The sequence below is a fragment of the Bradyrhizobium sp. SZCCHNS3052 genome (genome assembly GCF_032484495.1).
In the GTDB taxonomy this organism is placed as follows: Bacteria; Pseudomonadota; Alphaproteobacteria; order Rhizobiales; family Xanthobacteraceae; genus Bradyrhizobium.
In genome coordinates, this window is the sequence record NZ_JAUETB010000005.1 from 170,649 (window position 1) to 382,044 (window position 211,396).

Sequence of the window (211,396 nt, forward strand, 5' to 3'; positions counted from 1 at the left end):
GCGTCAGCGGTACGCCCCAGAAATTGTTGAAGCTCGACGGACTCGCAGACGCACCGGGATAGGCGGCGATGAACTCCTTGGTCGAGGTCTTGCCGGCGCTGCCGGTCAACCCGATCACCGGGCCATGGAAGCGCGCCCGCGCGGCGCGCGCCAGCGCCCACAGCCCATCGATCAGCGTGTCCGGCACCACGAGCTGCGGCACCGTGATCCCATCGATCCTGTGGGGAACGATCATCGCCACCGCGCCGGCCGCTTCGGCATTCGCCGCAAACTCCCAGCCGTCGCGGCTGGAGGCGAAGCTCGATACGAAGCCGCCACTCGGTGTGCCACTCAGTGCCACGAACAGGCTGCCGGGCTTCACCGCGCGACTGTCCTGCGTGACGAAGTCGATCGGGGTCTCTGGGTAGTCGCCGGCGAGGCCGAGCGCGCGCGCCGCCTCTGCCACGGTCCACAGCGCCTTCGTCATGATGTCCTCGCTGCCAACGCGTCCGCGACCGCTTCATGATCGCTGAAATGCAGAATAGTGCTGCCGATGATCTGTCCGGTCTCATGGCCCTTGCCGGCGATCACGAGCGCATCGCCGGGCTGCAGCTCGCCGATCGCGACGCGGATTGCCTCCGTTCGGTCGCCGATCTCACGCGCACCGGGCGCGGCGGCCAGGATTGCAGCGCGGATCGCAGCCGGATCCTCGCTGCGCGGATTGTCATCGGTGATGATGACACTGTCGGCCTCTTCGGCGGCGATCGCGCCCATCAAGGGGCGCTTGCCGGTGTCACGGTCGCCGCCGGCGCCGAACACGACGACGAGCTTTCGCGGAGCATAGGGCCGCAGCGCATGCAGCGCCTTGGCGAGCGCATCCGGCTTGTGCGCGTAGTCGATGAAAATGGGTGCGCCATTGTGCTCGCCGACCAGCTCGAGCCGGCCCTTGGCGCCCTCGAGCTGCTCGAGCGATTCGAACACCGCTTGCGGATCGCTGCCGGTGCCGATCGCGAGGCCCGCCGCGACCAGCGCGTTCTCGATCTGAAACGCGCCGACCAGCGGCAGGCGGACCGCATGCATGCGGCCGCAATGCTGGATCTGGAGCTGCTGCGCAAAGCCGTCGATTGCAACGGCCACGAGGCGAATGCCCTCGCCAGCACCGTCGCCATGCGTCCCCACCGTCATCAGGCGAAGACCGCGCGTCTGCGCCGCAGCGATGACTTCCGGCGAGCACTCATGATCGGCCGAGATCACCGCAGGCCCGCCCGGCGGCACGAGATCGCGGAACAGCCTCAGCTTGGCGTTGAGGTAGTGAGCGATGTCCGGATGATAGTCCATGTGGTCGCGCGACAGGTTCGTGAACCCGCCGGCCGAGACCCTGACACCGTCGAGCCTGAACTGATCGAGCCCGTGCGACGAAGCCTCGAACGCTAGATGGGTGACGCCATCCTGCGTGATCTCGTCGATCTGCCGATGCAGCGCGATCGGATCTGGCGTCGTCAGCGAGCCGTAGACGGTGCGCTTGTCCGACACCAGCCCGACGGTGCCGATGCTGGCCGAGCTGTGGCCGAGGCGCTGCCAGATCTGGCGCGTGAAGGCCGCGACCGACGTCTTGCCGCTGGTGCCGGTAACGGCGGCAATCGTCGCCGGCTGGCGCGGATAGAACCGGGACGAAGCGAGCGCGAGTGCCCGCCGCGGGTTCGGCAGCGCGATGAATGGAACGGCCAGCCCTGTTCCAGGGCCCGCCGCGCCGGCCACGGCGACCGCACCGGCCGCGATTGCCGCCGCAATGAAGCGGGAGCCATCGGTCTTGGTGCCGGAGAGTGCAAAAAACAGGTCGCCGGGCCGCACGGCTCGGCTGTCGACGGCGAGGCCGGATATCTCGACTGCGGCGATGGGAGCGTCGAGCGTCGCCTGATCGCCCAGGAGGTCGTGAAGTTTCATCCTGGTTCCGTGCCAGTCCTGGCCCCGCCCGGGATGGCGGCAGCTCCAAAGCCTGCGATTCGACGACGGCTTACTGTGTCAGCCGCGATGCCGCAAGAATTTGGCGGTCGGACGGCGGAAGGTCAAAACGGGGCTCAATTCCCAGCAGCGGCCCGATCCGGGAGATCACGTTGCCAGCGGTCGGCACCGCGTTCCAGCCCGAGGTGATGAAGCCATAGGTTTCCTTCAGCGGCTGCGGCTCGTCCAGCATGATCAGGAGCTGGTATTTTGGCTTGTCCGCCGGGATCACGGCGGTGAAGAGGGTCAGCACCTTCTTCTTGGCGTAGCGGCCGTTGATCACCTTCTCGGCGGTGCCGGTCTTGCCGCCGATGTAGTAGCCCTTCACGTCGGCCTTGCGCGCGGTGCCGACCTCGGCGTTCAGACGCATCAGATACCGCATCTTCTCCGAGGTCTCCGGCTTGATCACGCGCTTGGCGACCTGCATCGCCTCTGCCTCGGTGCGCTTCATGAAAGTCGGCGGGATCAGATAGCCGCCATTGACCAGCGCACTGACGCCCATCACACCCTGCAGCGGCGCCACCGCCATGCCGTGACCGAACGCGATCGTGACCGTGTTCAATTCGCCCCAGCGCTTGGGCAGGATCGGCGAGGCGCTCTCAGGCAGCTCGGTGCGCAACCGGTCGAACTGGCCCATCTTGCGCAGGAACGCCTTGTGCGCTTCCACGCCCTGCGTCAACGCGATCCTGGCGGCGCCGACGTTGGACGAGAAGTAGAACACTTCCTTCATGTTGAGGAAGCGGCCCTTCGGCTCGTCGTCATGAATCGCGAACTTGCCGTAGTGCAGCGGCCCGCGTGCATCCCACAGCGAATTGAGATCATATTTGCCGGTGTCGAGCGCCATTGCCAGGGTGAACGCCTTGAAGGTCGAGCCCATCTCGTACACGCCCGTGGTCAGGCGGTTGATCCGGTCGGGATCGTGCGCTTCCTTCGGGTTGTTGGGATCGAAATCCGGCAGCGACACCATGGCGATGATCTCGCCTGTCCTGACATTGACGACGAGACCGGAAGCTGCCTTGGCCTTGAACTTGTCCTTGGCCTTGAGCAGTTCGTCGCGCAGCGCGTGCTCGACGCGCAGATCGACCGAGAGCTCGATTGGGCGCTGCAGGCGATCGGTGGCGAAGCCCGCGCGATGCAGGTCGGCAAGGCCCTGATTGTCGAGCCACTTCTCCATGCCGGCGATGCCCTGGTTGTCGATGTTCACCAGGCCGATCAGATGGGCCACCTCGTTTCCGGTCGGATAGACGCGCTTGTTCTCGCGCAGGAAGCCGATGCCCGGCAGGCCGAGGCGATGAATGTCCTGCTGCTGCTTCGGCGTCATCTCGCGCTTCAACCAGACGAAACCCTTGCGCGACAGCAGTCGGTCGCGGACCTCGCCCGTATCGAGATCCGGCAAGGTCGCCGTCAGAAGCTCGATTGCCTCGTCCTTGTCGATGAGACGACGCGGCTCGGCGAACAGGCTCGGCGTCTTCACGTCGGTGGCGAGAACGGCGCCATTGCGGTCGACGATATCGGGGCGCGCGGTGGCGATGGCGTCCTGCTGCGCGGCGCGCCGCGCGCTCGGACCATCCGAGCCGATCGCGAACATCACGAGGCGGCCGCCGATGACCGCGTAGACGGCAGCAAAGGCAATGATCGCGAGGCCGACTCGCGCGCGCGCCTTGGCAGTCCGATCGACATCGCGCCCATACAGCAGCGTGCGCACCAGACGTTGCCGCCAGGGTTCCTGCGGCTTGACGTCGGGCCGAAGCTGATCGGTCATTGCTGATCCTCCGGGCGACGCACCGACCCGGTCACGGGGGGCTCTTCGTTGATCGCGTCGATCGCATCGATCATCGATCCGATCGGATCCGGATTGTCCGGTCGCGCAAATCGCGGCGGCCGCTCCGGCAGATTCTTCAGGCTGTCGTATTGTGTGGCGTTGAGCGGCTTCAGCGGCAGATGCCGCTCGACCAGCCCTTGCAGCCGCAGCGGCGCGTCGAGCTTGGCCCATTCCGCACGCAACACTGCGATGGCCTCGCGCTGCTCGCGGATCTCGGCGCGCAATTGCAGCACGCGCTCGACCCGCGCCGTGGAGTCCATCTTAATGCGATAGACATAGGCCGCCGCGAAGATCAGCGAGCAGATCACGACGAGATGCAGGAGGCGCATCGGTCACCCTCCTCGCAGGACATCGGCCAGCCGCGGCCAGGGCGACGAGGATGCCGAAGCGTGCGCCGGCGCCGCCGTGCGCTCGGCACCGCGCAGCTTGGCGGACCGCGCCCGCGGATTGGCTTCGGTCTCAGCCTCCGCGGCCACGACCGGCTTGCGGTTGAGCAACTGGAAGCTCGGTGCCTCCTGCGCGATCTCGGGCAGATGGCGCGAGCCGCCGCCGGTCCTGCTGCGCTCGGCGAGGAACGTCTTGACGATGCGGTCCTCGAGCGAATGGAACGAGACGACCGCCAGCCGGCCGCCCGGCGCCAGCACGCGCTCCGCTGCCGACAGCGCCTGTTCGAGCTCGTCCAGCTCCTCATTGACGAGAATCCGCAGCGCCTGGAACGTGCGCGTCGCCGGATGGATGTCGCCAGGCTTGGATCTCACCACGCGCGCGACGATGTCGGCGAGTTGCCGCGTCGTCGTGATCGGCTGTTCCTTGCGCGCGGCGACGATGGCCCGCGCCACGGCGCGGGAGTGCCGCTCTTCGCCAAAGATGTAGATGACGTCGGCCAAAGCGCGCTCGGCAGCGTTGGCGACGACATCGGCGGCCGTCGGTCCCGTGCCGCCCATCCGCATGTCGAGCGGGCCGTCGAACCTGAACGAGAAGCCGCGCGCGGCGGAGTCGAGCTGCATCGAGGAAACGCCGACATCCATCACGATGCCATCGACATGCGCAAGGCCTCGCGATGCACAGATGTCGGCCAATGCCGAGAAACGGTTCTCGACCAGCGTCAGGCGACCGCCCGCCTCAGTGAGGAGACCTGCGCCGCCGGCGATTGCGGTGCTGTCGCGATCGATCCCGATGACGTGTGTTCCCGCCGTTGCCAGGATCAGGCGCGTATAGCCACCGGCGCCAAAGGTCGCATCGACGTAGGTTCCGCCGCCGCGTGGCGCCAGCATCTCGACCGCTTCGGGGCCGAGCACCGGGATGTGTCGCTGGTCAGCCGTGCTCACCCGGCCGCTCCGCACGCGCGCCGTTGCTTCAGACTGACTTTGGTTGGCAGCGAGCCCATCGCGCCCTCGATCCTCGCGCCCCGTCAATTCGCCAAGCCATCTCCCGGGACGCTCCGTCATCCGTCGCGCCGTCACGACATCAGCAGCACGATCCGGCCATGTCGAGATCCTCGATCCGACAGCGATCGCGCGGCGCCGGAGCGCCCCGGAACCGCTTTCGATCGTGATCTGCCGTGCAGGACCTTGCATCGTGGCGGCTTGCCGTCCCGAAAGCCGGCTTGGCTCTTCACCACTCAGTAACGGCGTTTAGCGTTAACAAACCGTTGATGGTCTGTGGCGGATGTTGGGCACTTGGACCGCGAGGCGGAGCTGCCCGGTAGACCTTTCGTCCTGCTCGCCGCCGTGCCGTTCGGCGGACCGGCGATCGCGATACAACGGTCCGCTCAATAGCGAGGGCTCGCATGCGATTTCGATTGCGGCTGGGTCATGTAAAAGAGTAGTGCCTGCCCATATCCGGTTTGAGCCACCGCCGCCGCCGTCCGCTTCGAGTCGTTCATGCCAAGTCCCTCCGACAAGCCGGAATCGAAGCGTCCTCGTGCGCTGCAGATCCCCAAAGGCGTTTCCAACCTGCCGGTCTTCACGCCGGACTCGTCGGTTGCCTCCGACGTGATCCCGTCGGCCAATTTCGGCGAGCGCAAGGGTGGGCGCCAGCCGGACATGATCATTCTTCATTACACCGGCATGCCGGATGTCGAAGGGGCGATCACCAAGCTGTGCACCGCCGGCAGCGAGGTCTCCGCGCATTACGTCGTGCTCGAGGACGGACGCATCGTCCAGTGCGTGCCGGAGGCCTTGCGCGCTTGGCACGCGGGTCTCTCGTCATGGGACGGCGAGGAGGACATCAATTCCTGCTCGATCGGCATAGAGATCGTCAATCGCGGCCACGATTGGGGCTATCCGGATTTCCCACCGCGGCAGATCGCGGCGGTCATCGCGCTGTGCCGGGGCATCATGCTCCGCCGCAATGTCCCGGCGCATCGCGTGCTCGGGCATTCCGACGTGGCACCCGCGCGCAAGAAGGATCCGGGTGAGAAATTCCCATGGCATTCGCTGGCGAATTCGGGGGTGGGCCACTGGGTGCAGCCGGCGGCGATCACCAAGGGCGAGACGCTGAAGCTCGGCAGCATCGGCGACGACGTCAAGGGCTTGCAGAAGGCGCTCGCCAAATACGGCTATGGCGTGCCGATCACGGGTAAATTCGACGGCATCACCATGGACGTCGTCACCGCGTTCCAGCGGCACTTCCGCCCCGAAAAGATCGACGGTATCGCCGACCGCTCGACCTTGTGGACGTTGCATGCGCTGCTGACGAGCCTGCCGGCCGAGGATCAGGCGCCGCGCGTCTGACACGTCAGGGCTCCACATCGAGCTCACCGAGCCGCCGTGCATAGAGACGCTTGAGCGGCGCGAGCTGCGTGGCTGCGCTCGCCTCGCGGTAGGCGGCGCGCGCCTCATCGCGCCGACCGAGCCGCCGCAGAAGGTCTGCCCGCACCGCCGGCAGCAGATCGTACTGCTTCAATCCGCCGCGCGCGGCCAGCGCATCGACCAGTGCCAGCGCCCGCGCCGGGCCGTCGACCATCGAGACAGCGGCCGCATGATTGAGCTCGATCACAGGCGATGGCGCGATCCGCAGCAGAACCTCGTAGAGCCCCACGATCTGCCGCCAATCCGTTTCAGCGTAGCTGGCGGCCTGAGCATGAAGCGCGGCAATCGCGGCCTGGACCGTATAGGGCTGCGGGAGCCCCTTCATGCCCAGGGCCTGTTCGACCAGCCCAAGCCCTTCGGCGATCTGCTCACGATTCCACAGCGAGCGGTCCTGCTCCTCCAGCAGGACGATGTCGCCCGCCGCATTGGTACGGCCGGCGCGCCGCGCATCGTGCAGCAGCATCAACGCGAGCAGGCCCTTGATGTCGCGCGCCTCCGGCATCAAGCCAAGCAGCAGGCGACCCAGCCGGATCGCCTCGCGCGCGAGATCCTCGCGAATCAGCTCGGTGCCTGAGGTCGCGAGATAGCCCTCGGTGAACACCAGATAGATCACGGTCAGGACGCCGCGCAGCCGCTCCTCGAGCGCATCGCGTCCCGGCACCTCGTAGGGAATGCCGGCGAGGCGGATCTTCTGCTTGGCGCGCACCAGGCGCTGCGCCATCGCCTCCTCGCCGGTGACAAGTGCGCGGGCGACCTCGGCGGTGGTGAGGCCGCAGACCGTGCGCAGCGTCAGCGCCACCTGGACCTCCGGCGCGAACGACGGATGGCAGCAGGTGAAGATCAGCCGCAGCATGTCGTCGTCGAGATCGGCCGGCGCGTCGGCGTCGTCGTTGGCGGCATCACGCTCGATGGCGTGAACGATCTCCGCCTCCTTGTCGCGAAAATTGCTCCGCCGCCGGATCCGGTCGATCGCCTTGTTGCGGGCGACATTGACCAGCCACGCCCGCGGGTTGGCGGGGGCGTCGGACCCCCGCCATTTGAGCAGCGCCGCAGCGAACGCATCCTGCAGCACGTCCTCGGCCAGATCGAAGTCACCGACGAGCCGGATCAAGGTCGCGAGTGCGCGGCCGGCCTCATCGCGGAACACCTTGTCGATCGCATCAGGCGTCATCGGTGACCCTTCTCGGCCGCGAGCCGCACCGGTCTCAATGATTATATTGCCAGACCGGCCGCACCTCGATCGAGCCAAAACGGGCGCCGGGAATCCGCGCGGCAATCCCGATCGCCTCGTCGAGATTCTTGGCCTCGATCATGTAGTAGCCGCCGAGCTGCTCGCGGGTCTCGGCGAACGGACCGTCGGTAGTGAGGATCTTGCCGTCGCGCACCCGCACGGTCGTCGACGTCGTCGTCGGCTGCAGCCGGTCGCCGCCCTTGTAATTGCCGCTCGAGATGATCGACTGGGTGAAGGTCTGGTACTCCGCCAGCATCTTGCCCTCGGCCTCCTTCTCCATCTTCGCGTAGTCGACTTCGTTCTGGTAGATCATCAACAGATATTGCATCGAACTTGCTCCCTTGTTTCGGCCGGATCGCCGACATCCAGTCGAATGGCGCGCTCACGTAACGACACGCCCAGGATAATATTTTTGCAGGCGCAGCGATGGCTTGACCTGATGGCCGGGAAGCCCCATTCAAGCTGCGTCAGTCGGCCGGACGGCCGCTCCGGCAGGCGCCGAAAGGCCGCCGGGGAGGAAAGTCCGGGCTCCATCGACATGCGGTGCCGGATAACGTCCGGCGGGGGCGACCCCAGGGATAGTGCCACAGAGAACGAACCGCTTCCTCCCGCGAGGGAGGCGAGTAAGGGTGAAAAGGTGCGGTAAGAGCGCACCGCGGGGCCGGCAACGGAACCGGCATGGTAAACCCCACCGGGAGCAAAACCGAATAGGGACGGCCACGCGGAGACAATCGCCAAGGCAGATGATGCCAAGGCGATGACGTCCGCGGGAGCGATGTCAGGCTCGCCGTCCGGGTAGGTTGCCCGAGGTCGCGCGCAAGCGCGATCCCAGAGGAATGGCCGTCACGTATCGTCATGCGCAAGCATCACGGTGCCCTACAGAACCCGGCTTACAGGCCGGCTGATATGTTCATGAGGGGCTCGGCGCAGCAGCGCCGGGCCCCTCACCATTTTTGTCAACCGGCGGCCGAGAGCTGGCCGAACTCGGTGGCCTGGCGCTCGAACAGGCTGCGATAGAGTCCGCCGGGTCTGCCAACCAGCGTGGCGTGGCTGCCCTGCTCGACGATACGGCCGCGGTCGAACACCAGGATGCGATCGAGGCTGCGGACGGTCGCCAGCCGATGCGCGATCACGATCGCCGTCCTGCCCTTCATCAGCCGCTCCATCGCCTCCTGGATCAGCGCCTCGGATTCCGAATCGAGGCTCGAGGTCGCCTCGTCCAGGATCAGCACCCGCGCGTCCGCCAGGAACGCCCGCGCCAGCGCGACCCGCTGCCGCTCGCCGCCCGACAGCTTGACGCCGCGCTCGCCGACCAGCGTGCCGTAGCCCTTGGGCAGGCGCGTGATGAACTCATGCGCGTTGGCGAGCCGCGCCGCCTGCTCGATCTCGGCCTGGCTGGCGCCAGGACGGCCATAGGCGATGTTCTCGGCCAGCGAGCGGTGGAACAGGATCGGCTCCTGCTGCACGATCGCGATCTGGCTGCGCAGCGAGTCCTGCGTGGCATGCGCGATGTCCTGCCCGTCGATGAGGATGCGGCCGCCGCCAACGTCGTAGAGCCGCTGCACCAGCTTGACGAAGGTCGTCTTGCCGGAGCCGGAGCGCCCGACGAGGCCGATCCGCTCGCCCGGCCGGATGTCCACCGAGAGCCGGTCATACAGCGGGGTGCGATGGCCGCCATAATGAAACGTCACCGCATCGAACACGATGTGCCCACCGGTCACCGCGATCGGCCTGGCGTCCTTGGCATCGATGATGCCGATCGGCTCGCTGTGGATCGCCACCAGCTCGTCCATGTCGTTGACCGCGCGCTGCAGGTTGTTGATGTGCATGCCGACGTCACGCAGATACGCATGGATGACGTAGTAGCTCGTCAGCACATAGGTGACGTCGCCTGGCGAGGCCTTGCCCGCCATCCACAGCAGCACGGCGCCGCCGATCACCGAGGACCGCAGGCACAGCAGCACGCCGAGCTGCACGGCCGCCGTCGTGTTGTAGCGCAGCCAGGTTCGGTTGACGCGACGGCTCCAACGGCTGACGACGCGCATCAGCCGGCCGTCCTCGCGGGCTTCCGCCCCGAACGACTTGACCACCGCATTGCAGCTCAGCGCGTCCGCCAGCGTGCCGCCGACCTTGGTATCCCAGGCGTTGGAGATCCGTGCGGCCGGGGCGATGTAGCGGGTCGAGAACACGACCGTCATCGCGACATAGAGCGCCGCCCCGACGGCGATCACGCCGCCCAGCGCGCCCCAGTGCAGGCCGAGCAGCACCATCGAGCCCAGCAACACCGAGAGCGACGGCAGCAGCGCCAGCAGGATGGTGTCGTTGTAGAGGTCGAGCGCCCACATGCCCCGGGTGATCTTGCGCACCGTGGAGCCGGCGAAGCTGTTGGCGTGCCAGTCGGTCGAGAAGCGCTGCACGCGTACGAATGCGTCGCGCGCCACGTCGGACATGATGCGCAGGGTGAACGGCACGATCAGTTGCAGGCCCGACAATCGCAGCACGATCGAGGCGAAGCCAAGGGCTACGATGGCGGCGAACGCCACCAGCGCGCTGTGCCGTGCATCGGCATTGCCTGGGCCCAGGGTGAGCGCATCGACCAGCCGGCCGGAGAACAGCGGCATGAACAGATCGGCAGCGGTGGCGCCCAGCAGCGCGCACGCAATGCCGAGCGTCATGCGTGGCTGCTTCAGCCAGTGGCGGGTCACGAACGGGATCACGACGCGGATCGCGGCGGGACGCTTGTCGGCCTTCAGGCCGGAGACGTCGACGGTCATGGCATCATCCGGCCGCGCTCGCAGCGCCAGCCGGCTCCAAATAGTGCAGACGCGACGCGGCGCGCGGTCTGCGGATGAGTAACTCAGGCGTTGGGAAGTTAAGCGATGGTGCTCAAAGCGAGCGGCCGAACACCAGAACAGGCATCGAGCGGGTGCATGCGATCTGCAGATGCGATGTGGTCATGCAAATCTCCCCGGTTCGAGCGACAATTCTTGTTCCATACCATCGACGGTATGATTTGGCAACCCGCGGCGCGCGCAGGAGCCGCTCACGTCAATGTGCGTCGCCGCCGCCCGCCATCGGCGAGCTCGGCTTGTTGAGCAGCATCACCATGAAGCTGAGCCCGATGTAGAAGCAGGTCAGCATGAAGAACGCATCGCCATAGCCCATCACGACGGCCTGGCGATGCACGATCTGCGACAGCTGCTTCATCGCCATCAGGGCCGAATCGCCCATGCCCTGCAGCTTCTGCTGCAGCATGTTGAGGGTCTCGACCGCGGTGGCATTGCCCCAGTTGACGCGCTCGTGGAGGCGGGAAATGTGCAGGTCGGTGCGATCGTTCAGCACCTGGTTGATCACGGCAAGGCCGACGGCGCCGCCGAGATTGCGCATCAGGTTGAACAGGCCGGATGCATTCTTGACCCGGTCCGGCGCCAGGGTGCCGAGCGCGATGTTGTTGGTCGGCACCATCGCGAACATCATGCCGACGCCGCGCAGCACCTGCGGCAGGAAAAGCTCCCAGAAGTCGTAGTCGCGGGTGATGCCGGTCATCTGGTAGGAGCCGATCGCGAAGATCACGAGGCCGAACGCGATCATCAGGCGCATGTCGATCTTCAGCATCAGGCGGCCGACCACCGGCGCCATCAGGAACATGGTGACGCCCGAGACGAACATCGTCTCGCCGATCATCAGGGCGCTGTAGCCGCGGACTTCGGCGAGATAGCGCGGATAGATGTAGGTCAGGCCATAAAGGCCGATGCCGATGCAGAATTGCAGGAGGCAGCCGACCGCGAAGTTGCGGTTGCCGAAAGCGAAGAGGTCGACGATCGGCTCGTCGGCCGTCAGCACCCGCCAGAAGAAGCACACCGCCGAGACGGCGCAGACCGCGGCGAAGATCGCGACCGAGGTGTCCTGCAGCCATTCATATTGCGGCCCCTCCTCCAGCACGTATTCGAGCGAGCCGAGGAAGCCGGCCATGAACAGCAGGCCCCACCAGTCGAAGCGGTCGAGCAGCTCGAAATGCGGCTCGTCGAAATCCACCAGCGCCAGCACGCCTGTCGTGATGATGATGCCCGGCACGATGTTGACGAAGAACAGCCAGTGCCACGACATCGCGTCGGTGATGTAGCCGCCGACCGTTGGACCCACCGTCGGCGCCAGCGTCGCGACCAGGCCGATGATGGGACCGACGATGTGGAATTTGGTGCGCGGGAACACCGTGTAGGCCGAGGCGAACACGGTCGGAATCATGCCGGCGCCGAGGAAGCCCTGCAGCGCGCGCCACACGATCATCTGCTCGATCGACGAGGCGAAGCCGCACAGGAAGCTCGAAATGGTGAAGCCGGCCGCCGAAATCGCGAACAACAGCCGCGTGCCGAGCGCGCGCGACAGGAAGCCGGACAAGGGAATCGCGATCACCTCGGCGATCAGATAGGCCGTCTGCACCCACGACACTTCGCTGGAGCTCGCCGACAGTCCGGCCTGGATCTCGCTCAGCGACGCCGAGACGATCTGGATGTCCAGGATCGCCATGAACATGCCGAACACCATGATCAGGAACGCGATCAGCCGCCGCGGCGCGATGCGGTCCGACGGCGCGGCCGGTGCGCTCATAGTGGGGTCGGCTGTCGTTGCGGTGGCCATGTTCTAATGAGTCCGCTGGAGTCGATGACCGCGCCGCGTCACAGGTGCGCTCCCCTCCCCCCGCGCGAAGCGGAGCTTCGCTAGGCGGGGAGGGGTCGGGGGTGGGGGTCCCCAACGGCGGTCTCGCCCGGAGACCCCCCACCCCACCCCTCCCCCGCAAGGGGGGAGGGAGCTGACTTCCGATGACGCAACAGCGAATGCAATCGCGTCAGTTAGATCACCTCGCTACTTCCCCTGCACCGTCGCCGGCGCGTCGAGATCTCCGTCGCTGTCGGCATCCTTGGCGCCGACGGTGGTGTCGACGGTGACGTAGACCGACATGCCGGCGCGCAGCAGGTTCTGCCGCGCCACCTCCTTCGGCACGCGGATGCGCACGGGCAGGCGCTGCACGATCTTGGTGAAGTTGCCGGTCGCGTTGTCCGGTGGCAGCAGGGTGAACACCGAGCCCGAGGCCGGCGAGATGCTGTCGACCACGCCCTTGAAGCCGCGTGCACCATAGGCGTCGACCTTGATCGTGACCGGCTGGCCCGGACGGATACGCCTGAGCTGGGTTTCCTTGAAGTTCGCGTCGATGAAGACGTCGTCGAGCGGCACGACGTTGCCGAGCCGCTGGCCGACCGCGACGAAGTCGCCGGTGCTGACGAGACGGTTGGAGAAGGTGCCGTCGACCGGCGCGCGCACGGTGGCGAATTCGAGATCGCGCTCGGCCTTGGCAAGCGATGTCTTCAGCTCGGCGAGCTGCGCCTGGGCCTCGACCTGCTGCGCCTTCGTCACCTCGACATTGTCGCGCGCGGCGTCGTACGCGGCACGGGCGGCGCGGACCGCCGCCATGCCCTGGTCGCGCGCGGCTTCCGACTGCTCGAAGGTCGCATGCGAGGCAAAACCCTTGCTGCTCAGCGCCTGCTGGCGCTCATAGTCGAGCCCGGCGCGCTTCATCGCGGCTTCGGATGAGGTGAGATTGGCCTGCGCCTGCTCGGCGGCACTCTGCTGTGCGGCGACCTGGCGACCGATGCGCGCGATCGTCGCCTCCTGCGTGGCGATCTTGGTGCGGGCGGCATCGACCGCGATCTTGTAGTCGCCGTCGTCGATACGGAAGATCACGTCGCCCTTGCGAACCACCGAATTGTCCCGCGGCACGATCTCCTGGATGTGCCCGGAGACGCGCGCGCCCAGCATGGTGTTGTTGGCGCGAACGTAGGAATCGTCGGTCGAGACCATGAAGCGGCCGACCAGATAATAGTGCGTGGCGTAGCCGGCGGCAGCGAGCGCGAGCAGCACGCCGATGCTGGCCAGCACCCGCTTGCGCTTGCCTGATTTCGGAGCGGGGGCGGGCCCGGCTTGCGGCGTCGTGGCTGTGGGAGCGCCGGCCGGCGCGGGCCGTTCGGGCTGAGCCTCGGTGCTGACGTCGGCCTTCGGGTCGGCCGGCTTAGCATCAGCAGGCTTGCGCTGCGCCGTGTCGCTGGCCTGCGGCCGGACCGGCTCAGACCTCGTCTGTTCCGGCGCCTCCTCAGCGTCCGGACGGCGCGCCCGCACAGCCTGATCTCTCGCAGCGGCCATCAGAGACTCCCACCCATGACAGCGGGGCCGTCCAGGCCCCGAAAATCCCGACCGAACCGTTCGGTCAATCCACATCTATCATTGACCGAACCGTTCGGTCAATTTATATCTTCGCTATCGCAACATATCCGCGCAGATGCGTTTGTGACGTTGGCGCCGGCCAAATCTTCGGGAACAGCCTAAACCAATGATTGAGGCGGACCACAACACCACCCAGGCAACGTCGGACGACGATTCCTCGAAGCGCCGGCAAATCCTCGCGGGTGCCCGCAAGGTGTTCATGGACATGGGTTTCGACGGCGCCAGCATGGGCGAGATCGCGCGCGTTGCCGGCGTCTCCAAGGGCACGCTCTACGTCTACTTCGCCGACAAATTCCGCCTGTTCGAGGCGATCGTCGAAGAGGAGAGCGTGCATCGGGGCGCCTCGAACTTCAGCTTCGATCCCGCCCGCGATGCCACGACCGTGCTGTACGAGTTCGGCACCGCGTGGATCGCGGTCGTCTGTCGCCCCGGCGGCGGATCGGCGATCCGCACCGTGATGGCGATCGCCGAACGCATGCCGGAGGTGGGACGGCGCTACTATGATTGCGTCATCGAGGGCACGATCGGCCGGCTCGCCGCCTATCTGCAGGCCCGCGTCGATGCCGGGGAGCTCGCCATCGACGATTGTCACCTCGCCGCATCGCAATTCCAGTTGATGTGCCAGGCCACGCTGTTCCTGCCCTTCATCTTTCAGGGAGCCCCCGCCCCCTCGCCCGACGAGACGCACAAGGTGGTGGCGAGCGCCGTCCGCATGTTCCTCGCGACCTACGGCATCAAGAGTTGAGACGCCGCTGACCGCCTTGATGCGCGCGGCGATGTCGGCCCAGAAGATGTCGGTCCAAGCGACGTCGATCCAAGACATGCGCTCTCCTTCTCGCGGCGGGTGACGCCCGAGCTCTGCAATCGGATCACCCTCGAACTGATCGGAGGGTGCAGGGAAGGCCGGGCGCTGGCCGCGCCCGTGGCCCGCCTGCTCAAAAAAATGCAGGCGGCAGGTACCACAGGTCTGGCCGAACACACCCGGCCCTCCCCGCGCGATGGGCTTACGATTTATACGTAATCTCCCCGGTGTCCGGGCTTGTAGCCACCGTCGCCATCCGGATCATCACCGAACGACTTAGCGCCAGCATCGGGGCGCCAGGACCATACGACTTCATCGTCCTGCCGGTCGCGTTCGTCCGCTCGCGATTCCAGCGCGCTGCGCGCCGACAGGCCACCGCTCCCCGCCTCCAACGCTCGTGACGACCGCGAAACGTCCCTCTTCGATCGAGGCGGGATGGCGGTAGACAACCACGAAATTCGGAAAAATGGAAGAACAAAATTTTTACGCGAGGGACTGGACAGGGCAAATCAGTTTGATCGGGCAAACGAAATCGGATTCTGCGCGCAGCCGGTTTTAACCGCGCGCGACCGCAGCAGCAGCGGGCGACGATACCACGGCGCCGTATCCGCGGAAGGAGCCTAGCGTCCGAGAAGGGTCGCGAGCCGACCTTGCAAGCGGTTGCGGATTGGGGCAATCGAAGCTCGGCAGCTGCGCATCCTGGGCCTACCATGTCAAAGTTCTTCGCTATGGAATCCGTCGGATCTCCCTGGGGTGACTACGGCGATATTCTTTTGAACGGCCTCGTTGAAGCGACCGAGTGCGTCGGGCCGCCGATCATCCGCATCTTGCGCACTGGCCCATATGTGCCGCCGATGACCCAGCCATTCGGCTTCATCATCGTCACCGACGAATTTCGACGTGACCTTGAACGCAGCCAGTTGACTGGCTTTGACTTCGAGCAGACTCAGTATGGGAAAGTCGTCCGCCTCGATTGGCAGACTTGGAGCACGGACACCAATGAGCCGATGTCGTATCCCGAGACAGGCGAACCAGAGGACTACATTTTGGGATGCCCCCACGACCCCACTCTTCTGGCGCAGATGCCTCGGTTGTGGGCTCTCGCCGTCCGGCCTACGCCCGAATTGCAGGTCCAGGGCACACATTCCTTCCGCGCAGATCGACATCCGGGCACGGACATCGCTCGTGAGCATACGCTCCATTGGGTAAGCGAGCGTATGAAGGTTTGGCTCGAAAGATCGTCGGCGGCGAGATGGATTGCGTTTCGTTCGATAAGGCCGAGATGAACAATGTCCGCTTCGGGACGAGACTGTTGACTAAGCCGCTGCTTAACGAGAACTGTCGTCGCCAACAACGTCTCGCTGCTGGTCCAAAATGCGCCTCAGCACCGACGAGGGTCGACGAATTGCTCGCTTGGCGCGTCGGCCAATCGATCTGCTGTGTCGGAAAAACGCATAACCAGCGAGCAGAATTGCAGTGACGCCAGAAATCACGTGACCAGCCGCTAGAGTCGCAAAGCAGAGCGGCCCACCGACGCAGATCACACCGGTCCATAGTAGACAGAATCCAAGGTAAGTCTTGCCTGTCGGGATGCCGCTGCTCATGGTCACAACCGTAGCGCCTTTATGATCTCTGGGCCCCGGCAAAATCGTCCGCGCCGCATCCGCACGTGGCCAATGGTGAATCTAGGATTGACGCTATCTGCCATTGTCCCGGTCGGACCAGGCGCTAGGTGTTTCGCCGACGGCATCCGCAGGCGCATGACCGGGCGCTGGCCCGCCGGCTCTGGGAGCGCTCGGAGCAGTTGCTCGACGCAGCCCCGACGATGTCACGCGCAGCCGTGCGGGCCATCTGATGGGTATCGGAAACATCAGTTGTAGGGTGGGCAAAGTAGCCGCCTGCAGGTCGGTCGCGTGCCCACCATCGCCCCGCGCACGAGAAAGCGGGATGGTGGGCACCGCGCGCGATGCATCACGTATGATCAGCGGCATCGGGGGCGCGCCTTTGCCCACCCTACCCTGTCGCCAACACAAGCGAAGCAGTCAGAGGCGCGGGAAGAGTCTGGATTGCTTCGGCGCAAGAGCGCCTCGCATTGACAGAGAGTGGGCAGGCTCCGCGCCAAAACCTCAACTGTCGTCGCCCGGCCCGACCGAGCGATCCAGTATTCCGCGGCGGCTGTGATGACACGCGACGTCATGGCGTACTGGATGCCCGCCGGAGCCTGCCCTCGGGCTCGCCAAAGGCGAGACCCGGGGGGCGGGCATGACATTGGAGGATTTGGCCGGCAGTGTGCCAAATCTCTTTCTGCTCTACTTCTTACCGCTCTTGGTCGTGTGGGAATGCGAATGGCTATGACTATGGGCGTGGCTATGACTATGCGCGTGCCCGTGGTCATGCGCCGGATCGACCGGCATCATCGCGACGTGGCCGTGGCGGACGCCGCGCTCGGCGATGACGTGGTCGGCGAACGCCTTGACCTCGCGACGCTCGCCCTTGAGCACGGTGACCTCGAGGCAGCTCTCCTGGTCGATGTGGACGTGCAGGGTCGCCTGGGCGAGGCCGGAATGGTCGTGCGCCTCCTGGGTCAGGCGCTTCGGCAATTCGCGCGCGGCATGGTCGTAGACGTAGCTGAGAGTCGCGATGCAGTGGCGGCTGTCGGCGGCGCCGGCATCGGCCGTTTCGAGGCCGCTGCGCAGCAGATCGCGAAACGCCTCCGAGCGGTTGTCGTAGCCACGCCGGGCCATGAAGGCGTCGACCTCGGCCAGAAGATCGTCGTCGATCGTGATCGTCAGGCGCTGCATGTCCCGTCTCCCTGAGCTGCGCGACAAGCGCCTATCCACCCGATGAGTATGATGTTTTCACGTTGACATCATACTGGTGTCACCTTAGCGTTCTTTAACACTCGACATCAGGGCGAACCAAGTGCGCGTGTCGCGGGCCAACGACGGCTCGCGGCAGATGATGACGCACGCCCGATGACGAGACCGAGGGGCGTGACGATGCGGTGGCGTGGGGCAAGTGTTGGCGTGCTGATGGCGGCATTGGCGCAGCAGGCAAACGCCCATCCGGAACGGGCCCCGGCCGAACTGCCGACGGTCGACGTCGATGCCCCCCGACGCGCGGCCAAGCCGAAACCGCAGGTCCGGCGCGAGGCGCAGCGGCCGAAGCCGGGCGCCGCCCGTGCGGCGACGAATGTAACGCCGGCCACCGCGGCGGCGGCTGCACCGTCCGGCGCGCCCAATGTCGGCTCCGGCCCCGCGCGGCCGCAGGGCATGGCGAGCGAGGTCGTGATATCCGGCGAGGAGATCAACGCCCGCCCGGCGACCCGCCCCGGCGAGGTGCTGGAAGCGGTGCCCGGCCTGATCGTCACGCAGCACTCCGGCGAAGGCAAAGCCAACCAGTATTTTCTGCGCGGCTACAATCTCGACCACGGCACCGACCTCGCACTCCATGTCGATGACGTGCCGGTCAACATGCGCACCCATGCCCACGGCCAGGGCTATGCCGATCTCAACTGGCTGATGCCGGAGACGATCGGCCGTGTCGACGTGCGCAAGGGGCCCTACTTCGCCGACGAGGGCGACTTCGCCTCGGTCGGCAGCGTCCATATCGGCGTGGTCGACAGCGTGCCTAAGGCGATCGCGCAGGTGACGGCGGGCAGCTTCGGCTATCGCCGTTTCTTCAGCATGGATTCGGTGCATGTCGGCGATGGCCATCTGCTGATCGCCGGCGAGGCCGGCCGCTATGACGGACCCTGGACCACGCCCGACGACGCCAAGAAGCTGAACGGCCTGATGCGCTATTCGCAGGGCACGGCGACCGACGGCTTCTCGATCACCGGCATGGCCTATGCGAACCGCTGGACCTCGACCGACCAGGTGCCGGAACGCGCCATCACCTCGGGCGATCTCGGCCGCTACGACGCATACGATCCGACGGACGGCGGCAAGACCAACCGCTTCGCGCTGTCCGGCCGCATCGCCGGCACCGACGAGGCCGGCTCGTGGAAGGCCAACGCCTATTTGGTGAAAAGCCAGCTCGATCTCTACAACAACTTCACCTACGCGCTGAACAACCCGACCTATGGCGACCAGTTTCACCAGCACGACGACCGGCTGATGCTCGGCGCCAATGCGTCACGCACCTTGAACGGCAGCTTCGCCGGCCGCCCCATGGAGACGACGTTCGGCGTCCAGACGCGCTACGACGACATCGCGCTGGCGCTGACCAATACGCGTCAGCGGGTGCTGCTCTCCGACATCGATCCCTTGAGCACCGGCGTCGTTCGCGCCGACAAGGTCGGCGAAGGCAGCGTCGGGCTCTATGTCGAGAACACCGTGCGCTGGACCGACTGGCTGCGCACCACGGTCGGCTATCGCGGCGACTATTATCAGACCCACGTCTATTCGCTGACCAACGGCAACAACACCGGCGATGCCGCGGCCAGCCTCGGCAGTCCGAAATTCAGGATGGTGATCGGGCCGTTCGACAAGACCGAGTTCTTCGTCGGCGCCGGCTATGGCATGCACAGCAACGATGCCCGCGGCGCGACCACTACGGACGATCCGGCTGCGCCGGGCACCAGGATCGACTCCTCGCCCCTTCTGGTGCGCACCAAGGGCGCCGAGGTCGGCGTGCGCACGCGCATCGTCCCCGGACTCGACTCGTCGCTGAGCGTGTTCATGCTCAACCAGGATTCCGAGATCCTGTTCTCCGGCGATGCCGGCAACACCGAGGCCAGCCGGCCGAGCCGGCGCTACGGCTTCGAGCTGACCAACCACTATCGCCCGGCGTCGTGGATCGACATCGATGCCGATCTGGCGATGACGCATGCGCGCTTCGTCGGCGACAACACCGACCAAGCGGCGGTCTACGCCTCGCTCGCAGGCTACCCCCAGGCCCAGCTCGGCAATGCGCCCGGCAACTACATCCCCAACGCGCCGGCGATGATCGCGTCGGCCGGCATCACGCTCGGCGAGAAGACCGGCTGGTTCGGCGGTCTGCGCTGGCGCTATCTCGGCTCCACGCCGCTGACCGAGGACAACTACTTCCGCTCCACCCCGACCAGCGTGTTCAACGGCCGCATCGGCTTCCGCGACGCCAATGGCTGGCGCATCCAGCTCGACGTGCTGAACCTGCTCAACAGCAAGGCCAGCCAGATCTCCTACGGCTACGGCTCGCTGCTGCCGACCGACCAGCTCTACCAGGCGTGCTACGGCTCACCGGCCTCCCCGTTGCCGCCCCCGCCGGTGCCGCCGGCCCAGGTCTGCCAGACCGGCGTGATGGACCGCGTGCTGCATCCGATCGAGCCGCTGACGTTCAGGGTGACGGTGGCGGGGACGTTTTGAGGCGGAGCTTGCTAGGTCTCACGCCCTCTCCTCGCGGACGGTGAACTCCCCTCCCCCTTGCGGGGAGGGGTTGGGGGTGGGGGACCACGAGTCCCGCTGTTCGTGATGGAGAGTCGATCTATCAAGAACACTGGAGAATCATCGCGCGCGTCGAACGACCGCAGTCGAACGCGTGAAATCGTTCACGCGTGAAGTGTGCCCCATGGAACGTTCAGCGCGTGGGGACCCCCACCCCCGACCCCTCCCCGCAAGGGGGAGGGGACTCACCGCCGGCTGGGCAAGAGTTCGAGCCGTCACGTGCTATAATGTGTGCCTCTCCTCGGGACCGAAACCATGTCCGACCGCACCACCCATTGGCAGACCGTCTACACCACCAAGGCCGAGACCGAGGTGAGCTGGTACCAGGACGACCCGGCGACGTCGCTGCGGATGATCCGCGAGGCCGGTGCGACACCGACATCGCGGATCATCGACATCGGTGGCGGCGCATCGCGGCTGGTCGATGCGCTGCTCGCGGCCGGCTACGGCGCGCTCGCCGTGCTCGACATCTCCGACGCGGCACTGGCGACGGCGCGCCGCAGGCTTGGCGCGGCGGCGGCCGGGGTGACGTGGATCGCCTCCGACGTCACCACCTGGACGCCGGACGCGCGCTACGAGGTCTGGCACGACCGGGCCGCCTTCCATTTCCTCACCGCGCCTGAGGACCGCGCCGCCTACGTCGACCGCCTGCGCGCGGCCGTGGTGCCCGGCGGGGCCGTCATCATCGGCACGTTCGCGTCCGATGGTCCGGAGAAGTGCAGCGGACTGCCGGTCGTCCGCTACGACGCCCACGGACTGGCCGCTGCGCTGGGTCCTGCTTTCACGCTGGAGGACAGTTGCACCGAGGTGCATCGCACGCCATGGGACTCGACGCAGCAGTTCCAGTTCTGCCGCTTCCGCGCCGGTTAGAGCATGATCCGGAAAAGTGGAAACCGGTTTTCCGAAAAGATCATGCTCAAACAAGGAGATGAGATCATGATGCGATTCCGTGGAATCGCATCATGATCTAGTCAGCAGCACAGAGGCGGGCCATCCGACACGACGAGAACCTCGGTGTCGGCATCCTCGCTGCGCGCGGCATCCTCCGCTCCACCAGCCGACGTCTCGCTCTCCGGCGGCGTGCGCCAGGGAATCGGCTTCGGCGGCATCCGCTCCAGACGCTGTGCATCGGCGACGGCGCGGCGTGCCGTCTTCAGCGAGCGGCAGACCAGCACGGCCTGCTCGGCGGTGCCGACCTCGAAGCCCGCCCCAATCGCCTTGATGCGATACGATGCCATCTCCGCCTCTCCCAATCCGGCAGCAACCAGAACCCCGCGCGCCTTGTTCCTGGCGACTGTGGCAGGTCTAGTGTCGGCCAAAGGCGGACGGCAAAACTGGTCAACGGACTCCTAATCCGCAGCGCGTGACGTCGGGGTTTCCGTTTCGGGGCGGGACAGAGCGCGGTCAGGCGCGGCTGACGGCGAAAGAAATCCACAGCCGCGCACAGGAATGGCGAATGGCGAGCAGGTGATCGTCCCGATCTCGATTCGCTACTCGCTGTTCCCTATTCGCCCTCTCAATAGTCCCGGAATTCGTCTTCCTCGTTGATCAGCTGGCCGATGCTGCGCGGCTGCTTGCGCGACGGGATCGAGCTGGTCACGTCGGGCTCGCGCTGGCCGTAGCCATAGCGCCGCTGCTGCGCACGTGCCGCCACCGCCTCGCCGGATTGCGCGGCTGGCTGGCAGATCATGCGGCGGCTGGCGCGGCGCATCAGGTCCACATGGATGTGGTCGTAGTGATAGACGTTGGAGCCGGGCGCCAGCACGGTGGTGAACTGCTGGCACGCCCCGCCCTGGATGTCGCGCAGAAAGCCCTGCTCCTCCGGCAGGCCGATCCAGCCGTCCTTGACGCTGATGCGGCGGCCGTCGGCGAGCGTGAAGGCGGCGATGTCGAGCGCGTTGCCGAAGGCATGCTCGGAAATGTGCGCGCTCGGATTGCCGTTCATGCCGCGGCAGGAATAGGCCGAGATCTGCTTGATCTCGACGACCTTGGTGCCGAACCAGCGCTGGGCTGCCGGCTGCACCGACTCCGCGATCCAGCGGTCGAGTGCCGAGACGATCGGACAGGCGAGCGTCGCGGTCGGCTTCACCGCGACCGGGCCGACGGTGCCGACCGGATCGCGCGACGGTCCGAGCCGCGGCGGCGGTTCCTGCTGCGGATAGGCGGTGCGAGCGCCCGGCTGACCGCCAGAGGGCGAATAGGCCGCGTCGGCCGGCTGATTGACGTCGTCCTCGCCGACCGGCGGCTCGAGCTGCAGTGGCGCGCCGGGAGGGGCGCCATAGGACGGCGATGCCGGACCCGGATAGGCCGCGCTCGACGACGGATAGGCGGGCTGCGGCGCCGCCTGTGGCTGATAGGTCGCGGGCGGGGCGTAGCGTTGCGGCGGCTGGTTGATCGGCCAGCGCGGCTGGCCGCCGATCGCGGCCGGCGGACGCAGGCTTTCATCGGCGAAGCCATAGCTCGTGGTCGCTTCGCCGAGCGCTGCCACCTTCAGCGGATAGTCGGCGCCGCACATGCCGGGGCCGGAGATCGGATTGATGCGGACGATATCCGCGCTCTCCTTCACCGCGCCAGATTTCAGGCAGGCGATCTCGGCCTCGGCCCGCCACGGCTCGCGCTCCTGGAAGAATCCACGGCCGCAACCCGCAAACGAGACAAGGACGATGGAGCCGACGAGATACAAACGAACTCCGCGCGTCATATGCAGAGGTTTGCGGCAATTTGCTTAAGGACCTGTCAATGCCGTCCATTTACGGCGCGCAAACCATCGTGACGTGAAAGGCAGTCCATTTACGGGGAAGCGACAACCGCGCTGTCTTTTTTGCCGATGCCGATCGGATATGTGTGGCGCGCGCTTTGCGGAGCAGGCGTCAAGCGCGAGCGCACGCCAGGTGCGCGAGATGCGAAACGGGAGCGGTCCCATGAGCCTTGCCGATCGGCTGAGCATGGTGGTCACGTATGTCGTGTTTGCATTCGTCGGCGCGATCATCGTCGGGATGATCTGATCGCTGCGATCCGACCTCGATCGATTGACGGGCCGCGGTGGGCCGCGTGCGGCCCCAGCCGCATTGGCCTTTCGGCTGTGACCCTTGTCACAGATCGCGCCGTCACCCGCGTCTAAGAGTTCCCTCCAGGTTCACGACGCCGTCCGAGGGAGCTCATTCATGAAGACCGTGTATCTGGCCGCAGCAGCCGTTCTGATCGCGAGCAGCGCCGCGCAGGCCGGCAGCTCGATCGCGTTCAATTTCGACGGACACAAGATCCGCGTCACCGTGCCGCGCAACTGCCAGTCGCTGTCCTGCCTGCAGGTGTCCGGCATCGACCTCAGCGGGCTGAAATCATCCAAGCTCGACGATGACGATGCGCCGGCAGGCAGCGCGCCTGCGGCCGGCGCTCCGGCCCCCGCGGTCGCGGCGCCCGTGGCGGCTCCGCCGGTCGTCAACGCGCCGGCGCCCGCCGCCACCGCGCCAGCCGCGGCCGCGCCAGCCCCCGCATCGCCCGCTTCCGCTGCGCCATCCACGACCGTGCAGATGCCGGCGGCGCCGGCGCCGGTCGCGGCGACCGCGCCTGCTCCACAGCCAGCCCCGGCACCCGCGCCGGTCACGGTTGCCGCGGCGCCTGCCGCAGTTCAGCCGGCGCCGGCAGCCGATCCGAACTCGCCGCTCGGGCTGTGGGCCACCGAGGGCGGCAAGGGCAATGTCGTGATCGAGCCGTGCGGCGCCAACATCTGCGGCTTTGCCGAGAAGACGCGGGAGAAGATCCTGATCAACATGAAGCCGAAGGACAGCAAATGGGTCGGCCGCATCCACGATCCGGACGGCGGCGGCAACTACGACTCCACCGTGGTGCTCAAGAATCCGAACACGCTGCGGGTCCAGGGCTGCGCCTTCGGCGGCCTGTTCTGCGGCGGACAGACCTGGAAGCGCGTGAGCTGATTGCCGTCCCTCGACATCGGCGAACGCAAAGGCCCCGCCGGGATCAGCACCGGCGGGGTTTCCTCCTCGTGGCGTCTGCTACGCCACCTTGGCGGGGATCGCCGCGGGCATCGCGAGGCGCAGCGGCAGCGACAGCCGTACCCGCAGGCCGCGCGGGGCGTTGGGCATCAGCGCGATGCCGCCGTCATGCTTCTTCATGATCTCCTGCGCGATCGACAGGCCGAGGCCGAAGCCGCCGGCGGAGCGCGCCTGGTCGAGCTTGACGAACGGCTCCAGCGCCCGCGCCTGCAGCGCCTGAGGAATGCCCGGACCGTCATCGGCGACCTCGATCGCGATCATGCCGTCGGCCAGGGTCGACAGGCTGACCACGACCTCGCTGCCATGCTTGACCGCGTTCTCGACCACGTTGGTGACGGCGCGCGACAGCGCCCGGGCCCGGCCCTCGCAGACCAGCCGCGACGGTCCATCGAAGGTGACGGCGTGGCCGACATCGGCGAAGTCGCAGCAGATCGTCTCGAGCAGGCTCGCCAGCTCGATCCGCGCCGGCTGCTCCGCCTTGGTGTCGTCGCGCAGGTAATCGAGCGTCTCGTCGAGCATGCGGCTGACCTGGTCGATGTCGCGCAGCATCGCGCTGCGCATCTCGCCCTGCCCGATCCGCTCCGAGCGCAGCCTGAGCCGCGTCAGCGGCGTGCGCAGGTCGTGGCTGATCGCCGCCAGCATCCGCGTGCGGTCGTCGAGCAGCGCGCGGATGCGCGCCTGCATCTCGTTCAGCGCCTCGGCGACCTGGGCGATCTCCCTGGGCCCGCGCCGGCTCAGCGGCTCCTGCGCGCCCGGCGAGCGGCCGAATGCGGCCGCCGCGCGCGCCATCTCCGACAGCGGCCGGATGATCGCCCGCGCCGCGTAGATCGACAGCAGCACGCCCAGGATCAGGATGAGAAACAGGAACACCGCCGTCGGCTTCAGCACCATCGACCAGAATTCGAGGCGCGGCACGTCGTCGAACACCAGCGCACGCTCGCCGTCGACCTGGACGATGATCTGGGTCGGCGGCGCCGCGCCATAGCCGACGCCGTGGAGCAAGGTGACGTCACGCAGCACGCTGAGCTGACGGCGAGCCAGCCGCGAGGTCCATGGCACGTCGCTGACCGGCTTGGCGAGCAGCGTCAGCGAGGTCAGCGGCACCAGCTCGACCTGGATGCCGGAGCTGCGCAGGCTCGACAGGCTGCTGTCGACGGCCACGGGATCATTCGTGGCGCGGACGAAGTGCACCGCCTCGGCGACGCGCGCGATGCCGTAGGCCGGCGATTCCTGCTCGTCGGGCGGATCGAGAAACAGCAGCGCGGCCGCGATCATCAGCACCATGCCGAACAGCACCGACAGCGACGCCAAGGTCACGATCTGCGTGGTGAGGCCGAGGCGCGGGCACGGCTTGTTATCTGGCGTCATCGATGGTCTCGACTCTTGGCGTGAAGACGTAGCCGCCGAGGCGCACGGTCTTGATCAGGGTCCAGCTCCTGGCGCCGGGCTCGATCTTCTGGCGGATGCGGCTGATGTGAACGTCGATGCTGCGCTCGACCGGCCCGGCCTGCCCGCCGTGCGCCAGCTCGATCAGCTGCTCGCGCGACAGTACGCGGCCGGCATTGCGGCAGAACGCCAGCAGGATGTCGAACTCGGCGCTGGTCAGCGTGATCTTGACGCGGTCGGGATCGAACAGCGTACGCGTCGCCGGCTCGATGCGCCAGCCGTCGAACGTCATCGGCGCCTGCCGCGCCGCGATCACGGCCGGATGCAATTGCGACCGGCGCAGCAGCGCGCGGATGCGCGCCACCAGCTCGCGCGGATTGAACGGCTTGACGACATAGTCGTCGGCGCCGAGCTCGAGGCCGAGGATGCGGTCGATGTCCTCGCCCTTCGCCGTCACCATGATGATCGGCACGGTCGAGATCTGACGCAGGCGGCGGCAGATGCTCATGCCGTCGTCGTCCGGCAGCATCACGTCGAGCATGATGAGGTCGACCTGCTCGCGCTGCAGGAGGTCGTTCATCGCGGCGGCGGAGGATACGAAGCGCGGCGCGAAGCCGTGTTCCTGTAACAGCTCGGTGAGCAGCGCCGCAATCTCCCGGTCATCTTCGACGCAGAGAATGCGCGCGGCTGCCGGCATGTTTGCGTCTGCGGCCACGACGGTATTGTGTGACGACATCATGCGCGGAACATGGTCGATTTTGGTCGAAAAGAACAGCCCGAAGCGGCGCGCGATCGTGGCGAAAGTAAGCTGTATTGTTAAGGCGGAAACATTTCTTCACGCGACTTAACCCTGCGCAATCGTTAACCTGCCTAGGCTCTGCGCATCAAACAAACACCAACGGGGAAGTCCTGCGGCGTGGCCGACCAGCCGGCGCGGCCTCCTTTCGAACCGCGATAGTATCAGCCGCCGTGAAGCCCGTTTTGCTCGCACTCTGCCTCGCCACGCCGCTGCTCGCCGGCTGCGCCGTCGGCCCCGATTACGTGACGCCAGAGTTCGGCGTGCCGAAGCGCTGGAGCAGCGACCGCAATCGGCCGGCGCAGATTCTGAAGCTCGCGCATTGGTGGCGCAACCTCAACGATGACCTGCTCGATCAACTGATCAGCGAGGCGGTTGCCGGCAATCTCGACGTCGCCGCCGCCAAGGCGCGCATCCGCGAGGCGCGGGCGACGCAGCGCCAGGCCGTCGGCGCGCTGTTTCCCACGGTGAGCGGCACCGGCACCGCGACGGAGACCCGCAGCGCCAGCAGCTCGACAAGCGGCATCGCGATCGCTCCGACCACCTACAGCCAGTACCAGGCCGGCTTCGATTCGAGCTGGGAGCTGGATCTGTTCGGCGCCAACCGCCGTGCGGTCGAGGCCGCGACCTACGGCGTCGATGCCGCCGAGGACGATCTGCGCGCGACCTTGCTGACGCTGGTCGGCGACATCGCCTCCAACTACATCGATGCCCGCGCCTACCAGGCGCGCGCGGCACTGGCGCGGCGCACTGCCGCCTCGCAGCGCGAGACCGCGGCGCTGACCGAGCGCAAGCAGAATGCCGGTTCGGCCTCGGCCGTCGACACCGCCAAGGCGAGCGCGCTGGCCGCCAGCACCGAAGCAACCATCCCGACCTATGAGAGCAGCTATCAGCAGGCCGTGCACCGGCTCGGCGTCCTGCTCGGCCGCGACCCGACGGCCCTGAATCTCCGCCTGTCGCGCGCGACACCGATCCCATCGCCGCGCCTGCCGCTGCCGAAGGGCATCCCGGCCGACGTGCTGGTCATGCGGCCCGACGTGCGCAAGGCCGAACGGCAGGTCGCGCAGTTCACCGCGAAGATCGGCCAAGCCACCGCCGCGCTGTACCCGGATGTCAGCCTGACCGGCACGGTCTCGACCACGGCGCTGAAGCTCGGCGATCTCGGCAAGAGCTCGACGATCGGCTGGTCGATCGGCCCGAGCGTCTCGGTGCCGATCTTCAACGGCGGCAAGCTGCAGGCCGCCGTCGAGGTCGCGGAAGCGCAGCGTGACGAATACCACGTCGCCTGGCGCAGCGCGGTGCTGAGCGCGCTCGAAGACGTCGAGAACGCCATCGTGAGCCTCGGCCAGGAGCGCATTCGCATCCGCAGCCTGAGCGAGTCGGCGCGGCGCTATGGCGAGGCCGCGCGGCTGTCGCGCTCGCTCTACCAGACCGGCTCCAGCACGTTCCTCGACGTGCTCGATGCCGAGCGCTCGCAATTCACCGCCGAGGACAGCCTGCTCGCGAGCCGCGCTACGCTCGCGAAGAACTACGTGGCGCTGGCCAAGGCGCTGGGCGGCGGTTGGACCGCAGCGATCGACAGCTCGCTGCCCGAGGTCGTCGACAGCGGCACCGGCCCGCATCTCGCACAGGCCGTCGCGCCCAAATAATCTACGATCTGAACTTCAAAAAGTGCCTCCGAAGTGATCCGATGAACGCACCCTTATCCTACATGCCCCGACCGGTCGCGGTCGATGGCGGCCTCGCGCCGGCGCCGAAGCCGAAGCGGCCACGCCGCTGGCCGCTGCTGATCGCCGGAGCGCTCGTCGTTCTGGCCGCCGCGATCGTGCTGGTCATGAGGCTGACCAGCAATCCCAACGCCAATCTCGTCACCGCGCCCGTCACGACCGGCGACATCGAGCAGACCGTGCTCGCCACCGGCACGCTGAAGCCGGTCAAGCTGGTGGCGGTCGGCGCCCAGGCGTCGGGACGGCTGGTCGCGCTCAACGTCAAGCTGGGACAGAAGGTCAGGGCCGGCGATCTGATCGCCGAGATCGACTCGCTGACGCAACAGAACACGCTGCGCACCAACGAGGCGAGCCTGCGGAGCGTACGGGCGCAGCGTGACGAGAAGGTCGCCACCCTGGCGCTGGCCGAGGCGAACCTGGCGCGGCAGCAGGTCACGCTGGCGCAGAAGGCCTCGTCGCGCGCCGACTACGACAGTGCCGAGGCGACCGTCAAACAGACCCAGGCCCAGATCGCGCAACTCGACGCGCAAATCGTCGAGGCCGAGGTCGCGATCGAGACCGCGCGCGTCAACCTCGGCTACACCAAGATCACGGCCCCGATCGACGGCACCGTGCTGTCGATCGTCACCCAGCAGGGCCAGACCGTGAATGCGGTGCAGTCGGCGCCGACCATCGTCGTGCTCGGCCAGGTCGAGACGATGACCGTGCGGGTGGAGATTTCCGAGGCCGATGTCGTCAAGGTCAGGCCCGGACAGAACGTCTATTTCACCGTGCTGGGCGAGCCCGATCATCGCTACGAGGGCACGCTCGGATCGATCGAGCCGGCGCCCGAATCGATCAAGAGCGATTCGAGCTTCTCGTCGAGCACGACGACCACGTCGAGCAGCAGCTCGTCCTCGTCCACCACGTCCTCCGCGATCTACTACAACGGCGTGTTCGACATCGCCAATCCGGACGGGCGGCTGATGACCTACATGACGGCCGAGGTTCACATCCTGCTCGGCGAGGCCCGCAAGGTCCCGACCATTCCGTCGTCCGCGCTTGGCAACGCCAATCCCGATGGCAGCTACACGGTGCGCGTGCTGACCGGCGCAGGAACGCTGGAGAAGCGCACCATTCGCGTCGGCCTCAACAACAAGATCCGGGCCGAGGTGCAGTCCGGCCTGCGCGAGGGCGAGCGGGTCGTGATCTCGGCGCCCGAGGAGGGCACGAAGCGAACCGTGATGCCCCCGCCCGGAGGCGCGTGATGACGGAGGTCCTGATCGACCTGCAGAATGTCGGGAGGCGCTACGCGTCCGGCGAAGGCACGGTCCATGCTTTGCGTGGCGTCGACCTCCAGATCGCGCGCGGGGAGATGGTGGCGATCATCGGCCAGTCGGGCTCCGGCAAGTCGACGCTGATGAACATTCTGGGCTGCCTCGACCGCCCGACATCCGGCAGCTACCGGATCGCCGGCCGCGAGATGGGCTCGCTCGATCCGGACGAACTGGCGGCGTTGCGGCGCGAGCATTTCGGCTTCATCTTCCAGCGCTACCATCTGCTGGGCGAGCTCAGCGCCGCCGACAATGCCGAGGTGCCTGCGGTCTATGCCGGGCTCGGCCCGGCGGCACGCCACCGCAAGGCCGAGGCGCTGCTGCAGCGGCTCGGCATGGGCAGCCGTACCGACCACAAGCCGGGTCAGCTCTCGGGCGGCCAGCAGCAGCGGGTCTCGATCGCCCGCGCGCTGGTCAACGATCCCGACGTGATCCTGGCCGACGAGCCGACCGGCGCGCTCGACCGCGCCAGCGGCGAGGAGGTGCTGCGCATCCTCGACGAGATCAGCGCCTCCGGGCGCACCGTCATCATCGTCACGCACGATCCGAGCGTCGCGCAGCGCGCCCGGCGCATCATCGAGATCGAGGACGGCCGCGTCATTTCAGACCGGCTCAATCCGCGGACTTCGGAACCCGCGCCAGCCGCAGCGACCGAAGACCACGCAGCGCAGGCGGCGTCGTGGTGGCGCAGCCAGCTCGACCGTTTCCGCGAGGCCGCGCGGATGGCGCTGCTCGCCATGAATGCGCACCGGATGCGCGCATTCCTCACCATGCTCGGCATCATCATCGGCGTCGCCTCGGTCGTGCTGGTGCTGGCGCTCGGCAAGGGCTCGCAGGCCAAGGTGCTGAAGGACATCAACCGGCTCGGCACCAACACGCTGGAATTCTTTCCCGGCAAGGATTTCGGCGATACGCGCTCCAGCAAGATCAGGACGCTGGTGCTCGCCGATGCCAAGGTCATGGCGCAGCAGCCTTATGTCGATGCGATCTCGCCGACGGTCTCGACCACCAGCACGCTGCGGTTCGGCGCGATCGAGGTCAGCGCCCAGATCTCCGGCGTCGGCGAGCAGTATTTCCGGGTCAAGAACACCGAGCTTGCCGAAGGCAGCTATCTCGATGCCGATACCGTGCGCTCCTACGCCCAGGACGCCGTGATCGACGACAATGCGCGCAAGGCGCTGTTTCCCGATCCCGACGTCAGTCCGCTCGGCAGCGTGGTCCTGATCGGCAAGGTGCCCTGCCGCGTCGTCGGCATCACCAAGCAGCAGCAGGCCGGCTTCGGCTCCAGCTCCACGCCGATCGTGTACCTGCCCTACACGACCGTGCAGGCGCGCTTCCTCGGCAACCAGGTGCTGCGCAGCATCAGCGTCCGCGTCGACGAGGCGACGCCGATGGCGGCGGCCGAGCGTGCCGCAACGGCGCTGCTGACGGCGCGGCACAATGCCAAGGATTTCTTCGTCCTCAACACCGATGACATCCGCAAGACCGTCGAAAGCACGACGCAGGTGCTGACACTGCTGGTGGCGGCCATCGCCGTGATCTCGCTCTTGGTCGGCGGCATCGGCGTCATGAACATCATGCTGGTGTCGGTGTCGGAGCGCGTCGGCGAGATCGGGGTGCGCATGGCGGTCGGCGCCCGCCGCAGCGACATCCTGATGCAGTTCCTGATCGAGGCGGTGCTGGTCTGCCTGCTGGGCGGTGCGCTGGGCCTTGCGCTCGCGGTCGGCTTCGGCACGGTCTTCAACGCGCTCGACGTCGGCTTCCAGCTGATCTATTCGCCGCTCGCCATGGTCGGCGCCGCCGTCACGTCGATGGCGATCGGCATCGGCTTCGGCTACATGCCCGCCCGCAGCGCCTCACGGCTCGATCCGGCAACGGCTCTGGCAAGGGAGTAGGTCGGAACGAATGAGCTCCACTCCTCCGGACAACAACCGGATCGATCTACTTCACCGGGCGCTTCTCCAGCTTGCGCGCCAGCGTCCGGCGATGCATGCCGAGCCGTCTCGCAGCTTCGGAGATGTTGAAGTCGGTCTCGATCAGGGTCTGGTGGATGCGCTCCCATTCCAGGGTCTTGATCGAGGTGGAGCGCTCGGCCAACGCCACTTGCGCGTTGCCCTGCGCCTTGCGGAACGCCTCCTCGATGTCGTCGGTGTTCGACGGCTTGGCCAGATAGTGGCAGGCGCCGAGCTTGATCGCCTCGACAGCAGTGGCGATGCTGGCAAAGCCGGTCAGCACCACGATCAGCATCTCCGGATCGTGCGCATGCAGCTTCTCGACGCAGACGAGGCCGGAAGCCCCGCCGAGCTTGAGATCGACGACGGCATAACCGAACGTCTTCTCCTTGAGGATCTCGTCGACGTCCTCGAGCGAGCCGGCGACGACGGCCTCGTAGCCGCGCCGTTCGAACGAGCGCTTCAGGGTGCGTGCAAAACCGTCATCGTCCTCGACGATCAGGAGGGACAGGTCATTCGCCATCGCGCTCTCCAATGACAAGCGTCGACAACGGCAGTGACAGCCGGACGGTCGCTCCACGTCCCCGGTGGTTCCAGGCGGAAACGCTGCCGCCCAGCTTGCGGATCACGTTGACCACCAGGAAAAGGCCCAGGCCGCGGCCCGGGCGGCCCTTGCTCGACTGATAGGGACGTCCGAGTTGCCCCAGCATCGCCCGATCAAAACCCGGCCCGCGATCGCTGACGCTGAGCAGCAGCTGATCACCATCTCGTTCGACCACGAACTCCACCCACTCGCGCGAGACTTCGAACGCGTTGTCGAGCACGTTGACGATCGCCTGCTTCAGGGCGACGTCGGAGACGATCGCCGGATCCGAGCCGAACTCGTTGCGGAACATCAGATTGCGCGCCGAGCGCGCCGCGCTCCATTCGGCGACCAACGTCGTCAGGAACGCCTTCAACGTCGTCGGCGCCGAGCCTTCGCCGCGCGCCTGACCGGCCGAGACCAGGATGTCAGTCACGATCGACTTGCAGCGCTGCACCGCCGCTTCCATTTCGGTGAAATCCTCCGCGAGCGTCGGATCGGCAGAGATCACGGTCATGCGGCGCCAATCGTTCAGGATGACCGAGATCGACGCCAGCGGCGTGCCAAGCTCATGCGCGGCGCCTGAGGCGAGCAGGCCCATGCGGATGATGTGATCCTGCTCGACGGCGTGCTGGCGCAGATCGGCGAGTTTGGCGTCGCGCTCGCGCAGGTTCCGGTTGATGCGGGTGACGAAGACGACGAGCAGCACGGCGTCGAGCATGAAGCCGACGAACATGCCGGTGATGTGCAGGGTGAAGGCATCGCTGACATGATGCTGCGGCAGTTGCAGCGGGCGGTACTCGATGGTGAGCCAGATGAAGCTGAGCACCGTCAGCGCGACCAGCGACCAGGACGAGCGCGCGTCGAGCAGCACGGCCCCCAGCGTCACCTGCAGCAGATAGAGGCACGTGAACGGGTTCGACGCGCCGCCGGTGAGATAGAGCTCCGATGTCAACGCCACCACGTCGAGCATCAGCGCGATCAGCAAATGGCGATTGCCGACGTCGTCGCGCCTGCGCAGCCAGATATGGCTGGCGATGTTGAGCGCCACCAGCGCGCAGATGATCGCCGCCATCGGCAGCACCGGCAGCGCAATGCCGAACCAGGTGGTCACGAAGCCGATGGTGACGATCTGGCCGACCACGGCGATCCAGCGCAGCTGGATCAGCAGCACCATGTTCTTGCGGTTGGTCGCGTCCTTGGTCGGCAGCGGCGCGTTGATCTCGGGTGTGGCGATCGCGGCCACGACTCCGAACGGCAAATTGGGGGCCTCGCTGCTCATGAGGGCCCGTCCGATCTCCGCCGGCAGAACGGCAAGCGTCGATCGCTCAAGACGCCGTCCCGCATCCACCCATGTCCTGCCGCTGCTGATCCCATTCCACATCCTGCGCTGCCGGCGCGCCGGGCTCACGCTGCGCTCGGCGGAGCCGCTGCAGCCCGGCGCCGGCCAGCATGAGGGCCAATGTAAACCAGGTCAGCGCGTAAACCAGATGGTTGTTCGGAAACGAGATCACGGTGAGTCCGCCGATTGGAAGTCCGCCAGGATTCGGGGTCGCATCGGCATCGACGAAGAATGGTGCGACGTCGGACAGACCGCGCGCCGCCGCGATCGCCGCGACGTCACGTGAATACCAGCGATTCCCCGCGGGATCGTTGCGGCGGAGGAAGCCGCCGCCAGGCTCGGAGATCCGCAGCAATCCGGTCACGTTGACTGCGCCATCCCGGTTCCCCGCGCTGCGGCTTGCGGGGTCGCGGCGATCCGCGGGCACGAAGCCACGATTGACGAGCACGGCGCCGCCGGCGGTCTGCAGCGGCGTCACCACCCAATAGCCGGAGCCCTCGACCGTCAGCGCCTGGACCAGCGTCTCGCGGTCGTTGAGGAAGCGGCCGCTCAACGTTATCAGCTTGTACTCGTCGCTGCTGCGATCGATGGCCGGCCAATCCGCCGGGCTCGGCGCCGGCACGGGCGCGGCATGAACGCGGCGCTCGACGCGATCAATCAGGTCGAGCTTCCAGGCCCGCCGCTCGATCTGCCAGACGCCCAGCGCCAGCAGCATCGCGACGCAGGCAACCCACGCCGCAACGATCGCGAGCCGCAGCGCGCCGGATCGCCTGCGGCTGGCCTCGTCGCGTTCCCCTGCCCCGTCGGCAGGAGCTGACATCACGGCGTCTGGCCCATCTCGTGCACCGGCATCATGTTGGTGGTCAGGTGATGCATGACCCAGAGCGAGCCGCTGAGCGCGATCACCACCATGATGATGGTGAAGATCAGCGCCATCATGGTCCAGCCGCCCTCGGCCTTGGTGTTCATGTGCAGGAAGAAGATCATGTGGACGACGACCTGCACGGCCGCGAATGCCATGATGATCAGCGCCGTGGCCTGCTTGTCGAGCGAGCCGTTCATGACCAGCAGAAACGGAATCGCCGTCAGGACGACGGAGGCGCCGAAGCCGATCAGTTGGCCCGAGCGCGTGCCGGCATGGTCGTCCGCCGAACCGTGCGCGTGTGCATCAGAGCTCATCGAAGCATCCCCATCAGATAGACGAAGGTGAAGACACCAATCCAGATCACGTCGAGGAAGTGCCAGAACATGCTGAGGCAGACCAGCCGGCGGCGGTTAGCCTCGATCAGGCCGTGGGTCCCGACCTGCACCATCAGGGTGACCAGCCAGACCAGACCGAACGTCACATGCAGGCCGTGGGTTCCAACCAGCGTGAAGAACGACGATAGGAAGGCGCTGCGCTGCGGCGTCGCGCCCTCATGGATCATGTGCGCGAACTCGGTCAGCTCGATGCCGAGAAAGGCGAGGCCGAACAGCCCGGTCACCACGAGCCAGGCCTGCATCGCGCCAATGCGGTTCCGCTGCATCGACAGCATCGCGAAGCCATAGGTGAGCGACGACAGCAGCAGGAACGAGGTGTTGACCGCGACCAGCGACAGGTCGAACAGATCCTTCGGCGCCGGCCCGGCGGCGTACCTGGCGCCGAGCACGCCATAGACGGCAAACAGGATCGCAAAGATGAGACAGTCGCTCATCAGATAGATCCAGAAGCCGAGCATCGTGCTGCTGCCTTCGGGATGCTCGTGCTCGTCGACGACATAGAAGACCGGCTCCCCGGCCTTCATCGTGCCCATCGCAACGGTCATGACTTGGCTCCTGCCACGAGCAGCTTGGTGCGCGCGCGCTCGACGCTTATGACCTCATCGGCCGGGATGTGGAAGCTGCGGTGATAGTTGAAGGTGTGGCCGATCGCGACCGCGAGCAGCGCGACGAAGCTGCCTGCCGCCATCCACCACATGTACCAGATCAGTCCGAATGCCATGGTGGTGCTGAGGCCCGCCAGAATCACGCCGGTACCGGTGTTGCTCGGCATGTGGATCGCCTTGAAGCCGGCGAGCGGACGCGCGTAACCGCGGCGCTTCATGTCCCACCAGGCGTCGTTGTCGTGGACGACGGGCGTGAAGGCGAAGTTGTAGGCCGGCGGCGGCGACGACGTCGCCCATTCCAGGGTGCGCGCATTCCAGGGATCGCCGGAGACGTCGGCGAGCTGCTCGCGGCGGAGGATGCTGACCGCGATCTGGATCAGGAAGCTCGCGATGCCCAGCAGGATCAGGAACGCGCCGATGCCGGCGATGATGAACCATATCTGCAGGCTCGGATCGTCGAAGATGCGCAGCCGACGGGTCACGCCCATCAGGCCGAGCACGTAGAGCGGCATGAAGGCGAAGTAGAAGCCCACCGTCCAGAACCAGAACGACATCTTGCCCCAGAACGGATCGAGCCTGAAGCCGAACGCCTTGGGGAACCAGTAGGCGATGCCGGCGAACAGGCCGAACAGCACGCCGCCGATGATCACGTTGTGGAAATGCGCGACCAGGAACAGGCTGTTGTGCAAGACGAAGTCGGCCGGCGGCACTGCAAGCAGCACGCCGGTCATGCCGCCGATCACAAAGGTCAGCATGAAGGCGACCGTCCACATCATCGGCAGCTCGAAGCGGATGCGGCCGCGATACATCGTGAACAGCCAGTTGAACATCTTCGCGCCGGTCGGGATCGAGATGATCATCGTGGTGATGCCGAAGAACGAGTTCACGCTGGCGCCGGAGCCCATCGTGAAGAAGTGGTGCAGCCAGACCAGGTAGGACAGGATGGTGATGACGACGGTGGCGTAGACCATCGAGGTGTAGCCGAACAGCCGCTTGCCCGAGAAGGTCGAGGTCACCTCGGAGAAGATGCCGAAGGCCGGCAGGATGAGGATGTAGACCTCCGGATGGCCCCAGATCCAGATGAGGTTGACATACATCATCGGATCGCCGCCGAAATCATTGGTGAAGAAGTTGGTTCCGACGTAGCGATCGAGCGACAGCAGCGCCAGCACCGCCGTCAGCACCGGGAAGGAGGCGACGATCAGCACGTTGGTGCACAGCGAGGTCCAGGTGAAGACTGGCATCTTCATCATGGTCATGCCGGGCGCACGCATTTTCACGATCGTGCAGATCAGGTTGACGCCGGACAACAGCGTACCGACGCCGGCGACCTGCAGGGCCCAGATGTAATAGTCGACGCCGACATCCGGACTGTAGGAGAGGTTCGACAACGGCGGATAGGCCAGCCAGCCGGTGCGCGCGAACTCGCCGACGAACAGCGAGCACATCACCAGAACGGCGCCCGACGTGGTCATCCAGAAGCTGAAATTGTTGAGGAACGGGAACGACACGTCGCGGGCGCCGATCTGCAGCGGCACAACGTAGTTCATCAGGCCGGTGACCAAAGGCATCGCCACGAAGAAGATCATGATCACGCCGTGCGCCGTGAACACCTGATCATAGTGGTGCGAGTTGAGATAACCTTCGGAGCCGTTGAACGCGATCGCCTGCTGAAGGCGCATCATCAGCGCATCGGCGAAGCCGCGCAGCAGCATGACGATGCCGAGCACCATGTACATGATTCCGATGCGCTTGTGGTCGACGGTCGTGAACCACTCCTTCCAGAGATAGCCCCACAGCCGGAAATAGGTGATGGCGCCGAACAGCGTGAGGCCGCCGAGCGCGACCATCGCGAAGGTGCCGACGATGATCGGCTCGTGCAACGGCAGCGACTCCAGCGTCAGCCGGCCGAAGATGAACCTGGTGAGATTGGCAGTGTCGAACATGATGTGACCCTCACGAATCCGACGTCACGAATCCGATTTGGAGGTTGTCCCCGTGATGAAGGTGGCCTTGGACGGCCGCAGCAGGCCGGGCCGCTCCAATCCACGGCCCTGCAGCGGCGTCCAGTCGAGCGGCGCCAGGACCGTCGGCGAGGAATCGTCGGCCATCCGCGTGACCTGATCGCCCGGCAGGCAGACGCCGCCGGCAACGAAGCTCGGCTCGGCGCCGAACACGGCGCCGCGGCCGGCGAACTTGTCGTAGGCGAGCGGCAGCGTGTTGCGGACGCCGGCCATGCCCATGCCGCCTCTCGCGTCGATCGCCATCATCTCGCTCATGCACATCTTGCCGGGCTCGACGCACATGTTGAGGATGGCGCGAAACAGGTCGCTATCCACCGATGCGTAGTAGCGGACTGGCTCGTTCGCGCTGGGACGCTCCAGCTTGAGATAGTCCGGCTTGCCAAGCCCGGCACCGCTGGCCTTGGCCTTCTCGATCCAACCGGCGAATTCGACATCAGACAGGCCATGAAAGGCAAAGCGCATGCCGGAGAAGCCGGCGCCGCTGTAGTTCGCCGAGAAGCCGCGATAGACGCCGGGCTTGTTGATGACGGCGTGCAGCCGGCTCTGCATGCCCGGCATCGCATAGATCTGGCCGGCGAGCGCGGGGATGTAGAACGAGTTCATCACCGACGACGAGGTGATCCTGAAATCGAGCGGCCGGTTCACCGGCGCCGCAAGCTCGTTGAGGCTGGCGATGCCATATTCGGGATAGATGAACAGCCACTTCCAATCGAGCGCGACGACGTTGACCTCGAGCGGCTTGTCCTGCGGCGTCACCGCGCGCTCGGCGGAGATGCGTCCGAGCGTGCGATAGGGATCGAGCAGATGCGTGCCCATCCACGTCACCGCGCCCAGGCAGATGATGATGAGCAGCGGCGCCGCCCAGATCAGAAGCTCGAGCTGGGTGGAGTGATCCCAATCCGGCGTGTAGGCCGCCGCCTGGTTCGACTGGCGGTAGCGCCAGGCCACGATGGCGGTTGCCGCCATCACCGGCACCACGATCAGCAGCATCAGCACGGTTGCGATGATCACGAGATCGCGTTGCTGGGCGGCCACGTCACCGGAGGGCGAGAGCACGACCAGATTGCAGCCTCCGAGCGCGAGCCCCAGCGGCAGCAGTGCCAAGAATTTCCAGTAACGCACGCTCAACCTCGTCGCACGGCGGATCTCTGAACGAGGCCTCACGTAGCGACCGGACGACACGGCCGACATTGGACAATTTGTCCAATACCGGAGCGGCGCCGAGGACGACAATTACGGGGCGACAATAGAGTATGAGAGGACTGCAGGCAGCGCGATGACACAGGCAGCGGCGATCGCCGACGGCGAAACCCATCTCTCCCGCACGCATGAGGCGCATCCGGGCGAGATCGCGATCGGCGTGATCATCGGGCGCACGTCGGAGTTCTTCGACTTCTTCGTCTATGCCATCGCCTCGGTGATCGTATTTCCGCGCCTCGTGTTTCCGTTCGCCGACGAGCTGACGCAGACCCTGTATTCGTTCGCGCTGTTCGCGCTCGCCTTCATCGCACGCCCGTTCGGCAGCGTGATCTTCATGGCGATCGACCGCCGCTACGGCAAGAGCGCCAAGCTGATCACCGCATTGTTCCTGCTCGGCACCTCGACCGTCGCGATCGCGTTCCTGCCGAGCTACCACACCGTCGGCGCCGCGGCGATCTGGCTGCTGGCGCTGGCGCGGATCGGCCAGGGCCTCGCCTGGGGCGGCGCCTGGGACGGCCTCGCCTCGCTGCTCGCCATGAATGCGCCGGAGCACCGGCGCGGCTGGTATGCGATGATCCCCCAGCTCGGCGCGCCGCTCGGGCTGATCGTCGCCAGCGTGCTGTTCGCGTTCTTCGTCGGCTATCTCTCCGCGGCCGACTTCTTCGACTGGGGCTGGCGCTACCCGTTTTTCGTGGCGTTTGCCATCAACGTCGTGGCGCTGTTCGCGCGGTTGCGCATGGTCGTGACGCCGGAATATGACGAGCTGTTCCAGTCGCGCGAATTGCAGCCGGCACGCGTCGCCACCACGATTCGGCACGAGGGTCGCAACATCGTGATCGGCGCCTTCGCGCCGCTGGCGAGCTTCGCGCTGTTCCACATGGTGACGGTGTTTCCGCTGTCCTGGGTATTCCTGTTCACCAAGGAGACCCCGGCGCGCTTCCTGATCATCGAGGCCGTCGGCGCGGTGTTCGGCGTCGTCGCGATCGTGGTGTCCGGCATGCTGGCCGACCGCATCGGGCGCAAGTCGCTCCTGATCGGCTCGGCGATCGCGATCGCGGTGTTCTCCGGCTTCGCGCCGCAACTGCTCGACGCCGGCCCGGTCGGCGAGACCATCTACATGGTGCTCGGCTTCATCCTGCTCGGCCTGTCGTTCGGCCAGTCCTCGGGCGCGATCGCCGCCAACTTCGCGCGCACCTATCGCTACACGGCCTCGGCCCTGACCGCCGACCTCGCCTGGCTGTTCGGCGCCGGCTTCGCGCCGCTGGCGGCATTGGTGCTCGCCGCCAATCTCGGCCTGATTTCGGCCGGCGGTTATCTCTTGTCCGGCGCCGTCTGCACCCTGCTCGCGCTTTGGCTCAGCGCGCCGCGGCAGATGCAGCAGGTGTAGGGCGCTACGAGCCCCGCCACTTGCGTTCGGCCTCGTCCCACGCCGCGAGCGGCTGCAGGTCCGGCACCCAGGCGAGTCCGGTCTTGGCGTCGGACGAGACCGCCTCCGGCGTCACCACCATGTCGAGTAGCGCCGGGCAGTTGGCGAGCGCGCGCTGGATCGCAGGGCCGAGTTGCTCCTCGGTCTCGACGCGCTCGGCATGCATGCCGAAGGCGCGCGCCATCGCGGCGTGATCGGCAAATTGCAGCCTGGTGCCCACGACCTTGCCATGGGTGACGGTCTGGTCGTGGACCTCGATCTGCCAAGCGCCATTGTTGGCGACAACGATCAGCACCGGCGCCTTGTGGCGCACCGCGGTGTCGACCTCGATCGCGTTGAAGCCGAAGGCGCCGTCGCCGGTCGCGACCACCACGGGCTTGTCCGGAAAAGCCAGGCTCGCGGCGATGCCATAGGGCACGCCGATGCCGATGCAGCCGAACGGGCCGGGATCGAGCATCAAGGGCGCGCTCAGGCCGACGCGGGCAAAGGACAGGAAATCGCCGCCGTCGGTGATGACTACGGCGTCGTTGCCGATCGCGTCCTGGATGGCCGAGAGCACGCGATTCGGATGCAACCGGCCATCGGAGCCGGCCGGCGCCGTCGCCATACTCTGCTTCAGCTTGGCCGCGCGCTCCTGATGCGCGGCCCGCAGTCTTGCGGCCCATTGCCGATCGACGGCCGACTCGCGGTTGCCCGCCAGCCCCACCATCGCGCGCAAGGTCTCCGCTGGTGTCGCCAGGATCTCGGCCGCACCGCGGCGGTTGTCGCGCAGCTCGCTGACGATGTCGCTGATGCGGACGAATTTGGCGTCCTTGAACACGGCAGGCGAGCCGTAGGCGAGCTGGAAGTCGAGCCGGCGGCCGACCGTCAGCACCACATCGGCATCGCCCATCACGGCGCCGCGCATCGCGCCGACAACAGACGGATGATCATCGGGCACCAGCCCCCTGCTCTCGCCGGTGTCGAGATAGACGGCGCCGAGCCGGTCGAGCAGCGCGATCAGCTCAGGGCCGGCGCCGCGCGCGCCGCGGCCGGAGATGACGAGCACGCGGCGCGCCGACCACAACAGCTCGACCGCCTTCTCGACCTCGGCCGGATCAGGCCGCGCTGCCGCGCGCGGCTTCGGCGCGAGATGCTCCTCCAGTTGCAGCGCCTTGGGCACGATGCCGCGCAAGGTATCCACCGGGAAATCGATAAAAACGGGCCCGGGCTCGCCGCCGTCGCCGAAGGCACGGGAGATCGCCTCGTCGAGCTCCTGCAGCACCAGCGACGGCTCGCGCACGGTGCGCGCATAGCGCGTGATCGAGCGCACCAGCTGGGTGTGATCCATGTCCTGCAGGCCGCCGCGGTTCTCCTGCGGCCGCGGATTGCCGCCCGAGATCACCAGCACCGGCGCGCGCGAGACATGGGCATTGGCGATGCCGGTGATCGCGTTGGTCATGCCCGGCCCGGCGGTGACCAGCGCGACGCCGAGCTCGCCGGTGAGCTCCGCATGCGCCTGCGCCATGTGCACGGCGGCGCGCTCGTCGCGCACGTCGATGATGCGGATGCCTTCCGCGTCCAGCCGCATCCAAATCGGCATGATGTGGCCGCCGCACAGCGCGAACACGCGGCTGACGCCGCGGCGCTTGAGCAGGCGGGCGATCAGATCGGCGGCACTGTCGGGAGAGATCTTCATCTGACGACTCCTGCGGATGGTGACGTGATCAGCCCGGCGCGAGCCAGGCCACGAGCAGCGAGACAGTGAGGACGGCGAAGATGTGTGAAACGAGAATCGAGCCGGAGGTGACGCCGGCCTCCAGGCCGTAGAGCTTGGCGATCGTGAATGGTCCCGAGCCGATCGGCAGCGCGCTCAGGATCACGGCCGAATGCGACCACAGCGGCGGCATCGAGAACACGTGAAAGGCGAGCAGCGCGGTCACCGCCGGCTGCATCACGAGCTTCAGCGAGACGAGGATGACGATCGAGGTCGCATCGCGCGTCGCGACGCGCTCCTGTGCCAGGAACAGCCCGATGCAGACCAGCGCGGCCGGCGAGGCTGCGCCGCCGAGCAAGGTCGTGAAGCTGAGGAACGGCGCCGGCAGTGAGAATCCGCTGAGGCCGACCGCGAGCCCGGCGACGGGCGCGATGAACAACGGGCTGGTCAGCAGCGAACGGGCCACCTTGGCGACCGTCGCGCCCAGCGTGGCGCCCTTCTGCAGATCCATCTCGACGACCACGATCGCGAACAGGAACAGCACGCAGGCCGTGAACAGGGTGGCGATGATCGAGGCCGGCGCGCTGTCCGGACCGAACACCAGGAGGCACATCGGAATGCCCATGAAGCCGACATTGCTGTAGCCGGCGTCCAGCCCCTCGATGCTGGCGTTCGCAATGCGCCGGCCGCGCAGACGGCTGATCACGAAGCCGGTCGCGAACGTCGCGGCGATGCCGCCGCAGAACGCGCCGATGAAGCCGAACTGGCTGACCTGCTCGACGCCGATCTTGGACATCGCGGTGAAGATCAGGGCCGGCAGCGCCAGATAGACGGCAAAACGGTTGAGATTGTCGGTCGCGGTGCGATCGAACACGCCGAACCAGCCACACAGGAATCCGGTCAGGATCAGCGCGAAGATCGGAAGGGCGGAATTGAGGACGGCCTGCATCGCAACTACATATCAGACCGTAAGCCATTGCAGCGACTCACTGCGAGAATCTCTTCTTCAGCTCGCGATGCAGGATCTTGCCCGTCGCGTTGCGCGGCATCTCGGCGTCGGTGATGAAGGCGTAGGAGCGCGGCCGCTTGAAGCCGGCGAGTCGTTCTTTCGCCCATTCGACCAGGTCGCTCTCCTTCACCGCCATGCCGTCGCGCGCCACGATCACGGCATGGACCCGCTCGCCCCATTTGTCGTCGGGCAGGCCGATCACGGCGATGTCCTTGACGGCCGGATGGGCCCCGACCTGCGCTTCGACCTCGGAGGGATAGATATTCTCGCCGCCCGAGATGATCATGTTGCTCTTGCGGTCGGCGAGATGGATGTAGCCGTCGGCATCGCGGCGCGCCATGTCGCCGACCGAGCAGTAGTCACCGCGGAACGCCTCCGCGGTCTTCTCCGGCAGGCGCCAATAGCAGTCGAAGGTGTGCGCGTTCGACGAATAGAGCTCGCCCGCCTCGCCGTCCGGCACCTCGTGGCCGGCCTCGTCGAGAATGCGGATCGGTGCGGCGCCGACACACTCGCGCCCGACCGAGCCGGGCTTGGTAAACTGCTCATGCGGATGCAGCATGGTGACCCAGCCAGTCTCGGTCGCGCCATACAGCTCGTAGAGCCCGGACTTCGGAAACATCTCCATCACCTCGCGCTTGGTCTCCGGGCGCGCCGGCGCCGAGGAGATCATCAGCTTGGTGACGGCGCTGAAATCATGCTGCGCGCGCACCGCGCGCGGCAGATCCAGCATCATGATGTAGTGCGTCGGCACCAGCGACGTGAACGTGGAGCCGCCATCGGCGAGCGTCGTCACGGCGTGCTCGGGATCGAAACTCTTGCGCGAATAGATCGAGTTGACGCCGCCGATATAGCCGAACGCGCCGAAGAAGTTCAGCGAATTGGCATGGCACATCGGCATCACCAGCAGCGCGCCGTCGTTGCGGCTCAGCTTCAGCTCGATCTCGGTGACCATCGACAAGAGGACGGCGCTGCGATGGCTGCGCAGCACGCCCTTGGGCTTGCCGGTGGTGCCCGAGGTGTACATCAACGTCCAGGGATCGGACAGCGCGACCTGCTGGTCCGGCTCGCGGTCCGCAGCCGCGGCGATGACGTCCTCGTAGCCGCGATAGCCTGCCGGACGCGGCCTGGTGCCAAAGTGGATGAAGCGGTCGTCGGCGATGCCGAGATCCTTGCGGGTCTCCTCGACCAGGCCCACGAGTTCGTCCTGCACGATGACGGCGGCCGCTTCGGCATTCTGCACGATGAACTGCATCTCGGGCGCGGTGAGGCGGAAATTGATCGGCAGCGCCACCAGGCCGGCCTTGGCCGTGGCTGCATAGATCTCGCACCATTCGACACAATTGTAGGCGAGGATCGCAACCCGATCGCCCTTGGCAAGGCCGAGCCCGAGCAGCGCGTTTGCGAGCCGGCACGCGCGCTCGTTCCACAGCGCAAAGCTCATCGCACGTTCGAGATCTCGGGCACCGGTGCGCTCCGGCGACATGCGCGCATGGGCCGACAGCATCTGCCCGAAATTCAAGAGATCCCTCATCGTCGTTTCCTCCCGGCAACCGGGTTCACGACGCCGACTGGCGCGCGCCTCCAGCGGAGCGCGATGAAGGTCGGCGGCGGATTAGTTGATATCCTTGGTGATCCGCACCAGCGTCTGATCGACGAAGCTCTTGGCGTCCTGATCCGGCTTGCGGAACAGCTCGCGCTCGACCGTCAGGGTCCGGCCGGGCACCGTCTTCTTGCAGACCTCGCGCAGGAACACGCCCCCGACGGGCTGCTCGCCTGCGGTCGGCTGCTGCTCCTTGCACTCCCAGCCCTCGGCGCCATAGCGCGACTTCACCTGGTTGCCGAGCAGGAACGCCTTCTTGCGAATATAGAGCCGCGCCTTCGGATCGGTCTCGATCGTCAGGCCGGTGACGGTGCCCTTGTCGTCGACCAGGACCGTCAGCAGCACGGGATGACCGGCCACCTTGGTGCCGTCCTGGCTGGTCTCCGGATCGAAATCGAAGCGCACCGCATGCCGCGCCTGCTCGTCCGCGGGACAGTCGCGCCACGCCGACCACACATTGAGCTTGCGATTCGGGTCCTTGGCGCAAGTCAGATTGACATAGCCCTCATTGGGCAGGTCGCCGACCGGCATGCCGACGGTGATGTCACGCAAATCGTAGTTCGGCACCGCCTGCGCGGAGGCCGCATGCATCACGAACGACAGCACGAACGTGGCGAAGATCGCAGCGCAGGTTGACCGCTTCATTTCGATGGCTCGCTTGCAGGCTTGGTGGCATTCGCCTTGTAGATATCGCAGACCCGCGACGTGTTGCCGAAGAAGGCGGTGCACTCGTCGTAGGTCGGTTCGCCGCGCCCCTTGATGTGCGCGAGCACGTAGTCTGCGACCGCCTCGATGTCGTTCGGCCGCAGGAACACGCCGCCTTCCGGCGGCATGCGCTCGCCGACATCCTGGCGGCTCATGCCGTAGCACTTCGCCGTGTCATAGGAGCCGCGCGCGAAGTACGGCATGCCCGTCCCGGGCCGGCCGCAGGTCACGGTCTCGATGATCTGGTCACGAGTGAGCTGCGTCCTGCGCAGCGACAGCGCGTCGCCGCCATAGCCGCCACCGCCATTGCCGTGCCATTTGTGGCAGCCGACGCAGTTCGCGCGCTTGAACACGGCCTTGCCGGCCTCGGTCGGATCCGCCGGCGCCGCGGACTGCGCCGACGCGAGCGAAGCGGAGCCGAGGACGAGAGCCGACGTCACGGCGAACGTGATCGCACTGAGTTTCATCTGATCTTCTTGTCGAACAGGGGATAGGAGGCGGAGCGGAGGCCATGCCTCCGCTCCGCAGCCGACTTCACAGCGAGAAGACGTAGAGCATCGAGCCGGGCTGGATCTTCTTCAGCTCGGGCGTGGATTCGATGAACCACTTGTCCCAGGCGCCGCCGAGACCGACCAGAATCGCGACATACTGCTTGCCGTCGACCGAGAACGTCACGGGAGGCGCATTGACGCCGCCACCGGTGTTGAACTCCCACAGCTTCTGCAGGGTCTTCGCATCGAGCGCCATCACCTCGCCCGAGGGCTGACCGGTGAAGACGAGGTCAGGCGTCGACAGCATGCCGCCGAGATTCGGGAACGGCGTCTCCATCTTGCCGGCGATCTTGCCGGTGGTGACGTCGATCGCGGTCACGCTGCCCGTGATCTTGAACGGCTGGCTCGGTCCGCCGCCGGTCCAGAACTCGCGCGGCTTCAGCTTGTCCTTGGTCGCTTCTTCCACGGTGATCCGGTTGCAGCTCTCGATGACAGGGATGTACCAGAGCTTCAGGTCCGGATTGTACGAGGTCGGCGGCCAGTTCTTGCCGCCCATGTTGCCTGGGCAGATGTCCGCGACCTTGTTCTCACGATGCGGCGACACCGACGCATTGTAGCGCTGCACCGGGTTCTTCGGATCATACTCGATCGGCTTGCCGGTCTCGGCATCGAGCCCCTTGGTCCAGGTCACCTTCTTGACGAAGGGAAGGCCCCAGATGAACTTGCCGCTGGTGCGGTCGATCGCATAGGCAAAGCCGTTGCGGTCGGCCTCGAGCGCGAGCTTCAGGGTGGAGCCGTTCGGCGCGGGCACATCGACCAGGACATTCTCGGCGACGCTGTCATAGTCGAAGGGATCGTTCGGCGTGTGCTGATAGTGCCACTTGATCTTGCCGGTGTTGGCATCGAGCGCCAGCGAACTGTCGGTGTAGAGGTTGTCGCCCGGACGATAGGCGTTGTCCCAGTCCGGACCGGGATTGCCGACGCCCCAGATGATGGTGTCGGTCGCCGGGTCGTAGGTCCCGGTCACCCAGGTCGAGCCGCCGCCGGCCGCGGCCGCGTCGTTGCTGTCCTTCCAGGTCTCGCTGCCCGGCTCGCCCTTCCCCGGAATGGTGTGGGTGCGCCAGACCTCCTTCTGCGTGCCGAGATCGGTCGCCGCGATCCAGCCGCGGATGCCGTATTCGGCGCCGGCCACGCCCGAGATCGCCATGTTCTTCACGATCAGCGGCGCACCGGTGATGACCTCGCCCTTGTCGGGATCGGCGACCTGGCGCTGCCAGGCGACCTGTCCGGTCTCCTTGTTGGTTGCGATCAGGCGGCCGTCGAGCGTGTGCGAAATGACGACATTGCCCCACAGCGCGACGCCGCGATTGTCGACGCCGCAGCAGGCGATGGCGCCGGCCCAGTCGTGATCCGTCTTCGGATCCATCTTCCAGACCAGTTGGCCTTTGCCACCGCGCGCGTCGATCTTGTAGACCGAGCCCCAGCCGTCGGTGACGTAGATCATGCCGTTCTCGACGATCGGCGTGCCTTCGAGACCGCCGTGGCTCCAGATGCCGCCGCCCTCGACGCCGCCGAGATGCATCGTCCAGGCGACCTTCAGGTTCTTGACGTTATCCTTGTTGATCTCCTTCAGCGCCGAGAACCGTGTGCCCGAGTAGTTCTTATGATGGTGGAGCCAGTTGCCGGCTTCGTTGTCGGCGTTGAGAAGCCGTTCGGGGGTCATCTCGTCGGCGGCCTGCGCCGGCGATGCAAGCTGGAAACAGGCGAAGGCTGCGCTGGCCAGCAGCACCGCCCGCAGGGTCGACCTGACGTTAGTCCTCATCGTTTCCTTCTCCCATTATATTGATTATGAGTTGGAGCGAATACCGCTCCGCCAAGCGCGACGGCGGAGGGCAGCAGGCGACAAACACGCTTCAAGGGGACTTGCGAACCTCGACCTCCGTTTCGATGGATCCTGCTTTCTGGAACACGATCGTGCAGGTGAAGCGCTTGCCTGGCTCGAGCGGCTCCCGCGTCTGCAGCAGCATCACGTGATAGGCGGTCGGCAGCAGCACCAGCGTGCTGCCCGCGGCAATCGGAATGTTGGGAATGGAGCGCATCGCCGGCGCGCCTTCGCCGCGGTCGACGGTGTGCCGCTCCGAAAAATTGGCGATCGGACAACGCACGCGCATCAACGCTTCCGGCGCGGTCGTGTCATTCTTGATCGTGATCAGCAACGGGATGTCGCGTCCCACCTCGGGCGCCGCCGGCACCCACGCATCGGACAAGGTCAGGCCTTCTCCGGCCGCCCCGAGCGCAGGCGCCATCGCGGCGAACGACGCGACCGAGGCCACCAGCAATGCCCGCGACACCGCCAGCATGACGCCGGCGCGCACGCTGCCCTCCGAGCGCGCGGACCAAACCTGATCGCGCTCCAGACTGGTCGGATCTTCCGACAACGGAGTCCCTCCCCTATTCGGCCGCCTCTTTAACTTGCCTTAGTGCGGCGTCCTTTTTTGAATTCGTACTCTGAATTCGAATACGTCGCAAATGGATTTTCGGTCTTGACATGCTAATGTCCGGCAAAATGTGATGACCCATGCGAATCGTGCCCGCCGCTCCCTCTCTGGTCGACCAGGTCGTCGAAGCCATCACTGACGAGATCGTCAGCGGCGTTCTCGCGCCGGGCTCGCGGCTGATCCAGGACGATCTGGCCCAGGCTTACGGAGTGTCGCGCCAGCCGGTTCAGCAGGCGCTGATCCTGCTGCGCGGCTGCGGGCTGGTGCAGAGCGCGCCGGGCCGCGGGTTGATCGTGGCGCCGCTCGACCCCGGCTTCGTCCGGGACCTCTATGAGATGCGCGCAGTGCTCGAAGGCCTCGCGGCGCGACTGGCCGCCGAGCGGGCGAGCGATCGCGCTGCGCGCGAAGGTCCGGCCTACATCGCGGCCGGCTACGAGGCGGTGAAGAGCGGACTCGTCAACCGCAAGATCGAGACCGACATCGCCTTCCATCGCTTCCTCGGCGACCTCTCCGGCAACGCGCTGATCGGCGAGACGATGGCACCGCATTGGCCGTGCCTGAAGCGGGTGATGTCCGACGTGCTGCAGAAGGAGCAGAGCATGTCACGGATGGTCTGGGACGAGCATGAGGACATTCTTGCAGCCGTCATCGAGGGCCGCAGCGTCGAGGCCGAACGGCTGAGCCGGGAGCACATTTCGCGCGCGGCCAGCGTGTTCATCCATCACCTCGAAATCCAGCAGGACAGCAAGTCCAAGCAGCGGCGGACGCTCACTGCGCGGAAATTCCCGCTATGACTCCGTTCAAACCGACAGCGGCCGCAATGCGAGCGCTGGGCTCCGGCACGGCAGCCTCGCATTCGCGACCGGACATCACACCTGATCCCGTGGAGGCCGTGTGCCGCCGCTGAAGACCCAGCCGAGCCTGACCGAACGCGTCTACGAGCGCATTCTCTCCGACATCGTCGGCGGGGAGTTGCCGGAATCTGCCCGCCTCATCCAGGACGATCTGGCCCGCGACCTCGGCGTCTCGCGCCAGCCGGTGCAGCAGGCCCTGCTGCTGCTGCGCAATCAGGGCTTTGTGCGCGAGGCGCCGGGCCGCGGCCTGGAAGTCGCGCCGATCGACACCGACTTCATCCGCAACCTCTATGAAATACGCGCGGTCGCCGAGGGCCTCGCCTGCCGGCTCGCGGCGACCCGCGGCGCCAAGCGAGCGGCCGAGGAAGGCCCGAATTTGATCGAGCAGGGCCGGAGCGCCGAGCGCGAGCATTCGGTCGAGAAGCTGATCGAGGCCGACGTCAAGTTTCATGAATTCCTCTACGAGATCTCCGGCAACTCCGTCATCCAGGACACCACCCTGCCGCATTGGCTGCATCTGCGCCGGCTGATGGGCGAGGTGCTGATGCGCGACGAGACGCCGCGGCGGATCTGGGATCAGCATGAGGACATCCTGCGGGCGGTGATCGCGGGCGATGCGCAGACAGCCGAGGATCTTGCCAGGCAGCACATCACGCGAACCGCAACCGTGCTGCTGGCGCGGTTGACCAATCAGCGCGAGCGCGTGCCGGTCGCAACGGCGTCCTGATCACCTCGGGCTTGGCTTCTGCCCGCAACATCCGACGGCACCGCCGTCAGGAACCCCAGCATCGTTTCGAAGGGATACCCAGCATCCCACTTCAGCGTCGGCAGCAGCCCCGCCGCTATGGTCAAGCCGCCGGCAAGCTGAAAGAGAACGTGGCGCCGCCCTGCGGCTCGTTGCTGGCCAACAGCTCGCCGCCGTGCTCGCGGACGATGCCGTAGCTGATCCACAGCCCGAGCCCCGTCCCCTCCCCGACGCGCTTGGTCGTGAAGAACGGCTCGAAGATGTGGGTCAAATGATCCTTGTCGATGCCGGGGCCGTTATCGGTGATGCGAAAGACGATCTCGCTGCCCTGGCGCGCCACCGCGACCAGAAGGCGCGGCAGGTCGGTCGATCGCATCGCGTCGATCGCGTTCTCCACGAGGTTGACGATCACCTGATGCAGCTGGCCTTCGTTGCCGGAGATCCACAGATCCGGCTCGACCTCGATCTGGATGTCGACACGATGCTGCTTGGTGCGCCCTGCCCACAGCACGGCGGTATTGATCAGTCGCTCGATGTTGACGCGCTCGACCTCGCCGAGCTTTGAGAACGACAGGCGGCGCAGGTTCTTGACGATCTCGCTGATGCGCACCGCGCCTTCCAGCGTGCCGTCGATCAGCGGCCCGAAATCCTCGAGGATGGCGTCGATCCTCAGATCCGAGCGAAGCGCGGCGATGTCCTCGCTGACCGGCTGCTCATGGATGGCATCGAGATAGCCGACCAGCGAGGTGCGGTAGCGCATCAGGGTGTGGATGTTGCCATAGACGAAGCTGATCGGATTGTTCAGCTCGTGGGCCACGCCGGCGACGAGCCGGCCGAGGCTCGCCATCTTCTCCTGCTCGACCAATTGCCGCTGCGCCCGCTGCAACTCCTGATGCGCCTTGTGCAGGGCCTCATAGGCGCGGCGCAGCTCGCCGATCGGACGGCCCGTCAGCACGACGCCGATGAAGCGGCCGCGATGGTCATGCCGCGGCGAGCTGTTGATCGCGAACAGATCGGAGCTGACGCCGGCCGCCGCGGCAAAGCGCAATTCACCGTCGACCACATCGGCGCTGCTGCGCGGCTTCAGCAGCGAGGCGAGCTTGGGCCGATGATCGGGATCGATCATCTCGGCGATATCGCGACCGGCGATGTCGGCCAGGGCCCGTCCCGATGTGTGCAGGAAGGCGGAGTTGGCCTGCTGTACCGTGCCCCTGGCGTCGCAGACGACCAGGATGTCGGAGACGGACTCGATGACGTTGGTGACGAAGGCCTGGGCTTCCTCGAGCTCGGCGTTCTTGTGCTCGAGATCGACCTCGTAGCGCAGCAGGTCGGAATAGACCTCGTCCATCTTGCGGATCACTTCGATCCACACGCCTTCGCGCTCGCTGTCGAGTTCGAGCGTACTGCTGCTCGCGATCAGCTTGAGCAGCGTGTCAGCCCCGGACTCAGGAGAGTGAGTGGCCTTTGCCATGTTTCTTCAGATCGTATCTCGACAATTTGTTCCGGAGCCCCACCCTTGACAGGCCGAGCTCGCTGGCGACGCGACTGATGTTACCATCATATTTCTCCAGACAGTGGACGATGATGGTCTTTTCGAGATCCTCGACCTTGTCCTTCAGGCTCCCGGAACCGTTGAGCTTACCATTGGCGATCACGGGCGCGGCGCGGCGGCCGTTGCGCCGGCCGGCGAACGGCGGACAGCGCAGCTCGTCGGCATCGGCCAGCACGGCCATGCGCTGGATCTCGTTCTGCAACTCGCGAACATTGCCGGGCCAGTGATAGCGGGAGAATTCCTCCAGCGCCGCCGGTGCGAACCGCAGATGCGGCCGGTTGAACGATGTCTTCACCGCCGACAGCACGCCCTCGGCGATCAGCGGAATGTCCATCGGACGCTCGCGCAAGGACGGCATGTGCACCGGAAACGCGGCGAGCCGGTAGTACAGATCGCGGCGGAAGCGGCCGGCCTCGACTTCGGCCTCGAGATCCCGGTTGGTGGCCGCGACCACGCGCACGTCGACCTGGCGCACGCGCTGCGCGCCGAGCGGCCGGATCTCGCTCTCCTGCAGCACGCGCAGCAACTTGACCTGAAAGGCGGGGGATGTCTCGCCGATCTCGTCGAGAAAGATGGTGCCGCCGTCGGCGACCTCGAACAGGCCGATGCGGTCCTGATAGGCGCCGGTGAACGCGCCCTTCTTGCAGCCGAACAGCTCGCTCTCGAGCAGCTCATCGGGCAGCGCGCCGCAATTCTCGACCACGAAGGCCTTGGTGGCGCGCGCAGAGCCATAGTGAATCGCACGCGCCAGGAGCTCCTTGCCGGTGCCGGATTCGCCGGTGATCAAGACCGAGATGTCGTAGTCGGCGGCGCGCCGGCCGAGCTCGATCACGTTGCGCATCGGGCTCGCCGCCGAATGCACGATGCGGTCGAAATCATAGAGCTGCTTGGCGGCGCCGCGCTTGACCGACACCACCTTCTTGATGTGGGCCGGCGTGGCCTTCACGTCGACGCCGGCGGTCTCCGTCTCCTTCTGCAGCCGGTACAACTGCACGGCCTCGCGGACGATCTCGATCAGGCGATCCGGCTGCCAGGGCTTTGTGATGTACTGATAGATGCCGGCCTCGTTGAGGCCGGCGATGATGTCCTCGGAGTCCGAATAGCCGGAGATGATCATCCTGACAGGGTCGGGCCACATCTCGCGCACGCGCTTCAGGAAGCTGACGCCGGATTCCTGCGGCATGCGCTGGTCGCAGATCACGGCATGCACGATCTCGCCTTCGAGCAGCTTCTCGGCGTCGTTCGTGTTGCCGGCACACAAGACCTCGAAGTCCTGGTTGAGGACGCGGCGCAGCGCCTCCTGCGACCGGACCTCGTCATCCACGACCAGTATCGTTCCTTGGATCCCCATCGCGCGTCTCAGCAGATCCGCGGCAACTGCTCGCCGGACAGCCAGTCGACGATACGGCCGCCGCCGAAGCTCGTCGCCATCTGGACGAAGCGGTGATCATCGGCCACGGCTTCGCCGATGTCAGCCGCATCGCGGCCGAGCGGATGCGCCCTCATGGCGGCGAGCACGGCGCCGGCCAGATCGGGCGCGACGATCGCGACCAGCTTGCCCTCATTGGCGACGTGGAGCGGATCGAGCCCGAGCAGCTCGCAGGCGGCAGCGACCGCAGGCTTCACCGGAATCGCGTCCTCCTGCAGACGGAAGCCGAGATTGGACTGCTGCGCGATCTCGTTCATCGTGGCCGCAACCCCGCCGCGCGTGGGATCGCGCATCAGCCGGATGCCGGCGCCGCCGGCTGCAACCATGTCGGCGACGAGCCCGTGCAGCGAGGCCGAGTCGGAGATGATCTCGGTGTCGAAGGTGAGGTTCTGGCGCCGCGACATGATCGCCACGCCGTGATCACCGAGGCTCCCGGACAACAGCACGCGGTCGCCGGGCCTGGCCTTGTCGGCCGAGAGATCGAGGCCGTGCGGCAGCACGCCGACACCGGCCGTCGAAATGAACACGCCATCCGCCTTGCCGCGCTCGACCACCTTGGTGTCGCCGGTGATGATCGCGATGCCGGCCTCGCGCGCCGCCTCGCCCATCGCATCGGCGATCCGCTTCAGGTCGGCAAACGGAAACCCCTCCTCGATGATGAAGCTTGCCGACAGATACAGCGGCCTGGCGCCGGCCATGGCGATGTCGTTGACCGTGCCGTGCACCGCCAGCGAACCGATATTGCCGCCGGGGAAGAACAGCGGCGAGACCACATAGCCGTCGGTCGTCATCACCATGCGGCCGGCGGCGACGTCGAACGCCGACTGGTCGTTGCCGCGCGCCAGCCATTCATTGCCGAACGCCTCGTGGAACAGGCCGGCAATCAGTTGCGCCATCGCGCGACCGCCGGCGCCATGCGAGAGATCGACGCAGCCGTTCTTCATGTCGAGCCGGCGCTGATGCATGCTCATGATGCAAGCCTCCGCTGATGGTCGCGGAAGCGGCCATAGGTCCAATGCGCCGCGCAGGCGCCTTCCGACGACACCATGCAGGAGCCGATCGGCGTCTCCGGCGTGCAGGCGGCGCCGAACAGCCGGCAGTCCACCGGCTTCTTCAGGCCGCGCAGAATGGCCGGACATTCGCAGGCCGGATTGTCGGCCACAACCAGCTCGGACATGGCAAAGCGCAGCTCGGCGTCGAGATGCGCGAAGCCGGGCCGCAATCTCAATGCGCTCGCCGGAATGCTGCCGAGGCCGCGCCATTCGAACTGGTCGCGCAGTTCGAAGATCTCGGCGACCTCCCGAATGGCGCGCTGATTGCCGCTGGCGTTGACGGCGCGACGGTACTGGTTCTCCACCTCGTGGCGGCCGTCATTGACCTGCTCGATCAGCATCAGGATCGCCTGCATCATGTCGAGCGGCTCGAAGCCCGCGATCACGACGGGCTTGCCGTCATCGCGCGCGAACGGCGCATAGGGCTCGGTGCCGATCACGGTCGAGACATGCGCCGGTCCGACGAAGCCGTCGATCTCGACCGTGTCGTCGCTGTCGAGGATCGCGCGCATCGCCGGCGGCGTCAGCACGTGGTTGCAGAACACGGTGAAGTTCGACAGCTGCTTCTTCTCGGCGGCCCGGATCATCACGGCGGTCGGCGGCGTCGTGGTCTCGAAGCCGATGGCGAAGAACACCACCTCGCGACCAGGATTCTGCTCGGCCAGCGCGATCGCATCCAGCGTCGAATACACCATGCGGATGTCGGCGCCGCGCGCTTTCGCCTTGAGCAGCGAGGACCCGCGCGAGCCCGGCACGCGCATCAGGTCGCCATAGACGCAGAGGATGACCTCGGGCCGTTCGGCCAGCGCGATCGCCATATCGATGCGCCCGGCCGGCAGCACGCAGACCGGACAGCCGGGGCCATGGATCATGCGCACATTGTCGGGCAGCATGTCCTCGAGGCCATAGCGCGCGATCGCATGGGTATGGCCGCCGCAGAATTCCATGAAGCGATAGGCGCGCGCCGGATCCGCCTTGGCGCGGATGGCGCGCGCAAGACCCGTCGCCAGCTCCTTGTCGCGAAACTCGTCGGCATATTTCATGGTCTGACCTCCGCCACAGCCTCACCCATCTGCCGGAGCAGGTCGAGCGTCTCGCGCGCCTCCTCCGGATCGATCTTGGCCAGCGCGTGGCCGACATGAAGGATGACGTAGTCGCCGACGGCGATCTCCTCGATCAGCGCGACCGAGACCTCCTTGCTGACGCCGTCGATCGAGACGATCGCCATGTCATCGGCCAAGAGCTTGATCACCTCGGCAGGAATGGCCAGGCACATCAGACGGTCCCTCCAGACATCATGTTGTTTTGTGCGAGATGCAGACCGGCCACCCAGGCCTGTCCGAGGCTGAGGCCGCCATCATTGGGCGGCAGCCGGCGCGGCAGCAGCGGATCGAGGCCTGCGGACCGGCAGCCGCGCACGATCTGTTCGGCCAGATGCGCATTGAGAAAACAGCCGCCGCTCAGCACGATCGTACCGATGCCGGTCGCACGCGAGGCTCTCACGATCCAGTCGACGCAGGCCGCGGCCAACGTGCCGTGAAACAGCCCCGCCGCTTCGACGGCGTCGAGATCACGCGCGATCAGATGCGCGAGCAGCGGCCGCAGCGACAGCACGCCATCGGCAATGGTCCAGCCGCGCTCCAGCGCCGCGGGTTCGCGCACCAGCGCTTCCAGCTTCATGGCCGCCTCGCCTTCGTAGCTCTGCACCGCGCTGACACCGAGCAGTCCGGCCACGGCATCGAACAGCCGGCCGGCGCTGGTGGTGACTGGAGCATCGGCACGATCCAGCAGCATGGAGATGTTGCGCGACTGTGGCTGGGCCGAGAAACGATGCCCGATCTCGTCACCGCGACCGATGTCGTGCAGCACGGAAGCCGCCATCCGCCACGGCTCCCGTGCGGCCCGGTCCCCGCCCGGCATCTTCAACGGAGCGAGATGGCCGAGGCGCCGGAAGCCCGCGCCGTCGCACGACAGCAACTCACCGCCCCAGGCTCCGCCGTCGCTGCCATAGCCGTAGCCATCCAGCACCAGCGCGAGAGCGGGACTGGTCACGCCATGCTCGGCCATGACGGAGGCCGCATGCGCCTGGTGATGCTGCACCGGCAGCGTCGGCAGACCTCGTGCCTGCGCGAACCGCGTCGACGCCATGTCCGGATGCAGGTCATGCGCGATCGCGACCGGCTGGACATCGAGGATGGCGGTGAGATGCGCAATCGCCTCCTCGAAGAAGCGGATCGCGGCCGCCGTGTCGAGATCACCGAGATGCTGCGACACGAACGCCTCGTTGCCGCGCGTCACCGTGACCGTCGCCTTCAGGTGAGCGCCGACCGCGAGCACCGGCGGCATGGTGCGCGCGAGCCGGATCGGCTCCGGAACATAGCCGCGCGCACGCCTGACGAAGCGGGGAACGCCGGCCACGACGGCAAGCACGGAATCGTCGGCGCGGATGACGATGTCCCGGTCGTGGGTGACGATCAGGTCCGCAATGTCGGCAAGATCCGCGAGCGCCTCGGCGTTGTCGGTCAGCAGCGGCTCCCCGCTCGGATTGGCGCTGGTGCAGACCAGCGCCCATGGTCCGTCGGCAGCCGCGCGGCGGCCCGCCTCCAGCGCATGGAAGATCAGATGATGCAGCGGAGCGACCGGCAGCATCACCCCGATCTTTGCGAGGCCTGGTGCGACCGAGGACGCAACACGCTGGCGTGAGCGCAACAGCACGATCGGCCGCGCCACCCGCTCCAGCTGCGCGCGCTCAGGCGCATCGATCTCGGCAATCTCAGTTGCGGCGTCGGCCGTGGCCAACATCACGGCAAACGGCTTGCCGTCGCGCTGCTTACGCGCGCGCAGCCGCCGGACCGCCTGTTCATCCTGGGCGTCACAGAGCAGCTGATAGCCGCCGAGACCCTTGATGGCGACGATCCTGCCACTCGCGAGCGCGGCTGCGATATCATCGATGCCATGGCTGAGCCGCGGACCGCAGCGCGGACACGAGATCGCCTCGGCATGAAAGCGGCGCCCTGCAGGATCTTCGTAGTCGGACCGGCACGCCTCACACATCGGAAAGTGCTTCATCGCCGTGGACACGCGATCGTAAGGCAGGCGCTCGGCGATGGTGAAACGGGGGCCGCAATGGGTGCAGTTGACAAAAGGATAGAGATGGAAGCGGCTGCCGGGATCGAACAGCTCGGCCAGGCATGCGGCACAGGTGGCTGCGTCCGGCACGATCCGCGTCGTGACGCGCCCGCCCACGCTCCCGGCGATCCGGAAGCCCGTGCCGGTACCGGCCGCGATCGGCTCGACGGCGATGTCGTCGATGCGCGCCAGCGGCGGTGTCTGCCGCGGCAGAGCCTCGACGAATTCGGCGACCTCGTCGCCCTCGACCTCGATCAGCACGCCATCAGCATCGTTGGCGACGAAGCCGCCGAGCCGATGGCGGGTTGCCAGACCATGGACATAGGGACGAAAGCCGACGCCCTGCACGGCCCCGCGGACGCGGAGCCGGAGGCGCGTATGGTTCGCCGATGTCCGGCCGGGCGTGCTCATCCCCGCACCGCGTTCGCTGCGCCCGCCCGCATCCGCTCAGACTGCTTCCTGATCCAGGCGTAGAACGCCGAAAGGCCCTCGCCTGTCTTCGCGGAGATCGTCAGCACCTCGATCTTCGGATTGACGCGGCGGGCATATTCGATCGTCTGCGCAAGATCGAAATCGAGCACCGGCGCCAGATCGATCTTGTTGATCAGCATCAGCGATGACGCTGCAAACATGTCGGGATATTTGAGCGGCTTGTCCTCGCCCTCGGTGGTCGAGAACACGACGATCTTGCAGGCCTCGCCGAGATCGAAGGCGGCCGGACATACGAGGTTGCCGACATTCTCGATGAACAGCAGCCCGCCGCGCAGTGACGGCAGCCGGCCAAAGGCTTCGCCGACCATGGCCGCGTCGAGATGACAGCCCTTGCCGGTGTTGATCTGGATCGCCGGCACGCCGGTGGCGCGGATGCGCTCGGCATCGTTGGAGGTCTGCTGGTCGCCCTCGATCACCGCGACGGGCCGACTCTGCTTGAGATCGGAGACGGCGCGGACCAGCAGCGAGGTCTTGCCGGCGCCCGGGCTGGAGACGAAGTTGAATGCCAGCACGTCATGCGCGGCGAAGCGCGCGCGGTTTTCTGCCGCGAGCCGGTTGTTCTTGCCGAGAATGTCGCGTTCGATCTGGATGATGCGCCCGCTGGAGAGACCGGCAACCTCCTGCCCGGCCGGATTGGCCGAACAGTCGACGTGGTCGGCAGCATGATCATGATGATGATCATGCGCGCGACCGTGATCATTATGGTCATGATCGTGATGGTGACCATGCTCGTGATCATGATCATGGTGATGATGGCCGTGATGGTGATGATGATGTCCGGACTGATCATGGCTGTGATCGTGTCCATGAGCCCGATGATGCTTACCGTGATCGTGATGATGATCACCGGATTCGACGGAGGGCTTGCCGTCGCTGCAGCCACACACCGTGCACATTACTCGACCTCCAGCTCCTTGACCCGCATGTCCTCACCGCCCGTGACCTGCAGCTGATGACTGCCGCAGGCCGGACAAGACTGATAGCGTTGGCTGATCTCGACGCCGCGCGAGCAGCCCAGGCACCATGCCGTGCCCGGCTGTTCGATGATCTCGAGCGCTGCCCCCTGCAACAGGGTCTTCGCGGTCACCGCCTCGAAACAGAATCGCAGCGCCTCCGGCGCGACATGGCTGAGCGCACCGATCTCCAACCACACGGTCTTCACCGTGGAGAAGGCGCCCTTACGTGCCTCCTGCTCGACGATCTCGACGATGCCTTCGCACAGCGCCATCTCATGCATCGGCCATCCCCCGGAACGCCAGGTGATAGCCGACGCAGGGATCGAACGATCCGACCATCGTATGGATGGCCTGGCGATCGACGGTGCCGCGCAGCGCAACCCCCGTGAGGCTCCTCACGACAGGACCGCGCGGGTGAAAATTCCATTCCGTCGGCGCCAGATACTCGAAACGCGAGACCGCGCCGTGCGCATCCAGCTCGATCGCGTGATGCAGCCGGCCGCGCGCGCATTCGACTGCGGCGGCACCGCGCCGCGACCCGAGCGCGTAGCTTGCGACGGCATGCGGGTCGGCCGCCTGGTCCTCCGCCTCGCCGGTCTCGATCCAGCGGAACAGCTCAGCAATCTCAGCGATCTTGGCTGAGAGGCGTTCGACGGGACCAGCCGATGCCAATTGATGGCGCTCCGCATAGCGGGCCCAGACTCCGGTCTCCGGAACGCGGCCGTCGAGCTCGGGAGCCTCAGCAAAGGCAGATCCCACGTCGATCAATTGCGCGACGATGGCGCCATCATCGGCGGCCGACAGGATGCCGTGCTCGGCCGGCATGTGCCTCCATCCTCCATCATCGGCGGCCTTCCGGGCCGCGTCCATCATCGATGCAAGCAGAGTTCCCGGCAGAACCGGTTCCCCTGGCAAGCCTATGCCCAGAGCCACCATGCCCGTCTTGATCTGAGACAAGGTTGCAGCGCGAGATTGCTGCGAGACGCCGGAATGCGTCTGTAGCGCCGCGATCGCCTGCAAGAGCCGTTGAACCGGCTGCGCAGCACTACGATTGTCCGCCATTGAAGCGATCAGCAGACCGCGCATGAGTTCGGCGAAGCGTTCCGTCAGCACGGCCTCGATCCGACGATGACGCGTCGACGGCTTCGCCTGCTCGCCGCGCGCCGCTTCCAGCGCCGAGAGCAGCGCGACCTGATGCGCACCGGCGCACAGCGAGAACAGCCGCGGCAGGGCCGCAAGCAGCATCTCGGCCGGCTTGCCGGCGAACAGCCGTCCCAGCGGCGGCCGCGTGCGCGGCTGAATGTCGACGCCTGCGATCCGCCGATCGGCGACCGACAGCGTCACGTCGATGCGGTTGCGAAAGCCGAGGGTCATGCGCGGCCCTCGGAGAGGGTGCCGCGCAGGAACGCGCGGCGATCGATCGTGCTCGACGCCTTCGCGGCGCGTTCGGACAACGCCTCGTCCTCAGGTGCCGCCATCAGCGCGGCCAGCGCGGCCTCCGCCGCCGCACGCGCCGCGGCCATGTCCGCGAACTCGAACATCGGCGAGAACAGCGAGCAGCTCGCGATCCGCCCGATCCCGGCGATATCGCCGATCGTGAACTCGAACGAGCCGGCCGGAAGCACGATCTTGACGACGGATCCCGCGGAGCCCTGGGCGGCCGGAGTGACCAGGTTCATGAACCAGGGCGTGACGACGATGCCGAGGATGCGGCCCTCAACCACCGAAAATCCGATCGCCTCGACGTCGAGCGCGTGGTGATAGATCGGCAGCTCGCGCATCGCACGCGCGCCGATCCCACGATAGACGCCGGCGAGACGCTCGCCCCACGCGACCGGCGTGACGTCAGACCTGCCCTGCGCGTCAGCGCTCATTGCTCGACCACCATGAACTTGGTCTTCGGCGCGTCGCAGTTCGGGCAATGCCAGTCGTCCGGCAGCGCCGCGAACGGCGTGCCCGGCGCAATCTGGGCGACGCCATCACCTTCGGCCGGGTCGTAGCGCGTCCAGCAGATGCCGCACTCCAACAGCGCGTCATCAGCGAGATCGCTGCGGACACCGTAATTCTCGAAGCCGCCGTTCATGTGAAATAGGCCTCGATGATCTGGGTCAGGCGCTCGGCCGAATCCTCGAAATCCTCGGCTGCAGCGAGCGCGACCACCGGCACGCCGCCGACTTCGAGGGTGTCGAGAATGATCGTATCCATGGCGTTGAAGAATTGCACCGACCAGACATGGCGGATGCCGGTCGCGAGCACGCGGCAGGTGCCGTAGCCGCGCGACATCAACTGGATCGGGCCGTTGCCGAGCGTCTGCTGCATGAAGCTCATGTCGGCCGGGCTCATCGGCAGCAGCGTGAAGTTGATGGTCTGCGAGCGCTGGCCCGGTCGCCAGGACAGCGCGCGCTCGCGGATCTCGGCGAGCACCGGCAGCGCGTTCATCGTGCCCTCGGGCACCGGTCCGATCGCGATGTCATTTGCGGTCAGGTCGGCGGCCGCGCGCGACACGATCTCCGGCACGGCGCCGACTTCGATGTAGTCGTGGCGCTCATCCGCTTCCAGCCGCACCCGCCAGATGCCGGCGAGCACCGATTCCTGGATCTGGGCCAGCGTCCCGTCGGGAAGAGCCACGACGCCCGCAACCTCGCCCTCGCCCAGCACGTCGTCGATCAGCCGCCGCTCGAGATCGTTGAGGCCTTCGAGACGGAATAATTGCGTCGGTGCGCCGGCCGTCTGCGCCGCGGTGGCGGATGCAATCGTCGACAGCAGTTCGACCGCGCGCGGACAGCTCCGCGCCAGCGCCTCCGAGTCGAGCGAGGCCAGCTTGGCCAGCGCTCCGGAGGCGGTCAGCCCCTTGTGGGAGGTATCGAGCGCCTCTTCGCCGATCGGAAAGATGTTGACCGGCTCCTCGGCTCCTTCAGGCGCGATCCAGAATCCCGGCTTCATCGCTCGACTCCCGCAGGCTGATGGACTGGGACGATGCTGGCGACGACCGCCGCCGTCGCGCCCTGCGGCCGGTCGATCAGCCGCGAGATGCGATCGACATAAACAGACCAGTCCTGGATCTTGGCAATCAGGCCGAGCGTCTCTCCCCCGCGGCACAGGATCAGGCTCGGCTGCACACGCACGCCGAATCGCGCCCCGATCTCGGCCTCCGCTTCGCGCGCGACGACCGCGCCGCGCAGCCGGCCCTGAAACGCCGTGATCAGCTCCGGCAGCACGATGGCCACGTCCAGTGCCTCTGGAAACCGCGCGGGATCCCCGGCCGACAGCAGCACGGCGACAAGCCCGGCGCAATCAGCCTCGGAGAGAAAGGCATCGACGGTGCCCGTATCGACCTCCGGCAACCCGCCTCGCGCGCGCGCGGGGTCACGCTGCTGCATTTCCATCGGTGTTTCTCCCTGACCAGTTATCGTTGCCATATTCCCCATGATCAGCAATCGACGTGCCAGACGCCCACGCGGGGCCAAGAATTCTCAAGACATTGAAATATATTAAGTTTTTATTGCAACTAAAGGATTGCGCGAGAAATCGGAAAGGTGCTTTCCAGGCAAGGTCTGCAAACTTACTTCGTCTATGGAAATCTTGTTATCAGTAATTTGGCGCCGCCCGAGGGCATGACGCCGCTACCGCAGATGCTCCGGAAGCTCCGGCTCGCGCCCGATCAGATCCGCAAAGAAGTCATCGCAATTCTCGCCGTTCACGGCCGCCTGCAGGCCGCGCAGCGCTTCGCCGATCAGCCGCGCCTCTTCGTCATCGAGCAAGCGAACGGCGTTGTCGATATAGACGAGCACCTTGGCCCCCACCGGCGGGTTCGACAGCAGCAACACCGAGACGCGGCGCTCCTCGCCGTCGAAGCTGCACAGCGCCGAGACGCCATCGGTCTCCAGGATTGTCATCGGCAGGCCAAGACACATGGCGGATTCCCTCGCGGCGCGGTCAATCGGCCGTGCGCGCCCCCAGTTCGTAGCTGTGATGGTCGATGTCGTTCGCGAGCAGGCGTTCGTCGCCGGCGAGCGGTGCACGCCGCGACACGGCCGGCGAGCCCCATTCCGCCAGCAGGGCGCAGGCCAGCTCGATCGCCGGCGCGATCTGCGCACGAACCGGCGCCGTCAGCGGACCGCCCCAATCCTCGAGGTCGAGCGGCTGGCAGCCGATCAGCGCAAGCCGCTGCGGATAGCGGCCGAGCAGGTCGGCCGCGCTCAGTACTTCCTGGAAGCCCGTCTGGTGGAGGCTCATCTTCTTGGCGCCGGTGAAGCGCGGCACCTCGTCGTCGCGGACGAGCTTGAGCTCGCCCGGCACCAGGCCATAGTCGATGGCGTCGAACACGATCAGGCCGTCGGCTTCCTCGACATAGTTGACGAGGTAAAGTCCCTGCGTGCCGCCATCGAGGATCGTGACATTGTCGGGCACGGTGAAGCGGCGGTGGAATTCCTCCACCACCCGCACGCCAAAGCCTTCGTCCGCCCAGAGAATGTTGCCGATCCCGAGCACCAGAATGCGATCGCGCCCGCGCTCATCGACCATGCCGGCCCCCCCTGCTACTCGCGGAACTGCCGCTCGCCCGAGATCATCGAGGAGATGATGCTCTGACGTGACATGATGTCTTCGCGAATGGCGGCATAGACGTGCACCATCACGAAGGTGACCAGCGCCCACATCCCGAGATGATGCCAGGTGTGGACGTCCTGGCTGTTCGGCCAGATCGCGAACACCCAACCGAACAATTTGTGCTGCCAGCTGTCGATGCCGGTGCCTTCCGAATAGAGCGCAAAGCCGGTGACGATCATGAAGGTCACGAACAGCGTGAAGCCGGTAAACATGGCTGTCTGCGCCAGGGGATTATGGCCGACATACATCTTCGGCTCACGCTCAAGGAAAGCGTACCAGCGGATCTCGTGCAGCACCTCGTTCCAGAACTGCTTGCGGTGCACCGGAATGTAGAAGATCTGCCGGGAGTGGTGGTTGCCGACGAAGGCCCAGAAGATGCGGGCAAGGAAGAACACCGCCAGCACCTGTCCGGCCGCGAAATGGGCAAAGCGGATGTAGCCCATCACGAAATTCGCCGACGCCTCGCCTTCGACGCTGGGGAGCGGAGTCCCGATCAGATAGCCGGTGATCATCAGCACGACGATCGCGAACGCATTCACCCAATGGCAGATGCGCACCGGTGCTTCGTACACATAGACCGTGGGCCGGCCGACCGCGTGTTCACCGGCGGCGTCGGCCGCGATCGCCGCAAGGTTGGGCTCTGCCTCGGCGGGACGTGCAATGGCATCCATCATGGTGCGTCTCCCACTACCTGACCGTGACCGTCGCCATTTGCTGGCCGTCCGGGCTCATCACGTGGGTCGAGCACGCGAGGCACGGATCGAACGAATGGATCGTGCGCAGGATCTCCAGCGGCTTCTCCGGATCCGCCATCGGCGTATCCATCAGGGAGGCCTCGAAGGCGCCGATATTGCCCTTGGGATCGCGCGGCGAGCCGTTCCAGGTCGTCGGCACGACACACTGGTAGTTGTCGATCTTGGTGTCCTTGATCTTGATCCAGTGCGCCAGCGCGCCGCGCGGCGCCTCGGTGAAGCCGTAGCCCTTGGCCTCCTTCGGCCAGCTCTCCGGCTTCCACTTCTCGATGTTCGCGGTCGAGGAATCGCCGGCCTTGATGCGTGCCACCAACTTGTCCTGGAAGTAGCGCATCTGGTTCGCCGCCCATTCGCATTCGAGCGCCCGTGCCGCGGTGCGGCCAAGCGTGGAGAACAGCGCTGTGACCGGCAGGTTCAGCGTCTTCAGAAGCCTGTCGGTCGGCTCCTTGAACTCCGGTCGCCCTTGCGCATAACCAATGATGTAGCGCGCCAGCGGTCCGACCTCGACCGCGTTGCCGCGCCAGCGCGGCGCCTTGATCCAGGAATATTTTCCGCCCTCGTCGAGCTCCTTGATGTCCGTCTTGGTGCCCTTGGCGTTGGGGCCGAGCTGGTAGTTCGGCTCAGTGACGCCGTCCCAGGGATGCAGCCCCTTGCTCTCGTCGGGATATTTGTACCAGGAGTGGGTGACGAACTCCTGGATCTGCTCGGGGTCGCCGTGATCGATCGGCAGGATCTCGTTCAGATTCCCGTTGAGGATCACGCCACGCGGCAGCTTGAGATTCTTCCCTGAATAATCGTTCGCATTCTCCGGAATGTCGCCGTAGGACATCACGTTCTTGCCGGAGAGACCGCCGCCATAGAGCCAGTCCTTGTAGAAGGAGCCGATCGCCGCCACGTCGGGCAGATAGACCTTCTGCACGAACTCGATCGAGCGATCGATGATCGAGGAGACGAGGTTCAGCCGCTCCATGTTGATCGCACCGACCGCGCCGGTGCCGTCGACATTGATCGCACACGGCACGCCGCCGACCAGCCAGTTCGGATGCGGATTCTTGCCGCCGTAGATGGTGTGGATCTTGACGATCTCCTTCTGGAAGTCGAGCGCTTCCAGATAGTGCGCCACCGCCATCAGGTTCGCCTCCGGCGGCAGCTTGTAGGCCGCATGACCCCAATAGGCGTTCTTGAACGGACCGAGCTGACCGGACTCGACGAACTTGGTCAGCCGGATCTGCAGGTCCTTGAAATAGCCCGGCGAGGACAGCGGCCAGTCCGAGACCGACTGCGCCAGCGCCGAGGTTGCCTTTGGATCGGCCTTGAGCGCCGAGACCACATCGACCCAGTCGAGCGCATGCAGATGATAGAAGTGCACGAGGTGATCGTGCACCTGCAGGCAGAGCTGCATGATGTTGCGGATCGAGTTGGCATTATCGGGGATCATGATCCCCAGCGCGTTCTCGACCGCGCGGACCGAGGTCAGCGCGTGCGTGCCGGTGCAGACGCCGCAGATCCGCTCGGTGAAGGCCCAGGCGTCGCGCGGATCGCGGTTCCGCAGGATGGTCTCGATGCCGCGCCACATGGTGCCGGTCGAGACCGCGTTGCGGATCACGTTATTGGAATCGACATTCACCTCGACGCGCAGATGGCCCTCGATGCGCGTCAGCGGATCGACGACGACACGCTTGCCGGAATTGTCGAGATTGAAGCCGTTGGGAGTCTGGATGCCCATCGTTGCCTGCCCTGAATTCGATTAATGATCTTGCTTGGCGTCGTCGCGCTTGCCGGCGAGCCGCTTCACGGCCGTCACCGCCGCATGCGCCGCAACCGCTGCGCCCACCGTGCCCGCAGCCACCATGCCGACCTGGTCGGCGTTGTGCTCGATGCCGAACTGCTTGATGTTGGTGAGGCGGTCGTAGAACGAGCCCTTGTCCCAGAAGCCGTCCTCCGAGCAACCGATGCAGCCGTGACCGGACTGGATCGGGAACGACACGCCGCCGTTCCAGCGCACCGTCGAGCAGGCGTTGTAGGTGGTCGGACCCTTGCAGCCCATCTTGTAGAGGCAGTAGCCCTTGCGCGCGGCCTCGTCGTCCCACTCCTCGACGAACTGGCCGGCGTCGAAATGCGGTCGGCGATAGCACTTGTCGTGGATACGCTGTGAGTAGAACATCTTCGGCCGACCCTGGCGGTCGAGCTCGGGCAGCTTGCCGAACGTGGTGATGAAGGTGACGACGCCGGTCATGACCTCGGCGATCGGCGGGCAGCCCGGCACCTTGATGATCGGCTTGTTGGTGATGACCTTGTCGATCGGCGTCGCCTGCGTCGGATTCGGCTTCGCCGCCTGCACGCAGCCCCAGGACGCGCAGGCGCCCCAGGCGATGATCGCCATGGCGTCCTCGGCCATCATCTTGAGCTTCTCGACGAACGGCTTGCCGCCGTCGATGCAGAACATGCCGCCCTCGTTCAGCGGCGGATTGCCCTCGACTGCAAGAATGTACTGTCCCTTGTACTTCGCACGCGTCTCTTCGAGGATGGCCTCCGCCTGGTGGCCGGCCGCCGCCATGATGGTGTCGTCATAGTCGAGCGAGATCATCGACAGCACGGCATCCTTCACCAGCGGATGCGCCGAGCGGATGAAGCTCTCCGAGCAACACGTGCATTCGAGCCCGTGCATCCAGATCACCGGCGTGCGCGGCTTGGTTTCGAGCGCGTTGGCGATGCGGCTGGCCGCGAGCGGCCCGAGGCCGAGGCTCGTTGCGGTGAGGCTGCAGAACTTGTGAAAGCTGCGCCGCGTGATGCCCTGACGCCTGATGACGCTGTAAAAAGTTTCCGTTGCCGCGCCCATGAGTCCTCCCCTGACATCGCGTTGGCGATCATCTGATCGCGTTCTGGCGAGAAGGACAGCAAGATGCGGGCCAGCATCATTGCTGGATTTGAATCATAATGATTCCAGATGCTTGCAGCAGCGAGGCCGCGATCGTGGATCCTTGGAAGGCGGATCGCGCGCGATAATCGGAAATCACGCGCTTTGCACCGACAAGCTTGTTTCCGCTTGCTGCCTGCCTGTGTGCAGCGCGCTCAATGGGCCGTGCAGACCATGCAGGGATCGAACGACCGCACGACGTGCTGAATGCCGACCGCACGCGCGCCGGCAGTGCCGACCTCGGTGCCGACCAGCGCCTGTTCGAGCGGGCCCGCTACCCCATCCGCGTCGCGCGGAGAGAAATTCCAGCTCGTCGGCGCGATGATCTGATAACGCTCGATCCGGCCGGAGCGCACCGCGAGCCAGTGGCCGAGGCTGCCGCGCGCAGCTTCCACGAGCCCGACGAAATTGCCGTCGACCGCGCTGGCGCTGTTTTCGCAAAACGGCTCGTTGAGACGCAATGCCTTGATCCAGTGCTCGATCGACAGCGCGAGCTGCGCGGTTTCGATCAGCCGGGCGATGACACGATTGCGGACATTGCTGCGACCGCTCGCGAGCAGCGCGGTGATCAACGGCTGACCGTCGATGGCCTGCCTTGCGAGAGCGCCGACCTCGACCGGTTCTCCCGCGAGACGCGGCGCCTTGCACCAGCTATAGGCGTCGGCTTTGTCGGCATCGGGCACGGTGCGGCTCTCGGCCGGATCGAGCGACGTATCGTGCATCCAGGCGTGCGAGACGTCCTCGGTGATGCCGTCCGACGGCAAAGCCTGGACCTCGCCACTGCTCGTGCGGACGCCAGCGCGAAAACGAGCCCCATTGAAGTCGTGATACGCGCCGAAGCTCATCAAGAGACCGGGTCCGCTTCCGAGGTCGGCCAGCGCGAGCGCATCGGCCAGCCGAAGGAAATGCGCGAAGTCGCCGGCGCGGCCCTCCCGCCAACGGTCGAGCTCGTCCGATGTCGACAAGGCGAGCACGTTCTCCAGCTTGTCGGCAAACACGACGCGTTCAAGGAAGCCGCGAAACGACGCCGCGATCGCGTTGAGCCGCACGCGCTCGCCGAGCTCGATCGCGCGCGTCGTCCCGCCTGGCTGGAAGGCGAGACTGTGCGGCCATTTGCCGGCGATCAGGCCCATGATCTCGAGCAGCCGCGCGCGGGCAGGCAACGCATCGCGGGCCGCGCTGCCCTTCGTGGCCGCGAAGCGCTCGGCCGTAGCCGAATGCCAGGCATGCGAGGCGTAGACGTCGCGGGCGAAGTCCGGCATGAAGAAGATGTAGAAATGCGTCAGATGGTCGGCTGCGTTCTCGGCCGCGTGCGCGATGTTGGCCGCGAGGACGCCGTTTGGCGCTGCCGCAATACCCATGGCCTGGCGCAACGCCGCGGCGGCGGCGATCGATTGCGACACCGAGCAGATGCCGCAGATTCGCGGTGCGATCACCAGGGCGTCCAGCGGCGGCCGCCCCTCCAGGATCTGCTCGAAGCCGCGATAGAGCGGCGCCGTCACCTCCGCCCTGGTGACGCGGCCGCTCTCGATATCGAGCCTGACCTCGAGATCGCCTTCGACACGATTGAACGGTCCGACCGTGATCCGCGTCATGGACGGCGCTTGTCGCCGGCACGGCCCGGCGGCACCACGACGTGATCCGCCGTCGCATTAACTCGGACGCGACGCGGCGTGGCCGATTTCGACAGCGCTGCGAGCGCGACGAACCAGGCCTTGGGCATGTCGGTCGGAAGCCCCACGGGAATGCCGGCGAGCTTGGCCGTCTGCAGATAGTTCTGCGCGCTCTCGAAGCCCGGCGAGGTGCAGGCGATGCAGGCGTAGCCGCCCTTGGTGCAGGAGCCGCCGCCGTTCCACGAGCGCTGATTGCAATCGCCGACCGCTTGCGTTGCGCGGCAGCCGAGATGCTCCATCAGGCAGCCGCGCTCCGACATCGTCTCCGCGCTCGCCTTGAACTCGTAAAACTCGTTGCGCGAGCAGCCGTGATGAGCCAGGTGATTGGCGATGAAGGTCGGACGGCCGACCGCGTCGAGGCCGTCTGCCGTCAGATCGCCCGAGGTGAGCGCCAGCAGGCTTTCCATCATCCAACCCGGATGCGGCGCACAGCCTGCGACGTTGATCACCGGCAGCCCGCGTTTCGAGCGAAAGCCCGCGCCGAGCGCGCCGCCGACGTCGCTGCCCTCGAACTGCAATCCGACCGCATCGGTCGGGTTGATGCCGGCAGCAGGAATGCCGCCATAAGCGGCGCAACTGCCGACGGCAACGACGTAGTCGGCCAGCGGCGCCAGATCGAGCAGCCAGTGATAGATCGAGCGGTTGGTGCCGGCGAGCATGTTGAAGCGGCCGGTCAGACCAGGTCCGCGCGCCACCGAGCCTTCGAGCACCAGCAGATCGAGCCGCTCGCGGCCGTCGCGGATCGCCTCCAACAGCTCCACGACCTCGTCCCCTGTCTGCTCGCTGACGGAGGGATGCCATACCAGATCGATGCCGGATTGGCGCAGCTCGTCGAACCAGCCGGACGCGCCGCTTTCCAGGATCGACATCGTGCAGCCGCCGCAGCTCGCACCCTGCAGCCATAGCATCCTGATCGTTCCCTCAGAGCCGACCATCATAAGGCCCCGCTCCTAGCCCGTCTTAAGCGTTCCGCTTCGTATCACCGGCGGGTTTAGCGCCCCCGCATGAACACTGGCAAGCGCTTCCCCGGGGATAGCCTCGGAACCGCGCTGGCTGCGACCGAGCAGCATGGCGACCGCCCAGATCAGTCCGAACAGGCCAATCGCGACGATCCCGAGATTGGCGACATCGTCGCCCAGCGCGGTGGCGACCCCCGTCCATCCCCCGGTCAGGCCAAGCCGCGGCGCCAACAGCGTGATCGCCTCGAAGCCGCCGATCACCAGCGCGATGGCAACGGATGCGCCGGTGATCACGAGGTTATAGCGCAGCTTGCGTGCGGGATCGGTCAGCGCCCAGCGATAGGCGCCCGCCATCAGCATGCTGTCGGCGGTGTCGACGGTGGCCATCGCAGCCGCGAACAGCGCCGGAAACACCAGGACATGGGCGAGGCTCGCGCCGCGCGCTGCCTCGGTTGCCGACAGGCTGAGAAGCCCGATCTCGCTCGCAGTGTCGAAGCCGAGACCGAACAGGAAACCGAGCGGATACATGTGCCAGGCGCGTCCCACCAGGCGGAGCACCGGGCGCAGCAGGCGGATGAGGATGCCCCGTCCGGAGCTTCCGGCGGTTTCCATCTCGGACTGCGGCTGTGCGGCGCGGCGCCAGAGGTTCACGAACAGAATGAGGTTCGCCAACGCGATCAGCAGCAGGAAGCCGGCCGACACCGACGTGCCGATGACGCCGCCGATCGCCCTGATCGCGCTCTCTTCATCCAGGAGGTCGGCGCCGGCGATGAGGCTCACGACGATGGTGGCGATGACGACGACGCTGGAATGGCCGAGCGCAAAATACAGGCCGGCGGCGCGCGGGGCGCTACCGTCCTGCACCAGCTTCCGCACGACGTTGTCGATCGCCGCGATGTGATCCGCATCGACCGCATGGCGCAGTCCGAGCAGCCAGGCCAGCATCGCGGTGCCGACGATGGCGGGCCGGTCGGCGTAGAGCGCGAACGCCCAGGCCCAGGCGAGCGCGTTGGCGGCGACCAGCCCGCCGACGAGCGCAACGTTGCGGCCGGGCTGCGATCGCCACCACAGCAGCCGAGGGGCACGAGGATGATCAATTTGAACAATCGTCATACTCGGACTATAGCAAGAGCCAGGCCAGTTCGGTAAAGCCCCCCGCTGCAGGCAAAAACTGCAGGAAAACGTGGGCGGCCCTTCCCGGATTGCCCTCTCGCTTGGCAACCCGCTATCCAGTCACGCACAGATCATGACCAGCGGCGGGACATCTTCTTCTCTCGCCCCTCCTTCGCTCACCGCATCGAGGCACTCTGTGCCGTGATCTCGCGCCGCACGACCGCCTCGAACTGGCTCGCGGGGGCGGCGAACATCAGCCGGGTCTCCTCGTGGAACGCCGAGAAGATGCCGACCACGGCCGGCTGTCCGCCGACGTCGGCCATGATGGGGGAGCCCGAATAGCCGAAATTGGCGAGGCAATGCACCGTCAGCAGCATCCCGTCCTTGGTCATGCCGGCGCTGCAATTGCGCTGGCCGGTCGGCGAATAGCGCCGCTCCTGGCCATAGCCGATCTCGGAGATGGTTCCGGCCGTGGTCGCAGCCTGCAATTCCTCGCGCGTCAGCGCCCTGACCTCAACCGGCTTCGACGGCAGCGCGTCCTTCAGCACGATCAGTGCCCAATCGGCGGGCGAGCGGTCGAGCGACCACCTGTCGTGCCGGGTCGGGACGAAATCAGGCGCCACGATCAGCTTGTCGGCGACCGACGATGCCGCCGGCGTGCCCCTGTTCATGCCGGCCAGGAAGCGGACGTTGCCGGGGCTGACCTGCGCCACGCCGTTGAACACGCAATGCGCCGCGGTGAGCACGACGCGCGGCGCGACCAGCGTGCCGGTGCACCAGCCGCCGGTCGAGTATTGCGCGACGGTGACGACGCCGATCGACGACGCCGGCCACGAGGTGGGATCGACGACCTCGCCGATGTGGCGGTCGAGCCCGAGCAGTTGCTCCGGACGCGGAGCGGCGATGCCGGCCTCCGCCGATTCCGGCTTCGGCCGCCAGGCCGCAATGGCACTCTGGGCCTGGACGCGCTGCGGCTCGGTCAACTTGACCCGCTGCACGTCGCGGCCGGCCGATCGCACGCCGCTACGGCCCGCCATCACCAGCCAGGCATAGCCCTGCACGACGTCCTGTTTCACACCGCGGCCGTCGAGCAGCATCAGGCCGAGCATGTATTGCGACTGGGCGAAGCCCTGCGCCGCGGCGCGGCTGAACCAGCGGCCGGCTTCGCCGTAATTGCTCGCAACACCTTCGCCGTTGACGTAGGCGATGCCGAGATAGTGTTGCGCGACAGCGAGCCCCTGATCGGCGGCCTTGCGGTACCACGCCAGCGCCTCGGCGGGGTTGCGCGGTTGGCCCCAGCCGAAGGCGTGCATGAAGCCGACGTCGAACTGCGCCCGCGCATCGCCCTTGGCGGCCAGCGGCAGCAGCCGTCGCATCGCCGCCGCATGCTGCCCGTTGCCTGCCGCCGCGACCGCGTCTTCGAGCTCGGCGGCCGTGGCGCCCGCCGCGCCGCCGAGCAGCACGGCAAGAGATATGATGATGGTCTTGATCAAGGGCGTCCGCTGGGACCGAAACATCGTGACGGGCCACGAAGCAGACACGATCAAGACGGCGGCGGCGTGGCGGAAAGCGGACCGCGATCTCCTCAATCGGGCCGCCTCGCGTCTCACACCTGCTGCGTCCTCACGCCCGATCGCCCCTTACACCTGCTCGCTCTTGGCGAAGCGATCATCGAGCGCATAACCGGCGCCGCGCACGGTGCGGATCGGGTCCTGCTCGCGGCCGGGATTGAGCAGCTTGCGCAGGCGGCCGATATGGACGTCGACGGTGCGCTCGTCGATGTAGATGTCGCGGCCCCAGACACTGTCGAGCAGCTGCTCGCGGCTGAACACGCGGCCGGGATGCTCCAGGAAGAACTCGAGCAGGCGGTATTCGGTCGGGCCGAGATCGATCGGCCTACCAGAGCGCGCCACGCGGCGCTTCTCGCGGTCGAGCTCGATGTCGCCATAGGACAGCACGGTCGCCAGCCGCTCCGGACTCGCCCGCCGCAGCAGGCCTTTCACCCGCGCCAGAAGCTCCGGCACCGAGAACGGCTTGACGATGTAGTCGTCGGCGCCGGTCGCGAGGCCGCGCACGCGCTCGCTCTCCTCGCCGCGTGCGGTGAGCATGATGATCGGCAACTGCCGGGTCTCGGTCCGCGCCCGCAGGCGGCGGCACAGCTCGATGCCGGACAGGCCCGGCAGCATCCAGTCGAGCACGACGAGATCGGGAACACGCTCCTTCAGGCGCGTGTCGGCCTCGTCGCCGCGCGCCACGGTCTCGACCTCGTAGCCTTCGGCCTCGAGGTTGTAGCGCAGCAGCGTCGTCAGCGCCTCCTCGTCCTCCACCACCAGAATTCGGGCGCCCATGTCTGAACCGTCTCTCTCAGTTGCCGGGGATCGTCGATGCGAAGCTCGTCATGTCGCCCTTCGGGCGCTTGTCCATGATCTGCTGGCCTTCGATCATATAGAACACCGTCTCGGCGATGTTGGTCGCGTGATCGCCGATGCGCTCGATGTTCTTGGCGCAGAACATCAGGTGGATGCAGAACGAGATGTTGCGCGGATCCTCCATCATGTAGGTCAGGAGCTCGCGAAACAGCGAGGTGCAGATGGCATCGACTTCCTCATCGCCCTTCCACACCGTCATCGCCGCCGGCAAATCGTGCGCGGCATAGGCGTCCAGCACCGTCTTGACCTGCGACTGCACGAGATCGGTCATGTGCTCGAGCCCGCGGATCAGCTTCAGCGGATGGAAGTCGCTCTCCAGCGCCGCGACGCGCTTGCCGATGTTCTTGGCGAGATCGCCGATACGCTCCAGATCGGTCGCCACGCGCATCGCGCCGACGATCTCACGCAGGTCGACCGCCATCGGCTGTCGCCGGGCGATGGTAAGAACGGCGCGCTCCTCGATGATGCGTTGCAGCTTGTCGACCTCGGCGTCGGTGGCGACCACCTTCTGGCCGAGCGCGATGTCGCGTCGCACCAGCGCATCGACGGAATCGACGATCAGCCGCTCGGCGAGGCCGCCCATCTCCGATACCAGACGGGTGAGGTCCTGCAGATCGCTGTCGAACGCCTTGGCGGTATGTTCACTGGCCATGATGATCTCCTGAAGACAATGTCGTCGGCGTCAGCCGAACCGGCCGGTGATGTAATCCTGGGTCCGCCGATCGCTCGGCGAGGTGAAGATCTTGCTGGTGTCGTCGAACTCGATCAGCTCGCCGAGATACATGAAGGCGGTCTTGTCGGAGACGCGCGCCGCCTGCTGCATGTTATGCGTCACGATGGCGATCGTATAGTTTTCGGCGAGTTCCTGGATCAGCTCCTCGACCTTGGCGGTCGAGATCGGATCGAGCGCCGAGCACGGCTCGTCGAACAGGATCACCTCCGGCCGGACCGCCACGGTACGCGCGATGCACAGCCGCTGCTGCTGGCCGCCGGACAGCGACAGGCCCGAGGCGTTGAGCTTGTCCTTGACCTCGTTCCACAACGCGCCGCCGCGCAGCGCCTTCTCGACCCGGTCGTCCATCTCCGACTTGGAGATCTTCTCATAGAGGCGGATGCCGAAGGCGATGTTCTCGTAGATCGTCATCGGGAACGGCGTCGGCTTCTGGAACACCATGCCGACCCGGGCACGCAGCAGGTTCAGATCGAGCTTGGGATCGAGGATGTTGGTGTTGTCGAGCATCAGCTGCCCGGTCGCCCGCTGCCCCGGATAGAGATCGTACATCCGGTTGAAGATGCGCAGCAGCGTGGACTTGCCGCAGCCGGACGGGCCGATGAACGCGGTGACGCGGTTGGTGCCCAGCGACAGGTTGATGTTCTTCAGCGCATGATGGTCGCCGTAGTAGAAGTTGAGGTTGCGCGCGGTCACCTTGGCCGGCGCATCCGGAAGCGCCTTGCCGTGAAGAGCGTGATTGGGCTGACTGACGGAGACGGACAGTTCGGTCATTTGGTGTTCCTCTCGGCGCCGAGAATGCGTGCACCGATGTTCAGGGCGAGCACGGCCAGAGTGATGAGAAGGGCTCCGCTCCAGGCCAGTTGTTTCCAGTAGGCATAAGGGCTCTGGACGAAATTGTTGATGGTGACGGGCAGGTTCGCCATCGTCTTGGAAAGGTTGAGGCTCCAGAACTGGTTCGACAGCGCGGTGAACAGCAGAGGCGCGGTCTCGCCGGCGACGCGGGCGGTCGCCAGCAGCACGCCGGTGATGAGGCCCGAGCGCGCCGCCCGATAGGCGATGCGGCGGATCACCAGCGAGCGCGGCAGGCCGAGCGCAGACGCCGCCTCGCGCAGCGGGTTGGGCACGAGCAGCAGCATGTCCTCGGTGGTGCGCAGCACCACCGGGATCACGATGACCGCCAATGCAAGGGAACCCGCGAGTGCCGAGAAGCCGCCCATCGGCACCACGACCGCACCATAGATGAACAGGCCGATGATGATCGAGGGCGCCGACAGCAGGATGTCGTTGATGAAGCGGATCACCGAGGTCAGGCGGTCGTTGCGGCCGTATTCGGCGAGATAGGTGCCGGCAAACAGGCCGAGCGGCGCGCCGATGCCGACGCCGATGATCGTCATGATCAAGGAGCCGACGATGGCGTTGCGCAGGCCGCCTTCGCTGGAGCCGGGCGGTGGCGTGTCGGCGGCAAAAACCTGCAGGCTGAGGCCGGCGAGTCCGTTATAGAACAGCGTGAACAGGATCAGCGCCAGCCAGGTGACGCCGAACATCGCGGCGGCAACGCAGAGGCCGCGGATCACGATGTCTCTGCGGCGCCGGCGCGCATAGATCGGATTGACCGGCGCATCGAGTGTAAGCGTGTCAGCGCTGGACATGGCTTATTTTCCCGCCTTGGCTTCGAGCCGCATGAGCATCAGCCGCGCGCTCGCCAGCACGAAGAACGTGAGCACGAACAGCAGCAGGCCGAGCAGGATCAGGCTCGACTGGTGCAGCCCGTCGCTCTCCTGGAATTCGGAGGCGATGGCGGCCGAGATCGTGGTGCCCGGTGCGAAGATCGAGGATGAGATACGGAACGAGTTGCCGATGATGAAGGTCACCGCCATCGTTTCGCCGAGCGCACGCCCCAGCGCCAGCATGACGCCGCCGATCACGCCGACACGGGTGTAGGGAATGACGACGCTGCGCACGACCTCCCAGGTGGTGCAGCCGACCCCGTAGGCGGCTTCCTTCAGCACCGGCGGGACCGTCTTGAACACGTCGACCGAGATCGAGGTGATGAACGGCAGCACCATGATCGCCAGGATCAGCGAGGCGTTGAACAGGCTGAGATAGGACGGCGGACCCGCGAAGATGTCCTGCAGCACGGGGATGCCGGCGCAGAGATTGATCATGAACGGCTGGAACGTATAGGCCAGGAACGGCCCCAGCACGAAGAAGCCCCACATGCCGTAGATGATCGAAGGAATGCCGGCGAGCAGCTCGATGGCAAGTCCGATCGGACGGCGCAGCCATTGCGGGCACAGCTCGGTGAGGAAGATCGCAATGCCCAGACCGACCGGAATGGCGATCAGCATCGCGATGAAGGACGTGACCAAGGTACCGTAGATCGGGCCGAGCGCCCCGAGCACCGGCGGATCGGCCGACGGCGCCCAGCGCCGCGTCCACAGGAATTCGAAGCCATATTCTCTCATGGCCGGCCATGCGCCGACGATGAGCGACAGGATGATGCCGCCCAGGATCAACAGGACGGAGATCGCGGACAGCCGCGTGATCCAATAGAAGGTCACGTCGCCGAGCTTGAAGGCGTTGAGCGCGCGTGCCCGGTCATAGGGTCCGGCAGCAGCCGCGATATCGCTGACTTCGGTCTGAACCGCCATCTCTGCCAATTCTGCCCCCTGTTCCTTGGACACGCCTCAACCCCGGTAGCGCCCCTCCCCCGGAGGCCGGGAGAGGGGGATTTTCGATACGTCCGGATCAGCTCTTGATGTCGGCCGACCAGGTCTTCTCGATCAGCTTCACGACGCTGTCGGGCATCGGGATGTAGTCGAGCTCCTCAGCCATCTTGGCGCCCTTCTCGAACGACCACTTGAAGAACTTGATGGCTTCGCCGGACGCCGCCTTGTCGGCCGGCTCCTTGTGCATCAGGATGAAGGTCGCCGCCGTCATCGGCCAGGACTTGTCGCCGGGCTGGTTGGCGAGGATCACGTAGTAGCCGGGGGCCTTGGCCCAGTCGGCATTCGCGGCCGCGGCCTGGAAGGCCTCGACGGTCGGCTGCACGGTCTTGCCGGCCTTGTTGATCATGCCGGTGTAGGTGAGCTTGTTCTGCTTGGCATAGGCGTACTCGACATAGCCGATCGAGTTCTTGGTCTGGCCGATGTTGCCGGACACACCCTCATTGCCCTTGGCGCCGACACCGACCGGCCACTCGACGGCGGTGTTGAAGCCGATCTTGCTCTTCCAGTCGGCGCTGACCTCGGAGAGGTAGTAGGTGAAGTTGAAGGTCGTGCCCGAACCGTCGGAGCGGCGCACCACGGCAATCGCGTCGGACGGCAGCTTGACGTTGGGGTTCAGCTTCTTGATCGCGGCGTCATCCCACTTGGTGATCTTGCCAAGATAGATGTTGGCGAGCGTCTCGCCGTCCAGCACCATCTCGCCCGGCTTCACGCCCTCGAGGTTGACGACGGGCACGATGCCGCCCATCACCATCGGCCACTGCACCAGGCCGTCCTTCTCGAGCTGCTCGGCCTTGAGCGGCGCGTCGGTGGCGCCGAAGGTCACGGTCTTAGCCTGGATCTGCTTGATGCCGCCGCCGGAACCGATCGACTGGTAGTTCAGACCGTTGCCGGTTTCCTTCTTGTAGGCGTCAGCCCACTTGGAATAGATGGGGAACGGGAACGTCGCGCCCGCACCGGTGATGTCGGCAGCGAACGCCGACGTCGATGCGGCGACCAAGCCGGCAGCGACGATAGCTTTGACGAAATTCATAGCTGGTCTCCATGCTTGGGAAGCGAAGCGCCATCTGCGCCCGATTGCGCTTCCCCGGCCGCTTTAGGGGGCCTCGGTGTGGCTTTTATAAAGGTTCGATGACAGTCGGATGACAGTCACAAGCCGTTGATAATTCTTGATATTTAGATTTTGATCCGAGTTTTTACGGATCGAGGGCGGTCGTTCGGGGGAGGCATCGCCCCTGGCCTTTCGCGAGCATCGCTCAATCAAGATGGGCCTCCTTTGCCCGCGTCGCCCGCCGCACCTTTCGGTGTCGTCCCGGCCTTGCGCAGGGACCCATAGCCACCGGCGGATGTGGCTGGGCGGGGTCGGTCGACCATCGTGCCTCGCACGCCTCCCTGGGGTTATCGGTCCCGGATCGGCGCACGCGGTGCGCGCTTGTCCGGGACGACGCCATGAGGATTGGGTTGGCGCCGTCGGCCAACGAGACACGATCTCGCCGTCTCGCGGCTGGTGAGACCCGAGTGATGCATTCGTCGTGTCCCTCTGAACAACGAGAGGGCGCGAGGAAGGCCGGACCTCGGCTGAGGCCCGTGGCCCGCCTGCTCAAAAGAATGCAGGCGGCAGGTACCACAGGTACAGCCGGACAGACCCGGCCTTCCCCGCGCGACGGTGTTAACGGTGTCCTTCGTGCTCTCCCTGGGGATCGGCGTTCTTGCCCCCATCGCCCGCGCGTGCCGTCAAGCAACGACCACGGACTTGACCTCAGCATCGAGAGGCCAGGACCACACGACTTCGCCGTCCGTGCCGCCTGCGCTCGTCTGGCACAGCCGTCACGTCCATCGCAGCCCGCCTCCACGTTCGTGACGACGCGTACGTCCCTCTGCTCGAGGCGGGTTGCACGCAAGAGACCACGATTTCCGAAAAATAGCAAGGTAATTATTTTTCTCAGAACATGATCCGCCCTCCCCCCGCACGCGGGCATCGGCTCAATCCGGCTTGGGCGGCTCGATCCAGATCCCCGGGTCGGAATGGGCGCGGATATGGTCGACGAGGAAATCGGCGAACACCCTGATCTTGGCCGGAAGCCTGACGCGGTTCTGGTAGGCGATGTTCATCGTCAAGAGCGGCAGCTCCCAGTCGAGCAGGACCGGCACCAGCCTGCCGGCCAGAATGTCGCTCTGCACGATGTAGAGCGGCTGGATCAGGATGCCGAGCCCGGCAAGCGCCGCCCCCTTGATCACCTGGCCGTCGTTGCTGTCGAGCGTCGGCGCGATCCGAATGCTCTGGGCTGTCGCGCCGTTGCGCAGGGACAGGGAATACGGATCATTGGCAAGATTGTAGATCAGCATGTCGTGGCGCACGAGATCACCGGGAACGACGGGACAGCCACGGCTCGCGAGATAGGACGGCGCCGCCGCCAGCACGCGCCGCATCTGCCCGATGCGACGGACGACGATGCCCGAGTCCGGCTCATGCTCGCGGGTGCGGATCGCCACGTCGATGCCCGCCTCAATGAAATCCGGATAGCGGTTGGCGGCGATGATCTGCAGGTTCAGCTTCGGATACATCGCGCGGAACGCCGGCAGCATCGGCGCGAGATAGATCGTCGCGAACGACAGCGAGCTGGTGACGCGCAGCATGCCCTGCGGCGACAGCGCGCGATCGCTGACGGCATCCTCGGCCTCGGCCAGCTCGTTGAGCAGCGTGCCGCAGCGCTGCAGCAGCTCCTGCCCGGCTTCGGTCAGCCAGAGACGGCGCGTGTTGCGCTCGATCAGGCGCACCGCGAGCCGTTCCTCCAGCGCGCTGAGATGCCGGCTCGCCGCGGCGTTGGACATCCGTAAGGACTCGGCGGCCTTGGACAGGCTGCCCAGCTCGGCCGTCCGGGAAAACACCTCGAGCTGGAGCAGACGGTCCATTGTTACGCTGAGCGGAAAACAGAGTTACAATTTTTGTCCTTTATTTCCATTTCCTGCAAGGCAAAATCGTCCGACAAGAACAAAGCCCAAGAACAAAGCTCAGGTGAGGACGCTGGAATGACGGGGCCGATCAGGCACATCGTGATGTGGCGGCTGGGCGCCGAGACGGCCGCCGAGCGCGCGGCGGCCCGGCTCAAGGTCAAAACCCTGTTCGAGGGCCTCAAGGGCCGCATCGACGGCCTGACCCACATCGAGGTCGGTCTCGATGTCAGCGACGTCGACTATGCCTGCGACGTCGTCCTGTTCTCCGAATTTGCCAGCAGCGCCGCGCTGCGGGCCTATGCCTCGCATCCCGAGCACCTGCGCGTGCGCGAGGAGCTCGGCGACCTCAGGATCGGTCGCTTCCAGGTCGATTATCCCATCGCTGCAGCGCCCCGCGCGTGACGGGGGCGTTCACCTTCGACGGCCTGCCCGGACGCGGGCCCGGCACGTGAAGCAAGCAACGGACGGCATCGATGTCATTTCCTGATAAGCGCCTCGCCTTCATCGGCATCGGCAAGATCGGCCTGCCGATCGCGGCGCGGCTTGCCAAGGCCGGCTATGACGTCACCGCGTTCGATCCCAACGCCGCCCGGCTCGATGAGGCACGTGCGCTCGGCATGGCCGCCGCGTCGTGCGCGACGGAGGCGGTGCGCGACCATGCCGTGGTCATCTCGTCGCTGCCCGACGACGCCGCACTGCGCGCGGCGATGCTCGGCAGCAACGGACTGATCGCAGCCATGGCGACCGACGCGATCCTGATCGAGACCAGCACCGTGGGCGTCGATGCGTCGAGCGAGGTCGATGCCGCCACGGCCGCCCGCGACGTCGCTTATCTGCGCACGCCGATCTCCGGCAATGCCAGCATCGCCCACACCGGCGAGCTGACCTGCTTCGTATCCGGACCGAAAGCGGCCTTCGCGCGGATCACGCCGCTGCTGGCAAGCTTCACACGCGCGCAGACCTATCTGGGTGCGGCGGAAGAGGCACGCTACGCCAAGCTCGCCGTCAACCTGATGATCGCGACGACCGCGGCGATGATGGCCGAGAGCCTCGCATTGGCACGCAAGGGCGGCATCGCCTGGCCGGACATCCTGCAGGTGCTGCACGACAGCGCGGTCGCCTCGCCGATGGTGAAGTACAAGACCGCGCCGCTGCTGGCACGCGACTTTGCCGCGACGTTCTCCTGCGCGCAGATGGCCAAGGATCTCGATCTCATTCTCGGCGCCGGCCACGCCGTCGGCGTGCCGCTGCAGCTCGCGGCGCAGGTGCGCGAGACCTATGCCGCGCTGATCGCACAGGGCGATGCCGCAACCGACTTCCTCGCCACCGTCCGGCATGTCGAACGGCTGTCCGGGCTCGGCGAGCCCCTCTGAAAGGAGCCGCCTCTTGCGCAACTTCAACGAGACCACGATCACAGATGCCGTGCTCGAACGCCTGGCGGGCGCGCGTGATGCGCGGATCAAACAGGTCAGCGCGGCGCTGGTGCGCCATCTCCATGCCTTCGTGCGCGAGGTCCGTCCGACCCAGCAGGAATGGGAATACGGGATCGACTTTCTGACCCGCACCGGCCAGATGTGCGACGACAAGCGCCAGGAGTTCATCCTGTTGTCGGACACGCTCGGCGTTTCGATGCTGGTCGACGCCATCAATCATCCGGTGCCGGAAGGCGCCACCGAGACCACGGTGCTCGGCCCCTTCTTCGTCCAGGCTGCACCGGAACGCGCCAACGGCGACGACATCTCGGGGCCGATGAAAGGCGATCCGCTGCTGGTGACCGGCTCGGTGTCGAGCGCGGACGGCGCGCCGCTCGCAGGCGCCGTGGTCAACGTCTGGCACTCCGACGACGACGGCTATTACGACGTGCAACGGCTCGAGCAGATCGGCGATCTCGCCATGCGCGCGCGCTTCCACACCGACGGCGACGGCCGCTTCCATTTCTGGTCGATCAAGCCCGCCGCCTATCCGATCCCCAATGACGGGCCGGTCGGCGACATGCTGGCAGCGCAGGGACGGCATCCGTGGCGGCCGGCACATGTGCATTTCATGATCTCGGCGCCGGGATTCGAACGGCTGGTGACGCATGTGTTCGTCGCCGGTGATCAGTATCTCGATTCCGACGTCGTGTTCGGCGTCAAGGACAGCCTGATCCGCGACTTCGCGCGCTGCCCGCCGGGTCGTGCGCCAGATGGCCGCATGGTGGCGCAGGGATATTTCCATCTCAACTATGATTTCGGCCTGAAACGGCTTGCGGCGCGCGCCAATCGGGTTTGAGCTGAGCGGACGACAAGGACCGTCAAGAGTCCGGTATCGTCGAGGAAGCGGACGGGAGGAATGATGGAGTTGCGGGTCGGCACCGGTGCATTGGCCGAGCGGCTTTCGAGCCTGATCGGGCCACGCGCGAGTCTTGCGCGCGGCGTGCTGGATCAGCACGGCCGGAGCGAGTCGTACTATCCGGCGATGCCGCCCGACATCGTCGTGTTTCCCGAGACGACGCAGGAGGTCGCCGACATCGTCAGGCTGTGCGCCGAGGCCGGCATGCCGATCGTGCCGTTCGGCGCCGGCACGTCGCTCGAAGGCAACGCTGCGGCTGTCGCGGGTGGGGTCTGTTTCGACTTCGCCCGCATGAACAAGGTGCTGGCCGTGCACGACGCCGACATGGACGTCGTGGTGCAGCCCGGCATCACGCGCAAGCAGCTCAATGCGGAGCTGCGCACGACCGGCCTGTTCTTTCCGATCGATCCCGGCGCGGACGCCTCGATCGGCGGCATGAGTTCGACCCGCGCCTCCGGCACCATGGCGGTGCGCTACGGCACCATGAAGGACAACGTCCTCGCATTGGAGGTGGTTCTGGCCGACGGCAGGGTGATCCGCACCGCGAAGCGTGCGCGCAAATCCGCCGCCGGCTACGACCTGACCCGGCTGTTCGTTGGCGCGGAGGGGACGCTCGGGGTGATCACCGAGATCACGCTGAAGCTGCATCCCGTGCCGCAGGCGATCTCGGCCGCGACCTGCAGCTTCCCGACCCTGCATGACGCGGTCGACACCGCGATCGCGCTGATCCAGTCGGCCGTCCCCGCCGCCCGCATCGAGCTCGTCGACGACGTCATGATGCGCGGCATCAACGCCTATTCCAAGCTCGGCTATCGGGAGACGCCGACCCTGTTCCTGGAATTCCACGGCTCCGAGGCCGCCGTCGCCGAGCAGGCGCAGACCGCCGAGGCGATCGCGACCGAGCATGGCGGCCGCGGCTTCGCCTGGGCGAAGGCGGCCGAGGACCGCAGCCGGCTGTGGCACGCGCGCGACAATACGCTGTACGCCGGCCTCGGCCTGCGGCCCGGCGCGCGCGCCGTCATCACCGATGTCTGCGTGCCGATCTCACGGCTGGCCGAATGCCTGACCGAGACGCGCCGGGACGCCGACAGCAACGGCTTCGTTGCGCCGATCGTCGGCCATGTCGGCGACGGCAACTTCCACATGCTGATCCTGGTCGATCCCAACGATGAGAACGAGCTCGCCGGCGCCAAGGCGCTGCAGGCGCGCATGGTGGCGCGCGCGATCGCGATGGACGGCACCTGCACCGGCGAGCACGGCATCGGCCTCGGCAAGGTCGACTATCTCCGGGACGAGCTCGGCGAGGCCGTCGCGGTAATGCGCGCCATCAAGGCCGCGCTCGATCCCGGCGGCCTGATGAATCCGGGCAAGATCTTTGCCGGCGGAGCGCACGCATGACCGCCGCAGCCGCCATTGCAGCTCCATCGCCCGCGCCGCTGCTGGAGCTCTGCGGCATCAGCAAGTCGTTTCCCGGCGTCAAGGCGCTGGACGACGTCTCGTTCGCCATCTACCCGGGCGAGGTCCACATGCTGCTCGGCGAGAACGGCGCCGGCAAGTCCAGCCTGATGAAGGTGCTGTGCGGCGCCTACAGCGCCGATGCGGGCGAGATCACCTACAAGGGCGAGAAGGTCGAGATATCATCGACGGCCGACGCGCAGAAGCTCGGCATCGCCGTCATCTTCCAGGAATTCTCGCTGGTGCCGTTCCTCGACATCGCGCAGAACATCTATCTCGGCCGCGAACCCAGAGGCCGGCTCCCCGGCACCATCGATCGCCGCAAGATCCTGGCCGACGCCAAGCGCGTGCTCGACAGCATCGGTTTCGACATCGATCCCTCTGTCATCGTCGACACGCTCGGCGTCGCGCAGCAGCAGATGGTCGAGATTGCGAAAGCGATCAGCCAGAATGCGCGGATCCTGGTGATGGACGAACCGACGGCGGCGCTGTCCGACCGCGAGGCGGAGCTGCTGTTCGCGCTGATCAGGCGGCTGAAGGCGGACGGCGTCGCCATCGTCTACATCTCGCACCGCATGGCCGAGGTGTTCGCGCTCGGCGACCGCATCACCGTGCTGCGCGACGGCCGCCGCATCGACGATATCAGGCCCGCCGACGTCACCCCCGACCAGCTCGTGCGCATGATGGTCGGGCGCAATATCGACATGAGCTATCCACGCCATTTCGCGGCAACGCCCGGCGAGCTCGTGCTCGAGGTCAGGGGACTGAGCGCGCCGACCGGCATTGCCGACATCAACATCGAGGTGCGGCGGGGCGAGATCGTCGGCCTGTGCGGCCTCGTCGGCTCCGGCCGCACCGAGGTGGCGCGCGCGATCTTCGGCGCCGATCCCGTCAGCGAAGGCGAGATCATCTTCGACGGCAGGCCGATCGCGGGCGAGCCCGACATCGCGGCCCGCCGCGGCATCGCGCTGATCCCCGAGAGCCGCAAGAGCGAGGGCCTGGCGCTGCTGCGCTCGGTCGGCGACAACCTCGTGGTCTCGGCGCTGAAGAAGCTGTTTCCCAGCGGGCTCTACGATCCCCGCGGCGCACAGCGCACGGCGGACGGGCTGATCCGGCAATTGCGCATCGTAACACCGAATGCGCGGCAGACGGTCGGCCTGCTCTCCGGCGGCAACCAGCAGAAGGTCGTGATCGGCAAGTGGCTGGCGGCAGGCGCCAGGCTGTTCATCTTCGACGAGCCGACGCGCGGCATCGACGTCGGCGCCAAGTCCGAGATCTTCGCGCTGATCGACCGGCTGGTCGCCGATGGCGCGGCCGCGCTGATGATCTCGTCCGAGCAGATCGAGATCTGCCACGTCTGCGACCGCGCCTATGTCATGCGCGAAGGCCGCATCGCCGGGCACCTGGCGCGCAGCGAGCTGACCGAGGAGAATATCGTGCGACTGGGGATGCATGATGAGTGACGCCACCATCGTCGCGCCGCTCCGAACGCTGCAGCGCATCCCGGGCGTGGCGATCGTGCTGGTACTGTTGATCGCGCTGTTCGGCGCGATCGCGCCGGGCTTCCTGTCGGCCGCGAACCTGTCCAACGTGCTGGTGCAGTCGACGATCCTGACCATGCTCGCGCTGCCGATGACCCTGATCATCATGACCGAAGGGCTCGACCTCTCGATGGGCGCGGTGCTGACGCTGACCTCGCTCTGCGTCGCCATCGTCTCGCTCGCGACCAAGTCCGTGCTGCTGGGCCTCGGCGCCGCGGTGCTGGTCGGCGCGGCGTTCGGCACCGTCAATGGCTGGCTGGTCGCGATCGTCGGGATTCCGCCGTTCGTGGCGACGCTCGCCACGCTCGGCATGGCGCAGGGCCTGTCGCTGATCGTGAGCGACGGCCAGAGCGTGGTCGGAATTCCCCACGGCGTGCGCGACATCTATTCGGCGACGCTGCTCGGCATCCCCGTGCCGATCGTGATGGGGCTTTTGACCTACGCTGCGTTTCACGGCCTGCTCTATCACACCAGGTTCGGCACCTACATCTTCGCGCTCGGCGGCAATCGCGAAGCGCTGCGCTATGCCGGCCTGTCGCCGACACGACTCCTGATCGCGGTCTACGCGATCGGCGGCACGATGGCGGGCATCGCCGGTCTGCTGATGACCGCGCGGATGAATTCGGGACATCCGACCGCAGGGCTCGGAATGGAGTTCGACGCCATCGCGGCGGTCGCGGTCGGCGGCACCTCGTTCGAGCGCGGCAATGGCTGGCTGCTCGGCACCGTGCTCGGCGTCGTCGCCGTCGGCGTGCTGCGCAACGGCCTCAATTTGGTGTCGCTGCCGTCCTCGGTGCAGGTCGCGAGCGTCGGCGCGCTGGTCATCATCGCGATGTTCCTCGACGGCCTGCGGAGCCGGTCATGACCGACATCGCCAAGGACACGCTGCCGCCGCCGCGCTCGCTCCTGTCGCAGAACGCCGCGCAGGTGTTCTATCGGATGCTCGCCGCGCTGCTGATCTGCGCGGCGCTGACCGTGCTGAGCGACTCCTTCCTCAGCCTCGGCAACATCCTCAACGTGCTCAGGCAGGCGAGCCTGACCTTCTTCATCGCCTCCGGCCTCACCCTGGTGGTGCTGACCGCCGGCCTCGATCTGTCGGTCGGCGCCAACGTTGCCTTGTCGGCGTGTCTCGCCGGCACCGTGATCCATCAGACCGGCTCGCCCGCACTCGGGATCCTGACCGGGCTGCTCGCCGGCGGCAGCGTCGGCTTCCTCAATGGCTTCATGGTCACGGCGCTGCGCATCCCCTCCTTCATCGCCACCTACGGCATGCTCTGGGTGCTGAACGGCGTCACCTACTGGTACATGGCGGGCGAGACGATCCACGGCTTTCCCGCGGGCTTCCGCCAGATCGGCAGCGGCTACCTGCTCGGGCTGCCGATCCCGGTCTATCTGCTGCTGGTGTTTCTCGCGATCGGATCGTTCTTCGCGCAACGCACGATCTGGGGCCAGGAGATCTACGCCATCGGCGCCAATCCGGTCGCGGCCCGGCTGTCCGGCATTCCGGTCGCGCGCCGGCTGCTACTCGTCTACACCGTCTCCGGCACCATGGCCGGGCTCGCCTCCATCATCTTCCTGTCGCGGCTCAACTCGGCCGAAGCCGACATCGGCGAGAGCCTGACCTTGCCGGCCATTGCCGCGGTGCTGATCGGCGGCACCTCGCTGTTCGGCGGCGTCGGCACGGTGTTCGGCACCTTCATCGGCGCCCTGATCCTGACGCTGGTGCTGAACGGCATGAACCTGCTCGCGATCAGCGCCAACTGGCAGCCGCTCGTCACCGGAATCATCGTGATCGTCGCCGTCTGGCTCGACATGAAGACCCGGCGCCGGGCGCAATGAACCTGGAAGACAACCAAAAAACGAGGGAAGGAAACGATATGCAACAACGGATCACGCGCTGTCTCGCTCTGTCACTTCTGATCGCCGCAGGCGCGACGCAGGCCCGCGCCGACGGCGAGACCATCGCCGTCTTCACCAAGAACCAGACCAATCCGTTCTTCCAGACGGTGCGCGTCGGCGCCGACAACATGGCGAAGGTCCTCAACGCCAAGATCCTGCACTACATCCCGACCAAGCCGGACTCGATCCCCGAGCAGCTCAGCCAGATCGAGGACGTCGTGGTGAAGAAGCCGAGCGCGATCGTGTTCACGCCGGTCGACTACAAGGCGATGGTGCCCGGGGTCGAGAAGATCAACGACGCCAAGATCCCCGTCGTCAACATCACCGACCGCTCCGCCGGCGGCAAGTTCGTCGCCTTCGTCGGCGCCGACGACTACAGCCTGGGCCTTGAGACCGGACGTTTCCTGCTCAAGACGCTCGGCGGCAAGGGCAACATCGTCATCATCGAAGGCGTCAAGGGCTCGCTGACCAATGTCGACCGCGTCCGCGGCTTCAACGACGCGCTCAAGGAGAACCCCGGCGCCAAGCTGCTGGCGTCGCAGCCCGGCAACTATCAGCGCCTGCAGGCCCTGCAGGTGATGGAGAACCTGATGCAGTCCAATGCGCAGATCGACGGCGTGCTCGCCGCCAACGACGCCATGGCGGTCGGCGCGATCGAGGCGCTGGACGGCGCCGGCCGCAAGGCGCAGGTGATCGGCATCAACGGCACCAAGGAGGCGATCGACGCCATCAAGTCCGGCAAGCTGCTCGCCAGCGGCGACTACAACGGCTTCGCCCAAGGCTGCCTCGGCACCATGATGGCCGTCCGCGCATTGCGCGGCCAGCCCGTCATCAACGAGATCGTGCTGAAGCCGACCGTCATCACCAAGGACAACTATCAGCCGTTCGACGTGACGCTGGAGCAGCGCACCTGCCCGAGCTTCGAGGATGCAGGCAAGCTCAGCGCGAAATAGGATCAGCCATCAGTCGGGAAGCAGGACGGCACGCAGCCGTCCTGCTTCACTTTGCGGAGAGAATTCATGCTGTTTGCGATTCACGCGCTCGACAAGCGGGACGCGCTGCCGGTCCGGCTTGCCAACTACGACGCGCACAAGGCCTATCTCGGCGACAGCGCCCGCCTGCCCGTCACCATCGTGATGTCCGGCCCGCTCGTCTCCGACGATGGTTCGACGATGATCGGAAGCCTGTTCCTGGTCGAGGCTCCCGGCCGCGCCGAGGTCGAAGCGTTCAACCGCGCCGACCCGTTTGCCGCGGCCGGGATCTGGGAGAAGGTGACGATCACCGGGTTCCTGCGGCGCCAGGGTTAATCCGACTGCGTCACGCGGATCTCAGCAGTTGCAGTTTCCGCCGTCACCCGGAATCTGGAAATTGTCAGGTGTGGACGCAAAACAATCGCGAGATCCCGGGTTCAAGGCCCGCGGCCTTGCCCCGGAATGACGGTGGTTGCGACGCAGTAGTACCAGTCACCCCTTCAGCTCGACGCCGGCCAGCGCCTCGCTCAGCTTCGCCAGCGCCGTGTGATCCTGCCCGGGTCCGAGCATCCCCTGCGCGCTGGCGCTGAGCTCGCGGCAGAGGTTGGAGAACGGCGCGGCGACGCCGGCTGCACGCGCGACCTCGAGCGCGATCGACAGGTCCTTCACCATCAGGTCGAGCCCGAAGCCGCTGTTGAATTGGCGCGACAGCACGAACTGCTTGAACTTCTTCTGCGTCGAGTTGTTCATGCCGGTCGAGGCGTTGAGCACGTCGGTCATCAGGCCGGGGTCGATGCCGAACTGCTGGCCGATCAGCAGCGCCTCGACGCCGATCAGGAAGCCACCGGCCGAGACGAGGTTGTTGAGCGCCTTCATCGCCTGGCCCGAGCCGAGGCCGCCGATGCGGTGGATCGTGGTGCCCATGGCGCGCAACAGCGGCTCGACGCGGTCAAGCGCGCCCGGCTCGCCGCCGGCCATGATCGCGAGCTCGCCGGTCACGGCGCGCGGCACGCCGCCACTGACCGGCGCATCGAGCATGGTGACGCCGAGCGGGGCGAGATCGGCGGCGATCGCCTGCGTCGCCGCCGGCGCGCCGGAGCTCATGTCGATGACGATGTGATCGCGCGTCAGGCCGGCGCGCAGCGCGCCGACGGCGTCCGCGACATGTTTGCTAGTCGGCAGCATCGTGATGATGACATCCGCCTGCCCCGCCGCGGCCGCGAGGTCGCCGGCCTCGACACCGCCGACCTTGGCGACGAACTCAGCAGCCCGCCCGGGCACGGCGTCATTGACGGCGACCGCAAAGCCGGCGCCGAGCAGGCGCGCGGCCATCGGCCAGCCCATGTTGCCGATGCCGACGAACAGGACCTTTTGCGGCGCGCTCATGCGCCGTCCTTCTTGGCGATGGCACCTTCCGCGACCAGCACCTCATGCGCGGCCTTGAACGCCTCGAGGCCCGCGGGAATGCCGCAATAGACGGTCGCGTGCAGCAGGATCTCCTTGATCTCGTCGACCGTGACGCCGTTGGTGAGCGCGCCCTTGACGTGCAGCTTCAGCTCGCTCGGCTTGCTGAGCGCGGTCAGCATCGCGAGATTGATGATGCTGCGGGTGCGGCGATCCAGTCCTGGCCGGGTCCAGGCATAGCCCCAGCACATTTCGGTGGTGATGTGCTGGAAGGCCATCATGAAGTCGTCGGCCTTGGCGAGGCTGCCATCGACATAGGCCGCGCCGAGCACCTCGCGGCGCACCTTCAGGCCCTTCTCGAACAGTTCTTTTTCGTCGCTCATCCACTCGTCTCCTTCTGCAAACCCTGATGTCATCTCGTTGTTTGCGCATGATCTCCGCGCAAACGCCTTCGGCGTTTGTCGCGAGGGAAAACCGGCTTCCACTTTCCCGGATCATGCTCTGGCGCCTCGCCGCGCGGACTGACAACAACAACGCCGGGCGGCATTGTCAGTGACGTCCACACGGCGGAATTGATCGGAGATGCGAATCCGCTAGCCGTGCTTGACGATCAGGGTCTTCATCGCGGCAAGCTCGTACAGCGCCTCGAAACCCTTCTCGCGGCCGTGTCCCGATTTCTTCATGCCGCCGAACGGCAGCTCGATGCCGCCGCCGGCGCCGTAGCCATTGACGAACATCTGGCCGACCTTGACCTTGCGCGCGACGCGCATCGCCCGCGAGCCGTCGCCCGACCAGACGCCGGCGACCAGGCCGAAATCGGTGGCGTTGGCGAGCCTGACGGCGTCGGCCTCGTCGTCGAACGGCATCGCCGCCAGCACCGGACCGAACACCTCCTCGCGCGCCAGCTCGGAGTCGCGCGCGACGTGCTGATACAGCGCCGGCGCCACATAGAAGCCCTCGCTCGGCACGCCCTCGGCGATCCTGCCGGTCGCCACGCGCCTGGCGCCGCCGCTTTCGGCACGCGCCAGCATGTTTTCGATCCGCGTCTTCTGGACCGCGCTGATGACCGGACCAAGATCGAGATCCATCTCCGGCGTGCCGGCCGTGATCTTCTCGAAGCGGAGCGTGAGGTCGGCCAGGAAGCGGTCCCAGATCGAACGCTCCACCAGAACGCGCGAGCCGGCCGAGCAGGTCTGGCCGGCGTTCTGCACGATCGCCGCGGCCACCGAGGTCAGCGCGGCATCGAGATCGGCGTCGGCGAACACGATCTGCGGCGACTTGCCGCCGAGTTCGAGCGTGCAGCCGATGTGGTTCCTCGCGGCCGCCGTCTGCACCAGCGTGCCGACCTCCGGGCTGCCGGTGAAGGAGATGAAATCGATGCCGTCATGCGCCGACAGCGCCGCACCTGCCTCCTCGCCAAGACCCGGCACGACATTGATCGCACCGGCCGGGAAGCCGGCTTCCGCCGCGAGCTCGGCAAGACGCAGCGGCACCAGACAGGCCTCCTCGGCCGGCTTGATCACGGTCGCGTTGCCCATCGCCAGCGCCGGCGCGACGGTGCGACCGAACATCTGGCCCGGATAGTTCCAGGGAATGATGTGGCCGGTGACGCCGAGCGGCTCGTACACCGTGGTGACGAAGAAGCCGTCGAGAAACGGGATGGTGTCGCCATGCACCTTGTCGGCGGCGCCGCCGTAATATTCGAAATAGCGCGCGACGGCGACGACGTCCGCCTTGGCCTGCTTCATCGGCTTGCCGGTATCGGCCGCTTCGAGCTTCGCGAGCTCCTCGGCATTGTCCTCGACCAGGCGGCCGAGCTTCGACAACAGGCGCCCGCGATCCACCGCGGCGAGCCGCCCCCACGGGCCTTCCAGCGCGCGGCGCGCCGCCGCCACGGCAAGATCGATGTCGGCCGCGTCACCGGCGGCAATCGAGGCGATCACCTGTCCGGTCGCCGGCGCCAGCATCGCAATGCTGCGGCCCGACTGCGCGGGCTGCCACTTGTTGTCGATGAAGACGCCCTTGGCGGCAGGCAGTTTGACATTGGCGTTCATGGCAGCTCTCCGACTTCCTTTGCAGCTCGTCCGCGGGTCATATCAGACCTCGGCACGGCGCATCCCCTCGCGGCCGCGCGACAGCCGGTCGGCAATGGAGGCGTGTCACCAGGGCCGGACTGACCGGCCCCTCTCTCCGTTTGCGCTGCAGCGGTCATGATGCCCGATGGATGCGTCCGACGTTTCTGTCAGACAATCCGGGAGCCGTCCAGAACGGGACGTGGGGCGCACGAGAACGTGCGGCGCGCGGCCCTGCGGGGCTCGCGCGCGATCGGCCGCGACATGATCGTCGCAAGGCTCGTCATCTGGCTGACCGCCCGGTCCGCCATGCGGTCGGGAACGCTCGTGGCCGGCGCGCGATTACGCGCCGGTTCTCGCCTTGCTCGCCGCGATCTGGTGCAGCGCCCATCTCGCATTCTTGCGCACGTCGGGATCGAGATCGTCGGCGACCAGCGCGAGGTACGGCTCGCCGTCGGGCGCAGCGATCTCGCCGAGCGCAGCCGCCGCCTCCTTGCGCAGATTGGCCTGCTCGTGGGTGATGCATTGGCCGATCGGCCGCACCGCATGCGGCACCTTCATGCGTCCGAGGCTGCGGATCGCCTTCAGGCGCACCTGCCAGAACTCATCCGCCAGGCAGGCGATCAACGGATCGGCGGCGACTGCACCATTGACGTTGAGCCCGAGCGTCTCGGCCGCCATCTCCCGCACCATCCAGTCGGAATCCTTGAGCGCGCGTGTGATGGTCTCCGCGGCGATCTTCATGTGCGAGAAGGCGAGCGCGCTGACCGCCGCGCGCCGGACATGCGCATCGGGATCACTGATCAGCGCCGTCAGCGCCGGAATCGACTCCTCGAGCTTGAGGAAGCCGATGACGCCGATCGCCTGCACGCGGACCGCGGCATCCGGATCCTGCAGCGCCTCCAGCGCCGGCTTGAGCGTGTCCTTGCGCCGCAGCTCCTTCAGCGCGCGCAACGCGCCCATCCGGACGAAGGCGTGGGAATGCTTCACCAGCGGCAGGATGGCGTCGGCCGAAGCGGGATCCTTGAACTCGGCGAGACTGTCGGCGGCTGCCGATGCGACGATCCGCTCGGGATCAACGAGCAATTGGACCAGCGCCTCCGCCGCCTCCGGCCCGTCGAACTCGCCGAGCGCCATGGCGACCTGCTGGCGCACGCCGGCGTCGGGATCGGCGACCATCTTCGCCAGATGCGCGACCGCGGCGGGATCGCCGGAATGTCCCAACGCGATGATCGCGACCCGCCGCTCCGCCGGATCGGCGGCGCCGAGCCGCTCGTCGGCGTCGTCGAGATCGTCGTAGGATTCGAACGGGCTCGACATGATCACCTCAACAGATAGGGAATGTTGACGGTGACGGCACCGGTCGGGCAATCCGCCTCGCAGGGCATGCAGTACCAGCATTCATCATAGGCCATGAAGGCCTTGCCGGTCATGTCGCTGATCCGGAGCACATCGAGCGGGCAGACGTCGACGCAGACCGTGCAGCCCTTGTCGGCGATGCATTTGGCGTCGTCAACGACGACCGGGACCGACGTCTGATAGGTCGCAAGAGGCATGTCTCGTTCTCCTTCTGATCGTCAGGCGCTGGCGCGGATGCGCTGCTTGTCGTAGAGGTCCTTCTCATCGTCCGCGATCGGCACGACATAGGGCTGCACCGCCCGCTTCTCGCTGGTCATGCGGCCGTCCAGCTTGCTCAGCAGCGTGTGACAGAACCAGTTCTCGTTGTCCTTCTCCGGAAAATCGGTGCGCCAGTGATAGAGCCCCCAACGGCTCTCCTCGCGGAACAGCGAGGCATGGGCGGCCATGTCCGCGCAATCCATGATCGACTGTACCTCCAGTGCGCGCAGCAGTTCATGCGCGTTGCGTGCGATCATGCGCTCCTGCATGTCCTCGCGGACCTCGGCGAGCCGGCGCATCCCGAGCTCGTACTTTCGCGTCACCTTCGGCGGCTGCAGATAGTCGTTGACCAGGCGCCGCGTCTTGTACTCGATCTGGTTCGGCGGAATGCCATCCTCGCGTTTCGTCGGCGCCAGTACGCGCTCACGCTCCAGCGCGATCTCGGCGGCATCGATGTCGCCGAAATCATGATTGTCGGCGAACTCCATCGCGTCGAGCCCGGCGAACGAACCGTTGGTGAATGCGCCCAGCATGTAGTTGTGCGGAACGCTGGCCATGTCGCCGGCCGCATAGAGCCCGGGGACGGTCGTGCGGGCATTGTCGTCGACGAACACGCCCGACGCGCTGTGGCCGGAGCAGAAGCCGATCTCCGAGATGTGCATCTCGATCGATTCCTTGCGGTAGTCGACGCCGCGGCCCTCCTGGAACAGCCCCCGCGTGGGCCGCTCGACCTTGTGCAGGGTGTGCTCGATCTCCTCGATGGTCTTGTCGTGCAAGTGCTTGAGCTGCAGGAACACCGGCCCCTTGCCCGACAACAGCTCGTTGTAGAATTCCAGCATCATCTGGCCCGACCAATAGTCGCATTCGATGAAGCGGCGATCCTCGTTGTTGGCGGTATAGGCGCCGAAGGGACCGGCGACATAGGCGCAGGCCGGACCGTTGTAGTCCTTGATCAGCGGATTGATCTGGAAGCATTCGAGATTGGCGAGCGCCGCGCCCGCGTGGTAGGCCATCGCATAGCCATCGCCGGAATTGGCGGCATTCTCATAGGTGCCGAACATGTAGCCCGAGGTCGGCAGGCCGAGCCGTCCCGCCGCGCCCATGCACAGGATGACGGCCTTGGCCTTGATCACCAGCATTTCGGCGGTGCGGGTGTTGACGCTGACGGCGCCGGCGACGCGGCCATCGCTCGACTTCAGCAGCCGCGTCGCCATGTAGCGGTTGGAGATCAGGATGCGCGCCCGCCGCAGCTGGCGATACAGCGCCTTCTTGACGGTCTCGCCGTTCGGCATCGGCAGCACGTAGGTGCCGATGTGGTGCACCTTCTTGACGGCATAGTCGCCGTTCTCGTTCTTGAGAAAGCGGATGCCGAAGCTGTCGAGCTCCTCGATGATCCCGTAGCAGCTCTGGGCGTATTTATAGACCGCCTTCTGATCGACGATGCCGTCATTGGCGATCGTGATCTCCTTGGTATATTGCTCCGGCGTCGCATAGCCGGGGATGACCGCGTTGTTCAGGCCGTCCATGCCCATCGAGATCGCGCCGGAGCGCTTGACGTTCGCCTTCTCCAGCAGAACGACGTTGGCCTTCGGATTCTTCATCTTGGCCTTCAGGGCGGCCATCGGGCCGGCGGTGCCGCCGCCGATCACCAGCACGTCGCAGGACACCTCCGAGAGGCCGTCGACGATCTCATCCATTGCCATTCTAAGCTCCTGCTTGGCCGGGGTCACACCGGTCCGGATCAGACTTGTTCAGCGGGGGCACCCGGCGATAGCAATTAGTTGTCGCCTGAGCGCATTTCTTCGCGCCGGCCAGTCAGCGCTCGACGAACGCCTTCTCGACCACGAAATGGCGGGGCGTGCTGTGGTTGCCTTCGACGAAGCCGCGGCCCTCCAGCATGGCCTGGAGCTCGGCCAACATCGCCGGGCTGCCGCAGAGCATGACGCGGTCGGTCTCGACATCGAGGTCGGGCTCGCCGATGTCGGCGAACATCTGCCCCGATGCGATCAGTTCGGTGATGCGGCCGCGGTTGCGGAACGGCTCGCGGGTCACCGTGGGGTAATGAAGCAGCCGGTTCCGGACCAGCGGTCCAAAGAATTCGTGGCCGCGCAGGCCATCGACGAGCTGCTCGCCATAGGCGAGCTCCGAGACCTGGCGGCAGCCATGGGCCAGCACGATGGTCTCGTAGGTCTCGTAGATGTCGGGATCCTTGACCAGGCTGGCGAACGGCGCCAGCCCGGTGCCGGTCGACAGCAGCAGCAGACGCCTGCCCGGAATCAGGTTGCCCGCGATCAGCGTTCCCGTCGCCTTGCGCCCCACCAGGATGCGATCGCCCTCTTTGATCTTCTGCAGCCGGGAGGTCAGCGGCCCGTCCGCCACCTTGATGCTGAAGAATTCCAGCTCCTCCTCGTGATTGGCGCTCGCCATGCTGTAGGCGCGCATCAGCGGCCGGCCGTCGACCTCGAGCCCGATCATCGCGAACTGGCCGTTCTGGAAGCGGAAGCCGGGATCCCGCGTGGCGGTGAAGCTGAACAGCGAATCGGTCCAGTGCCGGACCGACAACACCGTCTCGGTCTGAAAAGCGCTCATCGTCGTCTCCTGAGGCGCGGGGCGCGCCGTGTGGCGGTTGCTGACGACGATGTCGCGGAAACGGCGCGGTTCGGCAATTTCGAACGCGCCGCGGCGGTGGATTAGTTGCAAAGATTGTTCCGCGGGAAGGCGAGCGCGCGGCAACGAAGCACCTCGCGCTCCACATTCCGTCGAACGAGGCAATTAGTTGCTGGGAGCCCCGGTCCGTCTCCCCTAGCGTGACGACGCCGGCTTCGGCACAACCAGGAGGCGCCATGATTCCAGCCGATACCCTCAACAGCGAAGTCAGTCCCGACCTGGCGTCGTTACGGCTGCGGAATGCCGGCGGCGCTCCCGCGGAGCTGTCCGCCGAACGGCTGCGGCTGTCCTGCATGTGCGCGCATTGCAGGCGGGCCCGCCTCGACGGCCGCTTCCCGGCGCAGTTTCCCGGGATCGGCATCGTCGGGGTCGGAGATCTCGGTTACGGCTTGAACATCGCGTTTTCCGACGGCCACAATCGCGGCATCTATCCGAAATCATACCTTTGGGAACTCGTTGCCGCCTGAGGTGCGTCGCGCGGTGACGGATGGCACGAACATTGCTCCGCTTCTGATCAGTATGATCAATGCGGAGGCAAGACATGTTGCTGCAGGCAGCCAAATCAGCTGCGGACGCCGTGCCCTCTCCCATGACGTCAGCGCGCGCGGTGACCAGTTCGTCGCTCCTGCTCACCGAAAGCCAGCAATCCATCGGCGGCCCGCCGTCGCTGATCGAAAGGCTCAGCCTGCGCGAGCGTGAGCAGGTGCTCAAGCAGGGCCGCCGCAAGGTGCTGAACCGCGGCCAGACGCTGTTCAGCCAGGGCGCCAGGCACGACGGCATCTTCCTGGTCGAGAGCGGCCGCATCCGCGTGTTCTATACGTCGCCGCAGGGGCGCGAGATCACGCTGGCCTATTGGCATGTCGGCAATTTCGTCGGCGGTCCCGAGGTGTTCGACACCGGCGTGCATCAATGGTCCGGCATCGCCGCCAGCAATGCCAGCGTGATCCAGCTTCCCGGCAAGGAGCTGCGAACGCTGGTGGCGGAGATCCCCAATCTCGCGATCGGACTGATCGAAGGGTTGAGCTTCAAGGGAAAATGCTACTCCGCCCTGGCCCAAATGCTGGGGACGCGTTCGATCACCGAGCGGCTCGCTCATCTGCTGCTGCATCTCGTCGACCTCTATGGCGTGGATGATCCCGACGGCAAGGTCATTGCCGCGGCCTTCACCCATGCCGACATCGCCCACATGGTCGGGGCGACGCGGCAGTGGGTGACGATCAGCCTCAAGCGGATGCAGGAAAAGAATATCGTCCGCACCAGGCGTTCGCAGATCGTGGTCTGCCGGCCCGACGTCCTGGACGAGATGCGCGGCCAGGCCGCGGATTAGCCGGCCTGCTCATGCAAGCGGCTGTCATGAGCGAAATTGCCCAAGGAGTACGCAACCGGATTTTGACGGCAACTAATCCACCCGCTGCCGAACTCCGGATTTGCGCTCGTGGACGCGGCCTTCATCATGGCGCCATCAGCCATCCAACCGAACGGGGATGAGAATGGTCCGCTGCCGTCACGCGCTCTTGCTATCCGTCACCTGTCTGTCCCTGATCGCGGCGCAGCCCGTCGCAGCAGAGACAGTCACGATCGGCATAGGCACCCAGGACACCACGACCAACACGGTGACGGCCGGCACCATCGTGCGGCAGCTTCACCTGCTGGAGAAGTATCTGCCCAAGGACGGCAAATACGCCAACATCAAGTTCGAGATCGAGTGGCAGAACTTCACCTCCGGTCCGCCCGTCACCAACGGGATGATGGCGAACAAGCTGCAGTTCGGCATGATGGGCGACTACCCGCTGATCGTGAACGGCTTCACCTTCGAGAACAATCCCGAGAGCAAGAGCCGGCTGATCGCCGTCGCCGCCTACAGCCTCGCCGGCTCCGGAAACGGCATCGTCGTTCACAAGGACTCGCCCTACTACGAACTCTCCGACCTCAAGGGCAAGCTGGTCAGCGTGCCGTTCGGCTCGGCCGCACACGGCATGGTTCTGAAGGCGCTTCAGGACGGCGGCTATCCGGCGGATTTCTTCCAGCTGGTGAGCCAGACGCCGGAGGTCGGCTCGACCAACCTGCAGGAAAAGAAGATCGACGCGCACGCCGATTTCGTGCCGTTCGCGGAACTGCTGCCGTTCCGTGGCTTTGCGCGCAAGATCTTCGACGGCGTCCAGACCAACCTGCCGACATTCCATGGCGTCGTCGTCCGCACCGACTTTGCGGAGAAATATCCCGAGGTCGTCGTCGCCTATGTCAAGGCCGTGATCGCCGCCAATCAGTGGCTGCGCCAGGATCCGAAAGCGGCGGCCGAAAAGATCCAGGAATGGACCGGGATCAACAAGGAGGTCGTCTACATCTTCCTCGGCCCCGGCGGCAACATGACCACGGATCCGACGATCAAGCCGGCGCTGGTGGATGCCGCCGCAACCGACGTCAAGGTGTTGCAGAGCCTCGGCCGCATGAAAGAGTTCGATCCGAAGACATGGGTCGACGACAGCTACATCCGCAAGGCCTATGCCGAGCTGAAGCTGGACTACGACAAGGATCTCGCAAGCACCGCGAACTACGAAATCTCCGGCGAGGACAAGTTCTGCAACAGGCCGATCACCGAGCCGCGCAAGGCCGGCGAGGTCTGGGTCGACGGCGAGGGCATCATAGCCTTCAGCAGCGCGACCTGCACGCTCGGCGCCTATGCCGACTACAAGGCCAAGGGCAAGAAGATCAACGTCGCCTACGTCTTCGACACCGCGCGCGGCATCAAGCTGTTCGCCGACCAGGCGTTCTTCGCCGCGGCCAATGGCGAGATCGCGCCGTTCCTGCTGAAGAAGGATGCCGAGGCCTATGCCGCCAAGATCGGCGGCAAGGTGATGGGACTTGATGACGCCGTGAAGCTGGCGGTCGCGGGAGGCAAGACTTGAGCAGCCCCGCTTTGATGACATCCCCCGACCAGGCCGCGGTGACCGCCGCGCCTGGCACCGCGATCCCGCCGAGCCGTCCGGACGTCTCCGCCCGCGCGGCACGCTGGTTCCGGCTGAACCAGGACAGGCTGCAGTCGGTGCTGATCGGCACCGCGTCGCTGATCCTGTTCCTGATCGGCTGGCACCTGCTGACGACCTACCGCGTCGTCTTCTTCGTGAAGTTCACCAACGTGCCGGCGCCGCTGGCCGTCTATGCGAGCTTCACCAAGGCGATCCACGATCCGAAATTCCTGATGCACATCCTGCTCAGTTGCCGCCGGATCTTCATCGGGTTCTCGCTGGCCGCACTGGTCGGCGTGCCGCTCGGCCTGATCATGGGCCGCTTCAGGCTGGTGCACGAGATCGTGTTTCCGGTCGCCGAGGTGCTGCGTCCGATCCCGGCGATCGCCTGGGTCCCGATGGCGATCATGCTGTGGCCGACCAACGAGCAGAGCATCGTCTTCATCACCTTTCTCGGCTCGTTCTTTCCGATCCTGGTCAACACGCTGCACGGCATGACGCTGGTCGACCCCGTGCTGGTGCGGGCCGCCAAGTGCCTCGGCGCGCGGGAGACCGCGATCTTCCGCGAGGTCTATTTCCCGGCGTCGCTGCCGCACATCTTCACCGGCCTCACCGTCGGCATGGGCGTCGCATGGGTGTCGCTGATCGCGGCCGAGATGATCTCGGGGCAGTTCGGCATCGGCTACTTCACCTGGGAAGCGTATTCGCTGGTCCAGTATGCCGACATCGCGCTCGGGATGATCGCGATCGGCGTGCTCGGGCTCGGCTCGAGCCTCGTGATCCGCGCAGCCGGACAGTTGGTGATGCCCTGGAGGTCGCGATGAGCCAAGCCGCAGCGGATACGAGACAGGGCCATATCGAGGTCTGCAACTTCGCCCTGAGCTACGAGACCATCGACGGCGCCGTCGAGGCCGTCACCGACACGCAGATCCACGTCGAGCCTGGTGAGTTCGTCTCGATCGTCGGACCGTCGGGTTGCGGCAAGTCGACACTGCTCAACGCCGTCGCGGGTTTCCTCAAACCCACCAGCGGCGTCGTCACGGTCGACGGCCATGCCGTGACGGGTCCGAGCGCCGAGCGCGGCATGGTGTTCCAGCAATATTCGCTGTTTCCCTGGAAGACGGTGCGCGAGAACGTCGAGTTCGGGCTGAAGATGCGCGGCATGCCGAAGTTCGAGCGCGCACGCGCGGCGCGCACTCTGCTCGGGCTCGCCGGCCTCGAGGCGTTCGAGAACCATTATCCCGAGCGCCTCTCCGGCGGCATGAAGCAGCGCGTCGGCATCGTGCGCGCGCTCGCCACCGGTCCCAAGGTGCTGCTGCTCGACGAGCCGTTCGGCGCGCTCGACGCGCAGACCCGCATCATCATGCAGCAGATCCTCACCAACATGTGGCAGCGGCTGAAGATCTCGGTGCTGTTCGTCACCCACGACATCGACGAGGCGATCTTCCTGTCCGACCGCGTCTACTGCATGACCGCGCGCCCGGGCTCGATCAAGGCCGAAATCCAGATCCCGCTCGAGCGGCCCCGCCAGCAAGCGATGATGATGTCGTCGGAGTTCCTGGCGCTGCGGCGCGGGCTGATGTCGCTGATCCGCGAGGAAAGCCTGAAGGCGATGGGCGGCGAGATCACCGATCTCGGCATGCAGGGACTCAGTATCGAGCTGCAGGGCCAGTCGATCGCCGAAATCCTCTGAGGCGCTCGATCCGCGACGTCCGCTCCAGCTGCGCCCGAAGCGCCCGATGGTCGCACCCGGGCAGCGCATCAGTGCTGGCGTCCCTGCCGGTCCTGACGCAGAATGCCGGAAAGCCAAACAAGGACATCGCAGGGGGAGCACCCGGATCCGTCGGCATCGACATCGGGCGCGAGAGTTGCTCGCAGGCGCACACGAAGGGGTCCAGGCGAACGCGCACCGGCCGTGCATCGCACGGCACGGACGACGTTCGAGATCCGGCCAGTGTCGTCGTCGGGCGCGGCTGCTCTCCAGGCGCAACTGAGAGGAAGCCAATGCAGGGCACCATCTATCCGAGCCTCAAGGATCGGGCCGTCCTCGTGACCGGCGGCGGCTCCGGCATCGGGGAAGCGATCGTGCGCAATTTCCTCGGCCAAGGCGCGCGTGTCGGATTCATCGACATCGATCTGGAGGCGTCGCAGCAGCTGCTGGCGAGCCTGCCTGCGGAGGCCAAGGTGCACTTCGAGCATGCCGACCTTCGCGACATCGGTGCGCTGAGGGCCGCGGTCGACGGCGCCCGTGCGGCGCTGGGGCCGATCACCATTCTGGTGAACAACGCCGCGCGTGATGACCGCCACGCGATCGAGGACGTCACGCCGGACTATTGGGACGAGCGCATCGCCGTGAACCTCAAACATCAGTTCTTCGCGGCCCAAGCGGTCGCGCCGGACATGATCCAGGCCGGAGGCGGCGCGATCGTCAATCTCGGTTCGGTGAGCTGGGTGCTCGGCCAGGGCAACATGCCCTGCTACACCACGGCGAAGTCGGCGATCCAGGGACTGACCCGCGCCCTCGCCCGCGATCTCGGACCCAATAACGTGCGGGTCAATTCCATTCTTCCGGGCTGGATCATGACCGAGCGGCAGCAGAGACTCTGGCTGACGCCCGAGGGCGAGGCCGAGCTCATGCGCCGCCAATGCCTCAAGCGCAAGCTCGTGCCGGACGACATCGCCCGCGTGGTGCTGTTCTTCGCCGCCGACGACAGCGGCGCCTGCACCAACCAGAACTACATCGTCGACGGCGGCTGGGCCTGAGGCTCGACCATCATCACGAAGCCACGAGGTGCGGTCCGGTGCTGCCGCGTGCGACGATCTCGAAGCCGAGGTCGATCCGCCGCGTTCTCGGCCGCTTGCCGGTGGCGATCACCTGAAGCACCAGTTCGGACGCCACGCGCCCCATGTCGGCGCGCGGCGTCAGCACGGTCGACAGCGGCGGATTGGAGGCCGCCGCGAATTCCAGGTCGTTGAAGCCGATCAGCGAGATCCGGCGCGGGACCTCCAGCCCCGCCTGCTGGCAGGCGAATAGCGCACCAAGCGCGATGTTGTCATCGCAGCAGAAGATCGCATCGGGAGCTTCGCTCGCGAGCATCTCCTCGGTCAGCTTCCGCCCCAGCGAGATCGTCGCCTGCGCCGGCAGCCAGGCCACCAGCGACGTGCCGTCCAGCCCCGCTTCGGCCAGCGCCGCACGATACCCCTCGAGCCGGGCGCGGGCCCGGTCATCGCGCTGTCCCGAGAGATAGGCGATCCGCCGATGTCCCAGCTCGATCAGGAAGCGGGTCGCGGCGTAGCCGCCCTGGCGCTGCGAAAGTCCGACATTCAGATCGATCGGATCGTCGGTCAGCTCGAACGTCTGCACCACCGGAATCCGCGAACGTTCGAGAACGCGCCGCGCGGCCCGCGTCTGGTTCACTCCGACCAGGATCAGCGCCTCGATGTTCTGGCCCAGCAAGGTCCTGATCGCGCCCTCTTCCTCCTCCGCCGAGTAGCGGCTGCTGACGACGACGGGGCGAAAGCCGAGCGGCAGCAGGGTGTCGTAGATCGCCTGCAGGTAGTCCGCGAAGATGCCGTTGGAGAGCGACGACACGACGATGCCGATCGAATGCGTGCGGGTCGAGGCGAGCCGGCTCGCCGCGAAGTTCGGCACATAGGCCAGCCTGTCGACCGCGGCATCGATCCGCTTGCGCAACTCCGGCGACACCATATCGGGCCGCCGCAGCGCCCGCGACACAGTGACAGCGCTGACATGGGCGATGCGCGCGACGTCCTCCAGCGTGGTGCGACGCTTCTGAGACATGATCCTTGCAACATTGATTCACGCGGATTTGTCCGAACCATATTCATGACATGCGGCCGGCCGCTTGGCAAAAGCCGCGCGACGGTAATTGACAGCGCTATCATTGATCAGTAACGCTTGGCGGGTCGAGACGACGAGCAATGCTCGCACAACCTCCGGAAACAAAGAGGCGTCTCGCACATGCGTCATTGATTTGGCGCCACAACAACAGGGGAGGTCACGAATGTCGTCCAAGTCGATGAGGGCGCGATGCCTTGCCACTTGTGCATCGCTGGTGTTGGTCACGGCGTTTGCCGGCAAGGCGCTGGCGGAGCCGGAGATGGTCAAGGGACCGGCGACCGAGCCTGAATGCATGGTGCCGTGGACCACGGACACCAAGTTCTTCAAGTTTCCGGCCAAGAAGGGCCCGTACCGCATCGCACTGGCGAACGGCTACATCGCCAATACCTGGCGCATCCAGATGATCCAGACCGCGAAGGCCTATGCGGCGCAGCCGGAGGTCAAGGCCAAGCTGAAGGAATTCAAGGTCGTCTCGACCGGCGAGGACGTACCGGCCCAGATATCGGCAATCAACAACTTCATCGATTCCGGCTATGACGCCATTGTCGTCAACGCGCAGAACCCGACCGCGTTCGGGCCGGTGATCAAGCGCGCCAAGCAGGCCGGCGTGATCCTCGTCGCCTTCGACAACATCCTCGCGACGGAAGATGCGATCAACGTCAATGTCGACCAGAAGGGTCTCGGCGAACTCTGGGCGAAGTGGCTGGTCAAGAACGTGCCCGGCGGCGGCAAGGTGCTCGAGGTGCGCGGCGTCGCCGGCACCTCGGTCGACACCGATCGGCACAACGGCTTCCACTCCGTTCTCGATGCCTCCGGCAAGAAGTGGCAGGTCACCGAGGTCGTCGGCAAATGGGACGACGGCGTCGCCCAGAAGGCCACGGCGGATGCGATCGCGACCAATGGCCCGTTCGATGCGATTTCCGGCCAGGGCGGCGACACCGGCATCGTGCAGGCCATGCTCGACGCCAAGCACAAGATGGTGCCGTTCGGCGGCGAGACCGAAAACGGCTTCCGCAAGTTCTGCGCCGCCAAGGCGTCCGAAGGCCTGAAATGCTCTTCCGCCGGTACCGGACCTGCGCAGGTCGCGGTCGCGATCAAGGTCGCGCTCGCCGCGTTGGAAGGCAAGGTGGTGCCGCAATCGGTCAAGCTGCCGCTCGCCGTCGTCGAAGATCCGAACTTCAAGAAGGATCAGGACTACTTCCCGGCCCAGTCCGACAACTTCTTCGTCGGCAACTCCTTCCCGACCTGCGGCATCAACTTCACGGCGCAGGAGATCATGGGTCAGTCGAAGGAAAATCAATAGGCCGGTGTGATCGCTGGTCCGCGAGTTCTCTCGCGGCCAGCCCGTCCCTATTGACCAAACGACTGAGGGAGCAAGCATGATCGCGGCCGAGCCGCTGTTTCGCGCCGAAGGACTGTCCAAGCGCTACGGCGGCGTGATCGCTCTCGACGGTGCGGACCTGGAGGTCCATCCCGGCCGCATCCACGCCATTCTCGGCGAGAACGGCGCCGGCAAGTCGACGCTGATCAAGCTGATGGTCGGCGTGGTCGCGCCGGACGAAGGCAGGATGACGCTTGAAGGACGCGCGGTCGCCTTCAGCGGTCCCTCCGCCGCGAACGATGCCGGCGTCGTCTGCATCTTCCAGGAGCTGTCGCTGATCCCCGACCTGTCGGTCGCCGACAACATCATGATCTCGCATCCGCCGACGCGGTTCGGCATGATCGACCGGCGCGCCCAGCGCCGACTTGCCGAGGAGGCGCTGCACCGCGCCGGCGCCAGCGACATTCATCCGCGCGCGCTGGTGAAGGACCTGCCGCTGTCGCGCCGCCAGATGGTCGAGATCGCGAAAGCGCTGTCGCGGCAGCCGAAGATCCTGATCCTCGACGAGGCAACCTCGGCGCTGACCGCATCCGACGTGACCAAGGTGTTCAAGGTGCTGAAGCGCCTGCGCAGCGAGGGGCTGGCGCTGCTCTACATCTCCCATCGCATGCACGAGATCGCGGAGCTCGCCGACGATTGCAGCGTGTTCCGCAACGGCCGCCGCATCTCGACCTTCCCGGCCGGCACCAAGACGGATGCCGAAGTGATCGAGCTGATGATCGGCCGCGAGTACAAGCATGCCTTCCCGGAAAAGCCGCCGCGCAAGACCGATGGGCGGCCGCCCGCGCTGCAATGCAGGAGCATCAGTTGGGGCGACCGGCTGAAGGACATCTCGTTCTCGCTGCAGGCCGGCGAGATCATCGGTCTCGGCGGGCTCGACGGCCAGGGCCAGCGCGAGCTGCTGCTGGCGCTGTTCGGCGTGCTGCGCGACTGTCGCGGCGACATTCTGATCGACGGCAACAAGGTGACGATCGACAGCCCCGTCACCGCCAAGTCGGAGCGCATCGGCCTCGCGCTCATTCCGGAGGACCGCAAGACCGAAGGACTGATGCTGCCGATGTCGGTGCGCGACAATCTCTCGGCCGCCGCCTTCGACCGGTTCGCGACATTCGGCATCATCGACCGGCAGCGGCAATCGATGCTGATCGAGGAGATGATCCGCCTGATCGAGATCAAGACCGCCTCCCCCGATCTCGCCGTCAGCGCGCTCTCCGGCGGCAACCAGCAGAAGGTCGTGATCGCGAAATGGCTGATGAACAAGCCGCGCATCATCCTGCTCAATGATCCGACGCGCGGCATCGATGTCGGCACCAAGCAGGAGATCTACCGGCTGCTGCGCCGGCTTGCCGACGAGGGCGCCGCGATCCTGCTCTATTCGACCGACTATGACGAGCTGATCGGCTGCTGCGACCGCGTGCTGGTGATGTACGATGGCGCGATCAGGCGCGAGCTCGCGGGCGCCGAGATCACCGAGCGCGCGCTGGTCAGCAGTGCGCTCAATGTCGACGAAGGCGAGCGAGCGGAAGCGAGTCTGGCATGACCGAGTGGCGGTACTGGCTCTCCGAACAGCGCGGCACCCTGCTCGCGATCGGGATCTTCGTCGCGATGTTCCTGCTCTATGCGACCAATCATCCGGCCGGCTTCAGCGCCAACATGGTGCAGACCGCGGCCAACAAGGCGACGCTGCTGGCCTTTGTCGCGATGGCGCAGGCGATCGTGGTGATCACCGCCGGCATCGATCTGTCCGTCGGCATGATCCTGACCCTGACCAACTGCCTCGCATCCTGGATCGTGGTCGGCACCGCCACCGAGACCGCGCTCGGCGTGGCCGGCGTGCTCGGCACCGGCATCGTCTGCGGCATGATAAACGGCGCGATCGTGATCTTCGGGCGCCTGCAGCCGATCGTGACGACGATCGCCACCGGGGCGATGTACTACGGCATCGCGCTGTTCCTGCGGCCCAATCCCGGCGGATCCGTCAACGAGACGCTGGCGGATGCCTTGACGGGAAGATTGTTCGGCGTGCTGCCCACGAGCCTCGTGGCACTGGCTGCGGCGGCGCTGCTGATCTGGGTACCCTATAGCCGCTCGGTCGTCGGCCGCGCCGCGTTCGCGACCGGCTCCTCCGAGGTCGCAGCCTACATGTCCGGCGCGCCGATCCGCGCGGCCAAGTTTGTCGCCTACACCTTGGCTGGCCTATTGTCGGCGATCGGCGGCCTGTTCCTGACGTTCTTCTCCTACACGGGCGAAGCCGCCTATGCGAGTGGCAATGCCTACACGCTGTTCTCGATCGCGGCCGTGGTGCTCGGCGGCGTATCGCTGATGGGCGGACGCGGCAGCGCGATCGGGGCGATCTTCGGCGCGCTCGCCTTCCGCACCATCGGCGATCTGCTGTTCGTGTTCGATTTCGATCCGCTGTGGCAGCCGCTGTTCCAGGGTCTCGTGCTGATGCTCGCGGTCTCGATCGGCGCGTTCGGTCTGGTGCGGGTGCGCAATCGGCTGGAGTGGTTCGGATGAGCGACGCAACGGCACCACGACCGACCCATCGCGGGATCGCCATGCTGCGTCGGATCGATCCGGCGGTGGCGGCCTCGTTCGGCTGCATCCTGCTGCTGCTGCTGGTGGGCAGCCTCTATTCGCGCAGCTTCCTGTCGCCGGATTATCTGCTGCAGCAGTTGAAGGTCGCGAGCTTCCTGGGCGTGATCGCCACCGGCATGATGCTGGTGATCCTGCTCGGCCAGATCGATCTCTCGGTGCCCTGGGTTGTCACGACGGGCGCGATGATGGCCTGCGCGGCGGCCGCCCATGGCACGACCGGCGCCATCATCGCGATTCCCTGCGGCATTCTCTGCGGAGCCGCCATCGGTCTCCTGAACGGCATCGGCGTCGCCTATCTGCGCATTCCCTCGATGATCATCACCCTGGCGACCAACGCGGTCGCGCAAGGGCTGATGGTCGCCTACACCGGAGGCTTCGCGCCGCAGGATTCCGCCTCCAAGGCGATGCGCTATCTCGCCACCGGCAATATCGTGCCCGGCCTTCCCAACGCGGTGCTGGTGTGGGCGATCATCGGCGGCGCCGCGATCTGGCTGCTGTCGCGGACCACGTTTGGCCGCGCCATCTATGCCATCGGCAATCGCGAGCGCGCGGCCTATCTCTCAGGGATCGATACACGCCGCATCACCATGCTGGCGTTCGCGCTGTCCGGCGCCCTCTCCGCCTGCGGCGGCGTTCTGCTCGCGGGCTACGCCTCGAAGGCGGCGCAGTCGATGGGCGACGCTTATCTGCTGCCCTCGATCGCGGCCGTCGTGCTCGGCGGCACGCACATCCTCGGCGGCCGCGGCAGCTATCTCGGCACCGTCGCCGGCGTCGTGCTGATCACCCTGCTGCAATCCATTCTGTCGGTGATGCAGATCAGCGAGGCCGGTCGCCAACTGATCTACGGCGCGGTGATCATCCTGATGCTCCTGATCTACGGCCGCCAGAAGCTGTGATGCATGCGACGTCGCGACGGACTTTGCTGACGGCGACCACCTCTCGCGCAAGCCCGCGAGCGATCGGCCGCTGACCCCACAGCACCACCACAAGTAGCTCGCCCGCAACGACTGGCGAAGCCCTTCAAACCAAAGCTGCCTCGGATTCGCTCTCGGTCTCTTCTCACCGATTCACCCGCTTTCTATGGGCGCGAAGGCGGCCTCATCGCCGAATGTGCTTTCCTGTCCGGCACAACCGAAACAGGGTTCCAGGCTACGCTTGATTAAGCATCGTTGCACGGTATCTGCGTATTTTACCCGCCGAGGTTGATTTATTGGCCCGACCGGCCGTAACAAGACACCGACGGGAAACAAATCGAAATCCATTTGAAATGTGAGAGCGGACGACAATGTCGGACACCGCAGCCGGTGGTCTATTGCCTGATCTCAGCCGCCGCTGGCTCCCCTGGACAAAGAGCGTCTTGCAACGGGCGCATGACAGCGAGGATGCCGCGACGGCCTGGGCCGTGTTCCGGTTCAACTGGGCTGTCATGACAGCTCTTTGGGTGCTGTTCGGACTGTGCCTGATCTTCACGGATTTTCGCATCGAACCCGTCGGCTACATCATCGTGCTATCGACATCGGCCATCTATGGTATCATCGGCTACGCCAACGCACGGTCGGCGCGGCGTGCCAAACCCTGGATGTTCTCATTCCTGACGGGAATGGCCCAGACCACACTGGCATCCACCGTGCTGGCATCACTGTCCTACATTGCGACGGCCGCCAACCTGCCGCTTCAGGACGCCAACCTGCTCGCCCTCGATCGCGCCCTTGGCTTCGACTTTCGCGACTACTTGTCGTTCGTCAATGACCGCCCCTGGGCCGTCCTGAGCCTCGCGTTCGGCTATCGATCCATTTCCTGGACGATCTGCATCATCGTCGTGGCCCTTCCCTTGCTGGGCCACTATCGCCGGTTCGCGGAGTTCAACCTCGCGATCAGCCTGACGCTGGCGCTGACCTGCATCATCACCTTGTTTGTCCCTGCACTCGGCGTGTATCACGCGTTGGAGCTGCCGCCGTCCGCCTACGCAAACCTCATCCCGCAGGCCTATTTCGACACGGCGCGCGAGGTGCCCCTGGTTCGCGATGGGACGCTGCGCCTGTTGGATACCAGCCATCTCGCGGGGATCGTGACCTTTCCGAGCTTTCACGCGGCAGCCGCGGTCCTCGACGGCTGGGCATTGTGGTCATTGCGCTGGTTGCGACCGTTCAATGTCCTGATCCACGGCGCGATGCTGCTCTCGACCCCAATCGGCGGCGGACATTTCCTCGTCGACATGATCGCCGGCATCGCGATCGCGACGGCGTCGATCTGCATCGCGCGCCGTGTTGCCCTGAGGCTACGCGAACGCCACGCCACGTTTCCGCGCCGCATGCTGCGACATCCATTGCCTCAGACCTGAAGGATTTGGACAAGGCGGGTGTCTGTGGCACATCCGCCGGAGCTGCATCGGCGAAAAAGTGCCGGCGGCTCCTCTCATACTTCGAGCCACTCCTGCCGGACCGCGGTGTTGGCCTTGAGCTGATCCGGTGTCCCTTCGAACACGACGCGGCCGTGGCCCATGACATAGACGCGTTTCGAAATGCGCATCGCGATCGAGAGCTTCTGCTCGACGAGCAGGATCGCGACGCCCGCCGCTGCGATCCGGGCAATCAGATCGCCGACCTGCTGCACGATCAGCGGCGCCAGACCTTCGGTGGGCTCGTCGATCATGATCAGGTCAGGGTCGCCCATCAGCGTGCGGCAGGTGGTCAGCATCTGCTTCTCGCCGCCCGACAGCACACCCGCAGGCGTATCGGCGCGCGCGGCGAGATTGGGAAACATGTCGAGCATGTCCTGAAGGCGCCACTTCCCCGGCCGCCGCGTGTCCTTGATGCCGAGCACGAGGTTTTGCCGAACGGTGAGGCTCGGGAAGATGTCACGGTGTTCGGGCACATAGCCGAGCCCAAGGCGCGCGATCTTGTAGCTCGGCAAGCCGGCAATGTCCCGGCCCTTGAAGCGGATCGTCCCCTGCGGACTGACCTCGCCCATGATCGCCTTCACGGTGGTCGAGCGGCCGACACCGTTGCGGCCGAGCAGGCTGACGACTTCGCCGGCAGCGACGTCGAGGTCGACGCCCTGCAGAATATGGCTCTTGCCGTAGTAGGCGTGGAGGTTCCTGACCTCGAGCATCAGTGGGCCTCCTCGCCGAGATAGGCTTCCTTCACCTTCGGGTCGCGACGGATCTCCTCTGGCGTGCCCGACGCGATGATGTGGCCATAGACCAGCACCGAGATGCGATCGGCGAGACCGAATACCACGCTCATGTCGTGCTCGACGATCACCAGCGTCCGCCCCTCGGTGAGCCGCCGGATCAACGAGACCGCGCGCTCGGTCTCCGCGTGGCTCATCCCGGCGGTCGGCTCGTCGAGCATGACGACCGTCGCGCCGCTCGCGATGGTGACGCCGATCTCCAGCTCGCGCTGCTCGGCATAGGTCAACAACCCCGCGGGAATGTCACGCCGATGCGTGAGATGGATGTCATCGAGGATCTGGGCGGTTCGTTCGCGCACCTCCGGCAGGCTGTCGACGTTCTTCCAGAACGCGTAGCGATGTCCGGTCGCCCACAGCACGGCGCATCGGACGTTCTCCCACACGGTCATGCGAGCGAACACGTTGGTGACCTGGAACGAGCGCGACAGGCCGCGCCGATTGATCTCGAACGGCCGCAGGCCGGAGATGAGCGTGCCGTTCAGCCTCACCTCGCCGGAGGTCGGCCTGATGTGTCCGCTGATCAGGTTGAACGTCGTGGACTTGCCGGCGCCGTTCGGGCCGATGATGGCGTGGCGCTCGCCCTTGGTGACGCTGAGATTGAGGTCGCGGATGACGCCGACATTGCCGAAGCGCTTTTCGACGGCGCGAACTTCGATCGCTGCGGTCATGCCAGATACCCCCGATCACGCGCCACGGTGGCGGCCCTGTCCCAGGCTCCGGCGATCCGCTGCCACGTCGACCGCGCGACAAAGAAGCCGGCGACCACCAGAATCGCGGCGACGCCCCATGTCGCCGGCGATTGCGGATTGAAGGCCACGCCGAACAGGTTGATGGCGTCACCACCCGAATAGCGCGCGACCGTCTCGATGGTCAGGATGACGCCGTAGGCGAGCGCCGCGGTCGGCACGACCGCAACGAGATAGGACGGGATCACCATTCCGAGCGTTCCGGCACGGACCAGCGGCCGGTGCATCATCAGCAGACCGGCAATGCCACCGGGTGAGAACATGACGATGCCGATGAAGATGATGCCAAAGTAGAGCTGCCATACGCTGGTGAGGCTCGTCAGCCCGAGCTGGAGATAGGTCACCAGGATCGCGCCGAGGATCGGACCGAAGAAGTAGGCCGTCCCGCCGATGAAGGTCGCGAACAGCACCAGGCCCGACTGGATTGCACCGAGATAGGCGGAATTCGCGATCTCGAAGCTGATCGCCGCGAGGCCGCCCGCGACGCCGGCGAAGAATCCGGCAAAACAATAGGCGAGATAGCGGACGACGTGCGGGTCGTAGCCGATGAACTGGACCCGTTCGGGATTGTCGCGCACCGCATTGCTGATCCGCCCCAGGGGCGTCCGGGTCAGCGCATACATCGCGATTGCCGACAGCACCAGCCAGAACGCGATCAGGTAATAGACCTGCAGCTGCGGCCCGAAGGTCCAGCCAAACATGCGCGGCAGAGCGGTGCGGTCCGTGGTGATGCCGGCTTCGCCGCCAAACACCGAGCGCAGGATCAGCGACGACGACGCCACGAGCTCGCCGATGCCGAGCGAGATCATCGCAAACACCGTGCCGGCGCGCTTGGTCATGACCCAGCCGAGGATGATCGCGAAGGCGAGGCCGCCCAGCCCGCCGAACAGCGGAATGAAGGGCAGCGGAATCGGCCAGCCATGCGCCACCACCGCATTCATCATGTGACAGGCCGCGAAGCCGCCCAGGCCGTAGTGAACCGCGTGACCGAACGACAGCAATCCGGTCTGACCGAGGAGGATGTTGTAGGAGAGCGCGAAGACGATCGCGATCCCGATCAGGCTGAACGAGGTCAGCGATCCGCCCGAATTGAAGAGCAGCGGCAGCACGATCAGCGCCGCCACGCCGATCACCCAGACGGCATAGAAGCGGAGACGGGATCCGGCGGGCTTTGCCGCGAGACGAGACGCGGAGGTCACTGCTGCGGTCATGATTCGCGAGTCCCCATCAGGCCCACGGGGCGCACGATCAGGACGAGCACCAGCAGCAGGTAGGGAACGATCGGCGCGACCTGCGCGATCGTCACGTTCCAGATGTCGGTGAGCACCGATGGCCCGGCGGATGGATCGAGCGGGCCGAAGGCGCTTGCCAGCGAGCCGTTCAGCGCGACGGCGAAGGTCTGCACCAGGCCGATCACCAGCGAAGCGATGAAGGCGCCCGGCAGCGAGCCCAGGCCGCCGAACACGATCACCACGAACAGGATCGGCCCGAGCGCCGCGGCCATGTCGGATTGCGTCACCAGAGCGGGACCGGCGATGACGCCGGCGAGACCGGCCAGCGCGCTGCCGACCCCGAACACCACCATGAACACGCGTCCGACATTGTGGCCGAGATGGCCCACCATGTGGGGATGGGTCAGCGCCGCCTGAACGATCAGGCCGACCCTGGTGCGCTTGAGCACGATCAGCAGCGCCACGAAGATCGTCACCGACACCGCCAGCATGAACAGCTTGTAGGCCGGATAGTTGGTCGAGAAGATCGTGAACGCGGGAAAGTCCAGCAGCGCCGGGACGCGATAGTCGAGCGGCGTCTTGCCCCAGATCATCGAGACGACTTCCTCGATCGCGAATGCAAGGCCGAAGGTCAGCAGCAGCTCGGCGACGTGGCCATGCTTGTGCGTGTTGCGGAGCCCGTAGCGCTCGACGGCCATGCCGATGGCCCCGACGAGGAGCGGCGCCAGCAGCAGGGCCGGCCAGAAGCCGACCCACTTCGTGAGCTGGAAGCCGAAGAAGGCGCCGAGCATGTAGAAGCTGGCGTGAGCAAAATTGAGCACCCCCATCATGCTGAAGATGACGGTCAGCCCGCTCGACAGCAGGAACAGCAGCATGCCGAACAGCACGCCGTTGAGGGTCGAAATGACGATGAGTTCAAGCACGGCGCACTCGCGAATGTCCCGGGCTTCAATGCCCTGCCGCTCATTTTCTGACGGACCGACGCACGGCCGACGCCGCTTCCCGCACGGTGAGGACGTGCGGGAAGCCAGCGCGGATCGGTTACGGCCGCGCCATCTTGCACGTCGTCGACACCATGGCCTGGGGCGTATCGACCCTGGAGACCAGGTGCCATCCCCAGCCGGTGTTCTCCTCGTCGAACGGCTCGTTCGCCGCGAGCTTGCCGAAGGACGAGACGTAGATCGGCTGCAAGAACTGGTGATCATCCTTGCGCATGAAGCCGGTGCCGCCATCCAGCACCTCGAGCTTGAGGTCCTCGAGCGCGGCCGCGACCTTCACCGGATCGATGGAGTTGGCCTTCTCGGCCGCCGCCTTGAACATGCGCATCTCGTTAACCGCCCGCGGATACCACAGCGACATGTTGACCTTGGCGCGGAACGCCTTCTCGTAGTCCATCGCAGCCTGATGGCCCGAATTGGCGAAGCCTTCGGTCAGCTGGAAGACCTGATGATCCAGGCCCGTCTGCTTGATGGCGGTCGGGCCGCCGGCGCCGCCCGCATAATAAGTGTACCAGTTGACCTTCAGGCCGGCATCCGCGGCGGCCTTGAGCAGCAGCGCGATGTCCTGGCCCCAATTGCCGGTGATGACGCTGTCGGCGCCGGACGCCTTGATCTTGGCAATGTAGGGCGAAAAGTCCGTGATCTTCAGCAGCGGATGCAGCTCGTCGCCGACGATCTGGACGTCGGGTCGCTTCGCCGCCAGCATCTTGCGCGCATCGCTTCGGACCGACTGGCCGAACGAATAGTCCTGATTGATCAGATACACCTTCTTGATGGAAGGGATGTCCTTCATGTAGTTGGTGAGCGCCTCCATCTTGATGTCCGAGCTGGCGTCCCAGCGGAAATGCCAGTAGCTGCATTTCTCGTTGGTCATGCTCGGATCGACGGCGGCATAGTTGAAGTACAGCACTTCCTTGCCGGGGTTGCGCGTGTTGTGCTTGTTGACGAAATCCTCCAGCGCGAGCCCGACGGATGATCCGTTGCCTTGCGTGATGTAGCGGACGCCGGCGTCGATCGCCTTCTGGGCCTGGATCAGGCTCTCTTGCGGATTGGTCTTATTGTCGAACGGCACGATCTCGACCTTGTGGCCGAGAATGCCGCCCTTGGCGTTGAGCTCGTCGGCCAGGTATTGGAACGTCTTCAGGCCACCCTCGCCGATGCTGGCGCCGCCGCCGGACAGCGGATCGATATAGCCGATCTTGACGGTGTCTTCGGCCTGCGCGGCATGACCGAGCATAGGGACGATCAGGGCAATGGCTAAAGTTAACTTGCGCATAGTCTTGTTTCCTCGCTGGCTGTCGACTTCAGTCGATCGATACGCATGATCGCGCAATTTGAAGAAGCACTGAGCAGAATAACGGCCGGATGACAAGCTCGGCATGACGTGAACGCCAGTTGCAGCTCCGGCAATGTGGAGGACAGGCCGCCCGCCACCGATCGGACGTTTCATTCGGCGGAATGTTGGCGTCCACATCTTGGACGAACCCGCCCGGCACCCGGGGGGTGACAAGCGCTGCCCCGGTCATGTCGCTTGTTCCGCAAGCTGGGACAGCGCGGCGTAGGTTCCACGCTGATAGACAGGAAGAGCACGGCGGCCGGCAGCACCGCGCCCAGTGGCAATCGTGGCCCCTGTTCCCGCCGAGACCGGCACGTGATGCTGAATCAGATAGATCATGATCAGGTCATTGACGGGATCGGCCTGCCACCAAGTGCCGAAGATGCCCGGCCAGGTGATCGTGCCCGGTGCGCCACAGGCATAGGGATTGCCGGCGGCATCCTCGACGATCGCAAGCCCTAGCCCAAATCCGCAGGTCTGCCACAGCGGCATGCCGGCGAAGGGAATCTGGCGCTGCGCGTCAATCAGCCGGTTGGTGCGCATCAGGTTGACGGTTTCGGGCCGCAACAGCCTGACGCCGTCCAGCTCGCCGCCTCCGAGCAGCATGCGCGCGAACCGATGATAATCGGGCGCGGACGAGATCAGCCCGCCGCCGCCCGGCGTATAGGCCGGCGGCTCGTCATACATGACCGGCTCGACCTTCGCGAGCCGCCCCGCCGTCTCGTCATATCCGTACAGGCTCGCCAGACGATCTCGCTTGGCGTGCGGCAACCAGAAATCGCTGTCGACCATGCCGAGCGGCGCGAAGATGCGCTCCTGTAGCACCTGCCGAAGCGGCCTGCCTGCGACCCGGCCGATCAGGAAGCCGAGCACGTCGGTCGAATGACCGTAGTGGAAGCAGTCGCCGGGCTGATACGCCAGCGGCAGCGTGCCGAGCGCCGCGAGCCATTCGTCGGGCGTCGACCGGTTCATCGCGGGATCACCGAGCGTGCGCTCATAGGCGACCTTCAACGGGCCTTCCGAGAAGAACGCGTAGGCGATGCCCGAGCGGTGCGTGAGCAGATCCTCGATGGTGATCGCGCGCCGGGCGGGCACGGTCTCGTCGAGCGGACCGGCGGCGTCGCGCAGGACCCGCAGATCGGCGAGCTCCGGAATCCAGCGGGAGATCGGGTCGGCCAAGGCGATCCTGCCTTCCTCGACCAACATCATCGCCGCCACCGAGGTGATCGGCTTGGTCATCGACGCGATCCGGAACAACGTATCCGGGCGCATCGGGCTCCTGGTTTCGACATCGCGCCAGCCGATCGTCTCGGCGTGAACGACCTCGCCGCCGCGCGAGGTGAGAGACACGATGCCTGCGAGCTCGCCGCGATCGACGAATTCGGCGAGTGCCGGGCCGATCGCTGCAAGCGCCGCAGGATCGAAGCCCCGACGGCGGCGGACGGCTTCACTGGTCATGAGCGGCGCTCCGACGGACAGAGTTCAGTTTTCGGCGCCGGCCGGCGCGGATGACGGAGAGACAGCAGGGTATCCTGGCGTGCAAGCGACGCTCGGTCAGGCCATGGCCGACGAGAGGATTAGTCCGCCTTGACGTCGTCGGTCAGAATCGGACCCGATATGATCCAGCGCTGACCGTCGAATTTCATCATCTGGAATTGCTTGCTGATACGGTAGTCATCGGGAGTTGTCGTCACCGACATCCCCGGCAGCCCGAGATCGGGAACGAAGCCCTTGATGCTGGTCGCCTGCTTCATGATGTTGGCGCGCGTCAGCTCGTCGCCGCATTGCCTGAGAATGTGGACGAGCAGGGCCGCCGTCGAGTAGCCATAGGTCGCAAAGCCGCTGTTGGCGTCCTCGCCGGGCGCGTATTTCGCCATGAACGCCTTGTAGCGCTTCATGCCCTCGTCATCGGCCCATTGCGGATCGAGCGGATCCTTGCCGTAGGCGACCGAGATGATGTCCCTGGCATTCTCGAGGCCTGCGGGCACGAGCACCTGACCGACCGCCGTCGCGTTGACCTCCAGGATGTGGACGGGCTTCCAGCCAAGCTCGGCGGCCTTCCTGATCGATTGCGCCGCGAATTTCGGCGTCGACATGTTGTAGAACAGATCGGCACCTGAGGCCTTGAGCGTCACCAGCTGGGAATCGATCGTCGGATCGGACAGCTCGTAGGACATCTCTTTCACGATCATGCCGGCCTTGGCGCCGAGCCCGTCCTTCAGCCCCTTGACGTAGTCTTTGCCGAGGTCGTCGTTCTGATACAGGATGCCGATCTTCGCGTTCGGGTGGTTCTCCAGAATGTATCTGGCGTAGATGTGCGCTTCCGACTGGTAGTTCGGGTTGGCGGAGATCGTCCACGGAAAGTTCTTGGGATCGGTGAAGCGGGACGCTCCGCTTCCCGCTAGAAGCTGCGGAACGCCCTTGCTGTTCAGATATTTCTGGACCGCAGCGTTCGGCGGCGTGCCGATGATCTGGAACGTGGTCAGCACCTCGTCGCTTTCGACCAGCTTGCGCACCTGCTCGACGGTCTTCGGCGGGCTGTAGGCGTCGTCATACTGGATAAGGTTGATCTTGCGCCCGTTGACGCCGCCCTGCTCGTTGATCATGCGGATATAGGCCGCTTCCGCCTTGCCGATGGCTCCGAAAGCGGAAGCCGGCCCGCTGAGCGGGTTCGTCTGGCCGATCTTGATCTCGGTGTCGGTGGCGCCGACGTCGTATTTCTTCTGCGCGAACGCCGGGCTGAAAGCGCCACGCCGAGCATCAGCACGGCAGCCGCCGTCGACTCGATCCGTGTCATGTGTCCTCCCGTGAGCGGCTGATCCATGGCCAGCCGATTGTCTTTGATGATGTCCGCGCACGACGAGACTGGCAGCGCGTTGCCCGCCGCCCGATCGTCGACCGTTCTCCATCAGGTCTCCGAGACCTACCGTCCGGCCGGCCGGCGGCCAAGTTCATTCATTTAGCACTAAATGAAAATGTTGGAAGCCCGAAGTCCTGCTTGACCGGGCGCGCCCACCCCCTCATCGTCAAACACCACCAACGGCGCCGTTCCTGTCTGCGCCGATCAGGGACCACGGAGAGCATGCCAGCACAGCCGAAATCCGAGGGACGCCGCACGCGCGCGGAACAGCGCGCGACGACGGTGAAGCTGATCCTCGACACCAGCGAGGAGCTGTTCGCGCAGCTCGGCTATTTCGGCGTGACGATCAAGGATGTGGCCGACAGGATGGGCATCCATCCCGCGCTGATCCATTACTACTTCGAGGGCAAGAGGGCGTTGTTCGATGCCGTGTTCGAACGCCGCATGGAATATGCTGTCACGGTGCGCACGGCCGGGCTGGATGCCTACGAGGCCAAGGTCGGAGATCGTCCGACCGTTGAAGGCGCGCTGCGTGCCTATTATGACGGCGCGTTCGACGTCTACGTCAACGAAGAGGACAACTGGCGACACTTCGGCCGCATCTTCGCGCAGGTCGCCAACGCGCCGGGCTATGGCGTGGAGATGATGGACACCTATCTCGATCCCATGGTGCTGCGTCTCATCGGACTGCTGCAGAAGGCGTTGCCCGACGCCACGCCTGAGGACCTGTTCTGGAGCTTCCAGTTCACCTCCGGCGCCTACTCGCTGATCCTGTCACGGACCGGCCGGATCGACCGCCTGTCCGGCGGCCTGTGCAAGTCCGACGATTTCGCCGCGGTCCGCGAGCGGTTCGTGACCTTCATGGCCGGGGGCTTCAACGCGCTCTACAAGCGGCGGAAGCAGAAGTCGAAATGAGCGCCTCTTGGCGTCTCCTGGCCGTACCATGCAAACAAGCCGGAACGAATGATGATAGCTCCCTACGTCCCGCAAATGGCTCTCTATCGGCAATGGCTGAGGGACAATCGCGGCCTCCACTTCGAGAACTTCGAGCAGATGCGGCAATGGTCCATCCGCGACCTCGACGGCTTCTGGCGCAGCATCTGGGACTATTATGACCTGCAGTCGCCGACCGCGTTTTCGACCGTCCTGGGCAAGCGCACGATGCCGGGAGCGGTCTGGTTTCCGGGCGCTTCGGTCAACTACGCCCAGCAAGTCTTTCGTCACGTCGAAGCCGCCGATGCGGCGGGCCTGCCTGCGATCATCAGCAGTCACGAGGACGGCAGGCTCACGGAGACGACCTGGCCCGAGCTCCGGCGAAAGGCAGCCGCCCTGGCGCTGCATCTGCGCGAGCAAGGCATAGCGCCCGGCGACCGGGTCGCCGCCTATCTGCCCAATATACCCGAGGCCATCATCGCGTTTCTCGCTTCGGCGAGCATTGGCGCGATCTGGAGCGTTTGCGCCCCCGACATGGCCGCGCCCGCCGTGATCGACCGGTTCAAGCAGATCGAACCCAAGGTGCTGATCGCCTGCGATGCGGTCACCTATGCCGGCCGCCGGCACGATCGCCGCGGTGTCATCGAGGAGCTGCGCCGGTCGTTGCCGACACTCGGCCACGTCATCCTGCACAGTGACGATGCCGGCGCGCCGGTGAGCGGCGGGGTTCGTCTCTCGGACGTTCTGGCAAGAACGAGCCCTGGCGTCGATGCCTTCGAACCGGAGTGGCTTCCGTTCGATCATCCGCTCTGGATCGTCTACTCGAGCGGCACCACCGGGCTGCCTAAGCCGATCGTGCATGGTCACGGCGGCATCATCATCGTCACGCTGGCCCTGCTCGGGCTGCACAACGACATCGGCTGCTCCTATCAGCCCAATTCGTTCGGCGAGCGCTATCACTGGTACAGCTCGACCGGCTGGATCATGTGGAACAACCAGGTCGGCGCGCTCCTGAACGGGACCACGTGCTGCGTCTTCGACGGCAGCCCCGCCGGGCCGAAGGATCGCCCGGACTGGACCACGCTGTGGCGATTCGTGGCGAATTCGAAATCCACCTTCTTCGGTGCGGGCGCGGCGTTCTTCGCGAGCTGCGTCAAGGCGGAGATCAACCTGACCGACGCGGGCGATCTGTCCCGTCTGCGTTGCCTCGGGTCCACCGGCTCGCCGCTCAGCGCCGACACGCAGGCCTGGTTCGATCAGCGGTTCGCGGCGCTGTCGCAGGTCAATGGCAGCCGGGCGCAGGCGCAAATGTGGTGGGCCAACATCTCGGGCGGCACCGATTTCGCCGGCGCCTTCATCGGCGGCAACCGCGAATTGCCGCAGGTGCCCGGAACGATGCAGTGCCGCGTGCTCGGAGCAGCGGTCGAGGCCTTCAACGACCAGGGCAAGCCTGTCATCGGCGAGGTCGGAGAGCTCGTCTGCACCGCGCCGATGCCGTCGATGCCGCTGCGGTTCTGGAACGACGCGGGGAATGTGCGCTATCTCGCGAGCTATTTCGACGCCTTCGAGACGCGCGAGGGCGGGCCGGTCTGGCGGCACGGCGACTGGCTGAAGGTCGATCCGGACGGCTCCTGCGTGATCTATGGCCGCAGCGACGCGACCATCAATCGCCACGGGCTGCGCATGGGGACGAGTGAATTGTACTCGGCCATCGAAGCGCTGCCGGAGATCCTGGATTCGCTGGTCGTCGATCTCGAATATCTCGGCCGAGACAGCTACATGCCGCTGTTCGTGGTGCTGCGCGACGGCGTCGCGCTCGATGCGGCGATGAAGCGGAAGATCAACATGGCGGTGGAAGCCAGCCTGTCGCGACGCTTCGTGCCTGACGACATCTTCGCAGTTGCCGAGATCCCGCGCACGCTGTCCGGCAAGAAGCAGGAGCTCCCGATCAAGAAGCTCCTGCTCGGGCAGCCGCTCGACAAGGTCATCAACCGCGATGCGATGGCCAATCCTGGCTGCCTCGACTGGTACATCACGTTCGCCCAGAGTCGTTTGCAGAGCGGCTCAGGCGCGACGTAGCAGACGTGCCCGAGCGAGCCGCTAGACCACCAGCCGGTCGAAATCGATCGCGACACGGCTTTCAGGAAAGATCTCCCGCGCCTCGGCGAGGATCTCCTCGTCGGGATAGCGGCCGGAAATGTGGTTCAGGACGAGCTGCCTGACGTTGCTGGACGCCGCCAGCCCGGCGGCCTCCGCGGCTGTCAGGTGACCGTAGTCGCGAGCCATGGCCGAATCGCGCCGGAGGAAGGTCGCCTCGATCACGAGCATGTCCGCGTCGCGGACGTGCTCGTGCAGACCCTCGGTCGTTTCCGCATCGCCGGCGATGACGAGCTTCTTCGCCCCCTGCGGAGGCCCCAGAACATCCTCGGGATCGATGGTTCGGCCGTCCTCCAGCGTGACCGGCCGGCCCTCCGCCAATGCCTTCCGCACGGGCCCATCAGGCACCGCGAGCGCTGCCAGACGATCTGGCTTCAGATGGCGGCGCGCTCGACTCACAAATGCGAAGCCGAAGCTGTCGGTGTCGCGGTGCCGGACGGGAAAGCAGTTGATCATAAACTCGCCGGCGTCGAGAACCTCCCCGCGCCTGAGCGGAACGAGCTCAAGCGAGATCGGCGCGCGGCCCTCGCCCCACAGCCCTGCGAGCATTCGGACCACCACATCGAGCGTCTCGGGGCCGCCGTGGACGCGCATGATGTCAGCGCTCCTGCGCAGCCGCAGGGTGGAAAACAGCCCGGGAATGCCGAGGACATGGTCGAAATGGCCGTGGGTGAGCAGGATCCGATCGAGCCGGCGAAAGCCTGCCCCACTGCGGAGCAGCTGACGCTGGGTCCCCTCGCCGCAATCGACGAGAATGCGATGCCAGCCTGCTCGAACGAGAAGGCCGGGATGATTGCGGTCCGCCGACGGAACGCTCGCCGAGGTCCCCAGGAAAGTGAGCTCGAACATCACAGCTGCTTCAGGCCCATGGTCGCAACGTCGTGAGCGGCTTTGACGGCAGGTCCCGACTGCGTTGCTTCGTCTCGATCACGGTCGGCGATCCCTTCTCATGAGCGTGCTTCCGTCGTCGCCGATTGAAGGCTGAGGGAGACCGACGTCGCAACGTCTTTGTAAGGGACGTTGTTGGCAGCCAGCACTTGGCTGTGCAGACTTCATCGCCGCGCTCTGATAGAGCTTGGCCATGCCAAGCTCCGGCCCGGAACAGGATGGCGCGCCGACGGCCATTCGCAAGATCATCCACATCGACATGGATGCATTCTACGCGTCGGTCGAGCAGCGGGACAATCCCGAGCTGCGCGGCAAGCCCGTGGCCGTCGGGGGATCGCGCGAGCGCGGCGTGGTGGCAGCCGCAAGCTACGAGGCTCGGGCGTTCGGCGTGCGCTCGGCCATGCCGTCGGTGACGGCAAAGCGCCAGTGCCCGCACCTGATCTTCGTCAAGCCGCGCTTCGAGGTCTACAAGGCCATCAGCCAGCAGATCCGCGCCATCTTCGCCGAGCACACGCCGATCATCGAACCTCTGTCGCTGGACGAGGCCTATCTGGACGTCACCGAAAACCTGCAAGGCATCCCGCTGGCACGCGACATCGCCTTGCAGATCCGGGCCAAGATCAAGGCCGAGACCGGGCTCAATGCCTCTGCGGGAGTCTCCTACAACAAGTTCCTCGCCAAGCTGGCCTCGGACCATCGCAAGCCCAATGGGCAATACGTCATTTCGCCGGAGATGGGTCCGGCCTTTGTGGAGGGGCTGCCGGTCGGCAGGTTTCACGGCATCGGGCCGGCGACCGCAGCGAAATTCAACGCGCTCGGAATTCATACCGGGCTCGACATCCGCAACCAGACCCTGCCCTTCCTCCAGCAGCACTTCGGCAAGGCCGGCCACCACTACTATTGGATCTCGCGCGGCATCGACAATCGCCCGGTCCGAGCCAATCGCATCCGCAAATCAGTCGGCGCCGAAAACACCTTCTCGAGCGACCTGACCGACTTCGAGCCGATGCTGGCGGAGCTGCAGCCGCTGATCGACAAGGTCTGGCAGCATTGCGAAGCCAGCGGCAACAGGGGCCGGACGGTCACGCTGAAGGTCAAGTTCGCGGACTTCGAAATCATCACACGCAGCAGGTCCGTCGCCAACCTGGTCGCGAGCCGGGAGGATCTGGCACGCTTGTCCGTCGCGCTGCTTCAGAGCGAGATGCCCCTAGCCAAGCCGGTGCGGCTCCTCGGCGTCTCGCTGTCATCCTTGCAGCAGCAAGACATCGCAGTGGAAGCCCAGCTGCCCCTGCTGATCTGAGGCGGGTCGACCCCAATGGCGACCGCGGCGGTCCCCCGATCGTTCCAGCACAGGGATGGGTTGACAGCCGAACAATCGAGCGCTTTATTCTGCCGCACGGGGATGTGCGATCTCCCCGCGAGGCGACATGCCCAAGAATCGCGTCCTGGTCACCAAGGGCGCAGCATGTCATCATCATACACCTCGATCTCACCCGAAAAATTGTCTCGACTGATCGGCACGGCGACCTCGCCACGGCTCGTCGACGTGCGTGTCGACGAGGATTTCGCCGCCGACCCACGCCTCATCCCCGGCGCCGTCAGGCGCTCCCATCTCGACGTCCAGCAATGGGCACCGAGCTTCACCGGCCAATCGGTTGTCGTGATCTGCCAGAAAGGCAAGAAGCTGAGCGAAGGTACCGCGGCCTGGCTCCGGTGCAGCAACGTCGCAGCCGAGGTCCTCGAGGGCGGCCACGTCGGCTGGACGGAGTCCCAACTCCCGACCGTGCCCGCAGACAGGATTCCCGCGAGGGACGACCGCGGCCGCACCGTCTGGGTCACGCGATCACGTCCCAAGATCGACCGCATCGCCTGTCCATGGCTGATCCGTCGCTTCGTCGACCCTGCAGCGGTCTTCCTGTTCGTGACGCCGGCCGAAGTCGAAGCCGTCGCCGAGCGTTTCCAAGCCACTCCCTTCGACATCGAGAATGTCTTCTGGAGCCACCGCGGCGAGCTTTGCACCTTCGACGTCATGGTCGAGGAGCTCGGTCTGCGGACACCACCCTTGGAACGACTCGCCACGCTGGTGCGGGCCGCGGATACGGCGCGACTTGATCTCTCGCCCGAGGCTCCCGGCCTCCTTGCCGCTTCACTCGGGCTGTCGCGAATGTACGACGACGATCTGGAGCAGTTGAGCGCGGGGCTGCTGCTCTATGATGCCTTCTACCGCTGGTGCCGCGACGCCACGAAGGAGGCGCACAACTGGCCGTCCAGCAAGGTGAAGTCATGACGGACCTCGTAGCATCGCGGAAGCCGGTTGCGGCCGAGCACGCCCATGGCATCTCCTTCAACGACGCGCTTCTCGTGTGGATCCGGGTGGCCTGTCTGAGTTTCGGCGGCCCCGCCGGCCAGATCGCGGTCATGCATCGCATCCTCGTCGAGGAGAAGAACTGGATCTCGGAGAGCCGCTTCCTGCACGCCCTGAACTACTGCATGCTGCTGCCGGGACCCGAGGCGCAGCAGCTTGCGACCTATATCGGCTGGCTGCTGCACCGGACCACCGGCGGCATCGTTGCGGGCACACTTTTCATTCTGCCCGGCATTTTCGCCATCATGGGCCTCAGCTACATCTATGCGGCCTATGGCAATGTCGGCGTCGTCGAAGCCTTGTTCTTCGGCCTCAAGGCGGCCGTGCTGGCGATCGTGATCCAGGCCGTCGTCCGCGTCGGCAAGCGCGCGCTACGCAATCGGATCATGATCGGACTGGCGGCCGCAGCCTTCGTCGCGATCTTCTTCTTCCGCGCGCCGTTTCCGATCATCATCATTGCTGCCGGAGTCATCGGCTTCGTCGCTGCCCGCCTCGGCCGGCCGGAATTCGCAGCCCTCGAACACGGCGGCAAGAACGCCGGTGCGATCGACAGCATGCTCGGCGAAGCCGTGCCGGATCACGTCCGTCCGAACGCTTCGCGCGCGCTGCGCGTGGCGGCCGTCTGGCTCGCGATCTGGCTCGCCCCCGTCTTCGCACTGCTGATCCTGCTCGGGCCGAACGACGTCTTCGGTCAGATCGCTATCTTCTTCAGCAAGATGGCGATGGTGACGTTCGGCGGCGCCTACGCCGTGCTCGCCTACGTCGCGCAACAGGCCGCGGAGTACTATCACTGGGTTGATCCGCGCGAGATGCTCGACGGCCTCGGCATGGCTGAGACGACTCCCGGTCCCCTGATCATGGTCGTCCAGTTCGTGGGCTTCATGGCCGCGTTCCGCGGGGCGAGCGGGCTGTCTCCCATGCTCGCAGGCACGCTGGGCGGACTGCTGGCGACGTGGGTGACGTTCGCGCCCTGCTTTCTCTGGATCTTCGTCGGCGCGCCCTACATCGAGGCGTTGCGGGGAAACAAGGCGCTCGGCGGCGCGCTCTCGGCCATCACCGCCGCCGTCGTCGGCGTGATTCTCAATCTCTCGATCTGGTTCGCGCTGCACACCCTCTTCCGCGAGACCTTTCCGATCCGGGGATTCGGACTGTCATTCGACGCGCCCCGGCCGATGAGCATCGATCTGCCGGCCGTTGTCCTGTCGGTTGCGGCCGCCACGGCCATTTTCCGCTTCAACGTGGGAATGCTCGTCGTGCTCGCCGCCTCGTGCATCGCGGGCATCCTGATGCGCTTTGCGGGCGTCATCTGAGAGCACGCTGCGACGGAACATGGGGCAGTGCCAGACCAAAAGGAGCGAACGATGAGAAGCACGATCTGGAGTCTGTTGGGCCTCGGCGCCTGCCTCCTCGCACACGGCGCCGGACCGATCGTCTCGACGGCGCGCGCACAGGACATCGATTGGCAGAAGGTCGACGAGACATTGGGCCGGAAGCCGTCCGTGGCGGGAGACGTCCGCCGGTACGGCTTCCCGCGCACCGATCTCGCGGTGACCCTGGACGGCGTAACCATCAGGCCGGCGCTCGCGCTCGGCGGCTGGGTCGCGTTCAAGCCGGCGCATGGCGCCACCATGATCATGGGCGATCTCGTCCTGCTGGAATCAGAGATCAACCCGGTGATGGCGAAGATGATCGCCGGCGGGCTCGAAATCAGCGCCGTGCACAACCATCTGCTCCGCGCGAGCCCAGCAACGTCCTACATGCATGTCGTCGGTCACGGAGATCCGGTCAAACTCGCGTCCGCCATCCGCGACGCCCTCGCCGACAGCAAGACACCGTTGACGGTTGCGGCGTCGCCGACCACGCCGCCACCGGCCATCGATCTCGACACGGCACAGCTCGATCAGATCCTGGCGGTCAAAGGACAGGCCAATGGCGGAGTCTATCAGTTCAGCGTGCCGCGACGCGATCCCATCGTCGAGGGCGGACTATCCTTGTCTCCCGTCGCGGCGATGGGCGTCGCGACGGGCATCAACTTCCAGCCGACCGGCGCAGGCAAGGCCGCCGTCACCGGTGACTTCGTGCTGAGCGGGGAGGAGGTGAACCCCGTGATCCGGACGCTCCGTGCCCACGGCATCGAGGTCACGGCACTGCATAGTCACATGCTGGACGAACACCCCCGCCTCTTCTTCATGCACTTCTGGGCGAACGATGATGCGATCAAGCTCGCCAAGGGTTTGCGGGCGGCGCTCGACAAGACGGCAAGCACCAAGAGCTAAGAGCAAAGAGCGAGGAAAGGCGCGGTCCGAGAGTGTGCGGGCCTTGCTCTGCCGGCAGGTGCGGCAACCTTTTGGTCTGACCCACCTGCAACGGCCGCGCATGCGTGAGACGCCGATCGGTTGCAAGGCAACGCGCTGCCGGAGTCCATGCGAGCTCTCTCGTGGTTCCGAAGATTGGGGACGGGGGCAGATCCCGTCCCTCGACCCACGCGCGATCCTATGGCAAGTCTGGACGACGCCGATGTGGCGCAGCCGGATGTCGTGATGCCGTCGAAGCAGGACTGGACGCTCGCTTTCCCGCCGTTGCGGCAATTGCCGGAGGAGATCTTCGCGCAGTTGCGCGAGGCCAGCCTCATTGTCGAGCTTCCGGAAGGCAGCCGGATCTTCGGCCCCGGCCAGGCGCCGGACTCCTTCCTGCTGCTGCTGGACGGGACCATCCGCGTGCAGCAGACGTCCGAGTCCGGCCGCGAGATCGTGCTCTACCGCGTCCAGGCAGGCGAGAGCTGCGCGCTGACCACGGCCTGCCTGATGGGTTACGAGGAATACCAGGCCGAGGGCATCGCGGAAACCCGGATCCGTGCAGTGGCGATCCCGCGCGCGCTGTTCGACGGGCTGATCGCCAGCTCGCGCGAATTCCGCCAGTTCGTCTTCACCGCGTTCAGCCGCCGTGTCACCAATCTCTTCCGCATCATCGAGGAAGTCGCGTTCGAGCGGATCGATGTGCGGCTCGCGCAGAAGCTTCTGGATCTCGCCGGGGCGAAGCAGCAGATCGCTGCGACGCATCAGGAGCTCGCCAACGAGCTCGGCAGCGCGCGCGAGGTCATCAGCCGGCAGCTCAATGAATTCGCAAGGCGCGGCTGGTTGCGAATGGCTCGCGGAATCGTCGAGATCACCGACAGACCGGCGCTCGTCCAGCTGGCCCAGCATGGCTAGGAACCGGCGTCTCTTGGTGACTTAGTTACATACCCGCGCAATGTCCCGCTCTATCGTCTGCATCATCGCAAGCCAAAGGGAGCGCGACATGACACAGAACATTGGCAAGATCGACCGGCTGCTCAGGATCATCGTCGGACTCGCCATCCTCAGTCTCACGGTCGTAGGGCCGCACACCTTGTGGGGCCTTCTGGGCCTGATCCCGCTCGGCACCGCACTGACCGGCTGGTGCCCGCCCTACGCGATGCTCGGCATCAATACCTGCGGAACGAAGTCCAATCCGACGTCTTAGACCGTTCTGGACGACAAAACGGGGCGTGGGCGGCGATGCCGCCCCAGAGCCAAATCGTGGAGCAGCAGCCATGTCCTATCCAATCGATCTCGGCGTGCAGCCGAAGGTGGCCGGATTCTTCGATCCTGACACCAGCACGATCAGCTACGTGGTGAAGGACCCGTCATCGCCGTCCTGCGCGATCGTCGATCCCGTCCTCGACATCGACTACGCGGCCGGCCGCATCAGCACCCGTTCCGCCGACATGCTGATCGACTACGTGAAGATCAACGGCCTCAGGCCAGAGTGGCTGATCGAAACGCATGCGCATGCGGATCATCTCTCCGCTGCGCCCTATATCCAGGACAAGCTCGGCGGCAAGATCGGCATCGGCGAACATATCCTGACCGTGCAGGAGACCTTCGGCAAGGTCTTCAACGAGGGCACGGAGTTTCGCCGCGACGGCAGCCAGTTCGACCGGCTGTTCAAGGATGGCGACACCTATCAGGTTGGACAGATGACGGCCTTCGTGATGCACACGCCCGGCCATACGCCGGCCTGTGCCACACATGTGATGGGCGATGCCGCTTTCGTCGGCGACACCCTGTTCATGCCCGACGGGGGAACGGCGCGGGCCGACTTTCCAGGCGGCAATGCGCGCACGCTGTTTCGCTCGATCCGGAAGATCCTTGAAACGCTGCCGCGCGAGACCCGGCTGTTCATGTGTCATGACTATGCCCCCAACGACCGCGCGGTGCGCTGGGAAACGACCGTCGGCGAGGAGCGGCTCCACAACATCCACGCGCGAGACGGGATGACCGAGAACGAGTTCGTCGCGCTCCGCGAGGCGCGCGACAAGACGCTCGGCATGCCGCGCCTGATCATTCCATCACTTCAGGTCAACATCCGCGCCGGACATCTGCCTCCCGCGGACGCGACGGGAAAGACATTCCTGAAGGTACCGATCAACGTACTTTGAGAACCACTCGCTTTGCTCACGCGATGCCGGCTTGGCCGCGAGTTCGCGGTGTCACGAAGATGTCAGTTGCCAAGAGCGGCCGGTCTGCGCGACCAGTCCGAGCTGGAGAAGTTGATCCAAGATGAGGCGTGCTGATTTCGAGATGCCAGCGATGACACGCCGCCTGATAGCGGCGCTAGTCGCGCTCGTCTTGAGTCTGGCGCCTCTGCTCGGAACGTTCGAGGTTGCAACGGCAGACGCCGGCGCCGGTGCGCGCCAATGGTCCCGAACGACCACGAGCGCGCCCAAGCCCTGCAGGAAGGCCGTCATCCCGGGCATGATCAACACGTGTCCGTTTGCCGCGGCTGGTCTGACCGCCGTCCCGGCGAGCGACAGTGCGGCGGCACAGCCGGTTGCGGCCTCCCGGACGCTGTCCTGGCGCCCCTATGACGAGGCGCTGACAACGCAATGCGACGCGTCCTCGCCCTACCGTCCCCCCTGTCGCCACGCCTGATCCTTCCGTCGTCATCGGCTTACGGGCCGCGTAACGTCGTGACTTGAGCGGACGAATATCCACCATCGATCGTGCGTCGTGCAGGTCGGCTTAAGGTGCCCATTGCCAGGCGCGCCTTGCGCCGGGTCGCGCAGCGCAACTGCCACGCAATGCACGATCAGCGCGCGGGAGATCATCATGTCCATCCGTCATCTTGGCCGGCTCGCATGGCTGCTCGGCCTGCTCCATCTTGCGGCGACGACCGCTGTCGCGGGCGAGCTGCGCCCGCAGGCGAACGTCGACACGCGCCTGCTGGTCGGCGACGTCACGCGAGCAGACGGCGGCCCGGCCGCGGCATGGGCCGGACTGGATGTCAGGCTGGATGCAGGCTGGCACACCTATTGGCGCTCGCCCGGCGATGCCGGCGCGCCACCCGAATTCGACTGGAGCGGCTCACGCAACGTCGCCGATGTCACCGTCGAATGGCCGGCGCCGAGCCGCTTCAGCGAGCAAGATATCGACACGTTCGGCTACGCTGAGCACGTGCTGTTTCCGTTGCGCGTGCGGCTCGAGGATGGAGCGGCGCCCGCACATCTCACACTGAAAATGGTGCTGTTCGTCTGCTCGGTCATCTGCACCCAGCAGGAGGCCCATCTCGAGGCCGACATCCCCGCCGTCTCGCACCTGCCGAACGATCAGGCGCTGATCGACGAATGGCGGCAGAGCGTCCCCCGCGCGAGCTCGCCGGGGCTCTCCATCACGGCGTTGCGCATCGATCGGCAACCAAAGCCGCATCTGCAGCTCGAGGCGCATGCGACGCCGCCACTGCACGCGCCCGACGTCTTCCTTGATGGGAACGATGCCGTGTCCGGCGGCCGTCCCCGGGTGAGCCCGATGTCGGACGGCGGCGTACGGATCACCGTGCCGGTGCAAGGCCTCGATCAGGCCGGTCCGGGACAACGCCTGCGGGTCACCCTGGTCGATGGCGACCGATCGATCGAGGCCATGCTTCCGGTGGATGCCGATCAAGCTGCTCGCGCTTCTGCGGCCAAAGCAGCCACACCGGCACCGCGTCCTTCGGCGGCATCGATCTGGACCATGCTCGGCGTGGCCCTGCTCGGCGGCTTCATCCTCAACTTCATGCCCTGCGTGTTTCCGGTGTTGTCGCTGAAGCTCGTGTCGCTGGTCGATCACGATCCCGCACACGCGCCCTCGCCGCGCCGGGCATTCCTGGCGACGGCGGCCGGCATCGTCGCCTCGTTCGTGACACTTGCCACCGTCCTCTCCGCACTCAAGGCCGCGGGCGCCGAGGTCGGCTGGGGCTTGCAGTTTCAGCAGCCCGCTTTCCTCATCGCGATGATCATCGTGCTCGCGGCATTCGGTGCCAACCTGCTCGGCCTGTTCGAGATCAGCCTGCCGTGGTGGATCGCCGGCCGCCTTGGCAACGCCGCGAGCCACAGGACGATGGCAGGTCATGCCATCAACGGCTTCGTCATGACGCTGCTGGCCACGCCGTGCTCCGCGCCGTTCGTCGGGACCGCCGTCGCTTTTGCGCTGTCGCAGGCCGCACCGCAAATCCTGCTGATGTTCACCACGCTCGGGCTCGGCATGGCTGCGCCATATCTGTCTCTGGCCGCGGCGCCAGGCCTTGCCGCACTCTTCCCGCGGCCCGGCCGCTGGATGCTGAAGCTGCGCGTGCTTGCAGCGCTCGCGATGGCGGCGACCGCGCTATGGCTGCTGATCGTGCTCGCCGACATCAGTGGACCCTCGACTGCGGCCGTCCTTGCCGCTGCGCTGCTCGTCCCCGCTCTGATCATGGCGTCGCTCCGTTTCCCGTTGCGGCGAACGATCGCCGGAGCCGGCCTCGCCGGCACGATCGGACTGGCGCTGATCGCCGCCACCTCCGTCAAGCAGCCGGACGGCGCAAGCCGGCCGGCCGGAATCGCCTGGCAGCCGCTGGTGCCCGCCGAGATCACGGCGCAGGTGCGGGCCGGTCACACGGTCTTCGTCGACATCGGCGCCAGCTGGTGCGTCACCTGCAAGGTCAACGAGAAGCTCGTGCTCGACAGCACGGCCGTGCGCAGCCGACTGGCGTCGGGCGTCGTTGCCGTCAAGGCGGACTGGACCTCACCCAGCGACGCGATCGCGACCTATCTCCGATCCTTTGGCCGCTACGGCCTGCCGTTCAACGTCGTGTTCGGCCCCGGAGCTCCTAACGGCATCCTGCTCCCCGAACTGCTGACGCCGCAGACCGTGCTGGACGCCATCGACACCGCCTCGACCATCCCTCATCAGGAGAACGACAAGTCATGACCACGAAGACCTTTGCCGCATCGATCGCCATGCTGCTGCTGTTGACTGCGGCCATCCTGCCGATCCAGTCTCGCGCCGAGGACGACGACACCGACATTCTGAGCGAAGCGCGCATCCTGCACGATCCCGCCATCCCTGCTGTCGGAAACGCCGAGGGCGACATCACGATCGTCGAGTATTTCGACTATCAGTGTCCGTATTGCCGCAAGATCAGCCCGGAGCTCGCCAAGGTGGTTCGCGACGACGGTCACGTCCGTCTCGTCTTCAAGGATTGGCCGATCTTCGGCGGCGCCTCGATCTACGCGGCACGCCTCACCCTGGCGGCGAGATATCAGGACAAGTTCGCCGAGGCCCATGAGGCGCTGATCTCGCTCAATGAGAAGCTGTCCGAGGCCAAGGTCGATGCGGCGCTCAGCGGTGCCGGAATCGACCTCGCCCGCGCCAAGGCCGACCTCGCGGCCAAGCACGCCGACATCGACGCCGTGCTCGCGCGCAATCACGAGCAGGCCACGGGCCTCGGCTTCCGCGGCACGCCGGCCTTCATCATCGGCCATTTCCGCATCCCCGGCGTCCCCAATGCACAGGCTTTCAAGCAGGCCATTGCGGATGCCCGCGCTGCTGCATCCGCCAAGTGAGCAGGCACCTGACGCTCGCCATGGACAGCCGCAGCGCCGCGCCCGCAACGTGCGGCTCAGTAGCTGGCCACAACGGAGAAGGAGATCTCGTTCCGGACGTTTGGGACAGCGGAGCTTCCTGATTCACTTCCGCGATAGGATAGAGTGAGGTCGTGATGCGGTTGGCCGGCACGGTCAGGCCGATCTCGGCATTGGCGAGGTGGCAGCCGGGGTCGTCGGCCGCGGCATGGCCGGCGATGCGCGGCGCACGCCGCGGGCGTATTGCATTGCAGATGTCAACATGTGCGCGGGCACCACGGCGGCCGGCGACTCGGGATTGCATCATCGCTTCGCTCCGCGCATGACGGCCGCGGCAGGCAGTGGCCCCGCCTGATGCGAACCGCCGAGCTGGGCGCGTCTGCCAAGCCGCGGCCGATGATCCCGCCAACATTCCCACGGCACCCAATCGATGCTACCAAGCCCGCACAATCCGCCGTATCCATGCCGAGGACGCATCGATGTTCGACCTCAACCAGCTGCGCTGCTTCGTCACCGTGGCCGAGGAGCTGCATTTCGGCCGCGCCGCGATCCGGCTCAACATGACGCAGCCGCCGCTGTCGCGGCAGATCCAGGTGCTGGAGCACATCATCGATGCGGTGCTGCTGGAGCGCACCAGCCGCTCGGTCAAGCTGACGCCGGCCGGGCGCAGCTTTTTGCCCGAGGCGCGGCGCATCCTGAAAATGGCCGAGAGCGCCGCCCAGGTGGCGCAGCGCATTGCCAGCGGCAAGAGCGGCTCGCTCAAGATCGGCTTCACCGCGGCCGCGGCTTACAGCTTCCTGCCCGATCTGGTCGCCGCCTGCCGCAGCGAGCTTCCAGAAGCCGATCTGTCGCTGAAGGAAATGGTCTCCGGCGACCAGATCGAGGCGCTGGCCTCCGGCCAGATCGACGCCGGCCTGCTGCGGCCGCCGATCGCGCGCCCCGAATTCGCCACCCGCCGCGTCGTCGCCGAGCCGCTCTGCGCCGCGCTGCCGCGCCGCCATCGTCTCGCCTCCGCCGAGGCCGTGTCGATCCGTGATTTCGACGGCCAGAACTTCATCATGTATTCGCAGACCGAGGCGCGCTATTTCCACGATCTCCTGGTGTCGCAGTTCATGCGTGCAGAGGTGCTGCCCCGCTACGTGCAGCATCTGAGCCAGATCCACTCGATCCTGGCGATGGTGCGCGCCGGCCTCGGGCTTGCGATCGTGCCCGAAGCTGCCTCCAGCCTGAAGATCGCCGATGTCCGGCTGCGGCCGCTGAAGCTGCGCAACCCGACGCCGGCCGAGCTGTTCCTGGTCTGGCGGCGCGATCACGACAATCCGCTGCTGCCGGCACTGGTCGAGCTGGCCGGCAATCTCGCCGTGCAGCACGCGGAAGATTGATATCTGATCCGCATCAATCGATACCGTCATTGGCTTGGACCGGCATCGAACTTGGTCCTACGACATCGCCCGGGGGAATGCGCGCCGGCGCCGGCCGCGCCCGTTCCCAAGGACATTCGTGAAGGACCCGCGCGATGAGCAAGATGACCCCGACGGAAATGGCTGCGAAGATCGGCAGCGGCCTGCTCTCCTTCCCCGTGACGCCGTTCAAGGCCGACTATTCGTTCGACGAGGCCACCTATCGCGCCAACATGGACTGGCTGTGCGGCTATGACGTCGCGGGCCTGTTCGCCGCCGGCGGCACCGGCGAGTTCTTCTCGCTGACCGCGGCCGAGGTGCCCGAGGTGGTCAAGGTCGCGGTCGACGAGACCAAGGGCCGCGTGCCCGTGCTCGCTGGCACCGGCTACGGCACCGCGATCGCGCGCGAGATCGCGATTGGCGCCGAGAAGGCCGGCGCCGACGGCCTCCTGCTGCTGCCGCCCTATCTGATGCATGCCGAGCAGGACGGCCTCGCCGCCCATGTCGAGGCGGTCTGCAAATCGGTCAAGATCGGCGTCATCGTCTACAACCGCGACAACGCCATCCTGCAGCCGGACACCCTGGCACGGCTGTGCGAGCGCTGCCCGAACCTGGTCGGCTACAAGGACGGCATCGGCGACATCGAGCTGATGACCCGTGTCTACACCAGGATGGGCGACCGCCTGACCTATATCGGCGGCCTGCCGACCGCCGAGACCTTCGCCCTGCCCTATCTCGACATGGGCGTGACGACCTACTCCTCGGCCGTGTTCAACTTCGTGCCGGAGTTCGCGACGAACTTCTATGCCGCAGTGCGCAAGCGCGACCACGCCACCATCCAGGCCGGATTGAAGGATTTCATTTTGCCGCTGATCGCGATACGCAACCGCAAGAAGGGCTACGCGGTCTCGATCATCAAGGCCGGCATGAAGGTGATCGGCCGCGATTCCGGCCCTGTCCGCCTGCCGCTGACCGATCTGACCGCGGAGGAGATGGCGGAGCTGACGGCGCTGGTGAAGGCGCTGCCGGGCGCCGTCTCGGCACAGCAGGCGGCGGAGTGATCTTGCTGTCATTCCGGGGCAAGGCCGCAAGGCCTTGAACCCGGAATCTCCGAGTTGATGGATAAGAAGAGACGCAAGCCAATCTCTGGATTCCGGGTTCAGCCCTGACGGGCTGCCCCGGAATGACGGAGATAGGAAGAAGACCGGGAGGAGCACATGAGTCACGCAGCCACCAGCACCGGAATCTCCGGCGCGCCGATCGTCACCGGCATGGAGGTCATTCCGGTGGCCGGCCGTGACAGCATGCTGCTCAATCTCAGCGGCGCGCATGGGCCGTTCTTCACCCGCAACCTCGTCATCCTCACCGACAATGCCGGCCACACTGGCGTCGGCGAGGTGCCCGGCGGAGAGAAGATCCGGCAGACGCTGGAGGATGCGAAGAGCCTGATCGTGGGCAGGAGCATCGGCGCCTGTAACACCATCCTCGCCACGATGCGTACCGCCTTCGCCGATCGTGACGCCGGCGGCCGCGGCAAGCAGACCTTCGATCTGCGCGTCATGATCCATGCGGTGACCGCAGTCGAATCCGCGCTGCTCGACCTGCTCGGCCAGCATCTCGGCCTGCCGGTGGCGGCCCTGCTCGGCGAAGGCCAGCAGCGCGCCTCCGTCGAGGCGCTCGGCTATCTGTTCTTCATCGGCGACCGCAAGAAGACCGACCTGCCCTACGCCACCGGCGAGCGCGAGAAGGACGGCTGGTATACGCTGCGACATCAGGAGGCGATGACGCCCGAAGCTGTGGTGCGGCTCGCCGAGGCGACGCACGACGCCTATGGCTTCGCCGACTTCAAGTTGAAGGGCGGCGTGCTCCGCGGCGAAGCCGAGATCGAGGCGGTGACCGCCATCGCAAAACGCTTCCCGCAGGCGCGCGTTACGCTCGACCCCAACGGCGCCTGGTCGCTCGATGAAGCGATCCGGCTGTGCAAGGACATGCACGGCATCCTGGCCTATGCCGAGGACCCCTGCGGCGCCGAGGCCGGCTTCTCCGGCCGCGAGATCATGGCCGAGTTCCGCCGCGCCACGGGCCTGCCGACCGCGACCAACATGATCGCCACCGACTGGCGGCAGCTCAGCCATGCGCTGCGGCTCGGGGCGGTCGACATTCCCTTGGCCGACCCCCATTTCTGGACCATGCAGGGCTCGGTGCGCGTCGCCCAGACCTGCCGCGACAATGGTCTGACCTGGGGTTCGCACTCCAACAACCATTTCGACATTTCGCTGGCGATGTTCACCCACGTGGCCGCCGCTGCGCCGGGCAAGGTCACCGCCATCGACACCCACTGGATCTGGCAGGACGGCCAGGCGCTGACCAAGGCGCCGCTGCAGATCAAGGGCGGCAGGATCGCCGTGCCCGAGCAACCTGGGCTCGGTGTCGAGGTTGACCGCGGCGCCATCGAAAAGGCCCATGCGCTGTACAAGAGCCACGGGCTCGGTGCACGCGACGACGCCGTCGCAATGCAGTATCTGATCCCCGGCTGGACCTTCGACGACAAGCGCCCCTGTCTCGTGCGATGACGGGGGCGATCGGTTAGATTGTCCGAGCAATCGCGCAAAGTCTGGAGAACAACATGAACGCGATCCTCAAGAATTTCATCGCCGGCGAGTGGGTCGACGGCAGCGGGGTGACCCGCAACATCAACCCGTCCAACACCAACGACGTCGTCGGCGAATACGCCAAGGCCGACAAGGCGCAGACCGAGAAGGCGATCGCCGCCGCCAAGGCCGCCTTCCCGGCCTGGTCGCGCTCGACGCCGCAGGAGCGCTATGACGCGCTCAACAAGATCTCGGCGGAGATCCTGTCGCGCAAGGAAGAGCTCGGCCGCCTGCTGGCGCGCGAGGAGGGCAAGACGCTGCCGGAGGGCATCGGCGAGGTCGCCCGTGCCGGCCAGATCTTTGCGTTCTTTGCCGGCGAGGCGCTGCGCCTCACCGGCGAGAAGGGCGCCTCGGTCCGTCCGGGCCTCGACGTCGAGATCACCCGCGAGGCCGTCGGCGTCGTCGGCATGATCACGCCCTGGAATTTCCCGATCGCGATCCCCGCCTGGAAGATCGCGCCCGCGCTCTGCTACGGCAACACGGTCGTGTTCAAGCCGGCGGAGCTGGTGCCCGGCTCGGCGCATGCGCTGTCCGAGATCATCGCGCGCTCCGGCCTTCCCGCCGGCGTCTTCAACCTCGTCGTCGGCTCCGGCTCGGTGGTCGGCCAGACCCTGCTCGAGCATCCGGATGTTCACGCGATCTCCTTCACCGGCTCGGTCGGCACGGGGCGCAAGATCGCGCAGGCCTGCGTGCTGTCGAACCCGATGAAGAAGTTCCAGCTGGAGATGGGCGGCAAGAATCCGATGGTCGTGCTCGACGATGCCGACGTCAAGGTCGCGGTCGAAGCCTGTGTCAACGGCTCCTATTTCTCGACCGGCCAACGCTGCACGGCGTCCTCGCGCCTGATCGTCACCGAGGGCATCCACGACAAGTTCGTCGCGGCGATGACCGAGCGGCTCAAGGGCCTTGTGGTCGATGACGCCGTCAAGCAGGGCACCCATATCGGCCCGGTGGTCGACGCCAACCAGCTCGAGCAGGATCAGCGCTATCTCAAGATCGGCCAGGACGAAGGCGCCAAGCTCACCTGGGGCGGCGAGCTGCTCAACCGCGAGACGCCCGGCTTCTACATGCAGCCAGCGCTGTTCACCGAGGCCACCAACGCGATGCGCATTGCCCGCGAGGAGATCTTCGGACCGGTCGCCTGCGTCATCCGCGCCAAGAACTACGACGAGGCGCTGGCGATCGCCAACGACACCGAGTTCGGCCTCGCGGCCGGCGTCTGCACCACCAGCCTGAAATACGCCTCGCACTTCAAGCGCAACAGCGAGGCCGGCATGGTGATGGTCAATTTGCCGACCGCCGGCGTCGACTATCACGTCCCGTTCGGCGGCCGCAAAGGCTCGAGCTACGGCGCCCGCGAGCAGGGCTCCTACGCGCGGGAATTCTACACGACGGTGAAGACGGCCTACACCTTCCCGGTGTGAGCCTCGTCCGCCGTGAGCTAACAGACGGGCCGCATCGACGGTCCACTCCCTCTCCCCGTTCTTACGGGGAGAGGGGATGAAAGAAGGAAGTAGGCGGGCACGGCGCTCCGCGCCTTTGCCCACCCACCGGAGCGGAACGGAGCCAGCATGAACCAGCAGGTCGTCGCCAACCAGGAGCCCCGCATCATCAAGCTCAACGCGCGCGACAACGTCGCGATCGTGGTGAACGATTTCGGCCTGCCTGCCGGCACCAAATTTCCCGATGGCCTGACGCTGAGGAGCTTCGTCCCGCAGGGCCACAAGACCGCACTGGTCGACATCGCCGAGGGCGCGCCGATCGTCCGCTACGGCGAGATCATCGGCTATGCGAAGTCGCCGATCGCATCCGGCGAATGGGTGGACGAGGCTCGCATCGACATGCCTGAGGCTCCTGCCCTCGATCAGCTCGAAATCTCCACCGCGGTGCCGGGGCCGCTGCCGCCGCTCGAAGGCTACACCTTCGAAGGCTATCGCAATCGCGACGGCTCGGTCGGCACCCGCAACGTGCTGGGCATCTCGACCTCGGTCCAATGCGTCAAGGGCACACTGGAATTCGCGATCAAGCGCATCAAGAGCGAGCTGCTGCCGAAGTACCCGAATGTCGATGACGTCGTCGCGCTTACCCACGCCTATGGCTGCGGTGTCGCGATCACGGCGCCAGATGCCGTGGTGCCGATCCGAACCCTGCAGAACCTCGCACTGAACCCGAATTTCGGCGGCGAGATCCTCGTCGTCGGCCTCGGCTGCGAGAAGCTCGCGCCGGAGCGGCTGCTGCCGGAAGGCACTGAAGACTCGATCGTCCGAATGCAGGACGAGGCCTTCGACGGCTTCGGCGCCATCGTCGACGCCATCATGACCCAGGCCGATCGCCGCCTTGCCGAACTCAACAAGCGCACCCGCGAGACCTGCCCGGCGTCCGATCTCGTCATCGGCCTGCAATGCGGCGGCAGCGATGCGTTCTCCGGTGTGACCGCCAATCCCGCAGTGGGCTTCGCGGCGGACCTGCTGGTGCGCGCGGGCGCGACCGTGATGTTCTCGGAGGTGACCGAGGTTCGCGACGCGATCCAATTGCTGACCCGGCGCGCCATCAACGAGGACGTCGGCCGCGCGCTGATCCGTGAGATGGACTGGTACGATTCCTATCTCGCGCGCGGCGGCGCCGATCGCAGCGCCAACACGACGCCCGGCAACAAGAAGGGCGGCCTCGCCAACATCGTCGAGAAGTCGCTGGGCTCGATCGTGAAGTCGGGCTCCGGTCCGATCCACGGCGTGCTGGCGCCGGGCGAGAAGGCCAGGCAAAAGGGCATGCTGTTCGCGGCGACGCCAGCCTCCGACTTCATCTGTGGCACCCTGCAGCTCGCATCTGGCATGACCTTGCAGGTGTTCACCACGGGCCGCGGTACGCCCTACGGCCTTGCGGCGGCGCCCGTCATCAAGGTCGCGACCCGCAGCGAGCTGGCGCGCCGCTGGAAGGATCTGATCGACTTCGACGCCGGCCGCATCGCCACCGGCGAGATGACGATCGAGGAAACCGGCTGGGAGTTGTTCAAGCTGATCCTCGACGTCGCCTCCGGTCGCACCAAGCCATGGTCGGACCGCTGGGGCATCCACAACGATCTGACCTTGTTCAATCCGGCTCCGGTGACCTGAGGGAGGGCTCACCCTGCCATGCCAATTGCCTCGCTCAAACCTCTCCCCGTCATTGCGAGCGAAGCGAAGCAATCCAGGGTCCCAGCCACCATCCTGGATTGCTTCGCTTCGCTCGCAATGACGCGTATGTTGAAGCAACGAGCCTAGACAACGAAGGCCGGGAGGAAGAGCCAGATGTCCAGCTTCAGCCGCTTCGCCGCGATTGCCGTAGCAGCCTCCCTCCTCTCCCTCCTCTCCGCCGGCCCTTCCCGCGCCCAAGACGCCATCCCTGGTGTCCCCCGCGAGCTGCTCGAGGACATCGCGACCGGCAGCCGCATCCTCGCCGATCTCGGCGTCGTCGACGCCTTCGGCCATGTCAGCGCGCGGCATCCCACCAATCCGCACCACTTCCTGATGGCACGCTCGATCGCGCCGGCGCAGGTCACGGCCAATGACATCATGGAGTTCGACGAGAACGGCGAACCGGTCGATGCGAGGAACCGCGCCGTCTTCCTCGAGCGCTTCATCCATGCCGAGATCTACAAGGCGCGTCCGGACGTCAGCGCGGTGGTGCATACGCATTCGCCGGGCGTCGTGCCGTTCAGCGTCAGCCATACACCCTTGAAGCCGCTGTATCACAACGCCGCCTTCCTCGGCACCGGCGCGCCGGTATGGGACATCGGCAAGGAGTTCGGCGCCACCAACATGCTGGTCAGCAACAATGTGATCGGCAAATCGCTGGCGGCCACGCTTGGCGACAAATCGGTGGTGCTGATGCGCGGCCACGGCGACGTCGCGGTTGGACCGTCGGTCAAGGCCGCCGTGTTCCGCGCCTATTACACCGACGTCAATGCGAAGCTGCAGGCGCAGGCGATCGGGCTCGGCAGAGACGTCACCTATCTCAGCGCCGAGGAGGCCGCCAAGGCCGACGCGGTCAACATGGTGATCATGGACCGCGCCTGGGCGCTGTGGAAGCAGAGGGCGCAGTCGGCGAAATAGTCCCGGAGATTGAAGATCATTCCGCGGCAGCGCCGCCCCGGATTCCTGTGACGCGCCGAGCCCGCTGCACCGCGCCTTCCGTCTCGACATGGAGCGCGAGCGAGTGCGCGGCGTGCGCACGGAACTTTCCATTCCTTTTGCGGTATCGACCGACCACCCGTGCCGTACAGCGCCGGGCTTGCGCTGGCGCGATGTACGCTGCCGCACTGGCGTCCGACCTCTTTTTGCCGCAAAGCTGACACATCGCTTAACCTCTCGCGCCGTCATGATTCCTCCAGGCTCACCCCGCGGATGCCCCTGCATTTTCCTCGTCTTGCTGCCGTTGCGCTCGGTCTCTTCCTGGGTACGCCCTGCCTGGCTCAGCAGCCGATGCCGGTGACGAGCTCGCCGGAGGAGCGGCCCGACATCGATCTCTACGCGCTGATGTCCGGCACCTGCCGGACCGCGAAGGTCGACGGCCGCGAATTTTCCTGCAAGACGGTGGCGTTCTTTCACAGCGAGAAGGGGCGCGCCCATTTCACCGTCGCGCTCGACGATCCCGCTGACGAGAGCCACATCATCGCGTTCTCCGGCATCAATGGCCGCAGGTCGATCCAGAACGTCTACGAACTGCCGATCGACAGGATGCTGCTGAATTCCAAGCATCGCCCGAAGGTCGATGGCATTCCGGTGCCGGCGACGAAGAGCTCGGCCGGCATGTGCCGTCAGGTCGGCAACTTCGCGATGCTCAAGGTCACGAGCGTGACCTGCTCCGCCAAGGACGACAGCGGCCGCGCCTATGAGCTGCAGTTCGTCTCCGACGGCACGCCCATCACCTTGCGCCGGGTGCGCCAGACGATGACGAACGCCGAGCACAATCCCTATGAATGAGTGCGTCGCGATTGCGGCGACCGCGCGCATCCGCGTCGCCTGACGCGCATCTGCTCCAATCCGCATCTCGAACAGCCATGAACATGAGGGCGCGTTCTCGCGGCAGATGATGCCCGAGGCTTACGATCCGTCTCGCCCTCGGAAGTGCAAAGGGCGCAGGGAATGCCGGGTGAAGGCCCCACCCATGGCCCGCCTGCGAAAAAAATGCAGGCGGCAGGTACCACAGGCAAAGCCGGTTCAACCCGGCATTCCCTGCGCGATGGTCTTCACGCTTATACGCAGTCTCCCTGGTGCGCCGGGCTTGTTGGCCACCATTGCGGCAATGCGCTTGCGCGCACTGCGCGTGATACCAGCATCGGGGTATCAGGACGCTGCGACTTCACGTCCGCGTATTGCCGTTCGTCCGCACGCTGGACAAGCATGCTGCGGCAACAGCGCGGCCATCGCACCCCACCTCGCGTGTCGTGACGATCGCGCGCTACGCCCCTCTGCGGTGAGGCGGGATGCGCTACCAAAGCACGATTTTCGAAAAAACGAAAGAAGAAAATGCAGGCGCGCGATCGGTCGTCAAGAGCGCGTTGAACGAACTGAACAAAATCCAGACCGGCGTGTTGCGCGCGACACGCAAGCGGAGCCTCTGTGTAGATTCCCGGAAGCTCATAGCCCTGCTGATTTGCCCGACGTGCCGGCTCGGCCACACTCGCGGCATCGATGATGCTCAGCGGCGGCGCGCCGCCGCGCCCAGGATGTCCTGGGTGGCGCGCCCGAGCCGCCTGGCGGCATCGGCGAGATCCTTCGCCGCAAAGCCCGAATAGCCCAGGATGAAACCGTCGGGCCCGCGCTGCACGATCCGCGCATCCGACAGCAGCCGGCATTCGATGCCGGCGCGGTCGCGGATCAGTTTCGCCGTGCCCTTCGGCGCTGCCGGCGGCAAGGTCGCCAGCAGATGCAGTCCTTGCGACGGCGCGGCCAGTTGCAGGCTGCCTTTGCCGTGCTTGGCGAGCGCCTCGGCGACGACGTCGCGCGCCTGGCGATAGCGCGGGCGCAGCCGCCGCATGTGGGCTGCGAGCACGCCGTCGGCCATCAGGTCGGCCAGAGCGTCCTGCATGAAGGCCGGCGGAAACCGGTCCTGCGCCGCGCGCGCCGCGACGACCCGCGCGACCAGCGCCGGCGGCACCACGAGGTAGCCGAGCCGCAGTCCCGCGAACAGCGTCTTGCCGAAGGTGCCGAGATAGATGACGCGCTCGCCGCCGATTCCGGCCAGCGCCGTCAGCGGCGGGCCGGCAAAGCGGTACTCGCTGTCGTAGTCGTCCTCGAAGATGTAGGCGTCCGCCCTGCGCGCCCAGTCGAGCAGCGCGATGCGCCGCGCCATGCTCATCGCAACGCCGGTCGGAAACTGATGCGATGGCGTCACGTAGGCGGCCTTGGCCGCCATGTACGCCGCCTCGCCCGAGCTGACTATGATTCCTTCATCATCGACGGGCACCGGGACCAGCTTCGCGCCGGTCGTGCTCAACGTATGGCGCGAGGCGACATAGCCCGGATCCTCGAACCAGACGGGATCGCCCGGCGCAAGCAACGCGTCGATGCACAGCCGCAAGCCATGCTGGGTGCCGCTCACGATGAGAATGCAGCTTGGGTCGCAGCGTACGCCGCGACTGGCGGCAAGGTAGTGCGCGACCTGGCTGCGCAGATGCAGGCTGCCGCGCGGATCGCCATAGCCGAGCTCATCCGGCGCGGCGTGGGCGATGCGGCGCCGGCTGGCCGCGGCGAGTCGCCGCAAGAGCACGGGATCGACCAGCGTGCAGCCGAGCGCGAACGGCCGGCGCGGCGGAATGCGAACATCCAGCTCGGCGACCGGCGCGGCGACCTGCGGTGCGGGCAGCCGTGCCGCGACATAGGTGCCGGCGCCGTGGCGCGCCTCGACCAGGCCGTCCGACAGCAGCGCCTCATAGGCTGTGACGATCGCATTGCGGCGGACGCCGAGCTGCTCGGCGAGCCCGCGCGTCGAAGGCAGACGAAGGCCGGGCGCGAGCAGACCATCGACGATGCCGGTGCGCAGCGCGCCGTGCACCTGCTGCGACTGGCTGCGGATGCTGCGGTCGAGGTGGATCGGCAGCGCCAGCACGTCGTCGCGGCGCCGCGAAGTGGTTGGCTGCTTTCGCATCGAAGTGGAACTCCCGACAACCACTTTGCCATGGCATGACGTCGACGGAAACAGGAGACTGACGATGTCCGAACAACAGATGCCGAGCTATCCCGTCGACGACACCAACCGGGTCAAGCGGCGGCATCAGCGCGCCCATTACGATCATGCGACCGTCCATGCCCTGCTCGACTCCGCAACGCTGTGCCACGTCTCCTATGTCATCGACGGCCAGCCCTATTGCACGCCGACGCTGTATTGGCGCGAGGGAACGACGCTGTATTGGCATGGCTCGAGCGCCAGCCGCATGTTGCGCAGCCTATCCGAGGGACAGCCGGCCTGTCTCACGGTGACCCATCTCGACGGCCTGGTGCTGGCCCGCAGCGCCTTCCATCATTCCGCCGACTACCGCTCGGTGATGGCGTTCGGCCATGCCCGGCTGATCGAGGATCAGGCCGAGAAGGAGCGCGCGCTGGTGATGATGGTCGATCGCCTGTTTCCCGGCCGCACTGCGAGCCTGCGCCAGACCACGGAGCAGGAGCTCAAGGCCACGTCGGTCGTGACCATGGAGATCGAAAAGGCATCGGCGAAGATCCGCGCCGCGGGCGTCATCGACGATGAGGAGGACTACGCGCTGCCGATCTATGCCGAGCGCATTCCGGTGCAGACCCTGATCGGGTCGCCGGAGCCCGATGGCCGATTGCTGCCGGGCGTCACCCGTCCCGCGACGCTGTCAGGTTTCAGCGCCGGACGGCGGCTCGATGAGGCGCTGACGGAGGCGTATGCGACGAGCTATCCGGCGGGGTAATGCGCGTAGCTACCACGCGATCCGAGGGTGCCTTGCGCAACCCTGGATCGCCTCGTCGCTACGCTCCTCGCAATGACGATCGGAGCAGGCGTAGCGCCACTTTCCGTCATCGCCCGGCTCGACCGGGCGATCCGGTACGCCGAGACGGCCGTGATGGCATCGAGAGCAGCGGCGGACTGGATATCCCGCTTTGGCGGGGTATGACGATGGAACTGCAAACGCGCTGGCTCCCCGGCCGTCATCGCGAGCGCCAGCGAAGCGATCCAGGGCCGCATGAAAGGTCTGAATCGCTTCGCTCACAATGACGACGGAACGAAGCCTGCCTACCGCTCGATCATCCTGTTCCAGCGCGTATTCCATTCGGGGCGCCTGGCGTTGATGACGTCCCAGTCGAGCGTGATCGCGCTCTTCATGTAGCCGTGGAAGGTCGCGAGCTTCTGCTCGGCCGCCGGCGTCGTGGCTTTCGCGGTGGTGTTGGACGGCACGATGTTGCCGGCGGCCAGCGCCTTGGCCTGCGCTTCCGGCGACAGCAGATAGGCGGCGAGCTTCTGCGCCAGCTCGGATTCGGAGTTGTTGGCGATGACGCATTCGGCGACCATCAGCACGACCGAGCCTTCCTTCGGCTGCGCATACTCGACCGGGATGCCCTTCTCCTTCAAGGTCGACACCGCGGTCGGCGTCAGCGGGAAGATCGCGGCCTCGCCGGTCTGCACCATCTCGGAGATCTTGGCCGAGTTCGGAATGTATTCGAGCACGTTCTTGCCGATCGTGTCGGGAAACGCCTTGAAGCCCGGCTCGACATTGGCCTCGCTGCCGCCGTTGATACGGTTGATCATCAGGAAGGCGTGCAGGCCGAAGGTCGAGACCGAGGCCGACTGGAACACGACCTTGTCCTTGAACTTGGGATCGGCGAGATCGAGCCAGGAGGTCGGCACCGCCCAACCCTTCTCGTCGAACAGCTTCTTGTTGTAGGCAAGGCCGGTCATGCCGATGTCGATGCCGGCGGCGATGTCGTCCTTGAGTCGCGCGAACGGCTCGAGCTGGCCGAGCGCCTCGCTCGGCTTCAGCTTCTCGCACAGACCAAGGCCGGCGGCGCGGATCATCACGCCGTCGTCGAGAAACATCACGTGCATCTGCGGCTTGTCTTTGGCCGCGATCGCCTTGGCGAGGATCTCCGACGAGGTGCCGGGCACGACGACGATCTTGACGTCGTTGGCCTTCTCGAAGTCCGGAAACACCGCCTGCGTATAGGTGCGCTCGAAATTGCCGCCGTTCATGCCGACATAGAGCGTCCTGGTTTCGGCGTGCGCGGAGGCGGTGGCGAGCATCAGCGCGAGGGCTGAGCCGAGCGCGGCGCGAGCATCGATCATGGCGAGGTCTCCTTCGATCCTGTCGTCATTGCTGCTTGAGAGGCATCGCCCGGCTGCGATGCGGGTGAGAAACGAGTGATGGCGAAGGCCGCGATCGGCGTCGAGGTCTCGCCGTCGCGCACCAGCTCGGCCAGCACCTGGCCGACCCCCGGCGCGATCTGGAAGCCGGCGCCAGAGAAGCCGAAGGCGTGAATCAGTCCCGGCGTCGTCGCGCTCGGCCCGATCACCGGATTGCGGTCGGGCATCGTCGCCTCGGTGCCGCTCCAGAACCGAATCGCCTGGGCATGGCGCAGCGGGCCGAACAGCTCGCTGGCGCGCTGCATGATGGCAAGCACGCCGTCGCTGCGCGGGCGCGAATAATCGGGATCGGCGAGCGGCGCGGCGCGCTCGCCGCCGACGACGACGTTGCCGCGCGTGACCTGCCGCGCGTAGATGCCGCCGCCCTCGATGCCGATGTTGACGCCGAGAAATAGATCGAGCGGCTCGGTCACGATCATCGACGGATAGGTGCGCTCCAGCGGCACGGGCTCGTCGAACGCGCGCGCCAAGCCGTCGGCCCAGGCGCCGGCGCTGTTGATCACGGTACGCGTCCTGATGGCGACGTCACCGGCTTCCAGCGCAAAACCCTCGAACGTCCTGGTGGCGCCCGTAACCTCCGTGTTCTCCAGCACCTCGGCGCCGGCGCGACGCGCCGCTGCGGCGAAGGCGGTGGCGACCAGCCGTGGATTGGCGTGGCCGTCGCCAGGACAGAATGAGCCGCCCACGACGCCGCCCGCGATGCCGAAGCGCTCGTGCAGTTGATTGTGGCCGATCAGCTCGAGAGCGAGCCCGAACGGCGCGACCTCGGCGGCGTAGCGCTCCAGGCTCGCCATGTCCTCGGCGTTGCGCGCGAGCTTGAGATGGCCGGAGCGCAGGAACTCGCCGTCGATGCCGATGAGCTGCGCGAGCCGCGGCCAGATCGCATGCGCCCGCTGCGACAGCGGCAGTTGCTCGGGCGGACGGCCCTGGCGGCGCACGCCGCCATAGTTCACGCCGCTCGCCTGAGCGCCGCAGAAGCCCTTGTCGAGCAGCGTGACGGAGAAGCCCATGTCGCGCAGCGCCAGCGCGGCGGAGCTGCCGACCAGCCCGCCGCCGACGATCGCGACATCGCAGTCAATGCGCCGGGTCATGCTGCCTCTCGTCGAGCGACAGGCTGGCAGCCAGCGGGATCGGCTTGATCGGCGCCTGCGCGCGCAGCCGGCCGACAGCGCCGATGTCGCGGCGCGTCTGCGCAGCCAAGAGCTCCGCGGCGACCGCGCCGCACATGCGGCCCTGGCAGCGGCCCATGCCGATGCGCGTCACCGCCTTCAGGCGATTGATCTCGGTGAGCGAGAAATCGCTGATCGCGCGCCGCGCCTCGCCGGCATCGATCTCCTCGCAGCGGCACAGCAGCGTGTCATCGGCGATGTCGCCCGCCCAATGCGATGGATAGGGAAAGGCGGCTTCGAGCCCATCGCGCAGGCGATCGATCCGCGCCAGCGCATGTTCGAGGGTGGCGGCGCGCACCGAATCATGCGGCAGGCCGCGATCCTCCAACAATGCCAGCGCGGCCTGCTCGCCGGCGGCTTCCGCGGCATCGGCGCCGGCGATGCGGGCGCCGTCGCCGGCGAGGTACACGCCCGCGATGCTGCTGCGGCCACCGGCGTCGCGAACCGGACGATGCGCGCGGTCGCGCGCATCGAAGCCAAAAGCGCAGCCGGCGAGATCAGCAACCTGAGTCTCCGAGCGCAGACCGAGGCCGTAGCCGACGCCGTCGCAGGCGATCGCGTGTTCGCGCCCGCCAGCCCGATAGACGATGCGCGCCACCCTGCCCTTGCCCTCGATCCGGAGCCGGGAGACGCCGAACCGCACGCGCGTGCCGCGCAGCGTCAACTCCAGCGCCATGCGCACCCCACGCAGCACGATGCCCGGCGCGAGCGGCAACGCGCGCAGCAGATTGAGCTTCGCAGACAAGGGCGCCGCGTCGAGCACGGCGGCAACGTCGACGCCGGCCTTCATGTATTGCCAGGCGACCAGATAGAGCAGCGGGCCGGAGCCGGCGAACACCACGCGCCGGCCGATCGCGCAGCCCTGCGCCTTCAGCGCGATCTGCGCGCCGCCGAGGGTGAATACGCCGGGCAAGGTCCAGCCGGGGATCGGCAGCACGCGATCGGTCGCGCCGGCCGCGAGGATGAGTCCATCATAATTGATGCGATGGCTGATGCCGTCGCGGAGAATGGCGGCCGCGCCGTCGCGCAGATTCCACAGCAGCGTGTTCGACTGATAGTCGATTGCGGTGCCGAGCGCCGCAAAGTCGTGATGCAGCCGCGCGGCCTTCGAAGCCTCCGAGCCGTAGCGCGCCGTGGCATCGCGGCCGTCGGGACTCAGCGGCTGGCGATAGATCTGGCCGCCGCAGGCGTGGCCTTCATCGACCACGATCGGCCGCAGGCCGGCCGCGACCAATGTCATCGCGGCGCGGATGCCGGCCGGGCCGGCGCCGACGATCAGGGGCGATGCGCGCTCAGCCATGGCCGCGCCCTCGTCGTGTGATGATGTCCATGCCTTCGGTAAGCGGCGTCGTGCAGGCGCGCAGCTGCTCACCGCTCGCGAGCTGCACCCAGCAGTCCTGGCACGCGCCCATCTGGCAGAAGCCGGCCCGTGGCGCGGCGGAAAACTCGCTGTAGCGAAGCCGGTCGACCTGGCAGAGCATGGCCGTCAGCACGGTGTCGCCGGCGCGGCCGTCGCAGGGCACGCCATCGATCGTGAAGGAGATGACGGCGCTGTCGTTGCGGACGAGGCGATGCAGCAACGGCATGGTATCAGCCCTGCCCCACGAGGATCTTGTCGAGGCCGAAGATGCGGTCGAGCAGCAGCATCGCCGCCGCCGTCACCGCGATCATCAGCGCCGATACGGCGGCCATCATCGGATCAATCGATTCGGTCGCGTACATGTACATGCGCACCGGCAGGGTGATCGTGGCGGGCGAGGTGATGAAGATCGACATCGTGAGCTCGTCGAAGGAGTTGATGAAGGCAAGCAGCCAGCCGCCGGTGATGCTGGGCAAAATCATCGGCACGGTAATGCGGCGGAACACGATCCAGCCGGAAGCGCCCAGGGTCACCGCCGCCTGCTCGGCGCTGCGGTCGAGGCCGGACAGGGCGGCCAGAACCAAGCGGAGCACATAAGGCGTGACGACGACAATGTGACCTGCGGTCAGCCACAGCAGGCTGCCGGTGGCGCCGAGCAGCGCGAACAGCCGCAGCAGCGCAACGCCGAGCACGAGATGCGGGATCATCAGGGGCGACAGGAACAGCGCGTTCAGCGCCGCGCGGCCGCGGAAGTCGTAGCGGTCGAGCGCGAGGCCGGCGGCGACCGCGAGCACGACCGCAATCGTCGCGGCTGTTGCGGCAACCCACAGGCTGTTGAGGAAGGAGGCGACGAAATCCGGATGCGCGAACACGGCCGTGAACCAGCGCAGCGAGACCTGCGTGGTCGGCAATGTCAACGTGTTGGCCGGCGTGAACGCGACGAGGCAGATCACGATGAGCGGCGCCAGCACGAAGCCAGTGACGAGCGCATGAAAGACCAGGGCGATCGGGCCGTTGTGGCGCATGCCGCTCACCCCAACATCCGCCTGGCGCGCGCCTCGACGACGCGCTGATAGGCCAGCATGAGCACGAGGTTCGTGACCAACACCAGGATCGCGATGGCGGCCCCCAGCGGCCAGTTCAGCTCGTGCATGTATTCGTCATAGACCAGCGTCGCCGCCATCTTCAGCCGCCGGCCGCCGAGCAGCGCGGGGATCGCGAAGGCCGAGGCCGAAAGTCCGAACACCACCAGGCTGCCCGACAGCAGCCCCATCGTCACCTGCGGCAGCACTACGCGGCGCAGCGCCGTGAAGCGCGAGGCGCCGAGCGTCCAGGCGGCGGCCTCGACCATCGGATCGAGCTTCTGCAGCGAGGTCCAGACCGGGATGACCATGAACGGCAGCATCACATGGACGAGCGCGATGACGATGGCCGTCTCGGTGTAGAGGATCCTGACCGTGCCGAGCCCGAGCGCACGGGAGGCCTCGTTGACGAGGCCCGTGGGGCCGAGCAGCATGCTCCAGCCAAAGGCGCGCACCACGACCGAAACCAGCAGCGGGCCGATGATCGCGAGCAGGAACGCCGAGCGCCAGGGCTCGCGCATGCGCGCCAGGATGTAGGCCTCGGGCGCGCCGATCACGGCGCAGATCAGCGTGGTCAGCGCGGCGAGCCGCAGCGTGCGCCAGAAGATATTGAGAAAGTAGCTGTCGGAGAGGATGCCGATGTAGTGCGCCAGCGTGGTCTCGTCCTTGACGCCGGTCGCGGCGTCATAGACGTGGAACGACAGCGCCAGGGTGAGCCCGAGCGGCACGACCACCAATGCGGTGAACAGCAGCGCGCCCGGCGCCGCCAGCAGCCATGGTGTCGTCGCGCGCGTGCCGCTCATGCCGACTGCGCTCCGTCGGGCTTCGACGCGCGTGCGCTGGCGCTGCTCCAGGCGAGACCGACCTGATCGCCCTCGCACGCCGGCTCCTCGCCCGCATTGGGCAGGGCGACGCCGATCAATCCGGCGGGCGTCTCGACGGTGAAGAACCAGCTGCTGCCGAGGAAGAAGCGCGCTCTGATGCGGCCATCGAGCACGCCGGCGCCGGGAGTTGTCAGGCCGATCTTCTCCGGCCGGATCGCAATGACAACGGCCGCGCCGTCGGCGAGACCCGCAGCCTCGCACGGCAGCTCACGGCCGCCGATCTCGACGCCGCCGCTGCGCCACACGCCGGACAGCCGGTTCATCTTGCCGACGAAGGAGGAGATGAACGGCGTCGCCGGATTTTCGTAGAGCCGATAGGGCGCGTCGACCTGCATGATGCGGCCCTGCTCCATCACCACCACGCGATCGCTCATCGACAGCGCCTCGCTCTGGTCGTGCGTCACCATGATCGTGGTGGTGCCGACGCGCTGCTGGATGCCGCGCAGTTCGAACTGCATCTCCTCGCGCAGCTTGGCGTCGAGATTGGACAGCGGCTCGTCGAGCAGCAGCAACGGCGGATCGATGACGAGCGCGCGCGCCACCGCGACGCGCTGACGCTGCCCGCCGGAGAGCTGGCGTGGATAGCGGTCGGCGAGCGCGGCGAGTTGCACCAGCGCCAGCGCCTGTTTGACGCGCGCCTCGCGCTCGGCCCTGATCACCTTGCGCATTTCGAGTCCGAAGGCGACGTTCTGCGCCACCGTCATGTGCGGAAACAGCGCGTAGCTCTGGAAGACGATGCCGAGGCTGCGGCGATCGGGCTTCTCGTGGGTGATGTCGCGACCGTCGAGCGTGATGCGCCCCGACGTCGGCTCGACCAGGCCGGCGATCATCTGCAGCGTCGTGGTCTTGCCGCAGCCGGAGGGGCCGAGCAGCGAGATGAACTCGCCCTTGGCGACGCTGAGATTGACGTCGCTGACCGCAGCGACATCGCCGTAGAGCTTCGTCAAACCGTCCAGCGTCAGGAAACCCATGCGTCCTCGCGCGGGAGGCTCCCTGTCATCGCCAGGGATTGCCGCCCTGGGGCTCTTTCATGCCGGCGGGCCACGCAGATGGTCAATCATGAATTCCGATATCCTGAATTTATCTATCTGATATTCTGGTATATGAAATCCATGTGACGAATTCGACGCCAACATTCACCGATCAGATGACGACAGCCGACACCGATTCGTCCTCTAGCCTTCGCCGGGCCCTGAAGCTGCTCCGCATCCTCGCCGAGGGCGACCCCGACGGGCTGCGGCTGAAGGACATCGCGGAGACCGCGGGCTGCAGCCAGCCGACCGCGCACCGCATGCTGCAGGATCTCGTGGCGGAGGGCTTTGCCGAGCAGGCCGCCGGCAAGCGCTATCGCCTTGCGCTCGACTTCTACGTGCTCGCGGCGCGCGCCGGGCAGGCCAGCGGCCTGCGCGAGGCGGCGCGGCCGGCGCTGCTGCGGCTGTCGGCGACCTTGAGCGACACGATCTTCCTGCTGGTGCGCAACGGCTTCGATGCGGTCTGCCTCGACCGCGTCGAAGGACCGTTTCCGATCCGCTCCTTCACCGGCGACATCGGCGGCAAGGTGCCGCTCGGGCTTGGCCAGGGCAGCCTCGCGATTCTCGCCAACCTGCCCGAGGACGAGCAGGAGGCCGTGATCCGCTTCAACATCCCGCGCCTGCTCGATCGCGGCTTCCTCGACGAGGCCTCGCTGCGCAGTGCGCTGGCGCAGGCGCGCGCGCAAGGTTGGGTCAACACCAGCACCGGCCTCATTCCCGGCATGGCCGGCGTCGGCGTGCCCGTGCTCGACGCGCAGGGCCGCGCGGTGGCGGCGCTCAGCGTGGGCACGCTGGCGGAGCGGCTGAACGCGGACCGGCTGCCGCATGTGGTGAAGATCCTGCAGGGCGAGGCGCAGGTGCTGGCCGGCAAGCTCAACCCGTTCGACGTGGCTTTGCGCTATCCATCACGGAGCTTGAGCACGATCAGGGGGAATTAGTCCTTCTGCATCACGACCACCGTCATTCCGGGGCAAGGCCGCAGGCCCTGAACCCGGAATCCCGACGCTGCCTTGCGTTCGTTTCCAACAATCTCGAGATTCCGGGTCCAATCGCGCACACGCCGTCGCGTGTGCACGATTGCCCCGGAATGACGGTGAGTTGCTGGGCGCTGTGCAACTTATGTCAGGCGCTCAGGTCACCCACTCGGCGCGGATGCCGCCTTTCGCAACTCCGCGCTCGGGCTCGCGCCAGGAGAACGTGAACAATCCCATCGGCTCGACCTGTTCGAGCTCATCGCGGGCAATGTCGCGCGCGATCACGACGATGAAGGGCGCTGGGGGCTTGTCGACGGTCAGTTGGCGTGGCGGCGAGAACACCGTGCCGACGCTTTCGACCAGCAATGGGCGCGGTGCTTCCTGCACCTTGACGAGCCCCTTGATGCGCAGAAGGCGCTCGCCGAGCCGACCCGCGACGTTGTCCAGCCAACTGGCGAGATCGGCATAGCCGATCTCATGGCGCGGCCGGACCAGGCAGAGCGCGAGGCGCGGATGCGCGGCGGCGAGATCAGGCGCGACGTCGCGCAGCGGCGGGGACGCCGTAAGCGGCGCAAAGGCCGCCGACACCACAGCGGCGCGATCCGCGTTGGCGACGGCCTTCGCGACTGGATTGAGCTGCGCGATCACCACCGGCGCATCGGTCAGCCCCTCCGGCGCAAGATCCGCCTTGGTTGCAATGATCCGATGTGCCGCGGCCCATTGGGCCGCGGCCTCCTCGAACGTCGCGACGTCCAGGCCGCGCGTGAGATCGTAGGTCGCGACGACGGCGACGCGCATGCGGTGCTCGGCCAAGGTCGCGAGCTGGCGCAGCACCGGTCCTGGCATCGACAGGCCCGAGGTCTCCAGGATGATCCGGCGCAACGGCGGCAGGCCGGCGGGCCGCGGCGCCATAATCAGGCGGTCGATGGTGAAGGCGAGATCGCTGCCGACCTGGCAGCAGACGCAGCCGTTCGACAGCATCGCCATCGGCACGTCGTCGCCGCTCTCGCGCAACAGGACGCCGTCCAGCCCGACCTCGCCGGCCTCGTTGACGATCACGGCCGTGTCGGACGCCGTCTCCGCGCTCAGCACATCGCGCAGCAGCGTCGTCTTGCCCGATCCGAGGAAGCCGGTCAGGACGAAGAAGTCGATGATGCCGACGCTCATGGCGCCGCGGCATCCTTGTCTTTGTCCTTGGTCGCGTATTTCTCCGGCACGTCGCTCTCCCAGCTCGCCTTGACCAGCTCACGGACGTCGGCGAGCAGCTCCTCGGTGTCGTAGATGATGCCGTCCTTGATCGTGAATTTCAGGCCGCGATGCCACTCGACTGCATTGGTCGCATCGTTGAAGCGCATCGCGCCGGTGCCGTAGAGCAGCTTGAAATCGGTCAGCGGATTGTGGTCGTGGACCAGCATGTCGGCGCGCATGCCGATGTCGATGGTGCCGATCTCGTCCTGCAGGCCGCAGAGTGCTGCGCCCTGCGATGTCGCCGAGCGGATCACCTCCAGCGGATGGAAGCCCGCCTCCTGCAGCAGCTCCAGCTCACGGACATAGCCGAAGCCGAAGATCTGGTAGATGAAGCCGGAATCCGAGCCGGTGCAGACCCGGCCGCCGCGGTTCTTGTACTCGTTGACGAACGCCATCCAGAGCCGGTAGTTCTCCTTCCACTCGATCTCGTTCTGGGTCGACCAGCGATACCAGTACGAGCCGTGGCCGCCGCGCTGCGGCGTGAAGTAGTCCCACATCGACTTCCAAGTGTACTCCTTGTGCCAATAGGCCTGGCGCGCCCGCATCAGGTCGCGGTTGGCGTCGTAGATCGTGAAGGTCGGCACGAAGGTGAAACCGATCTCCAGGAACTGCTCCAGCACCTCGTTCCACTTGGCCGAGCCGGGCTCGGCGCCCTGCTTGAACATCTGCCCCGAGACCGAGAAGCGGAAATATTCATCGGTGTAGTTGTAGTCGAGCGGGAAGTTCTGGATCACGCGATCCTCGAACAGCGCCTCCGGCAGGCCGTAGTAATGTTCAGCGCTGGTCAGGCCCCAGCGCGCCGTGGTCAGCGCGTTCATGCGCGACACCGCCATCTGGGCGTGATGGCAGCCGGTGCGCAGGCCGATCTGTTTGCACTCGTCGAGCGCGGCTTCCATGATCGCGGGCGGCGCGCCGAAGAACTTGATGCCGTCGGCGCCGCGCTCCTTGACCTGACGCAGCCAGGTGCGCCCCTGCTCCGGCGTGTAGATCGTCTTGACCATGTCGTTGACGGCCGGGAAATAGGCATAGGCGAGCAGCCGCGGCGCGGCGATCGTGTTGTTCTCGGCGCGCTCTTTCTGGTCGAGCATCCAGGACAGCCCGTTCATCGAGCCCATCTCGCGCACCGTGGTGACGCCATGCGCCAGCCAGAGCTTGTAGACGTAGTCGACCGGCGGCACCCAGCCATTGGCGGAGTGATAGGCAACGCCGGCATGGGCGTGGCAGTCGACGAAGCCCGGCGTCACCCATTTTCCGCGACAGTCGATCTCGCGATCGGCCGGTTCGCCAGCGTTGCCGGCATAGCCATAGCCGACGATCTTCTTGATGCTGACGATGCGGCCGTTCTCGACGATGATGTCGACCGGCCCGATCGGCGGCGCCCCGGTGCCGTCGATGACAGTGGCGCTGCGCAGCGCCAGCCGCTTGAACGGCCCGATCCCGCGATCCCGCGTCGTCGCCTTCGGCACGATCGGCGCCGCGCCCTTGTTCCGGATGAAGGCGAGCTCATCGCCAGGGAGCATCTGTTCCGTCACGACGGCGTGTCCTCCATTTGAGACCGTAGGGTGGGCAAAGCGCAGCGTGCCCACCATGCGTCTGCTTTCTTCCAAGATGGTGGGCACAGCGCTGCGCGCCTTTGCCCACCCTACGCATCGTCTTCCCGTCATTGCGAGCGGAGCAAAGCAATCCAGGGCCAGGAAGCAAGTCTGGATTGCTTCGTCGCTGCGCTTCTCGCAATGACGGCGTCTACCGTCACCCCGCCCTGTACTTCCGCGCGAACGCCACGCTGCCGAACACCGTGAAGGCCATGGTCACCGCCAGCAGCATGAAGGCGAGGGCGGCGCCCATCGGCCAGTTGTTGCCGCGCACGAACTGGTCGTACACGGCAGGCGCCATCATCTTGAATCGCGGGCCGCCGAGAAGCACCGCCGTTGCATAGGTGTTCATGCACAAAACGAACACCAGGATCGAGCCGGCGGCGACGCCGGGACCCGACAGCGGCAGGATCACCCGCCAGAACACGCGCGCGCCTGAGGCGCCGAGATTGGCGGCGGCATATTCGAGGTCGCGGGGGATGCTCTCGATGACCGCGGACAGCGTCAGGATCATGTAGGGCAGCACGACGGCGATGATGCCGATGATGACCGCCTTGGTCGTGTACATGATCTCCAGCGGCGCGGAGATCAGGCCGAGCTTCATCAGAACCGTGTTGACGAGCCCGTCGCGCGCGAACAGCGCCATCCAGCCGGCCGAGCGCACGACATTGCCGACCAGCAGCGGAAACAGGGTCGCGATGACGACCAGGCTCTTCCAGCGGCTCTCCATGCGGCCGAGCCAATAGGCCGCCGGAAAGGCGAGAATCAGCGTGAGCAAGGTACACAGCAGCGCGATGCCCAGCGTGGCCAGGATGATCTGCTGGTAGTAGGGATCGGTCGCGGCCTTGACGTAGTTGTCCGGCGACAGCGCGTGCACCATCAGCTGGGTCGGGCTGAACTGGTTGAGCGAGATCCGGAACATCAGGATCATCGGCCCGACCAGCAGCGCCAGGACCAGCAGACAGGCAGGAACGACCAGCAGCGCCATCGCGCGAGCTCCGATTGCGAAAGTGTCGGCTGTTCAGCCGCGGCTCCTGCGGCCCAGCCGCAGGAGCCGATCATTCAAGGCTTAGGCCTTGAACTCCTTGTTCCAGAAGTCGAGCGTGCGCTGCGACCGTCCGGCGGCGTAGGCATAGTCCGGCTTCAACAGCCGCGCGCGCTCGGCCTCGGTCAGGCTGACCTGCTTGGCGAGATCCTCGGGCAGCGGCGCGTCGGTGACGGTCGGGACATAGCCCATCTTGTCGGCGAAGCCGCCCTGCGCCTTGGCATCGAGCATCGCATCGAGATAGGCGAAGCCGCCGGCCTTGTTCTTGGCATTCTTCGGCACCGCTGCCTGGAACACGATCGCCGGCGTGCCTTCCTTCGGCACGACATGGGCGAGCGGAATGCCGGACTTCTTCCACATGAAGCCGCGGGCGAGCCACATCGTGGTCAGCCAGACCTCCTCCGACTTCAGCGCCGCCGCCAGCGCCTCGTTCGACGGATAGATCTTCACGTCGAGCGAGCGCCATTCCATCAGCTTCTTCTCGGCCGGATCGAGATTGCTGACGCCGCCGCCGCCGGCGAGCGCCGCGGCCAGCGTGTTGTTGGGATAGAGGATGTCGGCGAGACCGATGCGGCCGCGCCATTTCGGATCCCACAGATCGGCGAAGGATTGCGGCGGCGTCTTCACCTGGTTGGTGTTGTAGAGGATGACCTGCGCCGAATAGATGTGCGGGATCGCGATGTCGCTCTTGAGCTCCGGGAACACCTTGTCGAGCCGCTTCACCTGGGCTGCATCGACCTTTTCGAACACGTCCGACTGCGACACGATGTAGGTATCGTTGTCGGACAGGCACGACACGTCCATCGAGCCGCGGCGACTCTGTCGCTCGGCCAGCAGCTTGGTCTTGCGCGGATCGGCGTTGGCGACGTCCTGCACGATCTCGAACCCCTTCGGCGTCATGATCGGCTTATCGATGATGTCGGAGAGCAACTGGCCGTAGTCGCCGCCCCAGGTGCCGACCACGACCTGTCCGCCTTCGGCGCGGGCAGTGGGCATGCCGGAGGCCAGCGCGGCGACGCCGGCGCTGGCGGAGAGAAAATGTCGTCGCGAAATCATGGGAGAACCTCTCGCTGTGGATGGATGCGTTACGAAGATGTCTGCGGCACGAGACGCGGGACCTTGCGGTCCCACTGCAGGGACACGGGATCGTTCGGTTTGAGTGTTGCCAGCGGCTCGCTCGCGTCGGGCGTTGGCCTGACGGCCACCAGCGTCTCGTCGCCGATCGCCACCACATATTCGCTCTGCGCGCCCATATAGGTGATCGCCAGCACGCGGCCGCGCACCTCGCCGGACTCACCGGCCACCACTGCAATGCGTTCAGGCCGCAGCGCGAAGGCATCGGCATCATCGCGCTCGCCGCTGGCGACATCGACCGGCAGCAGCAGGCCGACGCTGGTACGGAAGTTATTGGCGTCCGCACGCCGGCCGGCCAGGATGTTGCAACGGCCGACGAAGTCGGCGACGAAGGCATCCCTGGGCGAATCATACAGCTCCTGCGGTGTGCCGATTTGGCGCACGCGGCCGCCCTCCATGACCACGAGGCGGTCGGCCATGGTCAGCGCCTCCTCGCGGTCATGCGTCACCATCAAGGTGGTCAGGCCGAGCCGCTGCTGCAGCGCGCGGATCTCGAGCCGCACCTCGGCGCGCAGCTTGGCATCGAGGTTGGACAGGGGCTCGTCGAGCAGGAAGATGCGCGGATTGATCACCAGCGCCCGCGCCAGCGCGACGCGCTGCTGCTGCCCGCCCGACAATTGCCGCGGCAGCCGGTCGGCGAGATGCGACAGCCGCACCAGCCTGAGCGCCTCCTCGATCTTCGTCTTGCGCTCGGCCGCACTGATGCCGCGCATCTCCAGGCCAAAGCCGACATTGTCGGCCGCGCTCATGTGCGGAAACAGCGCGTAGGACTGGAACACCATGCCGGTCGCACGCTTGTAGGCCGGCAGATGCGTCACGTCCTCGCGGTCGAACAGCACGCGGCCGCTCGTGGGCGGCAGGAAGCCCGCGACCATGCGCAAGGTGGTCGTCTTACCGCAGCCGGAGGGTCCGAGCAGCGCGACCAGCTCGCCCTCGCCGACGGCGAGATCGAGCCCCTCCACGCCGATCGACGTCCCGAAGCGCTTGGTCAGCTTCTCCAGGGTGAGCTGCGCCATCACACCACCCTCGACAGCTTGACGAAGCGGTCGGTCACCACCATCAGAATTCCAACCAGCGCGATCTGCACCGTGGCGACCGCGGCGAGCGTCGGATCGATACGGAATTCGAGGTAGTTCAGCATCGCAACCGGCAAGGTGATCCGGCCGGGACCGACCAGCAGCATCGACAGATCGAGATTCTCGAAGCTCTGGATGAACGAGAACATCGCCGCCGCGACGATGCCGGAGCGCATCATCGGCAGGGTGATACGGCGGAACACCGTGAACGGGCTGGCGCCGAGATTGGCGGCGGCCTCCTCGGCGGCACGGTCGAGCCCCTGCAGGCTGGCGACCACGAGCCGCACCGTCCACGGAATCGCCAGCAGCGTATGCGCGGCGACGAGGCCTTCCGTGGTTGCCTTGATGTCGCGGTCGAGCAGGTCCTCGGCGAGCACATAGAACATGTAGAGGCCGGAGCCGGCGACGACGCCGGGCACGGCCAGCGGCGCCAGCAGGAACGACGACAGCGCCTGGCGGCCACGGAACTCGCCCCGCACGATGGCAAGCGCCGCCGCAGTGCCAATGGGCACGCCGATCGCGGTCGCGAGCAGCGCGACCTGGAAGCTGGTCACGAGGCCACGCAGAAATTCCGGCTTGCTCAGCGCGTTCGAGTACCATTTCAGCGACAGGCCCGGCGGCGGAAAGCTCACGATCTCCTGCGCGAAGAAGCTGGTCACGACGATCATGACGACGGGCGCGAAGATGACGGCATAGGCTGTGACGATCAGTGTCCGCACTGCGAAATGGCCGAGTGATATTTGTCCCGTAAAACGGAACGGCATTGCAGACACCTCAACAAACAGATCAGCAACTTGTGCGGCGGCATCGTAGTCGGGAGCTCCGCTGCCGCCAAGCCTGTGCCACGAGTTATCGCAATGCACATTCGCATGGGCGCAGCGACGCGGCGATCCTGACGCGTGATGCGGCGGCAGCGCCATCTTGGCGCTAGCCCCGTGCGCACGTGAAACCGTCGCCGGCGCGCTCGATTTCCGACTTTCGGAATCTTCGAGGACCGAGCAGGCGGACTTGACGCCTGCGCGACGGTCCGTCGCAACGGCGCGGATTTGAGCAATGCGTGCTCAATTCTTGCACCGGCACGATCCAATATTTTGTGCGCCCACGGACAAGCCATCCGCGCAGGCCCGCACCTAAGCTTGCCTTCGAGCTTGGACCGGGGCGACGGCACCAATGCACCGCCGGACCAGCGCGACATCATCGTTCGAAGGAGCTGGCAACATGCAGACGAGGCTATTCACTGGAGCGCGGCGGGCGTGGCTTGCCGCGCTCGGCGTCATCATCGCGGCGGGACTTCTCGCCCCCATCGACGCGCAGGCGGCGACGCCCGCGGGCTGCGCGGCGCTGAAGGAGAAATATCCGGACTGGAAGGGCAAGACGCTGGTCAACGCGATCAATCCGCACACGCCGGGCTATGAGTCGATCGACCCGAAAGACCCGAGCAAATATGTCGGCTTCGACATCGATCTCGGCGAGGCCATCGGCGACTGTCTCGGCTTCAAGCTGACCTACAAGCCGGTGACCTTCGCCGCGCTGCTGACGACCTTGGCGAGCGGTCAGGCCGACATCGTCATCTCCGACATCTACGCCACCAAGGAGCGCGCCAAGGCCGCCGACTTCATCACCTACTCCAAGGTGTTCGACGGCGTGCTGGTCGCCAAGGGCAACCCGAAGGGCATCAACGGCATCAACCTGTCGATGTGCGGCGCGGCCGCGGCCGAGAACACCGGCTACGTCGAGGTGCCGCTGATCCAGGATCTCGCGCCGAAATGCAAGGAAGCCGGAAAGCCTGAGCCGACGATCCAGCTCTACGACAACAACGCCAACTGTATCCAAGCCATCCTGGCTGGGCGCGCCGACACCTATGTCAACGACGTCAACACGGTCGACCAGGCGGTGAAGGCCTATCCGGACAAGCTCGAAAAGGCGATCGCGGTCACCATCCCCTATTCGGTCGGCATCGCCGTTCCCAAGGACAAGCCGAAGTTCCGCGACGCCGTCATGGCCGCGCTGATCGAGGTGCAGAAGGAAGGCATCCATCAGGAGCTGCTGAAGAAGTGGCAGCTCGATCCGGCGAACTTCAAGGAGCCGGATATTCTCACGGCGGACTAACAGGCGCTCCGTTTGAAGGCGGATCTGTCGCCGCAGAGACAGTGCGCTCCCCTCCCCCCACGCGAAGCGGAGCTTCGCTAGGCGGGGAGGGGTCGGGGGTGGGGGTCCACACGAAGACTCTTTGCTGGGTACCCCCCTCCCCAGCCCTCCCCCACAAGGGGGGAGGGAGCGCACCAGTTCCGCGGCGACACATGCGTGAGCCACCTTCGTAGCTGACGATCTCAGCACCGCTGAGAGCACCATCTTCGTAGGGTGGGCAAAGCGAAGCGTGCCCACCGTCTTTCTTCCCGAACACCGCGGTGGGCACGGCGCTCCGCGCCTTTGCCCACCCTACATAGCCAGGCCGACTGATGTCCCTCTTCCTGCATTATCTCAGCATGCCGTATCTGCTGCAGGGCATCGAGCTGACCCTTCAGGTCACCGCGCTCGGCCTCGTCGGAGGACTGTTCCTCGGCCTCATCCTCGCTTGGATGCAGCTCAGCCGGTTCTGGCTGCTGGCGGCGATTGCACGCGGCTACACCGTGATCTTCCGCGGCACACCCCTGATCCTGCAGATGGTGTTCGCCTACGACGCGCTGCCGCATATCGGCATCAAGCTGCCGGCGGTGCTGGCGGCGGGCCTCGCGCTCGCCTGCAACGAGGCGCCGTTCATCGCCGAAATGCTGCGCTCCGGCGTGCTCGGCGTCGATCGCGGCCAGCTCCTGGCCGGCCAGGCGCTCGGCATGACGCCATCAGTGCTGATGCGCCGGATCATCGCGCCGCAGGCGATCCGCACCATGATCCCCGCCTTCGGCAACGAGGCGGTGAGCGCGCTGAAGAACTCCTCGCTCGCCTCCGTCATCGCCGTTCAGGAATTGACCTTGCGTTCGACGCAGCTGGCGTCGTCCACCTTCGACTTCTTCTCGATCTTCTTCGCCTCGGGTCTCATCTATCTCGTGCTGACCGGCGCGATCAGCGTCATCCAGCTCGCGCTGGAAGGGCTGCTCGATCTCGACCGCACGGCGAAGCAGCGCAAGCTGGCGGACTACCTTGCGCTATTGCTACCTTGGCGCCGCATCGGCCACGCGACGAAGCAGGAGCTCGCCGAGAAAACAGCCCCTGCCATCGAGGCCGCGCCGCCGGCGCCCGCCGAACTGAAAGAAACGCCGCCGCTAGCGTTGTCGATCGAGGATCGCGCCAGGCGCGCCGCGACGGTCGCCCGCAACAATGTCGCCGTCGAGGTCACCGGGCTGCGCAAGGCCTATGACGGCCACACCGTGCTCGACGGGCTCGATCTCACCGTGCGCATCGGCGAGGTGATCGCGCTGCTCGGCCCCTCAGGCTCCGGCAAGAGCACGCTGCTCCGCTGCATCAATCACCTGGAGAACTGGGATTCCGGTGAGATCCGCGTCGGCGGCCGCAAGCTCGGCTTTGACGAGGCCGGCCGCAAGCTGTCGCCGCGCGCGATCGCCAATGAGCGCGCCAACGTCGGCGTCGGCATGGTGTTCCAGCAGTTCAACCTGTTCGGCCATCTCACCGCGAAGGAAAATGTCGCAGGTCCCTTGCGCTGGGTGCACGGCCTGGGCCGCTTCGAGGCCGAGCGCCGCGCGGCGGAGCTGCTCGACCGCGTCGGCCTGTCGCATCGCGCCGATGCGCTGCCGCGCCATCTGTCCGGAGGCCAGCAGCAGCGCGTGGCGATTGCCCGCGCGCTGGCGCCGAACCCGAGCGTGCTGCTGCTGGACGAGCCGACCTCAGCGCTCGATCCCGAGCTCGTGGGCGAGGTGTTGGAGGTGATCCGCCGGCTCGCCATCGACGATGGGCTCACCATGATCATTTCCACGCATCAGATCCGCTTCGCCGACGAGGTCGCCGACCGCGTCGCCTTCCTCAACGGCGGCGTCATTCTCGAGCAGGGTCCGGCGCACGAGGTGCTCTCCAATCCGCGTCACCCGCTGACTGCGCGCTTCCTCTCGGTGATGGACGCCGAGCGGCCGAAGGACGCGGTCGCATGAGTTCATCCTTCACGTCAACATCAACAATCTCGCGTCCGATCTTTCATGAGGCCCTTGCATGAAGCACCATCTGCTGCCGGTGTCCCCGAAGACCATCCATTGGGGATATTTTTCCAAGGTGGTGACACCGGCTCTCACCTTGCGCTCCGGCGACCGCGCCACGATCGAGACGCTGACGCATCACGCCAACGACGACTACGAGCGCATGATCAAGGACGATCCCGGCGCCGAGAGCGTGTTCAAGTGGACGAGGGAGCACAAGGCCGTCGCGCGGCGCGGCTCCGGCCCGACCGAAGGCCCGTTCATCCGCGGCTCCGGCGAGGGCATCGGCGTGCATCTGCTCACCGGCCCGGTTGCGATCGAGAGCGCCGAGCCCGGCGACGTGCTGGAGGTGCGCATCCTCGACATCAGGCCGCGGCCGAGCCAGTGCGGCTGCCATGCCGGCAGATGCTTCGGCTCCAACGCCGCCGCCAATTGGGGCTTTCACTATCACGACCTGATCGAGGAGCCGAAGCCGCGCGAGGTCATCACCATCTACGAGCTGGACACCGCGGGGGAGCCGTTCGCCAGGGCGGTCTACAACTACGTCTGGACGCCGCAGACCGACCCCGACGGCATCGTGCATCCGACCATCGACTATCCCGGCGTGCCGGTCGACCACGCGACGATCAGCAAGCGCGAGAACATCATGCCGGGCATCAAGGTGCCGGCGCGGCTGCATTTTGGCACGATGGGGCTCGCGCCATCGGAAGCCGACTACGTGTCCTCGATCCCGCCGAGCTACACCGGCGGCAACATCGACGACTGGCGCATCGGCAAGGGCGCGCGGATGTACTATCCGGTCGCCGTGCCCGGCGCCTATTTCTCGGTCGGCGATCCTCATGCCGCGCAAGGTGACAGCGAGCTCGGCGGCACCGCGATCGAGACCTCGCTCACCGGCGACTTCGAGTTCATCCTGCACAAGAAGAACGATCTCGGCGGCACCCAGCTCGAAGGCCTCACACATCCGCTGCTCGAGACCAACGACGCCTGGTCGGTCTACGGCTTCACCTATCCGAACTATCTCGCCGAACTCGGCGCCAATGCGCAGACCGAGATCGCCAACCATTCCAGCCTCGACCGCGCCATGCGCGACGCCTTCCGCAAGCTGCGCCGCTTCCTGATGACGGTGCATCATCTCAGCGAGGACGAGGCGATCTCGCTGTTGTCGGTCGGCGCCGATTTCGGCGTCACCCAGGTGGTGGACGCCAATTGGGGCGTGCATGGCACGATCCGCAAGAACGTGTTCCGGTGTGAGTGAGGTCGACGTCGGGCACCCTCTCGCCCAGCGCAAGGTGCGCTCCCTCCCCCGCTTGCGGGGGAGGGTCGGGGTGGGGGCGCCCCAAGCGACACCGCCGCTGTGGACCCCCACCCCTAACCCCTCCCCGCAAGGGGGAGGGGAACAGACCGCGCGCGCGGCGACAGCCCCAGCGACAACGACACCAGGAGCCGACGACTGACGCGCACCGAAACGCCGATGCCAAAACGACAAACGGTCAAGCTCATCTGGCACGGGGGTTGCTTCGCGTTCCCGGACCCGGGGCGTGCCATGAGTTTTCGTCCGTTCACCAGCGAATCCTATTCCGAGGGCGAGCGTCCGGAGGCGTGGCGCGACGTGCTGAATGCGGTCGGGCTGCAGCCCGCGGCGAAGACGCCATTCTATGATGGCCATGCCACCGCCTCGCATCGCCATGCGCCGGGCATCGCGCTCTCGCGGCTGTCGGCCGGCGCGCAGGTGGTCACTGCGGTTCCGCAGCCCCACGAAGACCTGCCGATCGTGCTGCTGGCGATCGAGGACGGCGCCGTGCTCCGGAGCGGCGACAGCCACCGCATCGTGCCCGCGGGGCATCTGATGCTGCTGCCGCGCACGGGAGACTGGGGGATCGCCTTCCAGCGCGACCTGCGCGCGATCGTGCTGTCGGTGACGGCGGACGCCCTGCATGGCCGCATCAGCGGCAAGCTGAAATTGGCCAGGCCCCAGGTGATCGCGCCGAGCGGTCTTGCCGACGTGGTCTGCCGCACCATCGAGGCCACCGCGCGGGCGCTCGAAACCCTCAGCGATGCCGAATGGAGCACGGTCGCACAGAGCCTGGTCGATCTGCTGCTGACGCTCGCCCATCAACAAGCGGTGCCGGCAACGGAGGCCGGCAGCAGCGCGACGCAGGCCGCGATCCTTCACCGGATCTGCCAGACCATCGAGCGGCGGCTCGACGATGCCGAGCTGACGCCGGCGCGGGTGGCCCAGGCCGAAGGCATCTCAGAGCGCTATCTGCAGAAATTGTTCGAAGGCGCTGGTGATAATTTCAGTCACTACGTGAGGGAACGGCGGCTGCAGCGGGCCTGGACCGACCTGTCCAATCCGGCCGAAGCCAACCATTCGATCTCGGAGATCGCCTATCGCTACGGCTTCGCCGATTCGGCACATTTCAGCCGCAGCTTCCGCGCCCGCTTCGGCCTGTCGCCGCGCGAGTTCCGGCAGCAGAAGGCCGAGCAGGCGATCACGTCGGCGACTCCGCGCGGCCAGCGCGGCTGGCCGCAGGACGCGCTGGCGCAGCAGCGCGTCTGCGAGAGGCCGGCGTCAACCAGGAGCGACATCGCCCTACCCGCGCCGGCCAACGACCAGGATGCGCGGCGGCATCACCATCATCTCGCGGTGTCGGCCGAACGGGTGCATTGGGGCTATTTCAGCCGCTCGCTGCCGCCGCAGATCGAAATCGCATCCGGCGACACGATCACGGTGGAGACGCTGACCCAGCATGCCTCCGATGATCCCGAGCTGATGATCGCAGGCGATGCCGCTGCGCTCAGCGTGTTCGGCTGGACCAAGGCCAAGAAGAACGTCGACCGCCGCGGCGCCGGTCCGATGGACGCCAGCGTGTTCGGCCGCGGCGCCGGCGAAGGCTTTGGCGTCCACATCTGCACCGGCCCGGTCGCGATCAAGGACGCGCAGCCCGGCGACGTGCTCGAAGTTCGCATCCTCGACATCGTGCCGCGGCCAAGCAAGAGCAGGACGCATGAAGGCCGTGTGTTCGGCTCCAGCGTCGCGGCGTGGTGGGGCTATCACTACAACGAACTGATTGCAGCACCGGCGCCGCGCGAGGCGGTGACGATCTACGAGATCTTTGCCGGCGATCCCGAGCCGCATGCGCGCGCGCTCTATTCCTACCGCTGGGAGCCGCAGACCGATCCGGCCGGAGTCGTCCACGCGACCTACGACTATCCCGGTGTGCCGGTGGCGCCCGGCAGCATCAAGCGCCGCCACGGCGTGCTCGACAACATCCGCATTCCGCTGCGGCCGCATTTCGGCGTGATCGCGGTGGCGCCGCGCGAGGTCGACTTCGTCGATTCGATTCCGCCGTCCTATTTCGGCGGCAATCTTGACAATTGGCGGCTGGGCAAGGGCGCGACCGTGTATCTCCCCGTCGCGGTTCCCGGCGCGCTGCTGTCGGTCGGCGACCCCCACGCCACGCAAGGCGACGGCGAGCTCGGCGGCACGGCGATTGAATGCTCGATGACTGGCACGTTTCAGGTCATCCTGCACAAGAAGGCGCAGCTCGCGGGGCAGCCGTTCGCCGATCTCTCTTACCCGCTGATCGAGACCGCGACCGACTGGGTGCTGACCGGCTTCAGCCACCCGAACTATCTCGCCGAGTTCGGCGCGCAAGGCCAAAGCGAGGTCTACGCGACCTCCTCGCTCGACCTCGCGATGAAGGATGCCTTCCGCAAGATGCGCCGCTTCCTGATGCACATCAAAGGCCTCAGCGAGGACGAGGCGGTCGCGCTGATGTCGGCGGCGGTGGACTTCGGCGTCACGCAGGTCGTCGACGGCAATTGGGGCGTGCACGCGATCCTGAGCAAGCGGCTGTTCGAGGATGCGGGCTGACTCTCGATCCAATCGCTGCGTCCCGGAATTCCGTCATTGCGAGCGAAGCGACTTGTCCGCCGAAGCTCGAAGAGCGAAGGCGGAAGCAATCCAGGGCGTCACGCTCGGCCCTGGATTGCTTCGTCGCTTCGCTCCTCGCAATGACGACGGTTGTTGTGTTTCGAGCGAGCCCCGAACAAAGGACCATCCCTATGCAGTTCCACATGATCTCCGGTGCGACCAGGCCGGTGGCGCCGTTCAGCCACGCGGTCGAAACCGACGGCTTCGTGTTCGTCACCGGCCAGATGCCGGACTCGCCGGAGGCGCCGGGCGTGCTGCCGGAGGGGATCGTGAATCAGACGAAGGCGGTGATGCAGAACTTGAAGTACATCCTCCAAGGTCTCAACCTTGGCCTCGAACATATTGTGATGTCTCGGATTTACCTGACCGAGTTCAAGCGGGATTACGCGGCGATGAATGAAACCTATCGTTCATTCTTCCCGCCGGACCGGCTGCCGGCCCGCACCTGCGTCGGCGTCACCGGCTTGGCCTATGACGCGCTGATCGAGATCGATCTGGTCTGCCGAAGACCATAGTACCCATTGGTAAACATCTCCTCAACGCGAGGCCCCGTCATTCGATCCGGGCTGGGGAGCGTCCCGCTGTTGCCGATTGTGTGCCGAGGCCCGGCGGTGTCAATTCGCCGGACCATCAGGCGGGATCGGGGAGTGCCATGCCGTACCAGTTTTCCAATCGTCAGCAGATCCGCAAGCCGGCGGTGACCAGCAAGGGCGGCATTGTCGCGGCGCAGTCACGGCGCGCCGCCGAGGTCGGGGCCGAGGTGCTGGCCGCAGGCGGCGACTGCGTCGATGCCGTGGTGGCGACCGGCTTTGCGCTCGGCGTGCTCGAGCCATGGATGAGCGGCCTCGGCGGCGGCGGCGCCATGCTGCTGTACCGCGCCAGGGACAACCACGTCGAGGTGATCGACTACGGCATGCGCGCGCCCGACAGCCTTGATGCCGCGGACTATCCGCTGGCCAATGACGGCAGCGTCGCGGCAGACATCTTTCCCTGGCCCCGCGTCAAGGACGACCGCAATCTGCACGGCCCCGGCGCGATCGCAGTGCCCGGCGTCGTCGCGGGCATGGAGGCGGCGCATCGCCGCTACGCGCGGCTGCCGTGGCAGGATCTCGTCACGCCGAGCGTGAAGCTCGCCGCCGAGGGCTTGCTGGTGGACTGGTGGACCACCGTGATGATCTCGAGCTGCGCCGCCGACCTGCGCCGCTATCCCGGCAGCGCCGCGGCCTATCTGAAGGATGGCTTGCCGCCGAATCCGCAATGGGGCGCCAAGGCGGTGACGCGGCTGCCGCAGGAGCAGCTGAAGGCGACGCTGGCACATCTTGCCAGCGCCGGCGCGCGCGACTTCTACCGCGGCGACATCGCCCGCTCGCTGACCCGCGACATCCAGGCCGCCGGCGGCGCGCTCTCGGTGGATGACCTCGCCGCGTTCGAGGCGCATGTCCGCGATCCCCTGCGCATCCCCTATCGCGGCGGCACGGTGTTCGCGACGCCGGAGCTGACGGCCGGCCCGACGCTGGCTCACGCGCTGCGGCTGATGCAGGCGCGCGTGACGGCATCGGGCAAGGCTCCGGATGCAAGCACGTTCATCGCCTATGCCGAGGCGGTGCAGTCGGCGTACCGCGAACGGCTGAACGACATGGGCGATGCGCCTGGCAAGCGCGCGCTTGGCGCCGAATATCTCGCGCCGGCCTGCACCACGCACTATTCGGTGGTGGACCGCGACGGCAACATGGCGGCGGTGACGCAGACGCTGCTGTCGGGCTTCGGCTCGAAATTCCAGGCGCCGCAGAGCGGCATCATGATGAACAACGGCATCATGTGGTTCGACCCGACGCCCGGCACCACGAACTCGCTGGCTCCGGGCAAGCGCTGCCTCACCAACTACACGCCGGTGGTGGCGCAGGCCGCCGATGGCCGTCGCCTCGCCCTCGGCGCCTCCGGCGGCCGCCGCATCCTGCCCGCCGTGGCACAGATGCTGTCCTTCGTGATGGACTTTGGCATGGATCTCGATACGGCGATCCACCAGCCGCGCATCGACGCCAGCGAAGGTGACGTGGTCGGCGCCGACACCCGGCTGCCGGCGGAGGTGATGGACGTGCTGACAGCGAAGTTCGAGACCGTGCCGGCGCCGGTGCAAACCATGCCGATGAAGTTCGCCTGCCCCAGCATCGTGATGCGGGACGGCGACGTGAACAGCGGCGCGACGGAAATCTTCCACGCCTGGGGCGATGCGGTGGCGGAGCGGTGAGGAGGTCAGCGCCGGATTCGAGATATCGCCACGATGACGGTGGACTCCCCTCCCCCTTGCGGGGAGGGGTCGGGGGTGGGGGTCCACGAGTCACGCTCGATGTGAGGAGCGCTGAAGCTCCGCGGCTCCGCGAAGACCATCACCATCGTTGACGCAGGACGCGCTTCCGGCACGTCGCAAGCGGATATCCTGATCCGCGCTTCAAATGGACTCGCATCCTGGGAAATATCGACAGCGCACGTAGTCAAGTTCAGCGCCCGGGGACCCCCACCCCCAACCCCTCCCCGCAAGGGGGAGGGGAGATGAGGTCGCTGCGCCGTCACCGCAGAACGCATGCACGGAGCACGGGGCGAGCGCTGCAATCGACGCTACTTGAGATCACCCCACCAGCGCCTGCACCAACCCACTCTCCGCATCCGCCAGTTCATCGATCACATCGAAATGGTGCCGATCCGGCGCCTCGACATACGCGGTCGTCGCCCCCAGCCCGATCCAGATATTCGCGAGCAATTGGGCCTGGCGGCGGAATTCGTTGCGCTCGGCGCCGCCGACCCAGGCAGTGACCTTGACGTGATCGATCGGCACCAGCAGCGCGGGGCTCTCCTTCGCAGCCGTGGCGTCGTCGATGTGCAGCGTCTCGTTCATCGCGGTCCGCTGCAGCGGGCGCAGATCGTGCAGGCCGGAGATCGAGACCACGCTGGTGATGCGCCCCTGTCGCTCGGGCGGCAGTGGCGCGCCGCGGCAGATCATGCGGCTGACGAGATGGCCGCCGGCGGAGTGGCCAGTCAAAGCCACGGGACCTGCGACCTCGTCCATCGCGCGCGCGATGGCCTGCGCCACATCCGTCGAAATATCGGCGATGCCGACCTCGGGACACAGCCGGTACGACGGCATCGCCACGGCATGGCCGCGCGCGATAGGCCCCCGCGCAAGATGCGACCAGAAGCTCTTGTCCAGCCGCATCCAATAGCCGCCATGCACGAACACGACGAGCCCCTTCGGCGCCCCCTCCGGCAGGAACAGATCGAGGCGCTGCCGGTCATGCGCGCCATAGGCGATGTCGAGCTTGGCACGGCCCTGCCCCACCATGTCGGCGCGATAGCTCTCCGCCGGCGCCACCCACAGCCCGGGCCAGCGCTCGCCGCCGGCGATGTTCGGGCCGTTGGCGTAAGCGTTGTCCCAGTCCTTGACGGCATAGAGCATGAGGATCTCCTGATCGGATTGATGTGCGCGCGGGCTCACAGCCCGGTGCGCAGCTTCCAGAGTTCGGGGAACAAAACGATCTCCAGCATCTTGCGCAGATAGTTGACGCCGCTGGTGCCCCCGGTGCCGGTCTTGAAGCCGATGATGCGCTCCACCGTGGTGACGTGGTTGAAGCGCCAGCGGCGGAAATAATCCTCGAAATCGACCAGCTTCTCGGCGAGCTCATACAGCTCCCAATGCCGCTGCGGATCGCGGTAGACGCTGGTCCAGGCCGCCGCGACCTCCGCGCTCTCAGCGCGCGTGCCGCGCCAGTCGGTGCGCTGGCCGTCGGCGCCGGTGAAGAAGCCGCGCCGCGCCAACAGCCGCAGCGCTTCGTCGTACAGACTGGGCTTCGCCAGGATCGCTTCCAGCTCGGCGGTCAGCTCCGGATGATGGGCATGCGGGCGCAGCATCGCGAGATTGCGGTTGCCGAGCAGGAATTCGATCGAACGATACTGGAACGATTGGAAGCCGGAGGACTCGCCGAGCTTGTCGCGGAACAACGTGTACTCGCTCGGCGTCATCGTGCGCAGCACGTCCCAGGCGCCGTTGAGCTGCTCGAAGATGCGTGACACCCGCGTCAGCATCTTGAACGCCGGCTGCACGTCGTCTTTGGCGATCGCGGCCATCGCCGCCTTGATCTCGTGGATCGCGAGCTTCATCCACAATTCGGAGGTCTGGTGCTGGATGATGAACAGCAGCTCGTCATGCGCGGTCGAGAGCGGCGCCTGCGCATCGAGCAGGCGATCCAGCATCAGATAGTCGCCATAGGACATCCGACCCTTGAAGTTCATCCGCGCACCCTCGGTGGCGGGATCGTAGGGCGCGCTGCTCACGTCACGAGCTCCTTCTGGCGATAGTCGGGCCTGTCCCACAGACTGTTGTCGAGGACCTCCGCGAGGATGCCCACGGCGCCGCGCACCTCGGCCTCGCCGATATAGAGCGGCGTGAAGCCGAAGCGCAGCGCGTCCGGCGCGCGGAAGTCGCCGATCACGCCGCGCGCGATCAGCGCGCGCATGATCGCATAGCCGTCCGGGTGGCGGAACGACACCTGGCTACCGCGCTGCGTCGCATCACGCGGTGACGCCAAGGTCAGCGACGGACAGCGCTTCTCGACCTCGGCGATGAACAATTCCGACAGCGCGATCGAAGCCGCGCGCACGTCCGGCATCGACACGCCGTCCCAGGCGTCGAGCGCGGCATCGAGCGCGGCGAGCGCAATGATCGGCGGCGTTCCGATGCGCATGCGCTCGATGCCGCCGCCGGGGCGGTAGTCGAGATCGAAGGCGAACGGCGCCTCGTGCCCCATCCAGCCGGACAACGCCGGCGGCGCGATGTCTGCGTAACGCGGCGCGACATAGATGAAGGCCGGCGCGCCGGGCCCGCCATTGAGATATTTGTAGGTGCAGCCGACCGCGAAGTCGGCCTCGGCGCCGGCGAGGTCGACCGGCACGGCGCCGGCGGAATGCGCGAGGTCCCACACCGTGAGCGCGCCGGCCGCGTGCGCCTTCTTCGTCAGCGCGGCCATGTCGTGCATGCGGCCGGTGCGGTAATCCACCTCGGTCAGCATCAGCACTGCGACGCTGTCGTCGATCGCCGCCTCCACCTGCTCGGGCTCGACCACCTTCAAGGTGGCGCGGTCGCCGAGCATGCGGACCAGGCCCTGCGCCATATAGAGATCGGACGGGAAGTTGCCGCTGTCGGACAGGATCACGCGGCGGCCCGGATTGAGCGACAGCGCCGCGGCGAGCGCCTGATACACCTTGATCGAGAGCGTATCGCCCATCACGACCGTGCCGGGCGCGGCCCCGATCAGCCGGGCGATGCGATCGCCGACCCGGCGCGGCTGCACCATCCATCCGGCGGTGTTCCAGCCGCGGATCAGCTCCTGTCCCCACTCCGCTTCGATCATGCGGCCAACGCGGGCGGGCACGGCCGACGGCAGCGCGCCGAGCGAATTGCCATCGAGATAGATGACCCCTTCAGGTATCGTGAAGAGCGATCGGGTCCTGGAAAAATCGGTCATGCGGCTCCTGCTTCGTTCACGGCCTGAATGCATGATTCGCGCCGGGTCGGGCCAGATCAAGCCGGTCCCATCGCGACCGGCACCGCGCGGGCCGCATGGCTCGCGAAGACGTGACGATGGCGACACAATCCAGCCGGTCGATCGCCGCCGGCCGGTGACATTGACGCGCCACGGCAGGCTTGTCACGGGCGGCGCGTGGCGCATGATAGATCGATCTGAACTGCCGATGGAGCCCAACATGCGCATTCTGGTGCCGCTCGTCCTGCTGATGGCGCTGCTGATGCACCCTGCCGAGGCTGCCGACGCCAGCGCGGCGCAGAGCGTCATTCGCGCCCAGGAACAGGCTTTGGCGCGCGACGACGGAGCGACCGCCTATGCCCAAGCCGCGCCGGAGATCCAGGCGCTGTTTCCGAGCGTCGAGATCTTCATGAGCATGGTCAAAAGCGGCTATCCGCCGGTCTATCGCCATCGCAGCTTCGAATTCGGCGCCGCGCAGGTCGAGGACGGCAGCATCGCGCAGCGCGTGCACATCGTCGATGCCGAAGGCGAGGCGTGGGAGGCTCTGTACACGTTGCGGACCCAGCCCGACGGCAGCCTCAGGATCACCGGCTGTTCGCTGTTGAAGACGGGCCAGTCGGTCTAGCGCTGAGCGGCTACGTCACGCCGAAGCGCTTCTTGAACTGCTCGACATTGATGAGGCCGCGGCCGTGGCGGCCGTCGCCGATCTTCACGTCGCCATGATAGGCCTCGACCGAGAAGCGGATGACGCGGCGCTCGACCTCGATCACCTCGGCGACCGTGCGGATGGTCGCGCCGACCGGCGAGGCCGCGAGATGGCGGACGTTGACCTCGGTGCCGACCGTAACCCAGCCCGGCGGCAGCGCCGGGTTGATGGCGTCGCCCGACGTCATCTCCATCTCCAGGATCATCATCGGCGTCGCATAGACCATCGGCATGTGCGGCACGAAATGCCCGACGGTGCGCTCCGGCGGCACCACCAGCAGACGCTCGGCGCGCATGCCCGGCTTGATGATCTCACGTGCGTCCATGGCTGCTCCGAACTGTGCTGTCGTCCCGGACAAGCGCGCGGCACGCGCGCGCCGATCCGGGATCCATACGCCGTGGCGGTCGTGATGGGCGAAGGGCCAATGACCAGCGTGCCTCGAGCCGCTCCCTTGGGGGTATGGGTCCCGGCGTTCGCCGGGACGACCGCGGTGATCGTCGAGACAGATGTCATAGCCTCGCTTTCGCCAGGACGACGGCCAACTACTTCTTCTGCTCGGCCAGGCGCTCGACGAAGGTCTTGCCGCCCTTCATCTTGTGCGTCAGCGGCGCCTCGTTGATCTGGATCACCACCGCTTCCGGATCGACGCCGAGATGCGTCACCAGCGCCTTGGTGATATCGCGCATCATGTTGGCCTTCTGCTCGTCGGTGCGGCCGGCGGCCATGCTCACGGTGATCTCGGGCATTCGTTGCTCCCTGTTGTTGTCTCTGCTGCGTCATCGCCGGGCTTGCCCCGGCGATCCATCTTCTGAAATCGATGGCGTCGTTTGAAGAGATGGATACGCGGGTCTAGCCCGCGTATGACGAGTCTTGTTATCCCCAGCTCACGTCGTGGCGCGCGAGCACCTCGCGGACGCCGGCGACCAGTTCGTCCTCCTTGGCTGAGAATTGCGCCGGGCGGCTCTCGCGCCATTCCTGGTTGGAGGCGATCGCGGCGGCCGCCTTGGCGCCCTCGATCAGGTCCTTGATCTGCACCTCGCCACGCGCCTTCTCGTCCGAGCCCTGGATGATGACGCAGGGCGCGTTGCGGCGGTCGGCATATTTGAGCTGGTTGCCCATGTTCTTCGGATTGCCGAGATAGAGCTCGGCGCGGATGCCGTGATTGCGCAGGGTCGACACCATCTTCTGATAGTCGGCGACGCGGTCGCGGTCGAACACGGTGACGACCACGGGCCCGAAGGCGGGGCGCGTGTCGAGCTTGCCGAGCAAGGTCAGCGCCGCCTGCAGGCGCGACACGCCGATGGAGAATCCGGTCGCCGGCACCGGCTCGCCGCGGAAGCGCGAGACGAGACCATCATAGCGCCCGCCGCCGCCGACCGAGCCGAAGCGCACCGGACGGCCCTTCTCGTCCTTGGTCTCGAGCAGGAGTTCGACTTCGTAGACAGGGCCGGTGTAGTATTCGAGACCACGGACGACGGAGGGTTCGACGCGGACGCGGCTGTAACCGTAACCGGCCGCGCTGCACAGCCTGGCGATCTCGGTCAGCTCGTTGACGCCTTCCACATAGGCCGGCGAGGACATGAACAATTTCTGCTGAGCAACGCTCGCCAAGACCTGGGCGTTGAACTGCAGATCCTGCTCCTCACCTTGGATTTGCGGCTCCGCGACCTTCATCTCGAAGAAGGCCAACAGGGCGTCGATCTGACTTTCAGTCAGGCCCGCGCCCTTGGTGAAATCACCCTTGCCGACCTCGCCGCCGTCCCAGCGGCCCTCGCCGAGCAGCTTCTTGATCTCTGAAATCGGAAACTTGTCGGCCTTGTCGATTGCCCTGAGCACCGTCAGCCGACGGCCCACGTGCTCATCACCGCCGATGCCGATCGCATCCATCACGCCATCGAGCACCTTGCGGTTGTTCACCTTCACGACATACGAGCCGCGCGGAATCCCCAGCGCCTCCATCGCATCCGCCGCCATCATGCACATCTCGGCGTCCGCCGCCGGCGAGCCGGAGCCGACCGTGTCGGCGTCGAACTGCATGAACTGGCGGAAGCGGCCAGGGCCGGGCTTCTCGTTGCGGAAAACGTAGCCGGCGCGATAGCTGCGATACGGCTTTGGCAGCGCGTCGAAATTCTCGGCCACGTAGCGCGCGAGCGGCGCGGTCAGGTCGTAGCGCAGCGAGATCCACTGCTCGTCATCGTCCTGGAACGAGAACACGCCCTCGTTCGGACGATCCTGGTCGGGCAGGAACTTGCCGAGCGCGTCGGTGTATTCGAACGCCGGCGTCTCCACCGGCTCGAAGCCGTAGCGCTCGTAGACGGCGCGGATCTTCTCGACCATCTCGCGCGTGGCGGCGATCGCCGCGGGGCCGCGATCCTCCAGCCCGCGCGGCAGCCGCGCCTTCAGCTTCTGCGGTTTCTTGGGTTTGTCGTTCATTTGATACCAGAGCGTAGGGTGGGCAAAGCGTCGCGTGCCCACCATTGCCGGATGACGCCGCAGCGGTGGGCACGGCCCGCTTCGCGGCCCTTTGCCCACCCTACGGGATGGAATGCGTTGCTTGGTTGGTAGCAGCCGGGGCCCGGGGCGGCAACCCGAAGGCCGATCACACGCTGGCGCGTGGCACCGTTTCCAGCATTTCAGTAAGAGCCAAGCTTGCGCCGCGCATTCAGTGCGCCCCTCCCCCGCTTGCGGGGGAGGGTTGGGGTGGGGGCGCCCCAGCGGCAGTCTTTACGGGGCTTCCCCCTCCCCAGCCCTCCCCCGCAAGCGGGGGAGGGAGCAAACCGTCATCGCGGTTCGACTGTGCCCAGAACTTGCCAGCCTAAGCGAGCCCTGCCCCTACTTCACATCCCTGATCCACTGATGCGGATCGGGGCTGCGGCCGTACTGGATGTCGACGAGCTGCTTGCGCAGGCCCATGGCGACCGGGCCGGCCTCGCCGCCGTTGATCAGGACCTCGCCGCTCGCCGAGCACACCTTGCCGATCGGCGAGATCACCGCGGCGGTGCCGCAGGCGAACGCCTCCTTCAGCTTGCCGCTCTTGGCGTCCGCCCGCCACTGGTCGATCGAGTACGCCTCCTCGCGCACCTCGCGGCCGGCGTCGCGCGCCAGCTTGATGATGGAATCGCGGGTGATGCCGGGCAGGATGGTGCCGAGCGGCGGCGTCGACAGCGAGCCGTCGTCGAACACGAAGAACACGTTCATGCCGCCAAGCTCCTCGACATAGCGGCGCTCGATCGCGTCCAGGAACACGACCTGGTCGCAGCCATGCGCGATCGCCTCGGCCTGCGCCTTGAGGCTCGCGGCATAATTGCCGCCGCATTTGACGCCGCCCGTGCCGCCGACCGCGGCGCGGGTGTAGTTCTCCGAGACCCAGATCGAGACCGGCGCCGCGCCGCCCTTGAAATAGGAGCCGACCGGCGAGGCGATCACCGCGAAGATGTATTCCGCCGACGGCTTCACGCCGAGGAACACCTCGTTGGCGATCATGAACGGGCGCAGATACAGGCTGCCCTCGCCGCCCGGGATCCAGGCGCGGTCGATGCGGACGAGTTGCTCCACCGCCTCGATGAAGACCGCCTGGGGCAGTTGCGCCATCGCCATGCGCTCGGCCGAATTCCAGAACCGCTTGGCATTGGCATCGGGGCGGAACAGGTTCACGCCGCCATCGTCGCGCTTATAGGCCTTCAGGCCCTCGAAGATCTCCTGCGCATAATGCAGGACGGCTGCGGCCGGATCGAGCGGGAAGTTGGCGCGGGATTCGACCCGCGCGCTGTGCCAGCCCTTGTCCTGGCTGTACTGGACCACGGCCATGTGATCGGTGAACACCCGGCCGAAGCCCGGGTTGGCGAGCTTGGCCGCGCGCTCCTGGTCGGAGGTCGGGTTCGTCGTCGGCTTGATGTCGAATGTCAAAGTCATGTCCTTGCTTCCCCCGCTCTGATCGCCATTCGCGAGTTCTGGCGCCGCCCCGTCCGATCGGGCCAGTCGGCTTTCTGAATTTCGGACCTGCCGCGACCGGCTTTGAGCCGGTCACCGGGCAAGCATGCCACCACAGGACATGCTTTTGCGCCCGGCGGAAGTCCAGTATGGTTTGCCGAAATGCCGCTCGACATCACACGGTTGTTCGATACGTCGCCCAAGGATGCCCGTCGGGGTTGCCTACGGCCCGTTGAGACACGCCTGGAGACCATTGCCCGCCGATGAAACGATCTAAAATTTCGCAGCGGGCGATTGTTTTGTAACATTGAACCGCAGAAACGTCAATATGGCTGACATAAATTTCTCGTCTCCGACGTTGAGCCCCGAGCTGCGCGCGGCTGAGCCCTCCGCGACGGCCGGCGAGCCGCTGCGCTGGGACATCATCGAGCTCTTGTTCTTCGCCTATCGCGACTTCGTGGGCGATGCCGACCACGAGCTGGAGGCGTTCGGATTCGGCCGCGCGCATCACCGCGTGATGCATTTCGTCACACGCTATCCCGGCCTGAAGGTCGCCGATCTGCTCGACGTTCTGCGCATCACCAAGCAGTCGCTCGGCCGCGTGCTCAAGCAGCTGCTGGACGAGGGCTACATCGTGCAGAAGACGGGCAACAACGACCGCCGCCAGCGCCTTCTTTTCGCCACGCCGAAGGGCGAGGCGCTGGTCGCCAAGCTGGCTGGGCTGCAGACGCGGCGCATCGATCATGCGCTGGAGCAGATCGGGCCGGCCGGCGCCGAAAAGGTCCGGCAGTTCCTGCGCGCGATGATCGATCGCGACGATCCGGACAAGGTGCTGGAAGCCATCTTCAAGACGCCTGTCGCCGCCGCCAAGGAGTGACCGTGACGATCGCCGCCATCGCACCGCATCCGCCGCAGACGCCGGCCGACGATGCACCGCATCTCCTGCTCGTCGACGACGACCGCCGTATCCGCGATCTGTTGTCGCGCTTCCTGCGCGGCGAAGGCTATCGCGTCACCACGGCGGCGAGCGCAAGCGATGCTCGCGCCAAGCTCACCGGGCTGCATTTCGATCTCCTGATCCTCGACGTGATGATGCCCGGCGAAAGCGGCTTCGACCTCGCCCGCTTCATCCGCACGCAATCGTCGGTGCCGATCGTGATGCTGACCGCGCGCGCTGAGCCCGACAGCCGCATCGAGGGCCTGCAGCTCGGCGCCGACGACTACGTGGCAAAGCCTTTCGAACCGAGAGAGCTCGCGCTGCGCATCGGCAACATCCTCAAGCGCGCCGCGCCGCCGCCGGCGGAGGAAGTCGTCGAGCAGATCGCGTTCGGCCCGTTCGTCTATCATCTGGCGCGCGGCGAGCTGAAGCAGGGCGAGGAGATCGTCCACCTCACCGACCGCGAGCGCGAGATGCTGCGCATCCTCGCCAATGCCCGCGGCGAGACCGTGCCGCGCGGCGCGCTGACCGGCAACGGCACCGTCAACGAGCGCGCCGTCGACGTCCAGATCAACCGCCTGCGCCGCAAGCTGGAGAGCGATCCGGCCAACCCGCTGTTCCTGCAAGCCGTGCGCGGCATCGGCTATCGGCTGATGGTGACGGGCTGAGGCGGTGCAGGTGAAGGTCTCGACGTCATTGCGAGCGCGACGAAGCAATCCAGAGGCCCGCGATGACTCTGGATTGCTTCGTCGCTTCGCTCCTCGCAATGACGGAAGCAGCGAGGGCGTCCCAGCATGAGCACGCTCGACACCGGCCTCACCCTCATCCGCACCGCATCCCGCCGCGTCTCGCGCGCCAACAGCATCGTCGGCAACGCGTTCAAGGGCTGGATGCCGACCGGCCTCTATGCGCGCGCGCTGCTGATCATGATCGTGCCGATGGTGATCCTGCAGACGGTGGTCGCGGGCGTGTTCATGGAGCGGCACTGGAACACGGTGACACGACGCCTCTCCGCCGCAGTGGTGCAGGACGTCGCCGCGCTGATCGACATCTACAAGGGCTATCCGCAGGACAAGGACCGCACCATGCTGCGCCGGATCGCGCAGCAGCGGCTCAACCTTGTGGTCGACTTCCTGCCGGCCGGCGACATGCCGCCGCCGGGGCCAAAACCGTTCTTCAACCTGCTCGATCAGTCGCTGTCGAGCCAGATCGGCCGCCAGATCAGCCGTCCGTTCTGGATCGACACCGTCGGCCGCTCCAACCTGGTCGAGATCCGCATCGCGCTCGATGATGCCGTGATGCGCGTGTTCGCGCAGCGCGGCGCGGCCTATGCGTCGAACACCGACATCTTCCTGTTCTGGATGGTCGGGACGTCGTCGATCCTGCTGATCGTCTCGGTGCTGTTCCTGCGCAACCAGATCAAGCCGATCCTGCGGCTCGCCGACGCCGCCGAGAGCTTCGGCAAAGGCCGCGAGGTGCCGAACTTCCGGCCGCGCGGCGCGCGCGAGGTGCGGCGTGCGGCGCACGCCTTCCTGGAGATGAAGGCGCGCATCGAGCGCACCCTGGAGCAGCGCACGGCGATGCTGGCCGGCGTCAGCCACGATCTGCGCACCATCCTGACGCGCTTCAAGCTGGAGCTGGCGCTGCTCGGCGACAGTCCCGAGATCGACGCCATGCGCAAGGACGTCGACGAGATGTCGCACATGCTCGAGGATTATCTCGCCTTCGCGCGTGGCGACAATGGCGAGATCGCGCAGCCGACCGACATCTCCAATGCGCTGGAAGAGCTGCGGAGCGACGCCGAGCGCAACGGCCATTCCGCCACGGTATCGTTCCACGGCCTGCCGGTGGTGACCGTGAAGCCGCAGGCGCTGAAGCGCTGCCTCGGCAACCTCGTCTCGAATGCCGCCCGCCATGCCGACGCGATCGCCATCACCGGCCATCGCGACCACCGCTACCTCACCATCACCGTCGACGATGACGGCCCGGGCATCCCGGCCGACATGCGCGAGGAGGTGTTCAAGCCATTCCTGCGCCTCGACGACGCGCGCAACCAGGACGAGGGCGGCACCGGCCTCGGCCTCGCCATCGCCCGCGACATCGCCCGCTCCCATGGCGGCGACATCACCCTTGGCGACAGCCCGATGGGCGGGTTGCGGGCGAGCGTGCGCATTCCGGTGTAGCGCGCCGCATAGCTCATTCCTGCGCGATCACCGCGTCGAGCCAGGCGCAGTTCAGCGGCGGAACGCGTGGGTCCGGCACACGGACGCCGCGTGCGGCGGCGGACAGCCGCATGTCACGCATGCGCTTGCGCTGCTCGTCCGGCAGGTACAATCGCTCGTGCCCCCACAGCGACGGGCCGTCGAAGGTCTCATGCGGCTGCCACGTCGCGGGATCGATCACCCGGCCGCCCCAGCCATATTCGATGAAGAAGCCGGAGGGGGTGTTGACGTAGAACGAGGTCATGTGGTCGTTGGTGTGACGGCCCAGCGTGTAGGCCACGCGCCCGTCGTCGAGCTGTGCCAGGTCGTAGCCCTGGCCGACGTCGTCGAGACTACCTAGTTCCACCATGAAGTGATGCAGTGTGCGGCGACCGGAGCCGACCATCGCGAAGCTGTGGTGACGGCCGTTGACGTGGAAGAAATAGAGCTTGTACGGCGTCAGGCCGAAGTCGGACACCTTGAAGCCGAGCAGGTCGCGATAGAACCGCAGCAGCGGCTCGACGTCCTCGACGTTGAGCACGACGTGCCCCATGCCGAGCGGCCCGGTGCGAAAGCCGGAGATCGGACGTCCCGGCCTGAAGGGATCCGAGGCGACGGCGGCCCCCCAGAACACCTCGATCGTGTTGCCGGCGGGATCCTGAAAGCAGATCAGCTCGCTGACATGACGCTCGTCGGCCAGTGCCTGCGAACCGCGGGCCACCTTCACGCCGTTGTCGTCGAGACGGCTCGCGAGCCGCGCGAGCGCGGCAGCGTCGCCGACCTCCCAGCCCATGACGGCGAGCCCGCCATCGCCGCTGCCATCGACGATCAGCCGCTGCTTGCGATCATCCATCCGATAGGCCTGCACGCTGGCCGCGCGATCCACGCGCTGCATCCCGAGGAGCTTGGTCGCCATGCGTCCCCACTGCTCCGCTTGGGACGACTTGATGCCGATGTAACCGAGCGCCGTTATTTCCATCTTGTTTTCTCCCGAAAGGCGCGGGCGGAATTTCGTATCAGCTCCGCGCGGTCCTGCAGTAGACTGCCGCCCCTGCATCCGGCTCGCGTTCTCAAGACGGTATCGGCGGACGGAAACGAAGAACAGGGAGGATTTTCCAAGTGTCCAAGCAACGGACGCGATCTCCGCAGGCCCGTCCTGCGGAGGGTGTCCGCGCCTTCAAGCGGGGGCTCGACGTGCTGCGCGCGGTCAATCGGTCCGGGGGCATTCGCGCCGGCGACGTGGCGCGCCAGCTCGATCTGCCGCGGCCCACGGTCTATCGGTTGCTCGAAACACTCGAGGAACTCGGCTATGTCGCGCGCAGCGCCAGCGACGACCGCTTCCGGGTCACGCGCCACGCGTTGAGCCTCGGCGACGGCTATGATCCCGGCATCTTCATCTGCCAGGTCGCCGCGCCCTATCTCGCCGAGCTCAGCCGCAGCCTGATCTGGCCGGTCGATCTGTCGACTTATGAGAACGGCGCGATGGTCATCCAGGAGACCACGCATGCGCGCAGCCCGCTCTCGATCGACCGCAGCATGATCGGCAAGCGGCTGCCGATGCTGCACACCTCGGCCGGCCGGGCCTATCTGGCCGCCTGCCCGCCCGCAGAGCGGGACCTCATCATCAACCATCTGCGACGCATCGAGGATGCCGAGGACCTCTTCTTCCTGGCGCCCGAGCGGCTGCAGCGCATGATAACGGAAACGTCCCAGCGCGGCTATGCGATCCGCAACGAGGGCGAATTCAATCCGAAGACGTCGTCGATCGCGGTGCCGATCGTGCGGGGCGACGTCGTGTTCGGCTGCATTTCGATCATCTGGATCCGCTCCGCCATGACCCTCGAGGAGGCTGTCGCTCAGTACGCGGCCCCATTGCGCGACGCCGCGGCCGCGATCCCCGTCCAGGCCTGAGCGTCCGCTGCGCGGACAGTTCGTGACCGCGCCTTGAAGGTGCGAGGCGGTTGCGGAACAAGATGCGGCCATGAGCAACATGGCCGCACATTCCGGAAGCTTCGACGTCGTCATCGTCGGTCGCGGGCCCGTGGGCTCGACGCTCGCCAACCTGCTCGGCCTGTGCGGCATCCGCACGCTGATCCTGGAGCGCGAAGCCAAGGCCTATCATTTGCCGCGCGCGGTGCATTTCGACGACGAATGCATGCGCGTGTTCCAGACCATCGGCCTTGCCGACGCCATCCTGCCCCACCTTACATTGAGTCCCGGCATGCGCTTCGTCGATGCGGGGGGACGATTGCTGCTCGACTGGCCGCGCCCCAGCGAGCCGACCGCGATGGGCTGGAATCTGAGCTACCGATTCCACCAGCCCGATCTCGAAAACGTGCTCAACAAGGGACTCGAGCGCTGGCCTCATGTCGAGCTGCGCACGCGCTGTGATGTGTTCGCGCTCGAGCAGGACCGCGAGGGGGCGCGCGTTCGCTATGAAGACCTCGGCACCGGCCGGCTCGTCGACATCTCCTGCGCCTATGTCATCGGCTGCGACGGTGCACGTTCGCTGGTGCGCCGCTTCATCGGCGCGGCGCTGGACGATCTCGGCTTTCACGAGCGCTGGCTCGTCTGCGACGTGCTGCTGAGGGAGGAGCGGCCCGATCTCGGCGATTTCAGCGTCCAGCACTGCAACCCGCAGCGTCCCGCAACCTATATTCGCGGCACCGGCAACCGGCGCCGGTGGGAGATCACGGTTCGTCCTGACGAGGACGCGGTCGAGATCACCCAACCGGCTCGCGTGTGGGAGCTGCTCTCGCCCTGGCTCCGGCCCGCAGAGGCCGAGATCGAACGCGCCGCCGTCTACACATTCCACTCCGCGGTCGCCCAGCAATGGCGTGCCGGACGGTTCCTGCTCGCAGGCGATTCCGCGCATCAGACCCCGCCTTTCCTCGGTCAGGGCATGTGTGCCGGCATTCGCGACGCAGCCAACCTCGCATGGAAGCTGGCGCTTGTGATTGCCGGGAAGGCGACGCCTGATCTTCTCGACACCTATCAGAGCGAGCGCGCGCCGCATGTGCGCGAATTCATCGAGCTCGCGATCCGGCTGGGTGGGCTGATCAACACCAAGGCGGTCGAGGCGGCGCTTGCGACCGGCACGGCACAGGGCGACGGCCAGCTCAAGCTCGACGTGCAGAAGCCAGTGCTCGGCCCGGGCCTTGCCTGCGGCGAACGCAGCATGACGGGAAAGCTGGCGCCGCAATTCCGCAGCCGTGATCACGGTCGCAGCGACGACCGCGTCGGCTATCGCTTCGCGCTGCTCTGCCGGTCTGGACTCGGTGCCGCGGTGATCGAGCAGCATCATGCCAGCTTGGCGGCGGCTGACGTCGCCGTCATTTGCGGCGAGGAAGCTGGCGGCCTCGACGGCTGGCTCGATCAGCACGGCTTCGACGCCGTGCTGATGCGCCCCGACCGCTACATCCTGGGTGCTGTCCGCACGGGCGAAGATCCCGCGGCGCTGTTGTCAGGCCTCGCCTTCCTCGCACCGGCGCCGAGCGCGGCCTGAGCGTTTCCGTTCTTTTTGAGAGGGTTCACGTATGAAGCTGGTTTCCTTTGTCATTGACGGGCGTCCCGGATACGGCGCCGTGAAGGGAGACGGTGTCGTCGACCTCGGCCGGCGGCTGCCGGCGAAGAGCCTGCGCGCGCTGCTCGAGGCGGATGCGCTTCGCGACGCCGCCGCGCTGCTCACCTCCGAACAGCCCGACTATCCGCTCGATGCGATCACCTTCGCGCCCGTCATCCCCGATCCCGGCAAGATCATCTGCGTCGGCCTGAACTATCGCGACCACGTCGCCGAGACCGGACGAACGGTCACCGAGAAGCCCGCGCTGTTCGCGCGCTTTCCGACCAGCCAGGTCGGACATCTGCAACCGGTCATTCGCCCTGGTGTCTCCGATCATTTCGACTATGAGGGCGAACTCGCGCTCGTGATCGGGAAAGCCGGCCGGCATGTCCGGCGCGAGGACGCGCTCGCGCACATCGCCGGCTATTCCTGCTACAATGAAGGCAGCATCCGCGACTGGCAACGCCACACGTCGCAATTCCTGTCGGGCAAGACCTTCGACCGGTCCGGCGCATTCGGCCCCTGGCTGGTCACCGCCGACGAAATTCCCGACCCGTCCAAGCTGACGCTGCAGACCCGCCTCAATGGCGAGACCGTGCAGCGGACCACCACGGATCTCCTCATCACCGACGTGCCCGATCTGATCGTCTATTGCTCGACGATCATGACCTTGCTGCCCGGGGACGTGATCGTCACCGGCACGCCGGGAGGCGTCGGCCTCAAGCGCACCCCGCCTCTGTTCATGAAGCCCGGCGATACGGTCGAGGTCGATATCTCGGGCATCGGCGTGCTGCGCAATCCCGTGACTGCCGAACTGGAAGCCTGACGTTTCCGCCTCGCGGAGAACCGCGAGGCGCACCAATCAAACACGACAAAAAACCAAATCTTCAAATCCGGGGAGGATCATCATGTCGCGCTGTCTCAGATCCAGCATCGCTGCCCTGCTACTGCTTGCAGGCTCATCCGCGCAGGCCGAAATCAAGGGAGGTGCCATTCGTATCGGTGTGCTCACCGACATGACCGGCATCTTCGCGACCGCGATGGGGCCCGGCTCCGTGGAAGCGGCCCGGATGGCCGCTGAGGAGTTCGGTGGCAAGATCAACGGCAGGCCGATCGAGATCCTTCAGGCCGATCATCAGAACAAGCCGGATATCGCGGTCGCGATCGCCCGGCGCTGGTTCGAGCAGGACGGTGTGCAGGCGATCGCCGACGGCGGCAGCTCCGGCGCGGCCCTCGGCGTCCAGGAGCTGGTGCGCAGCAACGGCAAGATCTTTCTCATCTCCGGGGCCGGCGCCAATCAGCTCACCGACGAGGCCTGCGCCCCGACCTCGGTGCAATGGACGCACGACGCCTATTCGACCGCGACAGCCGTCGTGTCGGGCATCATGCAGACCAGCAAGGAGCCGTGGTTCTTCATCACCGGCGACTACGCATTCGGCCATTCGGTCGAGGCGACCGCGCGCGCTCGCATCGCCGAGCTCGGCGGCACGGTCGCCGGCAGCGTCAAGGCGCAGCTCGGCACGCCGGATTACGGCTCGTTCCTGCTGCAGGCCCAGGCCTCCGGCGCCAAGATCCTGGCGCTCAACGTCGCCGGCGACAATGCCACAGCCATCAAGCAGGCCGAGGAATTCGGGCTTGCGGCCCAGGGCATGAAGATCGTGCCAATGTCGTTCCAGAACGTCGACATCGAATCCATCGGCCTCAAGGCGACGCAGGGCGATCTCATCGTCACCAGCTTCTTCGAGGATGCCTCCCCCGCCGCGCGCCGCTTCTCCGACGCATTCTACGCGCGCCGGAAGGCGATGCCGTCACAGATCCAGGCCGGGGTCTATTCGGCCGTGCGGCACTATCTGCAGGCGGTGAAGGATGCCGACAGCGACGACGGCGCAACGGTGATGGTCCGGATGAAGGCCACGCCGGTCTCGGACGCCTATGCCGACCACGGCCAGATCCGCGACGACCAGCGCATGGTGCACGACCTGTATCTGGTCCAGGTCAAGACCCCCGCCGAATCGAAGCGCCCCTGGGACTTCGTCAAGCTGGTGACGAAGATCGCCCCCGATCAGGCGTTTCGCCCGCTCGACCGCAGCAAGTGCAGCCTGGTCGGCAAGTGAGCACATGAGCGACCAAGCATGATTCCGGACGATCAGCGCGCCGTCATCATCACCGCCGCGGGCGGCCCGGAGGTCCTGTCGGAGCGACAGGACTGGCCGGTGCCGCGCCTCGGACCAGACGATGTGCTGATCGAGGTCGCATCCGCCGGCATCAACCGTCATGACTGCAACCAGCGCGCTGCCGGGCCGTTGCGGGAGCCCAATCCCATACCGGGATTGGAAGCCTCGGGGCGCATCGTGGCCTGCGGCGCCAACGTTTCCCCGGAACGGCTGGGTAGAGCGGTGATCGCACTGACCGACGGCGGTTCATACGCGCAATACGTCGCCACCGACCAGCATCTTGCACTGGACTTGCCGAGCGGCCTCGACTTGATCCAAGGCGCCGGCCTGCCCGAGGCGCTGTTCACGACCTGGTTCAACTTCTTCGAGCTGATGCGCATGGCGCCCGGCGAGACGGCCCTGATTCATGGCGGAAGCAGCGGCGTCGGCACGATCGCGATCCAGCTCCTGCGCGCGCTGGGTCATCCCGTCATTGCCACCGCCGGCACCGCAGAGAAGCGCGCCCTGGCACTCGGGCTCGGCTGCAGCGCCGTGTTCGACTATGCCGATCCCGATCTCGCCGAGCAGATCCGCGCGGCGACGGGGAAGCGCGGCGTCGACTGCATCCTCGACACCTCCGCCGGCGCTCACATCGCGCAGGACCTTGCGGCGCTCGCGATGGGCGGACGGATCGCCCTGCTCTCGGCCGGAGGCGGGAAGGACCTCGGAGTACCGCTGCGCAGCCTGATGGCGCGCCGGGCCAGCATCACCGGCGCGTTCCTGCGGTCGACGTCGCTCGATCTCAAGCGGCGGATCGCAGCCGACCTGCGGCAACGCATCTCGCCCCTGCTCGGAACGGCCATTCGGCCGCACATCGACAGCACCTATCGCCTGTCCGACGCAGCCGATGCGCACGAACGCATGGAGACGGGCCGGCACATCGGGAAGATCATGCTCAACGTCCGCGAATGAGCGACGATCCACGTCGCTGCGCCCGCCACACGCAACGAGCGCCCGCCTACTGCTTCACGCCCGGGATCAGGGCCTTCAGCTTGGCCATGTCCTTGACGTTCATCTTCATGCCGCCGGGCATCACGATGTCCCCGGGCTTCTGGTCGGGCTTGCAGGCGCCGAGCCATCTGGCCTCGATCGTCATCGCGGTGTCCTTCACCCCGGTGCCGGCGGCGCCGCCCGTGACGCGCGACATCGTCTTCACCGTATAGGCCGAGTTGAAGTCGCCGGTGATGTCGGCATGCGACGTCGTATTGATGCCGCCGAAATTGCAGACCGAATCGGAGACGTAGCCGGTCGCGGTCTTCTGGATGTCCTGCTTGGAGCAGAGCTGCGCCATCGGCGAGGCGAAGTTGTTCATCTCCTTGTCGGTGGCCGCGTCGGTGCAGTGCTGCATCGTCGCCTCCGGCAGCTGACCGCCGGATCTGATCATCTTCAGCTCCCACAGGCCGGCCTTGCGCACCGGCAGGTCGACAGCCCGTGCCTCATGGCTCGCGGTCACGCCCAGGAGGCAGCAGGCCAACAGCCCAATTGCGATGCGTGTGCAGGTCATATGCCCCGTTCCGGCTCGTTGATCGATGCCGGAGCGAATGCCGCAGAAAAGTGGCAATTGGGAGAACGGCAGTTGATGGAAGGTCAGTACAGCGTCCGCAGCGGCCGCTGCGCCGAGCCATAGGGTACCCAGCGGCAGGCGAACGAAACGTAGCCACCGTAACGCGCATCGACGGCGCGGAACTTCGCGACCTTGCCGTAGGAGGCGCAATGATCGACCGCGAGCTGGCGCGCATCCGTGGTCTGGGCCAGCTGGAAGGCGATGATGCCGCCGGTGTCGTTGCCCTTGAAGGGCGGCACCACGTCGGCCCGGGCGGATGCCGCAACCAGCACCATCCCAGCGGCCACGAGGCCTGCAGTCTTCACGAATCCGGCCATCAGCGTCCGCATTGCATTCTCCTCGATCTGGCCCGCCATTCTAAAGGTCCTGTCCGGTCAAGAAAAGAACACCGGCCTCGCGTTAACAGGACTAATCGTGGAGTGTTGCCGCGTTGCACTTGACCTCCTGTGGCCGCCGCGGCACGGTCCACGCTCCCGGATCAGCCTTGCGGACGGCCCATGCGCGACTTCAGCTCACCTTTCAAGATGTTCGGCGCCGCCTGTGGCGCGCTGCTCGCCGCCATCGTCGCCACCGCCCCGGCTCAGGCCGCCAACCCGCTTGAGATGAACTTCTGGCTGTCCGGTCCGAAATATGAAGGCCGGGTCGCGCCTTGCGAGGCGGCCATTCCGACCATCGTCTCGCGATTCCAGGACAAGGAGAGCACCTTCTGGAATTCCTCGCTGACGATCACCGGCGTCGCCAATGTCCATGAGATCGCCTTCCGGCCCTGGCAGTCCGACAACATTCCGCGTCGCTTCTGCACCGGCAGCGTGATGATCAGCGACGGCAAGGCGCGCACCGTCAACTTCTCGATCATCGAGGATGGCGGCTTCGCCGGCTATGACCAGGGCGTCGAGTTCTGCGTCGTCGGCCTCGATCGCAACTGGGCCTTCAATCCGGCCTGCCGCGCCGCCAAGCCCTGATTTGCCTTTCCCGGCGTATCGGCCGCTCGCGCGGGCGGCCGGCTGACGAATGGCTGCCTCGGGGCAGCCATTTTTGTTCTTGAAATGTTCCCGTGTGCTGGTAGGCTCCTGGCATTTTCCGGGGAGTACGCCATGTTCGATTGCCTGTGCCGACCTGCCGTCCTGTTGTCCAGAACGATCGCCTGCTTTGCCCTCTTGCTCGGTGTGCTCACGGCTGGCGCCGCCGAGGCGCAGGACCGCCGCCAGAATGCGCCGGGCGCGTTCGACTTCTACGTTCTCTCGTTGTCGTGGTCGCCCTCGTACTGCGCCGAAGCCGAGGAGCGCGGCGGTCGCGGCAGCCGGTCCCAGCAATGCAGCGGCCGACCGTACTCGTTCGTCGTGCACGGGCTGTGGCCGCAATACGAGAACGGCTACCCCGAATATTGCGAGCAGCCGGCGCCGCGCCTGCCCCGCAACATCATGACCTCGATGCTCGACCTGATGCCGGCGCCGGGCCTGATCTACAACGAGTGGGACAAGCACGGCACCTGCGCCGGCGTGTCGGCGAAGGCCTATTTCGAAGCCATCCGCAAGGCCCGCGCCGCCATCAAGATCCCCCCGGAATTCCTCGATCTCGCGGAGGCCAAGACGGTGGCGCCGGCGGCGATCGAGGAGGCCTTCATCAAGGCCAACCCCAAGCTCACGACATCGGGCATTGCCGTCACCTGTAACCGCACCAGGCTGAGCGAGGTCCGGATCTGTCTGTCGAAGGATCTGGAGTTTCGCAACTGCGACGAGATCGACCGGCAGGCCTGCCGGCGCGACGAGGTCAACATGCCGCCGGTCCGCGGCGGCTAGCGGCTGCGAATCGGGCGACGCAGCGCGTCGGCCTGTGGCGCCTCCTGCGGCGGCGCTCATCCGCGGCTCTCCGGAGGGCATCCGGCGCATCGACGGGGTACCCTTTTGACGCGGAACGGCGTAACCCGGATGGCATGAACTACCGACACGCCTTCCACGCCGGCGGCTTCGCCGACGTCATCAAGCACATCGTGCTGACGCGCATCCTGGTCTACCTCCAGGAAAAGCCCGCCGCGTTCCGGGTGATCGACACCCATGCCGGCGCCGGCCTGTATGACCTCACCGGCGACGAGGCGACGCGCAGCGGCGAGTACCTCACCGGCATCGCCCGCGTGCTGCAGGCGCGGCTGTCCGATCAGGCCTATGCGCTGGTCCAGCCCTATCTGGATATCGTCCGATCGTTCAATCCCAAGGCCGAGCTGGTCGCCTATCCCGGCTCGCCGCTGATCGCGCGCGCGCTGCTGCGGCCGCAGGACCGCATGACCCTGTGCGAGCTCGCGCCGATCCCCCGCAAGCAGTTGATCGATCAGTTGCGCCGCGACACCCAGGCCCGTGTCGTCGATCTCGACGGCTGGGTCGCCCTGCCCGCCTTCGTGCCGCCGAACGAGCGCCGGGGCGTGGTGCTGATCGATCCGGCGTTCGAGGCGAAGGATGAGTTCGAGCGGCTCGCCGATCGCTTCGCCGCGGCCTTCGCGAAGTGGACCACCGGTATCTACGTGCTGTGGTATCCCGCCAAGAGCCGGCGTGCGACGGAAGAGCTGAGCGATCGTGTCGCGGCGCTCGCAGCCGCGGCCAAGCCGCCGGGCAAGGTGCTGCGGATCGAGTTCAGTGTTGCGCCGCAGATCGAAGGCGAGGCGCTGACCTCGACCGGGCTGCTGATCGTCAACCCGCCCTGGACATTACATGACGAGCTGAAGCTCATCCTGCAGGAACTGCAGAAGCCCCTCGGCCAGGGCGGCGCGGCGCGCTTCCGACTCGAATTCCCCAAAGCTTGAAACGGCGACTGGTCGAAAAGCCGTAGTCAATCGGCGCGGAACCGTATTATTGTGTCCGATTGTAAGACTGGCTTTACGTTCCGCTTCCGCGAATGGTTGCGGCGGGGTGATCAAGGCCTAACAAGATCCGGCGATCCGGCGCGGCGAGCGCTGGGCGTTAAGGTGGCCAACGCTTTCCGATCAAAGTGATGTCCGGTCGGACGCTGCGCAGGGCGCGCAGTGGAGGAAGCATTGCGGGGGAGGAGTTTCCCGATGGCCATGACTGGGACGGTCAAGTTCTTCAACGGTGAACGCGGCTACGGCTTCATCAAGCCGGACGACGGTGGACGCGACGTGTTCGTGCACATCACGGCGGTGGAGCGCGCGGGCCTGAAGGACCTGACCGAAGGACAGCGGATCAGCTTCGAGGTCGAGCCGGACAAGAAGGGCAAGGGCCCGAAAGCGGTCAACCTGGTGCTGTCGTCTTAGGGCGAGCCCGCCTGGCGGTGGTTCACGCGCCGGCATGATTGCAGCCGGGCGCGCCTCGACGCCACCTCTTCGCTGGTTTGGAAGCTGTCGGCAGCGCCTGCTCGCGTGCACAGCATTGCCGGCTCGTACGTGCAGGCCGCGCGCAGTGATGCGCGCCTGCCAGATTGCACAGAGCGCTCCGACAAAAAAATCCCGGCCGCGCGAGCGGCCGGGAGGTTGTCGTTGGACGTTTCTTCTTCCTATTCCCTCGTTGCCATCAGAAGTGGAAGTTGATGCCTGCGCGCACAATTCCAAACCGATAGTCGTTCTTCGCCCCCGTGATCACGAAATTGCTGCTGTCGAGATCGACGTAGAGATACTCGATCTTGGCGGTCCAGTTCTGTGCCAGGCCGAACTCGGTGCCGGCACCGAGCGTCCAGCCTACCGTGGTGTGCGATTCCGAAAGACCGAAGGTCTCGGCGCGCAGGCCGCCAAAGGCGAGGCCGCCGGTGCCGTAGAACAGGATGTTGTTGAAGGCGTAGCCGGCGCGGCCGCGCAATGTGCCGAACCACGGGTTCGAGAACTTCCACGGGGCGAAGGTGTCATTGGCGCCGGTCAGGTTGATGTCGCCCTCGGCGCCGAACACCCACGGGCCGTTCTGCCAATTGTAACCCGCGGTCAGGCCGCCGGTGAGACCGGACGGCTTGGTCGGGTTGTTGCCGACGGTGCCCCATTCATAGCCCAGCGTGCCGCCGAGGTAGGGCCCGGCCCAGCTGTAGGCGTTGAGGGGCTGGTTCACGGTATAGGGCGCGCCGCGCCCGTAGCCGAGATCCGCCGCCTGCGCCGAGACCGATCCGAGAGCCGCCGCGCCCAAGCCCGCCGCGGCGGCAGCACCGACCAAGAACCTGTTCATCGCTCACTCCACGCCACTCGCCGTCACCCGCCGGAGCCTGCGCCGCGCGACTGTGGTGCGCGGGCCGGCGTGGTTACGGAACTCTCGCTTCTTTCGTGAGCATTTATCGAGAGTTTTAGGTTAAGCCGTTGTTAAGCCGGGTTACCCGGCCATTAACGTGCTTAACGAAGCGTTACCGCCCTGCCCTGTGCATGGCGCCATCGCAAGCTGGCGAGACGGCGCGGCAGCGCTTAGTTTGCGGACATGACCACCCACAGCTCCGATCCACCCAAGGCGCCGACGCCCCCGAGCCGGCGTGGCGCGGCCGACCTGCCGCCCGAGACCATCGACACGCCCGACCTCGATCCCGCCGCATCGGCTGCGGACGAGGACGATGACGGCCGGCTGCCGGAGCTGGCCGAGGAGAGCCTGGAGGCGGTCGGCGAAGGTCCGCTTGCGATCGGCCACGCGGCGATCGAGAACGCGGTGCGGCTGGCGCCGACCTCGCCGGGCGTCTACCGCATGCTCAACGCGGCGCACGACGTGCTCTATGTCGGCAAGGCCAAGAACGTCAAAAAGCGCCTGTCGTCCTATGCGCGTGCCAACGCGCCGCTGCCGGCGCGCATCCTGCGCATGATCGCAGCCACCGTGACGGTCGAGATCGTCTCCACCACCACGGAGACCGAGGCGCTGCTGCTGGAGGCGAACCTCATCAAGCAGCTCAAGCCGCGCTTCAACGTGCAGCTGCGCGACGACAAGTCGTTTCCCTATATTCTCATCACCGGCGACCATTGGGCGCCGCAGATCCTCAAGCACCGCGGCGCGCAGTCCAGGCCGGGGCGCTATTTCGGTCCGTTCGCCTCGGCCGGTGCCGTCAACCGCACCATCACGGCGCTGCAGCGCGCCTTCCTGATCCGCTCCTGCACCGACTCGTTCTTCGAGAGCCGCACCCGCCCCTGCCTGCTGCACCAGATCCGCCGCTGCGCCGGGCCCTGCACCCAGGAGATCGACTTCCCCGGCTACACCGAGCTGGTGCGCGAGGCGACCGATTTCCTGTCCGGACGCAGCCAGGCGGTGAAGGCGCTGCTGGCGGCCGAAATGGAGAAGGCGTCAGGCGAGCTCGAATTCGAGACTGCCGCCGTCTATCGCGACCGCCTCGCGGCGCTGTCGGCGATCTCCTCGCAGCAGGGCATCAATCCGCGCACGGTCGAGGAAGCCGACGTGTTCGCCATCCACCAGGAGGGCGGCTATTCCTGCGTCGAGGTGTTCTTCTTCCGCACCGGGCAGAACTGGGGCAACCGCGCCTACTTCCCGCGCGCGGAGAAGAGCTATCTGCCGGAGGAGGTGCTGTCGGCGTTCATCACGCAGTTCTACGACGACAAGCCGCCTCCGAAGCTGATCCTGCTGTCGCACGAGATCGAGGAAGCCGAGCTGCTCGCCGAGGCGCTGTGCGTCAAGGCCGGCCACAAGGTCGAGGTGTCCTGCCCGAAGCGCGGCGAGAAGAAGGACCTCGTCATCCATGCGCTGACCAATGCGCGCGAGGCGCTGGGCCGCAAGCTCGCGGACACCGCAACGCAGAGCCGCCTCTTGGAGGCGATGACGACGACGCTCGGTCTGCCGCAGGTCCCGAAGCGCATCGAGGTCTACGACAACAGCCACATCCAGGGCACCAACGCGGTCGGCGCGATGATCGTCGCCGGCCCCGACGGCTTCATGAAGAACCAGTACCGCAAGTTCAACATCAAGTCGGAAGGGCTGACGCCCGGCGACGACTACGCGATGATGAAGGAGGTGCTGCAGCGCCGCTTCAAGCGGCTGGTGTCACCGTCGGAGAAGGATGTCGCCCGCGCGGCCAAGGAGGACGACGTGCCGCAATGGCCGGACCTCGTCATCATCGACGGCGGCCGCGGCCAGCTCAATGCCGTTCGCGAGATCTTCACCGAGCTCGGCGTCACCAATGTCGCGCTGATGTCGGTCGCCAAGGGCCCCGATCGCGACGCCGGCCGCGAGACGCTGTTCATCCCGGAGCGGGAGGCGATCAAGCTCGAGCCGCGCGACCCCGTGCTGTATTTCATCCAGCGGCTGCGCGACGAGGCACATCGCTTCGTCATCGGCTCGCACCGCAAGCTGCGCAAGAAGGACATCCGCGAGGCCGGCCTGCAGGAGATCCCCGGCATCGGCCCGTCGCGCAAGCGCGCGCTGCTGCACCATTTCGGCACCCTGAAGGAGATCGAACGCGCCTCGATCGCCGATCTCGGCAAGGTGCCGGGCGTGAGCGCCGAAAGCGCGCGGAAGATTTTCGAGTATTTTCACAGCAACGCGAGCTGAGCCGATCGCGGCTCAAGCCGCAGCCGGCGGCTCCTGCTTCACCGCATCGGCGAACTTCCGCATCAGCCGCACCAGCTCATCCACATCGCGGATCTCCCAGCTTTCGAAGATGGCGCGGCCGATCCGCTCGCGCGCAGCGTCGACGAGGTCGGTCATGGCCTTGCCCTTCGGCGTGATCACCGCCTCGCGCACCCGCCGGTCCGCGGCGCTGGCCTGGCGTGCCACCAGCCCGAGGCTCTCGAGCTTGGCGACCTGGCGGCTGACGGTGGTGTAGTCGCGCCCGACCCGATCCGCCATCTCGACCACACCGATCGGGCCAAATCGCTCGATTCCGACCAGCAGCGGAAACAGCGCGCGGTCGAGCGCGATGCCGGCTTCCCTGATCAGCGCCTCGTCGCGCTGCGGCCGGTTCATCACGGCCACAATGTCGAGCAGCGCCCCGTGCAGGACGCGGAGCTGCTCACTTATATGTGTATTTTGCACATTATTCCTTGGCGACATCAGTCCCTCCGGATATATGTGCATTATACACATATAATCCGGAGCTCCACCATGAAAGCCGCTATTGTCCAGAAAGCCGGGCAGCCGCCGGTCTACGCCGATTTCGCCAACCCGATCGCTGCTCCTGACGAGCATCTGATCACCGTGACCGCCGCAGCGATCAGCCAGATCACCAAGGCCCGCGCCTCCGGCACGCACTACAGCTCAACCGGCGCGTTTCCCTTTGTGGCTGGGATCGATGGCGTCGGCCGCTGTGAGGACGGCAGCCGGGTCTACTTCGTGCTTCCCAGGGCCCCCCATGGCGGCATGGCCGAAAAGACGGTGGTGCCGAAGGCGCGATGCCTCGCCTTGCCCGATGATCTCGATGACGTCACCGCGGCGGCAATCGCCAATCCTGGCCTGTCGTCCTGGGCGGCGCTGCGCGAGCGCGCACACCTCCGCGCCGGCGACACCGTGCTGATCAATGGCGCCACTGGAACGTCCGGTCGGCTCGCGGTTCAGATCGCCAAGCATCTCGGTGCGGCCAAGGTGATCGCGACCGGGCGCAACGCCGCGACGCTGCAATCCCTGACCGCGCTCGGCGCCGACGCGGTCATTCCCCTGGTCGGCGATGGCGACGCGCTGGAGGAACGTTTCAAGCCCCATTTCGCCGGGGGTGTCGACGTCGTGCTCGACTATCTCTGGGGCGCCAGCGCCGAGCGGCTGCTGATGGCAGCAGCCAAGGCGGGCGCGGAGGCGAGGCCGATCCGATTCGTCCAGATCGGCTCCATCAGCAGCGGCGACATCACCCTGCCGAGCGCGGTGCTGCGCGCATCAGCCATCGAATTGATGGGCAGCGGCATCGGCAGCATTCCGCTCGAGCGTCTGATCGCGCTCACCGATGAGTTGTTGCAGGCGGCCATCCCTGCCCGGCTCGAGATCGCGGCCGATCCGATCCCGCTGAACGCGATCGAACGCAATTGGGCCAGGGATGATGCCACCCGCCGCGTCGTGCTCACCATGTGAAAGCCGGGACAGAAAAAAAAACGGCGAGTTGGCAGGCTGTCGGCAAAAACAATTTACCCGGATAAAAATATACGCTAAATTACCCGGGTTAAAGTGGAGCCCCACCATGACCCCCGACCAGCGCAAGGCGGCCGTCGCCGCCTATAAGGAACGCAAGACACCTGCCGGCATCTTCGCCGTGACCTGCGCCGCCACCGGCCAGCGCTGGGTCGGCTGCGCGCCGGACCTCGACAAGATCCAGAACCGCCTCTGGTTCACCCTGCGCCAGGGCGGCCATCGCCGCGGCGGCCTGCAGGCGGCCTGGACCGCCCACGGCGCGGAGGCGTTCAGCCTGGACGTCATCGAGACCCTGGACGAGGAGACGCTGGGCTATGTCCGCGACCGCGTGTTCGCGGAACGCCAGGCGCATTGGTGCGCGGTGCATGGCGCGGAGGCGATCTGAGCTTTCGCTCAAGCCTTCGCGCAGCCGTCACTGCACCGCAACAAGGTCCCAGCCGTGCGTCGCGCCCGCCGATCTGCGCACTGGCGCGACCGCGTCCGGTTGCTTAATGAAGCGTTGCGGGTCGCGTTGCCGCATGCGCAAGAGTTCCTATCTCCGCAAGACTTCGTTGCGATTCGCGTCATATCTGCGTCATCCTGCCGAAGCGGCTTGGCTCGGAGGTTGACGTCCGAACGGCGGCAGTATTGGTACACCGGATGAATATTGCGACCACACGCGTGCCCAGCAAGACGTCGACGTCCCTGCCGAACATCCTGACCTATACGCGCATCGCCGCGATACCGGTCGTGGTCGGTTGCATCTACGCGCAGTCGGTCTGGATGTATCCTTTGTGGCTCCGCTGGGTCGCCGTCGCGGTGTTCATTGCGGCTGGGATCACCGACTATCTCGACGGTCATTTCGCGCGGATCTGGAACCAGCAATCGGCATTCGGCCGTATGCTCGATCCGATCGCCGACAAGCTTCTGGTCGCCTCCTGCCTGCTGATGCTGGCCGCCGACAGCACCATCCAGAACTGGTCGCTGTGGGCGGCCATCGTGATCCTGTGCCGCGAGATCCTGGTGTCGGGCCTGCGCGAATATCTCGCCGCGCTGCGCGTCTCGGTGCCGGTGACCAAGGTCGCCAAATGGAAGACCACGATGCAACTGGTGGCAATCGGCTTCCTGCTCGCGGGCGAGGCCGGCGATGCGGCGGTCGCCCAGATCTCGACGGCCGTTGGCCCGATCGTGAGCGGGATCGGAATTTGGCTGCTCGGCTTGTCGGCGGTCTTCACCATCTACACCGGCTACGACTATTTCCGCGCCGGCATCCACCACCTCATCGAGGCGGACTCGCGATGAAGGTGAAGTATTTCGCCTGGGTGCGCGAGCGCGTCGGCAAGGCCGAGGAGACGATCGAGCCGCCGGCGGACGTGCGCACGGTCAGCGAGCTGATCGCCTGGCTCACCACGCGCGGCGAGGGCTACGCCTATGCGTTCGAGAGGCCGAAGGTGATCCGCACCGCGATCGACCAGACCCATGTGCAGCCGGATGCGGCCATCGCCGGCGCCCGCGAGATCGCGTTCTTCCCGCCGATGACCGGCGGCTGACGTAACGGAATATCTGTCCATGACCGCGATCGTCACCGTCCGCGTGCAGCAAGAGGATTTCGACACCGCGGCCGAGATCGCAGCCCTCAGCCATGGCCGCACCGACATCGGCGCCGTCGTCAGCTTCTCCGGCCTGTGCCGCGGCAACGACCATGACACGCCGATCAGCGCACTGACGCTCGAGCACTATCCAGGGATGGCGGAAGCCGAGATCATGCGCCATGCCGAGCAGGCGATGGCGCGCTGGCCGCTGCAGGGCATGACCGTGATTCACCGCTTCGGCCGGATACGGCCGGGCGAGAACATCGTGCTGGTGGTGACCGCATCCAGCCACCGTCAGGCGGCGTTCGAGGCGGCTGAGTTCCTGATGGATTATCTCAAGACCAACGCGCCGTTCTGGAAGCGCGAGGAAACCGAGAACGGCGGCGGCTGGGTCGAGGCCAAGAGCCACGACGATGCCGCCGCGGCGCGCTGGAAGTCGTGATGGCGAAGAAGGTCAAGACGGCAGCACCGCGCAAGGCGGCGGCGCCGAAGCTCCCGAAGGTCAATGCGGGCGAGCTGGCGAGCCTGCTCGACTACCTGCGCTACGCGGTGAGCTGCTTCCAGAACGCCGATCTGGTGTTTGCGCACGGCACCACCGATCCGGTGTCGGAGGCCGCCTTCCTGATCGGCGAGGCGCTGCATCTGCGCCCCGATCAGTTCGAGAGCTTCGTCACGGCCCGGGTCACCGCGGCCGAAGGCAAGACGATCCTCGACCTGATCACGGCGCGAATCACCACGAGGAAGCCGGCGGCCTATCTGGTCAACAAGGTCTACATGCGCGGCCTGCCGTTCTACGTCGACGAGCGCGTCATCGTGCCGCGCTCGTTCATCGGCGAGCTGCTGGAGACGCATTTCGGCGGCGCCGAAGCCGACGGCACCTCGCTGATCGACGATCCGCTGGCCGTGGACAGCGTGCTGGACCTCTGCACCGGCTCTGGGTGCCTGGCGATCCTGGCCAGCCGCCACTTCCCCAATGCGGTGATCGACGCCGTCGACATCTCCAAGGATGCGCTCGCCGTTGCGGCGAAGAACGTCGCCGACTACGACCTCGGCGAGCGCATCTCGCTGCACCGCGGTGACCTGTTCGCACCGCTCAGCCAGCGCCGTTACGATCTGATCATCACCAACCCGCCCTATGTCGACGCCGAGGGCATGGCCGGCCTGCCTCGGGAATGCCGCGCCGAGCCGGCGCTGGCCTTCGACGGCGGCCCCGATGGGCTCGACATCATCCATCGCATCCTCAGCCAGGCGCGCGACCACCTGACTGCGGAAGGAGGGTTGTTGTGCGAGGTCGGACGCGACCGTCCGCAGATCGAGGCGGCCTATCCCGACCTGCCGCTGCTCTGGCTCGACACCGAGGACTCCGAGGGCGAGGTGTTCTGGATCACCGCGCGCGATCTCGTCTGAGACGCGGCGGCCCGAGGCACACCGGCGCGGTTGGCGCGAAATGACGCAGCGACTTCCAATATGCGGCACAATCTGCTGCTGCCGTGCAGAATCCGCTCACCAGGGCAGCGGGAACGCTGGACCTTTGACATTTCCGTCCGTCCGCGAAGCTGATAGCTTGGCGGCGGCCCGGATCAGCGGCCGACAACGTCGGCGCACGCATTCAGGCCCATCAAGCACGATCCGTTTCGGCAAGCTTTTCTGGCACCGGTTCGCCACCTTTCCGGATCATGCTGCCGCCGTCGCACAACCGTCCGAGAGGTCCCCATGCTGGACAAGAGCCCCCGCCCCGCCGTCACCGTTCCGAATGATCTTGCCGCGCATTGGATGCCGTTCACCGCGAACCGCGCCTTCAAGAAGAACCCGCGCCTGCTCGCCGGTGCCAAGGACATGCACTACATCACCGTCGATGGCCGCAAGATCATCGACGCCGCCGCCGGCATGTGGTGCTGCAACGCCGGTCACGGCCGCAGCCAGATCGCCGAGGCGATCGGCCAGCAGGCCGCGGCGCTCGACTACGCACCGCCGTTCCAGTTCGGCATTCCCCAGGCGTTCGAGCTGGCCAACCGCATCGCTGATCTCGCGCCCGCCGGCCTCGACCACGTGTTCTTCTGCAACTCCGGCTCGGAGGCAGCCGACACCGCGCTGAAGATGGCGCTCGCCTATCACCAGATCAACGGCCAGGGCAGCCGCACCCGCCTGATCGGCCGCGTCCGCGGCTATCACGGCGTCGGCTTCGGCGGCACCTCGGTCGGCGGCATCGTCAACAACCGCAAGCTGTTCGGCACCTTGCTGACCGGCGTCGACCACATCCCGGCGACCTATGACCGCGAGAAGCAGGCCTTCACCAAGGGCGAGCCGGAGTATGGCGCGCACTTCGCCGACGAGCTCGAGAACCTCGTCAACCTGCACGGCGCCAACACCATCGCCGCCGTGATCGTCGAGCCGATGGCCGGCTCGACCGGCGTGATCCCGGCGCCGAAGGGCTATCTCAAGCGGCTGCGCGAGATCACCCAGAAGCACGGCATCCTGCTGATCTTCGACGAGGTCATCACCGGCTTCGGCCGCCTCGGCTACGCCTTCGCCGCCGAGCGCTACGGCGTGACGCCTGACCTTCTCACCTTCGCCAAGGGCGTCACCAATGGCGCGGCACCGATGGGCGGCGTGCTGGTGCGCGACACCATCCACGACGCCTTCATGAGCGGCCCCGAGCACATGGTGGAGTTCACCCACGGCTACACCTACTCGGCGCATCCGATCGCCTGCGCGGCCGGCCTCGCCACGCTCGACATCTATCGCGACGACAAGCTGTTCGAGCACGCCCGCGCGATCGAGCCGAAATTCGCCGACGCCGTGATGTCGCTCAAGGGCCTGCCCAACGTGCTGGACATCCGCACGGTTGGTCTCACCGCCGGCATCGACCTCGCGCCGCTGCCCGACGCGGCTGGCAAGCGCGGCTACTCCGCGATGGAGACCGCCTTCCACAACAACGACCTGATGCTGCGCATCGCCGGTGACACGCTGGCGCTGACCCCGCCGCTGATCGTCAGCGAGGATCAGGTCGGCGAAATCATCGAGAAGGTCGGCAAGGTCATCAAGGCCGTGGCGTAAGCCGCGCGCGGACATCGTCAGCCAACAACAATGGCGGCCCCGGTGGCCGCCATTTCCTTATCTGGACTGCTTCCCAGCAGCGGTCATTCCGGGGCAATCGTCAACGCGGCCACGCGTTGGCGATTGAACCCGGAATCTCGTACTTGTTGGGAAGGGACGCGAGACAATATCGGGATTCCGGGTTCAAGGCCTGCGGCCTTGCCCCGGAATAACGTTGGTTGGCATAGCTATTCATACGGTCTCGCTCTGGCTCCGCATCGGTCATGTGCCGCCATCACCTTATGAAGTCCGCTCCTACCCGGCGTGCGGGAGAGCATCCCCGATCGCAAATAGCTTGCCCTGCAAGGATTGCCGCAGAACGGCACGCCTGATTGCCGGGAACCTTCGCAAATCCTCCACGTTCATGTCGCGAGCCGGCGGTTTGCGCGCGGCGAGCGGATTGTCGGAGGACGCGCATGCTTGCACCGCCAGGAGAGCTGCTGCGATTGGGGCTCGAACAGAGGCTCAACCGCGTCAAGCGCGCCACCCAATCCTACATTCGGGATCGCGCCCGGCAGGCCACCGGAACGGTGACGTCCTACGCCGTCGCCGCCGGGCTGTTCGCCACCGCGGGCATCTTCCTGATCGCCGCCTGCATCGTCGGATTGACCGCGCTGTTCCGCTGGGTGGAAATGACCTACGGCCTGTTCACCGCGTTCGCGGTTGTCGGCGGCATCCTGGTCGCGCTGGCGGCGATCTGCGCGATCGTCGCGGCAGTCAAGCTCCGCAGCCCTTCGCCGCACTATCCGTCGCTCTCCAGCCGGTTGCGCGTGGCGATCGCAGCGCCCGTGGCCCGGGAACCCGACGCGGACGAGATCGATCCCGACACCATCCCCTTGGCACCGTCATCGACCTCCACGAATCACGCGAGCGGAGTTGCGGGCGCACTCGGACGGATCAACGTACCCGTCGGTGTCGCCGTTGCGGCACTGCTGCTCGGCGTGGCCGCCCTGCGCCGACGTCACCGCAGCACGTGAGCCTGCCCGGACAGCGACAGGCGCGGTTCGACGGACATCGAAGAATCACCGGCTCAATCGAGCTGCTAAGCAACACGCGTTGATCAGCTCATGGCACCGCACGCATGTCTAAACATGTCTGGAATCCGCGAAGCGCTTCCCCCGGTGTTCTACGGATCGGCAACACTACGATGGCACTCCGCTTTCCCACGTGAACTTGCGTAAATGACACGCAGACGAGAAATCATCGGCGTCTCCCGGTATTTGAATCCCGCCCACTATCCTCGCGAATCAACAGAAGTGCTAAGGTTGCGTTCGGTTGGGAGCGTCGCCAAGCATGATCCGTATCTCCACGATTTTCGTTGCCATTTGTATGGTTCTGGTCGCGGCCTCGCTCGGCCTGATCCTGTATTCGGTGGCCGGTATCAGTGGCTCGGAATCCGCGATCGTCGCGCTCGCCGCACTGACGTTCCTGATTCTCTACAATGCCGTGTCGATGCGACTGCGCGACCGCACCGACATCGGCAGCCAGATCGCCGATCTGTCGCGCGGCACCGCCGACCTCGCGCGTCAGGTCGCCGAGTTCGGCCGCCGCCTGTCGGCGGTGGAGGGACGCATCGTGTCGTCGAGCTCGGTCAGCGCCGATCGCCTGCAAGGGGTCATCGGCGAGATCAACGAGCTCGGCGGACTGATGAAGCAGCTCGCCGTCACCGTGGCACAGCACGAGGACCTGATCGCGGCCATCCCGCCGGCAACACCGCCGGGAGCTGGGGCCGGCACGGTTCGCGACGCCGATCGCCCGCTCCCGGCGACCGCTTCCTCCAGCGGCGCGCTCGAGATGAACGCGCTGCCGTCGCGCGGCGTCGAGCAGAAGGTGGCCGAGACCTCCGGCACGTTCAGCGCGGCACCGGCTGCCGCCCCCCTGCCGCCCAAACCGCAGGCCCCGGCGGTCACGGCCGTGCCGCGCAGCCAGCCGCAGATCCTCGCCGCCGTCAAAGGCGCGATCGAGGACAACCGCCTCGACATCTATCTGCAGCCGCTGGTGACGCTGCCACAGCGCAAGGTGCGCTTCTACGAGGCGGTGACCAGGCTTCGCGACGAGCGCGACCAGGTGGTCGCGGCCGAGGACTTCATCGGCATCGCGGAAGCCGCCGGCCTGGTCGGGCGCATCGACCACATGGTTCTGCTTCGCTGCGTCCAGGTGCTGCGCCGCCTGATGGTTCGCAACAAGGACGTCGGCATCTTCTGCAACATCTCCTCGGCGACGCTCAGCAGCCCTGCAAACTTTTCGCAATGCCTCGATTTCCTCGAAGCGAATCGCGCCCTGGCGCCGTCCTTCGTGCTCGAATTCAAGCAGTCGACCCTTCGCAGCCTCGGTCCGACCGGGACCGAGCATCTCGCGGCCCTGGCACAGCGCGGCTACCGCTTCTCGATCGACCATGTCACCGACCTCCGGTTCGAGCCGCGCGAGCTCGCCGATCGCGGAGTCCGCTTCATCAAGGTCCCGGCCGCGCTGCTGCTCGACCCGAAGCAAAGCTCGGCCTCCGACATTCACCCGACCGATCTCTCCGATCTGCTGGGCCGCTTCGGCATCGACCTGATCGCCGAGCGGATCGAAGGTGAGAACAGCGTCGTCGACCTGCTCGACTACGACGTCCGCTTCGGCCAGGGCTTCCTGTTCGCGCCGCCCCGCCCATTGCGACCCGAGGGCGCATCTGCTACCGGCGAGGCCGCCGCCGGCCCATCGGGCGGGCAGGACATCAAGATTCAGGACCCCAATGCCGCCGGCACCACCTCTCTCGACGCGTCACACACCAATGCTCCGACGCGCAGCGGCAATGCCGCCCTCGCCCGCCGTGCCGCCGGGACCCTCTGAGATCAGCCGGCTGCCATGACCGTTCTCCGCTTCGAAGAGCGGCTGCGCGATCTGGTCGGCCGCAAGCAGGTGCTGCTGAGCGACATCTGGGGCGTGGTCCATAACGGGCTCGAGTCCTTTCCCGACGCCTGCGACGCGCTGCACCACTTTCGCCGCCAGGGCGGTACGGTGATCCTGATCACCAACGCACCCCGGCCGGCCGATTCGGTCCAGCGCCAGTTGCGCAAGCTCGGCGTCGCCGACGAGGTCTACAGCGCCATCGTCTCCTCCGGCGACCTGACCCGCCACTACGTGGCCGATCATCCCGGCGGCAAGGTGTTCTGGCTCGGTCCCGAGCGCGACAATTCCATTCATCGCGGTCTCGACCTGGCGCTGTCGCCGCTCGAAGAAGCGTCCTACATCATCTGCACCGGCCTCTACGACGACGAGACCGAGACCGCCGAGGACTACCGGCCGATGCTGCTGCGCGCCCGCGAGCGCAAGCTGCCGCTGATCTGCGCCAATCCGGACATCGTGGTCGAGCGCGGCGACCGGCTGATCTACTGCGCCGGCGCCATCGCCGAGCTCTACCGCGAGCTCGGCGGCGAGGTGATCTTCTACGGCAAGCCGCACCGGCCAATCTACGAGCGGGCCATGATGCTGGCCGAGCAGCACGCCGGCCGGCCGGTCGCGCGCGAGGAGGTGCTGGCGATCGGCGATTCCGTCCGAACCGATCTCGCCGGCGCGCACGGCTTCGGCATCGACTGCCTGTTCGTGACCCGCGGCATCCATTCCGAGGAGTTCGCCGGCGTCGAGCAGCTCGACCCGGCCTCGATCAAGGAGCTGTTCGGCCATCCGCCGCGCGCCCTGATGCGCGAATTGAAGTGGTGAACGGATCCTGAAACGCAAAACGCCCGGCCGAGTGCCGGGCGTCTTTCGTTGGAGTGGATCAGGCGGGCGTCAGGCCGTTGCCATGTCCGGGAACACCGCGTCGATCTTGGTCTTCAAGGTCGCGGCATTGAACGGCTTGACGATGTAGTTGTTCACGCCAGCCTTCTTGGCCGCGATCACGTTCTCGGTCTTGGATTCCGCCGTGATCATGATGAACGGCGTGGTCGCCAGGTTCGGATCGGCGCGGACCTCGCGGAGCAGGTCGTAGCCGGTCATCGGCTCCATGTTCCAGTCGGAGATCACGAGGCCGTATTTCTTGGCGCGCATCTTGTTGAGGGCCATCGAGCCGTCGCTGGCATCGTCGATGTCCTCGAAACCGATCTGCTTGAGAAGATTCCTGATGATACGGATCATGGTGCTGTAATCGTCGACGACGAGCACCGGCATCGTCAAATCAACCGCCATCTTGACTCCCCCAGACGCGAACACAACGCGCAGACTGTTACAAAAAAGCTCATGCGGCACGGGTCGTAACCGACCCCGCCATCCGCTTTCAGCAGTAGCATCAGCCGTTAAACAGCGCGTTAACTGCGCTGCGGCTGCATGTCGCTATTGCTGCGCTGCATGAGCGGAGGAACCCCTTCGGCTTGACTTCGCGGGGCCGGCCGCCCACCGTCACGGCAACCACCGTCCGCCGGTAGCCCACCGAAATCCGCGAGATATTTCCGTCACATGCCCGATTTCAAGATCATCCGCGATTCCACCCCGCCGTCGGACATCCTCAAGGGCGCGGTGGTTGCGATGGGCAATTTCGACGGCGTCCATCTCGGTCACCGGGCCGTGATCGAGGCGGCGATCGAGATGGGCAAGGCCAAGGGGCGCCCGGCGCTGGCGCTGACCTTCGAGCCGCATCCGCGGCGCTTCTTCAGCCCCAATACCCCGCAGTTCCGCCTGACCGACGAGACCGCCAAGCTGCGACTCCTGGCCGGAACCGGCCTTGCCGGCGCCGTGGTCATGGCCTTCGACAAGGGCCGCGCCCAGACCTCGGCGCAGGATTTCATTCACCATGACCTGATCGGGCGGCTCGGGATCGCCGGAATCGCGGTCGGCTACGACTTTCATTTCGGCAAGGGCCGCGTCGGCTCGCCCAGCCTGCTCGCCAACGAGGCCCCCAAGCTCGGCATCGAGGTCGACATCCAGGCCCATGTCGACATCGACGAGCGGCCGGTGTCCTCCACAGCGATCCGCGAAGCGCTGGCGGAGGGCCAGGTCAGCGAGGCGACCGCGATGCTCGGCGGCCCCTGGTTCGTGAGCTCCGAGGTCATCCACGGCGAGAAGCGCGGCCGCGATCTCGGCTACCCCACCGCCAACATGCGGCTCGATCGCGATTGCGGGCTGCGCCACGGCATCTATGCCGTCCGGGTCGGCCGCGGCCGCGGCGCTGAGCGGGTGCTGATCGACGGCGTCGCCAATTTCGGCCGCCGGCCGACCTTCGACAACGGCGCGCCGCTGCTCGAGACCTTCCTGTTCGACTTCAAGGACAGCCTCTATGGCGAGGTCCTGGACGTCGCCTTCATCGGCTTCATCCGCGAGGAGGCCAAATTCAGCTCGATCGAGGCCCTGATCCGGCAGATGGACGACGACAGCGCCAGGGCCCGCGCTTTGCTGGCGGCCCATCCCGGCCTTTTCCCCCGGCTCGGCGAGATCGGCTGATCCTCCTGCTCCATCGGTGACGTCATTCCGGGGCAGCCCGCCAGGGCTGAACCCGGAATCTCGAGATTCCGGGTTCGATGCCAGCGCATCGCCCCGGAATGACGCTGAACGACGATCCCGCAGCGCTGCTGCCGTAGGATCGCTTTGCGATTCCGCAGTCCGGCTGCTATGAGGAGGCCCCATGTTGATACGGCGCATCATCGGCATTAGCGGCCCGGCTTCCGCCTGAGCTTTGAGCTCGGCGCAAGACCGGGATGTCTCTGCTCGTTCCGCCGCCCGCGATCGAAATCGCGTCTCAGCGCCTCATCTCTCAGCCAGCCAGATCACGATGTCCGAAAAGCCGCAAAAGCCCGACGCCCAAAAATCCGACGCCAAGGACTATTCCAAGACCCTCTACCTGCCGCAGACGGAATTCCCGATGCGCGCCGGCCTGCCGCAGCGCGAGCCGGAGATCCTGAAATACTGGAGCGACATCGACCTCTACGGCAAGCTGCGCGACACCGCCAAGAACAGGCCGAAATTCGTCCTGCACGATGGCCCGCCCTATGCCAACGGCAACATCCACATCGGGCACGCGCTGAACAAGATCCTCAAGGACGTCGTGACCAAGAGCCAGCAGATGCTCGGCCACGATTCCAACTACGTGCCCGGCTGGGACTGCCACGGCCTGCCCATCGAGTGGAAGATCGAGGAGGAGAACTACCGCAAGAAGGGCAAGACCAAGCCCGACTTCCGCGACTCCGCCGCCATGGTCGCGTTCCGCAAGGAATGCCGCGCCTATGCCGACCACTGGCTCAACGTGCAGCGCGAGGAGTTCAAGCGGCTCGGCGTGATCGGCGACTGGGACCATCCCTACGCCACCATGACCTATCCGGCCGAGGCGCAGATCGCCCGCGAGCTGATGAAGTTCGCCGCCAACGGCACGCTGTATCGCGGCTCCAAGCCGGTGATGTGGAGCGTGGTCGAGAAGACCGCGCTCGCCGAGGCCGAGGTCGAGTACGAGGACTATCAGTCCGACACGGTGTGGGTGAAGTTTCCGGTGACGTCGCCGGCGCATGGCGCGCTCGCGGGCGCCTCGGTGGTGATCTGGACCACCACGCCCTGGACCCTGCCCGGCAACCGCGCCATCTCGTTCTCGCCGAAGATCGCCTACGGCCTCTATGAGGTCGCGGACGCGCCGGCAGACAATTGGGCCAAGACCGGTGACAAGCTGATCATGGCCGACGCGCTGGCCGACAGCGTGTTCAAGCAGGCGCGCGTCACGAGCTACACCAAGCTGCGCGACATCCCCGGCGACACGCTCGACGCCGTCGAATGCGCCCATCCGCTGAAAGGTCTCGCCGGCGGCTATAATTTCGTCGTCCCGCTGCTGCCCGGCGACCACGTCACCGACGACACCGGCACCGGCTTCGTGCACACCGCGCCCGGCCACGGCCGCGAGGACTTCGACGTCTGGATGGCGCATGCCCGCGAGCTCGACGGCCGGGGCATCGCAACCACCATCCCCTACACCGTCGACGAGAACGGCGCGCTGACCGACCACGCGCCGGGCTTCACAGGAAAACGCGTCATCAACGACAAGGGCGAGAAGGGCGACGCCAACGAGGCCGTCATCAAGGCGCTGACGGATGCCGGCATGCTGCTCGCGCGCGGCCGGCTCAAGCACCAGTACCCGCATTCCTGGCGCTCCAAGAAGCCGGTGATCTTTCGCAACACGCCGCAATGGTTCATCGCGATGGACAAGGACATCGCGGACCAAGGTCAGGCGAAGTCCGGGGATACGCTGCGTGCCCGCGCGCTGCGCGCGATCTCGGTCACGCAATGGGTGCCGGCCGCCGGCCAGAACCGCATCACCGGCATGATCGCCAACCGTCCGGATTGGGTGATCTCGCGCCAGCGCGCCTGGGGCGTGCCGATCGCCGTGTTCGTGCGCGAGACCGGCGACGGCTCCGCCGAGATCCTGCAGGACGAGACCGTCAACACCCGCATCACTGAGGCCTTCGCCAAGGAAGGCGCCGACGCCTGGTACGCCGACGGCGCACGCGAGCGCTTCCTCGGGTCCCGCGCCAACGAGGACTGGAACAAGGTCGACGACATCTGCGACGTCTGGTTCGATTCCGGCTCGACCCACGCCTTCGTGCTCGAAGACCCCGTGCACTTCCCCGGCCTCGCCGGCATCAGGCGCAAGGTCGATGGCGGCCAGGACACGGTGATGTATCTCGAAGGCAGTGACCAGCACCGCGGCTGGTTCCACTCGTCGCTGCTGGAGAGCTGCGGCACCCGCGGCCGCGCGCCTTACGACGTCGTGCTGACGCACGGCTTCACGCTCGACGAGAACGGCCGCAAGATGTCAAAGTCGCTCGGCAACACCGTCGAGCCGCAGAAGGTGATCAAGGAGTCCGGCGCCGACATCCTGCGCCTCTGGGTCTGCGCCACCGACTATGCCGACGACCAGCGCATCGGCCCGGAGATCCTCAAGAACACCATCGAGACCTACCGCAAGCTGCGCAACAGCATCCGCTGGATGCTCGGCACCCTGCATCACTACAAGCGCAGCGACGCCGTGGCGTTTGCCGACATGCCGGAGCTGGAGCGCTTGATGCTGCATCAGCTCTCGCAGCAGGCCGAGGTCATCAGCCGCGCCTACGCCGCGTTCGACTACAAGACCGTGATCGCGAGCCTGGCTGCGTTCATGAACACGGAGCTGTCGGCGTTCTATTTCGACATCCGCAAGGACACGCTGTATTGCGACCCGCCGTCGTCGGTGGCGCGCAAGGCGGCGCTGACCGCGATCGACCTGATCTGCGATGCCGTCCTGAAATGGCTGGCGCCGGTGCTGTCCTTCACCACCGACGAGGCCTGGCGGATGTACAGGCCCGACGCAGAGCCGTCGGTGCATCTGACGCTGTTCCCGGAGGCGATGGACCAATACCGCGACGATGCGCTCGCCGCGAAGTGGGAGACGATCCGCAACGTCAGGCGCGTCGTCACCGGCGCGTTGGAGCTCGCCCGCGCCGCCAAGACCATCGGCTCCTCGCTCGAAGCCTCGCCGGTCATCTACGTCGCCGACCGCGCGCTGCTCGGCACCTTGTTCGACACCGATCTCGCCGAGGTCTGCATCACCTCGAACTACGAGGTCCGCGAGGGTGACGCCCCGGCCGATGCGTTCCGGCTCGATGCGGTGCCGGGCGTGGCGGTCGTCGTCGAGAAGGCCGTGGGCAAGAAGTGCGCCCGCTCCTGGAAGATCCTGGAGAGCGTCGGCGACGACCCTGAGTACCCGGACGTTTCCCCGCGCGACGCGCAAGCGCTGCGCGAGTGGAAGGCGCTCGGGGTCGGTATGTGACGCGTGATCGCGCGACACCCACAACTGTCGTCCCGGCGAACGCCGGGACCCATAACCACCGGCGTTCATGTCGACGAAGGACGATGACCCAGACTTTCTCCGCCAACACACATCACGCGGTATGGGTCCCGGCGTTCGCCGGGACGACAGCGGTATTTGCCGCGAGTTGCTTGGCATGATCGCGCTCACCCCATGACCCCCCGCCTCCGCCTCGGCCTCATCGCCGGCTTCGCCACCCTGGTCATCGACCAGGCCTCCAAGCTGTGGCTGCTGTACGTGTTCGACCTGCCCAACCGCGGCACCGTCAAGATCACCCCGTTCTTCGACCTCTACCTCGCCTGGAACATCGGCATCAGCTTCGGCTGGCTGCAGAGTGAGAGCACGCTGGCGCAATATGGACTGATGGCGGTGAAGGCCGTCGCGGTGATCGCCCTCGCCATCTGGATGGCGCGTGCGGAAAGCAAGCTGGCGACGGCCGCACTCGGCCTGATCATCGGCGGCGCCATCGGCAACGGCATCGACCGGCTGGCCTATGGCGCGGTGGTCGATTTCGCGTTGTTCCACATCCAGATCGGCGGCACGGTTTACAACTGGTACATCTTCAACATGGCCGACGTGGCGATCGTTGCCGGGGTGGCGGGCCTGCTATATGACTCCTTCTTCGGGGCCCCCGCCGCAAAAGCGCCCTGATCCGGGTCGATACCGGCCGGTGCCGATCCTGGGTCAAGAGCCTGATGATCTTCACGTTTTCGAGATCGGCGCGATGCCTGGACGGCCCCCCGTCGAATCGAGGATCGCAATCGGTGGGTCGCGGCCGGTTCGTCGGAGCACGAGCACTGGACAAGCGAGGACAGGGAAAGCCATGCGCAAGACCGAAGTCAGCGGCCGGATCATGACCCACGCGGCCATTCGCGTCCTGCGGCTGTCCGCCGTTGCGCTCGGCATTGGCCTCGTCATGGCCGCCGGCGCCGCCCGTGCCCAGGACGATGAGGAAGACGACAAGACCTTCGAAGAGAAGATCATCGACAATCTGATGCGCGGTCTCGGCGGCACCAACATGGAGACGCCCTCCATCGAATACCGCGAGCGGTCGCCCCTGGTGGTGCCGCCCAAGCTCGATCTGCCGCCCCCCGCCGCTGCGGCGCAGGCGACCGCGCCAAACTGGCCGAAGGACCCCGACGAGCAGCAACGCCGGGCCGCGGCCGCCGCGCGCAAGAAGGAAAACAGGGATCCGGTCAATGCGGCCCGTCCGCTGACCCCGGCCGAGATGAAGATGGGGCGGACGGCCGCCGCCAAGCCGACTGAACCGATTCAGCCCGGCGTGGCCAACAACCCGATGATGAGCCCGTCGCAGCTCGGCTTCAAAGGCGGCCTGTTCGGCATGTTCAAGGGCAGCGACAGCGAAACCAAGCCGTTCACCAGCGAGCCGCAGCGCGAGAGCCTGACCCAGCCGCCGCCCGGCTATCAGACGCCGTCGCCGAGCTATGCCTATGGCACCGGCAAGCAGGAGCCGATCGGCGGCAAGCAGCTGGACATCATGACCGGCAAGGAACGGTGACGGCGGCAGCCGTTCGCCCGGAGATGCCGGCTTCGCTGGCGTTAGCGAAATTTAATGTCTCGCGGCGGCACGATGTCGCCGTTTTGTGACGTCGGGCGCCGTCCGGCGCGATGTAGCATGCTGCGCTCAAACCCGATCGCCCCTCCCTGCGGGCCTTCAGAAGGATCATGATGTCCTCGCACCGGTTCAAATCCGTCGCCGCCGCGCTCGTCTCCCTCATCGCGTTCACGGCCGGCGCTTCGGCGCAAACGACGTTCGCCTCCGAGCCCCCCGCCAGCTTCACCCTCCCCAACGGCCTGCAGGTCGTCGTGATCCAGGATCACCGCACGCCGGTGGTGACGCAGATGATCTGGTACAAGGTCGGCTCCGCCGACGAGACGCCCGGCAAGTCGGGCCTGGCGCACTTCCTCGAACATCTGATGTTCAAGGGCACCGAGAAGCATCCCGCCGGCGAGTTCTCCAAGACGGTGCTGAAGATCGGCGGCAATGAGAACGCCTTCACCTCGGTCGACTACACCGGCTACTTCCAGCGCGTGCCGCGCGATCAATTGCCGAAGATGATGGAGTTCGAGGCCGACCGCATGACCGGCCTCGTGCTGAAGGACGAGAACGTGCTGCCCGAGCGCGACGTGGTGCTCGAAGAGTACAACATGCGCGTCGCCAACTCCCCGGAAGCCCGCCTCAACGAGCAGATCATGGCGGCGCTGTACGTCAACCACCCCTATGGCCGCCCGGTGATCGGCTGGCGGCCGGAGATCGAGAAGCTCGGCCGTGAGGATGCGCTGGCGTTCTATCGCCGCTTCTACGCGCCCAACAATGCCATCCTGGTGATCGCCGGCGACACCGACGCCAAGGAAGTGCGCCCGCTCGTGGAGCAGACCTTCGCCAAGATTCCCGCGCAACCCGACATCCCCGCGCGCCGGTTGCGGCCGCAGGAGCCCGAGCCGGTGGCGCCGCGCACGGTCACGCTGGCCGACCCGCATGTCGAGCAGCCCTCGATGCGCCGCTTCTATCTGGTGCCCTCGGCCACCACCGCCGCCCCCGGGCAGTCGGCCGCGCTGGATGTGCTGGCGCAACTGATGGGTAGCGGCAGCAACTCCTATCTCTACCGTGCGCTGGTCGTCGACAAGCCGCTCGCGGTCAATGCCAGCGCGTCCTATCAGGGCACGTCGCTCGATCCGAGCCAGTTCTCGATCGCGGTCGCGCCGCGTCCGGGCGTCGATTTCGCCCAGGTCGAGGCTGTCGTCGACAGCGTCATCGCCGAGATCGCGCAAAACCCGGTCCGCGCCGAGGATCTCGAACGCGTCAAGACGCAGCTCATCGCCGAGGCGATCTACGCCAATGACAACCAGGCCACCATGGCACGCTGGTATGGCGGCGGCCTCACCACCGGATTGAGCATCGAGGACATCCGGAGCTGGCCCGACCGCATCCGTGCCGTGACCGCCGAGCAGGTGCGCGCCGCGGCGCAGACCTGGCTGCAGAAGAAGCGCTCGGTCACCGGCTATCTGATCAAGGACAATGCGGCCAAGCGCGAGGAGAAGCGGTCGTGATGAACACAATGACCTTCGCCCGCCGCTTCGCCTGCGTTGTCGCCGTCGGCGCCGCCGCGCTCACGATCGTTCCTGCCGCCCAGGCGGCGACCAAGATCCAGCACCTGGTGTCGCCCGGCGGCATCGAAGCCTGGTTCGTGCAGGACGCCACCGTGCCGCTGATCGCGATGGAATATGCGTTCCAGGGCGGCGCCTCGCAGGACCCCGTCGGCAAGCCCGGCGTCGGCAATCTCGTGGCCGACCTGCTCGACGAAGGCTCCGGCGATCTCGACTCCAAGACCTTCCACGAGCGGCTCGACCGCCGCGCCATCGAGCTGAGCTTCCAGATCTCGCGCGATCAATTCCGCGGCTCGCTGCGCATGCTGCGCGACAACAAGGACGAGGCGTTCGAGCTGCTGCGCACCGCGCTGACCTCGCCGCATTTCGACAGCGCCGACGTCGAGCGCATCCGCTCGCAGGTGATCTCCGGCCTGCGCCGCGAGACCACCAATCCGAGCTCGCTGGCGGGCCGCAAGTTCCTCGAGCTTGCCTTCCCCAACCACCCCTACGGCCGTCCGGCCAACGGCACGCTGGACAGCGTGCCGACGATCACCGTCGACGATCTCAAGGCCTATGTCGGCCGCGTGCTCGCCAAGGACACGCTGAAGGTCGCGGTTGTCGGCGACGTCGACCCGGCCACGCTCGGCAAGCTCCTCGATCAGACCTTCGGCAGCCTGCCGGCCAAGGCCACCTTGACGCCGGTGCCCGACGTCGTCGCCACCATGCCGCCGCAGCGCGCGCTCGTGCCGCTCGACGTGCCGCAGACCGTGATCACCTTCGGCGGTCCCGGCATCCGCCGCCACGACCCGAACTTCATGGCGGCCTATGTGGTCAACCACATCCTCGGCGGCGGCGGCCTGTCGTCGCGGCTCTACAAGGAGGTGCGCGAGAAGCGCGGCCTCGCCTACTCCGTCTACGACGCGCTGCTGTGGATGGATCATTCGGCGCTGTTCATCGGCAACACCGCCACCCGCTTCGACCGCGCCGGCGAGACCATCGCGGCCGTCGAGCAGGAGATCCGCCGCATGGCCGAGGAAGGCCCGACCCAGCAGGAGCTCGACGAGGCCAAGTCCTACATCAACGGCTCGCAGATGCTGGCGCTCGACACCTCCTCCAAGCTGGCGCAGGCGATGCTGCAATATCAGCTCGACAAGATGCCGATCGACTACATCGAGAAGCGCAGCGAGATCGTCAACGCCGTCACCCTGGACGACGCCAAGAAGGCGGCGAAGCAGCTCTGGAGCCAGGGCCTGCTCACGGCCGTGGTCGGCCGCACCCCGCAGGCCGCCGCCGAACCGTCCCAGGCGCCGGCCACGGCGCCGGTGACGAAGACGAACTGAGCGGGGCGCGGAGCTTCTCTCCTACGAGCACGTTGTTAGTCGCTCGTCATGCCCGGGCTTGTCCCGGGCATCTACGTCGTTCCGAGGACGCTGGGCCACGTGGATGGCCGGGCCTTCGCCGCGCCGAAGCGGCTTCGGCCGCGCAGGCGGGACAAGCCCGGCCATGACGAACGATCGTGGCCAACCACCGCTGGCGCCACAAAAACAGTGTCGTCCCGGCCTTGAGCCGGCAACTGTTATGTTGATGGAGTGATCGCATAAGGTTTTCGGTCGCGCATCATGGCATTCAGGATGGTTAGAA

187 protein-coding genes, 1 other RNA gene and 2 pseudogenes (1 of these 190 running past the window's edge) are annotated in these 211,396 nt (G+C 66.2%); 89 read left to right on the plus strand and 101 right to left on the minus strand.

Going from position 1 to position 211,396, the window contains the following annotated elements:
- The 5 genes from murF to rsmH form a co-directional block, all read right to left on the minus strand.
- Window positions 1-466, minus strand: the 5' end (the start) of a protein-coding gene (gene murF, locus QX073_RS18740) for a UDP-N-acetylmuramoyl-tripeptide--D-alanyl-D-alanine ligase (RefSeq protein ID WP_316165942.1). It extends 911 nt beyond the left edge of the window; 466 of the gene's 1,377 nt are visible here — the first part of the coding sequence; it begins with the start codon at window positions 464-466; its stop codon lies off the left edge, out of view.
- Complete coding sequence (locus QX073_RS18745; protein WP_315752423.1) at window positions 463-1,923, minus strand: UDP-N-acetylmuramoyl-L-alanyl-D-glutamate--2,6-diaminopimelate ligase; 1,461 nt, start codon at window positions 1,921-1,923, stop codon at window positions 463-465. The genes murF and QX073_RS18745 overlap by 4 nt, the downstream gene beginning before the upstream one ends.
- 70 nt (window positions 1,924-1,993) lie before the next feature.
- Window positions 1,994-3,742: a penicillin-binding protein 2 gene (locus tag QX073_RS18750; protein ID WP_315752422.1), complete on the minus strand. Its 1,749-nt coding sequence runs from the start codon at window positions 3,740-3,742 to the stop codon at window positions 1,994-1,996.
- Complete coding sequence (locus QX073_RS18755; protein ID WP_315713444.1) at window positions 3,739-4,131, minus strand: hypothetical protein; 393 nt, start codon at window positions 4,129-4,131, stop codon at window positions 3,739-3,741. The genes QX073_RS18750 and QX073_RS18755 overlap by 4 nt, the downstream gene beginning before the upstream one ends.
- Window positions 4,132-4,134: 3 nt before the next feature.
- Window positions 4,135-5,130, minus strand: coding sequence for a 16S rRNA (cytosine(1402)-N(4))-methyltransferase RsmH (gene rsmH, locus QX073_RS18760; RefSeq protein ID WP_316165941.1), 996 nt, complete (start codon window positions 5,128-5,130; stop codon window positions 4,135-4,137).
- A 555-nt stretch (window positions 5,131-5,685) separates the two neighbouring features.
- Between rsmH and QX073_RS18765 the strand changes: the two genes are divergently transcribed.
- Window positions 5,686-6,537 (plus strand): N-acetylmuramoyl-L-alanine amidase, encoded by an 852-nt coding sequence (locus tag QX073_RS18765; RefSeq protein WP_315713446.1) that lies wholly within the window; start codon window positions 5,686-5,688, stop codon window positions 6,535-6,537.
- Window positions 6,538-6,541: 4 nt separating this feature from the next.
- Here QX073_RS18765 and QX073_RS18770 read toward each other — a convergent pair whose 3' ends face one another.
- Window positions 6,542-7,786, minus strand: a complete 1,245-nt coding sequence (locus QX073_RS18770; protein ID WP_315825280.1) for an RNA polymerase sigma factor — start codon at window positions 7,784-7,786, stop codon at window positions 6,542-6,544.
- 34 nt (window positions 7,787-7,820) lie between these two features.
- Entirely contained in the window at window positions 7,821-8,174 is a 354-nt protein-coding gene (locus tag QX073_RS18775; RefSeq protein WP_315713448.1) for a YciI family protein, read from the minus strand.
- Between the two features lie 139 nt (window positions 8,175-8,313).
- Here QX073_RS18775 and rnpB point away from each other — a divergent pair.
- Window positions 8,314-8,755: RNase P RNA component class A (gene rnpB / locus QX073_RS18780), an RNA gene on the plus strand.
- A gap of 47 nt (window positions 8,756-8,802) precedes the next feature.
- Here rnpB and QX073_RS18785 read toward each other — a convergent pair.
- The 3 genes from QX073_RS18785 to QX073_RS18795 form a co-directional block, all read right to left on the minus strand.
- Window positions 8,803-10,620, minus strand: coding sequence for an ABC transporter ATP-binding protein (locus QX073_RS18785; protein WP_315752418.1), 1,818 nt, complete (start codon window positions 10,618-10,620; stop codon window positions 8,803-8,805).
- Between the two features lie 274 nt (window positions 10,621-10,894).
- Window positions 10,895-12,484, minus strand: coding sequence for a DHA2 family efflux MFS transporter permease subunit (locus tag QX073_RS18790; protein WP_315752417.1), 1,590 nt, complete (start codon window positions 12,482-12,484; stop codon window positions 10,895-10,897).
- A 225-nt stretch (window positions 12,485-12,709) separates the two neighbouring features.
- Complete coding sequence (locus QX073_RS18795; RefSeq protein ID WP_316192833.1) at window positions 12,710-14,041, minus strand: efflux RND transporter periplasmic adaptor subunit; 1,332 nt, start codon at window positions 14,039-14,041, stop codon at window positions 12,710-12,712.
- A gap of 187 nt (window positions 14,042-14,228) precedes the next feature.
- Here QX073_RS18795 and QX073_RS18800 point away from each other — a divergent pair, with 187 nt between their 5' ends.
- Both QX073_RS18800 and QX073_RS18805 read left to right on the plus strand, forming a co-directional pair.
- The gene (locus tag QX073_RS18800) at window positions 14,229-14,867 is read left to right on the plus strand and encodes a TetR/AcrR family transcriptional regulator (RefSeq protein WP_316192832.1); all 639 of its coding nucleotides are present in this window, start codon (window positions 14,229-14,231) and stop codon (window positions 14,865-14,867) included.
- A gap of 767 nt (window positions 14,868-15,634) precedes the next feature.
- On the plus strand, window positions 15,635-16,210 hold the full coding sequence (locus QX073_RS18805; RefSeq protein WP_316159281.1) for a hypothetical protein: 576 nt from the start codon (window positions 15,635-15,637) through the stop codon (window positions 16,208-16,210).
- Window positions 16,211-17,233: 1,023 nt separating this feature from the next.
- Here QX073_RS18805 and nikR read toward each other — a convergent pair.
- The gene (gene nikR, locus QX073_RS18810; protein ID WP_316192831.1) at window positions 17,234-17,725 is read right to left on the minus strand and encodes a nickel-responsive transcriptional regulator NikR; all 492 of its coding nucleotides are present in this window, start codon (window positions 17,723-17,725) and stop codon (window positions 17,234-17,236) included.
- 174 nt (window positions 17,726-17,899) lie between these two features.
- Between nikR and QX073_RS18815 the strand changes: the two genes are divergently transcribed.
- Both QX073_RS18815 and QX073_RS18820 read left to right on the plus strand, forming a co-directional pair.
- Window positions 17,900-20,272 carry a TonB-dependent receptor gene (locus QX073_RS18815; protein ID WP_410052376.1) on the plus strand — a complete coding sequence of 791 codons (2,373 nt, stop codon included), beginning with the start codon at window positions 17,900-17,902 and terminating at the stop codon, window positions 20,270-20,272.
- A gap of 333 nt (window positions 20,273-20,605) precedes the next feature.
- Window positions 20,606-21,220 (plus strand): class I SAM-dependent methyltransferase, encoded by a 615-nt coding sequence (locus tag QX073_RS18820; protein ID WP_316174269.1) that lies wholly within the window; start codon window positions 20,606-20,608, stop codon window positions 21,218-21,220.
- A 101-nt stretch (window positions 21,221-21,321) separates the two neighbouring features.
- Here the strand turns inward: QX073_RS18820 and QX073_RS18825 are convergent, their stop codons facing one another.
- Window positions 21,322-21,588, minus strand: a complete 267-nt coding sequence (locus QX073_RS18825) for a hypothetical protein (RefSeq protein WP_315713457.1) — start codon at window positions 21,586-21,588, stop codon at window positions 21,322-21,324.
- Between the two features lie 278 nt (window positions 21,589-21,866).
- Window positions 21,867-23,051 carry an extensin family protein gene (locus QX073_RS18830; RefSeq protein ID WP_316226157.1) on the minus strand — a complete coding sequence of 395 codons (1,185 nt, stop codon included), beginning with the start codon at window positions 23,049-23,051 and terminating at the stop codon, window positions 21,867-21,869.
- Window positions 23,052-23,514: 463 nt separating this feature from the next.
- On the opposite strand from QX073_RS18830, the gene QX073_RS18835 reads away from it, so the two are divergent.
- On the plus strand, window positions 23,515-24,285 hold the full coding sequence (locus QX073_RS18835; protein ID WP_316201733.1) for a DUF2147 domain-containing protein: 771 nt from the start codon (window positions 23,515-23,517) through the stop codon (window positions 24,283-24,285).
- A 78-nt stretch (window positions 24,286-24,363) separates the two neighbouring features.
- Here QX073_RS18835 and QX073_RS18840 read toward each other — a convergent pair whose 3' ends face one another.
- Together QX073_RS18840 and QX073_RS18845 are read right to left on the minus strand one after the other, a co-directional pair.
- Window positions 24,364-25,731, minus strand: coding sequence for an ATP-binding protein (locus tag QX073_RS18840; RefSeq protein WP_316201732.1), 1,368 nt, complete (start codon window positions 25,729-25,731; stop codon window positions 24,364-24,366).
- Complete coding sequence (locus tag QX073_RS18845; protein WP_316201731.1) at window positions 25,718-26,488, minus strand: response regulator; 771 nt, start codon at window positions 26,486-26,488, stop codon at window positions 25,718-25,720. Before QX073_RS18845 ends, QX073_RS18840 begins: the two co-directional genes overlap by 14 nt.
- A 230-nt stretch (window positions 26,489-26,718) precedes the next feature.
- On the opposite strand from QX073_RS18845, the gene QX073_RS18850 reads away from it, so the two are divergent.
- The 3 genes from QX073_RS18850 to QX073_RS18860 are packed head-to-tail and all read left to right on the plus strand — an operon-like array spanning window position 26,719 to window position 31,480.
- On the plus strand, window positions 26,719-28,194 hold the full coding sequence (locus QX073_RS18850) for an efflux transporter outer membrane subunit (RefSeq protein WP_316192826.1): 1,476 nt from the start codon (window positions 26,719-26,721) through the stop codon (window positions 28,192-28,194).
- A gap of 41 nt (window positions 28,195-28,235) precedes the next feature.
- A complete protein-coding gene (locus tag QX073_RS18855; protein WP_316201730.1) occupies window positions 28,236-29,519 on the plus strand; it encodes an efflux RND transporter periplasmic adaptor subunit in 1,284 nt (427 codons plus the stop codon).
- A complete protein-coding gene (locus QX073_RS18860) occupies window positions 29,519-31,480 on the plus strand; it encodes a MacB family efflux pump subunit (RefSeq protein WP_315713465.1) in 1,962 nt (653 codons plus the stop codon). The genes QX073_RS18855 and QX073_RS18860 overlap by 1 nt, the downstream gene beginning before the upstream one ends.
- Before the next feature lie 46 nt (window positions 31,481-31,526).
- On the opposite strand, the gene QX073_RS18865 is transcribed toward QX073_RS18860, so the two are convergent.
- From QX073_RS18865 to cyoA, 7 genes are read right to left on the minus strand one after another with little or no spacing between them, the layout of a single operon-like run.
- On the minus strand, window positions 31,527-32,060 hold the full coding sequence (locus QX073_RS18865; protein WP_315713466.1) for a response regulator transcription factor: 534 nt from the start codon (window positions 32,058-32,060) through the stop codon (window positions 31,527-31,529).
- On the minus strand, window positions 32,050-33,402 hold the full coding sequence (locus QX073_RS18870) for an ATP-binding protein (protein ID WP_315769204.1): 1,353 nt from the start codon (window positions 33,400-33,402) through the stop codon (window positions 32,050-32,052). Before QX073_RS18870 ends, QX073_RS18865 begins: the two co-directional genes overlap by 11 nt.
- Before the next feature lie 46 nt (window positions 33,403-33,448).
- Entirely contained in the window at window positions 33,449-34,282 is an 834-nt protein-coding gene (locus QX073_RS18875) for an SURF1 family protein (RefSeq protein WP_316226158.1), read from the minus strand.
- Complete coding sequence (cyoD, locus tag QX073_RS18880) at window positions 34,282-34,641, minus strand: cytochrome o ubiquinol oxidase subunit IV (protein WP_315752397.1); 360 nt, start codon at window positions 34,639-34,641, stop codon at window positions 34,282-34,284. The genes QX073_RS18875 and cyoD overlap by 1 nt, the downstream gene beginning before the upstream one ends.
- Window positions 34,638-35,267: a cytochrome o ubiquinol oxidase subunit III gene (cyoC, locus tag QX073_RS18885; RefSeq protein ID WP_315752396.1), complete on the minus strand. Its 630-nt coding sequence runs from the start codon at window positions 35,265-35,267 to the stop codon at window positions 34,638-34,640. Before cyoC ends, cyoD begins: the two co-directional genes overlap by 4 nt.
- Entirely contained in the window at window positions 35,264-37,273 is a 2,010-nt protein-coding gene (cyoB, locus tag QX073_RS18890) for a cytochrome o ubiquinol oxidase subunit I (protein ID WP_316226159.1), read from the minus strand. Before cyoB ends, cyoC begins: the two co-directional genes overlap by 4 nt.
- Window positions 37,274-37,297: 24 nt before the next feature.
- Window positions 37,298-38,473: a ubiquinol oxidase subunit II gene (gene cyoA, locus QX073_RS18895; protein ID WP_316226160.1), complete on the minus strand. Its 1,176-nt coding sequence runs from the start codon at window positions 38,471-38,473 to the stop codon at window positions 37,298-37,300.
- 154 nt (window positions 38,474-38,627) lie between these two features.
- On the opposite strand from cyoA, the gene QX073_RS18900 reads away from it, so the two are divergent.
- A complete protein-coding gene (locus tag QX073_RS18900; RefSeq protein ID WP_316226161.1) occupies window positions 38,628-39,938 on the plus strand; it encodes an MFS transporter in 1,311 nt (436 codons plus the stop codon).
- Between the two features lie 4 nt (window positions 39,939-39,942).
- On the opposite strand, the gene QX073_RS18905 is transcribed toward QX073_RS18900, so the two are convergent.
- From QX073_RS18905 to QX073_RS18935, 7 genes are all read right to left on the minus strand, one after another.
- A complete protein-coding gene (locus QX073_RS18905; RefSeq protein ID WP_316226162.1) occupies window positions 39,943-41,655 on the minus strand; it encodes a thiamine pyrophosphate-binding protein in 1,713 nt (570 codons plus the stop codon).
- A gap of 28 nt (window positions 41,656-41,683) precedes the next feature.
- Complete coding sequence (locus tag QX073_RS18910; protein WP_315825297.1) at window positions 41,684-42,622, minus strand: AEC family transporter; 939 nt, start codon at window positions 42,620-42,622, stop codon at window positions 41,684-41,686.
- 37 nt (window positions 42,623-42,659) lie between these two features.
- Entirely contained in the window at window positions 42,660-44,213 is a 1,554-nt protein-coding gene (locus QX073_RS18915) for an AMP-binding protein (RefSeq protein WP_316169832.1), read from the minus strand.
- A gap of 81 nt (window positions 44,214-44,294) precedes the next feature.
- Entirely contained in the window at window positions 44,295-44,927 is a 633-nt protein-coding gene (locus QX073_RS18920) for a hypothetical protein (RefSeq protein WP_316226163.1), read from the minus strand.
- Window positions 44,924-45,454 carry a c-type cytochrome gene (locus tag QX073_RS18925; RefSeq protein ID WP_316187328.1) on the minus strand — a complete coding sequence of 177 codons (531 nt, stop codon included), beginning with the start codon at window positions 45,452-45,454 and terminating at the stop codon, window positions 44,924-44,926. Before QX073_RS18925 ends, QX073_RS18920 begins: the two co-directional genes overlap by 4 nt.
- Window positions 45,455-45,521: 67 nt before the next feature.
- Window positions 45,522-47,300, minus strand: a complete 1,779-nt coding sequence (locus QX073_RS18930; RefSeq protein WP_316226164.1) for a PQQ-dependent dehydrogenase, methanol/ethanol family — start codon at window positions 47,298-47,300, stop codon at window positions 45,522-45,524.
- A 91-nt stretch (window positions 47,301-47,391) separates the two neighbouring features.
- Window positions 47,392-47,916: a copper chaperone PCu(A)C gene (locus tag QX073_RS18935; protein WP_316226165.1), complete on the minus strand. Its 525-nt coding sequence runs from the start codon at window positions 47,914-47,916 to the stop codon at window positions 47,392-47,394.
- Window positions 47,917-48,056: 140 nt separating this feature from the next.
- Between QX073_RS18935 and QX073_RS18940 the strand changes: the two genes are divergently transcribed.
- Window positions 48,057-48,770: a GntR family transcriptional regulator gene (locus tag QX073_RS18940; RefSeq protein WP_316226166.1), complete on the plus strand. Its 714-nt coding sequence runs from the start codon at window positions 48,057-48,059 to the stop codon at window positions 48,768-48,770.
- 100 nt (window positions 48,771-48,870) lie between these two features.
- The gene (locus QX073_RS18945; RefSeq protein ID WP_316226167.1) at window positions 48,871-49,557 is read left to right on the plus strand and encodes a GntR family transcriptional regulator; all 687 of its coding nucleotides are present in this window, start codon (window positions 48,871-48,873) and stop codon (window positions 49,555-49,557) included.
- A 121-nt stretch (window positions 49,558-49,678) separates the two neighbouring features.
- On the opposite strand, the gene QX073_RS18950 is transcribed toward QX073_RS18945, so the two are convergent.
- The 29 genes from QX073_RS18950 to QX073_RS19090 form a co-directional block, all read right to left on the minus strand.
- Entirely contained in the window at window positions 49,679-51,046 is a 1,368-nt protein-coding gene (locus QX073_RS18950) for a sensor histidine kinase (protein ID WP_316226168.1), read from the minus strand.
- On the minus strand, window positions 51,021-52,478 hold the full coding sequence (locus QX073_RS18955) for a sigma-54 dependent transcriptional regulator (RefSeq protein ID WP_315769223.1): 1,458 nt from the start codon (window positions 52,476-52,478) through the stop codon (window positions 51,021-51,023). Before QX073_RS18955 ends, QX073_RS18950 begins: the two co-directional genes overlap by 26 nt.
- Before the next feature lie 8 nt (window positions 52,479-52,486).
- Complete coding sequence (gene hypE / locus QX073_RS18960) at window positions 52,487-53,527, minus strand: hydrogenase expression/formation protein HypE (protein WP_316226169.1); 1,041 nt, start codon at window positions 53,525-53,527, stop codon at window positions 52,487-52,489.
- Window positions 53,524-54,651, minus strand: a complete 1,128-nt coding sequence (hypD, locus tag QX073_RS18965) for a hydrogenase formation protein HypD (protein WP_316226170.1) — start codon at window positions 54,649-54,651, stop codon at window positions 53,524-53,526. The genes hypE and hypD overlap by 4 nt, the downstream gene beginning before the upstream one ends.
- Window positions 54,648-54,884 (minus strand): HypC/HybG/HupF family hydrogenase formation chaperone, encoded by a 237-nt coding sequence (locus QX073_RS18970; RefSeq protein ID WP_315754994.1) that lies wholly within the window; start codon window positions 54,882-54,884, stop codon window positions 54,648-54,650. The genes hypD and QX073_RS18970 overlap by 4 nt, the downstream gene beginning before the upstream one ends.
- A complete protein-coding gene (hypF, locus tag QX073_RS18975; RefSeq protein ID WP_316226171.1) occupies window positions 54,884-57,148 on the minus strand; it encodes a carbamoyltransferase HypF in 2,265 nt (754 codons plus the stop codon). The genes QX073_RS18970 and hypF overlap by 1 nt, the downstream gene beginning before the upstream one ends.
- The gene (gene hypB, locus QX073_RS18980) at window positions 57,145-58,125 is read right to left on the minus strand and encodes a hydrogenase nickel incorporation protein HypB (RefSeq protein ID WP_316226172.1); all 981 of its coding nucleotides are present in this window, start codon (window positions 58,123-58,125) and stop codon (window positions 57,145-57,147) included. Before hypB ends, hypF begins: the two co-directional genes overlap by 4 nt.
- Window positions 58,125-58,466, minus strand: coding sequence for a hydrogenase maturation nickel metallochaperone HypA (gene hypA, locus QX073_RS18985; RefSeq protein WP_315713490.1), 342 nt, complete (start codon window positions 58,464-58,466; stop codon window positions 58,125-58,127). The genes hypB and hypA overlap by 1 nt, the downstream gene beginning before the upstream one ends.
- Entirely contained in the window at window positions 58,459-59,559 is a 1,101-nt protein-coding gene (locus tag QX073_RS18990) for a nickel-dependent hydrogenase large subunit (RefSeq protein WP_315769233.1), read from the minus strand. Before QX073_RS18990 ends, hypA begins: the two co-directional genes overlap by 8 nt.
- Window positions 59,556-60,059: a [NiFe]-hydrogenase assembly chaperone HybE gene (gene hybE / locus QX073_RS18995; RefSeq protein ID WP_315769234.1), complete on the minus strand. Its 504-nt coding sequence runs from the start codon at window positions 60,057-60,059 to the stop codon at window positions 59,556-59,558. The genes QX073_RS18990 and hybE overlap by 4 nt, the downstream gene beginning before the upstream one ends.
- Complete coding sequence (locus tag QX073_RS19000) at window positions 60,056-60,268, minus strand: rubredoxin (RefSeq protein WP_315769236.1); 213 nt, start codon at window positions 60,266-60,268, stop codon at window positions 60,056-60,058. The genes hybE and QX073_RS19000 overlap by 4 nt, the downstream gene beginning before the upstream one ends.
- Complete coding sequence (locus QX073_RS19005) at window positions 60,265-61,128, minus strand: hydrogenase expression/formation protein (RefSeq protein WP_315769239.1); 864 nt, start codon at window positions 61,126-61,128, stop codon at window positions 60,265-60,267. The genes QX073_RS19000 and QX073_RS19005 overlap by 4 nt, the downstream gene beginning before the upstream one ends.
- Window positions 61,125-61,571, minus strand: coding sequence for a hydrogenase accessory protein (locus tag QX073_RS19010; RefSeq protein WP_315769264.1), 447 nt, complete (start codon window positions 61,569-61,571; stop codon window positions 61,125-61,127). Before QX073_RS19010 ends, QX073_RS19005 begins: the two co-directional genes overlap by 4 nt.
- 237 nt (window positions 61,572-61,808) lie before the next feature.
- Window positions 61,809-62,099: a HypC/HybG/HupF family hydrogenase formation chaperone gene (locus QX073_RS19015; protein WP_315736711.1), complete on the minus strand. Its 291-nt coding sequence runs from the start codon at window positions 62,097-62,099 to the stop codon at window positions 61,809-61,811.
- Window positions 62,100-62,121: 22 nt separating this feature from the next.
- Window positions 62,122-62,709 (minus strand): HyaD/HybD family hydrogenase maturation endopeptidase, encoded by a 588-nt coding sequence (locus tag QX073_RS19020; RefSeq protein WP_315825313.1) that lies wholly within the window; start codon window positions 62,707-62,709, stop codon window positions 62,122-62,124.
- Between the two features lie 14 nt (window positions 62,710-62,723).
- Window positions 62,724-63,467 carry a Ni/Fe-hydrogenase, b-type cytochrome subunit gene (gene cybH, locus QX073_RS19025; RefSeq protein WP_316226173.1) on the minus strand — a complete coding sequence of 248 codons (744 nt, stop codon included), beginning with the start codon at window positions 63,465-63,467 and terminating at the stop codon, window positions 62,724-62,726.
- A 13-nt stretch (window positions 63,468-63,480) separates the two neighbouring features.
- Window positions 63,481-65,271: a nickel-dependent hydrogenase large subunit gene (locus QX073_RS19030; RefSeq protein ID WP_315713498.1), complete on the minus strand. Its 1,791-nt coding sequence runs from the start codon at window positions 65,269-65,271 to the stop codon at window positions 63,481-63,483.
- 21 nt (window positions 65,272-65,292) lie between these two features.
- Window positions 65,293-66,384 (minus strand): hydrogenase small subunit, encoded by a 1,092-nt coding sequence (locus tag QX073_RS19035; protein ID WP_315713499.1) that lies wholly within the window; start codon window positions 66,382-66,384, stop codon window positions 65,293-65,295.
- A 233-nt stretch (window positions 66,385-66,617) separates the two neighbouring features.
- A complete protein-coding gene (locus QX073_RS19040; RefSeq protein WP_316226174.1) occupies window positions 66,618-68,057 on the minus strand; it encodes a nickel-dependent hydrogenase large subunit in 1,440 nt (479 codons plus the stop codon).
- On the minus strand, window positions 68,054-69,070 hold the full coding sequence (locus QX073_RS19045; protein WP_316166182.1) for a HupU protein: 1,017 nt from the start codon (window positions 69,068-69,070) through the stop codon (window positions 68,054-68,056). Before QX073_RS19045 ends, QX073_RS19040 begins: the two co-directional genes overlap by 4 nt.
- A 15-nt stretch (window positions 69,071-69,085) precedes the next feature.
- Entirely contained in the window at window positions 69,086-70,207 is a 1,122-nt protein-coding gene (locus tag QX073_RS19050) for a HoxN/HupN/NixA family nickel/cobalt transporter (RefSeq protein ID WP_315752367.1), read from the minus strand.
- Window positions 70,208-70,383: 176 nt separating this feature from the next.
- Window positions 70,384-71,700 (minus strand): trypsin-like serine protease, encoded by a 1,317-nt coding sequence (locus QX073_RS19055; protein ID WP_316226175.1) that lies wholly within the window; start codon window positions 71,698-71,700, stop codon window positions 70,384-70,386.
- 147 nt (window positions 71,701-71,847) lie between these two features.
- Window positions 71,848-72,555 (minus strand): phosphate regulon transcriptional regulator PhoB, encoded by a 708-nt coding sequence (gene phoB / locus QX073_RS19060; RefSeq protein WP_315713503.1) that lies wholly within the window; start codon window positions 72,553-72,555, stop codon window positions 71,848-71,850.
- 16 nt (window positions 72,556-72,571) lie between these two features.
- The gene (gene phoU, locus QX073_RS19065) at window positions 72,572-73,288 is read right to left on the minus strand and encodes a phosphate signaling complex protein PhoU (protein ID WP_315713504.1); all 717 of its coding nucleotides are present in this window, start codon (window positions 73,286-73,288) and stop codon (window positions 72,572-72,574) included.
- Window positions 73,289-73,318: 30 nt separating this feature from the next.
- Window positions 73,319-74,140, minus strand: coding sequence for a phosphate ABC transporter ATP-binding protein PstB (gene pstB, locus QX073_RS19070; RefSeq protein WP_315713505.1), 822 nt, complete (start codon window positions 74,138-74,140; stop codon window positions 73,319-73,321).
- Window positions 74,137-75,018, minus strand: coding sequence for a phosphate ABC transporter permease PstA (gene pstA, locus QX073_RS19075; protein ID WP_315713506.1), 882 nt, complete (start codon window positions 75,016-75,018; stop codon window positions 74,137-74,139). Before pstA ends, pstB begins: the two co-directional genes overlap by 4 nt.
- A gap of 3 nt (window positions 75,019-75,021) precedes the next feature.
- Entirely contained in the window at window positions 75,022-76,020 is a 999-nt protein-coding gene (gene pstC, locus QX073_RS19080; RefSeq protein ID WP_315736700.1) for a phosphate ABC transporter permease subunit PstC, read from the minus strand.
- A 97-nt stretch (window positions 76,021-76,117) separates the two neighbouring features.
- The gene (gene pstS, locus QX073_RS19085) at window positions 76,118-77,128 is read right to left on the minus strand and encodes a phosphate ABC transporter substrate-binding protein PstS (protein ID WP_316184064.1); all 1,011 of its coding nucleotides are present in this window, start codon (window positions 77,126-77,128) and stop codon (window positions 76,118-76,120) included.
- A gap of 950 nt (window positions 77,129-78,078) precedes the next feature.
- Window positions 78,079-79,008 (minus strand): LysR family transcriptional regulator, encoded by a 930-nt coding sequence (locus QX073_RS19090; RefSeq protein WP_316174293.1) that lies wholly within the window; start codon window positions 79,006-79,008, stop codon window positions 78,079-78,081.
- Window positions 79,009-79,125: 117 nt separating this feature from the next.
- Here QX073_RS19090 and QX073_RS19095 point away from each other — a divergent pair, with 117 nt between their 5' ends.
- The 9 genes and pseudogenes from QX073_RS19095 (at window position 79,126) to QX073_RS19135 (ending at window position 87,583) form a co-directional block, all read left to right on the plus strand.
- Complete coding sequence (locus QX073_RS19095; RefSeq protein ID WP_316226176.1) at window positions 79,126-79,452, plus strand: Dabb family protein; 327 nt, start codon at window positions 79,126-79,128, stop codon at window positions 79,450-79,452.
- 68 nt (window positions 79,453-79,520) lie between these two features.
- Window positions 79,521-80,423: pseudogene (locus QX073_RS19100) on the plus strand (NAD(P)-dependent oxidoreductase); the annotation flags it as partial.
- Between the two features lie 13 nt (window positions 80,424-80,436).
- Window positions 80,437-81,321, plus strand: a complete 885-nt coding sequence (locus tag QX073_RS19105; RefSeq protein ID WP_316226177.1) for an intradiol ring-cleavage dioxygenase — start codon at window positions 80,437-80,439, stop codon at window positions 81,319-81,321.
- A gap of 63 nt (window positions 81,322-81,384) precedes the next feature.
- Window positions 81,385-82,779, plus strand: a complete 1,395-nt coding sequence (locus tag QX073_RS19110) for an FAD-linked oxidase C-terminal domain-containing protein (protein ID WP_316226178.1) — start codon at window positions 81,385-81,387, stop codon at window positions 82,777-82,779.
- A complete protein-coding gene (locus QX073_RS19115; RefSeq protein WP_316226179.1) occupies window positions 82,776-84,299 on the plus strand; it encodes a sugar ABC transporter ATP-binding protein in 1,524 nt (507 codons plus the stop codon). The genes QX073_RS19110 and QX073_RS19115 overlap by 4 nt, the downstream gene beginning before the upstream one ends.
- Window positions 84,292-85,242 carry an ABC transporter permease gene (locus QX073_RS19120; RefSeq protein ID WP_316165905.1) on the plus strand — a complete coding sequence of 317 codons (951 nt, stop codon included), beginning with the start codon at window positions 84,292-84,294 and terminating at the stop codon, window positions 85,240-85,242. Before QX073_RS19115 ends, QX073_RS19120 begins: the two co-directional genes overlap by 8 nt.
- Window positions 85,239-86,216, plus strand: coding sequence for an ABC transporter permease (locus QX073_RS19125; RefSeq protein WP_316169848.1), 978 nt, complete (start codon window positions 85,239-85,241; stop codon window positions 86,214-86,216). Before QX073_RS19120 ends, QX073_RS19125 begins: the two co-directional genes overlap by 4 nt.
- Window positions 86,217-86,254: 38 nt before the next feature.
- Window positions 86,255-87,229 carry a sugar ABC transporter substrate-binding protein gene (locus QX073_RS19130; RefSeq protein WP_315752360.1) on the plus strand — a complete coding sequence of 325 codons (975 nt, stop codon included), beginning with the start codon at window positions 86,255-86,257 and terminating at the stop codon, window positions 87,227-87,229.
- A 66-nt stretch (window positions 87,230-87,295) separates the two neighbouring features.
- The gene (locus tag QX073_RS19135) at window positions 87,296-87,583 is read left to right on the plus strand and encodes a YciI family protein (RefSeq protein ID WP_315752359.1); all 288 of its coding nucleotides are present in this window, start codon (window positions 87,296-87,298) and stop codon (window positions 87,581-87,583) included.
- A 156-nt stretch (window positions 87,584-87,739) separates the two neighbouring features.
- On the opposite strand, the gene QX073_RS19140 is transcribed toward QX073_RS19135, so the two are convergent.
- The 7 genes from QX073_RS19140 to QX073_RS19170 form a co-directional block, all read right to left on the minus strand.
- A complete protein-coding gene (locus QX073_RS19140) occupies window positions 87,740-88,633 on the minus strand; it encodes an NAD(P)-dependent oxidoreductase (protein ID WP_315752358.1) in 894 nt (297 codons plus the stop codon).
- The gene (locus tag QX073_RS19145; RefSeq protein WP_315713518.1) at window positions 88,630-89,034 is read right to left on the minus strand and encodes a carboxymuconolactone decarboxylase family protein; all 405 of its coding nucleotides are present in this window, start codon (window positions 89,032-89,034) and stop codon (window positions 88,630-88,632) included. The genes QX073_RS19140 and QX073_RS19145 overlap by 4 nt, the downstream gene beginning before the upstream one ends.
- Before the next feature lie 210 nt (window positions 89,035-89,244).
- On the minus strand, window positions 89,245-90,705 hold the full coding sequence (locus QX073_RS19150; protein WP_316184072.1) for an aldehyde dehydrogenase family protein: 1,461 nt from the start codon (window positions 90,703-90,705) through the stop codon (window positions 89,245-89,247).
- A 360-nt stretch (window positions 90,706-91,065) separates the two neighbouring features.
- On the minus strand, window positions 91,066-92,043 hold the full coding sequence (locus QX073_RS19155) for a HEAT repeat domain-containing protein (protein ID WP_316226180.1): 978 nt from the start codon (window positions 92,041-92,043) through the stop codon (window positions 91,066-91,068).
- Between the two features lie 2 nt (window positions 92,044-92,045).
- Window positions 92,046-92,279 carry a ferredoxin family protein gene (locus QX073_RS19160; protein WP_006609939.1) on the minus strand — a complete coding sequence of 78 codons (234 nt, stop codon included), beginning with the start codon at window positions 92,277-92,279 and terminating at the stop codon, window positions 92,046-92,048.
- A 21-nt stretch (window positions 92,280-92,300) separates the two neighbouring features.
- A complete protein-coding gene (locus QX073_RS19165) occupies window positions 92,301-94,043 on the minus strand; it encodes a fumarate reductase/succinate dehydrogenase flavoprotein subunit (protein WP_316226181.1) in 1,743 nt (580 codons plus the stop codon).
- A gap of 112 nt (window positions 94,044-94,155) precedes the next feature.
- Window positions 94,156-94,929, minus strand: coding sequence for a ferredoxin--NADP reductase (locus QX073_RS19170; RefSeq protein WP_316226182.1), 774 nt, complete (start codon window positions 94,927-94,929; stop codon window positions 94,156-94,158).
- A 254-nt stretch (window positions 94,930-95,183) separates the two neighbouring features.
- On the opposite strand from QX073_RS19170, the gene QX073_RS19175 reads away from it, so the two are divergent.
- The 6 genes from QX073_RS19175 (at window position 95,184) to QX073_RS19200 (ending at window position 100,736) form a co-directional block, all read left to right on the plus strand.
- Window positions 95,184-95,474: a gamma-butyrobetaine hydroxylase-like domain-containing protein gene (locus QX073_RS19175; RefSeq protein WP_315713523.1), complete on the plus strand. Its 291-nt coding sequence runs from the start codon at window positions 95,184-95,186 to the stop codon at window positions 95,472-95,474.
- 74 nt (window positions 95,475-95,548) lie between these two features.
- Window positions 95,549-96,334 carry a Crp/Fnr family transcriptional regulator gene (locus QX073_RS19180; protein ID WP_315752353.1) on the plus strand — a complete coding sequence of 262 codons (786 nt, stop codon included), beginning with the start codon at window positions 95,549-95,551 and terminating at the stop codon, window positions 96,332-96,334.
- A gap of 163 nt (window positions 96,335-96,497) precedes the next feature.
- On the plus strand, window positions 96,498-97,913 hold the full coding sequence (locus tag QX073_RS19185) for an ABC transporter substrate-binding protein (protein ID WP_316226183.1): 1,416 nt from the start codon (window positions 96,498-96,500) through the stop codon (window positions 97,911-97,913).
- Complete coding sequence (locus tag QX073_RS19190; protein WP_315825322.1) at window positions 97,910-98,797, plus strand: ABC transporter permease; 888 nt, start codon at window positions 97,910-97,912, stop codon at window positions 98,795-98,797. Before QX073_RS19185 ends, QX073_RS19190 begins: the two co-directional genes overlap by 4 nt.
- Window positions 98,794-99,666, plus strand: coding sequence for an ABC transporter ATP-binding protein (locus QX073_RS19195; RefSeq protein ID WP_315769575.1), 873 nt, complete (start codon window positions 98,794-98,796; stop codon window positions 99,664-99,666). Before QX073_RS19190 ends, QX073_RS19195 begins: the two co-directional genes overlap by 4 nt.
- A 311-nt stretch (window positions 99,667-99,977) precedes the next feature.
- The gene (locus QX073_RS19200; protein WP_316226184.1) at window positions 99,978-100,736 is read left to right on the plus strand and encodes an SDR family oxidoreductase; all 759 of its coding nucleotides are present in this window, start codon (window positions 99,978-99,980) and stop codon (window positions 100,734-100,736) included.
- 13 nt (window positions 100,737-100,749) lie between these two features.
- Here QX073_RS19200 and QX073_RS19205 read toward each other — a convergent pair whose 3' ends face one another.
- On the minus strand, window positions 100,750-101,775 hold the full coding sequence (locus tag QX073_RS19205; RefSeq protein WP_315825325.1) for a LacI family DNA-binding transcriptional regulator: 1,026 nt from the start codon (window positions 101,773-101,775) through the stop codon (window positions 100,750-100,752).
- Between the two features lie 223 nt (window positions 101,776-101,998).
- Between QX073_RS19205 and QX073_RS19210 the strand changes: the two genes are divergently transcribed.
- The 5 genes from QX073_RS19210 to QX073_RS19230 all read left to right on the plus strand — a co-directional run bounded on the left by QX073_RS19210 (window position 101,999) and on the right by QX073_RS19230 (window position 108,155).
- Window positions 101,999-103,138, plus strand: coding sequence for a sugar ABC transporter substrate-binding protein (locus QX073_RS19210; RefSeq protein WP_315825326.1), 1,140 nt, complete (start codon window positions 101,999-102,001; stop codon window positions 103,136-103,138).
- Between the two features lie 76 nt (window positions 103,139-103,214).
- Complete coding sequence (locus tag QX073_RS19215; RefSeq protein ID WP_315713530.1) at window positions 103,215-104,756, plus strand: sugar ABC transporter ATP-binding protein; 1,542 nt, start codon at window positions 103,215-103,217, stop codon at window positions 104,754-104,756.
- Window positions 104,753-105,733, plus strand: a complete 981-nt coding sequence (locus QX073_RS19220) for an ABC transporter permease (RefSeq protein WP_315752346.1) — start codon at window positions 104,753-104,755, stop codon at window positions 105,731-105,733. The genes QX073_RS19215 and QX073_RS19220 overlap by 4 nt, the downstream gene beginning before the upstream one ends.
- On the plus strand, window positions 105,730-106,710 hold the full coding sequence (locus QX073_RS19225) for an ABC transporter permease (RefSeq protein WP_315713532.1): 981 nt from the start codon (window positions 105,730-105,732) through the stop codon (window positions 106,708-106,710). The genes QX073_RS19220 and QX073_RS19225 overlap by 4 nt, the downstream gene beginning before the upstream one ends.
- A 389-nt stretch (window positions 106,711-107,099) precedes the next feature.
- Window positions 107,100-108,155 carry a phosphatase PAP2 family protein gene (locus QX073_RS19230; RefSeq protein ID WP_316226185.1) on the plus strand — a complete coding sequence of 352 codons (1,056 nt, stop codon included), beginning with the start codon at window positions 107,100-107,102 and terminating at the stop codon, window positions 108,153-108,155.
- Between the two features lie 74 nt (window positions 108,156-108,229).
- Here the strand turns inward: QX073_RS19230 and QX073_RS19235 are convergent, their stop codons facing one another.
- From QX073_RS19235 to QX073_RS19265, 7 genes are all read right to left on the minus strand, one after another.
- Window positions 108,230-108,925, minus strand: a complete 696-nt coding sequence (locus tag QX073_RS19235; protein ID WP_315713534.1) for an ABC transporter ATP-binding protein — start codon at window positions 108,923-108,925, stop codon at window positions 108,230-108,232.
- Window positions 108,925-109,674, minus strand: coding sequence for an ABC transporter ATP-binding protein (locus QX073_RS19240; RefSeq protein WP_316165893.1), 750 nt, complete (start codon window positions 109,672-109,674; stop codon window positions 108,925-108,927). Before QX073_RS19240 ends, QX073_RS19235 begins: the two co-directional genes overlap by 1 nt.
- Window positions 109,671-110,963: a branched-chain amino acid ABC transporter permease gene (locus tag QX073_RS19245; RefSeq protein ID WP_315752343.1), complete on the minus strand. Its 1,293-nt coding sequence runs from the start codon at window positions 110,961-110,963 to the stop codon at window positions 109,671-109,673. Before QX073_RS19245 ends, QX073_RS19240 begins: the two co-directional genes overlap by 4 nt.
- Window positions 110,960-111,907 (minus strand): branched-chain amino acid ABC transporter permease, encoded by a 948-nt coding sequence (locus QX073_RS19250; protein ID WP_315752342.1) that lies wholly within the window; start codon window positions 111,905-111,907, stop codon window positions 110,960-110,962. The genes QX073_RS19245 and QX073_RS19250 overlap by 4 nt, the downstream gene beginning before the upstream one ends.
- Window positions 111,908-112,025: 118 nt before the next feature.
- On the minus strand, window positions 112,026-113,258 hold the full coding sequence (locus QX073_RS19255) for a branched-chain amino acid ABC transporter substrate-binding protein (protein WP_316169855.1): 1,233 nt from the start codon (window positions 113,256-113,258) through the stop codon (window positions 112,026-112,028).
- Between the two features lie 246 nt (window positions 113,259-113,504).
- The gene (locus tag QX073_RS19260) at window positions 113,505-114,776 is read right to left on the minus strand and encodes a serine hydrolase domain-containing protein (RefSeq protein ID WP_316226186.1); all 1,272 of its coding nucleotides are present in this window, start codon (window positions 114,774-114,776) and stop codon (window positions 113,505-113,507) included.
- Window positions 114,777-114,895: 119 nt separating this feature from the next.
- Window positions 114,896-116,227 (minus strand): ABC transporter substrate-binding protein, encoded by a 1,332-nt coding sequence (locus tag QX073_RS19265; RefSeq protein ID WP_410052377.1) that lies wholly within the window; start codon window positions 116,225-116,227, stop codon window positions 114,896-114,898.
- A gap of 173 nt (window positions 116,228-116,400) precedes the next feature.
- Here QX073_RS19265 and QX073_RS19270 point away from each other — a divergent pair, with 173 nt between their 5' ends.
- Both QX073_RS19270 and QX073_RS19275 read left to right on the plus strand, forming a co-directional pair.
- On the plus strand, window positions 116,401-117,093 hold the full coding sequence (locus QX073_RS19270; RefSeq protein ID WP_315713541.1) for a TetR/AcrR family transcriptional regulator: 693 nt from the start codon (window positions 116,401-116,403) through the stop codon (window positions 117,091-117,093).
- 51 nt (window positions 117,094-117,144) lie between these two features.
- On the plus strand, window positions 117,145-119,190 hold the full coding sequence (locus QX073_RS19275) for an acetoacetate--CoA ligase (RefSeq protein ID WP_316192802.1): 2,046 nt from the start codon (window positions 117,145-117,147) through the stop codon (window positions 119,188-119,190).
- 21 nt (window positions 119,191-119,211) lie between these two features.
- Here the strand turns inward: QX073_RS19275 and QX073_RS19280 are convergent, their stop codons facing one another.
- Window positions 119,212-120,117: a ribonuclease Z gene (locus QX073_RS19280; protein WP_316226218.1), complete on the minus strand. Its 906-nt coding sequence runs from the start codon at window positions 120,115-120,117 to the stop codon at window positions 119,212-119,214.
- A gap of 232 nt (window positions 120,118-120,349) precedes the next feature.
- Here QX073_RS19280 and dinB point away from each other — a divergent pair, with 232 nt between their 5' ends.
- The 16 genes from dinB to QX073_RS19360 all read left to right on the plus strand — a co-directional run bounded on the left by dinB (window position 120,350) and on the right by QX073_RS19360 (window position 139,430).
- Window positions 120,350-121,456, plus strand: coding sequence for a DNA polymerase IV (gene dinB / locus QX073_RS19285; protein WP_316192801.1), 1,107 nt, complete (start codon window positions 120,350-120,352; stop codon window positions 121,454-121,456).
- Window positions 121,457-121,621: 165 nt separating this feature from the next.
- Window positions 121,622-122,443 (plus strand): sulfurtransferase/chromate resistance protein, encoded by an 822-nt coding sequence (locus QX073_RS19290; RefSeq protein ID WP_315713545.1) that lies wholly within the window; start codon window positions 121,622-121,624, stop codon window positions 122,441-122,443.
- On the plus strand, window positions 122,440-123,831 hold the full coding sequence (gene chrA / locus QX073_RS19295; RefSeq protein ID WP_316226187.1) for a chromate efflux transporter: 1,392 nt from the start codon (window positions 122,440-122,442) through the stop codon (window positions 123,829-123,831). The genes QX073_RS19290 and chrA overlap by 4 nt, the downstream gene beginning before the upstream one ends.
- A gap of 51 nt (window positions 123,832-123,882) precedes the next feature.
- Window positions 123,883-124,797, plus strand: a complete 915-nt coding sequence (locus tag QX073_RS19300) for a DUF1259 domain-containing protein (RefSeq protein ID WP_316174313.1) — start codon at window positions 123,883-123,885, stop codon at window positions 124,795-124,797.
- Window positions 124,798-125,061: 264 nt separating this feature from the next.
- On the plus strand, window positions 125,062-125,730 hold the full coding sequence (locus tag QX073_RS19305) for a Crp/Fnr family transcriptional regulator (RefSeq protein ID WP_316226219.1): 669 nt from the start codon (window positions 125,062-125,064) through the stop codon (window positions 125,728-125,730).
- Between the two features lie 88 nt (window positions 125,731-125,818).
- The gene (locus QX073_RS19310) at window positions 125,819-126,022 is read left to right on the plus strand and encodes a DUF2892 domain-containing protein (protein ID WP_316200731.1); all 204 of its coding nucleotides are present in this window, start codon (window positions 125,819-125,821) and stop codon (window positions 126,020-126,022) included.
- A gap of 70 nt (window positions 126,023-126,092) precedes the next feature.
- On the plus strand, window positions 126,093-126,980 hold the full coding sequence (locus QX073_RS19315) for an MBL fold metallo-hydrolase (RefSeq protein ID WP_316174314.1): 888 nt from the start codon (window positions 126,093-126,095) through the stop codon (window positions 126,978-126,980).
- Window positions 126,981-127,650: 670 nt separating this feature from the next.
- Window positions 127,651-129,765 (plus strand): protein-disulfide reductase DsbD family protein, encoded by a 2,115-nt coding sequence (locus tag QX073_RS19320; protein ID WP_316226188.1) that lies wholly within the window; start codon window positions 127,651-127,653, stop codon window positions 129,763-129,765.
- Entirely contained in the window at window positions 129,762-130,400 is a 639-nt protein-coding gene (locus tag QX073_RS19325) for a DsbA family protein (RefSeq protein ID WP_315752333.1), read from the plus strand. Before QX073_RS19320 ends, QX073_RS19325 begins: the two co-directional genes overlap by 4 nt.
- Window positions 130,401-130,897: 497 nt before the next feature.
- Complete coding sequence (locus QX073_RS19330) at window positions 130,898-131,800, plus strand: LysR substrate-binding domain-containing protein (protein ID WP_315713553.1); 903 nt, start codon at window positions 130,898-130,900, stop codon at window positions 131,798-131,800.
- A gap of 134 nt (window positions 131,801-131,934) precedes the next feature.
- Window positions 131,935-132,879, plus strand: a complete 945-nt coding sequence (gene kdgD, locus QX073_RS19335) for a 5-dehydro-4-deoxyglucarate dehydratase (protein ID WP_315825338.1) — start codon at window positions 131,935-131,937, stop codon at window positions 132,877-132,879.
- A gap of 156 nt (window positions 132,880-133,035) precedes the next feature.
- Window positions 133,036-134,391, plus strand: coding sequence for a glucarate dehydratase (gudD, locus tag QX073_RS19340; protein WP_316184096.1), 1,356 nt, complete (start codon window positions 133,036-133,038; stop codon window positions 134,389-134,391).
- A gap of 53 nt (window positions 134,392-134,444) precedes the next feature.
- Window positions 134,445-135,893 carry an aldehyde dehydrogenase family protein gene (locus QX073_RS19345; protein WP_315713556.1) on the plus strand — a complete coding sequence of 483 codons (1,449 nt, stop codon included), beginning with the start codon at window positions 134,445-134,447 and terminating at the stop codon, window positions 135,891-135,893.
- Between the two features lie 147 nt (window positions 135,894-136,040).
- Window positions 136,041-137,582 carry a galactarate dehydratase gene (garD, locus tag QX073_RS19350; RefSeq protein WP_315752330.1) on the plus strand — a complete coding sequence of 514 codons (1,542 nt, stop codon included), beginning with the start codon at window positions 136,041-136,043 and terminating at the stop codon, window positions 137,580-137,582.
- A 174-nt stretch (window positions 137,583-137,756) separates the two neighbouring features.
- Window positions 137,757-138,560: a class II aldolase/adducin family protein gene (locus QX073_RS19355; RefSeq protein ID WP_315752329.1), complete on the plus strand. Its 804-nt coding sequence runs from the start codon at window positions 137,757-137,759 to the stop codon at window positions 138,558-138,560.
- Window positions 138,561-138,851: 291 nt separating this feature from the next.
- Complete coding sequence (locus QX073_RS19360; protein WP_315752328.1) at window positions 138,852-139,430, plus strand: hypothetical protein; 579 nt, start codon at window positions 138,852-138,854, stop codon at window positions 139,428-139,430.
- A 718-nt stretch (window positions 139,431-140,148) separates the two neighbouring features.
- Here the strand turns inward: QX073_RS19360 and QX073_RS19365 are convergent.
- Window positions 140,149-141,597 (minus strand): PLP-dependent aminotransferase family protein, encoded by a 1,449-nt coding sequence (locus QX073_RS19365; protein WP_316226189.1) that lies wholly within the window; start codon window positions 141,595-141,597, stop codon window positions 140,149-140,151.
- Between the two features lie 64 nt (window positions 141,598-141,661).
- Here QX073_RS19365 and QX073_RS19370 point away from each other — a divergent pair, with 64 nt between their 5' ends.
- Window positions 141,662-142,384 carry a pyridoxamine 5'-phosphate oxidase family protein gene (locus QX073_RS19370; RefSeq protein ID WP_316226190.1) on the plus strand — a complete coding sequence of 241 codons (723 nt, stop codon included), beginning with the start codon at window positions 141,662-141,664 and terminating at the stop codon, window positions 142,382-142,384.
- Between the two features lie 323 nt (window positions 142,385-142,707).
- Here the strand turns inward: QX073_RS19370 and QX073_RS19375 are convergent, their stop codons facing one another.
- The 7 genes from QX073_RS19375 to QX073_RS19405 are packed head-to-tail and all read right to left on the minus strand — an operon-like array spanning window position 142,708 to window position 149,298.
- Entirely contained in the window at window positions 142,708-143,754 is a 1,047-nt protein-coding gene (locus QX073_RS19375) for an ABC transporter substrate-binding protein (RefSeq protein ID WP_316226191.1), read from the minus strand.
- On the minus strand, window positions 143,751-144,923 hold the full coding sequence (locus tag QX073_RS19380) for an FAD-dependent oxidoreductase (protein ID WP_316226192.1): 1,173 nt from the start codon (window positions 144,921-144,923) through the stop codon (window positions 143,751-143,753). Before QX073_RS19380 ends, QX073_RS19375 begins: the two co-directional genes overlap by 4 nt.
- Window positions 144,907-146,301: an FAD/NAD(P)-binding oxidoreductase gene (locus QX073_RS19385; RefSeq protein ID WP_316226193.1), complete on the minus strand. Its 1,395-nt coding sequence runs from the start codon at window positions 146,299-146,301 to the stop codon at window positions 144,907-144,909. The genes QX073_RS19380 and QX073_RS19385 overlap by 17 nt, the downstream gene beginning before the upstream one ends.
- Complete coding sequence (locus tag QX073_RS19390) at window positions 146,294-146,587, minus strand: (2Fe-2S)-binding protein (protein WP_316171628.1); 294 nt, start codon at window positions 146,585-146,587, stop codon at window positions 146,294-146,296. Before QX073_RS19390 ends, QX073_RS19385 begins: the two co-directional genes overlap by 8 nt.
- A 4-nt stretch (window positions 146,588-146,591) precedes the next feature.
- On the minus strand, window positions 146,592-147,386 hold the full coding sequence (locus tag QX073_RS19395) for an ABC transporter permease (RefSeq protein WP_316226220.1): 795 nt from the start codon (window positions 147,384-147,386) through the stop codon (window positions 146,592-146,594).
- A 5-nt stretch (window positions 147,387-147,391) separates the two neighbouring features.
- Entirely contained in the window at window positions 147,392-148,246 is an 855-nt protein-coding gene (locus QX073_RS19400) for an ABC transporter permease (protein WP_316226194.1), read from the minus strand.
- Window positions 148,243-149,298, minus strand: coding sequence for an ABC transporter ATP-binding protein (locus tag QX073_RS19405; protein ID WP_316226195.1), 1,056 nt, complete (start codon window positions 149,296-149,298; stop codon window positions 148,243-148,245). Before QX073_RS19405 ends, QX073_RS19400 begins: the two co-directional genes overlap by 4 nt.
- A gap of 176 nt (window positions 149,299-149,474) precedes the next feature.
- Between QX073_RS19405 and QX073_RS19410 the strand changes: the two genes are divergently transcribed.
- Complete coding sequence (locus QX073_RS19410; RefSeq protein ID WP_316226221.1) at window positions 149,475-150,296, plus strand: IclR family transcriptional regulator; 822 nt, start codon at window positions 149,475-149,477, stop codon at window positions 150,294-150,296.
- Between the two features lie 192 nt (window positions 150,297-150,488).
- On the opposite strand, the gene QX073_RS19415 is transcribed toward QX073_RS19410, so the two are convergent.
- From QX073_RS19415 to QX073_RS19440, 6 genes are all read right to left on the minus strand, one after another.
- Entirely contained in the window at window positions 150,489-151,499 is a 1,011-nt protein-coding gene (locus tag QX073_RS19415; RefSeq protein WP_316226196.1) for a CobW family GTP-binding protein, read from the minus strand.
- Window positions 151,496-153,100 carry an amidohydrolase family protein gene (locus QX073_RS19420; protein ID WP_410052379.1) on the minus strand — a complete coding sequence of 535 codons (1,605 nt, stop codon included), beginning with the start codon at window positions 153,098-153,100 and terminating at the stop codon, window positions 151,496-151,498. The genes QX073_RS19415 and QX073_RS19420 overlap by 4 nt, the downstream gene beginning before the upstream one ends.
- Before the next feature lie 229 nt (window positions 153,101-153,329).
- Window positions 153,330-154,160, minus strand: coding sequence for an ABC transporter permease (locus tag QX073_RS19425; RefSeq protein ID WP_316226198.1), 831 nt, complete (start codon window positions 154,158-154,160; stop codon window positions 153,330-153,332).
- 81 nt (window positions 154,161-154,241) lie between these two features.
- Window positions 154,242-155,273, minus strand: coding sequence for a PotD/PotF family extracellular solute-binding protein (locus QX073_RS19430; RefSeq protein ID WP_316226199.1), 1,032 nt, complete (start codon window positions 155,271-155,273; stop codon window positions 154,242-154,244).
- A 29-nt stretch (window positions 155,274-155,302) separates the two neighbouring features.
- Window positions 155,303-156,367, minus strand: coding sequence for an ABC transporter ATP-binding protein (locus QX073_RS19435; protein ID WP_316226200.1), 1,065 nt, complete (start codon window positions 156,365-156,367; stop codon window positions 155,303-155,305).
- Window positions 156,367-157,191, minus strand: coding sequence for an ABC transporter permease (locus tag QX073_RS19440; protein WP_316174329.1), 825 nt, complete (start codon window positions 157,189-157,191; stop codon window positions 156,367-156,369). Before QX073_RS19440 ends, QX073_RS19435 begins: the two co-directional genes overlap by 1 nt.
- A 454-nt stretch (window positions 157,192-157,645) precedes the next feature.
- Between QX073_RS19440 and QX073_RS19445 the strand changes: the two genes are divergently transcribed.
- From QX073_RS19445 to QX073_RS19470, 6 genes are all read left to right on the plus strand, one after another.
- Window positions 157,646-158,536, plus strand: coding sequence for an ABC transporter substrate-binding protein (locus QX073_RS19445; protein ID WP_315825357.1), 891 nt, complete (start codon window positions 157,646-157,648; stop codon window positions 158,534-158,536).
- Between the two features lie 350 nt (window positions 158,537-158,886).
- Window positions 158,887-160,527, plus strand: a complete 1,641-nt coding sequence (locus QX073_RS19450; protein ID WP_316226201.1) for an amino acid ABC transporter permease/ATP-binding protein — start codon at window positions 158,887-158,889, stop codon at window positions 160,525-160,527.
- Between the two features lie 58 nt (window positions 160,528-160,585).
- The gene (locus tag QX073_RS19455) at window positions 160,586-161,827 is read left to right on the plus strand and encodes an acetamidase/formamidase family protein (RefSeq protein WP_316226202.1); all 1,242 of its coding nucleotides are present in this window, start codon (window positions 160,586-160,588) and stop codon (window positions 161,825-161,827) included.
- Window positions 161,828-162,115: 288 nt separating this feature from the next.
- Window positions 162,116-164,449 (plus strand): acetamidase/formamidase family protein, encoded by a 2,334-nt coding sequence (locus tag QX073_RS19460; RefSeq protein ID WP_315713578.1) that lies wholly within the window; start codon window positions 162,116-162,118, stop codon window positions 164,447-164,449.
- A 191-nt stretch (window positions 164,450-164,640) separates the two neighbouring features.
- Window positions 164,641-165,024, plus strand: a complete 384-nt coding sequence (locus QX073_RS19465) for a RidA family protein (protein ID WP_316165848.1) — start codon at window positions 164,641-164,643, stop codon at window positions 165,022-165,024.
- A 137-nt stretch (window positions 165,025-165,161) separates the two neighbouring features.
- Complete coding sequence (locus tag QX073_RS19470) at window positions 165,162-166,757, plus strand: gamma-glutamyltransferase (protein ID WP_316201712.1); 1,596 nt, start codon at window positions 165,162-165,164, stop codon at window positions 166,755-166,757.
- 378 nt (window positions 166,758-167,135) lie between these two features.
- Here the strand turns inward: QX073_RS19470 and QX073_RS19475 are convergent, their stop codons facing one another.
- From QX073_RS19475 to kynU, 3 genes are read right to left on the minus strand one after another with little or no spacing between them, the layout of a single operon-like run.
- Window positions 167,136-167,960 carry an alpha/beta hydrolase gene (locus QX073_RS19475; RefSeq protein ID WP_316174335.1) on the minus strand — a complete coding sequence of 275 codons (825 nt, stop codon included), beginning with the start codon at window positions 167,958-167,960 and terminating at the stop codon, window positions 167,136-167,138.
- 35 nt (window positions 167,961-167,995) lie between these two features.
- The gene (gene kynA / locus QX073_RS19480) at window positions 167,996-168,835 is read right to left on the minus strand and encodes a tryptophan 2,3-dioxygenase (protein ID WP_315754423.1); all 840 of its coding nucleotides are present in this window, start codon (window positions 168,833-168,835) and stop codon (window positions 167,996-167,998) included.
- Complete coding sequence (gene kynU, locus QX073_RS19485; protein ID WP_315754425.1) at window positions 168,832-170,025, minus strand: kynureninase; 1,194 nt, start codon at window positions 170,023-170,025, stop codon at window positions 168,832-168,834. Before kynU ends, kynA begins: the two co-directional genes overlap by 4 nt.
- Before the next feature lie 238 nt (window positions 170,026-170,263).
- On the opposite strand from kynU, the gene QX073_RS19490 reads away from it, so the two are divergent.
- Window positions 170,264-170,668 (plus strand): DUF4864 domain-containing protein, encoded by a 405-nt coding sequence (locus QX073_RS19490; RefSeq protein WP_315713584.1) that lies wholly within the window; start codon window positions 170,264-170,266, stop codon window positions 170,666-170,668.
- A gap of 10 nt (window positions 170,669-170,678) precedes the next feature.
- On the opposite strand, the gene QX073_RS19495 is transcribed toward QX073_RS19490, so the two are convergent.
- The 4 genes and pseudogenes from QX073_RS19495 to QX073_RS19510 form a co-directional block, all read right to left on the minus strand.
- Window positions 170,679-171,074, minus strand: coding sequence for a thioesterase family protein (locus QX073_RS19495; protein ID WP_315713585.1), 396 nt, complete (start codon window positions 171,072-171,074; stop codon window positions 170,679-170,681).
- Window positions 171,075-171,291: 217 nt separating this feature from the next.
- Window positions 171,292-171,498: pseudogene (locus QX073_RS19500) on the minus strand (tautomerase family protein); the annotation flags it as partial.
- 124 nt (window positions 171,499-171,622) lie between these two features.
- On the minus strand, window positions 171,623-173,227 hold the full coding sequence (gene hisS / locus QX073_RS19505) for a histidine--tRNA ligase (RefSeq protein WP_410052378.1): 1,605 nt from the start codon (window positions 173,225-173,227) through the stop codon (window positions 171,623-171,625).
- A 354-nt stretch (window positions 173,228-173,581) separates the two neighbouring features.
- Window positions 173,582-174,661: a branched-chain amino acid aminotransferase gene (locus QX073_RS19510; protein ID WP_316226204.1), complete on the minus strand. Its 1,080-nt coding sequence runs from the start codon at window positions 174,659-174,661 to the stop codon at window positions 173,582-173,584.
- A gap of 346 nt (window positions 174,662-175,007) precedes the next feature.
- Here QX073_RS19510 and QX073_RS19515 point away from each other — a divergent pair, with 346 nt between their 5' ends.
- The 3 genes from QX073_RS19515 to QX073_RS19525 all read left to right on the plus strand — a co-directional run bounded on the left by QX073_RS19515 (window position 175,008) and on the right by QX073_RS19525 (window position 177,799).
- Window positions 175,008-175,556 (plus strand): MarR family winged helix-turn-helix transcriptional regulator, encoded by a 549-nt coding sequence (locus tag QX073_RS19515; RefSeq protein ID WP_315754431.1) that lies wholly within the window; start codon window positions 175,008-175,010, stop codon window positions 175,554-175,556.
- Window positions 175,553-176,284, plus strand: coding sequence for a response regulator transcription factor (locus QX073_RS19520; RefSeq protein WP_315825365.1), 732 nt, complete (start codon window positions 175,553-175,555; stop codon window positions 176,282-176,284). The genes QX073_RS19515 and QX073_RS19520 overlap by 4 nt, the downstream gene beginning before the upstream one ends.
- Window positions 176,285-176,410: 126 nt before the next feature.
- On the plus strand, window positions 176,411-177,799 hold the full coding sequence (locus tag QX073_RS19525; RefSeq protein WP_315713591.1) for an ATP-binding protein: 1,389 nt from the start codon (window positions 176,411-176,413) through the stop codon (window positions 177,797-177,799).
- A 13-nt stretch (window positions 177,800-177,812) separates the two neighbouring features.
- Here QX073_RS19525 and QX073_RS19530 read toward each other — a convergent pair whose 3' ends face one another.
- A complete protein-coding gene (locus QX073_RS19530) occupies window positions 177,813-178,796 on the minus strand; it encodes a VOC family protein (RefSeq protein ID WP_315825366.1) in 984 nt (327 codons plus the stop codon).
- A 140-nt stretch (window positions 178,797-178,936) separates the two neighbouring features.
- Between QX073_RS19530 and QX073_RS19535 the strand changes: the two genes are divergently transcribed.
- From QX073_RS19535 to QX073_RS19555, 5 genes are all read left to right on the plus strand, one after another.
- Entirely contained in the window at window positions 178,937-179,728 is a 792-nt protein-coding gene (locus QX073_RS19535; protein ID WP_315754435.1) for a DNA-binding transcriptional regulator, read from the plus strand.
- Window positions 179,729-179,798: 70 nt separating this feature from the next.
- Window positions 179,799-181,322 carry a bifunctional 3-(3-hydroxy-phenyl)propionate/3-hydroxycinnamic acid hydroxylase gene (locus tag QX073_RS19540; protein ID WP_316226205.1) on the plus strand — a complete coding sequence of 508 codons (1,524 nt, stop codon included), beginning with the start codon at window positions 179,799-179,801 and terminating at the stop codon, window positions 181,320-181,322.
- Window positions 181,323-181,353: 31 nt separating this feature from the next.
- On the plus strand, window positions 181,354-182,205 hold the full coding sequence (locus tag QX073_RS19545; RefSeq protein ID WP_316226206.1) for a fumarylacetoacetate hydrolase family protein: 852 nt from the start codon (window positions 181,354-181,356) through the stop codon (window positions 182,203-182,205).
- Between the two features lie 82 nt (window positions 182,206-182,287).
- Window positions 182,288-183,493 carry an ABC transporter substrate-binding protein gene (locus QX073_RS19550; protein WP_315825369.1) on the plus strand — a complete coding sequence of 402 codons (1,206 nt, stop codon included), beginning with the start codon at window positions 182,288-182,290 and terminating at the stop codon, window positions 183,491-183,493.
- An 18-nt stretch (window positions 183,494-183,511) separates the two neighbouring features.
- Entirely contained in the window at window positions 183,512-184,504 is a 993-nt protein-coding gene (locus QX073_RS19555; protein ID WP_316226207.1) for an NAD(P)H-quinone oxidoreductase, read from the plus strand.
- Window positions 184,505-184,550: 46 nt separating this feature from the next.
- Here the strand turns inward: QX073_RS19555 and QX073_RS19560 are convergent, their stop codons facing one another.
- Both QX073_RS19560 and QX073_RS19565 read right to left on the minus strand, forming a co-directional pair.
- The gene (locus tag QX073_RS19560) at window positions 184,551-185,096 is read right to left on the minus strand and encodes a DUF3617 domain-containing protein (RefSeq protein WP_316226208.1); all 546 of its coding nucleotides are present in this window, start codon (window positions 185,094-185,096) and stop codon (window positions 184,551-184,553) included.
- A gap of 83 nt (window positions 185,097-185,179) precedes the next feature.
- Window positions 185,180-185,485: a hypothetical protein gene (locus tag QX073_RS19565; RefSeq protein WP_316226222.1), complete on the minus strand. Its 306-nt coding sequence runs from the start codon at window positions 185,483-185,485 to the stop codon at window positions 185,180-185,182.
- 168 nt (window positions 185,486-185,653) lie between these two features.
- Between QX073_RS19565 and QX073_RS19570 the strand changes: the two genes are divergently transcribed.
- The 4 genes from QX073_RS19570 to QX073_RS19585 all read left to right on the plus strand — a co-directional run bounded on the left by QX073_RS19570 (window position 185,654) and on the right by QX073_RS19585 (window position 188,418).
- Window positions 185,654-186,118, plus strand: a complete 465-nt coding sequence (locus QX073_RS19570; RefSeq protein ID WP_315713599.1) for a hypothetical protein — start codon at window positions 185,654-185,656, stop codon at window positions 186,116-186,118.
- 132 nt (window positions 186,119-186,250) lie between these two features.
- The gene (locus QX073_RS19575; protein ID WP_315754447.1) at window positions 186,251-186,955 is read left to right on the plus strand and encodes a ribonuclease T2; all 705 of its coding nucleotides are present in this window, start codon (window positions 186,251-186,253) and stop codon (window positions 186,953-186,955) included.
- Window positions 186,956-187,089: 134 nt separating this feature from the next.
- Window positions 187,090-187,950, plus strand: a complete 861-nt coding sequence (locus QX073_RS19580) for a 23S rRNA (adenine(2030)-N(6))-methyltransferase RlmJ (protein ID WP_315713601.1) — start codon at window positions 187,090-187,092, stop codon at window positions 187,948-187,950.
- Window positions 187,951-188,202: 252 nt separating this feature from the next.
- A complete protein-coding gene (locus QX073_RS19585; protein ID WP_006612991.1) occupies window positions 188,203-188,418 on the plus strand; it encodes a cold-shock protein in 216 nt (71 codons plus the stop codon).
- Between the two features lie 256 nt (window positions 188,419-188,674).
- On the opposite strand, the gene QX073_RS19590 is transcribed toward QX073_RS19585, so the two are convergent.
- Window positions 188,675-189,310 (minus strand): porin family protein, encoded by a 636-nt coding sequence (locus QX073_RS19590; protein WP_315713602.1) that lies wholly within the window; start codon window positions 189,308-189,310, stop codon window positions 188,675-188,677.
- A 243-nt stretch (window positions 189,311-189,553) separates the two neighbouring features.
- Here QX073_RS19590 and uvrC point away from each other — a divergent pair, with 243 nt between their 5' ends.
- The gene (gene uvrC, locus QX073_RS19595) at window positions 189,554-191,617 is read left to right on the plus strand and encodes an excinuclease ABC subunit UvrC (RefSeq protein WP_316184148.1); all 2,064 of its coding nucleotides are present in this window, start codon (window positions 189,554-189,556) and stop codon (window positions 191,615-191,617) included.
- A gap of 12 nt (window positions 191,618-191,629) precedes the next feature.
- On the opposite strand, the gene QX073_RS19600 is transcribed toward uvrC, so the two are convergent.
- Window positions 191,630-192,118, minus strand: coding sequence for a MarR family winged helix-turn-helix transcriptional regulator (locus QX073_RS19600; RefSeq protein ID WP_315713604.1), 489 nt, complete (start codon window positions 192,116-192,118; stop codon window positions 191,630-191,632).
- A 51-nt stretch (window positions 192,119-192,169) separates the two neighbouring features.
- On the opposite strand from QX073_RS19600, the gene QX073_RS19605 reads away from it, so the two are divergent.
- The 10 genes from QX073_RS19605 (at window position 192,170) to QX073_RS19650 (ending at window position 201,549) form a co-directional block, all read left to right on the plus strand.
- A complete protein-coding gene (locus QX073_RS19605) occupies window positions 192,170-193,123 on the plus strand; it encodes a zinc-binding alcohol dehydrogenase family protein (protein ID WP_316174353.1) in 954 nt (317 codons plus the stop codon).
- A gap of 106 nt (window positions 193,124-193,229) precedes the next feature.
- The gene (locus QX073_RS19610; protein ID WP_316174354.1) at window positions 193,230-193,565 is read left to right on the plus strand and encodes a GIY-YIG nuclease family protein; all 336 of its coding nucleotides are present in this window, start codon (window positions 193,230-193,232) and stop codon (window positions 193,563-193,565) included.
- Window positions 193,566-193,819: 254 nt separating this feature from the next.
- Window positions 193,820-194,461 (plus strand): CDP-diacylglycerol--glycerol-3-phosphate 3-phosphatidyltransferase, encoded by a 642-nt coding sequence (gene pgsA / locus QX073_RS19615; protein ID WP_315754456.1) that lies wholly within the window; start codon window positions 193,820-193,822, stop codon window positions 194,459-194,461.
- Window positions 194,458-194,709 carry a molybdopterin converting factor subunit 1 gene (moaD, locus tag QX073_RS19620; RefSeq protein WP_315754458.1) on the plus strand — a complete coding sequence of 84 codons (252 nt, stop codon included), beginning with the start codon at window positions 194,458-194,460 and terminating at the stop codon, window positions 194,707-194,709. The genes pgsA and moaD overlap by 4 nt, the downstream gene beginning before the upstream one ends.
- Before the next feature lie 19 nt (window positions 194,710-194,728).
- Entirely contained in the window at window positions 194,729-195,193 is a 465-nt protein-coding gene (locus QX073_RS19625; protein WP_316187094.1) for a molybdenum cofactor biosynthesis protein MoaE, read from the plus strand.
- Complete coding sequence (gene prmB / locus QX073_RS19630; RefSeq protein ID WP_316226209.1) at window positions 195,193-196,158, plus strand: 50S ribosomal protein L3 N(5)-glutamine methyltransferase; 966 nt, start codon at window positions 195,193-195,195, stop codon at window positions 196,156-196,158. Before QX073_RS19625 ends, prmB begins: the two co-directional genes overlap by 1 nt.
- Before the next feature lie 306 nt (window positions 196,159-196,464).
- Window positions 196,465-197,808, plus strand: a complete 1,344-nt coding sequence (locus QX073_RS19635; protein ID WP_315754462.1) for an aspartate aminotransferase family protein — start codon at window positions 196,465-196,467, stop codon at window positions 197,806-197,808.
- A 455-nt stretch (window positions 197,809-198,263) separates the two neighbouring features.
- Window positions 198,264-198,824 carry a phage holin family protein gene (locus QX073_RS19640; RefSeq protein WP_316201699.1) on the plus strand — a complete coding sequence of 187 codons (561 nt, stop codon included), beginning with the start codon at window positions 198,264-198,266 and terminating at the stop codon, window positions 198,822-198,824.
- Window positions 198,825-199,140: 316 nt separating this feature from the next.
- A complete protein-coding gene (locus tag QX073_RS19645) occupies window positions 199,141-200,679 on the plus strand; it encodes an EAL domain-containing protein (RefSeq protein ID WP_315754467.1) in 1,539 nt (512 codons plus the stop codon).
- A 15-nt stretch (window positions 200,680-200,694) separates the two neighbouring features.
- Window positions 200,695-201,549 (plus strand): TIGR01459 family HAD-type hydrolase, encoded by an 855-nt coding sequence (locus QX073_RS19650; RefSeq protein ID WP_315713614.1) that lies wholly within the window; start codon window positions 200,695-200,697, stop codon window positions 201,547-201,549.
- A 69-nt stretch (window positions 201,550-201,618) separates the two neighbouring features.
- Here QX073_RS19650 and QX073_RS19655 read toward each other — a convergent pair whose 3' ends face one another.
- Window positions 201,619-202,014: a response regulator gene (locus tag QX073_RS19655; protein WP_006613531.1), complete on the minus strand. Its 396-nt coding sequence runs from the start codon at window positions 202,012-202,014 to the stop codon at window positions 201,619-201,621.
- Window positions 202,015-202,281: 267 nt separating this feature from the next.
- On the opposite strand from QX073_RS19655, the gene QX073_RS19660 reads away from it, so the two are divergent.
- The 6 genes from QX073_RS19660 to QX073_RS19685 all read left to right on the plus strand — a co-directional run bounded on the left by QX073_RS19660 (window position 202,282) and on the right by QX073_RS19685 (window position 211,095).
- Window positions 202,282-203,262: a bifunctional riboflavin kinase/FAD synthetase gene (locus tag QX073_RS19660; protein ID WP_315713615.1), complete on the plus strand. Its 981-nt coding sequence runs from the start codon at window positions 202,282-202,284 to the stop codon at window positions 203,260-203,262.
- A gap of 328 nt (window positions 203,263-203,590) precedes the next feature.
- The gene (gene ileS / locus QX073_RS19665) at window positions 203,591-206,605 is read left to right on the plus strand and encodes an isoleucine--tRNA ligase (RefSeq protein WP_315754471.1); all 3,015 of its coding nucleotides are present in this window, start codon (window positions 203,591-203,593) and stop codon (window positions 206,603-206,605) included.
- 192 nt (window positions 206,606-206,797) lie between these two features.
- A complete protein-coding gene (lspA, locus tag QX073_RS19670) occupies window positions 206,798-207,295 on the plus strand; it encodes a signal peptidase II (protein ID WP_316187667.1) in 498 nt (165 codons plus the stop codon).
- A 202-nt stretch (window positions 207,296-207,497) separates the two neighbouring features.
- A complete protein-coding gene (locus tag QX073_RS19675; RefSeq protein ID WP_315713662.1) occupies window positions 207,498-208,163 on the plus strand; it encodes a hypothetical protein in 666 nt (221 codons plus the stop codon).
- Window positions 208,164-208,330: 167 nt separating this feature from the next.
- Window positions 208,331-209,716, plus strand: coding sequence for a pitrilysin family protein (locus tag QX073_RS19680; protein WP_316226210.1), 1,386 nt, complete (start codon window positions 208,331-208,333; stop codon window positions 209,714-209,716).
- The gene (locus tag QX073_RS19685; protein WP_316226211.1) at window positions 209,716-211,095 is read left to right on the plus strand and encodes a pitrilysin family protein; all 1,380 of its coding nucleotides are present in this window, start codon (window positions 209,716-209,718) and stop codon (window positions 211,093-211,095) included. Before QX073_RS19680 ends, QX073_RS19685 begins: the two co-directional genes overlap by 1 nt.
- Window positions 211,096-211,396: the final 301 nt, after the last annotated feature.

What these genes read in the sequence shown, in the direction of transcription:
- QX073_RS19220 (WP_315752346.1), top strand. Translation starts at nt 104,753, where the DNA reads ATGACCGAGTGGCGGTACTGGCTCTCCGAACAGCGCGGCACCCTGCTC.
- phoB (WP_315713503.1), bottom strand. Translation starts at nt 72,555, where the DNA reads ATGGGCGCCCGAATTCTGGTGGTGGAGGACGAGGAGGCGCTGACGACG.
- QX073_RS19240 (WP_316165893.1), bottom strand. Translation starts at nt 109,674, where the DNA reads ATGACCGCAGCGATCGAAGTTCGCGCCGTCGAAAAGCGCTTCGGCAAT.
- QX073_RS19675 (WP_315713662.1), top strand. Translation starts at nt 207,498, where the DNA reads ATGACCCACGCGGCCATTCGCGTCCTGCGGCTGTCCGCCGTTGCGCTC.
- hybE (WP_315769234.1), bottom strand. Translation starts at nt 60,059, where the DNA reads ATGAGCGCTGACGCGCAGGGCAGGTCTGACGTCACGCCGGTCGCGTGG.
- QX073_RS19370 (WP_316226190.1), top strand. Translation starts at nt 141,662, where the DNA reads ATGTCCGAACAACAGATGCCGAGCTATCCCGTCGACGACACCAACCGG.
- QX073_RS19475 (WP_316174335.1), bottom strand. Translation starts at nt 167,960, where the DNA reads ATGCTCTATGCCGTCAAGGACTGGGACAACGCTTACGCCAACGGCCCG.
- QX073_RS18855 (WP_316201730.1), top strand. Translation starts at nt 28,236, where the DNA reads ATGAACGCACCCTTATCCTACATGCCCCGACCGGTCGCGGTCGATGGC.
- QX073_RS19325 (WP_315752333.1), top strand. Translation starts at nt 129,762, where the DNA reads ATGACCACGAAGACCTTTGCCGCATCGATCGCCATGCTGCTGCTGTTG.
- QX073_RS19410 (WP_316226221.1), top strand. Translation starts at nt 149,475, where the DNA reads ATGACGACAGCCGACACCGATTCGTCCTCTAGCCTTCGCCGGGCCCTG.
- QX073_RS19360 (WP_315752328.1), top strand. Translation starts at nt 138,852, where the DNA reads ATGCCCCTGCATTTTCCTCGTCTTGCTGCCGTTGCGCTCGGTCTCTTC.
- QX073_RS19020 (WP_315825313.1), bottom strand. Translation starts at nt 62,709, where the DNA reads ATGGTCGATGAGCGCGGGCGCGATCGCATTCTGGTGCTCGGGATCGGC.
- kynU (WP_315754425.1), bottom strand. Translation starts at nt 170,025, where the DNA reads ATGACCGATTTTTCCAGGACCCGATCGCTCTTCACGATACCTGAAGGG.
- hypE (WP_316226169.1), bottom strand. Translation starts at nt 53,527, where the DNA reads ATGAGCATGCATCAGCGCCGGCTCGACATGAAGAACGGCTGCGTCGAT.
- ileS (WP_315754471.1), top strand. Translation starts at nt 203,591, where the DNA reads ATGTCCGAAAAGCCGCAAAAGCCCGACGCCCAAAAATCCGACGCCAAG.
- QX073_RS19460 (WP_315713578.1), top strand. Translation starts at nt 162,116, where the DNA reads ATGAGTTTTCGTCCGTTCACCAGCGAATCCTATTCCGAGGGCGAGCGT.
- QX073_RS19440 (WP_316174329.1), bottom strand. Translation starts at nt 157,191, where the DNA reads ATGCCGTTCCGTTTTACGGGACAAATATCACTCGGCCATTTCGCAGTG.
- pgsA (WP_315754456.1), top strand. Translation starts at nt 193,820, where the DNA reads ATGAATATTGCGACCACACGCGTGCCCAGCAAGACGTCGACGTCCCTG.
- QX073_RS19170 (WP_316226182.1), bottom strand. Translation starts at nt 94,929, where the DNA reads ATGAGCGCTTTTCAGACCGAGACGGTGTTGTCGGTCCGGCACTGGACC.
- gudD (WP_316184096.1), top strand. Translation starts at nt 133,036, where the DNA reads ATGAGTCACGCAGCCACCAGCACCGGAATCTCCGGCGCGCCGATCGTC.
- QX073_RS18775 (WP_315713448.1), bottom strand. Translation starts at nt 8,174, where the DNA reads ATGCAATATCTGTTGATGATCTACCAGAACGAAGTCGACTACGCGAAG.
- QX073_RS19030 (WP_315713498.1), bottom strand. Translation starts at nt 65,271, where the DNA reads ATGGGCATCCAGACTCCCAACGGCTTCAATCTCGACAATTCCGGCAAG.
- QX073_RS19365 (WP_316226189.1), bottom strand. Translation starts at nt 141,597, where the DNA reads ATGCGAAAGCAGCCAACCACTTCGCGGCGCCGCGACGACGTGCTGGCG.
- QX073_RS19255 (WP_316169855.1), bottom strand. Translation starts at nt 113,258, where the DNA reads ATGCGCAAGTTAACTTTAGCCATTGCCCTGATCGTCCCTATGCTCGGT.
- cyoD (WP_315752397.1), bottom strand. Translation starts at nt 34,641, where the DNA reads ATGAGCTCTGATGCACACGCGCACGGTTCGGCGGACGACCATGCCGGC.
- QX073_RS19230 (WP_316226185.1), top strand. Translation starts at nt 107,100, where the DNA reads ATGTCGGACACCGCAGCCGGTGGTCTATTGCCTGATCTCAGCCGCCGC.
- QX073_RS19550 (WP_315825369.1), top strand. Translation starts at nt 182,288, where the DNA reads ATGTCGCGCTGTCTCAGATCCAGCATCGCTGCCCTGCTACTGCTTGCA.
- QX073_RS19150 (WP_316184072.1), bottom strand. Translation starts at nt 90,705, where the DNA reads ATGAACGCCAATGTCAAACTGCCTGCCGCCAAGGGCGTCTTCATCGAC.
- QX073_RS19135 (WP_315752359.1), top strand. Translation starts at nt 87,296, where the DNA reads ATGCTGTTTGCGATTCACGCGCTCGACAAGCGGGACGCGCTGCCGGTC.
- QX073_RS18815 (WP_410052376.1), top strand. Translation starts at nt 17,900, where the DNA reads ATGACGAGACCGAGGGGCGTGACGATGCGGTGGCGTGGGGCAAGTGTT.
- QX073_RS19400 (WP_316226194.1), bottom strand. Translation starts at nt 148,246, where the DNA reads ATGAGCGGCACGCGCGCGACGACACCATGGCTGCTGGCGGCGCCGGGC.
- lspA (WP_316187667.1), top strand. Translation starts at nt 206,798, where the DNA reads ATGACCCCCCGCCTCCGCCTCGGCCTCATCGCCGGCTTCGCCACCCTG.
- QX073_RS19425 (WP_316226198.1), bottom strand. Translation starts at nt 154,160, where the DNA reads ATGGCGCTGCTGGTCGTTCCTGCCTGTCTGCTGGTCCTGGCGCTGCTG.
- QX073_RS19210 (WP_315825326.1), top strand. Translation starts at nt 101,999, where the DNA reads ATGTCGTCCAAGTCGATGAGGGCGCGATGCCTTGCCACTTGTGCATCG.
- QX073_RS19455 (WP_316226202.1), top strand. Translation starts at nt 160,586, where the DNA reads ATGAAGCACCATCTGCTGCCGGTGTCCCCGAAGACCATCCATTGGGGA.
- hypB (WP_316226172.1), bottom strand. Translation starts at nt 58,125, where the DNA reads ATGTGCACGGTGTGTGGCTGCAGCGACGGCAAGCCCTCCGTCGAATCC.
- QX073_RS19605 (WP_316174353.1), top strand. Translation starts at nt 192,170, where the DNA reads ATGAAAGCCGCTATTGTCCAGAAAGCCGGGCAGCCGCCGGTCTACGCC.
- cyoB (WP_316226159.1), bottom strand. Translation starts at nt 37,273, where the DNA reads ATGTTCGACACTGCCAATCTCACCAGGTTCATCTTCGGCCGGCTGACG.
- QX073_RS19305 (WP_316226219.1), top strand. Translation starts at nt 125,062, where the DNA reads ATGCCGTCGAAGCAGGACTGGACGCTCGCTTTCCCGCCGTTGCGGCAA.
- QX073_RS18825 (WP_315713457.1), bottom strand. Translation starts at nt 21,588, where the DNA reads ATGGCATCGTATCGCATCAAGGCGATTGGGGCGGGCTTCGAGGTCGGC.
- QX073_RS19045 (WP_316166182.1), bottom strand. Translation starts at nt 69,070, where the DNA reads ATGGTCGGCTCTGAGGGAACGATCAGGATGCTATGGCTGCAGGGTGCG.
- QX073_RS19345 (WP_315713556.1), top strand. Translation starts at nt 134,445, where the DNA reads ATGAACGCGATCCTCAAGAATTTCATCGCCGGCGAGTGGGTCGACGGC.
- nikR (WP_316192831.1), bottom strand. Translation starts at nt 17,725, where the DNA reads ATGCAGCGCCTGACGATCACGATCGACGACGATCTTCTGGCCGAGGTC.
- QX073_RS19245 (WP_315752343.1), bottom strand. Translation starts at nt 110,963, where the DNA reads ATGACCGCAGCAGTGACCTCCGCGTCTCGTCTCGCGGCAAAGCCCGCC.
- QX073_RS18820 (WP_316174269.1), top strand. Translation starts at nt 20,606, where the DNA reads ATGTCCGACCGCACCACCCATTGGCAGACCGTCTACACCACCAAGGCC.
- QX073_RS19205 (WP_315825325.1), bottom strand. Translation starts at nt 101,775, where the DNA reads ATGTCTCAGAAGCGTCGCACCACGCTGGAGGACGTCGCGCGCATCGCC.
- pstA (WP_315713506.1), bottom strand. Translation starts at nt 75,018, where the DNA reads ATGTCCAGCGCTGACACGCTTACACTCGATGCGCCGGTCAATCCGATC.
- QX073_RS18835 (WP_316201733.1), top strand. Translation starts at nt 23,515, where the DNA reads ATGAAGACCGTGTATCTGGCCGCAGCAGCCGTTCTGATCGCGAGCAGC.
- QX073_RS18875 (WP_316226158.1), bottom strand. Translation starts at nt 34,282, where the DNA reads ATGTCAGCTCCTGCCGACGGGGCAGGGGAACGCGACGAGGCCAGCCGC.
- QX073_RS19470 (WP_316201712.1), top strand. Translation starts at nt 165,162, where the DNA reads ATGCCGTACCAGTTTTCCAATCGTCAGCAGATCCGCAAGCCGGCGGTG.
- hypF (WP_316226171.1), bottom strand. Translation starts at nt 57,148, where the DNA reads ATGAGCACGCCCGGCCGGACATCGGCGAACCATACGCGCCTCCGGCTC.
- QX073_RS18950 (WP_316226168.1), bottom strand. Translation starts at nt 51,046, where the DNA reads ATGGCAAAGGCCACTCACTCTCCTGAGTCCGGGGCTGACACGCTGCTC.
- QX073_RS19125 (WP_316169848.1), top strand. Translation starts at nt 85,239, where the DNA reads ATGACCGACATCGCCAAGGACACGCTGCCGCCGCCGCGCTCGCTCCTG.
- QX073_RS19650 (WP_315713614.1), top strand. Translation starts at nt 200,695, where the DNA reads ATGACCGTTCTCCGCTTCGAAGAGCGGCTGCGCGATCTGGTCGGCCGC.
- QX073_RS19375 (WP_316226191.1), bottom strand. Translation starts at nt 143,754, where the DNA reads ATGATCGATGCTCGCGCCGCGCTCGGCTCAGCCCTCGCGCTGATGCTC.
- QX073_RS19570 (WP_315713599.1), top strand. Translation starts at nt 185,654, where the DNA reads ATGCGCGACTTCAGCTCACCTTTCAAGATGTTCGGCGCCGCCTGTGGC.
- QX073_RS19525 (WP_315713591.1), top strand. Translation starts at nt 176,411, where the DNA reads ATGAGCACGCTCGACACCGGCCTCACCCTCATCCGCACCGCATCCCGC.
- QX073_RS19195 (WP_315769575.1), top strand. Translation starts at nt 98,794, where the DNA reads ATGAGCCAAGCCGCAGCGGATACGAGACAGGGCCATATCGAGGTCTGC.
- QX073_RS19095 (WP_316226176.1), top strand. Translation starts at nt 79,126, where the DNA reads ATGACGGGGCCGATCAGGCACATCGTGATGTGGCGGCTGGGCGCCGAG.
- QX073_RS19380 (WP_316226192.1), bottom strand. Translation starts at nt 144,923, where the DNA reads ATGACCCGGCGCATTGACTGCGATGTCGCGATCGTCGGCGGCGGGCTG.
- hisS (WP_410052378.1), bottom strand. Translation starts at nt 173,227, where the DNA reads ATGGTGGGCACGCGACGCTTTGCCCACCCTACGCTCTGGTATCAAATG.
- QX073_RS19590 (WP_315713602.1), bottom strand. Translation starts at nt 189,310, where the DNA reads ATGAACAGGTTCTTGGTCGGTGCTGCCGCCGCGGCGGGCTTGGGCGCG.
- QX073_RS18785 (WP_315752418.1), bottom strand. Translation starts at nt 10,620, where the DNA reads ATGACCGTCGACGTCTCCGGCCTGAAGGCCGACAAGCGTCCCGCCGCG.
- QX073_RS19600 (WP_315713604.1), bottom strand. Translation starts at nt 192,118, where the DNA reads ATGTCGCCAAGGAATAATGTGCAAAATACACATATAAGTGAGCAGCTC.
- QX073_RS18930 (WP_316226164.1), bottom strand. Translation starts at nt 47,300, where the DNA reads ATGAGGACTAACGTCAGGTCGACCCTGCGGGCGGTGCTGCTGGCCAGC.
- QX073_RS19185 (WP_316226183.1), top strand. Translation starts at nt 96,498, where the DNA reads ATGGTCCGCTGCCGTCACGCGCTCTTGCTATCCGTCACCTGTCTGTCC.
- QX073_RS19465 (WP_316165848.1), top strand. Translation starts at nt 164,641, where the DNA reads ATGCAGTTCCACATGATCTCCGGTGCGACCAGGCCGGTGGCGCCGTTC.
- QX073_RS19155 (WP_316226180.1), bottom strand. Translation starts at nt 92,043, where the DNA reads ATGTCGAGCCCGTTCGAATCCTACGACGATCTCGACGACGCCGACGAG.
- QX073_RS18900 (WP_316226161.1), top strand. Translation starts at nt 38,628, where the DNA reads ATGACACAGGCAGCGGCGATCGCCGACGGCGAAACCCATCTCTCCCGC.
- QX073_RS19540 (WP_316226205.1), top strand. Translation starts at nt 179,799, where the DNA reads ATGAGCAACATGGCCGCACATTCCGGAAGCTTCGACGTCGTCATCGTC.
- QX073_RS18800 (WP_316192832.1), top strand. Translation starts at nt 14,229, where the DNA reads ATGATTGAGGCGGACCACAACACCACCCAGGCAACGTCGGACGACGAT.
- QX073_RS19000 (WP_315769236.1), bottom strand. Translation starts at nt 60,268, where the DNA reads ATGAACGGCGGCTTCGAGAATTACGGTGTCCGCAGCGATCTCGCTGAT.
- QX073_RS19225 (WP_315713532.1), top strand. Translation starts at nt 105,730, where the DNA reads ATGAGCGACGCAACGGCACCACGACCGACCCATCGCGGGATCGCCATG.
- QX073_RS18745 (WP_315752423.1), bottom strand. Translation starts at nt 1,923, where the DNA reads ATGAAACTTCACGACCTCCTGGGCGATCAGGCGACGCTCGACGCTCCC.
- QX073_RS19355 (WP_315752329.1), top strand. Translation starts at nt 137,757, where the DNA reads ATGTCCAGCTTCAGCCGCTTCGCCGCGATTGCCGTAGCAGCCTCCCTC.
- QX073_RS19200 (WP_316226184.1), top strand. Translation starts at nt 99,978, where the DNA reads ATGCAGGGCACCATCTATCCGAGCCTCAAGGATCGGGCCGTCCTCGTG.
- QX073_RS19330 (WP_315713553.1), top strand. Translation starts at nt 130,898, where the DNA reads ATGTTCGACCTCAACCAGCTGCGCTGCTTCGTCACCGTGGCCGAGGAG.
- QX073_RS19035 (WP_315713499.1), bottom strand. Translation starts at nt 66,384, where the DNA reads ATGGGCGCGGCAACGGAAACTTTTTACAGCGTCATCAGGCGTCAGGGC.
- QX073_RS18840 (WP_316201732.1), bottom strand. Translation starts at nt 25,731, where the DNA reads ATGACGCCAGATAACAAGCCGTGCCCGCGCCTCGGCCTCACCACGCAG.
- QX073_RS19260 (WP_316226186.1), bottom strand. Translation starts at nt 114,776, where the DNA reads ATGACCAGTGAAGCCGTCCGCCGCCGTCGGGGCTTCGATCCTGCGGCG.
- QX073_RS18955 (WP_315769223.1), bottom strand. Translation starts at nt 52,478, where the DNA reads ATGGGGATCCAAGGAACGATACTGGTCGTGGATGACGAGGTCCGGTCG.
- QX073_RS19435 (WP_316226200.1), bottom strand. Translation starts at nt 156,367, where the DNA reads ATGGCGCAGCTCACCCTGGAGAAGCTGACCAAGCGCTTCGGGACGTCG.
- chrA (WP_316226187.1), top strand. Translation starts at nt 122,440, where the DNA reads ATGACGGACCTCGTAGCATCGCGGAAGCCGGTTGCGGCCGAGCACGCC.
- QX073_RS19635 (WP_315754462.1), top strand. Translation starts at nt 196,465, where the DNA reads ATGCTGGACAAGAGCCCCCGCCCCGCCGTCACCGTTCCGAATGATCTT.
- QX073_RS19275 (WP_316192802.1), top strand. Translation starts at nt 117,145, where the DNA reads ATGATAGCTCCCTACGTCCCGCAAATGGCTCTCTATCGGCAATGGCTG.
- pstB (WP_315713505.1), bottom strand. Translation starts at nt 74,140, where the DNA reads ATGACCGAACTGTCCGTCTCCGTCAGTCAGCCCAATCACGCTCTTCAC.
- QX073_RS19180 (WP_315752353.1), top strand. Translation starts at nt 95,549, where the DNA reads ATGTTGCTGCAGGCAGCCAAATCAGCTGCGGACGCCGTGCCCTCTCCC.
- QX073_RS19640 (WP_316201699.1), top strand. Translation starts at nt 198,264, where the DNA reads ATGCTTGCACCGCCAGGAGAGCTGCTGCGATTGGGGCTCGAACAGAGG.
- QX073_RS19545 (WP_316226206.1), top strand. Translation starts at nt 181,354, where the DNA reads ATGAAGCTGGTTTCCTTTGTCATTGACGGGCGTCCCGGATACGGCGCC.
- QX073_RS18845 (WP_316201731.1), bottom strand. Translation starts at nt 26,488, where the DNA reads ATGATGTCGTCACACAATACCGTCGTGGCCGCAGACGCAAACATGCCG.
- QX073_RS19110 (WP_316226178.1), top strand. Translation starts at nt 81,385, where the DNA reads ATGGAGTTGCGGGTCGGCACCGGTGCATTGGCCGAGCGGCTTTCGAGC.
- QX073_RS18860 (WP_315713465.1), top strand. Translation starts at nt 29,519, where the DNA reads ATGACGGAGGTCCTGATCGACCTGCAGAATGTCGGGAGGCGCTACGCG.
- QX073_RS19120 (WP_316165905.1), top strand. Translation starts at nt 84,292, where the DNA reads ATGAGTGACGCCACCATCGTCGCGCCGCTCCGAACGCTGCAGCGCATC.
- QX073_RS19310 (WP_316200731.1), top strand. Translation starts at nt 125,819, where the DNA reads ATGACACAGAACATTGGCAAGATCGACCGGCTGCTCAGGATCATCGTC.
- QX073_RS19010 (WP_315769264.1), bottom strand. Translation starts at nt 61,571, where the DNA reads ATGGAAATGCAGCAGCGTGACCCCGCGCGCGCGCGAGGCGGGTTGCCG.
- QX073_RS19115 (WP_316226179.1), top strand. Translation starts at nt 82,776, where the DNA reads ATGACCGCCGCAGCCGCCATTGCAGCTCCATCGCCCGCGCCGCTGCTG.
- QX073_RS18795 (WP_316192833.1), bottom strand. Translation starts at nt 14,041, where the DNA reads ATGGCCGCTGCGAGAGATCAGGCTGTGCGGGCGCGCCGTCCGGACGCT.
- QX073_RS19420 (WP_410052379.1), bottom strand. Translation starts at nt 153,100, where the DNA reads ATGCTCCCTGGCGATGAGCTCGCCTTCATCCGGAACAAGGGCGCGGCG.
- QX073_RS18750 (WP_315752422.1), bottom strand. Translation starts at nt 3,742, where the DNA reads ATGACCGATCAGCTTCGGCCCGACGTCAAGCCGCAGGAACCCTGGCGG.
- QX073_RS19565 (WP_316226222.1), bottom strand. Translation starts at nt 185,485, where the DNA reads ATGCGGACGCTGATGGCCGGATTCGTGAAGACTGCAGGCCTCGTGGCC.
- QX073_RS19385 (WP_316226193.1), bottom strand. Translation starts at nt 146,301, where the DNA reads ATGGCTGAGCGCGCATCGCCCCTGATCGTCGGCGCCGGCCCGGCCGGC.
- QX073_RS18910 (WP_315825297.1), bottom strand. Translation starts at nt 42,622, where the DNA reads ATGCAGGCCGTCCTCAATTCCGCCCTTCCGATCTTCGCGCTGATCCTG.
- QX073_RS19510 (WP_316226204.1), bottom strand. Translation starts at nt 174,661, where the DNA reads ATGACTTTGACATTCGACATCAAGCCGACGACGAACCCGACCTCCGAC.
- pstS (WP_316184064.1), bottom strand. Translation starts at nt 77,128, where the DNA reads ATGAATTTCGTCAAAGCTATCGTCGCTGCCGGCTTGGTCGCCGCATCG.
- QX073_RS18770 (WP_315825280.1), bottom strand. Translation starts at nt 7,786, where the DNA reads ATGACGCCTGATGCGATCGACAAGGTGTTCCGCGATGAGGCCGGCCGC.
- QX073_RS19490 (WP_315713584.1), top strand. Translation starts at nt 170,264, where the DNA reads ATGCGCATTCTGGTGCCGCTCGTCCTGCTGATGGCGCTGCTGATGCAC.
- QX073_RS19555 (WP_316226207.1), top strand. Translation starts at nt 183,512, where the DNA reads ATGATTCCGGACGATCAGCGCGCCGTCATCATCACCGCCGCGGGCGGC.
- QX073_RS18790 (WP_315752417.1), bottom strand. Translation starts at nt 12,484, where the DNA reads ATGGCCACCGCAACGACAGCCGACCCCACTATGAGCGCACCGGCCGCG.
- kdgD (WP_315825338.1), top strand. Translation starts at nt 131,935, where the DNA reads ATGAGCAAGATGACCCCGACGGAAATGGCTGCGAAGATCGGCAGCGGC.
- QX073_RS19320 (WP_316226188.1), top strand. Translation starts at nt 127,651, where the DNA reads ATGTCCATCCGTCATCTTGGCCGGCTCGCATGGCTGCTCGGCCTGCTC.
- QX073_RS19090 (WP_316174293.1), bottom strand. Translation starts at nt 79,008, where the DNA reads ATGGACCGTCTGCTCCAGCTCGAGGTGTTTTCCCGGACGGCCGAGCTG.
- QX073_RS19445 (WP_315825357.1), top strand. Translation starts at nt 157,646, where the DNA reads ATGCAGACGAGGCTATTCACTGGAGCGCGGCGGGCGTGGCTTGCCGCG.
- QX073_RS19660 (WP_315713615.1), top strand. Translation starts at nt 202,282, where the DNA reads ATGCCCGATTTCAAGATCATCCGCGATTCCACCCCGCCGTCGGACATC.
- hypA (WP_315713490.1), bottom strand. Translation starts at nt 58,466, where the DNA reads ATGCATGAGATGGCGCTGTGCGAAGGCATCGTCGAGATCGTCGAGCAG.
- QX073_RS18865 (WP_315713466.1), bottom strand. Translation starts at nt 32,060, where the DNA reads ATGGCGAATGACCTGTCCCTCCTGATCGTCGAGGACGATGACGGTTTT.
- QX073_RS18925 (WP_316187328.1), bottom strand. Translation starts at nt 45,454, where the DNA reads ATGAAACTCAGTGCGATCACGTTCGCCGTGACGTCGGCTCTCGTCCTC.
- QX073_RS18765 (WP_315713446.1), top strand. Translation starts at nt 5,686, where the DNA reads ATGCCAAGTCCCTCCGACAAGCCGGAATCGAAGCGTCCTCGTGCGCTG.
- QX073_RS19580 (WP_315713601.1), top strand. Translation starts at nt 187,090, where the DNA reads ATGAACTACCGACACGCCTTCCACGCCGGCGGCTTCGCCGACGTCATC.
- QX073_RS19235 (WP_315713534.1), bottom strand. Translation starts at nt 108,925, where the DNA reads ATGCTCGAGGTCAGGAACCTCCACGCCTACTACGGCAAGAGCCATATT.
- QX073_RS19300 (WP_316174313.1), top strand. Translation starts at nt 123,883, where the DNA reads ATGAGAAGCACGATCTGGAGTCTGTTGGGCCTCGGCGCCTGCCTCCTC.
- QX073_RS19585 (WP_006612991.1), top strand. Translation starts at nt 188,203, where the DNA reads ATGGCCATGACTGGGACGGTCAAGTTCTTCAACGGTGAACGCGGCTAC.
- QX073_RS19280 (WP_316226218.1), bottom strand. Translation starts at nt 120,117, where the DNA reads ATGTTCGAGCTCACTTTCCTGGGGACCTCGGCGAGCGTTCCGTCGGCG.
- QX073_RS19610 (WP_316174354.1), top strand. Translation starts at nt 193,230, where the DNA reads ATGACCCCCGACCAGCGCAAGGCGGCCGTCGCCGCCTATAAGGAACGC.
- moaD (WP_315754458.1), top strand. Translation starts at nt 194,458, where the DNA reads ATGAAGGTGAAGTATTTCGCCTGGGTGCGCGAGCGCGTCGGCAAGGCC.
- QX073_RS19270 (WP_315713541.1), top strand. Translation starts at nt 116,401, where the DNA reads ATGCCAGCACAGCCGAAATCCGAGGGACGCCGCACGCGCGCGGAACAG.
- QX073_RS19645 (WP_315754467.1), top strand. Translation starts at nt 199,141, where the DNA reads ATGATCCGTATCTCCACGATTTTCGTTGCCATTTGTATGGTTCTGGTC.
- QX073_RS18970 (WP_315754994.1), bottom strand. Translation starts at nt 54,884, where the DNA reads ATGTGCCTGGCCATTCCTGCCGAGGTGATCAAGCTCTTGGCCGATGAC.
- QX073_RS19140 (WP_315752358.1), bottom strand. Translation starts at nt 88,633, where the DNA reads ATGAGCGCGCCGCAAAAGGTCCTGTTCGTCGGCATCGGCAACATGGGC.
- QX073_RS19625 (WP_316187094.1), top strand. Translation starts at nt 194,729, where the DNA reads ATGACCGCGATCGTCACCGTCCGCGTGCAGCAAGAGGATTTCGACACC.
- QX073_RS19530 (WP_315825366.1), bottom strand. Translation starts at nt 178,796, where the DNA reads ATGGAAATAACGGCGCTCGGTTACATCGGCATCAAGTCGTCCCAAGCG.
- QX073_RS19165 (WP_316226181.1), bottom strand. Translation starts at nt 94,043, where the DNA reads ATGGCAATGGATGAGATCGTCGACGGCCTCTCGGAGGTGTCCTGCGAC.
- QX073_RS19015 (WP_315736711.1), bottom strand. Translation starts at nt 62,099, where the DNA reads ATGTGTCTTGGCCTGCCGATGACAATCCTGGAGACCGATGGCGTCTCG.
- QX073_RS19685 (WP_316226211.1), top strand. Translation starts at nt 209,716, where the DNA reads ATGAACACAATGACCTTCGCCCGCCGCTTCGCCTGCGTTGTCGCCGTC.
- uvrC (WP_316184148.1), top strand. Translation starts at nt 189,554, where the DNA reads ATGACCACCCACAGCTCCGATCCACCCAAGGCGCCGACGCCCCCGAGC.
- cybH (WP_316226173.1), bottom strand. Translation starts at nt 63,467, where the DNA reads ATGATGGATGCCATTGCACGTCCCGCCGAGGCAGAGCCCAACCTTGCG.
- QX073_RS19160 (WP_006609939.1), bottom strand. Translation starts at nt 92,279, where the DNA reads ATGCCTCTTGCGACCTATCAGACGTCGGTCCCGGTCGTCGTTGACGAC.
- QX073_RS19655 (WP_006613531.1), bottom strand. Translation starts at nt 202,014, where the DNA reads ATGGCGGTTGATTTGACGATGCCGGTGCTCGTCGTCGACGATTACAGC.
- pstC (WP_315736700.1), bottom strand. Translation starts at nt 76,020, where the DNA reads ATGGCGGTTCAGACCGAAGTCAGCGATATCGCGGCTGCTGCCGGACCC.
- QX073_RS19575 (WP_315754447.1), top strand. Translation starts at nt 186,251, where the DNA reads ATGTTCGATTGCCTGTGCCGACCTGCCGTCCTGTTGTCCAGAACGATC.
- QX073_RS19265 (WP_410052377.1), bottom strand. Translation starts at nt 116,227, where the DNA reads ATGGAGAACGGTCGACGATCGGGCGGCGGGCAACGCGCTGCCAGTCTC.
- QX073_RS19560 (WP_316226208.1), bottom strand. Translation starts at nt 185,096, where the DNA reads ATGACCTGCACACGCATCGCAATTGGGCTGTTGGCCTGCTGCCTCCTG.
- QX073_RS19495 (WP_315713585.1), bottom strand. Translation starts at nt 171,074, where the DNA reads ATGGACGCACGTGAGATCATCAAGCCGGGCATGCGCGCCGAGCGTCTG.
- QX073_RS19405 (WP_316226195.1), bottom strand. Translation starts at nt 149,298, where the DNA reads ATGGGTTTCCTGACGCTGGACGGTTTGACGAAGCTCTACGGCGATGTC.
- phoU (WP_315713504.1), bottom strand. Translation starts at nt 73,288, where the DNA reads ATGGCCAGTGAACATACCGCCAAGGCGTTCGACAGCGATCTGCAGGAC.
- QX073_RS18915 (WP_316169832.1), bottom strand. Translation starts at nt 44,213, where the DNA reads ATGAGGGATCTCTTGAATTTCGGGCAGATGCTGTCGGCCCATGCGCGC.
- QX073_RS18940 (WP_316226166.1), top strand. Translation starts at nt 48,057, where the DNA reads ATGCGAATCGTGCCCGCCGCTCCCTCTCTGGTCGACCAGGTCGTCGAA.
- QX073_RS19290 (WP_315713545.1), top strand. Translation starts at nt 121,622, where the DNA reads ATGTCATCATCATACACCTCGATCTCACCCGAAAAATTGTCTCGACTG.
- QX073_RS19450 (WP_316226201.1), top strand. Translation starts at nt 158,887, where the DNA reads ATGTCCCTCTTCCTGCATTATCTCAGCATGCCGTATCTGCTGCAGGGC.
- prmB (WP_316226209.1), top strand. Translation starts at nt 195,193, where the DNA reads ATGGCGAAGAAGGTCAAGACGGCAGCACCGCGCAAGGCGGCGGCGCCG.
- QX073_RS19415 (WP_316226196.1), bottom strand. Translation starts at nt 151,499, where the DNA reads ATGAGCGTCGGCATCATCGACTTCTTCGTCCTGACCGGCTTCCTCGGA.
- QX073_RS19515 (WP_315754431.1), top strand. Translation starts at nt 175,008, where the DNA reads ATGGCTGACATAAATTTCTCGTCTCCGACGTTGAGCCCCGAGCTGCGC.
- QX073_RS19390 (WP_316171628.1), bottom strand. Translation starts at nt 146,587, where the DNA reads ATGCCGTTGCTGCATCGCCTCGTCCGCAACGACAGCGCCGTCATCTCC.
- garD (WP_315752330.1), top strand. Translation starts at nt 136,041, where the DNA reads ATGAACCAGCAGGTCGTCGCCAACCAGGAGCCCCGCATCATCAAGCTC.
- QX073_RS19315 (WP_316174314.1), top strand. Translation starts at nt 126,093, where the DNA reads ATGTCCTATCCAATCGATCTCGGCGTGCAGCCGAAGGTGGCCGGATTC.
- QX073_RS19395 (WP_316226220.1), bottom strand. Translation starts at nt 147,386, where the DNA reads ATGCGCCACAACGGCCCGATCGCCCTGGTCTTTCATGCGCTCGTCACT.
- QX073_RS19680 (WP_316226210.1), top strand. Translation starts at nt 208,331, where the DNA reads ATGATGTCCTCGCACCGGTTCAAATCCGTCGCCGCCGCGCTCGTCTCC.
- QX073_RS19430 (WP_316226199.1), bottom strand. Translation starts at nt 155,273, where the DNA reads ATGATTTCGCGACGACATTTTCTCTCCGCCAGCGCCGGCGTCGCCGCG.
- cyoC (WP_315752396.1), bottom strand. Translation starts at nt 35,267, where the DNA reads ATGACCGTTGCGATGGGCACGATGAAGGCCGGGGAGCCGGTCTTCTAT.
- QX073_RS19175 (WP_315713523.1), top strand. Translation starts at nt 95,184, where the DNA reads ATGATTCCAGCCGATACCCTCAACAGCGAAGTCAGTCCCGACCTGGCG.
- QX073_RS19130 (WP_315752360.1), top strand. Translation starts at nt 86,255, where the DNA reads ATGCAACAACGGATCACGCGCTGTCTCGCTCTGTCACTTCTGATCGCC.
- QX073_RS18920 (WP_316226163.1), bottom strand. Translation starts at nt 44,927, where the DNA reads ATGAAGCGGTCAACCTGCGCTGCGATCTTCGCCACGTTCGTGCTGTCG.
- QX073_RS18755 (WP_315713444.1), bottom strand. Translation starts at nt 4,131, where the DNA reads ATGCGCCTCCTGCATCTCGTCGTGATCTGCTCGCTGATCTTCGCGGCG.
- QX073_RS19050 (WP_315752367.1), bottom strand. Translation starts at nt 70,207, where the DNA reads ATGACGATTGTTCAAATTGATCATCCTCGTGCCCCTCGGCTGCTGTGG.
- QX073_RS18830 (WP_316226157.1), bottom strand. Translation starts at nt 23,051, where the DNA reads ATGACGCGCGGAGTTCGTTTGTATCTCGTCGGCTCCATCGTCCTTGTC.
- QX073_RS18805 (WP_316159281.1), top strand. Translation starts at nt 15,635, where the DNA reads ATGTCAAAGTTCTTCGCTATGGAATCCGTCGGATCTCCCTGGGGTGAC.
- QX073_RS18870 (WP_315769204.1), bottom strand. Translation starts at nt 33,402, where the DNA reads ATGAGCAGCGAGGCCCCCAATTTGCCGTTCGGAGTCGTGGCCGCGATC.
- hypD (WP_316226170.1), bottom strand. Translation starts at nt 54,651, where the DNA reads ATGAAATATGCCGACGAGTTTCGCGACAAGGAGCTGGCGACGGGTCTT.
- QX073_RS19145 (WP_315713518.1), bottom strand. Translation starts at nt 89,034, where the DNA reads ATGAGCGACGAAAAAGAACTGTTCGAGAAGGGCCTGAAGGTGCGCCGC.
- QX073_RS19040 (WP_316226174.1), bottom strand. Translation starts at nt 68,057, where the DNA reads ATGACGCGGATCACGGTCGGACCGTTCAATCGTGTCGAAGGCGATCTC.
- dinB (WP_316192801.1), top strand. Translation starts at nt 120,350, where the DNA reads ATGCCAAGCTCCGGCCCGGAACAGGATGGCGCGCCGACGGCCATTCGC.
- QX073_RS19215 (WP_315713530.1), top strand. Translation starts at nt 103,215, where the DNA reads ATGATCGCGGCCGAGCCGCTGTTTCGCGCCGAAGGACTGTCCAAGCGC.
- QX073_RS18905 (WP_316226162.1), bottom strand. Translation starts at nt 41,655, where the DNA reads ATGAAGATCTCTCCCGACAGTGCCGCCGATCTGATCGCCCGCCTGCTC.
- QX073_RS19005 (WP_315769239.1), bottom strand. Translation starts at nt 61,128, where the DNA reads ATGAAGCCGGGATTCTGGATCGCGCCTGAAGGAGCCGAGGAGCCGGTC.
- QX073_RS18990 (WP_315769233.1), bottom strand. Translation starts at nt 59,559, where the DNA reads ATGACCCTCGGCTTTCGCAACCGCATCGACGTGACGCTGTCGGTCGCC.